The 230,686-nt window shown below is 39.8% G+C and carries 171 protein-coding genes and 1 riboswitch (1 of these 172 cut by a window edge); of the genes, 118 read left to right on the top strand and 53 right to left on the bottom strand.

Features of this window, described 5'->3' with window-relative positions:
* From U859_RS0105730 to U859_RS0105675, 12 genes are all read left to right on the top strand, one after another.
* Positions 1-1,075 carry the end of a glycosyl hydrolase 115 family protein gene (locus U859_RS0105730; protein WP_025142467.1) on the top strand. The gene continues 1,424 nt to the left of window position 1, outside the view, so the window shows 1,075 of its 2,499 coding nt (coding positions 1,425-2,499); its start codon lies off the left edge, out of view; the stop codon is at positions 1,073-1,075.
* A 2-nt stretch (positions 1,076-1,077) separates the two neighbouring features.
* Positions 1,078-3,531: a glycoside hydrolase family 31 protein gene (locus tag U859_RS0105725; protein ID WP_025142466.1), complete on the top strand. Its 2,454-nt coding sequence runs from the start codon at positions 1,078-1,080 to the stop codon at positions 3,529-3,531.
* A gap of 330 nt (positions 3,532-3,861) precedes the next feature.
* Positions 3,862-4,170, top strand: a complete 309-nt coding sequence (rhaM, locus tag U859_RS0105720; RefSeq protein ID WP_025142465.1) for an L-rhamnose mutarotase — start codon at positions 3,862-3,864, stop codon at positions 4,168-4,170.
* Positions 4,171-4,176: 6 nt separating this feature from the next.
* Entirely contained in the window at positions 4,177-6,945 is a 2,769-nt protein-coding gene (locus tag U859_RS0105715; RefSeq protein WP_029985497.1) for a glycosyl hydrolase, read from the top strand.
* A 511-nt stretch (positions 6,946-7,456) separates the two neighbouring features.
* Positions 7,457-9,679, top strand: coding sequence for a fasciclin domain-containing protein (locus tag U859_RS0105710; RefSeq protein WP_025142463.1), 2,223 nt, complete (start codon positions 7,457-7,459; stop codon positions 9,677-9,679).
* Between the two features lie 6 nt (positions 9,680-9,685).
* The gene (locus U859_RS0105705; protein WP_025142462.1) at positions 9,686-12,964 is read left to right on the top strand and encodes a SusC/RagA family TonB-linked outer membrane protein; all 3,279 of its coding nucleotides are present in this window, start codon (positions 9,686-9,688) and stop codon (positions 12,962-12,964) included.
* Positions 12,965-12,975: 11 nt separating this feature from the next.
* Positions 12,976-14,448 carry a RagB/SusD family nutrient uptake outer membrane protein gene (locus U859_RS0105700; RefSeq protein WP_025142461.1) on the top strand — a complete coding sequence of 491 codons (1,473 nt, stop codon included), beginning with the start codon at positions 12,976-12,978 and terminating at the stop codon, positions 14,446-14,448.
* A gap of 8 nt (positions 14,449-14,456) precedes the next feature.
* Positions 14,457-16,304 (top strand): fasciclin domain-containing protein, encoded by a 1,848-nt coding sequence (locus U859_RS0105695; protein ID WP_084153029.1) that lies wholly within the window; start codon positions 14,457-14,459, stop codon positions 16,302-16,304.
* Between the two features lie 92 nt (positions 16,305-16,396).
* A complete protein-coding gene (locus U859_RS0105690; protein WP_162799876.1) occupies positions 16,397-17,821 on the top strand; it encodes a fasciclin domain-containing protein in 1,425 nt (474 codons plus the stop codon).
* Positions 17,822-17,848: 27 nt separating this feature from the next.
* A complete protein-coding gene (locus U859_RS0105685) occupies positions 17,849-21,112 on the top strand; it encodes a SusC/RagA family TonB-linked outer membrane protein (protein ID WP_025142458.1) in 3,264 nt (1,087 codons plus the stop codon).
* Between the two features lie 24 nt (positions 21,113-21,136).
* A complete protein-coding gene (locus U859_RS0105680; protein WP_025142457.1) occupies positions 21,137-22,885 on the top strand; it encodes a RagB/SusD family nutrient uptake outer membrane protein in 1,749 nt (582 codons plus the stop codon).
* 310 nt (positions 22,886-23,195) lie between these two features.
* Entirely contained in the window at positions 23,196-24,530 is a 1,335-nt protein-coding gene (locus U859_RS0105675; protein ID WP_240183016.1) for a glycoside hydrolase family 28 protein, read from the top strand.
* A gap of 350 nt (positions 24,531-24,880) precedes the next feature.
* Here U859_RS0105675 and U859_RS0105670 read toward each other — a convergent pair whose 3' ends face one another.
* From U859_RS0105670 to U859_RS0105660, 3 genes are all read right to left on the bottom strand, one after another.
* The gene (locus U859_RS0105670) at positions 24,881-26,551 is read right to left on the bottom strand and encodes a GH39 family glycosyl hydrolase (RefSeq protein WP_025142455.1); all 1,671 of its coding nucleotides are present in this window, start codon (positions 26,549-26,551) and stop codon (positions 24,881-24,883) included.
* 154 nt (positions 26,552-26,705) lie between these two features.
* A complete protein-coding gene (locus U859_RS0105665; protein ID WP_025142454.1) occupies positions 26,706-29,669 on the bottom strand; it encodes a sugar-binding domain-containing protein in 2,964 nt (987 codons plus the stop codon).
* Positions 29,670-29,677: 8 nt separating this feature from the next.
* Entirely contained in the window at positions 29,678-30,679 is a 1,002-nt protein-coding gene (locus U859_RS0105660) for a family 43 glycosylhydrolase (protein ID WP_025142453.1), read from the bottom strand.
* An 835-nt stretch (positions 30,680-31,514) separates the two neighbouring features.
* On the opposite strand from U859_RS0105660, the gene U859_RS0105655 reads away from it, so the two are divergent.
* From U859_RS0105655 to U859_RS0105620, 8 genes are all read left to right on the top strand, one after another.
* Positions 31,515-34,721 carry a SusC/RagA family TonB-linked outer membrane protein gene (locus U859_RS0105655; RefSeq protein WP_025142452.1) on the top strand — a complete coding sequence of 1,069 codons (3,207 nt, stop codon included), beginning with the start codon at positions 31,515-31,517 and terminating at the stop codon, positions 34,719-34,721.
* Between the two features lie 21 nt (positions 34,722-34,742).
* Positions 34,743-36,740 carry a RagB/SusD family nutrient uptake outer membrane protein gene (locus U859_RS0105650; protein WP_025142451.1) on the top strand — a complete coding sequence of 666 codons (1,998 nt, stop codon included), beginning with the start codon at positions 34,743-34,745 and terminating at the stop codon, positions 36,738-36,740.
* A 213-nt stretch (positions 36,741-36,953) separates the two neighbouring features.
* On the top strand, positions 36,954-38,210 hold the full coding sequence (locus U859_RS0105645; protein ID WP_240183015.1) for a glycoside hydrolase family 28 protein: 1,257 nt from the start codon (positions 36,954-36,956) through the stop codon (positions 38,208-38,210).
* 218 nt (positions 38,211-38,428) lie between these two features.
* Positions 38,429-38,926: a hypothetical protein gene (locus tag U859_RS0105640; protein ID WP_025142449.1), complete on the top strand. Its 498-nt coding sequence runs from the start codon at positions 38,429-38,431 to the stop codon at positions 38,924-38,926.
* A 116-nt stretch (positions 38,927-39,042) separates the two neighbouring features.
* Positions 39,043-39,609 carry a hypothetical protein gene (locus tag U859_RS0105635; RefSeq protein WP_025142448.1) on the top strand — a complete coding sequence of 189 codons (567 nt, stop codon included), beginning with the start codon at positions 39,043-39,045 and terminating at the stop codon, positions 39,607-39,609.
* The gene (locus U859_RS0105630) at positions 39,602-40,051 is read left to right on the top strand and encodes a hypothetical protein (RefSeq protein ID WP_025142447.1); all 450 of its coding nucleotides are present in this window, start codon (positions 39,602-39,604) and stop codon (positions 40,049-40,051) included. The genes U859_RS0105635 and U859_RS0105630 overlap by 8 nt, the downstream gene beginning before the upstream one ends.
* Positions 40,052-40,161: 110 nt before the next feature.
* On the top strand, positions 40,162-41,145 hold the full coding sequence (locus tag U859_RS0105625; RefSeq protein ID WP_025142446.1) for a potassium channel beta subunit family protein: 984 nt from the start codon (positions 40,162-40,164) through the stop codon (positions 41,143-41,145).
* A gap of 175 nt (positions 41,146-41,320) precedes the next feature.
* Complete coding sequence (locus U859_RS0105620) at positions 41,321-41,551, top strand: hypothetical protein (RefSeq protein ID WP_025142445.1); 231 nt, start codon at positions 41,321-41,323, stop codon at positions 41,549-41,551.
* Positions 41,552-41,618: 67 nt separating this feature from the next.
* On the opposite strand, the gene U859_RS30285 is transcribed toward U859_RS0105620, so the two are convergent.
* From U859_RS30285 to U859_RS0105600, 4 genes are all read right to left on the bottom strand, one after another.
* Complete coding sequence (locus tag U859_RS30285) at positions 41,619-42,518, bottom strand: hypothetical protein (protein WP_205314369.1); 900 nt, start codon at positions 42,516-42,518, stop codon at positions 41,619-41,621.
* Positions 42,519-42,931: 413 nt separating this feature from the next.
* The gene (locus U859_RS0105610) at positions 42,932-43,180 is read right to left on the bottom strand and encodes a hypothetical protein (RefSeq protein ID WP_025142443.1); all 249 of its coding nucleotides are present in this window, start codon (positions 43,178-43,180) and stop codon (positions 42,932-42,934) included.
* Between the two features lie 171 nt (positions 43,181-43,351).
* Complete coding sequence (locus U859_RS0105605; RefSeq protein ID WP_025142442.1) at positions 43,352-44,401, bottom strand: serine hydrolase domain-containing protein; 1,050 nt, start codon at positions 44,399-44,401, stop codon at positions 43,352-43,354.
* Between the two features lie 247 nt (positions 44,402-44,648).
* The gene (locus tag U859_RS0105600) at positions 44,649-45,545 is read right to left on the bottom strand and encodes a helix-turn-helix domain-containing protein (RefSeq protein WP_025142441.1); all 897 of its coding nucleotides are present in this window, start codon (positions 45,543-45,545) and stop codon (positions 44,649-44,651) included.
* Positions 45,546-45,735: 190 nt separating this feature from the next.
* Here U859_RS0105600 and U859_RS0105595 point away from each other — a divergent pair, with 190 nt between their 5' ends.
* From U859_RS0105595 to U859_RS0105575, 5 genes are read left to right on the top strand one after another with little or no spacing between them, the layout of a single operon-like run.
* Positions 45,736-46,719, top strand: coding sequence for an aldo/keto reductase (locus tag U859_RS0105595; RefSeq protein WP_025142440.1), 984 nt, complete (start codon positions 45,736-45,738; stop codon positions 46,717-46,719).
* Positions 46,720-46,754: 35 nt separating this feature from the next.
* Positions 46,755-47,879: an aldo/keto reductase gene (locus tag U859_RS0105590; protein WP_115684134.1), complete on the top strand. Its 1,125-nt coding sequence runs from the start codon at positions 46,755-46,757 to the stop codon at positions 47,877-47,879.
* Positions 47,876-48,535, top strand: coding sequence for a flavodoxin (locus tag U859_RS0105585; RefSeq protein ID WP_240183014.1), 660 nt, complete (start codon positions 47,876-47,878; stop codon positions 48,533-48,535). Before U859_RS0105590 ends, U859_RS0105585 begins: the two co-directional genes overlap by 4 nt.
* 12 nt (positions 48,536-48,547) lie before the next feature.
* On the top strand, positions 48,548-49,120 hold the full coding sequence (locus U859_RS0105580; protein WP_025142437.1) for an NAD(P)H-binding protein: 573 nt from the start codon (positions 48,548-48,550) through the stop codon (positions 49,118-49,120).
* Between the two features lie 24 nt (positions 49,121-49,144).
* Positions 49,145-49,534 carry a cupin domain-containing protein gene (locus U859_RS0105575; RefSeq protein ID WP_025142436.1) on the top strand — a complete coding sequence of 130 codons (390 nt, stop codon included), beginning with the start codon at positions 49,145-49,147 and terminating at the stop codon, positions 49,532-49,534.
* A gap of 99 nt (positions 49,535-49,633) precedes the next feature.
* On the opposite strand, the gene U859_RS0105570 is transcribed toward U859_RS0105575, so the two are convergent.
* Both U859_RS0105570 and U859_RS31935 read right to left on the bottom strand, forming a co-directional pair.
* Entirely contained in the window at positions 49,634-51,433 is a 1,800-nt protein-coding gene (locus U859_RS0105570; protein ID WP_025142435.1) for a tyrosinase family protein, read from the bottom strand.
* A gap of 29 nt (positions 51,434-51,462) precedes the next feature.
* Entirely contained in the window at positions 51,463-51,948 is a 486-nt protein-coding gene (locus U859_RS31935; RefSeq protein WP_162799875.1) for a hypothetical protein, read from the bottom strand.
* A 509-nt stretch (positions 51,949-52,457) separates the two neighbouring features.
* Between U859_RS31935 and U859_RS0105555 the strand changes: the two genes are divergently transcribed.
* From U859_RS0105555 to U859_RS0105530, 6 genes are all read left to right on the top strand, one after another.
* Positions 52,458-52,787: a hypothetical protein gene (locus tag U859_RS0105555; protein ID WP_025142432.1), complete on the top strand. Its 330-nt coding sequence runs from the start codon at positions 52,458-52,460 to the stop codon at positions 52,785-52,787.
* 488 nt (positions 52,788-53,275) lie between these two features.
* On the top strand, positions 53,276-56,635 hold the full coding sequence (locus tag U859_RS0105550; RefSeq protein ID WP_025142431.1) for a SusC/RagA family TonB-linked outer membrane protein: 3,360 nt from the start codon (positions 53,276-53,278) through the stop codon (positions 56,633-56,635).
* Between the two features lie 18 nt (positions 56,636-56,653).
* Positions 56,654-58,252 carry a SusD/RagB family nutrient-binding outer membrane lipoprotein gene (locus tag U859_RS0105545; protein ID WP_025142430.1) on the top strand — a complete coding sequence of 533 codons (1,599 nt, stop codon included), beginning with the start codon at positions 56,654-56,656 and terminating at the stop codon, positions 58,250-58,252.
* Positions 58,253-58,334: 82 nt separating this feature from the next.
* Positions 58,335-59,147 (top strand): tyrosine-protein phosphatase, encoded by an 813-nt coding sequence (locus tag U859_RS0105540; protein WP_025142429.1) that lies wholly within the window; start codon positions 58,335-58,337, stop codon positions 59,145-59,147.
* 434 nt (positions 59,148-59,581) lie between these two features.
* Entirely contained in the window at positions 59,582-60,769 is a 1,188-nt protein-coding gene (locus U859_RS0105535; protein ID WP_025142428.1) for an FAD-dependent oxidoreductase, read from the top strand.
* A gap of 12 nt (positions 60,770-60,781) precedes the next feature.
* Positions 60,782-62,545 (top strand): flavin monoamine oxidase family protein, encoded by a 1,764-nt coding sequence (locus U859_RS0105530; protein ID WP_025142427.1) that lies wholly within the window; start codon positions 60,782-60,784, stop codon positions 62,543-62,545.
* Positions 62,546-63,784: 1,239 nt separating this feature from the next.
* Here U859_RS0105530 and U859_RS0105515 read toward each other — a convergent pair.
* The 3 genes from U859_RS0105515 to U859_RS31555 all read right to left on the bottom strand — a co-directional run bounded on the left by U859_RS0105515 (position 63,785) and on the right by U859_RS31555 (position 66,128).
* A complete protein-coding gene (locus tag U859_RS0105515) occupies positions 63,785-64,978 on the bottom strand; it encodes a serine hydrolase domain-containing protein (protein WP_025142426.1) in 1,194 nt (397 codons plus the stop codon).
* A gap of 27 nt (positions 64,979-65,005) precedes the next feature.
* Positions 65,006-65,854: a helix-turn-helix transcriptional regulator gene (locus tag U859_RS0105510; protein WP_025142425.1), complete on the bottom strand. Its 849-nt coding sequence runs from the start codon at positions 65,852-65,854 to the stop codon at positions 65,006-65,008.
* A gap of 103 nt (positions 65,855-65,957) precedes the next feature.
* Positions 65,958-66,128: a helix-turn-helix domain-containing protein gene (locus U859_RS31555; protein WP_084153028.1), complete on the bottom strand. Its 171-nt coding sequence runs from the start codon at positions 66,126-66,128 to the stop codon at positions 65,958-65,960.
* 1,510 nt (positions 66,129-67,638) lie between these two features.
* Between U859_RS31555 and U859_RS0105505 the strand changes: the two genes are divergently transcribed.
* Positions 67,639-68,277 carry a DUF5710 domain-containing protein gene (locus tag U859_RS0105505; RefSeq protein WP_025142424.1) on the top strand — a complete coding sequence of 213 codons (639 nt, stop codon included), beginning with the start codon at positions 67,639-67,641 and terminating at the stop codon, positions 68,275-68,277.
* Position 68,278: 1 nt separating this feature from the next.
* Here U859_RS0105505 and U859_RS0105500 read toward each other — a convergent pair whose 3' ends face one another.
* Positions 68,279-69,370, bottom strand: coding sequence for a BamA/TamA family outer membrane protein (locus tag U859_RS0105500; protein WP_240183013.1), 1,092 nt, complete (start codon positions 69,368-69,370; stop codon positions 68,279-68,281).
* A gap of 242 nt (positions 69,371-69,612) precedes the next feature.
* Here U859_RS0105500 and U859_RS0105495 point away from each other — a divergent pair, with 242 nt between their 5' ends.
* Positions 69,613-72,201, top strand: a complete 2,589-nt coding sequence (locus U859_RS0105495) for a phosphatidylglycerol lysyltransferase domain-containing protein (protein ID WP_029985488.1) — start codon at positions 69,613-69,615, stop codon at positions 72,199-72,201.
* Between the two features lies 1 nt (position 72,202).
* On the opposite strand, the gene U859_RS30280 is transcribed toward U859_RS0105495, so the two are convergent.
* The 4 genes from U859_RS30280 to U859_RS0105475 all read right to left on the bottom strand — a co-directional run bounded on the left by U859_RS30280 (position 72,203) and on the right by U859_RS0105475 (position 75,933).
* Complete coding sequence (locus U859_RS30280; RefSeq protein ID WP_084153027.1) at positions 72,203-72,877, bottom strand: AcvB/VirJ family lysyl-phosphatidylglycerol hydrolase; 675 nt, start codon at positions 72,875-72,877, stop codon at positions 72,203-72,205.
* Between the two features lie 7 nt (positions 72,878-72,884).
* Complete coding sequence (locus U859_RS0105485; RefSeq protein WP_025142420.1) at positions 72,885-73,592, bottom strand: AcvB/VirJ family lysyl-phosphatidylglycerol hydrolase; 708 nt, start codon at positions 73,590-73,592, stop codon at positions 72,885-72,887.
* A 1-nt stretch (position 73,593) separates the two neighbouring features.
* A complete protein-coding gene (locus U859_RS0105480; RefSeq protein WP_025142419.1) occupies positions 73,594-74,163 on the bottom strand; it encodes an outer membrane beta-barrel protein in 570 nt (189 codons plus the stop codon).
* 294 nt (positions 74,164-74,457) lie between these two features.
* Positions 74,458-75,933 carry a PAS domain-containing sensor histidine kinase gene (locus U859_RS0105475; protein WP_025142418.1) on the bottom strand — a complete coding sequence of 492 codons (1,476 nt, stop codon included), beginning with the start codon at positions 75,931-75,933 and terminating at the stop codon, positions 74,458-74,460.
* A gap of 285 nt (positions 75,934-76,218) precedes the next feature.
* On the opposite strand from U859_RS0105475, the gene U859_RS0105470 reads away from it, so the two are divergent.
* The 4 genes from U859_RS0105470 to U859_RS0105455 all read left to right on the top strand — a co-directional run bounded on the left by U859_RS0105470 (position 76,219) and on the right by U859_RS0105455 (position 79,268).
* Positions 76,219-76,779 carry an RNA polymerase sigma factor gene (locus U859_RS0105470; RefSeq protein WP_025142417.1) on the top strand — a complete coding sequence of 187 codons (561 nt, stop codon included), beginning with the start codon at positions 76,219-76,221 and terminating at the stop codon, positions 76,777-76,779.
* Positions 76,772-77,545 carry a HEAT repeat domain-containing protein gene (locus U859_RS0105465; protein ID WP_025142416.1) on the top strand — a complete coding sequence of 258 codons (774 nt, stop codon included), beginning with the start codon at positions 76,772-76,774 and terminating at the stop codon, positions 77,543-77,545. Before U859_RS0105470 ends, U859_RS0105465 begins: the two co-directional genes overlap by 8 nt.
* Before the next feature lie 24 nt (positions 77,546-77,569).
* Positions 77,570-78,469, top strand: coding sequence for a DUF4097 family beta strand repeat-containing protein (locus tag U859_RS0105460; protein ID WP_025142415.1), 900 nt, complete (start codon positions 77,570-77,572; stop codon positions 78,467-78,469).
* 73 nt (positions 78,470-78,542) lie between these two features.
* A complete protein-coding gene (locus U859_RS0105455) occupies positions 78,543-79,268 on the top strand; it encodes a hypothetical protein (protein WP_162799874.1) in 726 nt (241 codons plus the stop codon).
* A 340-nt stretch (positions 79,269-79,608) separates the two neighbouring features.
* Here the strand turns inward: U859_RS0105455 and U859_RS0105450 are convergent, their stop codons facing one another.
* Positions 79,609-82,251 carry an outer membrane beta-barrel protein gene (locus U859_RS0105450; RefSeq protein WP_025142413.1) on the bottom strand — a complete coding sequence of 881 codons (2,643 nt, stop codon included), beginning with the start codon at positions 82,249-82,251 and terminating at the stop codon, positions 79,609-79,611.
* Positions 82,252-82,518: 267 nt separating this feature from the next.
* Between U859_RS0105450 and U859_RS0105445 the strand changes: the two genes are divergently transcribed.
* Positions 82,519-83,517, top strand: coding sequence for a 2-hydroxyacid dehydrogenase (locus U859_RS0105445; RefSeq protein WP_025142412.1), 999 nt, complete (start codon positions 82,519-82,521; stop codon positions 83,515-83,517).
* Between the two features lie 116 nt (positions 83,518-83,633).
* Here U859_RS0105445 and map read toward each other — a convergent pair whose 3' ends face one another.
* Positions 83,634-84,437 carry a type I methionyl aminopeptidase gene (map, locus tag U859_RS0105440; protein ID WP_025142411.1) on the bottom strand — a complete coding sequence of 268 codons (804 nt, stop codon included), beginning with the start codon at positions 84,435-84,437 and terminating at the stop codon, positions 83,634-83,636.
* A 332-nt stretch (positions 84,438-84,769) separates the two neighbouring features.
* Between map and U859_RS0105435 the strand changes: the two genes are divergently transcribed.
* On the top strand, positions 84,770-85,456 hold the full coding sequence (locus U859_RS0105435; RefSeq protein ID WP_029985485.1) for a DUF2461 domain-containing protein: 687 nt from the start codon (positions 84,770-84,772) through the stop codon (positions 85,454-85,456).
* A 126-nt stretch (positions 85,457-85,582) separates the two neighbouring features.
* Here U859_RS0105435 and U859_RS0105430 read toward each other — a convergent pair whose 3' ends face one another.
* Positions 85,583-86,329, bottom strand: coding sequence for an SDR family oxidoreductase (locus U859_RS0105430; protein WP_025142410.1), 747 nt, complete (start codon positions 86,327-86,329; stop codon positions 85,583-85,585).
* An 80-nt stretch (positions 86,330-86,409) separates the two neighbouring features.
* On the opposite strand from U859_RS0105430, the gene U859_RS0105425 reads away from it, so the two are divergent.
* The 4 genes from U859_RS0105425 to U859_RS0105410 all read left to right on the top strand — a co-directional run bounded on the left by U859_RS0105425 (position 86,410) and on the right by U859_RS0105410 (position 90,438).
* Complete coding sequence (locus tag U859_RS0105425; protein WP_025142409.1) at positions 86,410-86,787, top strand: winged helix-turn-helix transcriptional regulator; 378 nt, start codon at positions 86,410-86,412, stop codon at positions 86,785-86,787.
* Positions 86,788-87,009: 222 nt separating this feature from the next.
* A complete protein-coding gene (locus U859_RS0105420) occupies positions 87,010-87,564 on the top strand; it encodes a ferritin-like domain-containing protein (RefSeq protein ID WP_025142408.1) in 555 nt (184 codons plus the stop codon).
* Positions 87,565-87,574: 10 nt separating this feature from the next.
* Entirely contained in the window at positions 87,575-89,767 is a 2,193-nt protein-coding gene (locus tag U859_RS0105415) for a catalase (RefSeq protein ID WP_025142407.1), read from the top strand.
* Positions 89,768-89,832: 65 nt separating this feature from the next.
* Positions 89,833-90,438 carry a hypothetical protein gene (locus U859_RS0105410; protein WP_025142406.1) on the top strand — a complete coding sequence of 202 codons (606 nt, stop codon included), beginning with the start codon at positions 89,833-89,835 and terminating at the stop codon, positions 90,436-90,438.
* On the opposite strand, the gene U859_RS0105405 is transcribed toward U859_RS0105410, so the two are convergent.
* A complete protein-coding gene (locus U859_RS0105405) occupies positions 90,435-90,923 on the bottom strand; it encodes an ankyrin repeat domain-containing protein (RefSeq protein ID WP_025142405.1) in 489 nt (162 codons plus the stop codon). The genes U859_RS0105410 and U859_RS0105405 overlap by 4 nt on opposite strands.
* Positions 90,924-91,244: 321 nt before the next feature.
* On the opposite strand from U859_RS0105405, the gene U859_RS0105400 reads away from it, so the two are divergent.
* From U859_RS0105400 to U859_RS0105390, 3 genes are all read left to right on the top strand, one after another.
* Positions 91,245-91,706: a PA2169 family four-helix-bundle protein gene (locus U859_RS0105400; RefSeq protein ID WP_025142404.1), complete on the top strand. Its 462-nt coding sequence runs from the start codon at positions 91,245-91,247 to the stop codon at positions 91,704-91,706.
* A gap of 268 nt (positions 91,707-91,974) precedes the next feature.
* A complete protein-coding gene (locus U859_RS0105395; RefSeq protein WP_025142403.1) occupies positions 91,975-92,355 on the top strand; it encodes a LytR/AlgR family response regulator transcription factor in 381 nt (126 codons plus the stop codon).
* A gap of 16 nt (positions 92,356-92,371) precedes the next feature.
* On the top strand, positions 92,372-92,839 hold the full coding sequence (locus U859_RS0105390; protein ID WP_025142402.1) for a hypothetical protein: 468 nt from the start codon (positions 92,372-92,374) through the stop codon (positions 92,837-92,839).
* A 13-nt stretch (positions 92,840-92,852) separates the two neighbouring features.
* Here the strand turns inward: U859_RS0105390 and U859_RS0105385 are convergent, their stop codons facing one another.
* Both U859_RS0105385 and U859_RS0105380 read right to left on the bottom strand, forming a co-directional pair.
* Positions 92,853-93,683, bottom strand: a complete 831-nt coding sequence (locus tag U859_RS0105385) for a histidine kinase (RefSeq protein WP_162799873.1) — start codon at positions 93,681-93,683, stop codon at positions 92,853-92,855.
* A gap of 544 nt (positions 93,684-94,227) precedes the next feature.
* Positions 94,228-94,953, bottom strand: coding sequence for a LytR/AlgR family response regulator transcription factor (locus U859_RS0105380; RefSeq protein WP_025142400.1), 726 nt, complete (start codon positions 94,951-94,953; stop codon positions 94,228-94,230).
* 828 nt (positions 94,954-95,781) lie between these two features.
* Here U859_RS0105380 and U859_RS0105375 point away from each other — a divergent pair.
* The 3 genes from U859_RS0105375 (at position 95,782) to U859_RS0105365 (ending at position 97,760) form a co-directional block, all read left to right on the top strand.
* The gene (locus tag U859_RS0105375) at positions 95,782-96,441 is read left to right on the top strand and encodes a hypothetical protein (protein WP_162799872.1); all 660 of its coding nucleotides are present in this window, start codon (positions 95,782-95,784) and stop codon (positions 96,439-96,441) included.
* Between the two features lie 32 nt (positions 96,442-96,473).
* A complete protein-coding gene (locus U859_RS0105370) occupies positions 96,474-97,133 on the top strand; it encodes a hypothetical protein (protein WP_025142398.1) in 660 nt (219 codons plus the stop codon).
* 135 nt (positions 97,134-97,268) lie between these two features.
* Positions 97,269-97,760, top strand: coding sequence for a DUF1772 domain-containing protein (locus U859_RS0105365; protein WP_025142397.1), 492 nt, complete (start codon positions 97,269-97,271; stop codon positions 97,758-97,760).
* Positions 97,761-97,971: 211 nt separating this feature from the next.
* Here U859_RS0105365 and U859_RS0105360 read toward each other — a convergent pair whose 3' ends face one another.
* Positions 97,972-99,246: a hypothetical protein gene (locus tag U859_RS0105360; RefSeq protein ID WP_162799871.1), complete on the bottom strand. Its 1,275-nt coding sequence runs from the start codon at positions 99,244-99,246 to the stop codon at positions 97,972-97,974.
* Positions 99,247-99,624: 378 nt separating this feature from the next.
* Entirely contained in the window at positions 99,625-100,899 is a 1,275-nt protein-coding gene (locus tag U859_RS0105355) for a peroxiredoxin family protein (protein ID WP_025142395.1), read from the bottom strand.
* Between the two features lie 136 nt (positions 100,900-101,035).
* Positions 101,036-101,142, top strand: a riboswitch (SAM riboswitch).
* 321 nt (positions 101,143-101,463) lie between these two features.
* Here U859_RS0105355 and U859_RS0105350 point away from each other — a divergent pair.
* Positions 101,464-104,628 (top strand): SusC/RagA family TonB-linked outer membrane protein, encoded by a 3,165-nt coding sequence (locus tag U859_RS0105350; RefSeq protein WP_025142394.1) that lies wholly within the window; start codon positions 101,464-101,466, stop codon positions 104,626-104,628.
* Between the two features lie 11 nt (positions 104,629-104,639).
* Positions 104,640-106,073 (top strand): SusD/RagB family nutrient-binding outer membrane lipoprotein, encoded by a 1,434-nt coding sequence (locus U859_RS0105345; RefSeq protein ID WP_025142393.1) that lies wholly within the window; start codon positions 104,640-104,642, stop codon positions 106,071-106,073.
* A 213-nt stretch (positions 106,074-106,286) separates the two neighbouring features.
* Here U859_RS0105345 and U859_RS0105340 read toward each other — a convergent pair whose 3' ends face one another.
* Complete coding sequence (locus U859_RS0105340; RefSeq protein WP_025142392.1) at positions 106,287-106,487, bottom strand: hypothetical protein; 201 nt, start codon at positions 106,485-106,487, stop codon at positions 106,287-106,289.
* Between the two features lie 1,990 nt (positions 106,488-108,477).
* On the opposite strand from U859_RS0105340, the gene U859_RS0105330 reads away from it, so the two are divergent.
* From U859_RS0105330 to U859_RS0105290, 9 genes are all read left to right on the top strand, one after another.
* Positions 108,478-109,500 carry a GntR family transcriptional regulator gene (locus tag U859_RS0105330; protein ID WP_025142390.1) on the top strand — a complete coding sequence of 341 codons (1,023 nt, stop codon included), beginning with the start codon at positions 108,478-108,480 and terminating at the stop codon, positions 109,498-109,500.
* Positions 109,501-109,509: 9 nt separating this feature from the next.
* Positions 109,510-111,102, top strand: a complete 1,593-nt coding sequence (locus U859_RS0105325) for a solute:sodium symporter family transporter (protein WP_025142389.1) — start codon at positions 109,510-109,512, stop codon at positions 111,100-111,102.
* A gap of 387 nt (positions 111,103-111,489) precedes the next feature.
* The gene (locus U859_RS0105320; protein WP_025142388.1) at positions 111,490-114,795 is read left to right on the top strand and encodes a SusC/RagA family TonB-linked outer membrane protein; all 3,306 of its coding nucleotides are present in this window, start codon (positions 111,490-111,492) and stop codon (positions 114,793-114,795) included.
* Entirely contained in the window at positions 114,795-116,726 is a 1,932-nt protein-coding gene (locus U859_RS0105315) for a RagB/SusD family nutrient uptake outer membrane protein (RefSeq protein WP_029985481.1), read from the top strand. Before U859_RS0105320 ends, U859_RS0105315 begins: the two co-directional genes overlap by 1 nt.
* A gap of 17 nt (positions 116,727-116,743) precedes the next feature.
* Complete coding sequence (locus tag U859_RS0105310; protein ID WP_025142386.1) at positions 116,744-117,979, top strand: DUF5000 domain-containing lipoprotein; 1,236 nt, start codon at positions 116,744-116,746, stop codon at positions 117,977-117,979.
* A 33-nt stretch (positions 117,980-118,012) separates the two neighbouring features.
* Positions 118,013-119,236 (top strand): DUF4998 domain-containing protein, encoded by a 1,224-nt coding sequence (locus U859_RS0105305; protein ID WP_025142385.1) that lies wholly within the window; start codon positions 118,013-118,015, stop codon positions 119,234-119,236.
* Positions 119,237-119,519: 283 nt separating this feature from the next.
* Positions 119,520-121,853, top strand: a complete 2,334-nt coding sequence (locus U859_RS0105300; protein WP_025142384.1) for a glycosyl hydrolase family 95 catalytic domain-containing protein — start codon at positions 119,520-119,522, stop codon at positions 121,851-121,853.
* An 8-nt stretch (positions 121,854-121,861) separates the two neighbouring features.
* Positions 121,862-123,904 carry an alpha-galactosidase gene (locus tag U859_RS0105295; protein ID WP_025142383.1) on the top strand — a complete coding sequence of 681 codons (2,043 nt, stop codon included), beginning with the start codon at positions 121,862-121,864 and terminating at the stop codon, positions 123,902-123,904.
* A 55-nt stretch (positions 123,905-123,959) separates the two neighbouring features.
* Positions 123,960-126,170, top strand: coding sequence for an alpha-galactosidase (locus U859_RS0105290; protein ID WP_025142382.1), 2,211 nt, complete (start codon positions 123,960-123,962; stop codon positions 126,168-126,170).
* 458 nt (positions 126,171-126,628) lie between these two features.
* Here U859_RS0105290 and U859_RS0105285 read toward each other — a convergent pair whose 3' ends face one another.
* On the bottom strand, positions 126,629-130,708 hold the full coding sequence (locus U859_RS0105285) for a hybrid sensor histidine kinase/response regulator transcription factor (RefSeq protein ID WP_084153025.1): 4,080 nt from the start codon (positions 130,706-130,708) through the stop codon (positions 126,629-126,631).
* Positions 130,709-131,171: 463 nt separating this feature from the next.
* Between U859_RS0105285 and U859_RS0105280 the strand changes: the two genes are divergently transcribed.
* From U859_RS0105280 to U859_RS0105205, 16 genes are all read left to right on the top strand, one after another.
* Entirely contained in the window at positions 131,172-131,639 is a 468-nt protein-coding gene (locus U859_RS0105280; RefSeq protein ID WP_084153024.1) for a CHRD domain-containing protein, read from the top strand.
* 22 nt (positions 131,640-131,661) lie between these two features.
* The gene (locus tag U859_RS0105275) at positions 131,662-134,496 is read left to right on the top strand and encodes a SusC/RagA family TonB-linked outer membrane protein (RefSeq protein ID WP_162799870.1); all 2,835 of its coding nucleotides are present in this window, start codon (positions 131,662-131,664) and stop codon (positions 134,494-134,496) included.
* Between the two features lie 11 nt (positions 134,497-134,507).
* Complete coding sequence (locus U859_RS0105270) at positions 134,508-136,256, top strand: RagB/SusD family nutrient uptake outer membrane protein (RefSeq protein WP_025142378.1); 1,749 nt, start codon at positions 134,508-134,510, stop codon at positions 136,254-136,256.
* Positions 136,257-136,268: 12 nt separating this feature from the next.
* Positions 136,269-139,397, top strand: a complete 3,129-nt coding sequence (locus tag U859_RS0105265) for a SusC/RagA family TonB-linked outer membrane protein (protein WP_084153022.1) — start codon at positions 136,269-136,271, stop codon at positions 139,395-139,397.
* 17 nt (positions 139,398-139,414) lie between these two features.
* The gene (locus U859_RS0105260) at positions 139,415-141,205 is read left to right on the top strand and encodes a RagB/SusD family nutrient uptake outer membrane protein (protein WP_025142376.1); all 1,791 of its coding nucleotides are present in this window, start codon (positions 139,415-139,417) and stop codon (positions 141,203-141,205) included.
* A gap of 31 nt (positions 141,206-141,236) precedes the next feature.
* A complete protein-coding gene (locus tag U859_RS0105255; protein WP_025142375.1) occupies positions 141,237-141,512 on the top strand; it encodes a hypothetical protein in 276 nt (91 codons plus the stop codon).
* A 320-nt stretch (positions 141,513-141,832) separates the two neighbouring features.
* Complete coding sequence (locus tag U859_RS0105250; RefSeq protein WP_162799869.1) at positions 141,833-143,269, top strand: hypothetical protein; 1,437 nt, start codon at positions 141,833-141,835, stop codon at positions 143,267-143,269.
* 54 nt (positions 143,270-143,323) lie between these two features.
* Positions 143,324-144,721 carry an alpha-L-fucosidase gene (locus U859_RS0105245; RefSeq protein ID WP_025142373.1) on the top strand — a complete coding sequence of 466 codons (1,398 nt, stop codon included), beginning with the start codon at positions 143,324-143,326 and terminating at the stop codon, positions 144,719-144,721.
* The gene (locus U859_RS0105240; protein WP_025142372.1) at positions 144,721-146,313 is read left to right on the top strand and encodes a beta-N-acetylhexosaminidase; all 1,593 of its coding nucleotides are present in this window, start codon (positions 144,721-144,723) and stop codon (positions 146,311-146,313) included. Before U859_RS0105245 ends, U859_RS0105240 begins: the two co-directional genes overlap by 1 nt.
* Before the next feature lie 18 nt (positions 146,314-146,331).
* Complete coding sequence (locus tag U859_RS0105235; protein WP_240183012.1) at positions 146,332-147,834, top strand: alpha-L-fucosidase; 1,503 nt, start codon at positions 146,332-146,334, stop codon at positions 147,832-147,834.
* Positions 147,835-147,993: 159 nt separating this feature from the next.
* Positions 147,994-150,057: a glycoside hydrolase family 2 protein gene (locus U859_RS0105230; protein ID WP_025142370.1), complete on the top strand. Its 2,064-nt coding sequence runs from the start codon at positions 147,994-147,996 to the stop codon at positions 150,055-150,057.
* A gap of 580 nt (positions 150,058-150,637) precedes the next feature.
* Positions 150,638-151,978: a histidine-type phosphatase gene (locus U859_RS0105225; protein WP_025142369.1), complete on the top strand. Its 1,341-nt coding sequence runs from the start codon at positions 150,638-150,640 to the stop codon at positions 151,976-151,978.
* Between the two features lie 120 nt (positions 151,979-152,098).
* Complete coding sequence (locus U859_RS0105220; protein WP_025142368.1) at positions 152,099-154,918, top strand: TonB-dependent receptor; 2,820 nt, start codon at positions 152,099-152,101, stop codon at positions 154,916-154,918.
* 4 nt (positions 154,919-154,922) lie between these two features.
* A complete protein-coding gene (locus U859_RS0105215; RefSeq protein WP_162799868.1) occupies positions 154,923-156,311 on the top strand; it encodes a hypothetical protein in 1,389 nt (462 codons plus the stop codon).
* A gap of 569 nt (positions 156,312-156,880) precedes the next feature.
* The gene (locus U859_RS0105210; RefSeq protein WP_162799867.1) at positions 156,881-157,138 is read left to right on the top strand and encodes a hypothetical protein; all 258 of its coding nucleotides are present in this window, start codon (positions 156,881-156,883) and stop codon (positions 157,136-157,138) included.
* 23 nt (positions 157,139-157,161) lie between these two features.
* On the top strand, positions 157,162-158,565 hold the full coding sequence (locus tag U859_RS0105205) for an alkaline phosphatase (RefSeq protein ID WP_025142365.1): 1,404 nt from the start codon (positions 157,162-157,164) through the stop codon (positions 158,563-158,565).
* Positions 158,566-158,786: 221 nt separating this feature from the next.
* Here the strand turns inward: U859_RS0105205 and U859_RS0105200 are convergent, their stop codons facing one another.
* Positions 158,787-159,566: an HAD-IIA family hydrolase gene (locus U859_RS0105200; RefSeq protein ID WP_025142364.1), complete on the bottom strand. Its 780-nt coding sequence runs from the start codon at positions 159,564-159,566 to the stop codon at positions 158,787-158,789.
* A 190-nt stretch (positions 159,567-159,756) separates the two neighbouring features.
* Here U859_RS0105200 and U859_RS0105195 point away from each other — a divergent pair, with 190 nt between their 5' ends.
* Positions 159,757-160,290: a hypothetical protein gene (locus tag U859_RS0105195; RefSeq protein WP_162799866.1), complete on the top strand. Its 534-nt coding sequence runs from the start codon at positions 159,757-159,759 to the stop codon at positions 160,288-160,290.
* 11 nt (positions 160,291-160,301) lie between these two features.
* Here U859_RS0105195 and U859_RS0105190 read toward each other — a convergent pair whose 3' ends face one another.
* The 4 genes from U859_RS0105190 to U859_RS31930 all read right to left on the bottom strand — a co-directional run bounded on the left by U859_RS0105190 (position 160,302) and on the right by U859_RS31930 (position 163,724).
* Positions 160,302-161,030, bottom strand: coding sequence for an esterase family protein (locus tag U859_RS0105190; protein WP_025142362.1), 729 nt, complete (start codon positions 161,028-161,030; stop codon positions 160,302-160,304).
* Between the two features lie 64 nt (positions 161,031-161,094).
* Positions 161,095-161,682, bottom strand: coding sequence for a GDSL-type esterase/lipase family protein (locus tag U859_RS0105185; protein WP_025142361.1), 588 nt, complete (start codon positions 161,680-161,682; stop codon positions 161,095-161,097).
* Positions 161,683-162,150: 468 nt separating this feature from the next.
* Positions 162,151-163,230, bottom strand: coding sequence for a fatty acid desaturase family protein (locus U859_RS0105180; RefSeq protein ID WP_025142360.1), 1,080 nt, complete (start codon positions 163,228-163,230; stop codon positions 162,151-162,153).
* 323 nt (positions 163,231-163,553) lie between these two features.
* On the bottom strand, positions 163,554-163,724 hold the full coding sequence (locus U859_RS31930) for a hypothetical protein (protein WP_162799865.1): 171 nt from the start codon (positions 163,722-163,724) through the stop codon (positions 163,554-163,556).
* Between the two features lie 311 nt (positions 163,725-164,035).
* Here U859_RS31930 and U859_RS0105170 point away from each other — a divergent pair, with 311 nt between their 5' ends.
* The gene (locus U859_RS0105170; protein ID WP_025142359.1) at positions 164,036-166,642 is read left to right on the top strand and encodes a PQQ-dependent sugar dehydrogenase; all 2,607 of its coding nucleotides are present in this window, start codon (positions 164,036-164,038) and stop codon (positions 166,640-166,642) included.
* Positions 166,643-166,711: 69 nt separating this feature from the next.
* On the opposite strand, the gene U859_RS0105165 is transcribed toward U859_RS0105170, so the two are convergent.
* The gene (locus U859_RS0105165) at positions 166,712-166,879 is read right to left on the bottom strand and encodes a hypothetical protein (RefSeq protein WP_162799864.1); all 168 of its coding nucleotides are present in this window, start codon (positions 166,877-166,879) and stop codon (positions 166,712-166,714) included.
* A gap of 505 nt (positions 166,880-167,384) precedes the next feature.
* Between U859_RS0105165 and epsC the strand changes: the two genes are divergently transcribed.
* Together epsC and cysM are read left to right on the top strand one after the other, a co-directional pair.
* Complete coding sequence (gene epsC / locus U859_RS0105160) at positions 167,385-168,197, top strand: serine O-acetyltransferase EpsC (RefSeq protein ID WP_025142357.1); 813 nt, start codon at positions 167,385-167,387, stop codon at positions 168,195-168,197.
* An 11-nt stretch (positions 168,198-168,208) separates the two neighbouring features.
* A complete protein-coding gene (cysM, locus tag U859_RS0105155) occupies positions 168,209-169,081 on the top strand; it encodes a cysteine synthase CysM (RefSeq protein ID WP_025142356.1) in 873 nt (290 codons plus the stop codon).
* A gap of 10 nt (positions 169,082-169,091) precedes the next feature.
* Here cysM and U859_RS0105150 read toward each other — a convergent pair whose 3' ends face one another.
* From U859_RS0105150 to U859_RS30910, 3 genes are all read right to left on the bottom strand, one after another.
* Complete coding sequence (locus tag U859_RS0105150) at positions 169,092-169,475, bottom strand: response regulator transcription factor (RefSeq protein ID WP_025142355.1); 384 nt, start codon at positions 169,473-169,475, stop codon at positions 169,092-169,094.
* Between the two features lie 9 nt (positions 169,476-169,484).
* Entirely contained in the window at positions 169,485-169,802 is a 318-nt protein-coding gene (locus U859_RS0105145) for a hypothetical protein (RefSeq protein ID WP_025142354.1), read from the bottom strand.
* A gap of 543 nt (positions 169,803-170,345) precedes the next feature.
* Positions 170,346-171,932 carry a 7TM diverse intracellular signaling domain-containing protein gene (locus tag U859_RS30910; protein ID WP_025142353.1) on the bottom strand — a complete coding sequence of 529 codons (1,587 nt, stop codon included), beginning with the start codon at positions 171,930-171,932 and terminating at the stop codon, positions 170,346-170,348.
* Positions 171,933-172,090: 158 nt separating this feature from the next.
* Here U859_RS30910 and U859_RS0105135 point away from each other — a divergent pair, with 158 nt between their 5' ends.
* Positions 172,091-173,707, top strand: a complete 1,617-nt coding sequence (locus tag U859_RS0105135; protein WP_025142352.1) for a Na+/H+ antiporter — start codon at positions 172,091-172,093, stop codon at positions 173,705-173,707.
* Between the two features lie 107 nt (positions 173,708-173,814).
* Positions 173,815-175,095, top strand: coding sequence for an ATP-binding protein (locus tag U859_RS0105130; RefSeq protein ID WP_025142351.1), 1,281 nt, complete (start codon positions 173,815-173,817; stop codon positions 175,093-175,095).
* A 79-nt stretch (positions 175,096-175,174) separates the two neighbouring features.
* Here U859_RS0105130 and U859_RS0105125 read toward each other — a convergent pair whose 3' ends face one another.
* The gene (locus tag U859_RS0105125; protein WP_025142350.1) at positions 175,175-175,399 is read right to left on the bottom strand and encodes a helix-turn-helix domain-containing protein; all 225 of its coding nucleotides are present in this window, start codon (positions 175,397-175,399) and stop codon (positions 175,175-175,177) included.
* Positions 175,400-176,428: 1,029 nt separating this feature from the next.
* Here U859_RS0105125 and U859_RS0105120 point away from each other — a divergent pair.
* The 8 genes from U859_RS0105120 to U859_RS0105085 all read left to right on the top strand — a co-directional run bounded on the left by U859_RS0105120 (position 176,429) and on the right by U859_RS0105085 (position 183,493).
* On the top strand, positions 176,429-177,955 hold the full coding sequence (locus U859_RS0105120; RefSeq protein ID WP_162799863.1) for a hypothetical protein: 1,527 nt from the start codon (positions 176,429-176,431) through the stop codon (positions 177,953-177,955).
* Between the two features lie 10 nt (positions 177,956-177,965).
* Positions 177,966-178,412 (top strand): hypothetical protein, encoded by a 447-nt coding sequence (locus U859_RS0105115; protein ID WP_162799862.1) that lies wholly within the window; start codon positions 177,966-177,968, stop codon positions 178,410-178,412.
* Between the two features lie 764 nt (positions 178,413-179,176).
* Positions 179,177-179,476, top strand: coding sequence for a hypothetical protein (locus tag U859_RS31925; protein WP_162799861.1), 300 nt, complete (start codon positions 179,177-179,179; stop codon positions 179,474-179,476).
* Positions 179,477-179,523: 47 nt separating this feature from the next.
* Positions 179,524-180,582 carry a hypothetical protein gene (locus U859_RS0105105; RefSeq protein WP_025142346.1) on the top strand — a complete coding sequence of 353 codons (1,059 nt, stop codon included), beginning with the start codon at positions 179,524-179,526 and terminating at the stop codon, positions 180,580-180,582.
* A gap of 11 nt (positions 180,583-180,593) precedes the next feature.
* Positions 180,594-180,971 (top strand): carboxypeptidase-like regulatory domain-containing protein, encoded by a 378-nt coding sequence (locus U859_RS0105100; protein ID WP_162799860.1) that lies wholly within the window; start codon positions 180,594-180,596, stop codon positions 180,969-180,971.
* An 88-nt stretch (positions 180,972-181,059) separates the two neighbouring features.
* The gene (locus tag U859_RS0105095) at positions 181,060-181,503 is read left to right on the top strand and encodes a hypothetical protein (protein WP_025142344.1); all 444 of its coding nucleotides are present in this window, start codon (positions 181,060-181,062) and stop codon (positions 181,501-181,503) included.
* Between the two features lie 554 nt (positions 181,504-182,057).
* Positions 182,058-182,969 carry a hypothetical protein gene (locus U859_RS0105090; protein WP_025142343.1) on the top strand — a complete coding sequence of 304 codons (912 nt, stop codon included), beginning with the start codon at positions 182,058-182,060 and terminating at the stop codon, positions 182,967-182,969.
* Positions 182,970-183,046: 77 nt separating this feature from the next.
* A complete protein-coding gene (locus tag U859_RS0105085) occupies positions 183,047-183,493 on the top strand; it encodes a hypothetical protein (protein ID WP_162799859.1) in 447 nt (148 codons plus the stop codon).
* A 272-nt stretch (positions 183,494-183,765) separates the two neighbouring features.
* Here the strand turns inward: U859_RS0105085 and U859_RS0105080 are convergent, their stop codons facing one another.
* Entirely contained in the window at positions 183,766-184,977 is a 1,212-nt protein-coding gene (locus U859_RS0105080) for a sensor histidine kinase (protein WP_025142341.1), read from the bottom strand.
* A gap of 255 nt (positions 184,978-185,232) precedes the next feature.
* Here U859_RS0105080 and pxpB point away from each other — a divergent pair, with 255 nt between their 5' ends.
* From pxpB to U859_RS0105055, 5 genes are read left to right on the top strand one after another with little or no spacing between them, the layout of a single operon-like run.
* A complete protein-coding gene (gene pxpB, locus U859_RS0105075; protein WP_025142340.1) occupies positions 185,233-186,012 on the top strand; it encodes a 5-oxoprolinase subunit PxpB in 780 nt (259 codons plus the stop codon).
* Positions 185,993-186,991, top strand: a complete 999-nt coding sequence (locus U859_RS0105070) for a biotin-dependent carboxyltransferase family protein (protein WP_025142339.1) — start codon at positions 185,993-185,995, stop codon at positions 186,989-186,991. Before pxpB ends, U859_RS0105070 begins: the two co-directional genes overlap by 20 nt.
* A gap of 2 nt (positions 186,992-186,993) precedes the next feature.
* Entirely contained in the window at positions 186,994-187,749 is a 756-nt protein-coding gene (locus U859_RS0105065) for a 5-oxoprolinase subunit PxpA (protein ID WP_316931557.1), read from the top strand.
* Positions 187,746-188,930, top strand: a complete 1,185-nt coding sequence (locus tag U859_RS0105060; RefSeq protein ID WP_025142337.1) for an NRAMP family divalent metal transporter — start codon at positions 187,746-187,748, stop codon at positions 188,928-188,930. The genes U859_RS0105065 and U859_RS0105060 overlap by 4 nt, the downstream gene beginning before the upstream one ends.
* 10 nt (positions 188,931-188,940) lie before the next feature.
* Complete coding sequence (locus tag U859_RS0105055) at positions 188,941-191,502, top strand: M1 family aminopeptidase (RefSeq protein WP_025142336.1); 2,562 nt, start codon at positions 188,941-188,943, stop codon at positions 191,500-191,502.
* Positions 191,503-191,721: 219 nt separating this feature from the next.
* Here the strand turns inward: U859_RS0105055 and U859_RS32460 are convergent, their stop codons facing one another.
* On the bottom strand, positions 191,722-191,856 hold the full coding sequence (locus U859_RS32460; RefSeq protein WP_262496784.1) for a hypothetical protein: 135 nt from the start codon (positions 191,854-191,856) through the stop codon (positions 191,722-191,724).
* A gap of 178 nt (positions 191,857-192,034) precedes the next feature.
* On the opposite strand from U859_RS32460, the gene U859_RS0105045 reads away from it, so the two are divergent.
* From U859_RS0105045 to U859_RS0105025, 5 genes are read left to right on the top strand one after another with little or no spacing between them, the layout of a single operon-like run.
* Positions 192,035-193,417, top strand: a complete 1,383-nt coding sequence (locus tag U859_RS0105045; RefSeq protein ID WP_025142335.1) for a mercuric reductase — start codon at positions 192,035-192,037, stop codon at positions 193,415-193,417.
* A gap of 2 nt (positions 193,418-193,419) precedes the next feature.
* The gene (locus tag U859_RS0105040; protein ID WP_025142334.1) at positions 193,420-194,379 is read left to right on the top strand and encodes an ABC transporter ATP-binding protein; all 960 of its coding nucleotides are present in this window, start codon (positions 193,420-193,422) and stop codon (positions 194,377-194,379) included.
* Positions 194,372-195,943: an ABC transporter permease/substrate-binding protein gene (locus U859_RS0105035; RefSeq protein WP_025142333.1), complete on the top strand. Its 1,572-nt coding sequence runs from the start codon at positions 194,372-194,374 to the stop codon at positions 195,941-195,943. Before U859_RS0105040 ends, U859_RS0105035 begins: the two co-directional genes overlap by 8 nt.
* A complete protein-coding gene (egtB, locus tag U859_RS0105030) occupies positions 195,943-197,091 on the top strand; it encodes an ergothioneine biosynthesis protein EgtB (RefSeq protein ID WP_025142332.1) in 1,149 nt (382 codons plus the stop codon). The genes U859_RS0105035 and egtB overlap by 1 nt, the downstream gene beginning before the upstream one ends.
* Before the next feature lie 7 nt (positions 197,092-197,098).
* Positions 197,099-198,073: an L-histidine N(alpha)-methyltransferase gene (locus tag U859_RS0105025; protein WP_025142331.1), complete on the top strand. Its 975-nt coding sequence runs from the start codon at positions 197,099-197,101 to the stop codon at positions 198,071-198,073.
* Here U859_RS0105025 and U859_RS0105020 read toward each other — a convergent pair.
* On the bottom strand, positions 198,070-199,143 hold the full coding sequence (locus tag U859_RS0105020) for an aminotransferase class V-fold PLP-dependent enzyme (RefSeq protein WP_025142330.1): 1,074 nt from the start codon (positions 199,141-199,143) through the stop codon (positions 198,070-198,072). The two genes, U859_RS0105025 and U859_RS0105020, sit on opposite strands and share 4 nt — an antisense overlap.
* A 112-nt stretch (positions 199,144-199,255) precedes the next feature.
* Between U859_RS0105020 and U859_RS0105015 the strand changes: the two genes are divergently transcribed.
* Both U859_RS0105015 and U859_RS0105010 read left to right on the top strand, forming a co-directional pair.
* Positions 199,256-199,732, top strand: a complete 477-nt coding sequence (locus tag U859_RS0105015; RefSeq protein ID WP_025142329.1) for a DinB family protein — start codon at positions 199,256-199,258, stop codon at positions 199,730-199,732.
* 111 nt (positions 199,733-199,843) lie between these two features.
* On the top strand, positions 199,844-200,227 hold the full coding sequence (locus U859_RS0105010; RefSeq protein ID WP_025142328.1) for a VOC family protein: 384 nt from the start codon (positions 199,844-199,846) through the stop codon (positions 200,225-200,227).
* Between the two features lie 859 nt (positions 200,228-201,086).
* Here the strand turns inward: U859_RS0105010 and U859_RS0105005 are convergent.
* The 4 genes from U859_RS0105005 to U859_RS0104985 form a co-directional block, all read right to left on the bottom strand.
* The gene (locus U859_RS0105005) at positions 201,087-202,283 is read right to left on the bottom strand and encodes an acetate/propionate family kinase (protein WP_025142327.1); all 1,197 of its coding nucleotides are present in this window, start codon (positions 202,281-202,283) and stop codon (positions 201,087-201,089) included.
* Between the two features lies 1 nt (position 202,284).
* The gene (pta, locus tag U859_RS0105000) at positions 202,285-204,372 is read right to left on the bottom strand and encodes a phosphate acetyltransferase (protein ID WP_025142326.1); all 2,088 of its coding nucleotides are present in this window, start codon (positions 204,370-204,372) and stop codon (positions 202,285-202,287) included.
* A 502-nt stretch (positions 204,373-204,874) separates the two neighbouring features.
* Entirely contained in the window at positions 204,875-205,078 is a 204-nt protein-coding gene (locus U859_RS0104995; protein WP_025142325.1) for a hypothetical protein, read from the bottom strand.
* 111 nt (positions 205,079-205,189) lie between these two features.
* Positions 205,190-205,408, bottom strand: coding sequence for a DUF6965 family protein (locus U859_RS0104985; protein ID WP_025142324.1), 219 nt, complete (start codon positions 205,406-205,408; stop codon positions 205,190-205,192).
* A 242-nt stretch (positions 205,409-205,650) separates the two neighbouring features.
* On the opposite strand from U859_RS0104985, the gene U859_RS0104980 reads away from it, so the two are divergent.
* On the top strand, positions 205,651-206,325 hold the full coding sequence (locus U859_RS0104980; protein WP_025142323.1) for a hypothetical protein: 675 nt from the start codon (positions 205,651-205,653) through the stop codon (positions 206,323-206,325).
* Between the two features lie 217 nt (positions 206,326-206,542).
* On the top strand, positions 206,543-206,926 hold the full coding sequence (locus U859_RS0104975; protein ID WP_025142322.1) for a LytR/AlgR family response regulator transcription factor: 384 nt from the start codon (positions 206,543-206,545) through the stop codon (positions 206,924-206,926).
* Positions 206,927-206,983: 57 nt separating this feature from the next.
* Here the strand turns inward: U859_RS0104975 and U859_RS0104970 are convergent, their stop codons facing one another.
* Positions 206,984-207,565 carry a DUF4142 domain-containing protein gene (locus tag U859_RS0104970; RefSeq protein WP_025142321.1) on the bottom strand — a complete coding sequence of 194 codons (582 nt, stop codon included), beginning with the start codon at positions 207,563-207,565 and terminating at the stop codon, positions 206,984-206,986.
* Between the two features lie 274 nt (positions 207,566-207,839).
* On the opposite strand from U859_RS0104970, the gene U859_RS0104965 reads away from it, so the two are divergent.
* From U859_RS0104965 to U859_RS0104955, 3 genes are read left to right on the top strand one after another with little or no spacing between them, the layout of a single operon-like run.
* Positions 207,840-210,224 (top strand): TonB-dependent receptor, encoded by a 2,385-nt coding sequence (locus tag U859_RS0104965; protein WP_025142320.1) that lies wholly within the window; start codon positions 207,840-207,842, stop codon positions 210,222-210,224.
* 23 nt (positions 210,225-210,247) lie between these two features.
* Positions 210,248-211,489, top strand: a complete 1,242-nt coding sequence (locus U859_RS0104960; RefSeq protein ID WP_025142319.1) for a DUF4374 domain-containing protein — start codon at positions 210,248-210,250, stop codon at positions 211,487-211,489.
* Positions 211,490-211,521: 32 nt separating this feature from the next.
* The gene (locus tag U859_RS0104955; RefSeq protein ID WP_025142318.1) at positions 211,522-212,823 is read left to right on the top strand and encodes a PepSY-associated TM helix domain-containing protein; all 1,302 of its coding nucleotides are present in this window, start codon (positions 211,522-211,524) and stop codon (positions 212,821-212,823) included.
* A gap of 226 nt (positions 212,824-213,049) precedes the next feature.
* Here the strand turns inward: U859_RS0104955 and U859_RS0104950 are convergent, their stop codons facing one another.
* The 4 genes from U859_RS0104950 to U859_RS0104935 form a co-directional block, all read right to left on the bottom strand.
* Positions 213,050-213,250, bottom strand: coding sequence for a hypothetical protein (locus U859_RS0104950; RefSeq protein WP_025142317.1), 201 nt, complete (start codon positions 213,248-213,250; stop codon positions 213,050-213,052).
* 490 nt (positions 213,251-213,740) lie between these two features.
* Positions 213,741-214,460, bottom strand: coding sequence for a DUF481 domain-containing protein (locus U859_RS0104945; protein ID WP_025142316.1), 720 nt, complete (start codon positions 214,458-214,460; stop codon positions 213,741-213,743).
* A 43-nt stretch (positions 214,461-214,503) separates the two neighbouring features.
* The gene (locus tag U859_RS0104940; RefSeq protein ID WP_162799858.1) at positions 214,504-214,755 is read right to left on the bottom strand and encodes a hypothetical protein; all 252 of its coding nucleotides are present in this window, start codon (positions 214,753-214,755) and stop codon (positions 214,504-214,506) included.
* A 133-nt stretch (positions 214,756-214,888) separates the two neighbouring features.
* The gene (locus U859_RS0104935) at positions 214,889-216,238 is read right to left on the bottom strand and encodes an alpha-L-fucosidase (RefSeq protein WP_025142314.1); all 1,350 of its coding nucleotides are present in this window, start codon (positions 216,236-216,238) and stop codon (positions 214,889-214,891) included.
* A 193-nt stretch (positions 216,239-216,431) separates the two neighbouring features.
* Here U859_RS0104935 and U859_RS0104930 point away from each other — a divergent pair, with 193 nt between their 5' ends.
* Complete coding sequence (locus tag U859_RS0104930) at positions 216,432-217,283, top strand: SDR family oxidoreductase (RefSeq protein WP_025142313.1); 852 nt, start codon at positions 216,432-216,434, stop codon at positions 217,281-217,283.
* A gap of 28 nt (positions 217,284-217,311) precedes the next feature.
* Positions 217,312-218,136, top strand: a complete 825-nt coding sequence (locus U859_RS0104925; protein ID WP_025142312.1) for an ion transporter — start codon at positions 217,312-217,314, stop codon at positions 218,134-218,136.
* 58 nt (positions 218,137-218,194) lie between these two features.
* Here the strand turns inward: U859_RS0104925 and U859_RS0104920 are convergent, their stop codons facing one another.
* Complete coding sequence (locus U859_RS0104920; protein WP_025142311.1) at positions 218,195-218,506, bottom strand: hypothetical protein; 312 nt, start codon at positions 218,504-218,506, stop codon at positions 218,195-218,197.
* Positions 218,507-218,669: 163 nt separating this feature from the next.
* Between U859_RS0104920 and U859_RS0104915 the strand changes: the two genes are divergently transcribed.
* The 3 genes from U859_RS0104915 (at position 218,670) to U859_RS0104905 (ending at position 222,348) form a co-directional block, all read left to right on the top strand.
* Positions 218,670-219,341 (top strand): DUF4142 domain-containing protein, encoded by a 672-nt coding sequence (locus U859_RS0104915; RefSeq protein ID WP_025142310.1) that lies wholly within the window; start codon positions 218,670-218,672, stop codon positions 219,339-219,341.
* Positions 219,342-219,541: 200 nt separating this feature from the next.
* Positions 219,542-221,491, top strand: coding sequence for a glycoside hydrolase family 97 protein (locus tag U859_RS0104910; RefSeq protein ID WP_025142309.1), 1,950 nt, complete (start codon positions 219,542-219,544; stop codon positions 221,489-221,491).
* Between the two features lie 260 nt (positions 221,492-221,751).
* On the top strand, positions 221,752-222,348 hold the full coding sequence (locus U859_RS0104905; RefSeq protein WP_025142308.1) for an FMN-dependent NADH-azoreductase: 597 nt from the start codon (positions 221,752-221,754) through the stop codon (positions 222,346-222,348).
* A gap of 118 nt (positions 222,349-222,466) precedes the next feature.
* Here U859_RS0104905 and U859_RS0104900 read toward each other — a convergent pair whose 3' ends face one another.
* Positions 222,467-222,829 (bottom strand): response regulator transcription factor, encoded by a 363-nt coding sequence (locus U859_RS0104900; RefSeq protein WP_025142307.1) that lies wholly within the window; start codon positions 222,827-222,829, stop codon positions 222,467-222,469.
* Positions 222,830-223,107: 278 nt separating this feature from the next.
* On the opposite strand from U859_RS0104900, the gene U859_RS0104895 reads away from it, so the two are divergent.
* Positions 223,108-223,422, top strand: a complete 315-nt coding sequence (locus tag U859_RS0104895) for a hypothetical protein (protein WP_025142306.1) — start codon at positions 223,108-223,110, stop codon at positions 223,420-223,422.
* A gap of 208 nt (positions 223,423-223,630) precedes the next feature.
* Here U859_RS0104895 and mnmA read toward each other — a convergent pair whose 3' ends face one another.
* Positions 223,631-224,722, bottom strand: coding sequence for a tRNA 2-thiouridine(34) synthase MnmA (gene mnmA / locus U859_RS0104890; protein ID WP_025142305.1), 1,092 nt, complete (start codon positions 224,720-224,722; stop codon positions 223,631-223,633).
* Positions 224,723-225,045: 323 nt separating this feature from the next.
* Between mnmA and U859_RS0104885 the strand changes: the two genes are divergently transcribed.
* Positions 225,046-227,331 carry a GH92 family glycosyl hydrolase gene (locus U859_RS0104885; RefSeq protein ID WP_029985466.1) on the top strand — a complete coding sequence of 762 codons (2,286 nt, stop codon included), beginning with the start codon at positions 225,046-225,048 and terminating at the stop codon, positions 227,329-227,331.
* Positions 227,332-227,578: 247 nt separating this feature from the next.
* On the opposite strand, the gene U859_RS0104880 is transcribed toward U859_RS0104885, so the two are convergent.
* Positions 227,579-227,992, bottom strand: coding sequence for an EamA family transporter (locus tag U859_RS0104880; protein ID WP_025142303.1), 414 nt, complete (start codon positions 227,990-227,992; stop codon positions 227,579-227,581).
* Positions 227,993-228,134: 142 nt separating this feature from the next.
* Between U859_RS0104880 and U859_RS0104875 the strand changes: the two genes are divergently transcribed.
* Genes U859_RS0104875 through arsB form a run of 4 tightly spaced genes read left to right on the top strand, consistent with a single transcriptional unit; the run spans position 228,135 to position 230,617 of the window.
* Positions 228,135-228,464 carry an ArsR/SmtB family transcription factor gene (locus U859_RS0104875; protein WP_025142302.1) on the top strand — a complete coding sequence of 110 codons (330 nt, stop codon included), beginning with the start codon at positions 228,135-228,137 and terminating at the stop codon, positions 228,462-228,464.
* Positions 228,465-228,500: 36 nt separating this feature from the next.
* Positions 228,501-229,067, top strand: a complete 567-nt coding sequence (locus tag U859_RS0104870; protein WP_025142301.1) for a DUF6428 family protein — start codon at positions 228,501-228,503, stop codon at positions 229,065-229,067.
* Positions 229,068-229,086: 19 nt separating this feature from the next.
* Positions 229,087-229,506 (top strand): arsenate reductase ArsC, encoded by a 420-nt coding sequence (locus U859_RS0104865; RefSeq protein WP_025142300.1) that lies wholly within the window; start codon positions 229,087-229,089, stop codon positions 229,504-229,506.
* 1 nt (position 229,507) lies between these two features.
* Positions 229,508-230,617 carry an ACR3 family arsenite efflux transporter gene (arsB, locus tag U859_RS0104860; RefSeq protein WP_025142299.1) on the top strand — a complete coding sequence of 370 codons (1,110 nt, stop codon included), beginning with the start codon at positions 229,508-229,510 and terminating at the stop codon, positions 230,615-230,617.
* The last annotated feature ends 69 nt before the right edge of the window (positions 230,618-230,686 follow it).

Genomic DNA, 230,686 nt, shown 5'->3' with positions numbered 1-230,686 from the left:
CGATATTAAACCTGCTGAGATGGAAACACAGTTTGCAATGGACCTGGCCTGGAATGTAAACCAATGGAAGCCAGAAAATGCCGGTCAATATGCCAAAAGCTGGGCTGCAGAAACCTTTGGCGCTGAGTTTGCAAAACCAATCGCCGAAATAAAAGCAGTCTATTATCGCTTGGCGCAGGCTGCCAAACCAGAACACATGGCCAGTGTTAATTTCACTGATGAGCAGGCAGAAGAACGTTTGGTTGCTTACGAAAAGATTTACAATCAGGCTAAAAGTTTAAGTGATCAGATCCCGGCAAGATTAAAAGATGCTTATTTCGAATTGATTTTGTATCCTGTTGAAGGTGCAATGTTAGTGAACCAAAAGATTTTATATGCCCAAAAAAGTTTGACTTTAGCGGCAAACGGAGACCAATCAGCTTTAACTTATTCTAAAAAATCTAAGGATGCTTTTGAACAGATCCAGTTGATTACCAAAAAATACAATGAAGAAATTGCTGGCGGCAAGTGGAACGGAATGATGAGCTGGAAACCACGCGATTTAGCCGTTTTTAAAATGCCTGAAGTGGCCGATGCAGTGGCAGAGAAACAATCTGTCCCTGCAGAGAAAGCTGAAAGTAAAATAATTATTCAGGCGGCTAAATATGGAGAGAAATCGGTTCCAAAAGGTGTGTCATTACAAACACTAAAAGGATTGGGCTTAGGCGGAGATGGTATTTCTGTGTACCCTTTTACTTTTAAACCTGTTAACGAAAATGAGTTGCAAAAAGCGGCATATACCGTTTACAATCTGGATTTTAAAACGCAGGGCGAGCACCAGATCGAAGTGAAATGCCTGCCTACGCAAGGTGTTAATAACGGGATAAATGTACGTTATGCCATTTCGGTAAATAACGATACACCACAGATTATAAACATTTCTCCTGCTTCAGAAAATAATATCTGGAAACAGAATGTACTGCAAGGTTACGCTTCGGGTTTAACCAAACACCAGGTAAATAAAACAGGTAAATCGACTGTCAAAATCTATATGCTCGATCCGGGCTTAGTAATTAACCAGTTGGAAATACAATAAATATGATGAAGAAACTTTTGGCTTTTGCGCTAACCTTAATTTTTATATTTTCTATTGCCAGGGCACAAAGTATTGGCGATTATAAATCTGGTTTTAAGAAAACAGGCAACATCATTTCATTTTCAACCACAAGGGGAGATGTGAAATTCGAATTCTGTACTCCAGAAATATTCAGGATCAGAACCAGCTGGAACGGTAATTTCGAAGCCAACGAAAACCTGATGGTGATCAATTACAATTGGGCCAATGTTGCGGTTAAAGTTTCGGATAAGAAGGATCATTTTTTGCTCAGCACTTCAAAATTGGTGGTTAAATTGTACAAAGCCCCGTTCAAAATTGATGTTTTTGATGCCAAAGGTAAACTGTTAAGCAGCGAAATTAATAGTGCATTAGCTAAAGAAAATACAAAGGTAGGCGTAACAAAAAAAATGCAGGCAGATGAACATTTCTTTGGCTTTGGCGAGCGCATGGACTTTATGGACCGCCGCTTTAAAAAAGTAACCTTAAACGTTGGCCGGGGTAAAGGTTTACCGCATGCCATTGGTGCTTACAATATACTCGAGGCCAATTATTGTCCTGTTCCATTTTTTATGAGTACAAAAGGATATGGTATTTTCTTCCATAATTCTTTTGCTACCGAATGGGATATGGGGGCTTCGAAAAAAGATCAATACAGTTTTAAGGCCGCCGATGGCGAATTGGATTATTATTTCATGTATGGGCCAACTTTCCCTGCCATTTTGGATCATTATACCAGTATTACAGGCAAATCGCCTATGTTACCACAGTTTGCCCTGGGTTTGCACGCAGGTACATATAGTGGTGGTACATGGGGCTATGAGGCGCAAACTTCTGACCATTATGTAGTTGAACTGGCAAAAAAATACAGGTCATTTGGTATTCCCGTTGATCTGCTCTGGTTAGACTCAACCTGGCGCTTATTTGGCGAAAACGGAGGTAAAGGTGCCACTTCTTTCGAATGGAGAGAAACCTTTAAAGATCCAAAATCGATGTTCGATAGCATTTACGCCATGAATTATAAAATGGTGGGGCTGCATCTCCGTCCGAGGTTCGATACTGCCAAAAAATTAAACTTATTAGATCAGGCCAGGGAAAAAGGATATACTTATCCCGAAAATGGCAAACCCGGTGAATTTGTTAACTTTTTTGATGAAAAAGCAACACAATGGTGGTGGGATAATGGCGTAATGCGTGTAGCCAAATTGGGTGCTAAATTCCTCAAAACAGATGAGGGAAGTGCTTTCGGTTCATTGGCCAACGAAAGTGAAAAAGTAGGTCCTACCGGGAAAGAAGCAGAACGTTTACATAATCTATTTCCTATCGCTTATGCCAAAGCACCATTTTTAGAATTCGAAAAGTTTAACGGTTTTAGAGGCTTGAACCAAACCCGTGAAGGTTATTCTGGTATCCAACGTTACCCTTATATTTTTGCAGGCGACTGGCCCAGCGAATGGCAATATTTTGCTCCGGTAATTAAGGCTGGCTTAAATGTGGGCTTATCGGGCGTAGGCTCATGGGCGCATTGCATGGGTGGCTTTGAACATCAGGCCGATCCAGAGCTGTATATCCGTTGGGTGCAGTTCGGTATGTTCAGTCCGATTGCACTGGTATTTGGAATGGATCACCCAGGTTATAAAGAACCCTGGAAATATGGTGAAGATGCTTTGCGCAATTTCAAAAAATACGATCTTTTGCGTTACCGTTTATTCCCCTATCTATACACGAGCATGCACCAGCAATATGAAACCGGTTTGCCGATGATGAGGGCTTTGGTACTGAACCATCAGGATGACGAAAATGTGTACGAAATTGGCGATCAGTATATGTTTGGCGACAATTTAATGGTTGCCCCGGTAACCACTAAAGGTGCCATTACGCGTTCTGTTTACCTACCAGAGGGTACCTGGTTTAACTATTGGACAAACGAAAAATATGAAGGTAAAAGTTATCATCATGTGGTGGCACCGTTGGATACGATTCCCTTATTTGTTAAGGCAGGTAGCTTTATCCCAATGCAGCCAGAAATGGCATACAGTGGCGAAAAACCTGTTGATGTGATCACACTCGATGTTTTCCCTTATGGCGAATCTAAATACGATCTGTATGAAGATGATAATTTAAGCTCGGCTTATAAAAGTGGAAGCTTTGCATTAACCAAAATCACTTCTTCGTTAACAGGATCTAATTTTACACTGAAAGTGGCAAAGCCGATTGGAAGTTTTAAACCGGGTAAGCATAAATATTTGGCAAAAATACATTGGACAGGAAAAGCAGATCCAACAACAGTGTCGGAGAATGGGCAAAAACTAAAATCTTTAAAAACACCAGATCGATTGGATAAAACCGAAGGCTGGTTTTACGATACAAAAAATAAAATACTCTGGATTAAATCAGCCGGAGATAACAGCGCTGATTTGAATATTGTAGTAAATTAATGGGTGGCTCGTAGGGGACGCGAACCACGGCGATACGCTTTGTCATTCTGAACGCAGTGAAGAATCTCTAAGGAGAATACAGATTTAGGTTAACTCCCTTAACCAAAAGGTAGACGAAGAACTCAGTTTGGGGGCCAATGGCTTAGAGATTCTTCGTGCCTCAGAATGACAGATTACAGTTAGTACCTCAGTCTGTTTTCCCACAGACCGAACTGAACGATTTCAGCTTGGGTATAAATAATCATTAGTGTTTCGTGGGGACACGAACCACAGGAGAAAATAATACAGGTTTTAATTCGATTAAAACCCTTAAAAAATAAAATTGATCACATGAAAATTGCATTTAAGATGAAACTTAAACCCGGTTTTGAAACAGAATACAAAAAGCGCCATGATGAGATCTGGCCAGAGCTATCCACTTTGCTAAAAGAAAACGGGATCAGCGATTATTCCATCTTTCTGGATGAAGAAACGAATACACTATTTGCCGTACAGCAGCAAAATGGAAACTCGTCTCAAGATTTGGGCAGCACCCGGATTGTGCAGAAATGGTGGGCATACATGGCCGATATTATGGAAACCAATGCCGATCATTCTCCAAAAACTTTCCCATTAGAAATGGTATTCCATTTAGATTAAAAAAATATGCAATTACATAGATTCTTTTCTGTTCTGCTGCTTAGCACATTGATTTTTAGCATAGCTAATGCGCAAAAGCCTGTAAATACAGGAAGTTGGCCTGTTATCGAAAAACAAATGAAACCCTGGACCCGTTGGTGGTGGATGGGAAATGCTGTTGACGAACAGAACTTGAACCTTGTTTTGAAAAAATATGCCGATGCTGGCCTCGGTGGGGTAGAAATTACCCCAATTTATGGCGCTAAGGGTTTTGAAAAACAGTACCTCCGGTTTTTATCGCCAGAGTGGATGAATGTATTACACTATACGGTAAATAAAGCCAATACTTTAGGCTTAGGGGTAGATATGAATACCGGAACAGGATGGCCATTTGGCGGTCCGCAGATTAAGGCCGAAAATGCAGCAACCAAACTGATTATCCAACAATATAAACTCAAAGCAGGAGAGCCATTAACCGAAACCATTAAAGTTAAAGAAGCCAAACAGGATTTCGCACAATTACAGGCTTTAACCGCTTATGGGGCAAATGGCGAGGTACTCGATCTGCTTCCAAAAGTTCAGGCTGATGGATCTTTAAATTGGTCGCCAGGTAGTGGGAGCTGGGATATTTATGCTGCATTTGCTGGTAAAACAAGGCAAATGGTTAAACGTGCAGCACCGGGTGGAGAAGGATTTACATTAGATCACCTTGATAAAAATGCCGTAGATGTTTACCTGAAAAGATTTTCAGATGCGTTTAAGGGTAAACCGCAAGGAATACGCTCGTTTTTTAACGATAGTTACGAAGTTTATGGCGCAACCTGGACACCTACTTTCTTTCAGGAATTTAAGAAAAACAGAGGTTACGATTTGGCAAGCCACATTAAAGAATTAACAGGCAAAGATTCTACAGGCGAAAATATTGCCCGTTTAAAATCTGATTATCGGGAAACCATGGATGAACTTTTGCTCCATAACTTTACACAAAACTGGACCAATTGGGCACATCAGCTTAAATCGGTTACCAAAAACCAATCGCATGGATCGCCGGGCAACTTGCTTGATCTTTATGGCGCAGTAGATATTCCTGAAACCGAAACCTTTGGCTCAAGTTATTTTGCTATTCCAGGACTTCGTCGCGATGCAGGAGATATCCGTAATGTAGATCCGGATCCGATAATGAGTAAATTTGCCTCCTCTGCAGCACATACCGGAGGTAAAAAGCTGGCTTCTTCTGAAACATTTACCTGGCTGACAGAACATTTTAAAACCTCGTTTTCGCAATGTAAACCAGAAGCCGAACAACTTTTTTTAGCAGGTATCAACCATATCTTTTATCACGGTACAACCAATTCGCCGGCAAATGTGCCCTGGCCAGGGTGGCTGTTTTACGCTTCGGTAGAAATGAACCCGAACAATAGTTTATGGCCTCAGGCACAAGGATTGAACAATTATATTGCCCGTTGCCAGTCTATTCTCCAATCAGGAAAGCCAGACAATGAACTTTTAATCTATTGGCCAATTTATGATGTGTGGAACAAGGCCAAAGGTTTAGATATGGCTTTAAAAGTACATGATGTTGATGAATGGCTACATCCAACGGCTTTTTATAAATTATCAAAAGAACTTTCCAAATCGGGTTATTCATTTGATTTTGCTTCTGATCGGTTATTAAAGCAATCAACGGTTAACAAAGCATTAATCAGTACCAATGCAGCAGCTGCACCCTATCAGGTGTTAATTGTTCCGCAATGCGAAATGATGAGCCCGGAAACTCTTGAAAAGATCATTCAAATGGCTAGTAACGGGGCAAAGGTGATTTTTCAGGCATTACCAAAAGATGTTCCAGGTTTAAATAATCTGGAAGCACGCCGTACACAGTTAAAGGCGACTTTGGCCAAATTGATTTTTACGGATGGTGCAGAGGGTATTAAACAATTTAAAATCGGTTCAGGAGTAATTTTACTAAGCAACGATGTGCAAAAAGCATTAAATTCGGTAAACATTAATAGAGAAGCACTAACAGATTCAGGTCTGCAGTTCATCAGAAGGAAAACAGATGCTGGCAAATACTATTATCTGGTAAATCATACCGCTAAAGATATTGATGCTGAACTTGCTTTAAACGAAGAAGGACAGGTTTTAATTATGGATCCGCAAAACTCAGCTGTTGGTGTAGCCGCAGTAAAGGATAAAAAAGTACGTGTACAGCTTAAATCGGGCGAGAGTTTGTTTTTAAAGGTTGATCGGAATGGAACAACCAAAACGCCTTGGGTTTATTTAAACAAAGCTGCCAAATCGATTAATCTCAACCAACCCTGGAATTTACATTTTACCGAGGGTGGACCTGAGCTTCCTGCAGATCAGAAATTAGATAAATTGGTAAGCTGGACAACTTTGAGCGATCCTAAACTACAGGCCTTTTCTGGTACTGGCATTTATTCCTCAAACTTTAACTTAAGTTCAAAATCAGCCAAAGAATATGTTTTAAATCTGAACCAGGTGAATGAAAGCGCCAGAGTATGGATCAATGGACAGGAAGTGGGTATTTTATGGAGTATCCCATTTCAGGCCCGTGTAGGTAAATATTTGAAAGCAGGCAATAATACCATCAAAATTGAAGTGGTAAACCTAATGGCCAACCGCATCCGCGATATGGATCTGAAAAAAATACAATGGCGAAATTACCACGAAATCAACTTTGTAAATATTAATTATAAGGATTTTGATGCCTCGAACTGGAGTGTAATGCCTTCAGGATTAATTGGCCCGGTTACCATTACGCCTTATAATTAAATTTTTACCCGGCTGTTGTCATCCTCACGCATGTGGGGATCTTCAAGCTTTTACCCAATAGTATGCATTACGGTTCCCAATCTAATTTTGGAATAACTACCCTTCAAATTTTGCTTGTATCGGCAAAACCACGCCATATATTTATAGCAATAACTATATCTATTTTCTCAAAATGTGTATTAGTAATCAGTCGAAAAATATTTAATGAATTAATTTTAACCTCCATTAATCGATTTAGTATGCATTGGGCTTCTGTTTTGTATTCATGGTAATATTTTATAAGAAAAAGACAGGATAGTACAGGATGGGAATTTTGTACCACCTATTTATATTTAAGAAATAATTCACTAACCAAATAACTATTAAACCAATTCCCACAAACGTTTCGTTAAACTAACGCTATGCAATAAAAATCTACGTTTTTTCTCCACTCTTTTCTAACCAAACCAGCAACTGATTTCTATTGTTATCGCAGTTTAGCTAATGGGCGTTCGCACCCAATAAAATTGCTATGAGTAAAATTTTACCCAAACTTTTAATCGTCTTTTTGACAGTTATTTTTTTCCTGAGCAGTTGCCGGAAAAAAGAATTCGATGATTTTTATGGTCGCCCGGAGAATTTGGGAGATCCAATCTACCAGCAACTTCAGGCAAAAGGTAATTTCGTCAGGTTTCTGGATTGTATTGATAAAGCCGGTTACAAAGAAACGTTAAGCACAGCAGGCTCGTGGACGGTTTTTGCACCAACCGATGAAGCCTTTACCGCTTATTTAAAAGACAATAACCTGACGGAAGTTTCAGCAGATCTGGCTTCCAAAATAGTTCGTTATGCCATGATCTACGATGGAGAGAAGGTAGAGCGTTTGAGCGATTTTTTCTCTGTTAAGGGATTTATCAAAAACAGTGCCTTTAGACGAAGAAGCGTTTACTACGATTTTGTTTATGATGGAAAGGATAATAATGGAAACGCAATTAAGGTAATTGCAGCAAACCGTAACGGTTCTTATCTCGCAACCGATTTCAACAATAAGAATATTACCTATTTTTTATCGCCTTACATGACATTTAATGGTCTGTCGGCTGCCGATTATAATTTCTTCTATCCAAATACTGCTTACAATGGCAACAATATAGGTGCAGCACGATTAATTGATGGACAACAGAATATTGTAGCCGAAAATGGCGTCATCCATATAATCGACAGGGTATTAACCCCGCCTCAAAGTATCGATCAGTACATTAACGAAAAGCCTGATTATAGTATTTTTAAAGGCTTATTGGATAAGTTTGTTACTTATTCTTTAAATACCGACATCTCTCACCGTTATGAGGTGCTGAGCGGCAAGGCAGCCAATGTTTATGCAAAAACCTACAGCACTTTACTGGCTTTCTCGCCAAACAATGAAAATTATTTAAAAGTAGACGCAAATGATGCGCAACAGGGTTCGTATAGCATTTTTGCACCTACCAATGCTGCCGTAAATGCTTATGCACAAAATGTATTGCTTAAATATTGGAAGAAAAAGGGCGTAAACAACCTGAACGACCTCTATGTAGTGGCACCCGATGTAATTAAAGATTTTGTTAATTCACATTTGTTTACCACTACCGTTTGGCCAAGCAAGTTTGCCACTACGCCCAATGCACTAAACGATTTTACAACCCGTGTTGCAGCCGATGTGGTAGATAAACAAGCCCTGAGCAATGGCTTTTTATATGGTATAAATAAGGCTCAGAATGCGAATGTATTTGCAACAGTTTATGGCAACGTAAACCTGGATCCCGATTACAGTGTGATGAAACAGGCCTTGATTTATTTCGGGTTGATTCCTGCTTTAAAAACACCAACATTGCGTTATGTGGTGGTAATGATCCCTGACGTAACGCTTAGGAGAATGGGTTTTAATTACGATCCGTTTTATGCATCGGCCCCGATCAGAGGTGATTTAGTAGCGCTGAAACGCATTTTGCAAACCCACATTATTGCTTTGGGCGATAGGGATATCCCTAACTTTAGCACGGGATCTGGAATTTTAGAAGCCTCGAACGGCGAATATGTTAAATATGCTGCCGGCAAACTGATTTCAGCAGGTACACAGGATAGTGTTGCCGTTGCCAAACAAAGTATCCCTGTCGATTCTATCAGTACCACACCTGTTAATGGTGCAGCAGTTTACGGAAAAGAGGCCCTTACCTATACCGTGCTGAACATTGGCAAACACATCGAAAAATATGGTACGCTGACTACCGATCCATACTATTACTTCTTCCAGTTGTTAAACAACAACATTATTTATACTAAAGCTACTGGTGTAATACAGGGAACCGTTGAAGGCGTAAATTATACGGTTTTTATCCCTACCAATGCAGCCATTATGCAGGCTGTAAAAGATGGTATTTTACCTGGGAACGTAACCACAGGGATACCAACTACCGCTCCAACGGATGGTTCGGATGTAACCAAAGTGAGCAAATTCCTGCTCTACCATATTATCAATAAAAATACCATTGCAAGCGATGGGCAAAAGATCGGACAGTTTGAAACCCTCATGAAAAACGATGGTGGAGATGCTGCCAAGATTACCGTTGCCATTAATACGACCACTTCTTTAATGCTTAGGGATGTAATCGGCAGAACCGCTAACGTGCTTTTAAACCCGACAGACAGGAGCAATGTATTATCAAACCGTACGGTAATCCATCAGATCAATAATTACTTAAAATATCAATTCTAAACCGATATGACTAAAAAATATACTTTACGTTTATTTGCCTTGCTGTGCTTTTTATTTGCGTCTGCTATCGCTGGTGCGCAGCAAATTAACTACGTGCGGGGTAAGATTATTGATAAAAAAGATAAACAACCCATCATTGGTGCTTCGGTGGTAATTGTTGATAAAGACCGCAGGGTAATAAAAGGCGTATCATCAGATATTGATGGTAACTATACATTGCCCGTTGCCGATAAAACCTACCGGATTTCGGTTTCGTACATTGGCTATAAATCAACTGCGCCAATTGCCATTGATAAAGCCACTATTAACTTTCAGTTAGAGGCTTCCGATAACCAGATGGACGAAGTGCAGATCGTTTCGAAAGCCAAAGCCGATAATGGCAGCGGGATGAGTATCGATAAACGCGATCAAACTTCTGCTATAGGCACCATCAATGCCAAAGAACTGGAAGATATGCAGGCTGCCTCTATTGATCAGGCTTTGCAGGGCCGTTTGGCCGGTTTGGACATTGCAGCAAGCAGTGGCGATCCCGGTGCCCCAATGCAGATCCGGATCCGTGGTACATCTTCCATCAATGGTGCTGTAGATCCCTTGATCGTAGTAGATGGGATGCCTTATGATATCTCCATTCCAACTGATTTTAACTTTGCAACTTCTGATGAGACTAATTACGGGCAGTTATTAAACATCGCCCCATCAGATATTAAAGATATTAGTGTATTAAAAGATGCTGCGGCCACCGCTATCTGGGGTTCGAGGGCAGCAAACGGCGTTTTGGTGATCAATACCAAAAGGGGAACCATGGGGCCGCCTAGTATTTCTTATAATTTTAAAGGTTCTTACTCAAAACAGCCCAGCCCTATCCCAATGCTTAACGGTAACCAATATTCATCGTTGGTTTTAGAAGAATTTTATAATGCAGGCCGTCAGTTCTCTACTTCAGATTTTGCTAAACAATTCCAGTACGATCCGAACGATCCGTACAATTTTTATAATTACAGTAACAATACCGATTGGTTAAAATCGATAACCCAAATTGGATATCTTCAGGACCATAACCTCTCCATTTCTGGTGGTGGCGAAAAAGCCAGATACCGTGCCTCGGTAAATTATTTTAATCAGGAAGGTACTACCAAAGGTACGAGTTTGGGCCGTTTAAGTGCCAGGGTGAATTTAGATTATCAGGTATCCACTAAAATTAAGTTCAGTGCGGATATTGTGTATACCCACATTGATAATCAAAACCTATATTCTCCTGGGGTGAGAGATGTGGCCTATAGTAAAATGCCAAATCAAGCTGTTTACGAATATGACGAATATGGAAACTTAACCTCAAATTACTTTAGTCCTGCAACTACTGCTCAGGGTAGTTTTGGATACGACTTTGGTAAAAATAAAATATCAGGAACTTACAATCCTCTGGCTATGGCCATGGCAGCAAGCAACCACCAGCTTGGGGAAAGGATAATACCAAAATTCGGGTTGCAATACCAAATCATCCCAGATCGTTTGAGACTGAATGCAAATTTTCAGGCTGATATTAACAACACAAAAATTAAAACATTTTTACCTCAAATTGCAACGGGCAGACCATTTTCAGAGCAGGTTGTAAATTATGCCAGCGATTCGGATGGTGATGCTTTTACTATGGCCACCAATATAACACTTGCATATACGCCAGAATTAGGAAAAAAACACGATTTAATTGCCTTTGCCAGGTTTGACAGTAACGATAGCCGTAGAACCGGACAAAGTATGTTTGCCACCAATACCGCATCATCTTTCCTCGCAGATCCTTCAATTGATGGCCGTACAAATGCTGTTGGCTCTGCGTCTTCATCATTTGCACAAAGCCGTTCGGTGGGTTTATTGTTAAATGCACAATACAAATTTTTAGACCGCTATATTTTTAATGCCGGTATCAGGGGTGATGGTAACTCTAAGTTTGGCCCGAATAACCGTTATGGCGTGTTCCCTTCGGCATCACTTCGCTGGCGGATTTCGGGTGAGCCATTTATGAAAAGGACTGAAAAATATATTGATGATTTTAGTTTTAGGGCAAGTTACGGTATTGTGGGAAATGCACCCCGTGGTGATTACACTTATCTAAATACCTATCAGAATTATGGTTTCAGTTACCTGGGCATGTCTGGCGTATATTCAAGCAATCTCGAACTGTCAGATTTAAGGTGGGAAAAAGTAGCACAATCTAACCTTGGGCTTACCCTTAATATGTTCAAGAATGCCATTAATATGGATTTCGACATCTACCGGAAGCGCACAACGGATTTATTTTATCCTGGTATTGCCATACCAACCTATAATGGTTATTCTGGTGTAGATCTGAATGTGGGTACGATGGATAACCAGGGTTGGGAATTTAACCTGAATGCTACACTGATCAGAAAGAAAAATTTTAGATGGGACTTTAGCTTTAATATTTCGCATAATGAAAATATCATCCGCGAAATCGACCCGCTTTATCCCCGTGAAAACAAAGGAAAAATTACCACAAACAATGTGTTTAAGGTTTACATCCAGGAAAATAACCCCTTTGGCTCTTTTTATGGATTTAAGTTCAAAGGCGTTTACAAAGACCTGAACTCTACCATTGCGCTGGATGAAAGCGGTAACCAGATCGTTGGTCCAAATGGCCAAAAAGTGTATATGCGTTTTGCTTATCCATCTATCGATTACGTATTCCAGCCTGGTGATGCCATGTATGAAGACATTAACCACGACGGAAATATCGACTACAAGGATATTGTGTATTTAGGGAACAGTAATCCAAACTTAACCGGAGGTTTTGGTACAGGCATTACCATCAATGGCAACATCCGCTTTGGTGCTAATTTTAGCTACCGCACCGGTTATCAGATCATCAACGGAACAAAGATTACCACCACCAATATGAACGGTTTTAGTAACCAAAGTACAGCCGTATTAAGACGTTGGAGGGCCGAAGGTGATGTAACCGATATGCCCAGGGCAGTTTATGCAACCGGATATAACTTCTTAGGGTCAGATCGCTATGTAGAAGATGGTTCCTACCTGCGTTTACGCAGTGTAACCCTGAAATATGATTTTAGTAAAAACTTTATGAAAAGACTAGGGATGAAAAGTTTAAGTGCCAATTTGATGGTAGAGAATATTTTAACCTTTACCAAATATACAGGTCAGGATCCAGAGGTGCCGGTAAAACTAACCGCGTTTTCTACCGTGGTTGATAACTCTACCACACCTCCAATCAAAACAGTTACTCTTGGTTTAACCGCAAATTTTTAATCAGCCACAGCATGAAAAAGATTTTATATAGTACAGGCATAATCGTGATGCTGATCATGAGCAGTTCATGTAAAAAATGGTTGGATTTACAGCCCCGGGATGGCATTACCCGCCAGGGTTTTTGGAAAACCAAAGAAGATATCCAGGCTGCTGTTGCAGGTTGTTATGCCTCTTTATTGGCCCCTCCTCCGAGCATTAACGATAAAGCTTTAACCGAATACATATTTATATATGGCGAAATACGCGCCGATATGATCGATGCCGGCCCGAGTGGGACTATCGAGGAAAAAGATATTTTTGACAACAATATTGTTCAAAGCAATACCTTAACCAGCTGGGCTGCTTTTTACCGCACCATTAACTTTTGCAATACCGTACTGGATTTTGCACCTGCGGTAAAGGGAACCGATCCTACCTTAACCGACGCACAATTAAATGCCTACATCAGTGAGGCACTCGCGCTTAGGAGCATGATGTATTTTTATCTGGTCAGGAATTTTAGGGATGTACCCTTAAAATTAACTTCTTCATCAAAAGATACCGATCTGCAGGAGCTTACTAAAACACCTGCTGCCGATATTCTGAATCAGATTGTAGCCGATTTAAAAAAGGCTGAAGCCGGTGCGGTAAATACCTATGGCAATACTGTATCAGATAAAGGAAGAATTACAAAATTTACGGTTAATGCTTTGTTGGCCGATGTGTATTTATGGATGGATAATTTTACCGGCTGCATTACCGAGTGCAACAAAATTATGGATTCGCAGAAGTTTGCCGTTCAGGGCGCAGGTTCTGGCTGGTATAACAACGTATTTTACAATGGCAGTTCAACAGAAACCATTTTCGAATTCTCGAACAAGAATTCGGTAAACAATGTATTCTATAATTTACTCGTACAATCTAAAAAACGCTTTATTGCTTCGGGTATTTTAACTTCCGATATATTCACTCCGGATGATGTGGATCCCGATCGCATTTATGACATCCGGGCTTCGGCATTTTACAGTGGCGATAACAGTATTGTTAAGTATGGTACCGAAAACCCTTCGTATGTAAACTGGCAGGCTTACCGCTTATCCGATATCTGGATGCTAAAAGCAGAGGCTTTGGCTTATACGGGGGCAGGGGCAGATGCCATTAACCTGATTAAAGATTTGAGGTTGAAAAGAAACGCGGTTAAAATGACCGAGCAAAGTCCGGATGAAAATGATAAGGATGCCATATGCGATTATATTTTGGCTGAACGATCACGCGAATTTGCCTTTGAAGGCAAACGCTGGTACGATTTATTGCGGATCGCAAAACACGAAAACTACAGGCGCATTAACGTATTGCTCGATATGGTTGCCAGAACGGTATCACCTGCCGTGCAACAATCGGCTATAACCAAATTTAGAGATGTAAACAGCCATTATTTACCGATTAATGAAAATGAGCTTTTTGCCGATTCAAAACTTGTCCAAAATCCATTTTACACCAAATAAATTTTAGCATGATGAAAAATAATCCAAATGTACGCAGCTTCGCCATATTGATGGTGATATGCGTTATTGCTTTTATATTTATAAATGCATGTAAAAGAGAGTCGTATACTATAGCCACTACCGATGACGTAAACATTACAGGCTATTTAGATAAATACCCGGATAAGTTCTCGATGATGAGACAGATTGTAGAGCGCTCGGGAACAGCGGGCTATTTGGGTGCTTATGGCAGATATACCTTATTTACGCCTACCAACGATGCCGTTACCGCCTGGCTTAAAGGCATTGGCAAAGCAAACGTATCCGATTTAACTGTTGAGCAATCGAAGGATATGGTTAAATTCCATTTACTGCCCGATACGGTTGCAACCAATCGCTTCACAGATGGGAAATTACCTCAGATTACCTTATATGGCCAGTACCTGCAAACAGGTGCAATAAACGACGGCGGTGTAAGTAGCTATATTGTAAATAAACAGGCGAAAATTAGTCAATCTAATGTAAGGCTGGGAAATGGGATTATCCATGTGATAGATCACGTTCTCATTCCCGCAACATTAACAACGGCCCAAACCATCGAGGCAAGCGGCCGATATAAATATTTTACGCAGGCCTTAAAAGAAACCGGTTTCTACGATTCGTTAAATGTGGCCTCATCGGCAGTAAAAGATACCACCCGTCGCCTTCAAACCGCCATTATCGAATCAGATTCTGCTTTGGTAAAAGCGGGTTACTCCAGTTACGAAGCGTTTAAAGCTAAATTTTCTAAAACCGGAGATCCGAAAAACCATAACGATAGTTTGTGGTTATACATCGCCTATCACCTTTCGGCTGGTGCAACATATACACCAGATATTATTTCATCAACAACCATTAACACTTTAGCCCCAAAAGAAGTCGTTACAACCAAATACATTAACCAGAAGATTTTACTTAACGACGATGAGTTTAACGGTGTGTTAGAGCCTGGAGTAGAAGTAAACAGAACCTTTAGCAACATCACAACAGCTAACGGTGTACTCCACGAAACCAAAAACCTGTATGCCATTAAGGTACGTTACCCAACAGCCGTATTTTTTGATGTGTGTGACCAACCAGAACTAAAAGCAAATCCAATTTGGCGCGGCCGTAACGGTGCAACAAGCGGTACAATACCCTTATTTGCCAATGGTGCCAGTACATTAGCCGGATTAAGGGTAAATAACCCGGCAAAGGCAACCTTACCTCAATACTATGATTACGCAGTATCCGTTTTTGGGCAGACCAGAAGAGTGGCTTACGATGATAAATTAGTATTGTCATTAGGTTTAACCAATGCAAACCGGGCAATATGGGTAGAGTTAAAAACGCCAATGCTCGTAAAAGGTAAATATAAGGTTTGGGTTTGTTACAGCTACAATGGTTCATCGCCGCTTTGCCAGGTGGGTGTAGATGTTGGCACACCAGATGCACAGATATTACCCAATTTGGTTGATTTCAGGCAATCGCTTACTTCTTCGGGTATGACCGATGCAGGTGCCGCCTTACCAAGTTCTGATCCCTTAATGCTTGCCCAGGGTTTTAAACGTTATCTGGCTACCACCAACGATAAGGATAAAAATGGCAATGTGGGCTTAATCCAGCCTGCTGTTAAAAATAACTGGGGAAGTGCCGTAGCACGTTTAGCCGGAACGGTAAATATTACCACAACCGATAGGCACTGGATCAGGTTAACCATGGTAGGTGGTACCGAGGCATCTGGTACAGGGTCGGGAGGTACCTGGTTGGATATGATCCAATTTATACCAGAAAACGACGATCAGAACTATCCAAGGTTTTCACCAGGTAAAGACGGCCTGATTTTTCAAAAACCCTAACCATTAAATATGAGGTTGTGCCACATGCATGGTGGTACAACCTCATATTACAGCAAAACAATACACCTGTAAAGGGGAATAAAAGAATAGAAATGAAAAAAAATATACTAAATACCATATTATTACTGGGCACTGTGCTGTGGATGGGGAGCTGTAAAAATGCATTGGAGGAGCATAGCGAGATTGTGAATGTGGATAATACCACTGATCTGTTGCAAAAAATTGCCAGCCAGTCTAACTTAAGTAAGTTTGCCGAATACGTGAGGAGTACCGGTTATGATAAACTGCTCACTTCATCGCAAACTTATACGGTATGGGCGCCAACAAATGATGCATTGGCAACGCTTGATGCTGCCATTGTGAGCGATCCTGTTAAACTGAAAGATTTTGTGGCTAACCACATCGGTTTAACTGCTACTGCTGCACCTAAAGGGCTTACCGATACAGTTAAGGTATTGCTTCAAAATAAAAAATACGCTACCATGGTGGGCCCTACTTTCGAAGAAGCGGCTATTGTAGGTAAACCTGCTTTTGTAAAAAATGGTGCTTTATATGTGATTGATAAAGCGGTGCCAACCAGGTTAAATGTTTGGGATTTTATGCTCAGCAGCACCGATGCACCCATCCAAACCAACTACATTGCCAATTTATCTATACAGGTTATCGATACCGCCAATGCAACCATTATTGGTTATAATGCTTTGGGCAATCCAATATTTGCACCCAACCCACCAATGGTATCAAGAAATGCCTATTGGAACAGTGTTGCCGATTTGAGGACAGAAAGCCAGCAATATACCTTTTTTATGTTGCAGGATGCTACATTCAATACTGAGCGCAATCGTTTAGAGCCTTATTATCCAAATGGAGGTGCATTTATTTTGGTGCGCGATCTGGTAGCAAAAGGTTTATACACTTTGGATAAATTACCTGATACTCTGATTTCGACAAGGGGTGTTAAAATTCCCATCAAAAAATCGGCTATTGTAAAATCCTACCGCGCCAGTAACGGAATAGTATACGTCATGAATGCATTGCCATTCAGAACAAAGGATAAAGTGCCAACCTTTAAAATAGAAGGGGAAATACCCTTTAGCTTTAGGTCGGATAGAACAGGTAATACGCTTTACCGGTTAAAGTTGGATGATAAGGGCATCCCTTATAAAGACATCGAGGTGTATAACCATGGCGTTGCCGAATATTATATCCAGTACCTGTCAACCGTTGCCTCGGTTAAATACAAAGTCTATGCAAGGGCCATATCAGGCGGACCAGGCGATGCCCAGGTAGCCAATTTTACCCAAAGGTATTTTATTTACAACCCAACTACTTTGGTTTTCGATTTATTTGCCACACAAACTGTAACGCCTTTAAATTATGCGGAGGTTTACCTTGGCGATTACACGCCACAACAATATGGGACATTACAGTTACGCTTAACGGCGGCGAATATTACTTCGGTTAACCAAAATACGCTCATTTTAGATTACCTGCGATTTGAACCCATTCTTCCTTAAATAAGTAATCTGACTCAAAAAAAGACTATGCATAATTTTACCATCATAAGAAAAGGAATTTTACTTGCGCTGTTTGGGCTGATGTGCCCGGCTATGGCTTTTGCTCAGCAAACCGATACCAGCAAAACAGATTCGGGCCAATACAGTACCGATACTACAACGGTAAAGGTGAGACAGAAAAAACTGGTAGGCCAGAGAATAACAGGCGTTGTGGTAGATGGGTATACCAATAAGCCCATCACCGGAGCCAAACTCACCGTAACCGATTTTTCGGGTGCTTTAACCGATAATAATGGGAAGTTCAGCATTGTTGTTCCCGATTTTAACACGACTATTTTGGTCAGTTTTACCAATTACCACACCAAATTATTACCGGTACATAAAGGTAAGCTGGCTACCATTAAAATTTATCCAAATAGCTACAACTCGTTATTTACCGAGATAGTATTGCCTACAGGTACGCAAAACCTGGCGCGGTCTCAGTCGGCTTTAAGCTACCTGAACCTTCAGGGGGGCTGGAGCGTTAACTCAGAAACGCCAGACAGTTACATGCAAGGCCGTATGGCCGGGGTTAATGCGATTAGAAGATCAGGAACACCTGGTATCGGTGCCGATATTTTTGTACGCGGTTTCACTTCCTTATATGCAGCAAACCAGCCCTTATATGTTGTGGATGGCATGGTTTACGATGCCAATTCGTATGGTACATCGCTTACTACCGGACATAAGAACAATCCTTTACAGTTTATCGATGTGCGCGATATCGAAAACATCACCCTGATTAAAGATGCATCGGCCGCTGCTGTATATGGCACTAAATCAGCAAATGGCGTAATGATTATTACCACCAGCCACGCCAAAGATCTGGCCACACTGATCGATTTTTCTGCCTATACAGGGATTAATTTAAAGCCTAAAAAAATTAATGTAATGGGGGTAGACGATTACCGCAGTTATTTATCTGATGTTTTGAAAAGCCAGGGTTTAAGCGCCAGTGCAATTGCCGCTAAACCCTATATGAACGATGATCCAAATCCGGTAACCAATCCAACCTACCAGATGTACCATCAAAATACCGATTGGCAGAACCAGGTTTTTAAAAACAGTATCGATCAAAGTTATTATCTGAAAGTAAGTGGTGGCGATAATATTGCCAAATATGCACTTTCAGCAGGTTATTCATCCGATAAGGGCATTATCGATTCAACCAGTAACAACAGGTATTCTATGCGTTTCAACAGTGATTTAAATTTGACCAAGAAACTTACTGGAAATACCAATTTATCGTTTACCTATACCGAGCAGCGTTTAAAAGACCAGGGATTATCGGCCCGTTCAAATCCGATCTTCCTGTCGCTGGTTAAGGCGCCGTTTTTGGCCGTAAATGAAATTAGCGCAACCGGGGCGGTTTCACCAAACCTGGCCGAAGCCGATACCTTAGGCGTGAGTAATCCAAGGGCATTAATAGAAAAAGGACTAAATCAGAAAAAAGCCTACCGCTTTTTTGGTAACATTAATTTCGATTATGCTTTTAACAAAACATTCAAACTTTCCAACCTTACCGGTATAACCTACGATAAAACGCAGGAAACATTGTTTATTCCACGTAAAGGGGTAACCAACGAAATTTTGCCAACCACCATTGGCGATAGTAAACTGGGAACGCAGGTGATCCGCTATTTCAGTGTTTTCGATGATCTGCATTTAAGCTTCGACCGTAGGTTTGGCAAAGACCACACCCTACATGCCGCATTGGGTACACGTTATACTTCGAGCCAGAGTGAGCAGGATTATGCCATTGGTTACAATTCCGCAACAGATGTATTGATCAGTATTGGCAACAGTAATGCCGCCCTGCGCTATTTTGGAGGTGATATTGGTAAATGGAGCAATTTGAATAGCTATTTCACAGCCAATTATAATTATAAGGACAAGTATTATTTAAGCCTTAATGCTGCTGTAGATCAGTCGTCGAGGTTTGGCCGTAAAGATATTTCTTCTTCAGTACGCTACATTGGCGGTTATGGTTTAGATATCCTCGGTAATAAATCGGCTATTTTGCCTGCCTTAAGTGCTGCGTGGTTAATTTCTTCAGAGAATTTTATGCGCGATTATAAATACATCGATTTATTGAAATTCAGGTTAAGCTATGGTTTGGTTGGTAACGATGATATCGGTAACTATAACAACAGGCAATATTATGTTTCTCAGAACCTGTTGGGCTTACAGGGACTTGTTCGTGGCAACATTGCTAATCCTGGCATCCAATGGGAGCAGGTAGCCAAATTCAACACCGGTGTAGATGCTTCATTTTTTAATGAGCGTTTAAGCCTGAGCCTCGATTATTACATCCATACCACCAGTAAAATGTTGGCTTATGTGCCTGTTGCATCAGTTGGAGGTATCAATTCTTATATCGATAACCAGGGCGGTATGCGTACTTCAGGATTGGATTTTGGTTTAAACAGCCGCATTTTAAATAAAACCTTAAAATGGGATTTAGGCATTACACTGGGAACTTATAAAAATAAAATAAACAGTTTGCCTGGCAGCACCGATATTTTAACCAGTTATGCCAATGGAACCTATTTAACTAGGGTGGGCCAAACGGCCAATTTGTTTTACGGTCAGCGTACCAATGGTGTGTATGCCACCACTGCCGAAGCTACTGCTGCAGGGCTATCCATCAGGAATAGTTCGGGTGCTTTGGTGCCATTTACAGGTGGAGATACCAGGTTTATCGATACCAATGGCGATAAGATTATTAATGATGCAGACCGTGTGGTGATCGGCGACCCTAACCCTGATGTATATGGAAGTGTTAACAATACGTTCAGTTATAAAAACTGGAGTTTAGATGTGCTCTTCTCTTTTGTGGCGGGCAACGATATTTATAATTATACCCGTTCGGTACTGGAATCGGGAAACAGTTACTACAACCAGACTGATATTGTTCGGAACCGCTGGCGTGGAGAAGGCCAGGTAACCAATGTACCAAAAGCAAGTTATGGCGACCCAATGGGCAACGCACAATTTTCTGACCGGTGGATCGAAGACGGCTCTTACTTACGTTTGCGCACTGTGAATTTAACCTATAATGTACCGCTAAAAGCAAAGGCAATTAAATATGCCAGGCTTTATGCAACAGCCAACAATGTATTCACCTTAACCAATTACTTAGGTTACGACCCTGAGTTTAGTTCCTCGGGCAGTATTTTCACACAAGGTGTAGATACCACCTTAGAGCCTCAGTTCAGGTCGTTCCAACTGGGCGTTAGAATTGGTTTATAATTGATAATGTATAAAAAGATGAAGATGGATTTTAATAAAAAAATTGTTGCCTTTTTAGCAATAGCCCTGCTTGCAACAGGTTCATGGTCGTGCAAAAAAATTACAGATGAAGTACCCGAAGATAAATTGGATATTACCAATGCTTATCGGAATGTGGGTGATGCAGATGCAGCCGTAATTGGTGTTTATGGCCAGTTTTTGGGGCTCGAAAAGTTATACATTTTACAAAACGAACTGCGGGGCGATCTGGTAGATGTTACGGGTAATGCCGATGCTTATTTAAAGCAACTATCAAACCACACCACCAGCAAAGATAATCCGTATATCGATCCCAGGCCTTACTACGCGGTAATCTTAAATATTAACGACGCACTCAAAAACTTTAATTTAATGCTTGCCGACCATAGGATGAGTGTTGATGATTACAATAAACATTATTCCGATTTGGGTGCTTTGCGCAGTTTTATCTATTTACAGCTGGGTGCACAGTACGGTAGCGTTCCTTATATCACCGAACCGGTAGAGAAGGTAGAAGATGTTAAAAATTTAAGCCTTTACCCTCGCATATCTTTCGATGAACTGTTAACCCGACTAATTGATTTTACCGAAAAACTGCCTTACAAAGAGGTTTATTCTTATCCGGCAGGCAATGCATTAAATGTGGCCATCGACGGACAAAACACCCAAAAAATATTCATCTGTAAACCTTTTATCCTGGGCGATTTATATTTGTGGAAAGGCAATTATTTAAAGGCTGCAGAGAATTATGCTAAGGTGATGAATGTAGAAAATACCAATAGTAATATCAATGTACAGTTTGATGCGTATAAAGTGGTTGGTTATTTAAGCTCTGCCTACAACGACCTGGTGGTTCGTTATACCAGGGCCCAGGATGAAGGTGCTTTAATTACCGATGGCGGTTGGCGCAATATGTTTATACAGCCCACCAATAATATCACCTGGAATTCGGAGTTCTTTTGGGGCATACCCTATAACCCAAGTTATAAACCCGGCAATCCAATGGTTGATGTTTGCTCTTCTATATATGGCAAATATTTAATCAAACCTTCGCAGGCTGCGATAGATAACTGGGTTGCTCAAAGGCAATACAGCGGCATCCCTTACGATGCAAGAGGAAGATTATCTTACGAAAACTCGGCTGCTGGTCCGGTGATTACAAAATTAACCGATAACAATACTATTCTGAGCAGTTTTAACAAAGGTGGTAAATGGGGCATTTATCGTGCAGGTCTCTTGCATCTGCGTTTTTCTGAAGCGGCAAACCGCGATGGACAGAGCAAATTGGGTTGGGCCTTTTTAAACATCGGGATCCAGGATACCTATTATACAGGTACTTTCCTGAACGGGGCTAAATCTCCGGTATCTACGGCCGAGATTAACACCATGCAAACGCCTTATCCTACCTCATCGCCATACTATTTTGATGCAAGGAGCAATTCGGATTATAAATCGCCCTGGTACAGAAATACGGGGATTAGAAACAGGGCAAATGTGCGCCCAATTGATGTGAGCTTTCAAACGGATATGGTGGGCTTAGAAGGTAAAATTATTGATGAGGATGCATTGGAACTTGCATTTGAGGGGAGCCGCTGGCCAGATCTGGTACGCGTTGCCCGCAGGCAGAACAATCCGGCCTTCCTTGCCGAGAGGGTTTATCAAAAGCTGTTAAAAGCTGGAGATCCCAATGCGTCCGCAACCAGGGCAAAATTAATGGACCCCGCAAACTGGTATTTGCCATTTGACTGGAAATAAAATTGAACAAACTTTGTTTTAAGAAGGGCAGTATCATAATATAGATTTGTCATTTTGAGAGGTCAATTTTAGAAAAACATTGGATTGATGATGAAATGTTGCCTTGAATCGTCATTCCTAACCCGATAGCTATTGGGTTGATTGGGAATCTTAATGCTTTTAGGTTTTTAGGTGGCATTAAGATTCCCGCCTGCGCGGGAATGACGATCTTTCTTTTGGAATTTTATAATAACTCAATGTGACAAATAGGATTGAAATTACAAATATGATACAGTCAGCTTTTTTATTGTATTTAACAGGATACCGCAGGATGCAAAATAGAAAAGCTTTATTGATCTTTGATCAGATTGTGCGATCAATCTATTTAACCAGATATCTGCCCCAGCTCACCATGAAAAGACTAATTCTACTCACTTTTTTTGCCATTATGGGCTTAAATGCCAGTGCCCAGGAGTACATAATCACTAAATTTGGTGTAAGTGCTGATAGTACAAAATTAAATACCAAGGCCATTCAAGGTGTGATTGATAAAGCCTATCAAAAAGGAGGGGGAACAATAGTGATTCCGAAAGGTACTTACCTAACGGGCGCATTGTTTTTTAAACCCAAAACCAATTTGCTGTTGCAAGAGGGCGCCGTACTTAAAGGATCAGATAACATTAAAGATTATCCTTTTATCCCATCACGTATGGAAGGGAGGAGCCTGAAATATTTTGCCGCCTTAATTAATGCCACCAAGGTAGATGGTTTTAGCATTACAGGGCCGGGCACTATTGATGGCAACGGACTTAAATTCTGGAAAACATTTTGGTCGCATCGTGATTCAGTGAAACAGCTGGGTAGAGAATCTACAAACCTCGAAGTGAGTCGTCCGCGCCTGCTCTTTATATGGGGCTGTAATAACGTAAATATTAAAAATGTAAAATTGCGTAATTCCGGATTCTGGACCACCCATTTGTATCAGTGCAACAATGTGCTGATCGAAAATTGCGATATCCGTTCGCCATTCAGGCCCGTAAAAGCACCCAGTACTGATGGAATCGACATTGATGTTTGTAAAAAAGTAACCATCAGAGGCTGTTATATCTCGGTAAATGACGATGCCATCTGCATTAAAGGCGGGAAAGGTGTAGATGCCCAGAAACTGCCTGAAAACGGAATTGTGGAAGATATATTGATCGAAAACTGCACCATTGGCGAAGCCCATGCAACCCTAACCATGGGAAGCGAGTGTATTCATGCCCGCAACATAACCATGCGCAACTGTAAGGTAAATAATAACTGTCCTATTTTAAAGATGAAGATGCGTGGAGATACCTTTCAGCTTTACGAAAACATCACGGTAGAAAACATCACCGGTAAATGTGGCTCGATTATCGACTTAAATCCCTGGAAACAATTTTTCGACCTGGCGGGCAGTACGGCAAAACCCTTTGGTACCATCAGAAATATCAAACTTTCGAACATCAGGGTAGAGGCAGCAAAATTTGGCGAAATGGATGGCAATCCTGATGATAAAGTATCCGGTTTCCTTTTTAAAGATTTAGAAGTGATCACCAAAACGCCTTTTTTGAAAAATAAGTATCAGGATGTTCAAATTGATCATGTAATGGTAAACGGAGCACCTCTGGTTGTGAAACCTTAGTTAAGGCAAATCCGAAGTTTACCAGGATTGCATTAAAGCACTTCGGGAGTTTTATTGCTCCGCTCGTTTCCAAACGAGTGCGTAAATAGCATTACGATTGTATCGTTATAAACGATTGTTTATTAAACGCTCGTTAAAAACGAGCGCTAGCTCAACAAAAAGAATAATCCGTTAAACTGAACTTGTTTCAGTATCTATTATGCTATTAAGACCCTGAAATAAATTCAGAGTGACGGCCAGAGTAGGAAATTTCACATTTATTGCTCCGCTCGTTTCCAAACGAGTGCATAAATAGCATTACGATTGTATCGTTATAAACAAGCGTTAGTGGTAAAAAAATGCAAGATAACCTACCAATCCAGTTTCAGCAAGCCTACACCTTGCCTTGCCAATTCAATTTCAAACGCACCAGATTCCGTGTCGAACTTCTTTGGTTTTCCGATCATTTTAAGCTGTCCTGATTTTTCTAATGTGGCAATCTGTTTTGTGTCAGGATTTTGTGGTGAGCCCATCTTTTTCCATTCCGAATAAGAATTGCTGTTTTCTGTATCAATACGGTACTCGGTTATGGTTACGGTTTTAACAGGCAATTTATTCAATACAATAGAAACAAGATCTTTTGAATCTGTTTTATCCTCATCGTGGTAATTCCAAACCATCACAGCTGCGGTTTTCTGATCTTTGCTCGCCAGTACACCCACGTCGGTTTGTGGTTTTCTGATGCTCGAATCTAAAATAGCATTTAACTTGTACATCCGGTTGCTTGTGGCTTCAACACGGTTGCCTTTCATCATACCAAACATCCTGAATACATTTAAAACCGGTTTATCGACACCGTTGGTGGCTAAATCCCTAAAACCAGCAAACCATGGTTGGTTTTCAAACTCAAACGACCAGGTAACAGCGCCCAATAAATTGATTTTATATTGATCAGTCAGTTCATAAAGTCTGGCAAATGAAGCTGCGGTATAACTAGAGTACATGGTGCCGTTGCGGTAGGCATTTTCTGGATTGGTACTCATGCCACAGGCGGCACATCCCTCGGGATCAGATTCGCCGATAATTACGGGTATATTTTTAAGTTGAGGGTATTTGCTGATGATCTTATAGTTGCCATCAATATTACGCAGCTGGTTTCTGACATTCATCACTACTGTTCCATTCACTACCCTGGGTGATCCTTTGGCATGGAAAAGAACAGCATCCAAAGGAGAACCGATTTTACCCGTTACATAGTTGGTATCGTTTAGGCAGTGGTTTATAAAGGCATCTAAATACTTCGTTCCGCCACCTGTAACATTGGCGCCACCAATTTTCGCAGTGGGTAGGGCACGTTTAAGTCCATCTGCAGCATAATCGTAAAGTTTAAAGAATTCGGCCTGGGTACCTTTCCAATAAGCACCATCAGGCTCATTCCATACTTCCCAATACCAGCTTTCTACTTCTGCTTTGCCATAACGTGTAACGCAATGTTTTACCCATTCGTAAACCAGGTTGCCCCATTTTTTATAATCTTTTGGTGGATAGGCCCATCCTGTTAAAATCTCATCATACCGGGCGCCAGGTTTCCATTTGTGCTGGTAAGGTTGAGGTTTGGTAGATAGCGCTTCGGGCATAAATCCAATCTGTGCCAAAGGTTTCATACCTCTTTTTACATAGGTGTCGAAAATCTGATCAACAATTTTCCAGTTGTAAATGGGGTTTCCATTGGCATCTTCTGTATAAGCGTTCGTCGATCCCCATTTTAAAGCCGGTGTGCCATCACCAGAGGTTAATAAATTGTGTGCCCTAACGTATACCGGAACAGGACTTAATCTGGAAATTTCTGTCAGTAATTTCTGCCCATCCTTCATATAAGTGTAATTTGGTTCATCATAGCCAAACCAGGCCCATATTGGTTTCATGGGTGCAATGTTCCGGTCAAAATTAACTTCAATGCTGGCTTTAGACTGTGCATTTACCGTATGGATAAATGCGGTTAGGCTAAAGAATAGGAGGTAAGCGTTTTTTAATATTTTCATGCCTTATTTTATTTAATGTTAGTCTGAGCGTAGTCGAAGCTTATTTAATTTGAATAAATCAAAAAAGATTGCCTTTATAACAGGTTTCAGGACAACAGTTGTTTAAAAATAGTCGTTGTAAAGTTCGGACAAAACTTCCGAAGTCTGGCGCAGCCTAAGGCTGCTCGTAAACTTCTGCTTCGATAATACTTAAGCCACCTTTTAATTTCGTTTCGGCACGTTCAACGCCATCATCTAACTTTTTGCCGTTCACTTCTACACCAATATTGCTGTTCTCTTTTTCCTTGCCCGAACCCGCCAGTTGTATGGTCACTGTTTTTCCTTTTATTGCGTTGAAGTTTGCGGTAAAATAACCCAGGCTCGGTTTACTATTGCCTTCGAAAGCTACTTTCCCATCAACTAAAATCCTTAATGGATAAATTTTGGTCCTGAAACCATTCAATTTTAAAGAAACTGCCGATACACCACTTTCTTTTGCCAGTGTGTATTTTATCCAGGCTGTTGCAACCTTTCCATCGTTTACCCAATCGCTCAGTTCATTGTCATCAAAACTTAAATTGGCTTTATCGTTATTGGCTCCTGCTTCAGCAGATACAATTTTAACCGATTTACGAGTTACCGTGTAAGATGGATCAAGCGGCGTTGCACCTTTGCTTAAGTTCGGTTTCAAACCGTCGGCCGGCAGTTGAGCAGATAATCCGTTAGCCGTTTTAACCGCTAAAGTTTCAAAAGACAAGCTTGCTGTTTGTAAGCCTTCTGCCTTGGCCGTTAAATTGATCTTTCCAGCGGTGGTTGTCGACCGGATTAAAATGCGGTTTATACCACTTTCAACCGGAAGATCTTTGGCTAAAATGTAATTATCGGGGCCCTGAGCCAAGCCTCCTCGCCATTCGGCAGGGCCATCTAAACTAAAACTTATCATATTCGAAGCCGTAGGACAGCGGTTTCCATCCTGATCTACCACTTCAACCTGAACAAGGACTACATCTGCGCCATCCGCTTTAAAACCGCCTGGGTTTTTCATTGCGGTAAGTTTTAATCCTACTGGTTTACCTGCTGTTTTTAATTGTGTTTCGGCTAGTTTTTTCCCAGCTGCAGAATAGGAGATAACCTTGATTATTCCAGCCTGATAAGAGATATTCTTAAAAGTGAATAGAAAGCCATTGCTTTTCTCTCCAAAACCTAGTGATTTATTGTTTAAAATCAGTTCAACTTTGTCGCCACTGGCCACCACATACACATTCTTTTTTACACCAGTTTTATAGTTCCAATGCCCGATTAAATGGATGCCTGTCTTTTTTGCATCAACCCAGCCGTCCCACATTACCTGATGTGCAAAGTAGGCGTCTTTCGGAATGCGCATGGCATCCACTTCGCCACTTCGGCGGTAGTTTTCTTCGCCACGGTGGTGGGTATTCGAATCGGAAAATATGATATTTACGCCGCCCGAACTTACCCGGTTTCCTGTTCCAGGGCGTTCCTCGTAATATTCGTTCCAGCGGATTACATCTTCAATGGCGAAGGAATCCTGGTTGCGGTTATAATCGCTGGCATCAGCATCCTTATACTTAGGTCCAGCGCCATTTACGTGAAAAGGAGGGGAAAACTCATCCCAGTATTTCCGCAAGGCTTCATCTCTGGCATACTCCATAGACCATAGCGGTTTGGTTGCACTTTTATTGATGTACAACATCTCACCACCATATTCGGCTTCAGGGATATTGAGCATTTCTCTCGACCCGATGGCCCTGCCGCCCTTAGGATCGTAAAGATTGCGGATGTCTTTCATTTCCTGCATGTGCGCTGCACTGATCGATTCGTTTCCACATTCGTAAAAAATAATACTCGGGTTGTTACGGTTGTAGATGATGGCATCTGTCATTACCGCTTTGCGTTGGTCCCATCGCGTTCCGGTTACATCTTTTTCCGAATCTCCGGCAGGCATTGCCTGGATTAAGCCCACCCGATCACATGATTCTATATCCTGTTTCCAGGGGGTAATGTGCATCCAGCGTACCAAATTGGCATTACTTTCTACCATGAGGCGGTTGCTGTAATCGCTTAACCAGGGCGGTACCGATAAACCGATTGCAGGCCATTCATTACTGGTGCGCTGTGCATAACCCTTCATCATCAATACCCGGTCGTTTAAATACACCATGCCGTTTTTAAATTCCGTTTTTCGAAAACCTGTTTTGATGTTTAGTTCATCGATGATCTCACCTGCTGATTTTAATCTTGAAGTAACCGTATACAGGTAACCATAGCCCCAACTCCAAAAGTTTAAGTTTGTTACCAATGCTTCAGCTTTTAAGGTTAAGGTATCGCCAGCTTTGATGGTGGTTTCTGCAGATGTAAATGTTTTTACGGTTTTTCCATCCAGATCTTTTAACTCCACTTCATAAATCAGTTTCTGATCTGTACTATTTTCATTTTTAACCTGCGATTCGGACACCACAACGGCCGATTTGCCTTTAATATTGAAATCTTTGGCGTAGCAATAATTCCCGGTGGTTTTTAAGGTAGAATAAAGTGTAAGGGTTTGATATACATTACCTGTTATATGCAAACGAACATTTTTAGAGATACCACCATAATTGGCATTGAAATTTTTGTCGTTCCATTGAAAGCCAGAGTTGGTGGCTTTTTCTCTGTAATTCCAGGTGTTATCGATCTTTACGGCAATTACGTTTTCCTGGTTAGGAATAATTAAAGCACTGATATCAAAACCAAAGGCCATTACACCATTCTCATGCCGGCCAATAAATTTGCCGTTCAGGTAGAATTCTCCTGCCTGTCTGATCCCTTCAAATTCCAGGAATACCTTCCTGCTTTGGTCGCTTGCTGAAAGGGTGAAATGTTTTCGGTACCAGGCAATACCGGTTGATAAATCTTCTATCGATTTTTTGAAGGCTTCATCCTCATTCCAGGCGTAGGGCAGGGTAATCGGCTTCCATGTTTTGTCATCAAAGTTGGTGTTTTCTGCACCGGATAAGTCCCCTACATAAAGTTTCCAGCCAGGATTAAAGTTATAGGTTTTTCTGGGGTTGGCAGCTTGTTGCGCTGTAGTGAAAAAGGGCAGGAGCGCAGCCATTAAAAAGATGTAAACAGGCTTCATATATTTGGTTAGGGTTTTAAGCTGATGAATGAGGGTTTATCGCGGTTGCAGGTGATTTCGCCGTTCAGATATTCCAGTTCTGCCAGCTGGATCACACTTCTTCTGGTAATTGCATTGTCAGTACCTTTGTTTTCGGGTGTTCTTCCGGGGTGGGTAAAATAATAAATGTAGGCTTTATCGCCGTTTACCACCACATCGGCATGTCCGCCCATTACCCCGTCATCAGTTCCTTTACCAGGCTCCCGTAAAATGTTTTTGGGTTGGCGTTTCCACGTTAACAGATCGGTTGAAGAATAAATACCCAGGCCGTTCCAGTTGTCTACAATCATCCAATAAGTGTTTTTCCAATAGAAAACTTTTGGCCCTTCGCAGCCTTTATCGCCGATCAGTTTTGTGTTTTTATCTTCCCAGTTATAGAGGTCTTTACTATCGGCGTAATAGATCGATTTGCCAGCCATTTCGTTGTTGTAATACATCCGCCAGCCTGTATTATCGGGGAGTTTAAATACGCAGGCATCAATGCAGCGATCGGAGGCGAGGTTTAATTTGGATTCGAATTTCCAGCTGATGAGGTTTTTGCTGGTGAGATGAACAATATAGCGTGGGTGGCGCCAATCTTTAAAAACGCCGGGCACATAAGTTAAATACATGTGGTAGATCCCTTTATTTTCGATTACTTCTGGTGCCCAATGCGTATAATCAGTTAACCGGTATTGGATGTCGCAGGTATCGCGGTATTTCCATTTTACCCCATCTTTTGATTCGGCAATACCGATACGTGTGCCATGCACCCAACTTACGCCATCGAGGTTTTTAACATTGGCCCGCCGGTTGGTATAAAACATAAACCACTTCTTTTCCCCTTTGTTCCAGATCACCACAGGATCGGCAGCGCCATCATAAATAGCGTCGCTGAATAAGGGTTTTGGAACAGGCAGCGCCTTATTGCTTTTTTGAGCAAAAGTATATACCGAAAACAGCATCAAACAGGCAAGCAGGATTTTTTTCATCTCAAAATTGATCATCATGGGATCTTTTCCATACCAGTGGATTGAGCGCCATTTTAAAAGGGAAATATTTGGTTAAATGTTAAACGAGGTTAACATTTAAATTTAAAAAAGCCGTCCTGTGCTATCCTGTATCAATTGATTTAATAACCCTGCAAATGGCTTTAAAACAAATTCAAACGATTGAAATTACAGATGTTCAACCGCATATCGGGAGTAACAAATCCAATACCTGTAGATTATCCCCGCGATTAGGGGCTCAAAAAGGTAGATTTAAATTAGTTTTTTCTGACTGCATAAGCCAGCTCGATTGAGTTTAATCGGTTTGCTTTCAAAAATCCAACATACTGTTTAGGAAATAATCTTTTTTTCGGTTTCCTCTTGGTCTCTTAATCTTTATAACCATTAAATAGAGATAATCAAACAAGCAAAATATTCTTTTCGGGCAGTCGGCGGAGACCGTAATACTGCGCCATATTTTAACAATGCAACCCATTGCAGGATGGAGCAGGACGGATTAATAAATTAAAACCGCTAATCTCGTATGACCAAATATAAATACTAATTAAATCTTTCCATATGAGCATTAAAAACCAAAGCCTGCAAGGATAGCTATTTTGAGATATGTTATACCGACACGGCATAAGTTTATGCATCGGAAACACACGGCATCAAAAATATACCTTATTAAACTAATTATTTATTATCATAAAATGGGTAATTCATCCACATAACATGATGTTGATTGCCCAATAATATGTTCGCCCAAACATATAGCAGATTTCATGAAATATGCTATATGGCTAAATAACCAAATATTTACATAACCAATAAAACTATGGATCTTAATTTTTATCCAGAAAACCTCAACCCACGTAAAGTCTTTTCGTACAAAAAAATCCTGATCAAAGGAATTTCTGCATTGAGCTTACTATGTGTTGTGAACACGGCAAGTGCAGATTCATTTATCCGCGAGGCATTACTTTCTAAAGCAACTCCAAACATCTCCCTGAGCAAACGGGATGTTAGTATTAAAGGAAAAATTGTTGATGAAAAAGGCGAAACGCTGGTCGGTGTGAGTGTCAAAATTAAGGGTACCACGATCGTGGCATCAACTGATGTTAATGGTGCTTTTTCAGTTACTATTCCATCAACGGTGAGCAACCCGGTTTTGGTGGTTTCCTACGTTGGATACAACACACAGGAAATACCTGTAACCGGAAAAACGACAATAACCATTCAACTGAAAAGTTCGACAAATGATTTGGAAGAGGTTGTGGTTGTTGGTTATAATACAGTAAAGAAAAGTGATTTAACCGGAGCAGTAGTCAGCATCGGCGCCAAAGAAATCAGATCGAGGCCTGTAACCAATGCACTACAGGCCATGCAGGGTAAAGCTGCCGGTGTAGATATTACCTCAAATGAGAGGCCGGGTCAGGTTGGAGACATTAAAATCCGTGGTCTTAGGTCGTTAAAAGCCAGTAATTCACCTTTGTTCGTGGTAGACGGTATCCCATTACAAGCTGGTGGAATTGATGCCATTAATCCTAATGACATAGAAAATATCGACGTTTTAAAGGATGCCTCAGCCACTGCTGTTTATGGTTCACGAGGTGCCAACGGAGTGGTACTGGTAACCACAAAAAAAGGGAAAGCCGGGCGGTTAACACTTGATTATGTGGGTACTGCAACCATCGAAACTTTAAATGACAGGATGGAAATGATGAATTCGGCACAATATATCGATTTCCGCCGGGATGCATTTAGGGCACTACCATCTACAGACAGCAGAAAATATCCAACCGTTCCAACGCTGGCAAAAGACAGGGAAATTTTTGCCGGTGACCCCAATGTTCTTGCAAACATAGAAAAGGGCTGGGCAAACGGCAGCTATGATGGAAGTTTAGTGCCGACTACCGATTGGGGCGATCTTGTAACCAGAACCGGAATTACGCAGGATCATGTATTGAGTGTAAGTGGCGGAACGGATAAAATGAAAGCTTACGGATCATTCGGCTATCTGAACCAGACAGGTACACAATTGGGCCAGGATTTTGAAAGATACAGCGGTAAGTTAAGTGTTGAGATTAATCCGGTAAAGTGGTTTAAAATGGGCTTAAACGTCACTGCAACTTATAGTTTACAGAATTATGGTTTCGTTGCGGCCAGTGCTTCGGGCGCGGGTAACATTTACGCAGCGGCACGCGGCATGCTTCCAATGGCTATCCCTTACGATGCGAATGGAAACAGGATCAATCTTCCTGGTGGCGATATCAACATCCAAAACCCCATTCTGGAAGCTGATTATAATATCAATTTACGCAAAACATTGAGAACCTTAGGGTCGGCATTTGCTGAGGTAAACATTTTAAAGGGATTGAAATACCGCATCAATTTTGGTCCTGATTTTTCTAATTTTTATAACGGAAAATACCAGGATGCAAAATCTGTAAACCGCGATGCAGGTATACCGGGATCGGTTAACAACTATGCACAGTTAAACCAGAGCAATAAATTCGCTTATACGCTCGATCACTTATTATATTATGATAAAACCATTAACAAGCACAATTTCGGTGTAACCTTATTGCAGAGTTCATCTCTGTTCCAGGATGAGTCCTCATCACTAACGGGTAGTAAAATAAATCTGATCGCACCGCTTTGGTACGGACTAAGGGCAGGAAGCATTACCGCTTTAGATGGATTTGATACCGATTTTAGAAAATCTACCCTCGAATCTTACATGGCCAGGATCAATTATAGTTTTGATAATAAATACCTGCTAACGGCATCCTTACGTTCGGATGGGGCCTCGCAATTGGCCGAAGGCAACAAATGGGATTTTTTCCCATCAGCAGCTTTGGCATGGCGTATGGATCAGGAAGAATTTATGAAAAATATTAAGTGGGTAAGTCAGTTGAAATTAAGACTGGGTGTGGGCAGTACAGGTAATTCTGCTGTAGATATTGGTAGCACACTGGGTCTTTTGCAACCCTTAACCTATACTTTTGGGAGCGCTGCACAGATAGGATATGTTGCATCCGATGCATCTCTGGCAAACCCGATCTCATTTCCTAATAAACTGTTAAGCTGGGAAAAAACCCAGCAGTATAACTTTGGCGTGGATTTCGAACTTCTAAAAGGAAGAATCAGTGGCTCATTAGATTTATATAAATCCAGAACAACAGATTTAATTTTGCTGAAAAAGATTAATATCATTAACGGCTATCCTACCTCTTATGATAACATTGGTTCGACTAAAAACAAGGGACTCGATTTAACTATAAATACCGTTAATGTAAGAACTAAAGATTTCAGCTGGGAATCTACCCTTAATTTCTCAACCAATAGAGATGAAATTGTAAAACTGAATGGTGGGGATATGGTTGCTGACCTTTTCTTTATTGGAAACGGAATTAATGTTGCTTACGATTTTGTAAAAGATGGTATCTGGCAGAATACGCCTGAAGACAAGATAGAGCTCGACAAATTTAAAGATAACGGGCAAATATTTTTGCCTGGAAGTATCAAGATAAGAGATTTAAACGGCGACCATATAATTGATCCCAATAACGACCGTCAGGTACTGGGGCGTTATACCCCGAGCTGGAGTGGAGGCATTACCAATACCTTTAATTACAAAGGTTTTGATCTTTCTGTGTTCATCATTGCGCGCTATAATTTCCTTATTGCTACGGGTGCCGAATCACTGCAGGGCCGTTTTGCTCAACGTGTACTGGATTATTGGACACCAAGCAACCCTACAAACGATTACCCGGCCCCTAATTATGGCAGTGCTGCCGGCGATCAGTATAAAAGTTCCATGAACTATCAGGATGGTTCTTTTGTAAAAGTCAGAAACATTTCGTTGGGCTATAATTTTGCTGAAAATATCACAAAAAAATTAACGCTTTCCAGATTAAGGATTTATGCACAGATGATTAATCCGGGGCTGATCTATTCGAAGGTTAAATGGATTGATCCGGATCTGGGTGGTTCTACTTTTAACAGAGGTGTTGTATTAGGTGTTAACGCAAGTTTTTAAGGAGTGAAAAAAATATTGATTATGAAAAAGATTATAAATTTAATATCGGGCGTGGTTTTGTTAGGCGGCTTAATGATTCTTCCCACTTCCTGTAAAAAAAGTTTCCTGGATGAAGAAGTGATCAACTCACGAAATACATCCGATTTTCAAAAAACAGAAGGATTAGATGGTTTGGTTATCGGAATGTACCAGAGTTTGAAATTCCATTTTAATTATACCTGGGCCTATACCAGTACCAACTATGGCGTAGACGAGTTTACCGTTGGCGGAGATAGGACAGAGCAGATGTGGAATTCTTACGATGGAACCTTAAATTCGTTTAACTCGGATGTACAGGCTGTGTTTGATAACATGTACACTAATATTAACTCTGCAAATATTGTAATTAAAAATGTACCCATTTACTACACTGGTGCCAATAAAGACATCCGCCTGGGCGAGGGCTATTTTATGCGCGCTTTCGATTATTTTAAACTGGTAAAACAATATGGAGGTGTACCTCTGCAACTGGAATCATTAGAAACCATCAAGGATGAATTTACACGCAATTCGGCCAAAGAGGTTTACGAGCAGGTTATTCAGGATTTTATACAGGCTTATAACCTGCTTCCCGCTGTTGCTGCAGAAAGAGGAAGAATTACCAAATGGGCAGCCGCGCACTTTTTGGCGAAAGCATACTTGTTCCGTGCAAGCGAAATGAACAATGACTGGAATGGTGACACCAAAACGGCTGACCTGCAAAATGCCATTAAATATGCAGATCTGGTAATTGGCAGTGGCCAGCATAGTCTGGCAACTAATTATAGTGATCTTTGGAACTTTACCACTGTTGATGGTGCAAACGAAACCAACAAGGAAATTATCCTTGCTGCCCAGTTCTCCAACAACACTGCAACACAGGGAAGGTATGGCAACCAGATCCACCTGTATTATCCGTCAATTTATCAGACCCTTCCTGGAATGATACGTGATATTGCAGGAGGCCGCGAATTTCAGCGCATGCGGTCAACTGATTATGCTTTGGATGTTTTTGACCGTGTTAACGACTCGAGATTCTGGAAAAGTTTTAAAACACGTTATGTTGCCAATAACGCTGCCAGCATCCCGAAATGGGTTAAGGGCAGTGCACCAACCCCGGCTCAGGAAGGTCAAGCTAAATTTGCAGTCGGTGAGGAAGCGGTTTTATACATTGTTAATAATGCAGGCGACACCAGGTATACCCCAATAGTTCCTGGTGCAGATCCCGCACTGTCAACAGATCTTGCCCGCCGTAAACCAACCATGTTTGTAAGGTATTTTGCAGGGCAACCGCAGAGCTATTTAAATGCCCATGGCAATTATACTGTGAACCAATATGTAGCTTTATCTAAATTTATGGATGGCTCCAGAAACCTTGTTGCCTCACAGTTCGGACAGCGTGACGGAATTCTGGCCCGACTTGCCGAAACCTATCTGATTGCTGCAGAAGCGTATGGACGATTGGGTCAATATGCCCAGGCCATTCCTTATCTGAACAGTGTGAGAGATCGCGCAGCCTATAAGGAGGGCGAAGACCGTTCTTCTTATGTTGACGGAGGAATTGCTTATAAAACAAATCCGGCGGTAACTTCAGCAATTGTTTCATATTCTGATAGAAACACTTATTTTGAATCGAACAACATTCCTGTAACCACTACGAATACATTGTCTTCAATGCACCTCAACAGTGAAGCTGATATTTTTAATTCCAGCAAAGATTTTTATGATAAAGTCGGGGCAAGTTCGAATGAAGATAAATTCAAAGCCTTTATCCTTGATGAGCGTTCGAGAGAACTGATGGGCGAATTGATGAGGTGGGAAGATCTTGCGCGTACCAAAACTTTGGTGGCACGTACGGCGGCATTTAACCTGGAGGCTAAACCGATTGCAACCAAACACTATCTGCGGCCAATACCTCAAAGTTTTCTTGACGTACTTAAAGTTGGGGGAGAACCTTTAACATCTGCCCAAAAACAGGCCTTGCAAAATCCAGGGTGGTAAAACGGTTAAATATTTTGAAAAAATAGTGGTATTAATCTATTGTGATGTTTTTAAGGATTAATCCACTATTATAACCCCGATCGATTTACACTAATTAAGAGAAAAGTGAAGAGACAAACAATCTGCCTGATGCTGGTGTCCATTATCCTGGTATCTTTCATTCAAAAAACAACGGTAAAACTCCGCAAGGTATACCTAAAGGTACCTTTTAAGATGTCGCCAATTACGGTTCCGGATTTTAGCAGTTGCGAAAAGTTTAACATTGTAGCATTCGGGGCAGTTAAAGGAGATATGGCCCGAACCACTCAGGCGATTGCCGGTGCAATAAGCAAAGCAAACAGTATTAATGGGGGAACTGTTGTGGTACCACAGGGCGAATGGCTCACGGGGAAAATCCATCTCAAGAGTAATGTAAATCTCCATTTGGAAAAAGGGGCAACATTACTTTTTTCTGCTGACCCAAAAGATTATCTCCCCGCAGTAAATAGCTCGTGGGAAGGAATGGAGTGTCTTAATTACTCCCCTCTGATATATGCCTATAAATGCAAAAATATAGGTATAAGTGGTCAAGGGGAAATCAAGGCGCAGATGGGGACATGGTCAAAGTGGTTTGCAAGACCAAAGGCTCATATGGAAAGTATCAAGCGTCTTTATAATCTCGCCTCGGCATATGAACCTGTTTCCGCAAGGCAAATGGTTAACGATACCGCAAATCTCAGACCTCAGTTTATTCAGTTCAATCGTTGTGAAAATGTCCTGTTAGATGGAATTAAGATCACTAACAGTCCGTTTTGGACGATCCATCCCTATTTGTGCAAGAATGTTGTGATCAGAAAGATAAATGTTTTTGCTCATGGGCACAATAATGACGGGGTAGATCCGGAAATGAGCCAGAATGTACTGATAGAAGAGTGTTTTTTTGACCAGGGCGACGATGCAATTGCGATAAAGTCTGGTCGGAATCCGGAGGGATGGCGATTGAAAACACCATCAAAAAACATCATCATAAGAAACTGCACGGTCAAGAATGGTCACCAATTGGTGGCTATAGGAAGTGAGCTTTCGGGTGGGATAGAAAACGTGCTGGTAGAGAACTGCAAGGTGCTTGATGGGGCTAAACTTAACCATCTGGTTTTCATTAAAACCAATGAGCGCATGGGAGGATATGTGAAAAACATATATGCAAGAAATATTACCGCTGGAAATATTGAACAGGGGATTCTGGGGATTGAGACAGACGTATTATATCAGTGGAAAAATCTTGTGCCAACTGTTCAGGTGAAACTAACACCAATTAAAGATATTTTTCTTGAAAATGTAAAAGCAGCGCACGTGAAATTTATATCACATGTTAAAGGGGAAAAAACATTGCCTGTTGAGAACGTTGTATTTAAGAATATATCTGCAGATACAATAGATGGCCAGAAACACATTAATGAAAATCTGGTTAAATTTAGAACGTCAGACTAGCCAATCCTGATTAGTTTGAGAAGTTCGTTCTTTAATTTAGAAAAGATGTAGGTATTTAAAGAGATGAAAACAACATTCCTTTTTATTTTGCAGGATATGTAATAAAAGTGCGGGAAAAAAAACGGAATGATCATTTAATGAGAAATAAGAACTGCATGGTATTAAATTTGCATCGATAACAATTTCAGAAATTAAAAACATCAAATCAATTTCAACCTATGAAACCTTACAAAAACCTATTGTTCATTTTCTCTTTTTTGCTATGCGGACAGGCCTTTGCGCAAAATGATGTAACTATAGCAGCCATACGCAAGGAGTACAACAGGATAAACGCGCTTAAACTGAGTCAACAGCATTATAAATATGAAAAGGCCGGATGTGTGGAAGAGGGAAAGGTAAATTATTTTTTTGAGGGTAAAACCATTGTTAAAATAACCGAATCGGGATCGATTGGTGACGGATCATGGACGACCAGTTATTTCTATCGTGCAGGAAAGCCCATATTCTGTTTTGAAATGATTGAAGGTGGGCCGGCTGCGGGCGATACCATCAAAACAGAATACCGGATCTATATCAAAGACGGCCAGGCATACCGCGTATTGGAAGGAAGCAAAGTGATGAAGGATGAAAATATATCTCAGGACCAGATCCAGCGGGCAAATAATATTTATAAGGCATATGCTACCAAAAAGTTTGGAGATGCGCTTTGCTTTTAAAATGTATCATTCCTGAATGCCTAATTCTGGTAAAGGATTAGCCTTAATGGAGTCCGTGGACTGAAATCAATCCTTTTTTAGTAATTTTGCAAAAATAAGCCCCGCCGTTTTGCTACATGAGCATCAGAAAGTTGAGTAGAAAGATTTCGATTATATTCCTTTTAGCCATCCAGGTCATTTTTTTATTTGCCATTTTTCGTGAACACCTGCAGTCCTGGTGGTCTGTCATTTCGATACTGGTTATCTGCCCATTAATTCTTGTAGCTTATTTAAGGGGCCAACTGCATCATCACGAACACCAGTATGAACATGTTTTAGTGGTATGCTGGATCCCAATCGGCGCAGTTACCTCTTTTTACCTGAATCATTACCTATCCCTCGGACCGGTCATATCTGCTTCGGCCGTTGGTTTTGCGGGCTCTTTTCTCCCGTTATTAAAAAAAAGTTCTGAATATCTCCGGCAGCTGCCTGCAGCTGTTTACTGTGGCGCATTTATCGGGATGTCGAGCACGGCAGTTGCACCCAATATCCTGTTTGTACTTACGGCCAGTTTTTTTACTGCAATACTCATTATCGTTTCTAAAAGCCTTTTTTCGGGGGTTGGGGGCAAGCTGGGAACACTGGCCTTTGCAGGTGTAGTGATTACTTCTTTTATTTATTATCTAATTTCTTCCTATGCTTAACGGGTCAATATTGCTACTGGTAGGCTTTTTTGGCGCTATGCTTACCTTCTACCTGAGTGAGGGCTTAGGGCAGGGGCCGGTCCGTTCGTCTGCCATGTTATCCCTTAGCGTAGCACTGTTTTTTTACTTTTTTCCCCACATCACTGATCCTTACCTTGTAAAAAATATACCGCTGGTTTTTATCGGTTCATCCTTTATCGGAATGGTTTCCGGCCGCCTGGTATCCAGTTACCTGCTAATCGGTTTGGCAGGCGCAGTATTCTGTGTTATTTTTCTGAATACGAGCCGGTTTTTTAACGGTTACGGGGGCGCACTGGGTATTTCAGCCTGTATTTCATTACTGGCCATTTTAAGCCTTCCTATTGTAACAAAAAAACATAGACTCACCAATGGTTTTGCAATACTGAGAAAAATGGTTTTCAAAATCCGGAGAAAGCAGTAAAGAAGCTCAACCTGAATTTTTTCAGATCAATGTAAAAAGCGATCAAAATGAAACATTTTTATCCCTTTACTGGTTTATGGTAAACTAAATTTGAATCAAAAAATATCCATATGGAATATAGAAGATTAGGTAAATCGGGCTTACAGGTGAGTGCGCTGGGGCTGGGTAGCTGGCTTACCTTTGGTGCACAGATCAGCGATAAGGTTGCTGATGAGTTAATGGGGATTGCCTATGATGCAGGCGTCAACTTTTTTGACAATGCTGAAGGTTATGCCGAGGGGAAATCGGAAATGGTAATGGGGAAAATCCTTAAATCTCAGGGTTGGGAACGCGAATCCTTTGTTGTATCAAGCAAGGTGTTTTTTGGTACAGAAAACAAAGGACCAAATCAAATGGGGCTCTCGCGTAAGCATGTTACAGAGGCCTGCCATGGCGCATTGAAACGGCTTCGGGTAGATTATCTGGATTTATACTTTTGTCACCGTCCCGATAAAAATACGCCGATTGAAGAGACAGTGCTGGCAATGAATACTTTGATCCAGCAGGGTAAAATTCTATATTGGGGAACCTCAGAATGGAGTGCAGCTGAAATTACAGAGGCCATTGGCGTTGCAAAAGATTACCGTCTTGTTGGGCCTGCGATGGAACAGCCACAATATAACCTGTTCGAAAGGAAAAAACTTGAGGATGACTTTCTGTTGCTTTTCAGGGATCATGGTTTGGGTACCACCATATGGTCGCCTTTAGCATCAGGTTTGCTATCTGGGAAATATACAAAAGGGGATGTGAAGGATACCCGTTTGGCAAATGCAAAACTGGGTTGGTTGAAAGATAATGTGTTGCAGGCAGACAGGCTTAAGAAGGTAGAAAAACTGCAGGAAGTTGCTGATCAACTAAATGTTTCATTGGCCAAATTTTCGCTTGCCTGGTGTCTTAAAAATCCGAATGTAAGTTCTGTTATCCTTGGTGCTTCCAAAGGAGCGCAGCTGAAAGAAAATTTAACTGCCCTGGAGGTAGTGCCGCTGTTAACCGAAAAAGTTTTAGAGCAGGTTGAAGAAATTATGGGCACAAAACCTAAACTGCCGCAGTTTTAATCATTCATTCAATATAGTATTTGTTTAAGCACGATAGGGAAATTCTATCGTGCTTTTTGCATATCGGTTGTTTCATGCGCTACTTAAAATGTTAAGCCAGTTTTTTTCAGGAGTGTGAATTTTGAAAAAAGGTAAAACAAATGATGGGCAAATGGTATTGTTATGGAAAATATAAATGATGAGCACGATTAATACATTATCAAAAGACCTTCAGAAATTTGTAGATAAGTTTGAACCGAATAAGTTCAAAGTGATGGGCAGGGGTATCGAGGTGAGGGGAGTGAGCAATATCCATGATGCGATTGAAACGGCGAAGGGTATTATAGAAAAACTTAAGCTGAATCTACGGGTTTCGCACAATGCGGAAATGGTGAGTTATGGCGCATTTGAAGTATGCGCGTTATAAGTATACTTCTTGCGCCACCTATTAAATAACTATTCCGTTTTTTCCTGTCAGTTTAGCCGATGGAATTTTATTGATTTATCGGGTCGGGCTTCGGCTGTTTCGGTTTACGTATAAAAGTTGCAATCACAAAAATTACGAATCCAAAAAGCCAGGTTGAAAATAGCACGATAAAGAAAATCTCTCTGATGGAGGAATGAAAATATCCGGGTTGGTAGAACAGCCGGTTCAGGGTGTTGATTTTTTCAATTAATGCATTCCGGTCGAAGTTATTCCTGATCTGGTACAGCTGATCCTGATCTTTATCCCGAAAACGAAAAACATCCTGGGTGAGGGCTGCAGGCTTAATGGAAGATGCTATGTTGTATTTTTTCAATAGCGTATCCAGCTTTTTAAAAGACTGAAGAAGAGAATCTTTATTTAACTTATAAAGTAGTTTATATCGTTCTATCGCATTTTGTCGCTGTTGTTTTGCTACAGTTTGATCGTTAACCGGACTGATCAGCATCTTGTTTTCGAGAAAAATACAAATGTTATCGTCGTATTGCGGATTGACTTCAGCTCCTTTAAATATAATTTCAGTGCTGTCCTTTCTAACGGTTTTTAATATGATTCTTTTCTGTAATTCTTTCTGATCAAAGCCGAACAGTTCTGAAGCAGCATTGGTTGCACTTTTTAACTTTTCGTAACCTGAGGTAAGCATTTTTAAAGTGTCAATACTGTAATATGCAGATTGCAGACTAAAAGATTCCTTATCTGCCAAATCGTAGAAAACAGTGTCCTTTACCTCAATTACCGGATAAGGTTTTGGATATAGGATATTGGTCACATTAAATAATGTTTCTGAATTGTAGGAAGAGCCAGGGTATAAAAAAGGATTTAAAACATTTAATAAGGTTTTATCCGTGTTGAAGTTTTTCTCAGATAATTCCTGCTTAAGTTTAGCGTTCAGCCCGAAACTATAACTCATAAAGAAGGTTAACGACAAAAAGACTATCGGAAGTAGGAGACCCCCGGTTTTAAACAGATTCCGGATGTTGTATTGTTGTCGGGAGTGATTCCGGATCAGTAAAATAAGAATTGTCAGTAAAAATATACCGGTTACAAAGAAGTGAGAAATAGACACGTCGTCGTAAAATTTGAAACGATAAAATTCTGTGTAAATATTAATTTTGCTTATGCCTGCAAACTTAAAATAACCGTATATAAAGTAAGCTAAGTGTATTAGCGCAAGTACGATAACAGATTTTAAGAGAAACTTTTTTAGATTATGACTCATGTTGTTAGTGCTGATTATAGTCAATCCCGGCCGTAGGAAGGAAAGCCTTTTTTGTTGGTTAACCGATGTTACTGTTTCAGGATTTTTAATGGTATCCTGAGAAATTATGCATCGTTCCTTGACTTGATTTCTTTTTTTACATCATCATATCCTTTGTAGATGGAAAGGAAAATTGGCAAAAATACAAATGGTAAAAAAGTGAATATGCTTGTTCCTTTTCTTACCGTCATCATGATACCTGCCACCGTCATCACCAGAAGGATGGCAATATAAAAGGATACCAGTGCTCCGCGTTTTTTCTTTTCGGCACTGAGTTCTGATAAGCTTAATTCAGTTAATATGGTCGTTTTCAAATGAGTTGCGTTTTTTATGATCTTCAAATATAATAAATGTCAGTGCATTAAAGAATATTGGCCAGGGTGTAGCCAGTTTTATTGATCACTCTAAAATCAGTTTATCTCCTCAGAGAGGTGAAAACCATGATAAAGGCCATAATCAATTTGCCTTGTTAGCCTGAATAGTATCTATTTTATGCCAATTTTGGGTAATTCCTGATAAGGTTTGTTATCTAAAATTGCCTGTATTGCGTTGGCGATTTCATAAACATTTCCCTGCCTTTGATTGGAGAGGATAATAATCGTCCGGCCTTTGGAAGCGTCTGTTGTTAATAGCGCCTGGTAATGTATGGCGCTACCATCGTGCGTATGAGTGATAACCTTATTACCTTTCACTTCACCGCCGCCAAGGCCAGATTGCTGATCTGCAGCAAAGGGAATAATAATTTCGGCAGTGGATGCTGGTTTAATCAGGCAAAAGTTATTGATGCATTGCGACCATTTGTAAAAATCATCAATATTTAAACAAGTCCATCCCGAAATCGGTACTTCAAGGCCGTCCTGCTTAAATTCATTGTTAAATGATCTGGCTATTAGTGGATCGCTGTCTACCGGATCAACCATACCATTTCCGATACCTGCAACTTTAAGCATATTCTGCTGTACAAATTGATTAAAGGAAATACCAGTTGCTTTCTCAATGATCCGCCTGCGTAAAAAAGTGTTATTGTTATTATAGGCATAGCGACTTCCGGGATCGAAATCGAGTTTTTCTAAGGATTGAAGGTCTTTCCAGTTATCTGCATCACTGCGAACGGTTTTATATTTTACTTCGGGTAATCCACTGGTGTACTGCAATAGGTTTTTAATGCTTATGGTGCTGGCCCAACGGGGAAGCTCAGGAAAAAAAACGGAAACTTTATCATGTATGTTAAGCTTGCCTTGTTCCTGAAGCATCATGATACCTACTGCGTCAAATTCTTTTGCTATAGACCCAATATGGAAGCGGTATTGCGTGTTAAGCGGAATCTTTTTTGATGCATCTGCATATCCGATGGACTTTCTGATGATTACTTTTCCACCATCTGCAATTAATATATTTCCGTTGAAAGCTCCTGATTGATTTGCTTTATCTATAAAAGTATTAATTAAAGCCACTTTATTATCCTGTGCAAATGTCCGGGTTCCAGCTAAAAAGGCTATTAAAAAAATAAATAAAATACTTTTATACTTGTTCATAGGTTTTGTTTGTCTTTAAGACATGGTATAAGTTTATTAGTTACATTCTCCATCTATTTTTATTAGGCCCATGTTCAGATCTGGATCAATCATCACCGCTAAATCAGGAGATAAACTAAAACAGGCCACTTCAAAACAATTGAAACGGCCTGTGTGCTGATTATTATTGAGGATTTTAGCTAGAATGATGCTTCGTCACTTTTGGTGAAATCTTATGAAAAATGCTTTTATTTTCTTCGAGCTTAAGCTAGTTTAAAGAACGATATTCGTTGGGTGAATAACCCACATGTTGTTTAAACGAACGACTGAAATGCTGTGGATATTTAAATCCAAGTTCGTAGGCAATCTCGCTAACCGATTTGCTTGTATCAAACATTTTCTCCTTTGCAATGTCCATCAGTTTCAGCTGGATGTATTCCTGTGCTGATTTTCCAGTATCTTTTTTGATTAAATCACCAAAATAGTTTGCCGAAAGGTTTAACTGCTCAGCGCAGTAACCCACCGAAGGCAGTCCCAGTAATTGAGGTTTATCAGATGAAAAATATTCGTTGATCAGGTTTTCAAACTTTTCAAGGATTCCGTGGTGAGCGGTCTCCCGGGTGATAAACTGGCGATCATAAAACCTTATACAGTAGTTTAAAAATAATTCAATATTGGTTACGATCAGTGTTTTGCTATGTTTATCGATAGATTGAGATAACTCATACTGGATCTTGGAGAGACAATCCAGCACCAATTGTTTTTCCTTTTCTGAAAGGTGTAAAGCTTCGTTAACATCATAAGAAAAGAAAGAATATTCCTGGATATGCCTTCCTAGGGAGCTACCTTTAATGAGTTCCGGATCAAACAACAATGCCCATCCCTTTGGTTCAAAAGTTTTAACCTTTGGCTGGACACCAAGCACCTGGCCAGGCCCTACAAATACAAGTGTTCCTTCCTGGTAATCGTAATTGTTGCGCCCGTATTTCAGTTCTCCACATTCCAGTTCCTTCAAATATATTGCATACAATCCAAAATTAAAGGTTTGCGCAGGCATGGCCTTTGCTTTAGCCAGGTCAATTACAGTAATTAAAGGATGTAAGGTTTCAACACCACGCATTTTGTTGTACTGGTCAACGCTTTCTATTCTCACTATTGTATCCATAATCAATTGACTGTTTTGTTAATACAAAAATAAACATTCGCAACTACATGTTCTCATCCGGGAGCGTACATCAGTAATAATGGTATGACTTGCAGTAATCTGTATAACAATTTCCATATCTGCGATGCCGAACTTTGTCTTATCGCCGGTAGGAACAATTTCTAACGGAACACTTTTAATAACAATTGAAATGGAAAAGAGAATATTAGGAAATAGCGGCTTAGAAGTTTCCGCATTAGGTTTAGGTTGCATGGGTTTAACTTTTGGCTACGGACCCGCAACAGATGAAAAAGAAGCCATTGAATTAATCAGAAATGCCTATGATTTAGGCGTTACATTTTTTGATACTGCGGAAGCTTACAGCCAGGGCGGAAATGAAATCCTATTAGGGAAGGCTGTAAAATCTTTTAGGGATAAAGTGGTTATTGCCACCAAATTTGGCTTTTTAGACGGCGATTCGACTAAAGGTTTGGACAGCAGTCCGGCAAGAATTAGAAAAGTGGTAGAAAACTCACTAAAGTTTTTGCAGACCGATTATATCGATCTGTTTTATCAGCACAGGGTTGATCCAAACATAGCTATTGAGGAAGTTGCCGGAACGGTAAAAGATTTAATTGCTGAGGGTAAGGTGAAACACTTCGGGCTTTCTGAAGCGAGTGCAGAAAGTATCCGTAAGGCACACGCTGTACAGCCTGTAGCAGCTTTACAAAGCGAATATTCTTTGTTCTTTCGCGAACCTGAACAGGTAATCCTTCCAACATTAGAAGAATTGGGAATCGGTTTTGTGCCTTTCAGCCCGTTAGGGAAAGGATTTTTAACCGGAGCCATCAATGAAAATACAACTTTTGATAAAACAGATTTCAGGAATATTGTTCCGCGCTTTTCAGAAGAAAACAGGAAAGCCAATCAAACTTTGGTTGATCTGTTAAAAGCTATTGCGGCTGAAAAAGAGGCCACCCCGGCACAAATTGCACTCGCCTGGTTGCTTGCCCAAAAAACTTTTATTGCACCTATTCCGGGTACAACGAAATTACATCGTTTACAGGAAAATGTTGGCGGAGCATCTGTAATATTAACAAAAGCAGATTTGGAAAAAATTGAGTCTGCAGCATCAAAAATAACGATTCAGGGCGAAAGGTATCCTCAGCATCTTCAAAATAGGGTAGGCAAATAATCCGCAACAAAACCGCATCACAAAAAAATAAAATTATGGAAAATCAAAATCGCAGAAATTTCCTGAAAGCCGGTACCGCCTTAAGCGGCGCACTATTGCTTTCTCCTGCTTTAAGTTTTGCATCATCTCCTGAGCAGGAAAAGGTCAATAGAGATCTGGCAAGTCCTTCTAAGCTGCTTAGCCGTACACTGGGTACAGGTAAAAATAGCATCAACGTTTCTGCCATGGGATTAGGCTGCATGGGCATGTCGTGGAACAGGAGTTTTGTTCCGGATCGGAAATATATGATCCAAACGATCAGAAAAGCTTACGAGATGGGTGTCAATCTTTTTGATACGGCCGAGGCTTATGGACCGTTCGTTAATGAGGAATTGGTTGGGGAGGCCATAAAACCTTTCAGGAAAGACATTACCCTATGCAGCAAGTTTGGTTTTGTATTTGAAAACAACAAAGTTACCCAGAAGTTCGACAGCAGGCCGGAACACATCAGATTAGTAGTAGAACAATCTCTGAAAAGATTGAAAACCGATGTAATCGACCTGCTTTATCAGCATCGCGTTGATCCTAATGTGCCAATGGAAGACGTAGCGGGAACGGTAAGAGATTTGATCAAAGAAGGAAAAGTAAAACACTTTGGATTAAGTGAAGCCGGGCCGGAAAACATTAGAAAAGCACATGCCATTCAACCTTTAACGGCTATACAAACCGAATATTCGCTGATGACAAGAGATCCTGAGAAGGACATTTTTCCCATTTGCGAGGAATTGGGAATCGGCTTTGTACCCTATAGTCCGCTTTGCCGGGCTTATTTAACCGGATACATCAACGAGCGGACAAAATATGTGGATGGCAACGATAACCGTGGCTCGCTACCACGTTATGCGCCTGATGCCATAAAAGCCAACTGGGCGCTGATTGATGTGTTATCTTCGTTTGGCAATGAACGTGGGTTAACCGTAGCGCAAGTTTCGCTTGCATGGTTGCTGGCTCAAAAACCATGGATTGTGCCAATTCCGGGAACAACTAAACTGGCACATCTTCAGGAGAATATTTGGGCAATAGACTATAAGTTCTCCCCTGAAGAATTATCTGCTCTTACCACTGCCGTTTCAAAAATCGGGATTGTTGGTAACCGGTACCCAACCGCTCAAACAAAATGAATACTCATCAGGTAAAGGAAATCATCATGAAAAGAACATTAAACATTTCTGGCTTATTGATCGTGTTAGGTTGCCTTATATCATCATGCTCCAATGCGGAGGAAAAACCTGCTCAGGTAAAGTTATCTGCGCCACAAAAAATACTAATTGTTTATCTCTCTCGGACAAATAATACAAAAACCATTGCAGAAATTATTCATAGCAAAGTTGGAGGTGATCTGGTTGCTATTGAAATGGAAAAACCTTATCCTGAAGATTATAAAACAACTGTTGCCCAGGTGGCAAATGAAAATGAATCCGGATTTCTGCCACTATTGAAGACAAAGATTGAAAATATCGGGCAATATGACCTTATTTATATTGGCTTTCCAACCTGGGGCATGGCCTTACCGCCGCCAGTAAAAAGTTTTCTTCGGAGGTATGATCTTAAAGGAAAAACGGTTATTCCTTTTAATACAAATGCAGGATATGGCATCGGAAGCACTTTTGATACCGTTAAGGAACTCTGTCCGTATAGCAAGGTGATAGAAGGTTTCACGATGAAAGGTGGTATAGAAAGAGACGGAGTTTTGCTCGTAATTAAAGATGAAAAACGTAAGCAGGCTGAAACGCAAGTGGTAAAGTGGTTGCGGAAAATTAATATGCTGCAGCATTAAAAACGGAGAAAAATGAAAAAAGTAATCATTATAGGTGCAACAGGGAGCCTTGCGAAATTTGTTATTGAAGCACTGCAAACAATGCCTGATGTACAATTGACCCTGTTTGTGAGGGACAAGACAAAACTCGATAAAGAAAGTATAGGAAAAGCCGCCGTAATTGAAGGTGATGTACTTAATTATGCCGACCTTGAAGCAGCCCTATCAGGGCAGGATATTGTTTATGAAAATCTTGCGGGTGATCTGGAAACTATGACCGAAAATATTGTTAAAGCCATGAAAGAAAATGGTGTGAAAAGGATCATTGCCATTAGTGCTATCGGGATATATGAAGTACCGCTAAAGCCAGTGCTTGTTCCTTACAGGAAGCTGGCAGATGTGATTGAGGCATCAAAACTCGACTACACCATTTTAAGGCCTGACTGGTTTACGTACGGAAATGAGGTAGAATATGGGGTAACTAAAAAAGGAGAACCTGAAAAAGGCACTGCGATTTCGAGAAAGAGTATTGCTGACTTTGTAGCCAGATTGATTGAAAATCCCGATACCTATATTGGTGAAAACCTGGGGATAAGCAAAATTTAATATAATTAACATTAAAAAATAAAAATGGAAGATTTAGAACATAAAGGTTTCAAAGCAGTGCCTTCTGAATATTTTTCGGGAAAAGCTTTTCTAAAAACTTTAGTCGCGGCAGACGAGGTAACCAATTGTAACATCAGCGATGTTGCTTTTGAAAAAGGTTGCCGCAATAACTGGCATACCCATCCCTCTAATCAGATACTAATTGTTAAAGAAGGGGTCTGTTATTATCAGGAAGAGGGAAAGCCCATTCAAAAGTTTGCTGTGGGAGAAGTGATTAACATTTTGCCAGGCATAAAGCATTGGCATGGCGCTTCTCCTGATGAACCAATGGTTCATATCGCCATCAATATCAACACGGATAAGGGCATGGTAAACTGGATGGAGCCGGTAACTGACGAGCAATACAACGGCTAAAAAATGATCGTCAATATTCAGGAAGTGAACGAAGCTTTTGAGTAACCTTTAATAAAAAAACTGCCCCCAATGAAGGCAGCTTTTTATCATTTATCTGATTTATGATACCTGCATGTTAAAGGCTGAACTGTTCATCAACATTGGTGCCTCTGCTACCAATCCTTTTCCAAGGCTATCTGCCATCAGCATCATATTGCCCGGTGCACGGGCGGTGAGTAATTTGTTGGCGTTTGCCTGGTTGGCAACGGTAAACTTGGCAAATTCCGCTTCATTACCCGATCTGCCATTAATCTGTACATCAAAAATAGCCCTGGCGATTTCATCCTCTGTAAACTGGTAGAGTGTGAAGGATGCAGATACTTCGAGGTGTGTTAAACAGTTTTTACAGGCTACAACGCGCCACCTGCTCAGTACCGGTTCAGCGCCCAGGAAATGCCGAACGCCATCTATAGTAGCGTATGCAGAAAGTACGAAAGAACCATTTATTTTAGCCCGGTTGATGCCATTTATAGTGAGCACCTTATCGCTTTTGTGTACTTCCTGGGGTGCAGATGCCTGCAGTTTCAAAGCACTTGCCTGGTCGGTATCATCAAGCGATAGGCTCTCGTAAGTAAAGCCCAGCTGGTTCTCTATGTCGAAAACATCGCTCGAGCGGAAGTAGCGTTCTTGCCCGTTCTCCACCATTTTGAAAGGGAAAAGCGGAGAATCCATGGTCAGCTGTTCACTCGGTTCGTAACCAACAGGTGGCTGCTGCCCTTCGTTATTGGTTCCCGGATATTGCTGATCGGCGGGGAAGCCTGGTACCGAAAGGTCGAGGTTGGTGGTAGCATTATGTTTTTTCTGCCACATCCAGAATATGCGGTCTACATTGCAATGGTGGAAGAAAAAAATTGGATCAAGTCCTGCCGTTTCGTTCTCGCCCATATCGCCGTTGGCGTTTGATGGTACATTGGGATTTGGAGAGTTGGGGTTGGCATCCTGTCCGGGCATATTAACGCCGCCTACCGAAAGGTGGATACTGCCATGTGGCGATTCAAGCGATTGTGCATTAACGTTATTGTATTTGGGATCGTTCCACTCGCTGCGGGAAGTATTGTTAGAAAATACCGTATAGCAAGGGGCATCGAGACTTTTTTTATAACTGTCGTATACACCGCCCCTGAACTTGCCTACTGGTGTAAGTGGATTGTTGGGGTTAAACTGCCCCGGTATTTCTACTGTACCGCTCAGCCAGCCGATCACGTTGTCGTTCAATAATTGAGTGGTCAGCTTCACGTTGATGGTGTTGGTACCCGGAATATAGTAGGCACTGTTATTGAGTTCGGCTGCTGCACGGTCGGTAGGTCGGCCCACCAGGCCTGATAGCGGGTACCGTACGGTTTCGTAACCCTGAGGTTTAGAATAAGAACTTACTTCCACATAATCGTGCAATGCCACTGGCAATACAAAAGATTTTAACGGATTAGGAATGGTTACATTATTCGAAAAAGTGAAATACTCATCGGTAAGAATGGGCGGTACGCCTAAGAATTCCTTGCTGCCATCCGGCTTGGTTATCTTATAGGTTTGGTCCCAGTAAGGAAGCATTACGCTTTCGCAGCCGGGAACGCTTTGTAGTGCCTTTTCCAGTTTATGCAGGTACACGCGGTGCCAGGTGGGGAAAAGTATATTGCCATGGTTGCAATAACCTCCCCAATAGCTTCCATCATAAGCGCCGCGGCCTACAAAAGGCTCCCCGTGGAAACCACCGAGCGTCATAAATGAATTGGGGTGATCAGCTGGCAGTGCCTTGATAAACTGCCAGGCCACTATTAGCTTTTCCAGCTCTTCGGGCTTGCCATTATTAAAATCGTTGTAAATGTTCTGAATCGACCTACGTACTTTTAGTGTTGGTTTCATTGGTTAGGTTTTTTATTGAATGGATATGTTTATGATTGGGTAATTGGCTGTTTGCCAAATGCAAAGCGTAACCGGCCTGCTGAAAGACTATTGAGCAGTGAACCGCCGATGATAAAAGCCATGCCAACCATCAGCAGGCTTTGTTCAGAAGGAAAAAGCACACGGGCCGCGATTAGCGATAGCGCACCAGGCAGACTGATAAAAAATGGAAGATAGCCCACCCTTGGCGCCCTGCGGAACAACAGGAACATGTGTACGCCCAGCATTATAAATAGTACCGGGAGCAGCCAGCCCATGTAGGGCAGCCTTGCAATACTGAGGGAGCCGAACATGCTCATGTATGCTGCCCAGCACATCGGGCACTTTGGAAAAAAGGCAATGAGTACACTCAGCAATGTCGAAAAGAAAGATTGCAGTACTGTTTTGGTTTTAGCAGGTGCCGGAGGCGGTACAACTGACTGTATCTCTGCCGGAGCATTGCAGCAGCATTTGGGCGTTAAATCTAGATGGTTCATATGGGATGTTTTTTCTTGTTTAGTTAACCAGTTTCTGATATACGGCAAAGAAGAATGTGGCTACACCAGCCGGGCTTGTGCCGGTAGTAAATAGGAATACAGCTATTGTACAAAGTATGGTTCACGGTGGAGCGGTAATTTTCTATTGCGTTGATTTATAATGCGTAACCTAAAGGTAGAGCCTGGAGGAGTTAGAAAAAACCGTTTTAATACTGTTTTTTATATGGATTATTTTTTTATATTATCGTTTTAACCTGAAAGTGGTTTGTTACAATGGTATTCTTATCTCTGACATGGAGGCTAAAGAAGGGGGAGAGGTGAAACGGGCTTTGACCAACAAAAAAGCACGGCGGATAACATGTGATTTTTTATAAACTAAAGTTTAGTATAAGTTAACTATTATATGAATATTTGTTTACTTTAGCTAAACATTAATAATGCAATTTTGCTTTGTTGTTAGTGGTATAAAGATAACCGGCATGGCTTTTTAAGTCTATAAAAAAATAATTATGAGTTTAAAAGGAATAAGTAAAGCTACAGTAGCTAATATGATCGGCTTGCTCGATCAGTTGGAAGAGCTTGAAGGAATAATTGGAAATGATCCTAAAAGCTGCGACCAGATCAGGGAACTGAAGTTAGACTTAATCGAAACCTACCATAAATATGAACGTATGGTTTCTGAAATAGCAGCCCAGGTTGATGTTTATCAGGACCTATATGGCAAAATCAGGTTTAGGTTTGTACCCGAAAAGCTGAAATCACTCAGACGGATTATTCCGCATGATAGTTACGAATTCGTTCTCCTTAAAAAGAGTATTCATAAAAGCCACCTAATCTAATACGAATAGTATTATTCTAATATTTATCAATTTATATCCGGCTTTTTAAAGCCAAAATCTCTATAATTTAATTCTATCACCTTTTTCTCTCCGGATGCAAACGATTTTGACTTTCATGAGTCGAAAATTGTCGTGTTAAGTGCTATTATAGTGCGTTTGTTACTGTTTGTTTCTCTTTTCGTTGCATTCCGGCTATTTTATTAGCTGTTTTTATAAATATTCTGGCAATTTTCTTTTATTGATCTGAAATTTTGTTCTGTATCATTAGTAATGACCTGTTTTTCAGTGGAATGAATGGGTTGAGTAGTTTTTAGCGCTTTTAATTTAAAGACTACACTTTAAGTTGTTATTTTCTTTACATCAGATCGTACTTTGCCTGTAATATTTCTGTTTTCTTCATCAAAAATTCATCCTTTCATGTTGTGCGCTAAACATTTTCATAATGTGCTGCTTCTACTTTTGCGCAGCTAATCATTAAAGAACGCTTCATGAAAAAAAACTTACTAATTTTATTCAGGGCTTGCCTTTTGCTTGTGCTATTAACGCATACTTCAGGTTTATTTGCCCAACGCACCCAATACAGGGGTATTGTTAAAGATGATACCCAGGCCATTGTACCAGGTGTCAGTATTATGATCAAAGGGAGCAGAGGAGGAACTTCCAGTGCTGCTGATGGAACTTTTTCCATCTCGGCCGAGAAAGGACAGGTACTTATTATTTCTTCAATTGGTTTTACCACTCAGCAGATTTTGTTGGGAGATCAGTCAACCATAAACATCAGCCTGAAAAATGATGCAAATGTATTGTCTGATGTAGTTGTTACCGCACTTGGTATTAAAAAAGAAGCCAAAAAAATCGGTTACGCTACACAGGAAGTTAAAGGTTCAGATCTTGTAAAAGCCCGCGAACCAAATGCAATTAACTCACTTGTGGGGAAAGTTGCAGGACTAACCGTTGGTGGAAATGCTGAGATGCTCGGCCGCCCACAGCTTGTGCTGCGCGGAAGTACCGATCTTTTGTTTGTAGTTGATGGTGTACCTGTAAATTCTGATACCTGGAACATCAGCGCAGATGACATTGAAACCTACACGGTTTTAAAAGGCCCAAATGCGGCAGCACTTTATGGTTCGAGGGGGCAGAACGGTGCAATTTTGGTGACAACCAAAAAAGGTTCGAAAGATGGGCGTGGGTTTACGGTCGATTTTAACAGCAGCACCATGCTGGAAAGTGGTTTTGTGGCCCTGCCCGAAACACAGACTCAATATGGCTATGGTAATGATTATAAATATGCTTATGGATCGGACCTGTATGATCTGGATGGTAGTTATAGAAGAACCAATATCTGGGGTCCAAAGTTTGATGGGCAAGGGGTAGCACAGTACAACAGTCCGCTGGATGCCAGTGGAAAAAGAACCTTAACACCATGGACGGCAAAAGGCGTAAATAATTTTGAGAATTTTATGGAAACCGGCTTGCTATCTACCAATAATGTTTCGGTAGGTGCATCCGGTGATAAATATGATTTAAGGGCATCGCTTACCCATACTTATCAAAAAGGCATGGCCCCAAATACAAAACTCAACATCGATAACTTTGCACTTTCTGCCGGATATAAGTTCAGCGAAAAATTACGCGTGGACGGAAGTTTGAATTTCAACTCGCAGTACACACCAAACATTCCGGATGTTTCTTACGGCCCCAACAGTTATGTGTACCAGTTTAAGGTATATGGTTCGGCCAACTGGGATGTTGCCGAAGTTGAAGATTACTGGGGCGGAGAGCGTGGCAGAAAAGGACTTGTTCAGAACTTTGTGGAATACGGACGACACAATAACCCTTATTTTACCGCTTACGAATGGCTGCACAGCCATAACAAAACAGATATTAACGGTTATGCAAAACTGAGTTATAAAGTTGATGAGCATTTAAATTTTCTTGCCCGTACACAGATTACCACATGGAACCAGTTAAGAACGGAGAAAGTGCCACCATCTACCAACTTAAACCAGTATGTTAACGATTATGAGTTTAATAAAACCGGTGGTATATACAATATCTGGTATGGTGATTACCGCGAAGATCAACGTCGCTTGATGGAGCACAACCATGATGTATTGGCAAATTATAACAACAAAATAGGCAATTGGCTTGATCTCGGTGTATCGGTAGGGGGAAACCTGCGGACTTTCGAATACAGTTCTAACTGGGAAACAACCTTTGCGATGAATATCCCGAACGTGTATAACTTCGCCAATTCTAAAGGTCCGATTAAGGGTTATACATTTGGTTCAAAAATGCAGGTGTACAGCGGTTATTATTCAGTAGATCTTGGCATTAAAAACTGGTTAAATATCAATACCACTGGTCGTGTAGATGATCTTTCTACATTGCCAAAAGGACAAAGTACTTTCTTTTATCCATCGGTTTCGTTAAGCAGTGTAATTTCTGATTATGCCAAGCTGCCTTCCTTTATGTCGTTTTTAAAAGTAAGGGCTTCATTTGCTGATGTAAAAGGTGCGCTTACCAATCCAACAATTGGTACAGCCTACCAGGCCTTAACAGGTAATACCGTAGGCTCATTATTGGGAGGCGGACTTTATGGAGGTTATGGAACCGAACTGATCTCATCGTACGACGGACCATCATACGATAACCAGAATTCTTACAGTTCTACTACCTATTATAACAATACACCATCGGTAGATTATTCTAAAAATATTGCAAACCCATCAATCAAACCGTTTAACGTAAAATCGTACGAAGCAGGTGTTGATGTTAAATTTTTGAAAAACAGATTGGGGGCAGAGTTCACTTATTTTACTTCGATAAACGGACCACTTATTTATCAATTGGCTTTGGCACCATCTACCAGTTATGCCACAAGGAGTGTAAACGCCATCACCTCGCAAAAGAAGGGTTGGGAACTTTCGGTTAACGGAACGCCTGTTAAAACATCAGGTGGTTTTTCCTGGGATGTAATGGCCAATGTGTCTACTTATAAAGAAACCTTAAAGGAGATTTATGGGGGTGTAGATGCTTTACCAATTAACGGACACAATTATAAAGTGGGCGAACGTTTAGATGCCTTTTATGGTCGTGCTTATGTTCGTTCTGCTGACGGGCAGGTAATCCATGATGCAAGTGGTTTACCATTGGCACAACAGGCAGGTATTAACAACAACCAGCTTTTAGGATATGCCAATCCTGATTTTGTATTTGGGTTAAACAACAGGTTTACCTATAAAAATTTAAGCTTCAGTTTCCAGCTTGACGGACGCTCGGGCGGAAAAATATTCGATTATGTGTACGCACAGATGATGAATGCCGGTAATGCCATCGAACTGGTAGAAGGCCAGTATGGCGATGCCCGTTTAAAAGAATGGCAGAGCACAAACGGTGGGGTAGCCAACGCTACTGCAGCCATGGTTGGAAGCGGTGTTGTAATTACATCGGGTACACCGCATTACACAAATGGAAAAATCGATAACTATAACGAATTAACTTTTGCCCCAAACACGAAAGCGGTAACCTTAAGAAGTTATATCCAGAATGGTGTTTATGGCTTGTTTGATGAGCCATTTATGGTTAACCGTTCTTACATTAAACTACGTGAGGTGGTAATTGGCTACACTTTGCCAAAGAAATGGTTGGAAAAATCGTTCATCCGTTCAGCTTCATTCTCATTGGTAGGCAGAAACCTGCTCTATTTTGCAGAACGTAAAGACATCGACCTTGACCAATATGCTTCAGGATTTAATTTAACCAGCAGAAGTTTGGGTGGAAAACAATCGGATTTGCAGAGCTCTACTGCCCGTCGCTACGGTTTTAATATCAATATAGGCTTCTAACGCTCAAAAATTTAAAATATGAAATCTAATATATTCAAAATATCAGCAGTTGCGATGTTGCTTATCAGCACAATGGGCTGCCAAAAAGGAGATTTATTGCCCAACCCAAATGTTGCCAATGAAAATTCTACCATTCCTGCTTCATTATTATTAAACCACATTACCTGGAGTTTTTATAAAGGTGGAGGTTTTGTTGATAAGGCAGCAAATGCTGTTGAGGAAGATCCATTCGGGCAGGTAATGCGCTGGAACCAGTTTACCACTTCTTCTAACGCGTATTACCGCGGAGCAAATGCCTATGCATTTAGCAATACCGCCACTACTTACGACATTATCAGGTATGTGTATAAAATGGAGAGTCAGGCAGCTGCCCAGTTTAACTCATCAAATACCATTTATGCTGCTCTTGGGAAATTTTTCAGGGCCTATAGTTTTATCTGGCTTACACAAAGGCTTGGCGATATTCCGATGACAGAAGCGGGCAATACAGCTATTTTCCAGCCAAAGTTTGATAGCCAGCACGATGTTTATAAAAACTCTTTACAGTTATTGGAAGATGCAAACAACATCATGTCGACACTGGTAACACCCTTAAATTCTTCTACTGCAGTAGGTGGAGATATTTTTGGACTTACGTATCTGCAATGGCAAAAGGTAATTAATGCTTACAAACTCAGGGTACTGATTTCGTTGAGCAAAAGAGCTGATGATAACGCTGATCTGAATATTAAAACACAGTTTGCGGCCATCATTGGCAATCCTGCAAAGTACCCAATCTTAAGTAGTAACGCCGATAACCTGAGCTTTAAATTTAATGCCACAGTAAACAAGTACATCTATAACCCGGATGAAACCTACAACCTTTTTGGCAACGTAAGTAAAACTTATCTGAATATTACCACAGCCAATAAAGATCCAATGACTTTTATCGTTGCTACGCCGGCACCAGCTCAGCTTACAGCAGGTAAAACCGTATCCGATTTTTCAGCTTACGTAGGTTCTGATATTGCGCTTACACAAGCAGGTTTAGCTGCAAATGATGCATTGGGCATGTACTCTTATGTAAACTTCAAAAGGTATTATGCTTCTTTCGCAGGACCAGAAAGCCTGATTTTGGTTGGCTATCCGGAAATGTGTTTCAATATTGCCGAAGCCATTAACAGGGGCTGGTTAACAGGATCTGCTTCAGCATGGTATAACAATGGAATTAATGCTTCGCTAAGTTTTTATGGAGTTGTTAACGGACAGAGTTATGCAGTTGGGAACCGGGAAGGTTTAACCCTTGGAACCGTGACCTTAAATACGTCAGATTTTCTGAATAATGCCAATGTAGTGTATAAAGGTGATAACGCCGATGGTTTAAAGCAAATTCTGGAACAGAAATATGTGGCTTTTTGGCAAAACTCTGGCTGGGAAGCATTTTATAACTGGAGAAGAACCGGTGTGCCGGCATTTTCAAACAACGGCCCAGGCATTAATCCTTCTCAAAAAATCCCGGTTCGCTGGCAATACCCTATTGATGAGCAGAACAATATCAATGCAAACTACAAGGCGGCTGTTACCAGTCAGTATGGAGGCAATGATGATGTAAACCAACTGATGTGGTTGCTTAAGTAATATTATAAATAAGTTTTTTAAAAAGATAAGGAGCGGCTCAATTTTCCGAGCAGCTCCTTATTTACCATTTAACAAATAGAAAATGAAAAAGAGCATTATCCTGTTTTTAAGCCTGGCATGCAGTGTGCAGTTTGCCCTTGCATCGGTTATTGATAGCACCAGAGCTGTTGCGGTTAAAGGTGCCACAAATTTTAGAGATTTGGGCGGTTATGAAACCAGGCAGGGCACCCATGTAAAATGGGGAAAAGTATTCCGTTCCGGAGAAATCAGTAAACTTACCGATGCAGATCTTTTACTGCTGAATCAAAAGCACATCCGTTTTGTGGTCGACTTTAGAAGCAATGATGAAGTGGCCAAAGCAAAAGACCGTTTGCCTAAAGATGCCGCTTATTTACAATTGCCGGCCGGGAGCGAAAACCTGAGCAGTTGGATGGCGCAGATGACTAAATTAAATGCTGCCGATTCGCTGATGGAATCTTTTTACGGACAAACCTCGCATTTGAAGGATAAATATCAGCCGTTTTTTAAAGCCTTGTTAAAACAGCCAGATTCTTCTGCACTGCTTTTTCACTGTACTGCAGGAAAAGACAGGACGGGTATTGGTGCAGCGTTATTGTTATATGCTTTGGGCGTTCCGGAAGAAACCATTTTAGAAGATTATTTACTGAGCAACGAATTCCGTAAAGAAGAAAATGAAAAAATGGTAAAAGGCATGGTACAGATGGGAATTAAAGAGCAAGTTGCCAAAGATCTGGCGGGCGTAAAGAAAGAATATTTAATGGCAACTTACAATGCACTTATTTCTAAATACGGAAGTGTTGATGAATTTCTTAAAACTGAAATGGAGCTGAGCAATAACGACCTGGCAACATTAAGAAAGAAATATACAAATTAATGTTTTAACAAGAGACTGACTAACATTTAACTTATAATGGCACCTATGGTTTAATATAACCATTGGTGCCATTTCTTTTATCAGCCATCCACATGCTTGTATAGGGGGCGCTGTAGTTTGATTTTGCCCACCTGCCCTTTAAAATACTTAAAACTGAGTATAAAAAATGGAGGGCTAATTGTTTAGTTTTGGTGTAGCCTAAACCAATTAGGAATATTTTTTAAGACCCCATACGTTAAATTAATCTCTCATGTACAAGCTCATCCCACCAACATTCCTGTTGCTTTAGTAATTCATCCGGGCAATGCAATTGAATGATTCAATTGTTAAACCATTAATGATATATTCCACAGGAGGAGAAACGGATATCTGGTTATGGACTTCGTATTATCTCTTTAGCTGTTCCAAACAACCATACCAAACAAACAAAATTTATGAAAACAGAAAACTACGATGTAATCGTTATTGGCGGAGGCGCCATAGGCTTAGCCACGGCCTACCAGCTTGGCAAACGAAAGGCCAAAGCCCTGGTACTCGAGCAATTTACTTTTGTAAATCAGTTGGGTAGTTCTGCAGGTGTATCACGCCAGTTTCGGATTCCTTACCCGGATGAATATATGGTGCAGATGGCTTTAGACGCGCAACCTTACTGGGACGAACTGGAAAAAGAAACCGGTACCTCATTGCTTGATAAAGTAGGGACGCTCTGGTTTGGAGATCCCGCAGTACATTCAACAGAAGGAAATATTGCCGAAGCGGAAGCTGCACTAAAAGCATTAAACGTTCCGTATACTACGCTTACGGCAAAAGAAATAGAAGAAAAATACCATTTTAAAAACTTACCCGAAACCTATACCGGATTGTTTCAGCCGGATGGCGCAAGTATCAATTTCAAAGCCACAATCGAAACGCTTTTAAACCTTTGCAAAAAAGAAGAAACCGTTCAGTTGGAAGAGAATTCGCCTGTGCTTAAGATCAACCAGGTTGGTGAACTTTTTGAAATTGAAACGCCAAATGGAATTTACATTACCAAAAAACTGTCCATCATTCCTGGTCCCTACATCAACAGTGTAATTAACTTACTTGATTTTAAAATAGAAGCAACTTATTGGAACATGTCGTCGGCTTATTTTAAAAAAAACGATCCCAATATACAATACCCAACCTGGTTTGTGTTCCAGAATGCAGTAGGCGAAAATGGCAATCAGTTTTATGGTTTCCCTTCGGTAGATTGGGACCATCCTGAATACATCCGCGTGGCACCAGATTTTGTGATCGAACCCATTGAAGAACCAAGCGACAGAACATTAATCCCTAACCCTCAGGAGTTGGGTTATACGGCTGATTGGGTAAAGGAACATATGACAGGCCTGGGTACAGAACCAGAATATACTTCAACCTGTTTAATTGCCCTCAGCAAAATTCCAAATAAAGAACTGCTGATCGATTTCGCACCCAAATATGTACCGAACCATCAAAACATTGTGTTGTACGCCACAGGATGGGCAGCAAAATTTACACCTTTCTTAGGTAAAATCATGGCCGATTTGGTATTAGACGGACACACCGATTTTGATATTACTCCTTTTCAACTAGGGTACAAATACTTTAAAGCATTTTAAAAACCATCTCAAATGAATAAAAACACGCCTTTAAATACAGGAAAGCAGCCTGATTTAAAATTAGAAGTAGCCATTATCGGCGCCGGAACTTCCGGTTTATATACCGCTTACCGTTTGGTAACGGATAAAAAATATACCGCCAGTGAGGTACAGATTTTCGATATGAACGATAAGCTGGGTGGAAGGTTAGAATCGGTAATTATGCCAGGTATGAATTTTTGGGGCGAACTAGGCGGGATGCGTTACCTTACTTCGCAGGAAATTGTAACCACTTTAATTGAAGGTTACCCGCTTTCGGAGCCAGATTTATCAAAGCGTATACCGGTTTTGAAAGATAAAATGACACCTGTACCGTTCCCCATGGGCAGTCCGGCAGAACTGATCATGTATCTTCGGAAAGAACATTTTAAACAAGATGCCTGGACGGTTGCACAGGCAGCAGGTGAGAAACTAAGTACCCGCTATTACCTCAATGACGACGATTTCGGTTTCAGTTCGGATCAGCTTTTCAATAAAATTATTTACGAAGTTTTAATGGCCGATCCTTATGTGGCAGAAACTTATGGTAAAAAAATCATCAAAGGAGCTTCGATCTATGATTATTCTTTTGAATTAACGAGTGTAGATTGGGACGATATTAAACCTAAACTGGTATACAACTTCCCTAATTCGCCATACGATAAGCGTAAGGTAAATGACCTGGGTTTCTGGAATTTAATTAAAGATCAGGTTTCGCAGGAAGGTTATGAGTTTTTAGCCAATGCAGGCGGCTATTATTCGAATACCATCAACTGGAATTCGGCAGAAGCTTTTCCTTATATGGTGGGCGATTTCACTGCCGGTACCATTTACAAAACCATCGAAGAAGGTTATGATAGTATCGCTTATGCGGTAGCCAATGCTTATACCGATCATGAAGGCAGCTGCATCTGGTCAAAAAATAAACTGCTTACTTTCACCAAAACGCATCCTTTGGTAAGCACCCATAAATACCAGCTTACTTTTTTAAACCTCGAAACGAATACCACATGGAATGTATATGCGAATACGCTTATACTTGCCATGCCGAGAAAATCGCTGGAGCTGCTGGATCAGGAGAATTTCTTTTTCAATGTGAACGAAAATTCTTACCTCAATTACAATATCCGTTCGGTAATTATGGAGCCTGCTTTTAAAATATTAATGGGCTTCCCATACCCGTGGTGGAAAGATCTGGGCATTGATTCAGGTCATTCGATTACCGATTTACCAATGAGGCAATGTTATTATTTTGGTACCGATCCGGAAACCAACAATTCGATGTTGCTAGGCAGTTATGGCGATATGGAAACGGAAACTTTCTGGAAAGCGCTTACGGATGATAAATTACTTTTCGAGGTAAAACCTGCTAAATCGGCCTCTTTAAAAGAGTTGCACCAACTGGATAGCGTACAGGCCACTAAACTGATGGTGGATGAATTAATGACCCAGCTGCGCGAACTGCATGGGCAGGAGGTAACCATCCCCGAGCCTTATGTAACCTATTTCAGGGATTGGACAGATGAACCTTTCGGCGCAGGATACCATGCCTGGAAAGCAGGTTATTCGGTAGAAAGTGTAATGCCATACATGCGTAAACCGGTAGAAGATGAGCAGATCCACATTATCGGCGAGGCTTATTCTGATCAGCAGGGTTGGGTAGAAGGTGCTTTCTGTGTAGCAGAAAAAATGCTGCAGGATTATTTTGGACTGGACAGGCCGGTGTGGTTAGATCCTAAGTATTATTTGGGTTGGTAGGGAAGGAAGTGATGAAAATTAGTGTATAAAACAAAAGGGTATTCAATTTATTTGGATACCCTTTTGTTATGCCGGTTTCAGGGTGTCACGTTAATTCAAACCGCGATAAATCGTCATTTCGACCGTAGAGAAATCTTTGTAGTTTACCTTTTGAAAATATTTATAAAGCGTTAGTCATCCGATAGCTATCGGATCCCGCGCAGGAGGGAACCTTAATGCATCTAATATACTTTTGTGTTGCCCCATGCTCGGGCCTGCCTCGGTTCGCCGCCACCGAAGGGCTCTTACCTTTTTCTTGATAAAAAGGTAACCAAAAATCAAGGCTTGCATCCTTCCTTGTAAAAAGCTACGAAAATCTTGATTGCTGCAGTATCGAGGCTCTTACCCTTGCTTATCCCTGCGCACACGCTTGATACTGCCTTGGGCTGTGGGGTATGAAAAAGGAGTGCAAAGATTTTCGTGCTTTTTCCAGCGAAAATCTGCCAGGCCGATAGCTGGGCTTACAGGATTGTCCGTATTAATGATGCGATAAATCGTCATTTCGACCGTAGTGGAGAAATCTTTATAATTTACCTTTTGAAAATATTTATAATTCGATCGTCATCCGATAGCTATCGGGTCCCGCGCAGGAGGGAACCTTAATGCATCTAATATACTTTTGTGTTGCCCCATGCTCGGGCTTGCCTCGGTTCGCCGCCACCGAAGGGCTCTTACCTTTTTCTTGATAAAAAGGTAACCAAAAATCAAGGCTTGCATCGTTTTTTATCTGATAATATTGTTTTTATAGGTATAAAAGATTGCTACGCAATTCCTTGTAAAAAGCTACGAAAATCTTGATTGCTGCAGTATCGATGCTCTTACCCTTACTTATCCCTGCGCGCACGCTTGATCCTGCCTTGGGCTGTAGGGTATGAAAAAGGAGTGCAAAGATTTTCGTGCTTTTTCCAGCGAAAATCTGCCAGGCCGATAGCTGGGCTTACAGGATTGTCCGTATTAATGATGCGATAAATCGTCATTTCGACCGTAGTGGAGAAATCTTTGTACTTTACCTTTTAATATTTATAATTCGATCGTCATCCGATAGCTATCGGATCCCGCGCAAGCGGAAACCTTAATGCTTTCGCTATTAAGGTTTAATTTAAACTTATTTTTCTTATAGCACTGGGTCTTATATTTTCTTATCTGTCTTATATGGTGAAAAATATAGTCTAAGTTTTTAAGCTCTCTTATTTAAGAGTCTTATTTTTCATTGGTATACTGCACCAACAAGTTAATAATGGCAGTTTTATCTTCCAGGTATTTATTGCAGAGGAAAATTCCACCGAGGCCTGTCTTGGGATTAAAGAATAAAAAAGAGCTCACACCGGGATCGTCGCCATCATGGCCAATGGTACCATTAGTGTACAGGTTCCAGAAAATGCCTTTGTTACGTTTTGCTAAACTGATTCCTTTGGGTGGCGCCTGTGCAGAAAACTGCGGTGTAAACATGGTTTTGTAAGCGGAACTTTTTAAAAGCGTCTCCTCGCCATGGTAACCTTTAATCATAGCCATTACATATTTACCAAGCTCATACGTATTGGTGCGCAAGCCTCCTTCAGGATAGGTAATAAAATGATAATAGGGAAATGGGGCATTGCGCTTATAATATGGACGCGCATAATCTTTTAAATCTGCTTTATTCAGTTTCCATACCGAACGGTTCATCCCAAGGGGTTTTAAAACGTATTTGGTAACAAAATCTGCGTAAGAGATGCCAGACTTGATTTCGATTAAATAAGCCGCCAATGCCGAAGCAATGTTGCTGTAACTGGAAGAAAGGCCTGGCGCTTCCTTTCCGAAGTTTTCCTGATGGTAATATTTTCCTTCAGTGGATAAATAGTTATACATAAATGTACCTAATGCACTGTCGCTAACCTGTTGCAGGTAACCCAGATCCTGTAATACCTTATAAGCAGAAGTATCATAAGGAGCTAAACCAGTATCAAAATGATATACATTCGGAAAAACCGAAGGATTATCTACAATGCCCGAGCTGTGATTGCTAAGGTGGCGGATGGTAATGATGCCATGGGGTGCATTCGGGTTAGTAATTTTAAATGGAAGTATGGTATTGATATCGGTATCCAGGTTAAAGTAACCCATTTCTATCGATTTCATCAGGGCCACTGCAATAAAGGTTTTGCTTACCGAACCAATATTCTGAATACTATGAGTACTATATTTTATATGATGCTCCATGTTGGCATAACCAAAATCATGCTGGTAGACGATTTTATGGGCATCAACCAATACCACCGACATACCGGGCAAGCTGTCTTTCTCATAAAAATTCTGTAGTGAGGTGGTTAGCAGTTGTGCTTTGCTTTGGCTCCATGCAATATTGTTACAGGTTAATACAAGCAATGCTATACATATAAACTTCCATTCTTTCATGTGATCATGTTTTAATCTGCAGCAAATTTAAAGATCGGCCAGCTTAGAAGATTGTATAAAACCGAAATGCCCGGATGCAGGTAAAATGTAACCATTATGATCAAAAAGGGAAGGTACTTCGTTCATAATGCGCTGATAAGACCTGATAAAGTGAGACTGGTCGTAATAACCATGGCGATGGGCCAGCGCACTTAAATAACCGCGTGATTGAAACTGATCAAGTTCATCGATAAGTTTCCTGAACTGCAAAATCTGCTGAATCTCTTTTGCCGTAGGTCCTACAAGTTCTTTGAATTTCTGTTCAATGCGTCGTTGGGTATATCCTGACGGCAATGCCAGGTTGGCAACGCGATGCTGTTGAGCAGGTAGATTTTCGAGCTGGTTAAAAGCCCATTGAATGAGCGAAGTATTGGCGTTTCTTTGCAGGTAAATTTGGAGGTTTTTACAGAGTTCTGCTGCCACAACTTCTTGTGCTGCCTCATTTACACTCAACAAATTGTGGTAGAGCTTCATATTGAGGTATTCCAGACTGATTACCTTATTAACGAGATCTTTCATCGGAAAATTGGTAATGAGCGCAGGCAGCCACGGTTTTACTTGCGCCATTACGGCCCTGGTATGCGGGGATAGTGTAATGCCGATGCGCCTGGTCATTTGCCCTGCAAGATAAATGCCTGCCGGCAAGTTAATTAATTGATCTCCGATTTTTAAAGAAACACCATTACCATCAATAAAAACAATGGTGCAGTAACCATTTGGAAGGGCATATTTAACTGGTGTGTAAAAGGGATTCAGAATATTGCTGAGTGTCCAGAATTTTTGGATATAGCCGTGATAACGGTCTGGAACAGAAAGCTCACTGTAATAGGTGCTCATTTTTTTTGCTGATCGGTCAACTTGCAATCGTATTCATACTAATATCTTAATTAAAAAATTGATATCAAATTTGATCTGCTATAAATAAGTTATCCGAAAATTATTATGATTGCAAAAGTGCTGACGGAGCCATCCCAAACGCTTTTTTAAAGGCAAAAGAAAAGTGCGAAAGGTCTTCGAAACCTACTTGTAGATAAACCTCTGTGTATTTCTCTCTGTTTTCTCTGTGGTTAAAAGCCACGGAGACACGGAAAACACGGAAAATCCATTTCATTTTATCTCTCTCGTGATGTCATCCTGAGCGTAGTCGAAGGATCTGTTAAGAATGGAAATTTGAGATGAATAATGTAAAAGCTAAGCATCCAACTCTATTTTCTCTGTGTATTTCTCTCTGTTTTCTCTGTGGTTAAAAGCCACGGAGCCACGGAGACACGGAAAATCCATTTCGTTTTATCTCTCTTTGTGATGTCATCCTGAGCGAAGTCGAAGGATCTGTTAAGAATGGAAATTTGAGATGAATAATGTAAAAGCTAAGCATCCAACTCTATTTCCTCTGTGTATTTCTCTCTGTTTTCTCTGTGGTTAAAAGCCACGGAGACACGGAGACACGGAAAATCCATTTCGTTTTATCTCTCTTTGTGATGTCATCCTGAGCGAAGTCGAAGGATCTGTTAAGAATGGAAATTTGAGATGAATAATGTAAAAGCTAAGCATCCAACTCTATTTCCTCTGTGTATTTCTCTCTGTTTTCTCTGTGGTTAAAAGCCACGGAGACACGGAAAACACGGAAAATCCATTTCGTTTTATCTCTCTTTGTGATGTCATCCTGAGCGTAGTCGAAGGATCTGTTAAGAATGGAAATTTGAGATGAATAATGTAAAAGCTAAGCATCCAACTCTATTTTCTCTGTGTATTTCTCTCTGTTTTCTCTGTGGTTAAAAGCCACGGAGACACGTAAAACACGGAAAATCCATTTCATTTATCTCTCTCGTGATGTCATCCTGATCGTAGTCGAAGGAACTGTTAAGAATAGAAATTTGAGATGAATAATGTAAAAGCTAAGCATCCAACTCTATTTCCTCTGTGTATTTCTCTCTGTTTTCTCTGTGGTTAAAAGCCACGGAGACACGAAAAACACGGAAAATCCATTTCGTTTTATCTCTCTTTGTGATGTCGTACTGAGCGTAGTCGAAGGACCTGTTAAGAATGGAAATTTGAGATGAATAATGTAAAAGCTAAGCATCCAACTCTATTTCCTCTGTATATTTCTCTCTGTTTTCTCTGTGGTTAAAAGCCACGGAGACGGAAAACACGGAAAATCCATTTCGTTTTATCTCTCTTGTGATGTCATCCTGAGCGTAGTCGAAGGATCTGTTAAGAATGGAAATTTGAGATGAATAATGTAAAAGCTAAGCATCCAACTCTATTTTCTCTGTGTATTTCTCTCTGTTTTCTCTGTGGTTAAAAGCCACGGAGACGGAAAACACGGAAAATCCATCTCGTTTTATCTCTCTTGTGATGTCATCCTGAGCGTAGTCGAAGGATTTATCAAAAGGAAAATGTAAGATGTACGATGGAAACACTCAAATTGCATACCCTGCGTATTCCGCTTTGCATGCTTTGCGGTTAAAATTTTCACTTTGCCATGGGCGCCATGCTAACCAATGACCAATGACCAATGACCAATAAACCAATGACCAATGAACATTTTTCCAACGGTTAAAATTCTGCTTTACTAATAACCAGATTTTAATTATTTTCGTCCTGCAAGCATAAACCAAACCATGCCTTATATCCTTAATGTTCCCTTTGCTGATAAAGACGAGGCCAAAGCACTCGGGGCCTATTGGCTCACTGAAATCAAGAAATGGGTTATTCCTGATCATGTTGAAGATATAAACCGTTTTGCAAAGTGGATCCCTGCAGGCCGTTTAGATTGTATTATAAGAAAACCTTATCTATTGGCTAAAGCCACCAGGATCTGCTGGAAGTGCGGACAGAAAACACCTGTAATGGCTCCAGCTGCGGTAAATTATTATCATTTACAACAAGTTGATGAAGATGATCCTGATGGCGGTGAGGTTGCCTGGGTTAAAGGCGAAAATCCAACCTTGTTCAGTTATCTCCAGAGTGCAGATCTTCCTGCTATGGAACATTTAAAGAAAGTTCACCCACAGTTTAAATATAGTTTTTCAAAAGCAATCCAGTTTTCCTATTGGGCAAATACCTGCAAACATTGCGGCATATTACAGGGCGATTTTGAACTGCACGATGAACCAGGCGGACCGTTTTTCCCAATCGTTTACGATCCCGATGATATCGGGATTACATCCTTTGATCTGGAATATGATTATGCCATTGAAGGTGAATATGGCGGCCAGCAGTTTGAAGAAATGGATTTTTCGGAGTTTTTGCAGCGATAGATTAAAATGCCTCTCCAAGGCTGATGTAAAAACCGCTTTGTCGTTCTTCGCTTTTCACTTTTGTACCTATGCCATAGTCCATACGCACGCTTAATCCTTTTGCCGGATCGAAAAAGTACCTTAAACCCGCACCTACATCGGGCTTAAAGTTATCCAATGCGAAACTTGTACGGCCCCAAACGGTGCCAGTACCTGCAAACAGCACTGCACCAAAGCGGTTATTAAGCCTGTAGCGCAGTTCGCTCTGTATGGCCAGCAAATTCCGGTCGCGGTACCTGCCCGAATAATAACCACGCATCATTTCGTCATTTCCTAACTGTGGTAGGATGTAAAAAGGAGAGTGGTCGCTCTTTAAGCCCTGATAAATACCCTGTGCACCCAGTACAAATTTTCCGCCAAGGTTCCAGAAGTTACGCACGTTTGCCCCGTACTGGCTTCCGGTAAAATTTGTGCCGCCAAAAAAGTCCGGTGCATATTGATAAGTAACCCTTCCAAAAAAGCCTTTGGTTGGGTAGTTGTTTGAGTTTCTGGTATCATAACTCTGCGAAAGGCCTAAAAAGATTACTTTTCCGCCTCGTTTCCCCTGTATTTCGGGCCGTTGGGTAAAAACCTTATCTGGCGACCTATCATCAAAAACATAATTTTCATATCCTAAAGAAATACCTGAGTAAAAATTTTTGATAAAGGTTCTTTCTAGGTCCAGTTTAATCTTAAAATCCTGTTGTTGCAGTTTATCTTCATCGGCTTTTCTGGTGCGGTTGCCGATACCATAAAAATTAAAGGGCATTTTTCTGAAACGGATTTCTGCAATGGCATGGTAAATATTGCCTTTGCTCCAGGCATCACCCAAAATGCTGAAATTGTAGGTTTTTTTGGTAGAGTAAGAGGCTGTGCCCGAAAAGTTGGAACTCCGGTTAGTAGTATCCTTACGGTCGGCATAAAAAGAAAACAATGCACCTGTTCCAAATTGAAAACCGGTTTCCTGCGTATAACCGAGTACCGGAATAGGCATAAAGCTCGATTTCCGTGTGGTATCTTTCTCGTTTGATAACAGTTTCTTAATCAGTTTGATCTGGGCCGTACACTGGAGCATTATGAGTAAACATATTGCAGACAGCAGCATTTTTTTCATGGCGCAAATAAAGTAAATTATTTCAGAATTTTAATGAATTGTAAATGAAGGCAGACTGTTTTTATTCCGTTCTGTAACTTATTTTTTTACTTAGTCTGTTAATTTATTAAAATGTTCCTATTTTTAGACAGAACTAATTATTGATCACCTTTACAACAGGCGTTTTGCTTATTCGTTATAGAATGATAAACCGCTATATTTTTATGCATAAAGCAAAGTCCTTTCTATCTAATCTGGTATACAATAAATTTTTCTGGCAATTTTTCCTTGCTGTTTTTATGCTCGGGATGGCCGTATTCTTTATCCGGAACCAGCACGTAGAAGTAATACAGATTACCAGGCAATTAGATACTGCTGTACCACTTTATATTGTGCTGGGTATTTTACTTACCGGCGTTTATATTGTGGCGCAGGGTCAGATGTATGTTCATAGTTTTAAAGCCCTTAATGTTGATGTTTCACTGGGCAATGCCATAAAACTTTTTTTAAAGCGTAACCTGATCAGTGTTTTTTTGCCTGCGGGAGGTTTTTCGTCGCTGATATTTTTTACCAGGGAAATTGAAGAGAAAGGGATTTCGAAATCCAAAATCCACTTATCATCTACCTTATTTGCGTTTTGTGGAATCCTTTCGGTAGTTGTTGTCGCCATCCCTGTACTGGGCATCGCGCTGTTATCAACACGGTTGGGGCAGGTAGAAATTATCAGTTTTGTGTTCCTGTTACTTTTAACTGCATTTCTTTTTATAAGCATTTATTCCATCTCAAAAAAAGGATGGGCCTATCAGTATATTTCGAAGATCAGACCATCATTGGTTACCGTTTTTGATGATATGATCGAAGAACATATTAGCAGGAAGCAGTTTTGGCTAACGTTGCTGGTTTCTATCGCTATTGAGTTTATTGGCATCCTGCATTTATACATTTGTATGCTGGCGCTTGGTTTTCATGCCAGTATTCCGGCGGCAATTGTAGGTTATATTGTCATGGTGATCCTGCTTATTGCATCACCATTTTTAAGAGGTTTGGGTACCATAGAGGTATCGCTTACTTTTATTTTAGGGCAGTTTGGTTTTCCGCTTATTGCAGCGGCAACCATCACATTGATGTTCAGGTTTTTCGAATTCTGGCTGCCTTTAATCGGTGGTATCATCAGTTTTATCCTCAAAAAAGATAGCATTATCTTACGTGTACTGCCCGCCTTTATCATTTTAATCTTGGGCGTGGTGAATATCATTTCTTCAATAACACCATCCATTCCAACCAGGCTTAGGCTGGTGAGGGATATATTGCCCGAAGACCTGATTGTAACCAGTAATGCACTGGTGCTCATTTTCGGTCTTATATTGGTTATGTTGAGTATCTTTTTATTACAGGGATCAAAACGTGCCTGGTATGTAGCCCTTTCGCTCACCGTATTTTCCATCATAGGACATTTATTAAAAGCTGCCGATTATGAAGAGGCCACATTGGCATTAATTGCAGGTTCAACGCTATTTTATACCCGCGATAATTATAAACTGAAACCGCATCCAAAATTTGTAAGGGTAAGTTACTGGGTATTCTTATACGCCATTGCCGCAGTTTTCGCCTATGGCGTATTGGGCTTCTATTTTATGGAAAAAAGGCATTTTGGGGTAGAATTCAAGTTTGTAGATTCGGTAAAAGCAGTATTGAAAATTATTTTTTTTGTTGATGATAAAGCCCTGAACCCAATTACCAAATTTGGAAGCCATTTCGAACAATCCATTTACGCCGCCAGTGGTTTAGTGATTCTTTTTATCATTTTTAGTTTGCTAAAACCATACTTTTTTAAACCTTACAACAGTCCTGAAGATTTTACCGAAGCAGACCGTTTGTTAACTGAGAAAGGAAATTCGGCACTCGATTATTTTAAAACCTATCCTGATAAGTTCATCTATTTTAACGAGAACCGCACTGCATTTATCAGTTTTAAGATCACCCGTCACTTTGCCCTGGTATTGGAAGATCCTGTTGCGGGCAGTGATGAGGAAAAGATAGCGATGATCAAAAAATTTGAGGAAAGGTGTAAGGAGACCGGATTTATAGCCGCTTATTACAGGGTGCCTCATGAGTCGCTGGGTTTATATAAATCTATTGGCAAAAAGTTTATTCCGATAGGTGAAGAAGCTGTTTTAGACCTTACTGCTTTTACCATTGATGGGGGTAAGATGAAGACAACGAGAAGCGCGATTAACAGGTTAAGCAGCGAAGGGTTTATTTTTAAAGTGTATAATGGCCAGCAAAAAGAAGGACTTTTGCAGAAACTTCAAACGGTTTCTGATAATTGGCTTCGGGACTTAGATCAGAAAGAAGTGGCTTTTACCCAGGGTGTTTTTGATAAAACGATATTAAAAAACCAGACCATTTTGACGATAGAAGATGCGGAAGAAAAGGTTTATGCTTTCTTAAATCTTGTACCTGATTATGCACCGGGAGAGGCTACTTACGACCTCATCAGAAAGGAAACGGATGCGCCAAACGGGGTGTTGGATATGCTGCTGGCCAAAACCTTTTTATACCTTAAAGAAGAGGGTTTTAAAAGTGTAAATATGGGGTTAGCACCGCTATCGGGGATAAATGGTGAGGATTTTACTCAAAAAACAATTAAATACGCTTACGATAACTTAAAGGCTTTTGCACAATTTAAAGGCTTGAGGAAATATAAAGAGAAATTCTATCCTTCGTGGAATAAGAAATACCTGATATACAGTCATCACTACCATTTGTTACAGGTGCCCAATGCCTTAAAGCGGATTTCGGAAGGCAGTTAAGCTACAGTCCGGTTTGGATGGCAGAAACTACTTTTTTGGTATCGTTGTTAAATTTGTGCGATCCGGGGATAAGGCTTTTGGTAATATTTTTCTTATCAGGAATGGCTTTGTACAGATCACTGTCTTCATCTTCGCCAAAAATAAACAAGAGTTTTCCGCTGATTTTGTTGATTTCGGGCAACACCTTGTATTTGGCGTTTTTACTGCCAAAGCCCATCATATCTGATAAATGGATTACAAAATCAGTTGAATTGGATGGAGAAAGCAATATGGTTGATTTTAATTTTGGCTGCAGATCTTTTGGCAACCTTGGCGTTAAAAACAGGGCCGCATCTGCGCCGAAAGAATAGCCCAGAATCGAAAATTCATCTTTGTCCCAATTTTTTAAATATAATTCAATTGTGGCGTTCAGGTCTTGCGCCAATTTTTCGGGTGTTTTCTGATCCCAGAAATACTTTTTGCTATCTAAAGCAACAACCGCATAATTTTTATCATGGAGTGATTGTATAAGGCTTTGCGAAAAACTATTCATACCACCATCGCCGCTAAGGTAAAAAATAATGCTTTTTGCTGTTGGTTTTGCTTTGGCTGTTAAGGGCAGCTTTGATATATCTTGCGCCTGACTAAAAAGCATGCAAAACATTAAAGTATAAAAAAGGGAAATTCTATAAATCATTTGATGTTTATTTCAATGCCGCTATTATTTTATTGTATGCAGCAGTTTGATAATGGTGGTTACCGGGAATACTATCAATTACCACGTTCTTTTGACTGATGTTTTTTAAAGGTTTATCCGTTTCCTCTTCACCATAAAAGCAAAAAATAGGAATCGTTATTTTTTTGATTTCGAGATCAACCTTATAGGGGTAATTATCGCCCGATAGGTTGGTGAGATCGCCAAAATGGACTTTGAAAGATGTGGTAGCATAGGGTGAAAGCATTTCTAAAGCTTTAACATGCCTTTTGGCACGATATGGAAGCCTGCTGTAGATAAATGGTACCACATCTGCACCGAATGAATAACCGCATAAATAAATCTCACGGGTTTTATACTTAAAGGCGTATTTGCGGATCAGTTGAACAACATCCCGTTCGGTTTGCTCTGGTGTTTTTTGCTCCCAGAAATAATCCCTCGAATTAATGCCAATGGTATGAAAGCCATTTTCTGCAAATTTTAAAGAAAGCTCGTCTTCAAATTTGATCCAGCCACCATCGCCAGATAGGAAAATAAGGAGTTTCTTAGCCTGCGTATCTTTGGCAGGATATAAAAAAACAGGCAGATTAAATTCTTTACCTTCAATGGCATTGTTTTCGTGCACCCTGGCCCTTTTAAACAATGCGCAACCGCTTAAAGTGATTGCCAATAAAAGTAAAAAACCGATTATTCTCATGTTATAAAAATGTAAAACCTAACATAAAGGAAAGTCCGTGCGGATTGATATCCAGATCGTTTGTACTCATTTTGTATCCTTTTAATCCAACGGCTAAAAAGGTGTTTAATTTTGGGGTGATGCTGTATTTTGCACCAAAACCGGTGTAAACATAAAACCCTTCTTCGCTTACTTTGCTTTTAATATCGGGTGTAGGATCTTCTGCAATGTCGTATTTGTTAAAGGAAATACCCAGTGAGGTTTCTACATACGGCCTGATCTTTTTGGTGGTTTTAAAGTTGTATTTTAAGTTACCGTATATGGGTAAAAACTTGAGTTTGTACAGTACGTAACCATTGTCGTGATGGATAGGAGTGGTGGCATATTCTATCCCAAAGCCAGGCTCTAAACCATTTGCAAAAAGGTAATTTACTTTTAACGATGGTGCATAGAAAAGATTACTGTGTGTAGATCTTAACAGCTCGAACGCAGGTGACACGGAAAATGTTCCGTTGTTGGTTTTCTCTTGTGCAAAAGAAAGAAATGGAAGGATAAGCAATAAATTGCCAATAAGTATTTTTTTGAGTGTCATTGTTTTTAAAATGTTACGGTAAACATAATAAAAAGCTTTGATTGGTCAATAGTTGATTGGGTTGGTTAAGCGGTTAATTGTTTAAATCGGTTAATTGACGCTCATAGATAGATTTCAATAGAAACGTCGTCATTCCCGCGCATGCGGGAATCTTAAGGCTATCGCTATTAATATAAACGTAAAACTAAAATGCCCTTCGGCTTCGCCCAGGGTGACATTTCGTTTGAAAAATCGACTTTATTTATTAATTGTATAATCGACTGAGGACTAAGGACTGAAGACTCCAGACTAAAACTAAACCGGTAGCGTAAAACAAAACGTACTTCCATGGCCAGTGCTCTGCTCAACCCAGATTTTTCCGCCATGTCCTTCAATAATTTCACGACATACATATAGCCCTATACCAAATCCTGCAATGAGGTTATTATTTTGTCCGCGGTAGAAGCGGTCAAAAAGTTTTGAAATTTCTTCCTGTGGAATGCCCGTACCCTCGTCGCTAACAATGATTTTTAGCTGATCGCCTTCAATTGTTGCGGATATGGTAATCTGGGTGCCCAGGTTCGAATATTTTACAGCATTACCAATCAGGTTATTGATTACCTGCGCCAGCTTACCCATATCACCGTTAATGTTTACAGGTGCCATTTCAGAAAATGCAAACCGGTGTTGGGTGTATAGCATCCGGGTTTCTTCGGCAATTTCCTGTAAAAATGTAGCAAAATCAAAAGGTTCTTTTTCGATAAACATTTTTCCAGATTCCAATCTCGCAAGGTTTAAAAAGCCATTGATCATGTTCGTCATCCGGCGGCTCTGTTTAATCGATTGTTCCAATATCTTTTTTGTCATTGGATCTTCTTGTGCCGGATTGCTTTTTTCCATCAATTGGAGATAAGCAGTTAAAGAAGTGAGGGGTGTTTTAAGTTCATGACTTACCATGCCGATAAAATCATTTTTCCGCTGCTCATTTTGTTTGATTTCGGTAATGTCGCGGGTAGTACCTGCTACTGCTTCAACTTCGCCTTTATCATTAAGTATGGGGGTGAAAATATAATCGTAAACACGTTTCCCAAATAAAGCATGAGGAAAAGAAACTTCGCCACGGATAGCTGTTTTGGTGGCACGCACATGGTCTATTTCACGCTGGTGCATTTCCGCATGCCAGGGTTCATATCCATTTTCCAGCAAACCTTTTCCAATGGCATCATCCCAGTTTTTGCCCCACATCGAAAGGAGGGCTTCATTGGCATAGATAAAATTGTATTGAAGATCAAAAACATACATTAGGTCGGGTGTGCTGTTTGCGATGGTTTCATAAACCCGCTTTTGTTGCTCAGTGAGTTCTTTTGTCAGTTTAAGTGATTCTTCAGCACGTTTGGCTTCGGTAATGTCGCTGGCCGCACCAAACCACTCGCGCACTTTTCCTTCATGATCCAGAATCGGTACAGCGCGCGATAGTGTCCAGCCAATGCTGCCATCGGCCCGGAGCACCCGGTGTTCAAGCTGAAAAATCTTATTAGCCCTTCTTGCTTCTTCAACAGCTGTTCTAACCTGATCATGATCAAGCGGATGGATGTATTTAGCGATCCAGTCTGCCAATGGTTCATTGGTATCTGCTAAAAAATCCCTTCCTTCCAGTTGTTTCATATCGCGCCAATCGGCGCTCATAATGTATACAATATCCGAAGTGGCCGTTATGAGCGCTCTAAAACGTTCTTCATTTGCAGCGATTGCTTTTTTACTGGCATATTTATCTTCAGTTAAACTGTTCATATTATTGGAAGGGAATTAATCTCAACACTAAATTACTTTTAAAAGCTGATTTTCAAAAAAACTCAACTTTGAATGACAATTATTTTCCATTTATAAAGATGAGTACTCCTAAAACAAAATATGTTATTTAACAGGTTTAAACAGACTTTTTTGCCTAATTGTTTGATTAGATTTACTTCCGTTTATATTTTTTTAGTTTTTTTTGAAAAAATGATGCAACACTATTGTACATGCTGCGACTAGAGAATAGAAACGTATTATAACAGATAAATTAAAAGCTCAACATTGCGCACTGCTGAACAGATAACCGATCAGGAATTAATTGTACTCTGCCTCGAGGGCAGGGAAGCAGGCTATACGGGACTTTATAACCGTTATGCCAGAAAGATCTATAATTCGATCAGCCGGATTGTGAGCCATACAGGCGAGGCAGAAGATATCCTGCAGGATATTTTTTGTACGGTGTTTAGTGATGTGAGCAAGTTAAAGGGCGTACTTAGTTTCGAAGCCTGGGTAAGGCGGATGGCCATTAACCGCTCCATTTCCCACTTAAGAAAAAGAAAAATAGCCTTTTCTGATCTGGGCGATATGGATGTTGAAGACGAAGGGATTAACGATAACGATGATGTAGAAATTTTCGACTGCAGGGTAGAGGATGTGAAAAAAAGTATCGAAGAACTGTCATCAGGTTATAAGACGATTTTAAACCTGTATGTGTTTGAAAAGATGACCCATGAAGAAATTGCAGTAATGCTCGGACTTTCGGCCAGTACAGTGAGAACACAATACCACAGGGCAAAAAAGCGTGTTTTATTATCACTTAAAGACAAATGTTATTATGAATGATCAGATAAAGGATTTTGTGGAACAGCACCGGGAGGAATTCGATCATCTCGAAGCACCGGCCTTTGATATGGACCGCTTTAAGCGGATGCAGGTACAGCCTGAACAGCTAAAAGTCAAAAAGTTAAGATTTTTCAATAGCAAATGGCTGGTTGCAGCATCGGTAGTGCTGGTAGCGGCAACTGCATGGCTTTTTTTTTACCCGCAAACACAAGTAGAAAGAATTTCATATTCAAAAGGGGCTACTGCTACTTTACCAATCAGGCCTGAAGGAAAAACAAATAAGGCTTCAGGTGAGCAAAATAGGCTGGTTCAAACCGCAAAGGTTAAACCAGATCAGCCTGAAACGATAAAGGAAAGGCCAAAATACATTAGCAAGCGTGATGAATATGCAGCATTAAAAGATAGCAGTTCGGCGAGTGTAAGGTTGCTGGCGATATTAAAAATCGAAAAAAATAACCGGATCAATAATAAAACGCTGGATATGCTATCGAAAACGCTCAATCACGACGGGAACACCAATGTACGCCTGGCTGCCCTGAATATATTGCAAAAATACAGCACCGATAAATATGCCTCAAAATTGCTGGTAAATTCGCTTAATAAGCAGGACGATCCGATGGTGCAGCTTGGCCTGGTTAGCTTTTTAGGCAAAATGAAGAATGTAGAAATTGGCGAAAAACTTTATGCGCTGGCCAATAACCCCGAAACTTTTGCTGCGGTACGCGATGAGGCCTACAGTGTATTATTAAATCAAGACAAATTATAAAAAAAAATAAACAACAATAAAAATATGAAAAAGCAATTTATCGTTCTTTTTTCTCTGCTGGCCATCGCTGTATCGGCATCAGCACAGAAAGAATACAAATTAAACAAAAACTCGGGGCAGCTCAACCTGAATATTTCGGGCGCAATAGTAGAAGGTTATAGTGGAAATGAAATTGTATTTTCTATACCTAAAGGAGAAACTGAAGAGGTAGATGAACGTGCAAAAGGATTGCGTGCCATCAGCGGATCGGGTTTTAGCGATAATACGGGCTTAGGCTTAGATGTTACTGAAAAAGGTGGAGAAATTAATGTAAATGCGGTAAACAGGGATATTAAAGGCATATTAACCATTAAGGTACCTCAAAACATTAAAATAGTTTTTACCAACAAAAGCAATGTGTATCAGAATGAGATTATTCTGAAAAATCTTAAAAGTGAAATAGAGGTTTCCACCAGCTATAACAAAATCAAGCTCGAAAACAACAGTGGCCCCATGAATATTAAAACACTTTATGGTTCGGTAGATGCTATTTTTACTGAAGCCATTAAAGGCCCGGTATCTATTGTTTCGGTATATGGTTATGTAGATGTGTCGCTTCCTGCTACTACAAAAGCAAATGTAGAATTAGGCACCAGCTATGGCAAACTTTACGCCGCTGAGGGTTTAAAAATAGCCATCGATAAATCGGAAAAAACAGACCGCAATGGGTTTACTTCTGTAAGCGGTAGTACAAATGGTGGTGGTCAGGTAACGATGATCCGTTCAGGTCAAACATTAAATACTTTAACCTCTTCTGCTAGTGGTGATGGTTTTGAATACAGCAGTAGCCGTAATGCTGAAAATATAAGAGGTAAGATTAATGGTGGCGGTGCTGACCTGATTTTAAATTCACGTTACAAAAATGTATACCTGAGAGAGAAATAACGTTCTCTTTAGGTTTTCCTTTTCACCTGTCTGAAGCCTGTTCTTGGCAATAAAGGCAACAAAGTATACTTTTATGAAAACAATATTATATTGGCTTTTAATGGCCATGGTGCCGGGTATTGCCCTTTCGCAAACCAAAATTAATAAATCTTATCCGGTTAAAAAGGGCGATGCAGTGGTACTCCGCTTCGATTATCCAAAGGTTGTACATGTTTCCAGCTGGGATAAAAATGAAATTGGTATAGAAGCTACGGTTAAGATCAATGATGGTGAAAGCGACTCGGCTTTTACCCTCGAGGAGAGTAGCACTGATGGAACGGTTACCATCAAAAATAAACTCGATATGGATAAAATTCCCGATGCTTATTATGTAAAGGAAAACGGCATTAAAACGCGCTTAAATTCGAAAGCTGATCTTGATGCTTACATCAAAGAAAAAGGAGGTACTAAAATATCGAGCTACCAAACGAAGGATATTGAAATTACGATCAACATTAAACTTCCGGCCGGGATCAGCACCGAGGTAAGCTCTGTTTACGGTATTGTAGAAATTAAGGATTTTAAAGGACCTATAAAAGTTGATGCAAGATATGGTGGTATTGATGCCAGTATTAACCAAAGTGCCATCGGTAAAATTAAACTCACCAACCGTTATGGAAAAATTTATACCGATATGGTGCTTAAACCGACAGAAATGAAAGAGGAAAATTTCTTTACTTCTTTAACGGCTGCTCCAGGTGTTGGGCCAAGTTATGATTTAAGCTCATCGTACGGGAATATTTATTTAAGAAACCAGTAGGGATGGAAGATGGGGAAGCGGTTAGTGTTTGGCGATAGGAGCTAATCAATCGCTTCATCCCTTTTTGTCATTCTGAATGCAATGAAGAATCTTTTTTCATAAAGGAATTAAAATCATTAAGAGAAATACAGAGAGCAATCGCTCGTTCCCGTCATCTCTTTTTAGCTAATTTCGTCATCTCGACCGCAGTGGAGAGATCTGTGAGAATCGTCATCCCCGAGCAAACGGGGATGACGATCCTTTTATCAAAATCTGAGATGATGACAATTCGCCTTTAAACTCCCTTTCTTGGTGCGCTCTGTGCTTTCTCTCTGTGTACTCGGTGGTAAAAAATGCTAGCTTATCCTCCAAACTTACGCACCCGATAAATCAGCGATAACATAAAATATCGGCCCAGGCGGTTTACCTGCCTGTCCACAATCACGTTGTCAAACACATCTCTCGAGATACCCGAGTTCTGATCAAAAAGGTCAAATCCTTCCACACGGATGGCGGCCATATCGTTTTTCATGAATTTATACTCCATTGAAAGGCGTAGGAGTGTTGGGTTGCGCACCGCACCATTATCGAAACCGGAGTTGACCTGTTTGGTGAAATCATAACCTAAAGTAAGGTCTTTAAAAAAGTAGTTTCGGCCTTCTATACCGCATTCAAATCGGTTAGATTGACGATCGGCAAAACTATCGCTGGAGTAATTGGTGAGGTTTTGTGAGTAAGAAGTTTCTACCTGAAAATTGACAATATCTTTTAAATCTACCCGAAACTCCAGTTCCTGGCGCCAGGATAAATTTTGTGCTTCAATCCGGCTGTCATCTGTAAAAGTAATGTTGTTGTTCAACTGACCAGAACCCGAGTAGCCAATGGTAAATTTCCGCTCTGCAGAAAGTGGTTTGCTGATGTTATAATCGCCCTGAAGGGTGTAATACCCATCTGCATTGATGTAGCTGGTAAGCTGGTTAACGGTTCCGGGCACACGCTGTTTTGTGGTTACAATCCTGTCGTTTGTACGCTCATATTTAAAATTCGCCTGGATTATTTTCCCTGCATTCCAATCGGCCTGTTTATAATGTGCGTTAATGCTTTGAATAAATTCGGGCTTCAGGTTTGGGTTTCCTGTAACCACATTCTGGAGGTTCGAATTATCAGATATTGGCTGCAGCTGCAAAAATCCGGGTTGATTGTTCCGACCCCAGTAGTTAATGTCGAAAGATTCCTGATTAGAGAATTTATAAGAAAAACGGCCAGAAGGGATGAGGTTAAACGAACGGTTAACCGTTTGGATGTTGTTGCTCAGGTTCTCTCCACGCAATATTGCCGGCTGTGCATTAAGGCCAATTGTATAATTGAGTTTCTCGCCGATGTAACGGTAATTTAATCCAACTTTATTGGTAATAAACTGATAATCGTAGATGTTGCTCAGATTAGGGTTGAACACTTCATTTCCATCAACCACATCATAAGCATCACGCGAATTGTTTGTAGACGAACGGTTCCAGTTATAATTTACCTCCAGAAAAGTTTTTTTCCAGATCGGTTCCATGTACGAAACACCTGCATTAAGTCCGAAATTTCGGCTGTCCTGATTATTCAACTGGTTTTGTAAAACAGAATCTGCCGCATTGTTATGTGTATTAATGTACCGGTTATATACATCCTTATAATTTTCTCCGTTCGAATAACTGATGCTGCCCCACGAAGTGATGTTACGGCCCTTTTTCTCAAATTTATGGTTAAAAAAGAAATTGGTGCGTGCATTAATATTTTTAGAAGTATTAAAGTTTGTACTTTGCCTGTTTGTAGAGAGTGTATCCTGAGTGATATCGGAGCCTCCGGTACTGTTCCCGCTATTGTTGCTGTAAGAGAAATTTGGCGAAACCTTAAGGTAGTTCATTGTATCGATTTTATACTCTAAGTTGCCACCAAAGGAGTGGTTATTATTGTTGCTCTTACTATTATTACCTGCATTTTCAAGCCGGTTTATTGGATTCTGACCGGCATCTTGTAAAACACTTTGGGTGTAGGTAGAACTGATGGTATTATTCTTATTGTTATTAAAGTTATATGATGCATCAGCAGAAAGTCTGGTACTAAACTCATTTTTATAATTCAAACCTAAGGCATTTCTGGTATTGATACCATCACCTCCGCCACCACGCATATTGGCGTTGGCCGATGTTCCATCAAAAGAAATTTGTCGCTCTCCTTTCATGCTGTTTCCCCTTATGCTGGTGTTGTAGCGGTCTGAATTGCCCACCCCAGCCGATGCACGGGCAAAATATCCTTTCTTTTTATCTTCTTCAATGGTCAGGTTCAGTACCTTTTCCGGCTCGCCGGTTTTAATGCCGGTCAGTTTTGCCTGATCACCATAATCGTCGATAAATTGTAGGTTCTTGATGATATCGGCAGGTAAGTTCTTAATAGCGGTGGCTACATCAGTTCCAAAAAAATCTTTTCCGTTAACCCGTATTTTGGTTACCGGTGCGCCCTGACTGGTTACATTACCATCTTTATCTACTTTAATGCCCGGCAGTTTTTTCAGCACTTCATCTACTGCATCACCATCTCTCACAGGAAAAGCCTTGGCATTAAAACTCACTGTATCTTCGGTTACTTTTACTGGTGGAACGCCAGAAATCACCACGCCTTCAAGAGTATTTGAAGATGGTTTGAGTTTAATATCGGTGATATTCAGCAGGGCGCCTTTGTCGATCAGGTATTGTTTAATAAAAGTGTCGTAGCCGATAAAGGCAGCAGAAAGGGTAAACTGCCTGGATTTGATTTTACTCAAAATAAAGGTACCATCGGGATTGGCAGAAGTGCCAACACTATCGTTGCCCGATTTAATCCTAACCACCGCACCAGGCAGCGGCAGACCAGCTGTATCCAAAACAATACCTTTTACGGTATAATTCTGTGCATAACTGTTTGTAAAAATACCCGCAAAGAGCAGGAGTAAGCAAATCGATTTAGTAAATACCCTCATGAATTATTTGTGTGTGCCATAAAAATACGGAGCAGTAAGCTAATCGCATGGAGCGTAATCAACATGTTACCAATGCGGTACAATGGAAGATGTATAACGGAATATGGTTTATGTAGAGCTGGGGGTATGAAGTCCATAGTCCTAAGTCTGGAGTCCAAAGTCAATTAACATTGAACCAGTTTGGAGTTTGGGGATTGGAGTTGGGACTCAGTTAACCGATTTCAACAATTAACCGATTACCAATAAACTAATCGTATTTTTACCATAATGAAGATAGTATTTTTTTCTGCCAAGCCTTACGACCGGGAATTTTTTGAAAGTTGCAACGAACGTTATGATTTCGAACTGGAATTTTGGGAAACCCACTTGGGCCCTCACATTGCCGATGCCATAAAAGCTGGCACAGATGTCGTTTGTGTATTTGTAAACGATAAATTAACCGCTGAAGTGATTGAAGTATTGGCGCAAAAAGGTGTAAAGATCATTGCACTGCGCTGTGCAGGTTTCAATAATGTAGATCTGGAGGCAGCAAAGCAATACGGTATCCGCGTTTGCCGTGTTCCGGCTTATTCTCCACAGGCCGTTGCTGAACATGCTGTAGCAATGTTGCTCACGCTAAACCGTAAAACGCATAAAGCCTATAACCGTGTACGCGAGCAGAATTTTTCGCTTTCCGGCTTAATGGGTTTCAATCTTTTTGGCAAAACAGTAGGGGTAATAGGAACCGGGAAAATTGGCGCTGCATTTTGTAAAATCATGCTGGGCTTTGGTTGCAAAGTACTGGCTTATGATCCTTTTGAGGACGAACAGCTAAGAAATACGGGTATAAAATACCTTCCTTTTCATGAAGTGATTAAAGACGCAGATATTATTTCACTGCATTGTCCGCTTACACCGGAGAACCATTATCTGATCGGTTCGGCCAGTTTATCGGCGATGAAAAAAGGTGTTACACTGATTAATACGAGTCGGGGAGGATTGATTCACACGCGTGAAGTGATTGATGCACTAAAAACGGGGCAGGTTGCGGCATTGGGCATTGATGTATATGAACAGGAAGAAAAATTGTTTTTCAAGGATCTTTCTACCAGTATTATTGGCGATGATGATATTCAGCGACTGATCAGTTTCCCGAACGTATTGGTTACAGGGCATCAGGCTTTTTTTACACAAGAAGCGTTAACTGAAATTGCTGAATCGACACTTGGGACGGTTAAAGCTTTGTTGGCAGGTGATGGGGCAGATGAGGCTGCGGTTTTGGTATAAGCGGGTGGCGTTGGGCGTATGGCGGTTTGATTGATGGTTCATAGATTACATCATCATCTATAAACCATCAACTGCTTGAACATAACGCTATGCCCTTTGCACTTTCCTCTATGCTATTACGCGTAATATGAAGTATTCAGGTTGATATTCTTCTTCTCTGCTTCCTCTATTGGCGCGTAGTTAGAAAGAATTAATGCTTCGCCCTTTTTAACACATACATCATGCTCGAAATGCACTGAAGGACTCCCGTCGGCCGTTCTGATCGTCCAGCCATCATTATCTAAGAATACTTCTTTTTTGCCCATATTGATCATCGGCTCGATGGCCATCACCAGGTTTTCTCTTAATAACATACCTGTGCCTTTGCGGCCATAGTTGGGTACCTGGGGATCTTCATGCATATCTTTACCCAAACCATGACCAACCAGATCCCTCACCACACCATAACCTTGTTTTTCGTTATAGTTTTGGATGGCATAACCGATGTCGCCTAAACGTTTACCCACTACCGCTTCCTTAATCCCTACAAAAAGTGACTCTTTTGTGGTTTTAACAAGATTTAATATTTCTTGTGATACTTCACCGATGATAAAAGTATAAGCGTGATCACCGTGGAATCCGTTTTTAATGGTACCTACATCCACCGAAATGATATCGCCATCTACCAGTTCATACTCGCTCGGAAAACCGTGTACCACCACATCATTTACCGAAGTAATGATATGGAAAGGAAAGCCGTTATAGTTGTAAAAAGATGGAACAGCACCATTATCGAGTATAAACTCATTGGCCAGTTTATCAATCTGTAGTGTAGTAATTCCCGGTTTGATTATTTTGGCTACTTCTGCCAGTGTATCGCTTACAAGTAGTGCGCTGATCTGCATCAACTCTACCTCTTCATTGCTTTTGTATAAAATCATTGCTGCAAATTTACAAAAAGATGCGGGTAAGCGGAAATGATGTGAGATGTAATACGTAAGATGGAAAATGCATGATGGAAGCCAAATTGTGCTTATTGTTGCAAGGTTGGAAAGTTGAAATGTTGGAAGTTATGTAAACTCAGATGTTCTAAAGTGGCTTAGGTGGTGTAAAATGAAGTACAATGGGAAATGGATGATGGAAATGAAACCGGTAAGACCTTATATGTTTCTTATATCCCTTATATGGTAAAAAAATACTTAGCTTTATTACGCTGCCATGGAAAATATCCTTCATCCTCCCACTATATTTGAAAAATAAATAATACCATTACATGTCTACCACACCTATAAAAATATACCGTTCCAATATCGATTTTCTAGAACAGTTAAAAAAGAACAATAACCGCGAATGGTTTAACGAACGAAAAACCGAATTTCTTGCCGAGCAGGCCAATATCGAAAACTTTGCTTCCGTTTTATTAACCGAATTAAATCTTCATGATGTAATCGAAACCCTTTCCGGTAAAAAAAGTCTCTACCGCATTTACCGCGATACCCGCTTTTCGACAGATAAAACACCATATAAAACACATTGGAGCGGAAGTTTCAAACGCGCTGGCAAAAGCAGGCGAGGTGGTTATTATTTCCACATCGAGAAAGGAAACACTTTCGTAGGCGGTGGATTCTGGGGACCTTCGCCAGCAGACTTGAAACTCATCAGAGATGATGTTGCCTTTGATGCACAACCACTACGTAATATTTTGGGCGATAAAAATTTTATATCTTCCTTTGGCAGCCTAGCAGGCGAACAACTTAAAACCACACCCAAAGGCTTCGAGGCCGATCATCCCGATATCGATCTCTTACGTTTTAAACAATTTTTATTGGTGAAGAAATTTGATGATGAAACAGTATTGAGCGATAATTTCGTCCAGCAGATGGGGCAGGCTTTTAAAGATATGCGTCCTTTTTTCGATTACATGAGCAGTGTGTTAAGTGGCGATGCAAATGGAGAATAGGGCATATTGCATTTACTCCCGACTCAAAACTAATAATTGCTTCGCGAACAATCATCCGCGAAGCAATTTTATATAATACCTTTTCTTAATGTCCTTAATTCCTTAATGGTAAAAATCGATTTCAGACTAAACCTTAAGGCTCATTCCGCCATCCATTACAATTTCTGCCCCTGTAATAAAGTTAGCAGCATTACCGCAGAAAAAAGTAACCATTTTAGCCACATCCTCTGCTTTCCCGATTTTTTTAAGTGGAATGCGATCAATCATCCATTGGTTAAGTGCGGCTAACTGTTCTTCATTAAGGCCTTTTTTATTCATAATTTCTGTAGCAGTTGGCCCCGGACTAACGCTATTCACTCGGATCTGCCTTGGTGCCAGTTCTACTGCTGCAATACGCATAACTGAATTTAATGCAGCCTTGCTCGACGAATAGATCGAACTATTCGGTAAATCCATACTTGCTGTGTTTGAAGATAGGAACACAACAGCGCCTCCATCATTTAACAATGGTATAAACTTGCTTAACGTAAAATAGGCGCCTTTAAAGTTCACATCCATAATGGTATCAAAGGTTTTTTCAGTAGCATCAGCTATACTGCTCTGTTCTACTACACCAGCATTTATAAATAGGATATCAATTTTCCCAAAGGTTTTTTGCACTTCCGTTGCGAGTCCTTCAATTGCGTTAACCTGGCTCTGGTCTGCCACCAAGCCTTTAACACCAAGTTCTGCAGTTGCCTTTTCAACGGCATCTTTTCTTCTTCCGGTAATGATTACCTCAGCACCTTGTTCTTTTAATTCTCTTGCGGTGGCATAACCAATACCGCTATTTCCGCCGGTTACCAGCGCTTTTTTTCCTTTTAAATTATTCATGATAAAATATATATTGATGGATGCAAAAATATCTTTATATTGGTATACTTTTGTAAGTAGTATCACAGAGTATACCAGTTATGGAAACAGAAAAAAGAAATCAGATCGCAGCTGAAGTATTGTCTAACCCCCGTAATCAGCAGGAAGAAATACAGGCTTTACAGGATACGCTTTATGTTCTTGGTGGAAAATGGAAACTGCCGATTATCAATTCCATCTGTAATGGCAATAAAAGGTTCAGGGACATTGAAAGAAGTATTCCCGGCATTACCACACGGATGCTTTCAAAAGAATTAAAAGAAATGACGGCCAATCAACTGATCAAAAGAACTGTTATAGATGATACTCCGGTAAGCATCGAATATACTTCTACTGATTATTGCAGGTCTTTTGGCGATATCATCCTCGAAATGATCAAATGGGGAAAGCAACACAGGCAAAAGCTAAAAGAAGGGTAGGTTTTTAGGTTAATCGGTTAATTGTTTAAATCGGTTAATCGACGCTAAATGCTAAACTCCAGACTCCAAACTAGTTTATCGGTTAATCGACTATGGACTCCAGACTTAGGACTATGGACTAAAGACTCCGGACTATCTCCCGACTCTTCAAACTAAACAAAGAAACATAAAACTTAAGCTGAAATAAAAGGTTGTAGCTATATACCTTAAACAGCTTATCCCATGAAAAAAAATGAAACTGGTGGCGATCCAAAATTCGCGACTAAAACAACGGCACAAGATGCGCCTGCTTTAAACGGATTATTTAAAGATGCCATCGCTGATCTATATTGGGCTGAAAATCACCTGGTAAAAGCATTACCTAAAATGATTTCGGCCGCTACAGCTCCCGAGCTTAAAAATGCAATCGAATCACATCTCGAAGAAACTAAAGTCCATGTTACCAGGTTAGAACAGGTATTTGAGCTATTGGGTGAGAAAGCCATCGCTAAAAAATGCGATGCCATGGAAGGTCTCTCCAAAGAAGCAGAAGGTATTGTAGAAGAAACCGAGCCGGGTACCGCCACCCGTGATGTAGGTATTATCCTCGCTTCGCAAAAAGTAGAACATTATGAAATTGCCAGTTATGGCGGACTTTATCAATTAGCCACCACACTAGGCTTAACTGATATTGCCGATATTTTAGCGCAAACACTTTCTGAAGAAAAGCTGGCCGACAGCAAACTGACCGATATAGCAGAAAACGAAATTAATTACAAAGCAGCTGAAGAAGCTTAAACGAATAAAAATGGCTAAGAAAACATCAGATCAAAAAAATGCACTGCCACAGCAGGAAAACGATAAGACCAGAAAACTCGAATCGTTTACAGCCGATGCCAGTGGTGAGTTAATGACCACCAACCATGGGCTAAAAATTAACGACGATCAGAATTCTTTAAAAGCAGGTGAAAGAGGAGCAACCTTATTGGAAGATTTTATGCTCCGGGAAAAAATCACCCATTTCGATCATGAGCGCATACCTGAGAGGATTGTGCATGCCAGGGGCTCTGCCGCTCATGGCGTATTTAAAGTGTACGAAGATATGGCTGAACTGACACGTGCTGCTTTTCTTTGTGATCCAGGTGCCGAAACGCCTGTTTTTGTGCGCTTTTCTACGGTTGCCGGTTCCCGTGGATCAACGGATTTGGCTCGGGATGTACGTGGTTTCGCCGTGAAATTTTATACACAGGAGGGTAATTTTGATCTGGTGGGTAACAACATGCCTGTATTCTTCATTCAGGATGCACTTAAATTTCCAGATCTGATCCATGCTGTAAAACCTGAACCAGATAACGAAATGCCGCAGGCAGCTTCTGCGCACGATACTTTTTGGGATTTTATTTCCCAGATGCCAGAATCATCACACATGGTGATGTGGGCGATGAGTGATAGGGCTTTGCCAAGAAGTTACCGCATGATGGAAGGTTTCGGTGTACATACTTTCAGGTTTGTAAATGCCAAAGGTGAAGCAAATTTTGTTAAGTTCCATTGGAAACCTCTTTTGGGTGTACATGCTGTAGCATGGGATGAAGCGCAGACAATTTCTGGTAAAGATCCGGATTTTCACCGTCGCGATTTATGGGATGCGATTGAGGCCGGCGCTTTCCCTGAATGGGAACTTGGTGTGCAGATCGTTCCTGAAGCAGATGAATTTAAATTTGAATTCGATCTGTTGGATCCAACCAAACTGATTCCGGAAGAGCTGGTTCCAGTACAACGCATTGGTAAAATGACCTTAAACCGCAATCCCGATAACTTTTTTGCCGAAACCGAACAGGTTGCTTTCCACGTGGGGCATGTGGTGCCAGGTATCGATTTTACCAACGATCCTTTATTGCAGGGCAGGTTATTCTCTTATACCGATACGCAGTTAATCCGTTTAGGTGGACCAAATTTCCATGAGATTCCGATTAACCGTCCAGTGGTTCCTGTCCACAACAACCAACGCGATGGTTATATGCGCCAAACCATAAACAGGGGCAAAACCAGTTATGGCCCAAATGCCATTGCAAATAATGATCCTCAACAGGCTAAAGCCGCTGATGGTGGTTTTACCAGCTATAACGAACGTATAGATGCAAAGAAAATAAGGGCCAGAAGCAGAAGTTTTTTCGACCATTTTTCGCAGGCCAGGTTGTTTTTTAACAGTCAGAGCGAAGCAGAGAAAAACCACATTGTTGATGCCTTAAGTTTCGAGCTTGGTAAAGTTAAAGCCGTGGAGATTAGAGAGCGGATGCTTGCTGTGTTGGTACAGATAGATAAAAAACTTGCTGCTGAAGTAGCTTTTGCCCTTGGTCTGCATATTCCAAAAATCCCGTTGGAAGATTTAAACAACAGTATTCCGGCAGATGGAAACCGTGCTGATTATGCTTCATTAAATCCTGAAGGAAGTTTGGCAAAATCTGAAGCTTTAAGCATGGCTGGAACGATAAAAGACAATATTAAAACCAGAAAAGTAGCCATTTTGGCCGCTGATGGGGTAGATGGAGCTTCGCTAAGCAAAGTTAAAGATGCGCTGATTGCCGAAGGAGCAGTGGTACACATTATTGCGCCTAAATTAGGACAGATCATTTCGAAAGAAGATCAGCAGATTACGCCAGATGAAAGCTTTTTAACAGCGGCATCAGTGCTTTACGATGCCGTATATGTACCAGGTGGTGGCAATTCGGTAGCTACATTAGAAGCCGAAGCCAATGCGGTCCATTTTTTAAACGAAGCTTTTAAACACTGTAAAGCCATTGCGGCAGATGAAGAAGCACTTCAGGTATTGGAATCGACTTATTTTTTCAAAAAATTACCTGCAGAATATTCAGAAGAAACCGTTTTGCGGGAAGGTGTATTGGTAGGCAAAGATTTAAAAGCGCTTACCGCTACCTTTATCAAAATGATTGCGCAGCACCGTTTTTGGGACAGGGAAAATCCAAGAAAAATTCCTGCTTAATTATAGTTCAACCTATAAAATGATCAGCGTGGCTAAGGCTACGCTGATCTAATTTCAAATATATCATGGAAGATCAATCTAACCAAAATATCATCCCCAAACAATATACCGGGACTAGTATGGACGCTTTGGAAGAACAATTTTGTTCGTCCATTGAAGAAGCTATAACACTTTTTAACAGAACCTCCGCGAAACTTTTATCGGTAAACGATTGGGGTAAATATGCAGGAATGTCTAACTTTCAGCTGATGGATCCTCACGGCATTAAGGCCGAAAGAACTGCTGAAGAAGGAGATTTTATCCGGATCGATATCCCAGGACCTGGCACTAACGTGGGGAAGGGTTACGACTGGGTACGTATCCAGGAAATAAAAAATATTGAGGAAGGAGAATATCAGGTTTTGGCAATTACCGTCAGGCCATGCGCGCACCCGCTCGAAACCGGAGGTAAAACGGCACATTTTTTAAAAGATACCGCAACATCTACCTTTGTAGTTAAAAGAAACGGCTTACATATTACCGCTGAGGAGCATGGACGAAATGAGTTACCAAATACCGAAACAGGAAGTTTTTACGATAAGGGAAGAAACTTCGTAGTGGGTATGGCTGCAAAACTTGGCCTATCATACCCGCAGTGGAAAAGCCTGGTTAAAGGCTTATTAAACGATTAAGTATCCTCGATATGTGCTTGTAACATTTCAATCCCAACTTCATTTCCCTGTAGTGCAGCCAGTTCAACAGCGCGCTTTCCTGTTTTATCTACAATAGTTGGGTCAGCACCATGTTCGAGCAATAACCTTAATACATCGTTTCTGCCAAACATTGCTGCAAACATCAAAGCCGTTCCTCCATTTCCATGCTGAAGATTTAAACTGGCACCGTTCTCGATCAGCAATTTTGCAATAGGTGTATAACCTTTAAAACTGGCCCCCATTAAGGCGGTGTTTCCGCCAAAATCTGCGGCATCAATATCCGCTCCTGCATCAATTAATATTTTGGCAGCTTCAGGCTGGTTATTATAACAGGCAATAATTAAAGGCGTATAACCTTTATCATCACGGTGGTTTATATCTACACCTCTGTTAATCAGTTCATTTATAACATCCAGTTCGCCAAGCCGGGCAGCGGGTATAATCAGTTCATTTATATTCTCCATGTTGCTATAACCCTTGTTATGGTTTAAAGTTTTAAGAACCGGATATTATCGCTTTAAAATTTTATTATTTTTTTTAAAACAAATTAAATCGCCTTGCGTTTATTGTATAGTTTGTTTGGTTAGTTTTATCGGTGGATGCCTATAAAACATCATTATATAGCCTCATAGTAATATGGGGCTTTCTCTTTTTCAGCTATTTTGGCGCTCCGGCTTTTCTTAACCAAAAAATCAGTTTCCCTTACTTTTTAACAAATGTTGTAAGATAATCTAAACTATTCTTCTAAAAGCACTGTTATTACTTTAAATTATCTACAATATATTATGGAAAATCAAGAAAAAACAGTGGAAGTATTAAACGACCTTATTCAAATTAACAACGATAGGGCAGATGGCTTTGATAAAGCAAGTGCAGATTTAAAAGACGAAAACATTGATTTAAAAGCAACTTTTGATAAATTTTCTTCAGATAGCAGGGCTAACGTAACCGAACTTGCGGGATTAGTTGGCAGAAATGGTGAAAATCCAGATACAGGAAATACCATCTTAGGCAGTTTGCACCGTGCATGGATTGACATTAAGGCAAGCTTTGGTGGCGATGACAGACACAGTATTTTAGCAGAATGCGAACGTGGAGAAGATGCCATAAAAAAAGCTTACCGCGATGCACTTCAGGAAAACGAACTGGGCGAAAACATTAGAGAAGTGTTATTAAAACAACAATCAGGTATCAATACCAGTCATGATGCCATTAAGGCCTTAAGAGATGCGCACGCAGCATTATAGAACTAATAAATAATATAAGCCGCCAGATTATAAACAATTTGGCGGCTTTCTTTTTGGCTAAAAATTACCTGGTTTCAGCTCGTAGGAACAATCATTATTTTTTCTGTTCCATCCTGTAGTGCTAAACAATTCTTTCTCACAGCATTTAAGAATTGGATACTCGTATTAGAAATACACCTGCTACCGTACTTTTACCTTTTTTATCTTTGGCTATTGGAAATTATAGAGATTTTAACAACATTTGTATAGTCTACTTTAACTTACAAATATGTATTACAACTGTTCGATAGTTGATGATGAACAGCATGCCATCGATGCGCTGAATGATTACATCAATGAAATTGATTTTCTGAAAGTGTCCAGTACCTTTAATAATCCTCTTGATGCTTTAAAAATCATTGGAAAAGGAGATAAAATAGATTTTTTGTTTTTGGATATCGATATGGATGGAATGGCAGGTACTGAACTTTCTAAACATTTAAGGGAAAAGGCCAGATTTGTGATTTATGCTTCTTCTAATCTGGAGCATGAGGTGAGGACGATCGATCCTAGCTTTGAATGCTATCTGGGGAAACCCATATCGATGAAACGTTTTACCAATACCATCGAAACATTGGTTAGGCTTAATAATCTTCCTATTAAAAACTGATATAATCTAACGCCTCATGATAGAACTCACTTACCTTTTTCGGCAGGAATTTAATAAAGATCAATCTTATCAGCTCATGCGGGCCAGCATGGAGGATCCATGGCTGGTATTATCCGGCAGTGATGTAATGGGTATAATCGATGAAGTTAAAGGGGAATGGCTTCAGATTGTAGGCGAGGGGATACCCCAGGCAGCTGTTGAGGCAATGGGCGAGTTGATCAGGAAACAGCAGTTTAGCTGGTTGCCCCGTCTGATCAGTAAACAATGGCCCGATTATGTAATGGAAGTAATTGTAAAAAGCAAAAACCGATATGAGGTAATTTGCCACGCTGAAGCATGCATTAAATTATTTAAGCAAAGATTTACACCAGGCATTCATGCCCTTGCTAAAAGGGAAGAAGAAATCGTTTTTAAAGTATCATCTTTTAATACCTCTAATTTTTACGAAATAACCAAGCGGCCAGCTATTGATAGGTATGTTTAATAAAATAATGCTATCAATGTATTATTTCCTGTAATTGATCTGGAAAAGCAGTTTCCAAAGCATTTTCTTTTATTGCTATACTCAAGGTATAAAAGCCTTCATCATCAATGCCGGCTGTCATTTCTGCTGCTCTGCCATAAGTATAATCCAATCTGGTTCTGATATTATCAAGTCCGGAGCCAAATCCAACCTCACTTTTTACCAGACCGGGTAAATTCCGGCTTTCTATTTTTAATGTCTCACCATCCATATAAATATCTATGGTGGCTTTGTTATCCCTGTCAAAAAGATTACCGTGTTTAAACATATTCTCTAAAATGGTTAATAATACCAATGGAATAAGCCTGATGCCAAGTACATCCGGCGAAAAGGCCAGCTCAATAAAAACCTGCCCCTGTGTAAGCTGATGTAGCTTGATGAGGTTCTGACATTGGGTAATCTCTTCATTTACTTTTATATAACCTTCCTGGTGTTCGGTAGTTGCTGCAAAACGCATCATATCTGATAGGTATACCATTACCTGTGCATCTTCGGGTGAGTGTTGCCTGATTTTTTGATGGATAAACTCAAAGGTATTAAAAAGCAGGTGTGGATTAATCTGTGCTTTCAAAAAGGCATTTTTCGACACTAAAAGTTCTTTATCGGTTCTCTCCTTATCCAAAAGCATTTGGAACCGCTGTTTTTCGATACGCTCTTTTTCAGCTCTTTCGTTTAAATAACGCTTTAAGAAAAAGTAACCTGTGGAGAATAGCATAAAGAAAGAGGATCTCCATAATAATTTATATATCCTTACACTGGTAGATATGAAGTCTTTAGAAATTAAATCTGTATATTTTATAATCATTAAGTCCATTTCTAGCACACCAAAAGTGTAAATAAATAGCTCTAGTAAGACGAAAAGAGGTATTTTCCATATCATTTGTCTAGGTGAGGAAAATGCTTTTTCCAATAGCCAGGTGTGTGCATAAAATAACAGGATATTTACGGCATAATGTATTACATAATTTCCAAACTTTCCAAAGGCACCGTAAGTCAGACCAACAATAATGGATTCCCAAAATATAAAGCAAGACCAAGCAATAAAGTGAATCCTATGCTTGATGATCCAGTTTTTAAGAGATTTGTCTTTTAAAATAAGTCTTTCCATAAAGATAATAGAGCTATATATGTAACCATTAAAGTTACAGCGTAAATGTCATCCTAGCTTTCATAAAAAAAATAATTATGAAAGCTAAAAGTTTGGTAAAAAGAACCCTGTTTCTATTTAAAAGATCGTCAGGACTCACTAAATTCGATAAATCAAAATCATCTGATCCAACAGGGACTACAACATCAAGTGCAACATCCACTTCAGGACTAATAAGTATCTAAAATTTAACCAGCAGCCGCTACTTTTTGCGGCTGCTGATAATCAGTTTATCCGTAATAAACTCACGGAAATCATTATTATAAATATCGCCGACCGTAAAACTTGTCTGGTTCGAAAGTGTAATCCTCGTTCCATCTATATGCAGGATATGTTCAATCGCAATAATGTAAGCCCTATGCAGCTGTATAAAACCTTTTTTAATGCTTAACTGCTCTTTTACATCCTTTAAACTCAGGTAGGCAATAATTACCTTGTCTTTTGTATGTATTTTAATGTAATTATGAAAACTTTCAAAAGCAATAATATCGGCATAACGTACCAGTACAGCTTTATGTTCTTCAGCTTTATTTTTCACCAAAAAATAGGTTTCATCATCTCCACTTTCCAGCTCCTCTCCAAAAAGCCGGTTCAGGGTTAGTGCAAACTTTGCATAACCATAAGGTTTTAGTAGGTAAGCATCAGCGTCAGCCTCAAATGCCTCAAATGCATATTCCTGATGTGACGTTGTAAATATGAGTTTCCTGGTCTTCGAACGTACAGCTTTTGCTAGTTCCAAACCAGAGATCTGTGGCATTTGCACATCCATAAAAATAACATCAACCGTATCAATCTTTTTAAGTTCCATTAAGGCCGTTAATGGATCTGTATAACTCGCTACCAACCGCATATTTGGCGTATCTTCAATGTATTTTTCCAGTCCTGTTATCGAACTCTGCTGGTCATCTATGGCTATACACTTAATCATCTCCTAATCTTTCTTTTGCATACATAACGAAATTACACCTTTTCGCAACGAAAACAGAACGGTTCATACGCATTTGTATCGGGTTTTCATTTTATTGGCTAAATTAATGTAAAAATGTGTATTATGAAACATACAGGAATGATTAAATATTGCAATTGAGCATAGATAATGATATAATGAAATGCCAGTAAATGGTTTTTGGGTAGTGATTGGCAGCGCGAAAAGTATTATTTAAGCCTAAAAAGCGGTATTTTGATACCGTAAGACGCCTGTTTGCAGAAATGCCATCTGGTAATTTATACCATTTGTAACGAAAACAAACCGATCTGTGTAATCTGGTTCTTTAATAAAATTCTTTGTTTGATATTTGGATAAGGTTAGGATAAAGACTCTGATCAGAGTCAAATATAACGCTTGTTAAGAAACTTAACATAAATACGCTCATATCACTCTACCTATGAAAATCTATATTTAAATTAATTCTCTTTCCTATCTAAAATGACGCTCTCATTTTAGATTTGGATATTAGTTAGTTTTTCCCTTCCATATTATATTTATCCCGCTATAAATTGGAAACGATGCTTTCTTGCTACGTTACTATTTTTAATGAGCATATATTTTAGTAGAATATTTGTGCATTAATATCAAGCGATTTTCCATTCATAAAGCAAAAATTTACAGTATATAATTTTATTTATAATCAACCAATTTAGTGCCTAGTGTATTGTAATCTGTATTAATTAATATTTTTTCTTTTGTTTTTTATTGTAATAAATAATAAACGAAATGAAATATAAGAGCAATCTACTAACCCTAAATATTAAGATTATGAAAAAAATGATGCAAATTGTGGTCTTGGCATTCGTATCAAACATGGCATGGGCACAAAACACAGGAATTGGCACAAAAAGCCCTACACATAAGCTGCATGTTAAGGATGTTTCTGATCCTATCCGTTTAGAAGGCTTAGGCAATGCAACTTCAACAGCCGGAACAATTGTAACTGACGCAAACGGTGTATTAAAAAAGAGGAATACGGATAACATTAGTGCGGTAAGAGTCACGGGGGACCTCATGCTTGAAGATGATAATCTTTACTATTTTATTGATGCGACCGAAGCAGCCAAAGAAACATTCGATAATTTAAATGAGTTTAACGGGAATACCTTTACTGCTTCTCAAACCGGGCTCTACCAGGTATCATTTACCGGCAGATATTTGCAAACCTCATCATTTTATACGGGAGTAGTACGGATAGATTTTGGTGATAAGATAGCCCCTCAAGAATATGGAACTTTTGATATGGGCGGAATTAATCCCCCAAGATCTAGTTTATTAAATAAGTATCCATTATCGATAACAAAGAGTGAATTGGTGAAGCTTACTGCCGGACAGATTATTCAATTCAAAATGCTTACTTATGGAGCCCCTAGCAGCATTTTTGGCATTTCTGGCAGTTATGTGATCACTGTTAACAGGGTAGACTAAATAACAAATGGATTTTTTTAAAAAGGTTTATTATGAAAAAAATGATTCAAATCGTGGCTTTGGCATTCGTTTCAAACATGGCATGGGCACAAAATACAGGTATTGGCACAAAAGCCCCTACACATAAGTTGCATGTTAAGGATGTTTCTGATCCTATTCGTTTAGAAGGTTTAAGCAATGCAACTTCAACAGCCGGAACAATTGTAACTGATGCAAACGGCGTATTGAAAAAAAGGAATACAGATAACATTAGCACGGTAAGGGTTAGCGGAAACGTCACACTTTCAACTTCTACTAATACACCCGTATTTATTGATTCCACAGAACCGCCCACAGAAACATTCGATAATTTAAACGAGTTTAGCGGGAATACCTTTACTGCTTCTCAAACCGGGCTCTACCAGGTATCATTTACTGGCAGATATATGCAACAAACCTCATCATTTTATACAGGATCCGTATGGTTATACGTTGGCAATGGACCAAACCCTCCAATATATGGAACTCTTGATATGGGCGGAATTAATCCAAAGGCATCTAGTTCTAGCATACTAAGCTATCCATTATCGGTAACAAAGAGTGAATTGGTAAAACTTACTGCCGGACAGGTTATTCAATTCAAAATGTCGACTTATGGTGCCTCTGGTAGCATTTCTGGCACCTATATTATCACTGTTAATCGGGTAGATTAGCATAAGGAATGGATTTTTCAAGAAAAGGTTTATCTACAGTCTCCAGATAAGTGCTGCTTTGATCTGTCTGATTTTTTTGATGCGTGTGATGATTTTCTTAAATTCGTTCTCCCGGCATCATTTAAATAGCAAATTATGACTTTTAAAAACATTGTTCTTTTGCTCAGTACAGTATCAACAGCACTTATTGGCGGACTGTTTTATGCTTATTCCTGTTCAGTTTTGCCTGGGCTAACACGCCTTTCTGATCTTTATTTTCTTCAGGCCATGCAATCCATCAACAGGGCGATCTTAAATCCTTTATTTTTTGTTTCTTTTATGGGTACGCTGATACTGTTACCCATTGGCGTTTGGTTTTTTAAAGAACAGGGTACTGTATTTTATTTAATTCTGGCAGCTGCCTTGTTTTATTTCGGTGGCGTTTTTTTAGTAACTGTAATCGGAAATGTACCGCTTAATAATTTGCTGGATGGAACAGACTTAACCAAATTAGATGCTGAAGGATTAACAGCTTTGCGCAATAAATTTGAACCAGGTTGGAATCTGTTCCATAGGATTAGGACGATTGTTTCATTTATTTGTATTGTGCTAACAGCTTATGCAGCAATATTGAGTAAAAATGCTTAGTGTAAATTCTTATACCGCATCGTCACCTCAACCGGAGTGGAGAGATCTTTAGCGCCAATTAATTTATCGGAGTAACAAACCTATGGAAACGGAGCTGAACAACTGTTCAGACTCCGAATCTATTAACGCTCTCGATGGCTAATGTAGAAAGTTTTCTATATTGATAGGCGTTCTTTCCTGTTCATTTTTTCTTGCTAATTAATTGTTCATCTTATAAAATCGCCAGCATTTTTTTTGAACGGTTAAAAGATATTGGCCAGGTATTGGCACTATTGCCAGAGGCTATGTTATAATATTCTTTTGCCTTTTTTTGATCACCCTGAATCAAGTTGACATAAGCGCTTAATTCAAAGATAAAGTTCTTCAACTTCGTATCTATTCCTTTATCAGCTGCTAAATAATTTAAAATTTCTCCTGCCGCACTTATTCGTTTATCATTGATGTGCTCTATCTTAAACCCACCGGGTAAAGCAAACCAATATTGCCAAAGCCCGCCATTGGCATGCTGGTTATAACTTTCCTTAATCAGTTGGATACCTACTTCCAGTAATACACTGTTAATGGTGCTATCTTTTGTTGATGTGCTTTTTTTACCTAAATCGAAATAATGGTTCAGGGTAGGCTGTAATCCTTTGATTGTAATCTCATCTAAAATCATTTCCTTGCGGTACATGGCCTTATCGCTCATTAAAAACTGTTCGTATGCAAAACTTGTAGGAAACCGGTCACTTAATTTCTCCAGTTTGTAGCCTTTAGTTAGTTCTTTCTTTAAATCGATTATCCAGGGATGTTCAAAATCGTGAAAGTTATATACCGTAATTATTTTACGTTTAAGATCGTAGATATTGGAATAGATGGTAGATAATTTTCCTTCCTGACGGGTGCGGCTCAAAATATCCCTGAAAAAAGGAACATTTAGGGCATCGGCTTTTTTTAATGCTTCATCCGAAATGTCATATCTTCTGCACACATAGTTTTTGGTTTTGAGTTTGCTGATGTCAAAATTGGTGTTGATCTGGTAAGAACCTGATTTGGTTAATTTTGTTCCCACATTGATGATCACCGAATTTCCGAGGGCGTCAGCAATTAATACCTGAGCACTTACAGCATAATCATATTTCTCCAGAAAAACCATTGCTTCTGGCACTGTTTTGCATTTTCCCAATATTTCGAAGAAAAGATCCCCCTGATAGATATTTTTAGGATGGAATTGGGCAGGATCGATGTTCTGTGCGGTAAAATCGTAAAACAATCCATATTCATTCATTGCTGCCTGTGCTTGCAGGTCAGGAAGCCCGAAACATACCGAACCATACCGGTCAGGGGTTTTTGGATTAAACCATACCCGTGCAAAGCCCATGTAATCATCCTCATTGGCTGCTGCATATACCTCACCCTTTAGCGCATATGAGATTACAGTACAGGCATAAACGTTTTGAAATAGTATGGAGCTAACCATAAATACAAATAACAGTATCTTCTTCATTATTCTTGATTTGCTATCACTAATGGCGAAGATTATGCCAATGCCTTATATAGCCCTCCAAGCGTGCTATAATAGGTTTTTTAACAAGTATGATTTAGGAGCCTGTTCATAAATGAACGGTTTTAGTCCGGAAACGAACATGTTGATCGCAAGATTTAAAATCCTTTTAAATCTGCATTATCTATAGGTATAAATGCAAAAGTAGAAAGCTATCCAGGCAGATTTCTCGGCGGCGTTGCACCCGATAGCTATCGGGTCCGCTCGAAATGACGATAATTTGAGGCCTTCTCAGAGATCTATCTAGGGTAGTCGTCATTCCCGCACTGGCGGGAATCTTAATGCAATAAGCTTTCAGGTATCTTTAACGCCTTCCAATTACTATTTCTTCAACAACGTATCAATCTCTGTATTAAATTCCTTTACAAATTCATCGTAAAACTTTCCTGTTGCCGGACCGTTAAACCCCGTATGGATCTGCGCTACGTTGCCCTGTTTATCGATGATGATGGTGGTTGGGAAAGATAAAAATGAATCAAGCGCAGGCAATGATTCAGAAACAACCTGTTTATCGGCAGTGCCCGCAAGTACCTGATCGTATTCAATACCAAAACGTTCGCGGAAACGGGTCATTACTTTTTTCGCATATTCGGGTTCTGTAGAACGTTCGTAGTGTAGCGCAATAATTTCTACGCCGCGTTTTTTGTTTGCTTTATACCAGGGGGCAATAAAAGTGGCTTCATCAACACAATTAGGGCACCAGCTTCCGGTAATGGTTAAAATCACAACCTTATTTTTGTACTTTTCATCTTTCAACGAAATCTTTTTACCGTTTACATCCGGAAAACTGAAATCGAGTGTTTTATATCCCGATTTAAGATAGGTAAGTTTGTAAGGATCGGGAAGCACCGCGTCTTTATTTTTGGTTCCGGTAAAAGCCTGACTTCCCCTTGCGCCCAAAATTTCACCTGATAAAGTTCCGTCTGGTTGGAAAGTACCTTTATAGTAAGCAGGAGAGGAGCCAATAAAACTCGAAAGCTGGAATTCGTTGCCTTCTACAACACCTTCCAGGTACCGCGAATCGCCGGTTATACGTAAAAATGTTCCGGTAAGTTTATTTCCGGTCTGTTTAAATAAACCCACTGTTTTTTCGTCTTTACCATTAGGCGATTTAAAAACGACATCATAACTGCCAGAATAATCTGCCGTAGCAGGCTTATTAAGGGTTTCAAAACGGTAGTTTTTGCGCTCAGCCACAATGGTTAAAGGTTTACCTGCTTTATCCTGTTTTCTTAAGCTACCAGATAAATGGTCGCCATCTACCAGGGCAAAAGCCAGTTCATTATCAAACTGATCAAGTTTTACAAATAAAGAATCAGCCGTCTGTTTTACTAAACCACCTTCAAATCTTTCTTCCGCATTGCGGAAATATAATTTCTGTTGTCCGCTTTTTTCGTTGATTTCGAAATTGAACGGAATATCCAAACCTTCTTTTACTTTGGCAACCCCGCGCCAGGTACCCAACGCAACAAATGCTTTAGGTTTTTTCTCTTTAGCTTTTGCCTGTTGATTATTGGCTAAAACAGCCTGATCCTGTGCAAAAGTTAAGGAGGTTGATATGGCCAGTACGGCAGTTAACAGGGATTTTATGTTCATCGGGACAGTATTAATCGACTAAATTAGTCGACAAATATACGGAGGAAATAGTCAAAGAAAAAATATTTGAATAAAAATCTATAAAAACTATAGGATAAATGGAATAAGTTATACCTTTGCACCAGTTATTTTAAAATACTTATCAAGAAAGGCGGAGGGAATGGCCCTGTGAAGCCTTAGCAACCATCTATTAAATAGAAATGGTGCTAATTCCATCCCAGATGAATCTGGGGTAGTTAAGTCAGTAGGTTGCGTTTATCCTTATAAAAAATATATGGAGCACTTCTGATTTAAGGGGTGCTTTTTTTTTGCCCGGATGCAATCTTGAAATTAAAAACGTTTATAGAAAATCATTGAAATGAAAAAAACAGACGAGCTAAAATCTATTGCTGCAAACCTTAACGCATGCTTCCGAATGCGCATGCCCTGTTAAAGTAATATTATTTTAACAGGCTTTTTAATCTAACCATTCCTTTTTATGCTTTAATAAAACGCGGTTTTTTATCGTGCAGGAATTGTTTTGCCAAAATTTTTATCCTTCATCTAATCATTAATTACACACACATGTTCAAAAAAATTAAACCGATAGCGTTTATATTGCTGCTCTTTATTACGCAGCAGTTATTCGCTCAAAATGCTACCATAACCGGAACGGTGAAGTCGGCAGATGGCGAAACACTGCCCGGTGTTTCCATTTTTATAAAAGAAACCAAACAAACCACTATTACCGATGGTAAAGGTGCCTTTAGCATTAATGCACCTGAAAAGGGCACATTGGTGTTTTCTTATATCGGCTTTAAAACCCAGGAAATACAGATTAGCAAAAACGGACCGATTTCGGTCATCCTGCAGTCCAGCGATAATGCGCTTGATGAAGTTGTGGTTACAGCTTTGGGTATTTCGAGACAGAAGAAATCGCTGGGTTATGCCGTTCAGGAGTTAAAAGGACAGGATTTAGCCGAAGCTAAAGAATCTAACCTGGTAAATGCACTTGCCGGAAAAATTGCCGGTGTAAGGGTAACCAATAGTCAGGGGAGCATGGGTTCATCGCGTGTGGTGATCAGGGGGGAAACTTCAATAGCAGGAAACAACCAGCCTTTATTTGTGGTAGATGGAATTCCGGTTGATAACTCACAGTTAAATTCGGCTGGTGCTAGGGATTATGCCAATACCATTTCAGATATCAATCCAGAAGACATCGAATCAATCAGTGTATTGAAAGGACCAAATGCGGCTGCACTATATGGCTCACGGGCTGCGGCAGGGGTTATCCTGATTAAAACCAAAACAGGAAAATCGAAAAAAGGATTGGGTATTGCCATCAATTCAAACGCGGTTTTAGAAACCCTGTTAACCCTGCCAGTGTATCAAAATGCTTTTGGTCAGGGATCGGAAGGCAAGTTTAGTTATGTAGACGGTGCAGGTAAAGGGTTAAATGATGGGGTAGATGAAAGCTGGGGACCGAAACTGGATGGAAGGTTAATCCCGCAGTTTTATTCCAAAGGGGTGCCTGTTCCATTTATAGCGCATCCGGATAACGTACGCGATTTCTTCCAAACAGGCTATTCATTAAACAATGGGGTATCAGTTGCAGATGCAGGCGAAAAATATGATTACCGGATCTCTTACAATAATCTTAAACAAGTTGGTATTGTGCCGAACTCTGGACAGGGGAAAAATTCGTTTGTATTAAATACCTCATTAAAAATAACACCAAAATTAACTTTAACCGCTAACGCGAATTATAGTAAACTTAATTCAGATAATTTACCTGGTACAGGTGGTTCACGCTCAACCAGTACCATGTTACAGTTTACCTGGTTTGGTCGTCAGGTTGATATTAACCAGTTAAAAAATTATTTGGATGAAAATGGAAAAACGTTTAACTGGAACAACAGCTATTATAGCAATCCGTATTGGGTAGCTTACGAAAATACGGTTTCGCAAAACCGTAGCAGGATTATAGGAAGTTTAGCCCTTAATTATAAAATTATTGATGGCCTTGATTTCAATTTCAGATCAGGTACGGATTATTACAACGACAGGCGTAAAGTTAGAATCGCTTATGGCACCAATGGAACACCTTTTGGATCTTACACTGAAAGTGCCTTTACGGTAAGCGAAAATAATACCGATGCAACCTTAAACTTTAACAAACAGTTAAATGAAGATTTTAGCTTAGAATTATTGGGTGGTGGTAATATCCGCAGGCAATACATCGAGCAAAATGACCAGAGTGCACCAAAACTGGCCATCGCAGGACTTTACAACCTTAAAAACTCACGTGATCCCTTGGTTTCATCCAATAATTTATCGCGTTTAAAATCATATAGTGTTTATGCATCAGGTCAGATCGGCTTCAGAAATTATCTTTTTGCCAATATCACCGCACGTAACGATTGGTCGTCTACTTTGCCTGCACAGAACAGGTCATATTTTTACCCCTCATTTAACGGAAGTTTTGTGGCAACCGAAGCATTCGATATTAAAAGTGAAGCCCTTAACTATTTAAAAATACGTGGTGGGTGGTCTAAAGTGGGTAAAGATGCAGATCCTTACCGTTTAATCAATACTTATGTATTTAGTGCGCCATTTTATGGTAATCCTCAGCTTACAACAGGTTCTATCGACCTAAATCCTAACTTAAAGCCTGAAACGACCACTTCAACAGAACTTGGGCTTGAAGCGGTTTTCTTTAATAAAAGATTACGTTTCGATTTAAGTGCATATAATACGAATAGTTACAACCAGATTTTAGCTGCTGATGTAAGTCAGAGTACAGGTTTCAGCTCGAAATTGCTTAATGCCGGCAAAATCAACAACAAAGGGATAGAGGCACAATTGGGCATTACGCCAATCAAAAAAGCTTTTACCTGGGATGTTGATTTTAATTTCGCAGCAAACAGGAGTAGGGTAATTGAGTTGGACGCCGAAAAGTTATTAACCAATTATGTGGTGGCATCAAATTCGGCGCAGGTAATTGCAACGGTTGGTCAGCCTTATGGATCATTGTTCGGAACAGCATTTTTAAGGGATGGTAACGGAAACATCATCGTTAATGCCACAGGTGCACCTGCTACAAACCCAACTAAACAGGTATTGGGAAAATATACGCCAGATTGGATCGGTGGTGTTTACAACACCTTCACCTATAAAGGAATCAGCTTAGGCGTATTGGTTGATGCCAGCATTGGAGGCTCTATTTATAACGGAACTTATGCTACAGGAACTTATACTGGTGTTTTAGCTTCTACACTTCCGGGAAGGGCAGCAGAATATGGCGGTATTTCTTATTACTATCCGGGCAATGATAAAGCTAACGGAACAGTCAGGGTAAATGGATCTGCACCTGCAGGCGTTACGGTGTATGATGACGGGATTATTTTTGATGGCGTAACCGCCGATGGCAAACGCAATGAAAAGATATTGCCTGCCCAACAGTATTACAAAACCTTCAGAAATATAGACGAAGCAAATATTTTCGATGCGTCTTATGTTAAACTCCGTGAGGTAAAATTAAGCTATAATTTACCTGCAAAATGGCTCCGTCCGTTAAGTTTACAAGGCGTTTCGGTATCGCTTGTTGGCCGTAACCTGTGGATTATTCACCGCAATACGGTAGATATCGATCCTGAAGTAGCCTTTAACACCGGTAACGGTCAGGGTTTAGAAAGTTTATCTAACCCAAGCACACGCAGTTATGGTATCAATCTGAATGTTAAATTTTAAATATTCCCATCATGAAAAATAAGAAACTATATATACTGGCCATTTTGGCAATTGCATTTTCATCATGCAAAAAAGAACTGGATGAGGTGAACATCAATCCAAATGCACCGGAAATTCCACAACCCGATTATTTGCTTACCGGAACCACAAAAATTACTGCTGATACCTACTGGGGTGTAACCAATAACATGAACTCGAGCCTGCTTTTTGCACAGCAATGGGCCAAAGTGCAATATACAGAAGAAGACCGCTTTATTTATTCGAACAGCAGTTTTACCGCATTATGGTCAACAGGTTATGCCCAGAGCATTGCCGGTTTTAATAAAATTATCGAACTGGGCGATGCACAGGGCAATTCGAACTATAAAGGCGTAGCGCTGGTGCTAAGATCATGGACATTTTTATTGCTTACCGATGCTTATGGGGACATTCCTTATTCGCAGGCAGGGAAAATCAAACAGTTTGTTACCCCGGTTTACGACAAACAAAAGGATGTTTATTATGGTATTCTGAATGATTTAAAATCAGCACAAGCAGCCCTGGATCCTGCAGGAAAGGTTATTGCCGGTGATGTGATTTACGGCAATAATATTGCCTCATGGAAAAAGTTTGCCAATGCTTTACGCCTTCGTATCGCTTTACGCATTGCAGATAAAGATCCGGCCAAAGCCAAACAGGTGATTGATGAGGTACAGGCAGAAGGAGGTGCTTATATCAGCAGTAATTCAGAAAGTGCAATACTCAAATATGATGTTTCGCCACAGCAAAATCCGGTAGCGGCTTCATTTGAAACCAGAAATGATTATCGGATCAGCAAAACCATTGTAGATAAACTGTTTTCGCTAAACGATCCAAGGTTACCTGTTTATGCCAGTAAAACGGAAAATGTTACGCCGCAGGTTTATGTGGGGATCCCGAATGGCTCTACCAACTCTGAGGCCAGTGCAATAGGACTGGCAAATTCTTCAAAACCAGGTGCTTACTTTTTAGATGCCAAGGCACCAGCTGTAATTTTTAGTTATGCCGAATTGCTTTTTGATAGGGCAGAAGCAGCCGCAAGAGGTTTTACTACAGAAAATGCTGAAAATTTATATAAACAAGCCATCACGGCTTCGTTTAACCAATATGGTATATCTGGCACTACTGTAGATGATTATATTAATCAGGCTGCGGTACAGTATAATGCTGCCAATTATAAAAAATCGATTGGTGAGCAAAAATGGATTGCCTTATTCGGTCAGGGCTTGGAAGCCTGGGCAGAACAACGCAGGTTAGATTATCCACAGTTAACCGCTTCTGTAAATACCGTACTCAATGGTAAAATACCGGTACGTTTTATTTATCCTGGTACCGAGCAATCGTTAAACGGACAGAATTATAGAAATGCAGTAAGTAGTCAGGGTGCCGATTTATTAACCACCAAACTTTGGTTTGATGCTTTTTAGTTTTAATTTGTAAAATAAGAGGAACTGACCTTAAATGCAACACGCTTTAAGATTCCCGCCTGCGCGGGAAAGACGATCACTCTCAATCTGATGTCAGATGTTATCATCTGACATTTTAAACAAAAAACGTCCCGATTTTACATCGGGACGTTTTTTGTTTTATCAGAGAAATAGGTATTTAGCCTCTTCAGGCTCTTTATTTCTGCAAGGCAGTCATCTAGCTAAATCTTCAGCGGCATTGCCAGCCCTGGTTTTCAGTTCTTCTGCATAACCTTTCGCTTTATCTGCCCATTGTGGTGCACGATCGAATAAGTCGTCAACGATCGATTGCCCGGTAATCGGATCTTTTTTTGTAATATATTTTACGCCTGCATATACTGCAGCGCCAATAATTGCTGTTTTTAAAATTCCCATGTTCTTTTCTTTTTTAGTTAAACATTTTGAGACCGTTAAAAGTTTTAGACAATTTTTAATTGCTGTTGTTACAGAGTGTGCTGTCAGATGTTACCATCTGACAGACAATAAACTATTTGTGTTTGAAATTAATTTCGGTCGGTGAGGCACCATTCGAGAGAATCTGTGTGCATCTGCGGCAAAGATTATTTGCTTATATGAACCTTCAATTTCTTATATGGTAGAATAAAGGGCGTTTGAATTATACGCTTGCTGTTATAAAACTATGGCAATGGATCCTTCGACTACGCTCAGGATGACAAAACGAAAAAAAAAATTGTTCTAAAAGTATTTCGTGTTAATATGCGTCTCCGTGGCAAATTACGCGTTGGTGTGCTGTCAAATGTTACCATCTGGCAGACAATAAACTATTTGTATTTAAAATTAATTTCGGTCGGTGAGGCACCATTCGATAGAATCTGTTTGCATCTGCGGCAACGATCATTTGCTTATATAAACCTTCAATTTCTTATATGGTAAAATAAAGGGCTTTTGAATTATACGCATGCTGTTATAAAACTATGGCAATGGATCCTTTGACTACGTTCAGGATGACAAAACGAAAGAAAGAATTGTTCTAAAAGTATTTCGTGTTAATATGCGTCTCCGTGGCAAATTACGCGTTGGTGTGCTGTCAGATGTTACCATCTGACAGACAATAAACTATTTGTGTTTGAAATTAATTTCGCTCGGTGAGGCACCATTCGAGAGAATCTGTGTGCATCTGCGGCAACGATCATTTGCTTATATAAACCTTCAATTTCTTATATGGTAGAATAAAGGGCTTTTGAATTATACGCATGCTGTTATAAAACTATGGCAATGGATCCTTTGACTACGTTCAGGATGACAAAACGAAAGAAAGAATTGTTCTAAAAGTATTTCGTGTTAATATGCATCTCCGTGGCAAATTACGCGTTGGTGTGCTGTCAGATGTTACCATCTGGCAGACAATAAACTTATTTGTGTTTAAAATTAATTTCGGTCGGTGAGGCACCAGTCGAGAGAATCTGTGTGCATCTGCGGCGACGATCGTTTGCTTATATGAACCTTCAATTTCTTATATGGTAGAATAAAGGGCTTTTGAATTAATACGCATGTTATAAAACTATGGCAATGGATCCTTCGACTACGCTCAGGATGACAAAACGAAGGAAGGAATTGTTCTAAAAGTATTCCGTGTTAATCTGCGTCTCCGTGGCAAATTACGCGTTGGTGTGCTGTCAGATGTTACCATCTGGCAGACAATAAACTATTTGTGTTTAAAATTAATTTCGGTCGGTGAGGCACCAGTCGAGAGAATCTGTGTGCATCTGCGGCAAAGATCATTTGCTTATATGAACCTTCAATTTCTTATATGGTAGAATAAAGGGCTTTTGAATTATGCGCATGCTGTTACAAAACTATGGCAATGGATCCTTCGACTACACTCAGGATGACAAAACGAAGGTAGGAATTGTTCTAAAAGTATTCCGTGTTAATCTGTGCCTCCGTGGCAAATTACGCGTTGGTGTGCTGTCAGATGTTACCATCTGGCAGACAATAAACTATTTGTGTTTAAAATTAATTTCGGTCGGTGAGGCACCATTCGATAGAATCTGTGTGCATCTGCGGCAACGATCATTTGCTTATATGAACCTTCAATTTCTTGTATGGTAGAATAAAGGGCTTTTGAATTATACGCATGCTGTTATAAAACTATGGCAATGGATCCTTCGACTACGCTCAGGATGACAAAACGAAGGAAGGAATTGTTCTAAAAGTATTCCGTGTTAATCTGCATCTCCGCAGCAAACTTATGTATGCGATTAGATATACCCCATAATTAGCATAATCTTTCTCAATGGCATCATCAGGCACAACAATAAAATTTTTACTGATATATCTCTATTAAATTTATATATTTCGGGCAATTAACCTCCGGTAAATCGATTAAACCAAATATTACTGCATGAATAAGGAAAAGTTGTTCAATGAAATCAAAGATTTGAGCATCATAAATTCTTTCTCGAAACACGAACAGCTTGTACAGGGAATCATCAATGGCCTCAATCATAAACTGATTGCCAAAGGTGATATGTTGCCTTCGGTTAATGAAATGATGAGGAAAACCGGTTTTGCCAAAGAAACCATTGGCAAGGCTTACAAAGAACTGATCAGCAGGGGGATTTTAGAATCGAAAAACAGGATGGGTTATTTTGTAGCTACCGACGATACTGAACAGCACCTTAAAGTTTGTTTGCTGATTTACGCTTTTGATACCTTCCAGGAAACATTTTACCAGAATTTCCGCGATCATCTGGGTGATAACATCCAGGTTGATGTATATTTTCACCACAACAATTTTAGTGTTTTCGAATCCATTATCAACAGCAACAAAGGCCAGTATGGCTTGTATGTAATTGCACCGATAGAAAGTAACGAGGCCAAAGATGTATTGGAGCAATTGCCAAAAGAAAAATTATTGATTGTAGATCGTTATGTAAAACTGAAAGGCGATTATTCCTATATCGTTCAAGAGTTTGAAAAGGCTTCTTATAATGCTTTTTTAGAATTGGCACCCAGAATTAAGGAATTTTCGGAATTTGTTTTCTTCTTTAAACCTTCTTCTGCCGAGCCGAATGAAGTATTGATTTCCTTTAAACGTTTTATAAAAGAATTTAATATCAACGGGGTAATCAAAAACAGTTATGAGGCAGGCAGTATTGCACCCGATAAGGTTTATTTTACCATACACAACCTCGAACTTTGGGAAATGCTGAAAGATACCAGGGTTAAAGGCTTAAAAGTGGGCAAAGATCTTGGAATCCTTTCGCATAACGATGATAATGTTAAAGAGATCATATTTGATGGGATTACCACTTTTTCAATCGATTTTGCGCACATGGGCCGCTTAGCTGCGGAGTTTGTGCTGAGCTTGAAGCCTATTAAACAGGTAATGGAAAATAAACTGATCAGAAGAAATTCACTTTAACACCATCGCGTGGGAACAACGGCCATCATCAGTTTTATCCTGTTCACGGTTTTAGCCGCGACCATCTCTTATTTTAAAACCAGAAAAACACAAAGATCAACAATAACTGGATTTTTCTTTGCCAACCGCACCAATGGTTTTATCATCATAGGGGCTTCGTTGTTTTTCAGCAACATCAGCGCTAACCAGTTTATCGGCGAAAACGAATCAGTTTACATCAATAACATGTCGGTAATTGGGTGGGGGATTTCCTCCATTTTTGCCATGATCATCGTTTCTGAGTTTTTTATTCCCATTTATTTTAAAACCGGGATCCGTACCATTCCCGATTTTTTGGAGAAACGGTATGATAAACAGACCAAAACGCTGGTTTCGGTTGTTTTTCTTTTCAGTTACATCATTAACCTGCTTCCATCAGTGCTTTATGGCGGTGCAGTTGCCTTTAGTAACCTGATAGATCTTTCCGGTTTTCACCTTTCCTATTGGGAAAGCATCTGGATATTTGTATGGATTATGGGGCTGATCGGTTCTGTTTATACCATTTTGGGTGGTTTTAAGGCCATTACCATTTCTGATACCGTATTGAGTGCCGGTATGCTGATTTTAATTATCGCGCTACCATATTACGGATTACGTTATTTAGGGCAAGGCGATTTTTTCAGCGGACTTTCTACCGTACTCTCTACTAAAAAAGAACACCTTAATGCCATTGGCAGCAGTAAAGATGCCGTTCCTTTTTCTACCTTATTTACAGGCATGCTGATCGTAAACCTTTATTACTGGGGTATGGAACAGTACATTATCCAGCAGGTACTGGCAGCCAAAAGTTTAGAAGAAGGTCAAAAAGGGATCGCATTAACCTGTTTTGCCAAATTACTTTGTCCATTATTAATTAATATTCCAGGTTTAATCGCGGTGCACCTTTATCCGGTTTTAACCAATACCAACCAGGTTTTTCCTTTGCTTATTAAAGATGTATTGCCACCACTTTTAATGGGTTTATCGGCCTGTGTTCTTTTTGGGGCTGCCATTACCACCTTTAATGCCGGACTTAACAGTTCGAGTACCTTATTTCTCCTCAATTTATATAAACCGTTTATGGAGAAGAAAGGCAAAATGCTATCAGATAAAAGTTTGTTGAGGACAGGGCGGTTGTTTCAGATTTCGGTTTCGTTATTTGCCATGGTTTTTGCACCCTTTATTATCTTTTCAAAGCATGGTTTTTATGAATACCTGCAAAAAATAAGCGCTATTTTCAGCCTTCCCATCTTTACCATTATCTTTTTAGGATTTATTACCAAAAAAATGCCGCCTATTGCCGCTAAAATCGGTATGCTTTTCTTTATTTCTTGTTATGTAATGAGTGAGTGGGTATTTTCTATCCAAATGCATTATCTCCATACCCTTTCTATTATCTTTATTGTTACAGTTTTATTGATGCTGGGCATTTCGAAATTATACCCGAACCAAAATCCATACCACCTGGTACTCGACAATAAAATTGCAATTATTCCCTGGAGGAATAGGCATTACTATCATATTGTATTAGTCTCACTAATGGCGCTTGTCTTTTTTATTTTCTCCTCTTATATACTTGCTTAGTCCTGTAATTCAGGCGTTTATATATTTCGTATAAGTGCTTGGAATATTAAATATTTTGTTTATAATTGTATCTGAAAATTATAGGATAGGATAGGATAGGATAAAATTTTCATTTGCTTGCGTTCCAGCGTTTTATTTCCTTTTTAAAAAGGGCATAACAAGTAAATAAAATGTTAAAGATCATTTATCTAATCTAAACGATATTTTCATTAACCAAATAATCCCCAATTATGAGAAATTTTACAACTTATTGTGCAGTAATGCAAAGCCTACCTTCGATTGCTAAAGGATGGCCGACGGATCTACAAAGTCTTAAAGGACATTAATTTCTGTCGATCTACATCTATCTACAATTTTTTAATTCATCATTTAAAAGCTTATTAGCAAATGAAGCAATTATTTTTGTTTTGTAGGCACCTGTCGGTGTCTGGCAGGCTAAAAAATGCACTGGTATTGACAGGTTCGATGCTTGTATTTTTCCTGATTTTTATGCCTGTTAAAGGTTATTCCCAGGCAGGGAAGAAAACCATTACGGGTAAGGTTACCGATACGTTAGGGGTAGGGCTGCCCGGCGTAACCGTAGCGGTTGTAAACAAGGTTAACGTAGGTACGCAGACCGATAACAACGGGAAATTTGTACTTGATGTTGCTCCGGGCGAAATCCTCCGTTTTTCTTATGTAGGTTATCGCGAGCAAAGGGCAACAGTGGGTGCGGGTAACGTGATCAACATTAAACTAACCGAAGAAAATATGCTATCTGAAGAGGTGGTGATTACCGCTTTGGGGCAAAAGCAACGTAAGGAAGCTTTGGTAGGTTCGGTTACCACGGTGAAAGTGGGCAACCTTAAAATACCTTCGAGTAATTTAACCAATGCACTTTCGGGTCAGATAGCTGGTGTAATCGGTTATCAGCGCAGCGGACAGCCCGGGCAGGATAATTCGCAGTTTTTTATCCGTGGGGTAACTACTTTTGGTTACAAACAGGATCCATTGATTTTGATTGATAACGTAGAGTTAACGAGCTCGGATCTTGCACGGTTACAGGTTGATGATATCGAAAGTTTCTCCATCCTGAAAGACGCGAGTGCTACGGCATTATATGGCGCCAGGGGTGCAAACGGGGTAATTTTAGTGGCTACCAAATCTGGCAAAGAAGGCAAGGCTAAAATCAGTTTCCGGTTGGAAAATTCTTCCTCTCAATCTACTCAAAACTTGGAACTTGCCGATCCGATTACTTATATGAGGCTTTTTAATGAGGCTACTATAGGCAGGGGAATGGATCCGATGTTTACACCGAACCAGATCATCAATACCCAGGCAACGGTAAATAAAAGCCCAGGTTATAACGAATATGTTTACCCTGCAGTTGATTGGTTGGGCCTGTTATTCAAAAAAAGAACCAGTACCCAGCGTGCCAATATGAGTGTAAGCGGTGGCGGTGGTGTGGCCAGGTATTATATTGCGGGTTCTTACAATCTTGATAATGGTGTGCTTAATCAAGACGACAGGAACAATAACGATAATAACGTAAAATTCCGTAATTACCAGTTGCGTTCAAACATCAATATCGATTTAGGCAAAACTACCGAATTGGTGGTGCGTTTATCGGGTAATTTTAGCGAATACAATGGTCCATTGGCTACCGATGGTGGTTTTTCTACCGATCTTTATAATATTGCGGTGCATACCAGTCCGGTTATATTTCCGGCTTATTTCCCTGCTGATGCGGCCAATCAAAATGCACAGCACATTTTATTCGGAAATACCGGTGGTACAGGGGTAAACAGTATTTTATACAATAACCCTTATGCTGCATTGCTCCGCGGACATAAAAGTTCAAGTGAATCGCGTATGTCGGCACAACTGGAACTGAACCAAAAACTCGATTTCTTAACAGAAGGACTTTCGTTCAAATCGATTTTCAGCACCAACAGGTATTCTTACTTCGATTCATCAATGGCTTATTCACCATTTTATTATAACGTAGGTTCGTATGATAAAGGAAGCAATACATACGTGTTAAACTGGTTAAACTCCGCTACCGGAGATCCATCTAAAGTTCCTAATATTGCACAGGAATATCTGAGCTATTATCCTGGCGATCCAAACATTAGTACCTTTCTTTATGGACAGGCTTCTGTAAACTACGACCATACTTTTGGTCAAAGCCATACCATTAGCGGTACATTGATCGGGACTGCCCAACAGAACCTTTATAACAACGCAAAAGATCCAAAAACCAATACCCGGACTTTACAATACTCACTTCCTTACCGCAATTTAGGTTTGGCAGGAAGATTAACCTACTCGTACAAAAGCCGTTATTTCCTTGAAACCAACTTTGGTTATAACGGATCGGAGAGGTTTTCGGAAAATCACCGTTTTGGTTTCTTCCCAACCATTGGTGCAGGATGGATTGTTTCGAACGAAAAATTCTGGATAGGCGGAATTGCAAATGTGGTTAACCGATTGAAATTGAGAGGTAGTTTTGGTTTGGTGGGTAACGATGCCATCGGATCGCAACGCTTTTTCTACCAATCAGATGTGAATTTAAATGGCGGTGGAAATTATGCTCAATTTGGTTATAATGGTGCGGCTACCCGCCCAGGGGTATACATCAACAGTTACGAAAATACCGATATTACCTGGGAAACTTCGCGCCAAACGAACATCGCTTTAGAAGCTACGCTTTTCAAAAACATGAACATTATTGCAGAGGTTTATAATAACGACCGCTACAATATTTACATGATCCGTAAAAATGTGCCAAGTACACTGGGTTTGGAGGCTATTGATCCCAACACTGGCGCACCTGATATTGGTGCCAACATTGGTAAGGCGCGATCAAGAGGGATCGATTTATCGCTTGATTATAAGTTTAACGTAAATGCATTTTCTTTTGCGGTACGGTCTAATTTAACTTTTGCCAAAAATAAATACATCAATTACGAGGAGCCGCAGTGGGCAGAAGCTTACCGTTACACTACTGGTCAGCCTATTAGCAGAAACTATGGTTACATTGCCGAGCGTTTGTTTGTTGATGATAAAGAGGTGGCAAATTCACCAACACAGATTTTTTCTACAGGAGGCAAACCGCCAAGGGCAGGTGATATTAAATACCGCGATTTAAATAATGATGGTAAAATTGATGATGCTGATAAAGCTTACATTGGTTTCCCTCAATCGCCAGAAGTGGTGTATGGTTTCGGTTTCAGTTCTTCATACAAAGGTTTCGATCTATCAGCCTTTTTTACCGGACAGGATAGAATGACTTTCTTTATCGATCCGCGGAAAGTTAGCCCTTTTGTACCAAGTGATCAGCAGTATATTTATGGTAATACACAATTGCTGAAAGATTTTGCCGATAACCATTGGTCGCCGGAAAACCAAAACCTGTATGCACTATACCCACGATTGGCGGTAAATGCTGCAGATCTGGAAAATAATGCACAAACCAGTACCTGGTGGATGAGGAATGGCCGTTTATTAAGGCTTAAATCGGTTGAACTTGGCTATACGCTTCCACAGCGTATTTCGAGTAAAATCAAGCTGAACTCATGCCGCATTTATTTAAACGGTTTAAACCTGATTACCTGGAGTCCATTTAAAATGTGGGACCCGGAGCAGGGCGGAAACGGTTTTGCCTATCCAATACAAAAGGTATTCAATGTTGGTCTTAACGTAACCTTATAATGAAAACGATAAAAACATATTTTACATACGGCTGCATCATGATGGTGCTGGGTACTTTTGTATCCTGTAAAAAGTATCTCGATATCACACCCGATAACTTAGGTACGCTTGATTATGCTTTCAGGAACAGGAATGAAGCCGAAAACTATTTATATTCTTGTTATGCTTACCTGCAGCGCATGAATGATGCGGCTTCAAACCCGGGTTTTACGACCTCATCGGAGCTGATTTATTCTAACACACTCGATAATTACCAGGGTTTTAACCGTACAGGTTTTAACTTATTAAGGGGTACACAAACGACAGCAAACCCAGGTTTAAATGCATGGGATGGCAGCGAAGGCAGTTATAGCCTTTGGCGTTCCATCAGGATCTGTAACATCATGCTCGAGAATATTGATAAACCGATTGATCTGGGTGCTGCAGAAAAACAACGCTGGATTGCCGAAACTAAATTTTTAAAAGCCTATTATCACTATGTGCTTTTTAAAATGTATGGTCCCATTCCGTTAATTAAAACCAATCTGGCCATTAATAGCAGTACTGATGAGGTGCGTGTTAAAAGGGTGCCAGTTGACGAAACAGTTGAATATATTGTATCTCTATTGGATGAAGCCATCCCTAATCTACCCGCTGTAATCAGCAGTCAGGCAACTGAATTGGGTAGGGTAACCAGTGTAATTGCGTTATCGGTTAAGGCCGATGTATTGGCAACAGCCGCAAGTCCGCTTTTTAACGGTAATCCTGATTATGTAAGCTTTAAAGATAAAGATGGAGTGAGTCTGTTTCCTGCAGCTTATGATGCGCAAAAATGGAAAAAAGCTGCTGATGCGGCTAAAGCGGCCATTACTGCTGCAGAAGGTCAGGGTATTAAATTATATACCTTCCAATCGCCAACAACCGTGGGTAAATTATCCGATTCGTTAAAAAGAGAATTGGATGTACAGAATGCCGTGACCGAAAAATGGGAGCTAAACGCCGAAATTATCTGGGCATCAAATCCTGAATTTAGCTATCAGGGTTTTGCAACACCAAGGCTTACTGCAAAATCGGCAGTAAACAATTTTTCTAATCCTTCTACTTTTTCTGCGCCGATAAGTACACAGGAACTTTTTTATACGGTTAACGGTGTGCCGATCAGCGAAGATAAAACCTGGGATTATGCAGGCAGGAATACCATTAAAGTGGGTGATAATGCCAGCCGTTATTATATTCAGCAAGGTTACGAAACCATTAAAGGCCATTTTGCACGCGAAACCCGCTTTTACGCCGATATCGCTTTTGATGGTGGTATCTGGTTTGGTAATGGAAGAAATAATCAGGACGATCCAGCCAATCCATTATACTATGTTTCGGCCAGGGGAACCGGGCTTGCAGCACCGAGCGATAACATCAGATTGAATATTACAGGTTACTGGCCAAAGAAACTGGTCAATTATGCCTCTGTGTATGATGATGGTTTTCAGCCATCGCCATTCCGTTTACCATTAATCAGGCTGGCCGGTTTATATTTACTTTATGCCGAGGCACTGAATGAGGTAAGTGGACCAAGCACGGAAGTATTTACCTATGTTGATAAAGTAAGACAAAGAGCAGGTTTACAGGGCGTACAGGCATCATGGACAAACTTTTCAAAAAACCCGAATAAATTTAATACCAAAGATGGTTTAAGGCAGATTATTCACCAGGAAAGAAGGATCGAGCTGTGTTTTGAAGGGCAGAGCGGCTGGGATTTAAGAAGATGGAAAGAACTTCAGGCAGTTTTAAATAACCCTATACAGGGCTGGAGCATCAATAATGCCGATGCGATAAACTATTACCGTCCAACTACCCAGTTTATCCCTGTTTTTGGCTTAAAAGATTATTTATGGCCAATCAGAAGTTACGATCTGGTTGTAAATCCAAACTTAGTTCAAAATCCTTATTGGTAGTTTAAAATATTAAAGATATGAAACGTATTAAATATAGTATTTACCTGGTGCTTATCGTTTCCGTTTTGGCCAGTATTGCTGCCTGTAAAAAAATGGAAACTTATAACGATCCGGCTTCGTCTGACATGACCAAGCCTGGGGTGGTAACCAATATTAAAGTAGATAATTTTAATGGCGGCGCTTATATTACTTATTCTTTGCCAAATTCAAAAAACCTTTTGTATGTACTGGCACAGTATAAAATAAATGGCGTAACCACCAGAGAAACTAAATCGAGTTATTATTCTGATTCGATTATGGTGGATGGTTTTGCCAAAAAGCAGGGTTACGATGTTACCTTATATGCCGTAAGCAGGGCAGAGGTTAAATCCGATCCTGTGGTGGTAAAAGTTAATCCCGATACCCCGCCTTATTTACTGGCTAAACCAACCATTAACGCCGAAGCTGATTTTGGCGGCATCAAAATTACAGGTACAAATCCAGCTAAAAATAACCTGGGGATTATCCTTTTGGGTGTTGGCAATAATAATGTTTCGGATGTAATCGATCAGCATTATGGCAAAACTGAAGTGATCAATTATTCGGTAAGGGGTTATGCTCCGGTGGCGAAGAAAATAGGTTATTACGTAACTGATAATTTTGGAAACATCTCTGATACTACTTATACAACTGTTACACCTTTCTTTGAAACCTTACTGGATAGAAATAAATTTTTCCAGTACAGGCTTCCTACAGATGGCGTGATTGCTTATGGCTGGGATCTGCCTTACTTATGGGATGGAAAAACAGATGGTAACTCTAACGGGTGGCACACGGCGCCGGGTGGTGCAATGCCTGCAATCGCTACATTTGGTTTGGGAGTAAGCGCAAAACTAAGCCGCTTTATTTTATGGGAAAGACCAGATGGTGGCGATAAGTATGCTTATGGGCACGGAAATCCTAAAGTATTTTCGGTATGGGGTTCTGATGTGGCTGCTCCACGCGATGCGCAACTTCCTTTATCAGCACCAGAGGGCACCATTATCGGCGACTGGATCAATATGGGTAATTATAATTATCCTAATCCTCCCTCAGGTTTAGCGCCTGTTGCACATACCACGGCAGATAACGATTTTGTAAAAGCAGGTGTAAGTTTCAATTTCCCGTTAAGCAATCCAAAAGTACGTTATGTGCGCCTTTCGGTAAGTACAACATGGTCTAACGGTACCTTTGCTCATGCGATGGAAATGGCCTTTTACGGCGATCCACGGTAGTTAATGATAATATAAAAAGATAAATTTTCAGATATGAAAAGTATATATAAAATTAGCGGTTTGCTGTTATTGCTGGTAACCGTAATCATCAGCTGTACCAAAGATGATCTTGCCTTTAAAGAATACTTAAAAGATGGTGAAATTGTGTACCCGGGCCGCGTAGCTAATATTGTTACCAAACCTGGTAATTTACGAACAGGCTTGTGGTGGAATCCAAGTCCAGATCCAAGTATAACCAAATATGTGGTGTACTGGAATAACAGTGCCGATTCGGTAGTGATTACACCTACCACCCATAATCCACTGGATACGATTAAAGTAACCATCCCGAATTTGAAGGAATATACCTATACTTTTACGGTTTATTCTTACGATGCACAGGGACATAAATCTATTCCGATTGAAGCCAGAAATGTAAGGGTTTTTGGTCCATTGTATCAATCAGGCTTATTAAACAGACCTTATAATGTGATAGATCCTTACTTTATTAACAGCACCAATTCTGTACAATTAAACTTTAATACACCCGATACCATTAATGTAAATACTGTGGTGAGGTATACTAATGTGGCTGGATCAACAGTAGATAAAATACTTTTGCCCCGTGATACTTCGATTACCCTGAACGACTACAAGCCTGGTACTGCAATCCAGTATAAATCATCGTACATTCCTGGTAAAGGTTCATTGGATGTATTTGCTGTGAGTGATTTCTCTGTTTTTCCAGAAATTGTACCAAGATATGTGCTTTGTAACCGATCGCTTTTTAACGAAGTTCATTTACCAGGCGATGCGCAGACTTACGAGTCGGGTACCAGCATCAGTAAATTGTGGGATGGAAGCGTTGGTCCGCAGGGCTATCCGAATATTTTCCATAGCGCAGGGAACAGCGGTATGCCACATGTAATTACCTTCGATTTAGGTAAAATATATACCAATTTGTCCCGTATAGAAGAAACCGGAAGAGATTGTTGTAATAATCCAGATCGTTTTGAAGTTTGGGGAACTGCCGATCTAAGCAATGCCACCACAACATTATCTGCAAGCGATAATAGTTGGCCCGCACAGGCAATAAGTAAAGGGTGGACGCTTTTAAAAGACGTAACCAGAACTGATGATGGAAAAAATGCTTTTACTTCGGAATTGGATAACGGAGGTAAACCGATTCGTTATATTCGCATCAGGATCAAGCATGTAACCAATGGCGATGGCAATTATAGCAATATGAGCGAAATCAGGTTCTGGAATATACAATAACCTTTTTAAACAGTTTTTTGCGAGGACTTTAACAGATGGCGGTCATCTCGACTGAAGCATTTCAATACAATGGTCGTCATTGCGAGAAGGCTTTTTCAGCCGACGAAGCAATCTATCTTGCAGTAATCACAAGCAGAAAAGATTGCTTCGTCGGTACCTCCTCGCAATGACGAGTTTTCTATTGAAGTATTTTTATGGTAGCGGACAAACATTCGGGACCGTGCTTCATCCGACAGCTTTCGGATCGGGATAATTAATAAAGTACAACACACACAAATGAAAAATGAATTTTAAACAACTGACGGGTATTGCGCTCTTTTCGCTTTTCATCAGTAAAAATGCTTTTGCCCAGCAAAAACCATTATTGCTCTGGTATGATAAACCTGCCAAAATCTGGGAAGAAACCCTTCCTTTGGGCAATGGTAAACTCGGTATGACGCCAGATGGTGGCGTTACCAAAGAGAATATCGTACTAAATGATATTACTTTATGGAGCGGAGGGAAACAGGATGCCAATAATTACGAAGCCTACAAAAGTCTGCCGAAAATCAGGCAACTGATATTAGAAGGTAAAAATGATGAAGCACAGGAACTGGTTAACCGCGATTTTGTTTGCAAAGGACAGGGTTCGGGGGGAGCAACCTGGGGTAAATACCAAACATTGGGCAATTTGCAGCTTGATTATCAATATCCAGGTGTTAAAAAAACAAAACCGGAGGTTTACAAAAGAACTTTATCGTTGGATAAAGCCGTGGCGACAACCGAATTTACGCTCAATGGCGTAAAATACAAAAGGGAATATTTCTGCAGTTTTGATGATGATGTAAATATTATCCGCATCACTGCCGATCAGCCTAAAAAGCTGAACTGCAATATTTCCATCAGCCGGCCCGAAAAAGCCACCTTGGCCAGTCAGGGCAATGAACTATTAATTTTTGGTCAGCTAGATAATGGAACGGATGGAAAAGGCATGAAGTACATGAGCCGCGTGAGTACTAAATTGAAAGATGGTTCAGTTACGAGCGAAGGCAATGTCCTTAAAATAAAGGATGCGACCGAAATTATTATTTACGTTGCGGCGGAGACCGATTTTAAACACGCCGATTTCGAAGCAAGGGTGAAAAATGTTCTTCAGCAAGCAAAAAAGAAAGCTTATGCAGAAGAACTGGCCAAACATAGCGCAAACTTTGGCAAGCTGTTTAACCGCTTAAAAATTAATTTAGGCGAAGGTGAAGCTGCGAAACTGCCAACCGATGTAAGGTTAGATCATTTCTATAAAGATTATAAAAATGATGTTTCGTTAAGTGCATTATTTTTCCAGTTTGGCCGCTATTTAAGCATCAGCAGTACCAGAGTAGGACTTTTACCCCCAAATCTTCAGGGTTTGTGGGCCAATCAGATTAATACCCCCTGGAACGGCGATTACCATCTGGATGTTAACGTACAGATGAACCACTTTGCCATCGAACCGGCCAATTTATCGGAGCTAAACCTTCCATTGGCTGAACTGGTAAGGAATTTAACCGAACATGGCACAAAAACGGCCAAAGCCTATTACAATGCCGATGGCTGGATTGCCCACGTGATTACCAATGTTTGGGGCTTTACCGAACCTGGTGAAAGTGCGTCATGGGGAGCTTCAAATGCAGGTTCGGGCTGGTTATGCAGTAACCTTTGGGATCATTTCGCTTACAGTCGCGATTTAAAATACCTGAAAAGCATTTATCCGATCTTAAAAGGATCAGCCGCATTTTACCAGAGTGTTTTGATCAAAGATCCAAAAACGGGCTGGTTGGTTACTTCTCCTTCCGTATCGCCCGAAAATACTTTTTACCTGCCCAATGGGAAAACCGCAAGCATTTCGATGGGACCAACCATTGATAACCAGATTGTAAGGGAACTTTTTAATAACGTCATCACCGCGGCAAAACTGCTTAAAGTTGATGTCGCCTTTAGCGCCTCGCTAAAAGAAAAACTTAAATCGATTCCGCCAGTTGGCGTAATCAGCAAAGACGGACGCATACAGGAATGGCTGGAAGATTATAAAGAAACCGATCCACAGCACCGTCACATTTCGCATTTATATGGCGTTTATCCGGCAGGTTTAATCACACCAACTTCAACCCCGGCTTTAGCTGAAGCCGCAAAAAAAACACTCGAAGTTAGGGGAGATGACGGGCCAAGTTGGTCGATTGCTTATAAACAGTTATTTTGGGCAAGGTTACAGGATGGGAACCGGGCATTTAAATTGTTCAGGGAGATTTTAAAACCTACTTTGCGTACCGATATCAATTATGGTGCAGGTGGGGGTGTTTACCCGAATATGTTATCGGCCGGACCACCGTTCCAGATTGATGGTAACTTTGGTGCCGCTGCAGCCATTGCCGAAATGCTGATCCAGAGTCACGATGGTTTTATCGAACTGCTACCTGCTATTCCGGATGCATGGAAAGCCTTTGGCGAAATTAAAGGATTAAAAGCGAGGGGCAATTTTACTGTTAATATGAACTGGAAGGATGGTAAAATTACTTCCTATAAAATAGCTTCGGCAACACCGCAGAAAGTAAAAGTTAAAATAAACGGAAAACTGACTACAATAACTTCGGTTAAAATTTAGAACGATACATGATTTTTAAATTTTTATTCAAACATCAGGCTCTTTTAATTTTAAGCATACTGCTCTTTTTTGGCAGATCTGCCTCGGCAATCATTATTAATTATGGTAAAACCGGAAAAATAGACTACAACCTTAAAGCCGGCACTTTTAATGTTTCTGATGGAACAAATCAACTGTTGCTAAATGGTTTTTCGCAGGCCGAATACCAGAAAACATTGCTCAGTTCTAAAACCTATGATAAGATCAACTATACTCAAACACCCATTAAAAATCGCTTTGGGACTGGTATTCAGCATATATTCTGGTTAAGAAAAAATGGTTTGCCTACCATGCAGCAGATATTTTATACTTATACCGATAAAAATTATTTTATAATCGAAATTGCGCTACAAGGTGTCGGTTTATCCATTAATCATATGGTTCCCCTAAATGGAAATTTGATTGATCAGGAGCATACCGATACACCCACAAGTTTATTTGTACCTTTTGATAACGATACCTTCATTTCTTATAATACCGTATCCTTAAAAGCGAATGTTAGCAATCCAAGTGCAGAAGTTAGCGCATTATATCACGATCAATCGCGAAATGGTTTTGTAATCGGTTCTATAGATCACAGCAACTGGAAAACAGGGATCATTACCGCGATGGATAACGACAAAAAAATTGGTATCCAAGCCATTTGTGGTTATACTGAAGAAAGCATTACCCGCGATAAAATTCCGCATGGTTATTTAAGTGGCAACTCAATCAGTTCGGCGAAAGTATTTTTCGGTGCTTTTGATGACTGGCGTTTGGGCATGGAAACTTATGCCAAACTAAACAGGATTTCGGAACCGCCTATTGTTTTTAAATGGAATAAAGCCACACCAGTGGGTTGGAACAGCTGGGGTGCCATGCAGGAGAAAATTACGCTAGAGAAAGCCAATCAGGTAACTGATTTTTTTGCCGATAGTTTAAAAAAATTCAGGAGCGGAGGCGTAGCTTATATCGATCTCGATTCGTACTGGGATAATCTGCTAAAAGGTGGTTTGACGGGTGATTACTCCAAACTAAAAGCCTTTGCCGATCATGCTAAATCAAAAGGGTTAAAGCCTGGTATTTATTGGGCACCTTTTGTTGATTGGGGTTTTGCAGGGGGTGGCAACCGCAAAGCAGAAGGAACTGATTATACCTTTGGTGAGATGTGGACGAAAGTTGGCGCTGGTTATCACGATATTGATGGCGCACGGGCATTGGATCCAACGCATCCGGGTACGCAGCAACGCATTGCAACTGTAATTAAAAAGTTTAAAGAATGCGGTTTTGAAATGATTAAAATCGACTTTTTAGGTCATGCCGCCATAGAATCCAATCATTTTTACGATCCGAAAATTACAACAGGTATGCAGGCTTACAAAGTCGGAATGGAGTTTTTGTTAAAACAACTCGATGGTAAAATGCTGATTTATGCTGCTATTTCACCAAACCTGGCTTCTGGAAGGTATGTACATGTACGCCGCATTGCCTGCGATGCGTTTAAATCGATAAAAGATACCGAATATACTTTAAACAGTGTAGGCAATGGCTGGTGGCAAACCTACCTTTACGATTATATCGATGCCGACCATGTGGTATTCTCTGATCAATCTGATCAGGAAAATACGGCCAGGTTTTTATCTGCAATTGTTACAGGTACCTGCATCACCGGCGATGATTTTTCACGCAAGGGTAAATGGACAAGCACTGCCCGGCGTTTGTTGAACAATACCAAAATCTTAAAGATTTTAGAGGATGGAAAAGCATTTGTTCCGGTAGAAGGAAACAGAGGAAAATCGGCTTCACAGCTTTTTGTTAAGCAGGTGGGTAATGTAAAATACCTGGCCATATTTAATTATGGTGACGAAGCGAAGGATTTTAAAATTGATTTTTCAAGAATCGGTTTAAAAGCGGATAAATTATACAGCGCTGAAAATCTGATCAGCCAAAAAGTCGAATCCTTTAAAAACTACCAAACGCTGAATTTGACCGGAAAAGATGCCCTCCTCCTTAAAATTATGGTCAAACCCTAACTTAAATCAACCCTCTATCTATAAAAAACATTAGCGATTACTATTGAAAACACAAATGAACAAATCAGATCAATTTACAGGTTACATCAGGCATGGCGCATTGGCCATTGCCGTTTCCATTTTTGCCGTAACCCAGCTCAACGCCCAAACCATTATTCCTATCGAAACTGCCCATAATGCGCTGGTTTTACAGGCCGACGCGAAAAAAGATGTAAACACCATATTTTTTGGGAAAAAACTTGCCGATAAACAAGAATATGCACAGGTTAGCGGTCAGTACAAACAAACAGAAGATTATACCGGACAGTTAAATTCGGCTTACACACCATCGGGGTCAAGAAACCTGGTTGAACCGGCCATTAGTGTTACACACGCAGATGGTAATAATTCGCTCGACCTTAAATATGTTGATCATAGCGTTACCGCAATTGATGATAATGTAAGTTTGTTAAAGATCAGGTTAAAAGATCCGGTGTACAATTTCGAAGTAACGCTGTTTTATAAATCTTTTTACAAACAGGATGTAATAGAGCAATGGACTGAAATTAAACACAACGAAAAAGGTATCGTGGTATTGAATAAATATGCTTCTGCAAATCTGCATCTAAAATCGCCACATTTTTGGCTTAACCAGTACCATGGCGATTGGGCAAAGGAAATGCAGCCCGAACAGAGTGAAATTACCCATGGTATTAAAACTTTGGATAGCAAGTTGGGTACCAGGGCCAACCTTTTTCAGCCCTCAGTTTTTATGATTTCGATGGATAAACCTGCTGAGGAAAATGAAGGCAACGTTTTATATGGCGCTTTGGAGTGGAGCGGTAATTTCAAGGTCGATCTGGAACTCGATTATCAGGATAACCTGCGCATTATTGCGGGTATGAATAATTATGCTTCGCCATACAGCTTAAAACCGGGCGAAGTTTTTGCAACACCAGCTTTTTTATATACTTTTTCTGATCAGGGAAAAGGTGATGCGAGCAGAAAATTACAGAGCTGGGCACGGAATTATAAAATATTGGATGGTAAAGGCAGTCGCTTAACGCTTTTGAACAACTGGGAAGCCACTTATTTCGACTTTAACGAACAAAAACTGGCCGATTTATTAAAAGATACCAAAAAACTGGGTGTCGATTTCTTTTTGCTCGATGATGGCTGGTTTGGGAATAAATATCCACGGAATGATGATCATGCGGCACTGGGCGACTGGCAGGAAAACAAAAAGAAACTTCCTAACGGCATTGCCTCACTGGTAAAAGAAGCTGATAAAGTGGGAACCCGGTTCGGGATCTGGATTGAACCTGAAATGGTGAGCCCTAAGAGCGAATTGTACGAAAAACATCCTGATTGGGTAGTGAAACAGCCGAACCGCCCGGAATATTATTTCAGGAACCAGCTGGAGCTTGATCTTTCGAATCCAAAAGTGCAGGATTTTGTTTTTGGAGTGGTTGACGATCTGTTTACCAAAAACCCGAAACTCGCCTACATTAAATGGGATTGTAATGCAGTAATTTATAATGCTTATTCTGCGCATTTAAAAAATCAGTCGCACTTTTATATCGATTATGTAAAGGGCTTGTATAGTGTTTTACAACGCATTCGTTCCAAATACCCAACCGTACCGATGATGTTATGTTCGGGTGGCGGCGGCAGGGTAGATTATGCTGCTTTACAGTATTTTACAGAATTCTGGCCAAGCGACAATACCGATCCGTTAGAAAGGATTTTTATGCAGTGGGAATACTCTTATTTTTATCCTGCCATCAGCAGTTCTAATCATGTAACTGATTGGGGCAAACAATCGATAAAATTCCGTACTGATGTAGCCATGATGGGCAAACTGGGTTTCGATATTGTGGTGAGTAAACTGCCTGAAAAGGAACTTCAGTTTTGTCAGGATGCGATTAAAAATTATAATGAGGTGAAAGAAATTATCTGGCAGGGCGAACAATACCGTTTGGCCGATCCACGTGCAGGCAGCGTAGCCTCAATGTTATATGTAAACGAACAGAAAACGGAAGGTGTGATCTTTAATTACCTGGTAAATTACCGTTATGGAGAGGGAAGTAAGTATCCTGTAAAATTAAATGGTTTAGATGCCAATAAAAAATATCAAATCAAAGAGATTAACCTTTTTCCGGGTACTAAATCGCCAATTGATGGCAGCAAAATTTACACAGGAGATTTTTTAATGAAGGTTGGTTTTAACCCGGTTTTAACTACCGATAGAACGAGTGTGGTGCTGAAGTTTGAGGAGGTAAAGTAGTTTAAAGGAGTACGTTATTAATAAAGTCCGTTATTGCGAGGAGGAACGACAAAGCAATCTTAAAGCGCACGCTAATAGCGATCGTTGTAAGATTGCTTCGTCGGCTGAAAAAGCCTTCTCGCAATGACGGACTTTTTGCCTGTTAGTTGTTCGTGTTCTCGCGCAGGCCCGTCATCTCGACCGTAGCATAGCGGAGAGATCTATCTGTCTCCGTAGTTCTTGTCCTCACGCACCACTTGCGAGGGTTTATTCGTAACTGAATTAAAGAAATAATAGGCCCTTCGACTACGCTCAGGCTGACCTAACGAAGAGATGAACCTTGTAATAGATTTCTCGGCTTCGTTGCACCCGATAGTTAACGGGGCCGCTCGAAATGACGATTTTTCTTATGATGACCATCCGCGAGTAATTGACTCTGGACTGAGGACTAAAGACTTTGGACTCAAAACTACTCCAAACTACTCTTCCCCGTTCATAAATGCCCGTGGATTCTTTCCAAACTGCTTTTTAAACTCCCTGCTAAAGTATTTCGGATCGTTGAAGCCCACCTGATAGGCCACCTCATAAATCGTAAACCTGTTTTGTTTAAATAACTCCATGGCCTTTTTTAAACGGATCGATTTTACAAAATCATTTACCGAAAGGTTGGTGAGCTGTCTGATTTTTTTGTAGAGTACCGGTTTGCTCATACCGATCATCGAAGCCAGTTCTGATACCCCAAAATCTTCATCTGCAATGTGCTGATCGATATAGCCCAGTAATTTTTGCATAAAAGCTTCATCAACGGCATTAATGGTGAGTTCTTTTGGCTGCAGATGGATGTGTTTCAGGAACTTTTGGCGCATTACCTGTCTCGACATCAGTAAATTGCGTACGTTGAGCAAAAGTAACTCCGGACTAAAAGGCTTGGTGATGTAGGCATCAGCACCAGTTTCTAAACCGCTCACCTGGTGGATATGCGACGAACGGGCGGTAAGTATAATCACCGGAATATGACTGGTGCGCTCGTCCTGTTTAAGGCGGCGGCAAAGTTCGATACCATCCATAACCGGCATCATGATGTCGCAGATAATCAGATCGGGGAGCATTTCTACAGCTGTTTCCCAACCCAGTAAGCCGTTTTCACTTTCGGCAATCTGGTAGTTATTGCCAACTAAAGAAGTGATTAACGATCTGATTTCACTATTATCTTCAACCACCAAAATGGTTTCAGCAGCCGGATCCATTTCTTTTTCAGGATTTATCACCGTGATTGTTTCCTCTGCCTGTTGTGTGTAAAGGTCGGGGTGGGCAGGATAATCTTTTACCCCATCAAAAAGTGCTGTTTTTAAATGCGATTTCCCCTTTTTTAACTTTACGGTAAATTTGGTGAAACCCCTTGAACCATTTTTGGCAGGCGTACTTTCTACCGCAATGCTTCCCTGGTGTTCCTCAACAATAGCTTTTGATAAGGCAAGCCCGATACCCGACCCAATGTGGCTCTGCTGCTCATCTACCTGGAAATAATCGCTAAACAAACCTCTAAGGCTTTCGGCAGGAATACCCAGGCCATTATCAGAAATACTGATGGTTACATCATCATCCAATTCGAGCACAGAAACTGAAATTTTACCTCCTTTATCGCAGAATTTAAAGGCATTGGATAAAAGGTTGAACAATACCTTTTCGAGCTGTCGTTTATCAAAAAACAGATTGATGTTTTCTTGTCCGTGTATAAATTCATACTGAATGCCATTAGCCTGCGCCAGATGAGAGAAGGAGATAAAAATTTCATTGATAAATTCGATGATATTATCTTCGGTAACATGCAAAGTAAGGTGCCCGGTTTCGGCTTTTCTAAAATCCATTAGTTCCGTAATCAAACGCATGAGCCTGTTGGCATTGTTTTTTATGGGAATTAGCTGCCGGTTTAGCTCGGTATCGGTTTGGTATTGATTAGAAAGATTTTCTAATGGGCCAAGAATCAGTGTAAGCGGGGTTCTGATCTCATGCGCTACGTAAGTGAAGAAATTCAGTTTCATTTTCTGCATATCTTCAGTACGTTTTAATAATGCACGCACAAAAAGATAACGCACAATCAGGAACAATAATCCGGAAAAAAAGGCCAGGTAAATGAAATAGGCCCACCAGGTTGCCCAAAAGGGTGGGAGTATGATAATATTTAGTGAAGCTGCTTTACCACCCGGATTTCCATCGTTATTATTGCCCGTAACCATAAAGGTATAATTGCCCGAAGGCAGATCGGCATAACTTACACTAGGTACATCGGTTTTTGTCCATGCTTTACTATGGCCTTTAAGCATATAACTGTAGCTGTTTTTTTCGGGTTTGATATAGTTGAGCAGTGCAAAGTCAATGCTGAAATTATTTTCATCGTGTTTAAAGGTAATTTGTGGTGTGTTTTGGATAGCTTTCTTTAATATTCCATCGCCACCGTTTACCTCTACAGGCTGATTGAACAGTTTAAGTCCGGTAAAGGTGATGGGGGCAACATTTTTGTTAATGTCGATCTGTTTCGGATAAAACGCAGTCAATCCATCGTATCCCCCAAAGAAGAATTTGCTATGGCTATCTTTTAAAAAAGAATTGATGTTAAAATTGTTTCCTGCAAGTCCATCGCTTTTAGTGTAGTTGATAAATTTTCCTGTGCTGGTAACCAGTTTGGATAAGCCTTTATCAGTGCTGATCCATAAGTTCTTTTCCTCATCTTCGATTATTCCAAATACATTGCTGTTTGGCAGTCCATCTTTTTCATTATAATTCTTGAACTTTCTGCTTTTATAGTCGAAGATGCTCAATCCACCCAAAGCTGTTCCGATACCGATATTTCCATTTTTCAACTGCATGATGCAATTGATATAATCTGACTTTAGACCTTTGGTATTGGCTTTATTCTGATAATAAGCTGTAATTCTTTTTAAGGTAGGATTGTAGGCATATAATCCTGCCCTGGTGCCGATCCAGAGGTTTTTGGCCTGATCCTCAAAAATCACCTGAATATATTTATTCCGTATGCTTTTCTCTAAAATGCTTTTAACGGTTGTGCCGGCATACACACCATTTGTTTTAGATAGGGTAGATAAACCATCCCTGGAGCCCACCCAAACCATTCCATTACTATCTTCCGTTATCGCGATGACTTCGGCACCGCCAGGCGAATTTTTTACATCCTTAACATTGATTATTTTTCTGAAATTCTGCGCAGATGGATTAAAAACATACAGACCGCCACGGTGTGTACCCACCAATAACTGTCCCGTTTTATCGAGGCATAATGTTTTAATCAGATTCGAGTTCAGTCCGTTGCTGTTGTTTGGTTCCGATCTGTAATAGGTAAAGGTATTTTTGCTGCGGTTTACATAATTTAAGCCGCCACCTTCCGTTCCGATCCAAAGGTTATGGTATTGATCTTCGGCCATGGCACTCACAATATTGCTGCTCAGGCCCTGTTGTTTTTTCGAATTCCGGTATACCGTAAATGGCGTGGCAGAGGGATAAACCACATTAACGCCTTTATAAAATGTACCTACATACATGGAACCGTTTAAATCCTGGAAAATACTGTGAATGGAATTTTGGCTCAGCCCGCTGCCCTGTTCCGGATCGTAGCGGTAATTGCTGAATTTACGGGTATTGGGATCGAAGATACTTAAACCTTCCTGTGTGCCAATCCAGATGTTTCCTGTTTTATCACAGGTGAGTTTACGGATATCGTTATTTACAATTGAATTAGCATCTGTAGCACTGGTTTGGTAACGTGTAAAGGTTTTATGTTGGTAATCGAATAGGTTTAAACCACTGTAAGTACCCAGCCAAAGGCGCTTTTGTTTATCGATGATGATGCTTTTTACCGCATTGGAACTGATGCTTTTTGCATCGTTGGCCCTGTGCCTGAAAATCTCGAAATGATATTTTCCTTTTACCTGATAAATTCGAACTAAACCATTAAATGTACCTACCCAAAGGTTCTGCCGGTCATCTTTAAAAACTGAAAAGATGAGATTTATCCCTGTTTTATGATCGGGTTTATCAAAAAGGAATTTTTTAAAAACCTGCTTTTCGGCATTAACGACCAGATTGAGCCCGTTATAAGTACCGATCCAGATATTTTGCTGAGGATCTTCGTATACACACTCTACCGAATCGCAGCTGAAAGATTTTGAAGAGCTTTTTTTGTTGATCCTGATAAAACGATCGCTTTTTTCATTGTAGAGATTTAATCCATTTTCGGTACCCACCCATAACCGTCCTTTGCTGTCGCTCAATAGGGTGGTAATTACATTATCCGAGATGCTGTTCTGGTTGTCGGAACTGCTATTGTAAATTTTAAAACGGTAGCCATCATAGCGGTTTAGTCCATGCCGGGTTCCCATCCAGATCAGCTGGTTTTTATCCTGTGCGATGGCCATCACCGAATTTTGCGACAAGCCATTCTCCATCGTAAGGTGATTAAATACAATGGGCTTTTGCGCGTACAGGGATGTGCATATCAAAAGCAGCAGACAGAATCCTATTGCGCTAAAACGCGGCTTCATCATTTAGGTTAGTTTTATTTGGGATCGTGGTATTTCACTTTAAATATAGGGCGAATTGATTAAAATATGGAAGAATTGCCATTTTTCTACCCTTTCATTTACAATTTTCGACCTTTTTAATTTTACGCCCAACTAGTTTTGGTAAAGCCAATACAAGGTGATAAAAGAGCATTCACCAGCAGTAATTAACCAATCCTGTAATTGGCTTAACCAAATTTAACTAACAACCAACGCTGTGGGCAAATCTGATATCAACCATCCGATAGCCAACAGTAAATATTAACCAAACCAACCATGAAACAAAAATTACTTTTATTAAGCACAGTGCTTTTAAAGTTTAGGAGAATGTATGGGCATTTTTTGTCTGTATGCGAGAACCGACAGAAATGGATAACTGTATTTCATTAATGCTTGTCTTTCAAGTTTATTAAAATCAATATCCCTAAACAATCAACTCCTAAAATTTATGAACCTGTTTACACTTAAAAGGCATTGCCTGATGCCTGCACTTGCGCTGCTGTTTTTTAGCTCCTGCAAAAAAGACACTTACACCTCTGATGTTTTTGTAAAGAAACAATGGAAGGTAGACCTCTCTGCCACGAAAGTTTTGCCCGCCATTAGCGGCAGAACAGACCATGCGGTAGCAATGGTATACCTGATGGATAACATGGAAGTGCATTACGATATCTATTTCGATAAAACACTCGAAAATAATGATGCTCCCGGAAATGCCAAAATCTACCTCGGTACCGAAACTACTTCGGGTACAGTTTTTATCGATTTAAAAACACCTGCATTTAATGCTAACCGCGAAACTTCGGGTTCGGTAGCGGTTGATGCCGCAACAGCCTCAAAACTGCAGAGCGAAAAAATATACCTGCAGATTTCTTCTACCCAACAACCCAATGGCCTGGTGCGCGGACAACTTAATTAATAGGAAACCAAAACCAAATAAAATGATTAAAACAATTACTTTTCAAAATCAGGTGCCGGGTTTCAGAACATTATGGATAGGCTGTTTGCTTTTTGCACTGGGCAACAACATGTTGTATGCCCAAAAAATAAGCGACTCGCTGGTAAAAGATTCTGTGATGGCAAAACTGCCCGTACAAGACAGGCATATAGACCAATGGTTTAAAACCATTTCCAAACTCCGCAACGTTGCCGGTACCACCACCATTTATAACGAAGATGTAAATACCACGCCGGTATCGGATGTTACCAATGCCATTGCCGGAAGAATCCCGGGTTTATACAGCAACAGAAGCTCGGGCCGTACGGGTCCGCTGTTCGATGTTTCTTCTTTTACACTTCGTGGTCAGTCGCCACTTATTGTGGTTGACGGGGTAGTACGTTCGTTTACAAGTTTCAATTTGGATGATATTAAAAGCATTACTGTATTAAAAGATGCGGTTTCGGCCAATATGTATGGTTTGAGATCGTCGGGAGGTATTGTGTACATCACTACAAAAGATAAATCACTAGAAAAACCTTTCGAACTCAATTTTTCGGCACAATACGGTGTGTTGAACCAGTTTAAAAGACCAAACTTTATTACCGGTGGCAACTATGCCGAACTGTATAACGAAGCACAACAGAATACTTTCCCTGGTGCTGTCCCAACCTATCCGGCCGATGTAATTGCTGCCTATAAAAATGGAACCAATAATCCTTTTTTACAGCCTAATAACGATTGGTACAACAGCATTTATAAAAAGAATGCCGCACAGCAGCGTTATGCCATCAATGCGGCTGGAAATGGGAAAAACTACCGCTATTATACCTCTGTAGAGCATTTCAGCCAGGACGGAAACTTTATTTCTGGTCCGGATAACAGCTACGAAACCACCAATTATTACAAGCGCTATAATTTAAGAACAAACGCACAGATCGATTTTAACGATAATATCCAGCTGGGACTAAACATTTTTGCATCGATAGAGAATAGTAACGAACCCGGCAGTTTGGCTTCGAACATCATGAACAATATTTATCAGACTTCGCCGCTGGGTTATCCTGCAAAAAATCCTGATGGTAGTTATGGTGGTAGCAGTCAGTATAGCAATAATATTTTGGCTAGCACGCTCAGTTCGGGTTATAATAGTTTTAACGAACGTTCTTTAAATGCCGATGTAAGTTTAAAATTTAAGCTGGATGACCTAACAAAAGGCTTATGGGCCAAGGGGTTGCTTTCGATTAATAATTATTACCTGCAAACGATTTCACGGAGCAAAACATTTGCCATTTATTATCCAATCACGACCAGCACTGGTACCAGTTATACAAAGGTGGGCAGCGATGGAACCATTATTGCCAATAGTGGTGTGCCAACTTTGGGTACGCAGAACAAACAGACTTTTGTTAACGGATTGCTGGGTTATGATAAAACCTTTGGTAAAAGTACTTTGAATGTGCTGGGTACCTTTAACCTCACCAATCTGATCGATTCTTATACCCAGCTCAACCAGATTTATCAGAATGCAGGTATTAGTGCCAATTACGATTTCGATCAGAAATACCTTGCCGAAGTTTCGATGGTTTACAGTGGTTACAACCGCTATGCACCTGGCAAAAGATGGGGCTTTTTACCATCAGCAGGTTTAGGATGGATACTTTCTAAAGAAGATTGGTTTAACAATAAAGTGGTTAATTTCTTAAAAATACGTGGGAGCGTGGGCGAAACCGCCTGGGCCGATCCGGGGAATTATTATACCTATTTACAGAATTATACCATCGGATCAACAGGTTATAACTTTGGTGCTACGGCTACAGCCGTTTCGGGAAGTTTAGAAAACGCCCTTAAAAACCCAAACATTACCTGGGAGAAAGCTTTAAAGTTGGATGCGGGGATTGAAGCACAGTTTTTAAAGAACCGTTTAAACGTAGAGGTTAATTATTACAATAATAAATTTACCGACGAGCTGATTACGCCAGCAAATGGTTATGCTTCGGGCATTATCGGCCAAACCTATCCAACAGTTAACGGCGGGAGTACCCGATACAATGGGTTAGAAGCATCCGTTCAGTTTGCCGATCATGGAAAGGAATTCTCCTACTTCGTTAAAGGTAATTTTACCTATGCCAAAAACAAAGTGATCAGCAGGCAGGAAGGCAATTATCCTTACCCGTGGATGTATAGGGCAGGACAACCCGTTACCACCTTCGGTTACGAGGCCATCGGCTTTTACCAGGTAGGTGAGGATATCAGCAAAACCGCCAATATCCCTGGTTATACACCAAGTCCGGGCGATATTAAATACAAAGACTTAAATAACGATGGGGTAATCAACTTTTTAGATACCAAAGCGCTTAACACCAGGCCAATCCTTTCTTTCGGCTTAAACTTTGGCTTTGCTTACAAAGGTTTTGATTTTAATGCATTGGTAGAGGGTAGGTTGCCACGCGAAATTTATTACAATCCATCGTCAATGCTGGCCTTTAACAACGGTTATGGTTATGTACTCGATTATACTACGGAGAATCGTTGGACGCCTCAAAACCCGGTAAATGCAACGCTGCCACGTTTAACGCTTGGCAACAATACCTACAATACCCAAACTTCTAGCTTTTGGTACAGAAGGGCCGATTTCATCCGACTTAAAAACGTAGAAATAGGCTACACGGTACCGGTTAAATTATTGGCGAGGGCAAAAATAAGCAACCTGCGGTTTTTTGTTAACGGTTATAATCTCCTCACCTGGAGCAAACTCGATTATTTCGATCCAGAAACAGGTTTGTCAGGCTTTGCCAACTACCGCATTATCAATGGTGGTTTATCACTTAAACTATAAGCGTATCCAAGATGAAGAATTTTAATAAAATTACCCTAATATATGCCCTGTTTGCCATTCTAATTGTTAATGGGTGCAAAAAAATGATCGAAGACGGACCTTTGGAAAATGCCAGTAAAGACCTGGTATTCGATCCAACCGATTCGCTTGGCATTCATGCCGAGGCTTTCCTCAACAATACCTACTCGAGTTTACCAAGTGGTTTTAACCGCATATCGTCCAACATGCTCGATGCTGGTACAGATGATGCCATTCCATCTTCAACCTCTGCACAGGTGCAGTTCTATTCGAACGGTGCCTTTAACCAGGTAGCTTTGCCCGATAACACCTGGGATGCCAATTATGCGGGCATCAGAAAGGTGAATATTTTTCTGGCGAATATCGATCAGGTGCCCATTAAAACCGCGGGATTTAAAAAACGATTTAAGGCAGAGGCACGTGCATTAAGGGCCATGTTTTATTTCGAACTGATTAAGCGCTGGGGTGGCATACCCTTAGTTGGTAACCGGGTTTTCGAGCTCAACGATCAGGTAAACCTTCCGCGCAATAGCTATCAGGACTGTGTAAACTACATTATTGCCGAACTTGATGCCGCGATGCCCGATCTGTTGGGGCCAAATGCAACCAGCGGCTATACCACCATCTATTTTGGTCGCTTTACCCGCGGTGCTGCCATGGCATTAAAATCGAGGTTACTGTTATACGTCGCAAGTCCTTTAAACAATGCCGGTAACGATGCCGCAAAGTGGAGTGCGGCTGCATTGGCAGCCAAAGCGGTGATGGATAGTGTAGCAGCAGGCAAATTTGTTTATGCTTTATCAACTTCTACAGCAACCGCCCATTATACCACCGTCAATATGAGCGCGCTGGCCCCGTCTGCTTCATTAACCAATTATGTGGCAGGGGTAAATAAATTTTTAAACGTATTTTCTTCCAGGTATAATGCCGAAATCATATTGCCTTATTTGAGGGGTACTACCACCGATGTAGAGCAGAATAACGAACCTGTGGGATATACCCGCCAGGGACAGGGATTAACCAACCCCACCCAGGAACTGGTTGATGAGTTTGAAACTTTTGCCGGTAAAACCATTCGGGAAACGGGTTCGGGTTATACGCTCGCCGCACCCTATTATGACCGCGACCCGCGTTTGGCCGGAACGGTTTCGTTTGATGGCTTATTCTGGCTTAACCGTAATGTGCAAACTTATGATGGGGGCAAAGACAGGCCCAAAGGATATGGAAATGCCGTATCGGATGAAACCAGAACAGGTTATTACCTGCGTAAATTTATGACGGGCACCACCAGCGAAAGTGCCTATACCGCACAAAACCACAATTTTCCGATTTTCAGGTATGCAGAAATCCTCCTCAACTTTGCCGAGGCCCAAAATGAGGCTGTAGGTCCGGATGCTGATGTCTATAAAAGCATCAACGCGATTAGAGCAAGGGTAAATATGCCGGCTTTACCAACAGGCCTTACCCAGCAACAGATGCGCGACCGTATCCGCCACGAGCGTAGGGTGGAAATGGCTTTTGAAGAACAGCGTTTCTGGGATATCCGCCGCTGGAAAATTGCCGAAAATGTACTCAACGGAACATTACATGGAATTAAAGGTACACTAAACGGTACCACAGTAAGCTATTCCATTGTTACAGCAGCGCCTACCAGGTTCGAAGCGGCTAAAATGTACCTCTATCCAGTACCATTTAAAGAAATGGCATCCAACAGCAACATGGTTCAAAATCCAAACTGGTAGCTAACAAACAACATGATGAAAAGATTTTTAACATATATCATATTATTATCGGCCCTTTTGGTGCAAACCGTATACGGGCAGGTAGGAAAAACGGTTTCGGGTATAATTTCCGATAACCGCGGCCCGATACCCGGTGCCAGCATTTACGAAAGGGAAGCTACGGCTAATGGCACTACTTCCGATCAGGATGGAAAATTTACCTTGCGACTTAAAGGGGCGAGCGGCGTACTGATTATTAAATCGGTAGGTTATTTAACCAGAGAGATCGGAACAGGGAGCAGAACGAGTGTAAATATTACCCTCGAAGAAGATGCCAAAGGACTGGAAGAAGTAGTGGTATTGGGTTTCGGTGAAAAAGCCAAAAAAATAACCAATACGGGTGCGGTAAGTTCTATTTCGGGTAAAGAAATCAGACAAAGTCCTACGGCGAGTATCCAGAATTCATTAGCAGGTCGTTTGCCTGGGTTTTTCTCTCAACAGAGAAGCGGTCAGCCCGGTAAAGATGGTGCCGCTTTTCAGATCCGCGGGATCAGTACCTACCAGGGAACCACTACACCTTTGATTATCGTTGATGATATTGAAGTAACTGCCGATCAGATCAATATGCTCGATCAGAATGAGATTGAAAGTTTAACCATATTAAAAGATGCTTCTACCACCGCTGTTTATGGTGTGCGTGGGGCCAATGGTGTGGTAGTGGTGCGTACGCGCAGGGGAGAATCGGGCAAACCACAGCTAACTTTCAGACAGGAAACCGGTTTAACCCGATCGGCCGTAAATTTTAAAACCAACGATGGTTATACTACGCTAAAGATGCTGAACGAGTACACTACCGAGCAGTACATGGATCCGGCTACACAATACCCTAAATTTTTTGGAGGAAATAACCTCGAGCATTATCGTTTGCAGGATGATCCATACAATTATCCGTTTGTAGATTGGTGGGATGAGCTGACCAAAAATTTCAGTATGCAAAACCGCAGTAACTTCGATATTAGCGGGGGTACCCAAAAAACCAAATACTTTGTTTCGCTGGGTTATTTTAGTCAGGGTGGGATGTATAAAGATTTTACCAAAGATGAAGGTTATAATGGCGATTACCAGTTCGATCGTTACAATTTTCGCTCTAACGTAGATTTGGATCCCAATAAAAACCTGCACATCCGTTTCGATTTATCCGGCAGGTTTGGCGTAACCAATTCGCCCAACGATTCGCCCGGAAACGGTGGTGCGCCAACCCTGCAATACTTGTGGAACGGGCAATTATCTGCTTTTGGTTTTCCGGCCTATAATGCCAATGGTACTTATGGCGGTTCTACCAGCGGCTCGACAAAAATAAACCCAATAGCCAATTTAAGATGGTCGGGTTATAGCCGCGATTATACCAATAACCTTGGTTTTGTAACACAAGTAGATCAGAAACTGAATTTTATTACTCAGGGACTAACTGCGAACGTATTATTATCATGCGCCAGCGATTATAGCTTTAACCGTTCTTTAAAAAGAAGTTCATCAGAAATTCCTACGTATTACTATGATGCCAATACCAGTAGTTACCAGCCTGTGGTAAACAATCTATACCGTTTGGGCAAGTTAACCAGAAGTGGTGGTTATACCGGATCGAACCGTTTAACCAACTTACAAGCTTCGTTAAAATATAACAGAAGTTTTGCCAACCACAACGTAAATGCTTTTGTATTGCTTAACCAGACTACAAAAACAGAAGAAACGAGTGCTATTGCCTACGATCCTTACAATGTAAGGGGCATTGTTACCTCTTTCAGTTATAACTACAAACAAAAATACCTGTTCGATTTTAAAGGTGCCTACAATGGATCCGATAAATTCCAGTCGAGCAAAAAATACCAGTTTTTCCCTGCCGTAAGTGTGGCTTACAACATCAGCGAAGAGCCGTTTTTTAAGAACAATATCAATTTTGTTGATAATTTAAAATTCAGGGGATCTTATGGTATCGTGGGTAACGATGGTATCGGATCTTCCGTATATTCTTACGAAAAAACTTACGTAGGTGGAAGTGGAAAAGGCTATATTTTTGGCGAAACAGGCAATACCACTTACGGTGGTTTAATTGAACCTACTTTGGCCAATACTGAAATTACCTGGGAAACCCAGCGCGATGCCAATATCGGATTAGAACTCAGGATGTTTAAAGGTCGTTTGGGTTTAAATGTAGATTTTTACAAAAAACGCAGAGAAGATATTTTAACACAGCGTGCATCTGTTGCTGCTGCATTTGGAGCCTCGCTGCCCTATGTAAATCTGGGTATTGTTGATAATAAAGGTTACGAAGTAGAGCTGACCTATAAAGACAACCTGTTCTCGAATAAACTTTCTTATTTCGTTAATGCGCAAATCAGTCATTCCGAAAATAAAGTGATTTTCCGCGATGAAGGTGCTGTACGCTACCCTTGGTTAGGTTTAACAGGTAAGCCTGTAGGTGCATTGTTTGCTTACCAGGATGCAGGGCTTTACCAGTCACTGGCCGATTTATATAACAGTCCTAAGTTGATTACCGCCACACCATTAAGCAATTTATCGCTTGGAGGCATTAAACTGGTTGATTTAAATGGCGATGGCATTATCGATCAGTACGATTTAGGTTATATCGGTACCAATCAGCCCGAATATATTGCCGGTTTAAGTTTTGGGTTCTCGTACAAAAACTTCGATTTCAGTACCTTGTTTCAAAGTTCATTCAAATATTTCATCAATATCAACCGTGGTGTAATCGGTTATAGCCGTCCCGAAAACCAGTCTATTCCATATAACCTGGGCCGTTGGACACCCATTACCCGTCAGGATGCTACCTTTCCGGTACTGGCAGGCAGTGGTTCACAGAATGGTGTATTTTCTACCTATTGGACTAAACGCGGAGATTATATCCGTTGGAAAAACGTAGAAATCGGTTACCGTTTACCTACTTCTTTTGCCAAAAAACTACACATGAACAATATCAGGGTATATGCAAATGGTTATAACCTCGGCCTGCTTTACACGGCACTGCCTGTATTTATCGATCCCGAATCGGTTACTGGAACGGCTACTTCTACAAACCTTGGCGATGTGAACGAATACCCGCAACAGAGCATATTCAATTTTGGGATCCAGTTTGGACTATAATTCTAAAAGATAAAGAAATGAGAAGAAAATTTTATATCATCAATATCATTGTATTAACGCTATTTAGCCTTGCTGCATGTAAAAAATCGAGCTTTTTGGATAGGAAAACAGAAACTTTAACCGAGGATAAAGTTTTTGCAGATAGTGCGCTTACCATTGGTTTTGTAAACGATATGTATGCTTATACAGGGCAGGATATTGTTTTGCAGCGAGCAGGTTATATTACTACCTCGGGCAGTAACGATTGGGCCTGTTTTGATGAGCAAACCAGTTTGGCTTTAAGTTATTACAGTACGCCACAAACCGGGGTAATTCAGGGTACTTATACGGCTTCTAATTATTCGCTGAACAACTATTGGACCACCTATTATAAAAAAATCAGGCAGGCTTCCTTGTTTTTGCAGAATATCGGTAAAACACCTATTTCCGCAGTGCGTAAAAACAGGTTAATTGCTGAAGCGCGTTACCTCAGGGCTTTCTTTTATGTTGCATTAATCCGTTTTTACGGGGGAGTGCAATTAATGCCCGATGTTCCGCTCAATGCCGAAGATATTTTAATATCCAAACGGAATACCTATAAAGAATGCGTTGATTATGCCGTTACCGAACTGGACGAAGCTGCAAAAGCTTTGCCCAATGCCTTAGCGCAGGAAGCCGCCGAGTACGGACATGCCACCAAAGGTGCTGCGCTTGCTTTAAAAGCAAGGATGTTATTAACCGCTGCAAGCCCTTTGTTTAATGGGAAATCGCACAGTACCGATGCTACCTTGTTACCTTATATTACCTATTCGGCAAGCTACAATGCAGCACTTTGGCAAAAAGCAGCCGATGCACTGAAAGCGGTGATCGATCTGCCAGATTATGCATTGGTAGAAGATAATGTAACCCGCCCGGGACATGGTTTCTGGAAAATGTTTATCAAAGGCAGAAAAAACTCCGAGGTAATTACGCCTTTTGTGGTTTCTTCTGGAGCGGTGAGTTTTTTGGGTGGTACAAACTTCGAATCTTACCGTTTTCCAAGAAGCCGTCAGTCTACCACTTATACTTTTTGCAACCCCACTGAGTTTGCAGTCGAAAATTTTGGTACAAAAGAAGGTAAGGCCATTGATGACCCTACATCAGGCTATAACCCCAATAATCCCTATGTAAACCGCGATCCACGTTTTTATTTCTCGATTATTTACAACCAGGCACCTTTATGGAAAAGCGGTTCGGGTACTACCTTGGTTCCGGTTGATATTTATTTTAACAAGGCCACAAATGCATTGGCAGCAGATGGTATCCAGGCCTATTATACCAAAACAGGTTATTATTCGAGGAAAATGGCCAATGATTCTACGGGTACATCGGCCAGTATTGAAAGATGTTTGCCAGTAATCCGATTGGCAGAAATGTATATGGGGTATGCGGAAGCATTAAATGAGTTGGGGCAAACGGAACAGGCGGTTTCATGGCTGATTAAAATCAGGAAGCGTGCAGGGATCACCGCGGGACCTGACAGCCGTTATGGCATTATTGGAGGCATATCACAGGCTGCATTTAGGACACTCCTTCAAAAAGAATCGGTAGCTGAGTTTTTCTCTGAAGGCCACTTTTGGTACGATACCCGCCGCTGGCGCACCGCAGAAATAACGGAAAGCAAAAATATTATGCAAACCTATATTTCAAAAGAAACGAACGGAACATTTACTTACGATAGAACAAAGCTGGCATTATCGGTTAACTGGCAACCACGGGCTTACCTGGCGCCAATACCACAAACGGAAATTGATAAGTCAGCTACGCTATTGCAGAACCCAGGATGGTAAGAGCGTTTTAAGTCCGATTAACCAATATACAATGAACCCAACAACCAACATCAGAACACTCGAGCCCATTATATTCTACTCTGGTAAACAGGATGAATTACAGATTTTTTTAAGCGAAACCGAATTTGGCGAACTGATTATTATTTCACTTTCTGATGATCAGCTTTTGGTGAAAGAGGTATTATTAGAAGAAACCAACGAAAAACTCGAATGGAAACAGGATCATAAGGGGCTGCGGATTTCAGTACCCGAAGGTTTAGAGATAAAGGGAGGGAATATGGGGCGTGCATTGAAGGTAACGTTTTAGGCGGAAGAGTCGTCATTGTGAGGAGGAACGACGAAGCAATCTTTCCTGCCAGCGATTCTTATAAAAAAGATTGCTTCGTCGGCTGAAAAAGCCTTCTCGCAATGACGACTCTTGGAGATTTACACATCGCCCCGGAACTTCTCTGTCACTAATATTGATTTTTATGCAACAAGTTATTCCTCGAAATGACGGAAATGCATGACCAATAAACCAATTGCAAGTGAACGAATGAACTATTAACCAATAAACAAATGACAAGTGAACGAATGAACCATTGACTAATGAACCAATAAACAAATCAACCATAAAAACCATTAACAATGAAAAACAAAAAACAACTTTGCTTTGCCTTGCTGCTAACGATTTCGAGCGGCATCTTAATGAGTAGCTGTAAAAAAGCTCAGGTTTCAGAACCAGAAACCAACCAGGCAAAATTAACCAAATCGACGCTAAGCACAACTACTACGCCTGGCTTTGTAACCAATACCAAAAACCTCAACATCGTAATGTTTGTGCCAACTGATAATCCGGCACTTCCTGATTACAAAACCAGGTTGACGACATTGTTTACGCATTTTCAAAATTGGTTCCATACCGAAATGTTAAGGTACGGCTATGACAAATATTTGGGTTTAGCCAGGGTTGATTCAACCAACCTTATTAAATTTATAGAGATTCCTGCCGCAGGACCACAGGCAGATTATCCTTATGATTCGAGCATATCGGGAAGCAAAATTCTGAATGAAATAAATGCCTACAAAGCTACTCACGCGTCAGAATTTTCAAATTCTTCTCACATGCTCATTTTACTGCCACAGCGAACCGATGGAGGCGGGCAACCATTTTACGGATTGGGCAAAAATTGCTTTGCACTGGATAATGTAAACATGGCGGTTGATAAAATTCCTAACCCTAACTCCAATTATTTGGGTGGAATGCTGCATGAACTTGGTCATGGCTTAAACCTTCCGCACGATCATGCCAAATACGCTTCAGAAGAGCCTACTTTGGGTACTTCTTTAATGGGATCCGGAAACGTAAGTTTTAGCAAAGGTCAGCCTACATTTTTAACCGGGGTTGATGCCGCCATTTTAAACCGCAACGAGGTTTTTCAAAATCCATTACCCATAGAAATACCTTACGAAAGTGCTACCACTACAATTAATGCCAATGCAACTTTTAACAGCACGTCTCAGTCCTTCAACTTATCGGGTAGTTTTACAAGCAATAAGGAAGTTACCGATATTTTAGTTTATATGGATCCCAATGTAAACAGCGAGGGAACAGGCGTGAACAAAGATTACAATGCAGTAACCTGGAGGTTTACACCCGGAACAGGAAATACTATTGCCGGAAGCATTCCATTAAGCGAACTTTATTATAAAAATAATGAGCCCTATGAATTAAAGGCCAAACTTTTGCTTAAAAACGGAAACGTAATTACCCAAACTTATACTTTCTCCTTTTTAAATGGTGTACCACAGATTGGCGCAAACGGTTCTGCTAAATTTTACCAGAACGCCAGTTATGGAGGTTATGGCATATCATTACCTGTTGGCCAGTACACCACCGCCGATTTGATCAGCCGTGGCATAAGCAATAATGATGTCTCATCTGTTAATGTAGGTTTAGGGGTGAAAGTGATTATGTATGATGGAGATAACTTTACCGGAAGCAGCATTGAGTTAACCTCTTCAAGCAGTTACGTTTCTACTTTTAACGATAAAGCATCATCCATAAAAGTGATTGCCCTTTAATTTTTTTATGCTTAAAACAGACTTATATTTAATGTTTCAAACCCTAAAACAAAAATGAGAAAACCGCTTTTTTTAAGTCTGTTATTTGTACTGTTTGTCCAGCTGTTGTTTGGACAAACAGTGCAAAATAGTGCATTGGAACAGTTTAAGGAGGAAAAATTTGGTATGTTTTTACATTGGGGACTATATGCCCAAACTGCGGGCGACTGGAAAGGCCATAAAGTTAAAGGTGGAGAGCATTTTATGCTTTATGAGCGTATCCCCGTACAGGAATACGGAGCTATTGCCAGTCAATTTAATCCGATAAAATTTAATGCAGATGCATGGGTAAAACAGGCCAGGGAAACAGGCATGAAGTATATCGTTTTTACGGCCAAACATCACGATGGTTTTGCGATGTACAATTCGGCCAGTAGCGATTATAACATTGTAAAACGAAGTCCCTTTAAACGCGATCCGATAGCCGAACTTGCCAAAGCCTGCAAAAAATATCAAATTACCCTTTGCCTTTATTATTCTTTGGGCAGAGATTGGCAAGATCCCGATGTGCCCACCAACTGGCCGGTAAAAGCGGGCAGGAGCAATACCTGGGATTACCCCAATGAAGATGCAAAAGTGTTTAATAGCTATTTCGAAAGAAAGGTTAAACCACAGATTACAGAATTGTTAACCAACTACGGCCCGATTGGCGTACTATGGTTCGATACCCCCGAAATGATCAGTAAAAAAGAAAGCGACGAACTTAAAGCTTTAGTTAATAAACTGCAGCCAAACTGTTTGGTAAACAATAGAATTGGAAATGGATATGGCGATTTTTCCATTTCAGAGCAATCATTAACGCCATCATCAAAAAAAGCATGGGAATCCTGCTTAACCATTGGGCAGAACTGGGGCTACAACAGGCACGATAGTGTTTGGAAATCGCCGGAAGTATTGATCCGTCACCTGGTGGAAGTGGTTGCCAATGGTGGTAATCTCTTATTAAATGTCGGCCCTAAAGGCGATGGAACTTTTCCTGATTGGGCAACCGAAAGATTAAAAGCGGTTGGTAAATGGATGGATGTTAACCAGGAAGCTATTTACAATAGTCATCCCTGGTTGGCTGTAAAAGAAAATACCAGGGAAATAAAAGACAATGTCAGTATCGAAGAAAGTAAAAACGCCATTAAAGATGCTGTTTTTGATGGCACGCCCAAAAATATCGTCCCCGACGTGTATTATACCAGCAAAGATAAAGTGGTATATGCTTTTTTAAGAAGCTGGCAATCAACACATGTAACGCTCAAACAGGTCAGTAAAGATAAAATTAGCATTAAAAATATTGAACTATTGGGCAATAAAAACAAAGTTTGGTGGGAGGTTAACAATCAGGAACTGAAGCTTAACCTACCTGAAAATTTTAAAAAAAGAAGTCAGATTCCGGTTTATGTATTAAGAATAACAACCAATTAATGAGGTTTATATATATATCAATTATACTATTTGTTTATGCGTCTGCGCAAGCACAGCAGCAAGCAACTATTATTCCTAGGCCTGCAAATTTTGTAAACGGTACCGGGTTTTTTAGCCTGAATAATAAAGTAACGATCGGTGCCAATAACGAGAAATTAAAAGCAGTTGCTTATTATTTTCAGAACGAATTATTAAGTCAGAAGGGAATTACCATTCAGCAAAAAAACAGCTCTGCCGATATTATGCTGGTGTTAAAACCAGCGAAGAAAAATGCAGATTCAAACGCTTATCAGGTCAGCATTAAACCTGATCGGATCACCGTTTCTGCTTATCATGCCCGGGGTATTTTTTATGGAATGATTTCGGTGCTTCAGCTTGTGTTAACCAGTAAAAACAATCAGCTTCCCGTTGCCGAAATAACGGATGCACCAGCTTACGGTTGGCGGGGTTTTATGTTGGATGAATCGCGCCATTTCTTTGGTAAAGAAAAAGTGAAATCGATTTTAAACTGGATGGCTTTTTATAAACTCAATACTTTTCACTGGCATTTAACTGATGAGCCTGCCTGGCGTTTGGAAATTGAAAAATATCCAAATTTAGCACTCATTGGGGGCATTGGCGATTACCTGAATCCTGATTTGCCTGCACAGTTTTATACACAGGCCGATATTAAAGAAATTATTGCTTATGCTGCAGAACGTTATATTCAGGTTATTCCGGAGATCGATATGCCCGGACACGCAACGGCGGCCAATAAAGCCTATCCCGAATATTCCGGAGGTGGTTCGGCAGGGCATCCCGAATTTACCTTTAATCCCGGACAGGAGAAAACGTACACTTACCTCACTGATATTTTAAAAGAAACCAATGTGCTTTTTCCTTCAGGATTAATTCATTTAGGTGGCGATGAAGTGAGTTTTGGTAATGAAAAATGGAATACCAATCCGGATATTTTAAAGCTTCGCGAGCGCGAAAACCTGAAAGACAATGCTGCGGTAGAACATTATTTTATGAAACGTATGGCCGATTCCTTATATCAGCTCAATGCAAAAGCCATTTTTTGGGACGAAATGGCAGATGCCGATCTTCCAAAAGATAAAACCATGATATTCTGGTGGCGACAGGAAAAACCTGAACAACTTCGTACTGCTTTAAGCAAAGGCTACCAAACCGTTTTATGCCCAAGATTACCATTGTATTTCGATTTTGTTCAGGACAGCACGCACCAATATGGCCGGAAATGGAATAAATTGTATAACCCGATTGAGCAGGTTTATGCTTTCGATGCAGCTTCTTTTATGTCTAATGCACAACAAAAACAATTGATTTTAGGTATTCAAGCCAACCTTTGGACAGAAACCGTAGATAATAATGCCCGTTTGGATTACCTGCTTTTTCCGCGGATTGCGGCCCTGGCCGAAGCTGCCTGGACACCTCAGAACAAGAAAGATTTTAAAGCTTTCAGCACTAATTTAAATCAACATTTAGCCCTGTATAATAAAGCTGGATTGTATTATTATGATCCTTCAAAAGCATTGCTGCACCCCGAAATTCCGGTGAAAAGAAAGAAACCATTGAACTATAAAGATTAATACGCACAAAATTTGAATATGAAAAATAGATTAAGGTATTTATGGCTTGCAATTGCTACAATAGCTGTGGTAAGCCATGCAAATGCACAGTGGACAGGGCCCAAAAAACAACCTGCCGAAAAAGTTGAAGTGAAATATGGCACCTTAACACCACCTCACCGTACAGATGCCGATATGCAGGCTTTCCGTAGTTACGGTTTGGGCCAGTTTATCCATTGGGGCATTTATTCCATCGCCGGTAACGAGTGGAACGGGGTAAGTGCAAGGGGAGGTGCAGCGGCTTCAGAATGGATCCGTTCATGGGGTGGACCCACTGCGCCAAAAGATTGGACAAACACCTACGATAACCTCTACAAGCAGTTTAACCCGAAAAATTTCGATGCCAAACGCTGGGCCAAACAGGCAAAAGACATGGGGGCGAAGTATGTGATCTTTACCACCAAACACCACGATGGTTTTGCACTTTGGCCAACAAAATATTCTGATTATAATATTTCGGCATCTCCTTATAAAAAAGATATTGTGAAACAGATTGTAGATGCTTATACTGCCGAAGGCATTGATGTATACCTATATTTTTCTGTTTTAGAGTGGAATAACCCCAATTATATGGGCAAAGCCCCAAAAACAGATGAAGAAAAAGCAAAATTTGATAAGTTTCTGCAATATACCCGCAATCAGCTCTTAGAACAGTTGGATAATTATCCTAAAATTAAAGGTTTCTGGTTCGATGGTACATGGGATGCTTCATGGAAAAGAGCTTATGAGTTTACCTATAATCTGGAAAAAGAACTCCGTGAAAAACATCCGGGTTTAATTATCGGTTCCCGTTTCCGTAATGATGAGCATGGATCACGTCATTTCGATTCAAATGGCAATATTCTGGGCGATTATGAGCAGGGCTGGGAACGTAAACTGCCGGCTGAGTTTGAATGGTTAAACGGTAATGATTGGGATGCAGTAATGACCATTCCGCCAAATGGCTGGGGTTACATGAAAGATTGGTCGGGCATTTATACCAAAACCACCGATGATTTATTGGATATGCTGATGCATTCGGTATCGATGAACGGCAATTTTGTGCTAAACTTTGGTCCGGATGGGAATGGGAACATGCATCCGGAAGAAGATACCATTGCAAAGGAAATTGGCCAATGGATGAAACTAAACGCCGAAGCGGTTTATGGTGTTCGTCATGCAGCATTAACACCTTCAAAACTGGGTTACTTTACCCAAAAGGAAGATAACCTGTATCTAACTGTTTTCAATCGCCCTGTAAATGATATTGTGCGCATTGCAGTGCCTAAAAATGCCAAACAGGTTCCGGGCACAGCCGAGCTTTTAATTGGTGCTAAAAAATTAACGCTAAAACAGGCTGATATCGGCTTGGATCTGGATAAGAATACTTATTACGATGTGATGCTTCCAAATGATTTTCGGTCAAACAGGGCATTTGTAATTAAAATGAAACTGGTAGCGCCTAAGGCGAAATCAGCAAAGCTGATGGATGCGAAGATGTAATTAAAATAGTTCGTCATTGCGAGGTACGAAGCAATCCTACAAGTAAGGATTGGACAAAAATAGCGAAAGCATTAAGATTGCTTCATGCCTCGCAATGATGATTCCTTATATAAACAAATAATACAACTTGAGGGATACAAACCTCAATTATACAGTAGAATGAAGATAGATACCTCCAGATTTAGAAAATCACTATTAATTACCTTGTTTACCTTAACGGCTGGCTTTGCATCAGCTCAACAGCAAGCCAGGATTACATTACCTTTTAATGCCGATTGGTTGTTTAAAAAAACAAAAGATAGTACCACCACAAAATGGGAAAAAGTTACCCTTCCGCATACCTGGAATGCTGTAGATATGCAAAATACCAGGAACTTTTATGAAGGCGAAGGCATTTATAAGAAAGATTTCGTTTTTGGAAACGAGTACAAAGACAAACGTCTTTTTTTAAAGTTCGAGGGTGTGGGGCAATTGGCCGAGGTTTATGTAAATAATAAACTGGTTGGCAAGCACAAAGGATCTTATAGTGCTTTCTGTTTAGATATTAGCTATGCAGTAATCATTGGTAAAAGTAACACCATTATGGTGAAGGCAAACAATACAGCAAAAAGAGATATTATCCCCGTGAACCATTTCCTGTTCGGAATTTACGGCGGCATTTATCGTCCGGTTGAACTGATTGCAACAAATAAACTCAACATTACCACTACCGATTACGCTTCGCCGGGGATTTACATCTCGCAGAAAAATGTTTCCGAAAAATCAGCTGATATTGCGGTTGAAGTTAAAGTAGAGAACAAATTGGCTGCTGCAACCGATGTATCGATCAAAATCACCATTTATGATCGGGCCGGGAAAGACGTGGCACATCAAACTGAAAACTTTAATGTAAATACCCAGGGCAGGCAGGATTATATCCAGCAAATGACTGTTCAAAACCCAACACTTTGGGATGGTTTCAATAACCCATATTTATACAAGGTAGTTACGCAGCTAATTAAAGATAACCAGGTAATTGATGAGGTTTCGCAGCCATTGGGCATCCGTAAGTTCGAACTGGTAGCCGGAAAAGGCATGATGCTCAACGGAAAACGTTATAACATGTATGGCGTTTCGAGGCATCAGGACCGTTGGCAATATGGCAATGCCTTAAGCAATGCGCAGCATAAAGAAGATCTGGATATCATTAAAGAAATGGGCGCTACCACGATCCGTTTAGCGCATTATCAGCAGGCCGAATATCTTTATTCGCAATGCGATAGCATGGGTTTTATCATTTCGGCCGAAATTCCATTTGTAAACACCTATACAGGCGAAGAAGGTGAAAACGCCAAACAACAGTTAACAGAGCTGATTAAACAGAATTATAATCACCCTTCCATTTATTTATGGGGTTTACATAATGAAGTGTACGGTAAAACACCTGCTGATTTTCCTGCGGTACTCACACGCGATTTAAATGATCTGGCTAAACAGATCGATCCTTATCGTTCTACCATTACGGTGAGTGGTTATGGTGAGATGGATCGTGCAACCAATCTTAATGCCGATGTGCAGGGTATGAACCGTTATTACGGTTGGTACGAAGGGAAAATAGGCGGTTTAGAAAAATGGGCGACAGATCTCGAAGCGAAATACCCGAATAATAAGGTCATTTTATCAGAATATGGTGCCGATGGCAATATTTTGCACCAGCAGGAGCAGGCCGATTTAAAAGACACCTACAATTACACCCTGCCCGATTATCCGGAGACCTACGAAACCAAAACCCACGAAATCCAGTGGCCTATAATAGCCAAACATCCTTATATACTGGCTTCTTATGTGTGGAATATGTTCGATTTTGCCACCCCAATGTGGAACCGGGGCAGCATGCCCGCCAGGAATATGAAAGGTTTAGTGTCTTTCGACCGTAAAATAAAGAAAGATGCTTTTTACTGGTATAAAGCCAACTGGAGTAAAGAGCCTGTGCTGTATTTAACTGAAAGAAGGGCAAAAATACGCAAACACCAGGTTACCGAAGTGGTGGTGTACTCCAATATCGGTGCCCCAAAGTTATCGTTAAATGGAAAAAAAGTGAACGTGGAACCTAAACTGGTTGATGGCAATGTGTTATATAAATTCGAAAATATAACCCTTAAAAAAGGTACAAATACAATTGAAAGCACGGTAATAAAAGATGGCAAAACCATAAAAGATAACATCAGCTGGGATTTCAAATAAAGATTTAAATGTAAGCCATGGTATGCTGGTTTGATTAGAATGTCCAAAATTTACCATACACCGTTTAAAAGATCAGATTGGTTACCTGATATTTTGCGGTAATTACATTTATTTGGTTAGTTAATGATTGCGTAACGATGGATGTTGTTGCGCAATCTTAATTTTAATATTCGGATTTTTTTAACCACAAAGTTCACAGAGAATTGGGCGCGGAGGTTGTTAAGTTGGGGTGTGATATAATACAGGGATGGATCGCGTGGGATACTCCGTGTTTTCCGTGAATCCTTTGCTATTTTAATCACAGAGTTCACAGAGGAAACTTCATAGAGGACACCGAGTTGATGCACTGATTCTGTGGTTGGTATCCCCACGCATCACTGCGCCAAGTTATTTCAGCGAAACATTAACTTAATGCCCCCCTTCGACTCCGCTTATGGTGACACAACGAAAGGATAAATTTACCAGAACACTCTATGTTTTCCTTAAATTCTATACCCATCGCCAATCGCTTTACGCAATTCTCTCTTCAATAACTTAACTTAATCTTAATATTGGAAAGCTAAATTTGCGCTCAATTGTTATGAGAAAAAAACTACTTTACCTGCTTTTATTACTTCCTTATGTTGGTTTTGCGCAAGCACCATCAACTACATTACTGGGAACAAAAACACTATACTTACCAAAGCAAACTAAATTTACGCCTGTACCCAGCGGCTATAAAGCGGTGTACATCAACTTTGTGGGCAGGCATGGTGCCAGGCATTTAACCAAGGATATTAAACTTTCTTATGCCTACGCTACCGTATCAAAAGCCGATAGTTTAAATGTTTTAACTGCTGAAGGGAAAACTTTAAAACAGTTCATCTTAAACCTGGGCAAAGAAGAAGAAAACCATGTGGCTTCTATTTCCGAAAGCGGTGCAAACGAGTTAAAGGGCATTGCTGAAAGGATGTTTACCAACCAGAAAAATGTTTTCACTTCTGGCGAGAAGGTTTTGGTTTCGACCACTAAAAAAGGACGTACAAAAGAAAGTGCAGAAGCTTTTCTGGCCGGACTTAAAACTAAATCGGCCCCTTTAAGCCAGAACATAACTTTTAATTATGCAGATGATGATCACCTGCGTTTTTACGATTTTTCTAAAACCTACGACGAATTTAAAGAAAACGGAAACTGGACAACTGCTTATCAAAAACTTGCTAAGGCAAAAAAACTAAATGATATTGCCAACCGTTTTGCCCAAAAATTCTTTAAACCTAATTATCTGGCGAAGTTAAGCCAGACCGATAAAATCAATTTTGTAGAAGATGTTTATGGGTTCTATACCATTATTAATGCGGTAAGTGCCGAAATTAAAGCAGTTGGCTTGACGCCGAAAGACCTCAATTTTAAAGCTTATTATACTCCGGCCGATTTAGCTGCATTAAATACTTTGGGCAACGCCGAAGACTTTTTAAAGAAAGCCCCGGGTTTAAACAATAACGGCATCCAGGTGAGGGTAGCTGCACCATTACTGGCTGATTTTATCAATACGACTGATGCTTATCTAAAAAGCAAACCTGTTATAGCCGATCTGCGTTTTGCGCATGCCGAAACCATTGCACCTTTTGCCGTATTAATGGGCATACATGGTGCAGCTGAAGCTACCAGTAATGTTTTAACTTTCGAGCAGGTGTGGAAAGCCGAAAATGTAATTCCATTTAGTGCAAACATCCAGTGGATTGTTTATCAGAACCCAACTAACGGAAATTATCTGGTGAAGTTTTTATTAAACGAAAAAGAAGTTGCCATTAATGGTTTAGGCACCAAAACGTTTCCATATTATAGTTATGCAGCGGTAAGGGAACATTACGTTAAAAAGCTGAAAACCTTAAATTTAGGCCTGCAGGATAATCCACACGAATATTTACTCAAGTTAAAGTAATCGTAATCAGGGTGCCGATTCCTTAATAAAATCACCATAAAAAATTAACATAAACTTAATCTGTTTAGGTGTTAGTGTTAAAGTTCGAAGAGTTCCTTTGCGGGTAAATAAAACCCCTGTATGAAGAAACTCTTACTTACACTTTTTAACGTGATTTTATGCCTCGTTGCACTTGCCCAGAACAATGGTACAGTGCGGGGGATTGTAACCGATAAAGATTCAAAAGAAACCTTAATAGGCGCTACTGTAACGCTTAAAAACGAAAAAAAAACCTTTAAGCTTGCCGTAAGTACCGGCCTTGACGGAAGTTATGTTTTCAAAAACGTTCCTGCCGGAAAATATGAGGTGGAAGCCAAGTTTGTAGCCTATAAGGATGAAGACAAGGATTTTGATCTTAAAGCCGGAGAAACTAAAATTATTTCACTTCAGATCGAGAGCAAATCGAGCAGTCTGGATGAAGTTAAAGTTTCTGGCAAATCTGATGAAGGAAGTGATTATAAATCGCGCTCCATCGAGCGTAAATCCGATCAGGTATTAAATGCAGTTTCGGCCAGAGCGATCGAAATTTCTCCCGATTTAACCATTGCCAATGTTACCCAAAGGGTTTCAGGCGTATCTATCGAAAGAAGCAACAATGGCGAAGGCCAGTATGCCATTATCCGCGGTATGGATAAACGTTATAACTATACCCTGGTTAATGGTGTAAAAATCCCAAGTCCTGATAATAAAAACCGTTACGTGCCATTGGATATCTTCCCCGCTGATATCGTAGACAGGATGGAGGTTTATAAATCGTTAACCCCAAATTTAGAAGGTGATGCCATTGGTGGCGGGATTAATCTGGTATTAAAGGATGCGCCTGATCGTTTAACCATCCGTGCCAATGCGGCTATAGGTTTAGCAGGAACATTTGCCATTAAAAACAACTTTACTGCTTTTGATCATGCTGGAAGTGCAAGTTCATCGCCACGCATTGCCAATGGGAACAATTATTCTGCAAATATTTCAGATTTCTCTAACGGTGGTTTTAATTACGAAACCAAACATACACCTGTATCCACCGTTTTTGGATTTAGTATTGGCGGCCGTTCTGCTAATAAAAAGTTTGGTGCATTGGCGGCGGCGAGTTATCAGAATACTTTTCGTGGAACCAGCACGGTATTTTACGATACTGACGTAGACCGTTCTACCAACGAACCTGCGTTAAAAAGTGTGCAGAGCAGAAGATACAGCATCCAGCAGGAACGTACCGGTTTACATACCAAGTTCGATTATAAGTTCAATAAAGCCAACAAAATCGATCTTTATGCTTCTTACATGAACCTGGCACAAAACGAATTCCGTTTTCAAAGTGATACTACCCTTAATTTGGGGAGGGTTGGAGCAGGAACAGGTCGCGTAACCAATACCTACAGAAGCACCCGAACCGTACAACAGATTTTTAGTGCCAATTTACATGGCGAGCATAAACTGGCTGATCACCTGGAAATGAACTGGTCTGCAGTATATGCAAAAGCAACTGCAAATCAGCCTGATCAGGCTACTTTAACAATAGTAACCGGCCGGACAGCTATATTGGACGCTGCAGGGAATAAAATAGGTTCAGCGCAAAATCCTGCTTTATTTAATTCAACAGGTGCAGCAAGGTCGCATATATGGGCAAAAAATGCCGATGAAGATAAAACCGGTTACCTGAATTTTATCTACAAACCAAAAATCGGCGATACAAAAGTAGAATTCAGTGTAGGTGGAATGTACCGCGATAAAAAGAGGACGAGCGATTACGACGATTATACTTTAGCAATTTTAAATACTACACAGGCTTACGATGGCAACATCAATAACAATGCTTTTAGGGTACAAACCGTAGGCGGATCGCCAAACAACCCATTAAATTATACCTTTAATGAAAAAATTGCAGCAGGTTATGCGCAGTTTAAGTTTACCCTTGGCAAATTGCAAACATTGGGCGGTGTACGCTACGAAAATACCCGGCAAGATTGGGTTACTGCAGCCAATGTAAACCAAACAGTTGGTGCAGTTGGTTCAAATAAATATGCTGATTTATTGCCAAGCTTAAACTTTAAATATGCTTTGGCTGATAAACAGAATTTACGTTTATCTTATTATTCAGCAATTAGCCGTCCTGGATTTTACGAGTTAATTCCACATACAGGTGGTAACCCTGATGCTGATTATCAGGAATTGGGCAATCCCAATTTGAAAAGGATTACTTCTGATAATTACGATCTGAGGTATGAATTTTTTCCAAAACAGTTAGATCAGTTATTGGTGGGTGTGTTTTATAAAGACATTAAAAACCCAATTGAATATGCTTTGGTAAACCAGGCTACCAGTATATTTTATACCGCAGGAAATTTCGGTAATGCGTCTAACTATGGTTTTGAGATGGATTTTACCAAATACATCAGCAAATTTGGTTTCCGTGCCAACTATACCTTTACCGATTCCAAAATTACAACAACCAAAACGGTTTTATATAGGGATGCAGCAACAACTTCTTTAACACAACGTACCGAAGAACAAACCCGTCCGTTACAAGGACAATCTAAACACATCGGTAATTTATCATTATTATTTAAAGATGCCGTTTCAGGTTTAGATGCACAGTTAGCAGCGGTTTATACAGGGGCAAGGATTTACACTGTATCACCTTATCTGGATAACGATATCTGGCAAAAAGGTACCGTTACTTTAGATCTTTCAGCAGAACAGAAAATATCGAAAAGCTTTTCGGTTTATGTAAAAGTAAACAACCTGTTAAACACCCCTTCCGAACTGGAGATCAGAAGACCATATCAGGTAACGACTGCTACGGTTAATCAGGATGTGGCTAATCAAACTGTTGGAGAAAATGTTTTTATCCGTAAAGATGAATATAAACAATTCTATTTATTGGGCTTACGCTATAAATTATAAGATCATGAAAAATATTCTAAAATCATTATCCGTTTTCGGATTGGTTATTTTACTGGCTTCATGTCATAAAGATGAACTATTAACACTATCTGTTCCGGTAATACAATCGGGATCCCTGATTACTTCCGAAAACCTTCCTGGTGGAAGCATTAAAGGAACCATGCAGGCCGGAAAAACCTATTATTTTGATAAAGACATTACTGTAAATGATGGTGATACTTTATTGATGCAAAGCGGAGTTACCTTAATCGCTGTAGGAGATGGTACCAAAGATAAAGCACCTCAAATTACCGTTCATGGTACTTTGATCAGTTTAGGTACCAAAGAAAAACCAAATTATATCACGGTACAAAATGCGGCAACCTACCATACCGAAGCCAGCGCAGCAAAATACGATAATGTATTTAAAGGTTCCTGGGGTGGTATTCTAGCTAGTCCGGCACCTGTTACAACTGCAAAACCAAACCCAAAAGGTGGTGATGTGATTATCAAATGGACGCACATCGAGTTCGCAGGTGCAGCATCTTACGGTAACGATGCATCTATATATAAAGATGGTGATGCCCGTTATGCCATTTATTTCGCCAATATCGAAAAGGATTTTATTTTAGAAGACAGCTGGATTTTTGGCAGTGCAGATGACGGAATCAGAACGGTTGGTGGTAAAATTTCGATCATGAGAAATACCTTCGAGCTTTGTGGAAGGGCTGGTGGCGAATGTTTTAACATGAAAAGCGGAACTGTGGGCGATTTAGCCTATAACATGTTAATTGGTTCGGCAACCAATGCGCTTAAAGCTTCAAATTCTGGTGGTACAACCATTCAGTGTAATGTGAACATGTACAACAATACCATGACCAATTGTGGTTTTCGTCAAACTAAAACCGGTCGTGGAGGATCAATCAATTACGAGCAAGGTGCAAGGGGTTTAATTTATAATAACCTGATCTCGAACTGCCGTTTTGGATTAAGGATGACAACCGATGCCGATCTGGTAAATATTAAATACAATAACCAATATTATTATGGAAGCACATCGGGTATATTGGCCCAGTTTTTAGCCAGCGATGGTGTCGCTAAAGCTCAATCAGCAGATATTAAAAGCGCTACAGCAAAAGATAAAAACCCATTGTTTTTTAGTTATAATGCAGATCAATACGATTATACCACAAACCCCGGACCGATAGCGGCAGCCTCAATGCCAGCTTACATTACCACGGTGGGAACATCAAATTTCGGTTTGCAAACCAGTTCTCCCGGACGTAATAAAGCCAAAACAGATTTTACGCCAATGGCCGTTGTAAAAACCACAGGTAACTTTGGTGCTATTATCACCCCTCCGGGAAATGATATTGGTGCTTACCAAACCGATGGAACAGGAAACCAGCACTAATTCTTAGATAAACTAAACTACTTACTGGTCTTAGCATCCCGCTAAGACCTTTTTGTTTGTTTTTGCCACGGAGACACTGAAAACATGGAAGGCTTTTTGAATATAGATTTTGCTAAAGTGAAATCTTCGAACATTCAAAAGCATTGAACTCCGTTACTATTCGGTATTTAAATAAAAAGGGTCGTCATTGCGAGGAGGAACGACAGCCTGCCCCGATTTCTCGGGGAAGCAATCTTTCATACTTGAGGACCTTGCTATCAAGATTGCTTCATCCAATGAAGAATTGGCTTCGCAATGACGATCTCTCTAGAAGTATCATTTCCTGAAAATTTTCTGCGTTTATATTGATTTTATGCAATAGATTAAAGCTAATAATGAAAACCTTTTCGACTTGTTATTCCCATTTTAACCCCATCCCTTAATATTCAATTAAAACTACAGGCCTTATTTAACTATTTCATAACCCTATCTCCTCATCTAGTTAATAGCTTCATTTCATCTTTGTAAATAGAATATCAGGATCAGGCTCCTGATAGATAATCCTGAGGTGAATAATTAAGCTAAATGATATGAGATTGGTTTCATGCGTAGGTCTTTTAATGGTTATACCGGCAATTGCATTGCTTACCCGCAGTAATGAGCCTCGTGTTGCCGTTGGAACTGAAACACATCAACAGGATAAAGCCAGTTCTCTGGTGCATGAAGAAACCATACACCCTGATTCTGCGCTACTTTCTAAAGTAGACAATGTACCCGCTCAAAAGCATTTGGGTTTTACAGCGAAAAGTGCTGTTAAATCCAATCCCATAATTACAGATAATAAATAAAAGCATTATTGCTTTATCAAAATATGAATAGAAGATTTTTATTAAAAGGTGGCTTATTAGCCGGCTTAAGTGTACCACTCGTTGGGTTAAAAGATGTAATGGCCGCTCCGGTTGGCGGTACAAAGAAAGCAAAAAACATCATTATGATGGTGAGCGATGGAATGAGTACAGGTACTTTAAACATGGCTGATCTTTATGCCAACCGTGCCTATGGACGGAGCAGCAAATGGTTGGGCTTATACCGCGATAACAAAGCTGTTCGCGCTTTGATGGATACCGCTTCGGCAAGTTCGATGGTTACCGATTCTGCAGCCGCAAGTTCTTCATGGGGTGGAGGGATGCGTGTTAAAAACGGTTCTTTAAATGTTGGGATGAATGGTGAAAAACCTCAGCCAATCCTTCAGAAATTTAAAGAAAAAGGCAAGAAGGTAGGTTGTGTAACCACCGTTCCGATTACACATGCTACGCCGGCAGGATTTTGTGTGAATATTGATAACCGTGGTGGACAGGACATTATCGCCGAAATTTACCTTGGCCTAAAATTCGACGTGATGATGGGTGGTGGTAGTAAATATTTCGGGGAGCACAGAGCAGGAGGGAACCTGATTCCAAAATTCCTGACCCAAGGCTATATGGTGGCCGAAAACAGGAACGAAATGCTGGCTTTAGATAAATCGAAGCCTGTTTTAGGTCTGTTTGCAGAAGACGGACTACCTTATGAAGTAGATCGCATGCACGATGCTGAACTGCAGAAAACAGTGCCATCATTGGCCGAAATGACCATGAAAGCCATTGAGTTAATGAAAGACCATAAAGATGGTTTTGCCCTTCAGGTTGAAGGTGGGAAGGTAGATTGGGCAGCCCACTCAAACGATTTGGGTGGATTGATTTTCGATCAGCTGGCTTTTGATGAAGCAGTGGGTAAAGTAATCGAATTTGCCGAAAAAGATGGCGAAACTTTAGTGATTATCACCACCGACCATGGAAATTCGAATCCGGGTTTGTTTTATGCAGACGAAGCCAATAGAAAATTCGATAGTCTTCAACGTTTTAAGCATAGCAGTACCTGGTTACTTGCACAATTGAACCAATCGTTCAGTGAGCAGAAGATTATGGAAATGATTAAAGAAAATCAGGGTATTGAGATGAAGAGCGACGATGTTAAATCGCTGCTAAGCCATTTTAAAGATATTGTTCCCGGTCAGTTATATAACGAAGCCAATCTTCCTTTTTATGAATATGGCAAGATTTTAGGTAAATACACCGATGTACAATGGGCAGGAATGAACCACACCGGAGATTATGTAGAATTAACCATATTCGGCCCCGGATCGGAACAGTTAAAACCTTTCGTTAAAAATTACGAACTGCACAACTTCATGTTAAGAGCCGCCGAAATGCCAGAACATTTTTTGGTAGGGAAATAGTTCATTGGTTCGTTAGTTATTTGTTCATACGATATTCTCGCGTGGTGTCAGATATTCCTATCTGACACTGCTTTAAATCTATAAATTGTAGATATTATAAATATTTCTAAATATCAGATGGTAACATCTGACAGCACATTTTATCACTGTCATGTTACCATCTGACTGCTCATTTTGCGATCTTAGACTAAGGACTAAAGACTCCGGACTTAAGACTAAATTCAAGCCTCCCACCAGGTTAAAGGAAACTTAATTTCATCAACAGAGCTGGCAATCATATCAGGTTTAAAAGCGTAATGGCCTAAAGTATCTTTGCTCGATATGCCCGAAAGTACCAAGATTGTTTTATAGCCCATTTGCACACCACCCTGAATGTCGGTTTCCATCGTATCGCCGATAACGGTGGTTTCGCTGGTTTCCAATCCTAAAAATTTACGTGCAGAGCGCATCATCACCGGACTTGGTTTACCCGTAACAAAAGCTTTTCTGCCGGTGGCTTCTTCAATCATCGCTGTAGTGGCGGCAATTCCTAAATTATTCCATCCTGGTTTTTTAGGCGAGGGATCCCTGTTGGTGGTAATAAATTTTGCCCCTGCAAGGATCATATCTACCGCCCGCTGAACCATTTCGAGCGTAAAATTTCTTCCTTCGCCCAATACCACAAACTCAGGGTCGGTATTTACCAGTGTAATGCCATGATCGTGCAAACTGCTCAATAAACCGCCTTCTCCCAATACATAAGCGGTGCCTTTGGGGCTTTGATCCGAAAGAAATTTAGCCGTAGCCATCGCACTCGTATACACATGGCTTTCTTCAACTTTTATTCCCAATCCTTTTAATTTGCGTACTACCTCTAAAGGGGTTCGCTGACTATTGTTGGTCATAAATGCAAAGGGAATCTCTTCGTCGATTAAGTTTTTAATAAATTTATCTGCTCCGGTTATGAGTGCCTCTCCACTATAAATCACCCCATCCATATCTATTAATAGTCCTTGTTTCATGTTTTTGTAGATTTAATCTGCTTATATGCAAACTTAATGTTTTCTTGTTCAATCAACGTTAAATTATAGTTTTTGAACTTTCAAAATTGGATAATTCTGCCGCTTTCCATGGCTTGTTTTATTTAACATAAACTTAATATACCGGCTGTAGCGTTACCCTATTTTACATCGTATCCTTTACAAAAACTAAATGATGAAAAACGCTTTCAAAACAACCGCTATTCTTTTAATTGTATTTGCAGCTTTATCCAGCTGTAAAAAAAAGGTTGAAGATCCGATGGATTTTACAATTGAAGATCAAAATTTAACCGCTTGTCCGGTTGGTACAACATGTCACTTTCAGTATGCAAATAATGCTTCGATGGATGGTAACTGGCTAAATACAACAGTTGGGGAGCACCGGATTTTTTGGGCCAGGAATGCAGGGAATTATACAACAAGCTGGATGTACTTTCAGGCCCCTATGACCGGCGATAAATTTTTATTGAACGATGCAGATGTGCAGGCCGGTAAGGTAAAATTCGTCTCTGGCTGTCCTACATGTTTTGGTATCGAACTTAAAGCGTTAAAAGGAACGGTTAAAGGAATAAAGGTGGCTAAAAATAATGCCGAACCTGAAAAATGGTTGTTAGAATCGAAGATTGTATTATCTGCAATAGGATCATCTGATGTACCTTATGATACCATTTACGTTAAACAATATTATTATCCTTCAATACAATAGTTAACAGGTTTTTAAATGTACATCGGTGCCATTTTTCGCCAATAATGGGGGCGGTGTGCATTGCTTTCCCAGGTGTGGAACTGATTGGGTACACCTTTCTCCCATAAGAGGCTGCTGAGGTGCTGGTTTCCGCTTAAAAATGGATCTGTTTCGCCTACAGCTAAAATAATTTCCATATTTCTAACTGCTGTAAGCAATTTATCATCATTTAAGTTGGCCAGGTATTGCGCCGGCATGTTAAAATATACTTTTTCGTCGTGAAATCCATTCAACAGATCCCTGAAATCACCTATATTATCCGTAAGATCGTACCTTCCACTAATGCCCACCGCCTTTTTAAATAACCAGGGATATTTCATCGCCAGATTGATGGCATGATAAGCACCCATGCTACAACCAGCTGTTTCTATATAATTACCATCATTCTTCTGGTAGATCAGCGACATTACTTCTTCTAAAAGATATTTTTCGTACTGTAAATGGCGCTCAATCCTAACGGAAGGAAATATATCATCATTGTAAAAACTTTCGCCATCAATGCTATCCACACAGAAAACCTGGAGTTCGCCATTTTCGATCTGATGACTTAATGAAGCAATAATCCCCCAGTTTTCGTAATCATAAAATCTGGCCATTCGGGTGGGAAAAAAGATAACTGCACGTCCGCTATACCCGAAAACCAGCAACTCCATATCGCGTTGCAGGTTATGGCTGAACCATTTGTGGTATTCCCTGTTCATCTGTTAAATCTTGATGGAAAAATAGTGCTCTGATGTTACCGGGATATTAATTAACAGTAATGATTTAACCTAATTTTTCTTTAACGACCTCGGTCCATAAACGGTAACCTTCTTCACTTAAATGCAGTCCATCGTGATCGTAAAGCGCCGGATTTGGATGACCCGATTTATCGAGCATTTTCTTAAATACATCGATAAATTTCCAGTTTCCATTCAGTTTGATAATCTCGCTCTCGATAAGGTTATTGGTGTACCTAAACTGATCGGCAATATGCCAGCGGTGGATACTTGGTTTTAAAGAAATAAAATAACAAGGGATTGTTCCAAATCTTAGGTTAACTTTAACCATCAACTGTTGGAAAAATATAAAAATCTCTTCAGGGTTTCTGCCATCGCCCAAATCATTATCCCCGGCATAAACCACCAATGCTTTTGGCTTGTAATCGGTCATAATCCTCTCGAAAAACCATACACAGGCAGCTAAGGTAGATCCTCCAAAACCCAGATTGGTTACTTTGGTAAAGTCGAAATCATCTTCCAGGCTGTTCCATAAGCGTATTGACGAACTTCCATAGAAAATAATCCCGGGATGCTCACGGTCTAAGCGATGCTTTCGTTCTAATTGCTTAACCTCTTCTTCGTACCAATACATGTTGCTAAAGATAAAAAGATCTGCCTTTTATAGGAACGGGGAATGTGTTAAGTTTGTGTAAAGACGGTAGGTTGGTTAATCGGTTAATTGTTTTAATTGGTTAACTGATCCCAGGCGCCGAATGCTTAATTAAAATCCCATTCTCCACTACCATAGACAGAATCCATTAGTCTGGTCGTCATCTCGACCGAAGCAACGCGAAGTGGAGAGATCTTTGAATTATGTTGCCGAAAAGTTTAAAGATTTCTCCATTACGTTACTGATGAAACCTGTGAAACAAGCATACCATTAGTAAATAAAAACTAAGGCTTAAATCGGTGATATTCAGTCGAAATGACGATATTTTTAACTTAAACCCTACTATTTTTAGATTAACCTTTATACATTAAATAACCCTTTAATTGAATAATCAATATATACCAATTGCATAATCGACTTAGGGCTCAAGACTCAGTACTCCGGATTAATCTAAGCAACTCTTCCCATCTTCTTCAATATCCTAAAGTGCGAACGTAATGCGGATAAGAAAGTGGTATTTTCATGATAGGGCAGCCCGAACTCAAACGCTGTTTGTTTAACAATTCCTGAAATCCTTCCATAATGCACGTGGCAGATTTTAGGGAAAAGATGATGTTCTATCTGTCGGTTTAAACCGCCCAGAAGAAATGCTGAAACACGGCATTCTGTAGCAAAGTTAGCGGTGGTACGCATCTGGTGTTCCGCCCAGGCCTCTTCCATGTTACCTTCCGCATTGGTTAAAGGGAAAGTTGTGCCTTCTACTACATGTGCCAGTTGGAAAACGAGTCCCATTGTTAAGCCTTGGGCCATGTGTAATATTACAAAACCGATTACAACCTGCCACCACAGCAGTGGCATCACCAGTATAGGTAGTCCTATAAAAATGAAATAGTAAAGGAATTTGTAGAAAAACAGGTTAAAATATTCAACTTTCGGGTGCTTGCTCTGGTGAGCACCAACACTTTTCTGGAAAAACTTTTTATAATCTTTCCTGAAAACCCAGGATAGCGAGGCCAGGCTATATAAAGGAAAAGCATACCATTGCTGAAAACGCTGGTGTGGTTTTAATTCATCTTCATTACATATACGGATCAGTCCCGGCGCCACTTCAATATCTTCATCATGCCCGGGAATATTCGTATAAGTATGGTGTACCACATTATGCGTAATGTTCCAAACATAAGGATTAGCCCCTACCATATTAAACAGAAAACTGAAAAACGAATTGGTGCGTTTAGAACTTGAAAAAGAACCGTGAATGGCATCGTGACAAATGTTGAAACCGATAAATGCACAGGTTGCGCCCAGCAAAATGGTTAATCCCGTAAGGATGAGGGTGTGTAAGGGTAAAAGCAGTATAATTAAATACAGTGCCAGAAATACTGTAAGGAAAAGACAGGCCTTAAACCACATCAGTTTATTGGCATTGGTACTTCTGTTGTTCTCTTTAAAGTCGTTGTTTACCCTGCGGCGTACCTCAGCGTAAAAGGAGTTTCCCGATAAACATGGGAATTTTGCTTTTAATTTCATGATCTTGTACTCTTATCTACCCCATGTACAAGGTCGATACTCCAAGTTCATTAAGCTTTTTTGTTTCCTCAAGGCAATTTGCCCTGTGTTTAATACAAACGTAAATCTGCTTGTTTTAGTTTTTCAACGAAGGTAATAACTTTAGTTAGTGATTTACCTACATGAAACGTTAAATAAAAGCGCCATTTAGTTAAAAAAATGTTTCATTTTGGCTAAATCTTAATATGATGATGGTGTAGGGGAAAGGGCGGGCAAAAATATAAGGCAATATGCTTTTAGTTCTCACAATTTTTGCGGGATATAAAACCTAATGAAGATACAAGCTACTCGCTGTAATTCCTCTTATCAGCAGCATAAATATGGTACCAGATGTACAGAATCCATATTAACACCACTGTGCTGTAAACCAGTTCAGGATCAAATGAATCCTTTGTAAGCAACAACGCAATGGAGGAGATCAGGGCAGTCAGGAAGAAATAAAAAATATTTTTCATAACGTACTGATTTAATGAATGTTGGATTTAGTAAATATAATAAAATATCTCTTATTTACCAAATAGAAATGGCGATAATTTACTTATTTCTGAAAATTGATTGTTTTTAATGGTTTTTAGCCTGCAATTTCCTGTGATTATTATGGTTTACCCTGTTTATTTTTCAATCTAACTGCTTTTCTTGTAAAGAAATGCTAATTCCTGATATCTTGTGAGTCGCATAATCCAATTAACACAAAATTGTGGCAAAAGGTAATTTAGATTTTTTTGTATGTTTACCACACAACTAACCAAAAAACAATAACACACAAATGATCAAATTTTCTCTTAGCTTAATTTCCTTCGCTTTGTTCTTTTTTGGAATAAAAAGCTTTTTTCAAGAACCAAAGGTACAGCCTGTACCACCTTCAGAATTAACCATAACCAACTTCGCTGGCCCCGATGTTACGCCTAGTCCGGCTTGTTTGGCCGTTGCCCCAACAGGTGAGGTATATGTGGGTGTTGATATGATCGGCTCTCTGGGTAAAGACCCGGGCAAAGGCCATATCCTTAAACTCATCGATAAAGACAATGATGGCAAAATGGACCAGCATATTGATTTTGCTGAAGTAGATAACCCCCGCGGTATTATTGTGCAGGGAAGCCAGGTATTTGTACTACATACCACCTTTTCTAAAGAAACAAAACAGGCTACAGGCATGAATTTAGTTGTTTTTGAAGATAAAGATGGTGACGGAAAAGCCGATGGCCCTGAAAAACCGCTTATCGAACACATCAGTAATGCTAAATATATCCGCGAGCGTGGAACCGATCATGCCACCAATGGCATCAGGATGGGAATTGACGGCTGGATTTATATCTCTGTTGGCGATTTTGGCTTTCATGACGCGGTAGACCGTTCAGGCAAAAAGTTAACCATGTTAGGTGGTGGTATTTTGCGTGTACGCCCGGATGGAACCGAAATGGAGGTTTACACTCACGGTACGCGTAATGTATATGATGTAGCCATCGATCCGTATATGAACGTTTTTACCCGCGAAAATACCAATGATGGTGAAGGATGGAACGTGCGTTTTTCGCATCACATTCAATCTGGTGAATACGGTTATCCGGTTTTATTCCAGAATTTTACCGACGAAATTATTCCTGCATTGGCCGATTTAGGTGGTGGATCGGGTACTGGTGCTTTATTTATGGATGAGCCGAACTGGCCTGAAAAATATAACCACGTACCGATGATGGCCGATTGGGGCAGAAGTATGCTTTATATCCACAGGGTTACGGCTGATGGGCCAACTTTTACCCAAAAGGATGAAGAATTTATCAAATTGGCGCAGATTACCGATCTGGATGTAGATGGATCGGGAAGGCTTTATCTTTCAGCATGGGATGGTGCAGGTTATTCAGGAAGCCCTGATAAAGGATATATTGTGCGTGCTGTGCCAAACAACTGGACTTATAAAGCTTTTCCGGATGTTAAGAAACTTTCCATTAAAAAGTTAACAGAATTATTAAAATCCAATAGTGCAGTTGCACGTTTAAACGCTTCGCAAGAACTGGTTTCGCGTAACAATAAACAGGCAATCGAAACGGCTTTAAAAACTGCTTCCGATCAAAGTTTAGCGCTCGATGTGCGTATCGCTGGCTTATATACTTATGCACAGCTGACCAAAGAAAACGGTATTGAAACTTTAGTCGGATTTACAAAAGACAATGCTTTAAAAGAGTTTGCTTTAAAAGCACTTGCTGACCGTAAAACTTACATTAGTAAAGTACCTGTTGAACCGTTTTTAGAAGGATTAAAAGATGCTTCGCCGCGTGTTCAGGCGGCTTCGATTATTGGTTTAAACCGCTTGGGCAGACCAGAAGTTGCCAATGTACTTTTACAAACTAAAGTTCCGGCTTCATTTGTAGCGCCTGCAAAAGGCACCGAAGGTCCGCATGCTACGCCAAATGCAGCCATTATATTGCCACACCTGGCAGTACGAGCTTTGGTTGAGCTCAATGCTGTTGATGCGCTGCTCGCTGCTGTTAAAACCGAAAACTCAACACTTGCACTTTGGGCATTGCGTTACATGCATGATGAAAAAGTGGTTAATGGTTTAATTGCTAACTACAAACAATCAACAGATGAGAAATTGAAACAGCAGATCCTGATTACTTTGGGCCGTTTGTATAAAAAAGAAATTGCTTACGATGCTTCCTGGTGGTGGGGCACACGTCCTGATTCGCATGGTCCTTATTTTAAGGCCGTAAGTTGGGAAGGTTCGCCTGCTATCGAGAAATTTTTGAAAGAGGAGGCAACAAAAGCTGGTGCACAAGGCAAACAGTTTTATGTTGATTTAAATTCTCGCCAAAGGATGGACATCGCTGAATTTGCCGAAGAAGAAAAAGTGGCTGCAACCGAAGAACCAAAAATTGATCTCGAAAAAATCAAAAACAAAAAAGGTCAGGTAGGTAAATCATCTATTGAAGATGTATTGTTGGCCATCAATAAATTACAGGGCGATCCTTTAAAAGGCAGAAATATATTCAACAACCAGGGCTGTATCGCCTGCCATAGTTTAAGCAAAACCGAAAAAATGAAAGGTCCGTTTATGGGGCAGATTGGCTCGATCATGAACCGCGAACAGATTGCGGAATCGATTTTAAAACCAAGTGCTTCTATATCGCAGGGTTTTGCCACGGTAATGATCACTGCAAAAGGCGACCGAACTTATATGGGCTTTATTACCGAAGAAACGGCTGCTAAAGTAGTGATGCGTAATATTGCAGGTGAGGTTTTCACCATCAAAGCAGGTGATATTTTATCACGTAAAGAAATGGAAAACTCCATGATGCCAGAGGGTTTGGCCAATTCTTTATCTTACGAAGAACTAGCCTCTTTGGTTACCTTTTTATCAGAACAGAAAAAATAATGAATGATCGCATTTCCGGTCGCAATACCGATCCGGAAATGCTTTTACTATACAATGGTGCTGCTAAAGCTAGTTCCTGCGGATAATAATAATTTCGCCGTTAACCAACTGGAAAATATAACTGGAAATGCTCACCGACTTAAAAATTGCAATACGAAATACCAGACCAGACTTCTTCTCGAAAGTGATTTCCTCGCCGATATAAATCTTATCTAATTCTTTTATAGTCGTTTCCAAAGTAATCACCATGTATTGGTAACATTGACATATTGGTCTTGTTTTGAGAAAATGAGTTATTCTTATTCCTTAAAGGAGTATTTGTTAGTTCGTTGGTCATTGGTTAATTGGTCGCATAGTCATCTCAACCGGAGCAACGCGAAGTGGAGAGATCTATCCAGATAGATTAGCTTCGCTGAGCAATCGTGGTTCTCGACTGCGTTGCATCCGATAGCTATCGGGTCCGCTCGAAATGAAGGTAACTCGAGGGTATTTTTATACAATAAATTATCTTTCAAGGTAACAAACCGAAGAATATTCAATCTTCTCCAAACTCCAAACTCTCAACTCCAAGCTAATCGACTTCCAACTATGGACTGCTGACTCCGGACTTTTTTGTTATTTCCCCGCAATTTTTATAATAAAACTTGGTCAGTTGTTTTGGTTTAAAAAAACAAAACCTACATTAGCGATTAAATCTATATATCTAGTCGATGAGCAGATCGGCCAGGTTTGACTACCAGTTATGGATAACCATTTTTTTGAACAAATATTTAAAAACCCACTTGAGCAACACAATATACCGCCGAATGAAGTAATATCCCGTTGGGCAGAGAAACTGATCCAGGTACTTTTTCCAGAAAATGCACTTAAGGTATTTTTAACGGTTGAGGAAGTTAAAGAACAGGTATCGGCTTTAGAGCTCGAACTTTATGATATTATTTCGGCAAGTTGTAAATTAAGGAACAGTGAGTGTAAAAATGCAGCAGGTCATTTTTTTGCAGAACTGCCAGCGCTATACCGTGTATTGAATACCGATATACTGGCCATTTATGAAGGCGACCCCGCGGCGCAAAGCAGGTTCGAAGTCATCAGGACTTATCCCGGTTTTTATGCCATCTGTTTTTACCGGATTGCTCATTTACTGTATAATTTTGGTATACCCTTAGTGCCCAGGATTTTGACTGAATATGCCCATTCTAAAACGGGAATCGATATCCATCCGGCAGCGAGTATTGGCGAATATTTTCATATCGATCATGGTACCGGAATCGTAATCGGCGAAACCAGTACGATTGGCCGTTATGTAAAACTATACCAGGGTGTAACGCTGGGGGCTTTGAGTGTGAAAAAAACTTTAGCTGGCAGTAAACGTCATCCAACAGTAGAAGACCGGGTTGTGATTTACTCAGGCGCCACCATATTGGGTGGTGAAACCATCATCGGGCACGATAGCATTATTGGGGGTAACGTATGGCTTACCGAAAGTATTCCAGCTTTCTCCACTGCATATCACTCACCAATCATTACCATAAGAAATCATAAAGAAACCAATTAATACAAAATATAATGGCAGGAATAATCGATCTGATCGGAAATACGCCAATGGCTGAGCTTCAAAAAATGAATATCAATCCGGCTGTAAAGGTTTTTGCAAAATTAGAAGGCAATAATCCGGGTGGTAGCGTAAAAGACAGGGCGTCGCTCAACATGATCAGAAGTGCGATAGAACGTGGCGAAATAGCAAAAGGTACTAAATTGGTGGAGGCTACAAGTGGTAACACCGGAATTGCTTTGGCCATGATTGCCAGTTTATACAATTTAGATATCGAACTGGTAATGCCAGTCAATTCTACCCGCGAGCGTAAGGTGACAATGGAAGCTTTTGGCGCTAAGGTAACTTTATTGGAAAGTATTGAAGATTGCCGCGATTATGCCGAAGAGAAGGGCAGTAGCAAAGGATATTTCCTGTTAAACCAGTTTGCCAACCCGGATAATTACATGGCACATTATAAAACCACAGGCCCCGAAATATGGAAAGATACCGAAGGACAGATTACACATTTTGTAAGCTCGATGGGAACAACAGGTACCATCATGGGCTGCTCGAGGTTTTTTAAAGAAAAAAATAAAGATATCCAGATTGTAGGCTGTCAACCTACAGAGGGATCCTCTATACCAGGCATTAGAAGGTGGCCGACAGAATACCTGCCAAAAATATTCGAACCCGAGCGTGTTGATCGTGTGATGGACATTGCGCAGGAAGAAGCCACTATCATGTCGAGGAGGATGGCCAGAGAAGAAGGTTTATTTGCGGGCATGAGCTCGGGTGGTGCCTGTGCAGCAGCGCTAAAACTGGCTTCAGAGTTGGATAAGGGAACTATCGTATTTATCACCTGCGACCGTGGCGACCGTTACCTCAGCAGTGATCTGTTTGGCTAAACACAAATAACTAGTGTTTTTCTTGTCTCATGAGCATTTTTACCCTTTGGATAATGATTTCCATTTCAAATGGTTTTTCTATATAATCATCCCAGTGGGCTTTATAGTAAGAATTGTGCTGAAAGCCATTTCTGGATGACATTAATAATATAGGAATGGCTGCATGTACCGATAATTTTAACTCGGTGCATATCGACCGTCCATCGGTAGTGTTCAATAATACATCAATTAAAATTACGTCGGGTGCAAAATTCGCTACTTCCGAATGTAAATCTATTGTACTGGTAAGCCCGAGTACGGTATAGCCTTCAAATTCGAAGATCATCTTTATCGCTTCAAGCGTTGCATGATGATCTTCGATAATTAATATTTTAGGTGTGTTTAAGGAGCGCATTTAAGAGTTTTAAGGATAACTGAGGCTGCCGGTTCCCCGCTTTTTTAGCAATAATTCAAAAATTTTCGAATCCGATTTGGTCAGGCTATCAAGCGAGTTGCGCAGGCTCTGGTTAACTAGGCTCAGGTTGGTAAACATCTTCCGCAGGGCTTCATTTTCATCCCTCAGTTCTAAAAGCTCATTGGCAACGCTTCCAAACTCTCTTATCCAGGCATCAAACAAAGGTTTGTCAATAGCCAGTTCGGCGCAGATTTCTTCAGGTTCCCGACCATCATAAAATTCCTGGATACAACCAATAATTTGGGCAGGTGTGTTGTTTGGTTTCATAGTTTGTTTAATATGCTGTTATGCAAAAGGATAAACTGTCCCGATTTACATCTTAAGCAGCACAGCATTATTTTAAATGTTACATTATAGAGATAGGGACAAAGGAATAGCGCGTTTAAGGCTGATCAAAATTTTTATCTACGCAGTAATACGCAGTGTTTTTAAGTTGTTGGTTTACAGTTATAAAAATAAAAGAGCATTGTGATTCATTTTCCTGGGATATGGTATTTGATAAATTAACGTTTTTACTAAGCCATGCCGTCAGTCGTGTAACAAATCATCCCGGATAAGACCGTTTCTGTCGACATGGCTAAAATTTGAGTGCAATTCAGACAAAAAGATTAGTCCGTTTAGTTTATACGGCATCGCACCGTGTGCACTCTTTTATGCTATATGCAAAGAGGGTGCGGTAGCTGGTTTTAGCTCATACGCATTTCTACGCAACATTCTTCAATTGGTTGTAGTAAAGCGTTTTATGTGGTCTTGTTAAGTTAATAGTTAAAGTAAGGTAAAAGACTTTTAAATGCTATTTTTGTATATTATTTAGGACGATTTGTTTAGGTTTGACATCCAGGACTGCATATTCATTTCTCCGTCGATCCCTAACTTTTTCCGTACCCTGTATTTACGGCTTTCCACTGCACGTACACTCAGTTTGCAGGTCCGGGCTATTTCTTTGGTATCAAAGTTTAACCTGATATAAGCACAAAGTTCTAACTCTGCAGGCAGGAGCTGTGGTGCAATCCGGAGCAATGCTGTTATAAACTGGTTCTCTGTTTCTTCAAACTTTTTCATAAAAGAAGGATCATGTGATTTTGCAAGCTCCGTGAGCTCTTTTAACGATAAATGCTCAACAGGTTTTTCGTTTTTCTGATTGAGCTGTTTACGGTAGCTTTCCATCTGTTCGTGCATCAGGATACGTTGTTTGCGGAAATGTGCGTTGTGACGGGCCAACAACCTCAACCGCTGTCCAAAAAGCCCTAAACTGATCAATATTCCTTCAACAATCACAGCCATGGTGAGCAGGTTGAAACTATAAGATTGAAAGGGAATGATGGCCATTAAACAAAAAACCAGGTAAATAGAAGCCAGGGCTACCGGAATCCAGCCAAACACGTAACACCATATCAGCGGATTATTTTTGGCATATCCGCGTATAATAATAACCTGAATACTGCTGAATAGAAAAAGTAAGGAGGTTAATAAAAATAATACCTGCGTAAGTAAATTGGTAAAGCTCCGTGCATCCCATAAAGAACAGATCAGTATGATGCTCCAGCCAAATAACAGTACGTTAAATATCTTATTAAGCTGTGGTAACTGCCGTTTAAGTTTTAAGAAATGATTGTTGAACAGGATGGTGCAGATGTAACCCAGCGCTATAAAAAAATGGGCATGTACCAGGATAAAGCTGGCTACTGCTTGTCCGAACAATAAGCCATAACCCTGCAGGTAACAAACCATTACAATAAAGTAGAGCAAGATAACACGGGCGATGTACAGGACAAAAAGTTTGCTCCGCGTAATGATGTACATGAAAATATGAAAAATAAGGATCATCAGCGCAATCCCCACATAAATCAGTTGGATACTATAAGCCTTAATAAGTGCGTGGTTCAATACCGATTCGGTAACCAGTTTAGCAGGCACCAATAGGGTATTCATGGCCTGCATCCTGATATAGATATCGCCAACGGGTGCTTTAACCTGCTGTAGGGAAAAGGCATAACCCGTACCCAATAAAGCATCGCTTTTTTTGAGGTTAAACATGCCAGAACTTATCAGCCTGACTTTTCCCTCAGCATCCCGATAATATAAACTAATAGAATCGATATTGGCATAACTGATAAAAAGATAAGGTTCGGTTTGGCTGTTCCGTTTAAACCTGAGCTTCATCCACCACACCTTTCCCCTGGTGCCGCCATTAAAGATTGCTGAAGTCCCTTTTGAAAAACGTGCTGCTTTAAACTGCTCTACCTCCTCGAACGAAGCTTTTCCAAGGCTGTCCTGCCAATAATATCCTGATCTGCCAACATTAACAAAGGATTGCTTCTCTACCTGGATAACCGGTTGAGCAATGCACAGACTGTTTTCGATAATGAAAACGATAAGAAAGAAAATGGTCTTCATTAATTAAACCAATGTAAAAGAGTTGGGATGACCTATTACAAGGGAGAAATTATGGCTTTATAATAGAAAAACCAAATTTAATCTTAAAAAAAGAACAATCTGCCACCATTTGCCGTTCAATACAAAAGTTGTATTTTAGAACCAAGCCAGAAATATTTATGCACCAACTGATTATACAATATGCTTTTTTACTTGCGGTAATTCTTTTTGTTGTAATGCTGGCGCAAAAAATCAATGTGGCTTATCCCATTTTATTGGTTATTGCTGGCCTGGCTTTAAGTTTTGTACCTATTCTTCAGGATATCCAGATTGAACCTGAACTCATATTTGTGATTTTTTTACCACCTTTATTATACGAAGCAGCCTGGAATACCTCGTGGAAAGATTTTTGGAAGTGGCGGCGGGTCATCAGCAGTTTTGCTTTTCCAATTGTTATTTTCACCTCCACCATTGTTGCTTTAATTTCGAGCAGTTTAATTCCGGGCTTTACTTTGGCCCTTGGATTTTTATTGGGAGGGATCATTTCTCCGCCGGATGCGGTATCTGCTTCAGCCATTCTTAAAAATGTTAAAGTACCCAAAAGGCTCACCACCATTTTGGAAGGAGAAAGTTTGCTGAACGATGCGTCAAGTTTGGTGGTTTTCCGCTTTGCGCTGGCTGCGGTAATGACCGGAAGTTTTGTATTTACCGAGGCTGCCGGCAACTTCGTAATGGTGATTGTGATGGGAATTTTAATCGGTATTGGGGTAGCACTTGTTTTTTATGCCTTGCACCGATGGTTGCCAACAACTACGAACATTGATATCATCCTTACTTTTTTAACGCCCTATGTAATGTATATGACAGCGGAGGAATTTCACTTTTCGGGAGTGTTGGCAGTAGTAAGCGGAGGTTTGTTCCTATCTTCTCAAAGAAACCGTATTCTTACCCATCGGAGCCGTTTGCAGGGTATTAATGTTTGGGAAGCAGTTGCTTTTGTCCTAAACGGTTTTGTTTTCTTGTTAATTGGTTTAGAATTTCCTGTAATTATACATGGATTGGGCAGCGAAGGCCTTTTGCCCGCTATCCGTTATAGTGCCATTATTTGCATGGTTTTAATTCTGGGGCGATTGGCCAGTACTTATGGTGCCTTGTTTTTTACCCGCTTTATTAGTCGTTACATTACCACAGCAGATCCAAACCCTGATTGGAAAGCACCATTGCTTTTTGGTTGGGCAGGTATGCGGGGTGTGGTTTCTTTAGCAGCCGCACTTTCTATTCCCGTGGCTTTAAAATCAGGCGAAGCCTTTCCTCAGCGCAACCTGATCCTGTTTATAACCTTTAGTGTAATATTGGTTACACTGGTATTACAGGGTTTAACATTGCCCTGGCTCATTAAGTGGGTGGATATGCCCGATCCCGACTATACCGTTTCTTTTGAACAGCAAAAACAGATGGTGAGGAAGAAATTATCCATGCTATCGCTCAAAATCCTGGATGAAAAATATCATGATGCGCTTGAGCATAATGATATGATCAGGTCGATAAAAATCCGCATCGAAGCCGAAATGGAATTGCTTAGGGATTGGGAGAAGGAAGAAAACCCGAAGAGGGCCGAAGATTTTTACCACGATTACCGTTTAGCGCTCGAAGATATCATGACAGAACAGCGGACCTTACTAAAAGGCCTAAATAAAAAGGAACAGATTAATGATCAGTTGATCAAAGAACAGTTAGAACTGCTCGATCTGGAGGAAGAAAAACTGCGCAGGCATTTTAGTCAGCGTGATGAGTAATTGTTAATTTAATTTTGAACGGAACTAAAGATGTTTAAAACTTATAGCTTCTGTCACTTCCAATCACCAGATTAAATAATATATTTGCTAATTAATTTAGTAAGTATATGTCGGTAAAGGTTAACATCACTTCAAAAGGAATACAAAAGGTACTGAAAAACTATAACGAGAAACAGGCTATTGCCGAGTATATCTGGAATGGTTTTGATGCCAATGCCGATACCATAGAAATAGATTATGTTGCCAATGCCCTTGGGCTTTTAGAAAGTTTAACCATTGCTGATAATGGCTATGGGATTAATTTTGAGCGTTTACAGCAAAAATTCGATCCCTTTTACGAATCAGAAAAATCACTGCAAATTGTAGCACCAAAACACACTTCAAAAATGCATGGGCGTAACGGGGTAGGGCGGCTTACCTTTTTTACCTTTGCGCATGATGCCACCTGGCAAACCACTTACCAATCTGAGCAGGGCTTTCGTTACGGTGAAATAAACATTAGTACTGGCGGCTTAAATAGTTATAGTCACGATTTTACCGCTAAGCCAACAATTACTGGTAATACAGGAACCACAGTCTCTTTTACCAACCTTCGTATTGGGGAGCAAGAAATGAAAGAACTGGTATTGCCTTATCTGATCAATGAGTTTTGCTGGTTTATCGAACTGAACAAGCATAAAAACTATTTAATTATCGTAAATGGCGAAACTTTGGATTTTAGCAGTAATGTAAGAACATTAGAAGAGTTTAATCTTTTTTATCCAGATACCTCGGTTACTTTTAAGATTAAATATGTGCACTGGAAAGAAAACCTTCATAAAGAATTATCTAAATATTATTTTCTGGCAGGAGGGGAAGAGATTTATAAAGATTATACCACATTGAATAAAAAAAGTGACGATTATTTCCATAGCATTTATATTGACAGCGATTTTTTCAGGGATTTTGATTTTAAGAGTTTCGAAAACGAAGGACAGGTGGCCATATTCGGCGCAGCTAAATCTTCTCCTGAATACCGTTTTTTAATTAAAGAACTTACTGTGTACCTTAAAGAAAAGCGTAAACCTTTTTTAAAAGAATATGCAAGTCGACTGATCGAAACTTACGAACAGGATGAAATATTTCCTGTTTATGCCAATGAAAGTGAAAAACAATTAAAGAAACCAGCACTGATAAATTTAATTAAAGCTTTGTACGAGATAGAGCCTAAGTTGTTCAGCAGCTTAAATACCGATCAGAAAAAGACTTTAGTTCGTTTGATCGATCTTTTGTTGCACTCAAATCAACATGTTCAGTTGTTCGAACTATTTAATGGATTGATGGAGCTGGAAACCGAAGAATATGATGAACTGGCTTTACTACTTTTGAATAAAAGTTTAGTATCGTAATTTTATCATAACTATTATGTGTATAATCATTAGCTATGAAGCAATCTTTATTGCATAGCTTGAAAAAGCTACCTAATGTTTAAAAATCCAATAAATCTTTCGGATGGATATCGAGCCCTTTGGCCAGTTCAAAGATGGTAGATAACTGAACATCAAATTTACCATTCTCGATTTTAGAAATATTGCTATCGTCAATGTCGCAGTTTCTTGCCATTGCACGTAAACTCAAGCCCTTACTGTTTCTAATTTTCTTCAAATTGAAACCGAAATTATTCTGAATAATTGAGCTTTCCTTCTTAATCATCGAGGTTAAATAGTTCGAAGCTCAAAGTCTCCAACTTATTTAAAATATTTGCGGTTATATATTACCGTATTTTAAATTATTTTTTTATATTTGATTTAATAACAAAGTATCAATAAGGGATTTAAGCCAGTAAGGCCTTTACCGTTAATCGGGATAGCAGCTTAATTATGTTTAACATGTTATGTCTGTTATCATTTTAGAAGGTTTGTGCATTTGCCTTTTTCGTTACGCCATTATTATATATTAAAAATGAGACAGGAAACAAACGTAATTAACAATCCGTTTGCCTTTTATCAAGGCAGCTTTCCTGCTTTTCCCATATCCCAAAATCATCCTACGTCCCATGTTAGTATTCCACAGAAATGCCCTTTTAATTGGTTATACCCTTTAAAGCCAAAAAGTCCTGTTTGAGTACTTTTTTGCCCTATAACAACAGTTAATTTATTAAGGTCATAACTGTTGTTTATAGGGCATTTTCAGCTCTAATTTTCTTATTTAATAAAAAAGGTTTTAATCGCCCGCCAGTAGATCAGGATGTTTATTGGCCTGCGGAATTACGATTTCTGCTGCTTCTAAAAGTAGGTGGATGGAATCGTATGGCCTAAAGTTAAAATTATTTCATTCAAATAAAACATGCGGAAAAGTATATTTTTTAACGTATTGGCATCGCTATGCCCAAAAAATGAGCCTTTTCAAGGTTTAATCTTCTTCAAAAACTTGCTATTAAAGCCAGTGTATCAATCTGATAATGAAGGCGGTGACGCCTGTTCTTTCAGCTTTCGCCACTATAAGCTGCTATATCAAAAAGCAAACGCTGGTTGTTTCTTCAAATCGAATAATTTATAACCCAATCTAACAATTATGAAAACTAAAAAAAGGATGGGAGCCTATCGAAAAAAGAGCTCTCTTGTTAAAAGCGCAAGCTTCTGCCTGCTCTTATTTATCGGAATAATCGCCGCTCGTTGTGCTAAAGACAGGTTAGTCAGCGATTCTGGTGAAATTAAGACCCTCTCTGTAAATTCACCGGATTTGAAAACACGTTTAAATGCCATTAAGGATTCCTATGAAAAGCAAAAACTTCAGCAAAAGCTTCAACCTGATCAGAGCGATAAACTATCATGGAGTCCAGATTGGGAACATCCCCATATTCAGGTGGTAAATGATAGTGTTTCTTATGTTTTTTATCAATTGCTGGGCCAGGTGGTGGTTAACGGGAAAGCTGAACTTGCAAAGCAGGTTAACGGTAAATTATACCTGATGGTTAAAAATGAATCGGAATTTTACAAAGCTTTCTACTATGATCCAAAAGCCAATCCAAATGAAAAGATAGGTAAGAATACAAAGGAATTTGATTTGAAATTGTTTACTGGAAATCTCATACTATCCAGCCTGCAGAACGGACAAAACTACATATTAGATTATGCGAATGGGCACCTCAGCGATTCCTATCAGAAAAAAGGAGTGCTTGCAATAAAAAAAATGCAGTCGGTTAAAGGTACTACTTCATATTGGCAGCAAGAATGTAATCAGGTAGTTCGGAATTGTACATATTCTTCATTGGCACCCAGCTGGTGTGGCGGAATAGTGAATATCGTATTCAGTGCTACCTGCAGTTGGCCCCAGTCAACTTGCGGAGATACTTATTCACTAGTTGATTCTGATGAAGGAGTTGTTTGCGAAGATAAGTGGTTTCCAGATCCACCTGAACCAATTGATACTGGTGGGGGCGAAGGTGGTAATGGAGATGGAGGCGTACCAAAGAGTGAGGTTAAATACGATAATCTCCTAAAGGATTACCCATGTATGGTAAAGGAAGTATTAAACAAGTTAGAAACCAACCAGGCATATGCTAAACTGATTCAACCTTTCGAGGAAGTTAAATTTCCAGATGGTACAACTTTTGTTATGCAGGGTTTCCCAAATTTGGAATATGATTCTTCTGTACAAGATTATGGTGCTAGTACACCTGATGGTAAAACAAAATATAGTTTAGCCCACACGGGTCAGGTTACGGCAACGAGTTCGAAAATCCAATTTAATCAGGCGGCCATCAGTAATGCATCACAATTGTTGCTACAAGTAACAGCCATACACGAAACCGGGCATGCCTATATTAATTATTACCTTCAAATGGGGAAATTTAGCCACCCTATAGATATAGAACGCTATTCTACCTGGGCCATTAATATTGTTAATTTCGAAGATATTGCAAAAACTTCGGCCGTCGATAACAATTTCAGGGATCATTCTATAATGCTGGAAACATATTTCGATAAGATTTGGGGTATCTTAAAGGATATAAATGGTTCGGCTTACTCTGATAAGGAATACCAAATGGCCGCATTGTATGGGTTAGATAATCCTGGTGATACTCCGACAGACCCATTAATTAACGGGGTAAATTTATTTGATATTTACAAAGGAGTATTAAATAAATCTTATAATAATATAAAAACAAAATATGGTATTACAGATGCTGAGGTAAATGGTTTTAATTTAGCTAATCTGAAAGATGTTTCTGCAGATAAAAAATTACCTACCGATTGTCCCAAATAAATCTTTTAGCATGAAAAAAATACTTTTATTTAGCCTTTTAATCATTTCATTTTATAAGGCTTCTTCGCAAAATAGAAAAATATATTTTCTGGCTGATACCATAAATATAGCTAAACAGAACCGGTTCCTGAAAATTGAAACACAGAGTTTTTTTGAACATCACTTTACTTTTTTTTGCAGGTGTACACCCCCATATAAAGATTTTACATCCTTTTATTACTACATCAAAAAAGGAGATAAAATGGCAGAAACCGTATCTAAAAAACCTGATTATGATTATTTAAGTTTTAAAGAGTTTATGGATATCCTGGCAGAAACCAGGGGTTACCTGAGTGGTATTTACGAGCTTTATATTACCGAAGTATTACCCGGCAATAAATATAGAACCAATATAGTAAGTCAGGTTCCTTATCGGGTACCAACTGAGGATAAAGCGTCAGTTAAAGAAAACAGGTAGTAAACTTAAGAATGCTTTAGTCGGTTTAAGCGAGTTATTTACGTGAAAGCCATTCACCAAAAAAGGCCGCTATTTATAGTGGCCTTTTTAAATTTTCGGTCTTTATGGACTAAGCTGTTAAAAGAAAATGCCAAAACCAATTGATATCGGTACGGATAGAAATGCTGGGCCAAAACTAAATCCTAGTCTGGTATTCTCTTAAAAGCTTGTATGTTCACTAGCAATTCGAAAAAAACTATCGAAATCATAGAAGCTATCAAATATAAAATGTAGAAATTTTTCCTCACTTCTACAGTATATGGGAATTGTATGTAGTTGTATAATGGATATTTATTATTATAAATGCTGATTCGTAATTGCGAATAATGGGCCTGTAATGTAAATAGAGTACATATCAATTTGAAAAGCGATATATCATTATAAAAGTGGATGCAGAATTGTAAATAGATGATATGTTGTTATGAAAAAACTGGTATATCAATAAAGAAAGGAGGAATGTTATTTAAAGAAAAATCTGTTCAATTACTGTGTCATTGGTTAAATCTGTGTCCAGTTGAGAAATATCATTTATCAACAATTAACCACATCAAATTATTATGAAGTCAAAAAAATGGATGAGTCATTACCCAAAAAAAGACTCTATTACTAAAATCGCAAGCTTCTGCCTGCTCTTATTTATCGGAATAATCGTCGCTCGTTGTGCCAAAGACAGGTTAGTCAGCGATTCTGGTGGAATTAAGACCCTCTCTGTAAATTCACCGGATTTGAAAACACATTTGAATGCCATTAAGGATTCCTATGAAAAGCAAAAACTTCAGCAAAAGCTTCAACCTGATCAGAGCGATAAGCTATCATGGAGTCCAGATTGGGAACATCCCCATATACAGGTGGTAAATGATAGTGTTTCTTATGTTTTTTACCAGTTGCTGGGCCAGGTGGTGGTTAACGGGAAAGCTGAACTTGCAAAGCAGGTTAACGGAAAATTATACCTGATGGTTAAAAATGAATCGGAATTTTACAAAGCTTTTACTATGATCCAAAAGCCAATCCAAATGAAAAGATAGGTAAGGATACAAAGGAATTTGATTTGAAATTGTTTACTGGAAATCTCATGCTATCCAGCCTGCAGAACGGACAAAACTACATATTAGATTATTCGAACGGACACCTCAGCGATTCCTATCAGAAAAAAGGAGTGCTTGCAGTAAAAAAAATGCAGTCGGTTAAAGGTACTACTTCATATTGGCAGCAAGAATGTAATCAGGTAGTTCGGAATTGTACATATTCTTCATTGGCACCCAGCTGGTGCGGCGGAATAGTGAATATCGTATTCAGTGCCACCTGCAGTTGGCCCCAGTCAACTTGCGGAGATACTTATTCATTAGTTGATTCTGATGAAGGGGTAGTGTGCGAAGATAGGTGGTTTCCAGATCCGCCTGAACCAATTGATACTGGTGGGGGAAGCGGTGGTAGTGGTGATGGCACAACTACAACTACTCCCGAAGAATTTAATCAACATATTAACCTAGATGAACTGAGCCCCTGTGCATCTTCAGTAATGCATTCACTAATGTACCAGACTGAAGGTTCAGTAGTTGCCATGATTCAAAAAATTTCTGGTGAAGTGCCAGGCTACAGCTGGACATTGAAGGCTGGCAACCTTGCTGTAGATACAAATGGGGAAACTAAAAAATCGAATGGTGGGGCAACTACAACAATAGATGTGAGCAAATATACCAATGGCACAGATATGGCACTGGCAAGAACTTTATTACACGAAGCAGTGCATGCTTATCTTGTATCTTATTTTACTAAAAATAATACATTAGCTAACCTTTCTTATCCGGAAATGCTAGTGGAATGGATTAAACTTGAAAAAAAGGATATGAATGTGCTGCATCATATTGAAATTACCACTGAGTTTAAAAGTGATATTGCGAAAGGATTAATGGAATATGGAGATTTACATAACTATACTTTTTCGAGTACAGTAGAAAAAAACCAGTTTTATAGCGATATGGCCTGGGGTGGTTTAGAAGCTACTCCTGCTTACAAAGCGCTTTCTAATACTGAAAAGAACCGTATACAAGATACTATACAAGCAGAACAATATGGTAAAGATAGAAATGGCGACCCTAAAGCCGGAAAAGGAAAACCTTCAGGCTGTTAAACATGATTATTATGAAAAAGCAAATATTTAGTTTATCAATGGTTTTAATAATTTTGTTTGGTTGCACTTTAAACCGTTATGGCAGATATACAAAAAAAAAATTTAAGACTAAAAATGACAAGGTTATTGTTATCGGCACGATTTATAGAAGAAATAAAAGCAAAGAAATATTGCCTGGTGCTGGAATAAAATCTGCTGATACAGGGCAACTCATCCTATCTGATCGCGACGGAAAATACCGGATTGAACTGCAGGAGGGGGAGTATCGAATTCATGCTACAGCTGTAGGCTTCGAATCAACATCTACTAAACCATTTAAACTGGTGAATGGTGACTCCATCGTGGTGGATTTTATTTTAAAAGAAGTACCCAGCGTATTTGTCGATTAGATCCTTATAAGATATTTTAATTGTAACTTTAAATTGTTTCTACAAATAAAAAAATACCTGCCGATTGTCCAAAATAAAATCTTTTAACATGAAAAAAATACTTTTATTTAGCCTTTTAATCATTTCATTTTATAAGGCTTCTGCGCAAAACAGAAAAATATATTTTCTGGCTGATACTATAAATACAGCTAAACAGAACCGGTTTTTAAAAATTGACGCAAATGCTTTTGAGCATGAATTTACATTTTTTTGCAGGTGCACACCCCCATACAAAGATTTTACGTCCTTTTCTTATATCATAAAAAAAGGAGATAAAATGGCAGAAATCGTATCTAAAAAACCTGATTATGCTTATTTAAGTTTTAAAGAGTTTATGGATATCCTGGCAGAAACCAGGGGTTACCTGAGTGGTATTTACGAGCTTTATATTACCGAAGTATTGCCCGGCAATAAATATAGAACCAATAAAGTAAGTCAGGTTTCTTACTCGCCACCAACTAATGATAGTGTGTCAGTTAAAGAGAATAGGTAATAAAACCTAAGAAATGCTTTAGTCGGTTTAAAGCGACTTATTAAAGTGAAAGTTACCCACCAAAAAAGCCACTATTTATAGTGGCTTTTTAAATTTTTAGTCTTTATGGACCAAGATGTTAATGGAAAATGCCAGTACCAATTAATATTGGTACGGATAGAAATGCTGGGCCAAAACTAAATCCTTGTCTGGTATTCTCTTAAAAGCTTGTAAGTTTTACTCGCAATTCGAAAAAAACTATCGAAATCATAGAAGCTATCAAATATAAAATGTAGAAATTTTTTCCCACTTCTACAGTTTATGTTAGTTATGTGTGGATGTATAAAGTATTCTGTATTGTTATGAATGCTTTTGTGTAATTGTAAATAATAGGCTTTTAGGTTGAATAGACGGTATATTATTGTAATGGTGGATGTGCTATTATGAAATTGGATGCATAATTGTAAATGAATGGTATGCTATTGGAAAAAGGTCGATCCTATAAGTTGTGTAATTAATTAGATCTGTGTTTAATCAATTCAGAAATATCATTTATCAACAATTAAAAGATGCCCATGAAAAAGATCAGAACAATTATGCTTCTTATGGTACTTATATCATTTGGAGCAAATGGAGAAAAAGTGGTAACCAATGACAGCAAAAAACATTTTAATCAATATTTTTTGATCGATGTCGAGGATCCGAGTTATAAAACTACAGAGGTGAATCTAAGTGCGGAAAAACTTTATAGAACTAAAGATCAGATTAGGTTATACAATATAAGGTTTGATTCGCTTTCCCTGATATTGTTCACGGTATTCAATCCAGGGAACAGTTTAAAGGAAATAGATATCAAAGCAGGAGGTAGAAAAATAATAAGCCTGCAAGACTTGAAAAATATATTCACCAATGGCTTTTCAGAATATATAAAATCAGGGGGATATAATGACAGCTATTTAAAGAGATGTGACATAGGTATCATTATCAGGAAAGGCAACAAATTTTTTGAAGCATCAGACGCATTTGCGGAATATTTCAGGATTAATGAACAGGCACTTATATTCCCCAATTCAATGGGAAATATATTTATCAATACCCTGTCACCTGTATTATCGGTAAAGGATTTTGAAGATAAGTATCGGACAGTTTATGGTGGCTTCTCGCCAAACTGTATAGTATCAAAAAAAACATCGGGTACAACAAGCCTGAAAAGACCATTGGAAAAGCCTTTGCTTTTCAACTCCGGCAAGGTAAAGATCCTTGGGTACGATGCTTATAGGTTCTGGCAGTTTTCTGATTGGCCGACCATCGATTCGGACAATCATAAAAGAGGTATTGACCGTTTTCTATTCGTAAAAGGGGTTGGGATAATTGGTGGCTCGTATGACGCATGGTACGAGCAGGCCGGCACAGCAGGCCTCATTAAAAATTATGTACAGGAGGATGTCATGATACCGGTATCTTTAGATGATATAAAAACAAATTAAATAGTTTAGCTGGCAGTATATTTTTTTAATTAGTAAGGGGAATGAAGTACCAATTGCCCAAAATAAAATCTTTTAACATGAAAAAAATACTTTTATTTAGCCTTTTAATCATTTCATTTTACAAGGCTTCTTCGCAAAACAGAAAAATATATTTTCTGGCTGATACCATAAATATAGCTAAACAGAACCGGTTTTTGAAAATTGAAACAGCAAGTTTTTTTGAACATCACTTTACTTTTTTTTGCAGGTGTACACCCCCATATAAAGATTTTACATCCTTTTATTACTACATCAAAAAAGGAGATAAAATTGCAGAAACCGTATCTAAAAAACCTGATTATGATTATTTAAGTTTTAAAGAGTTTATGGATATCCTGGCAGAAACCAGGGGTTACCTGAGTGGTATTTACGAGCTTTATATTACCGAAGTATTACCCGGCAATAAATATAGAACCAATAAAGTAAGTCAGGTTCCTTACTCTCCACCGACTTATGATAGTGTGTCAGTTAAAGAGAATAGGTAATAAAAGCTAAGAAATGCTTTAGTCGGTTTAAGCGAGTTATTTACGTGAAAGCCATCCACCAAAAAAGGCCGCTATTTATAGTGGCCTTTTTAAATTTTCGGTCTTTATGGACTAAGATGTTAAAAGAAAATGCCAAAACTAATTGATATCGGTACGGATAGAAATGCTGGGCCAAAAGGGCCAAGACTAAATCCTTGTCTGGTATTCTATTAAAAGCTTGTATGTTTTACTTATAGTTCGAAAAATATTTTCTTTGCTATTAGAATAAATAATTACGGTTTAACTTTACCCAGGCTAAATTTAAAGATGCTTCCTAAACCGGGTTCTGATTCTACTGCAATTTGTCCGTTAAGTTTTTCTACCAGATTTTTAACACTGGCCAGCCCAATGCCGGTTCCTTTCTGGTCAAAGCGGTCTGTTTTATTCAGGGTAACATGTTTATCAAATATCTTTGTTAAATGGTGGTTATCAATGCCAATGCCATTATCGTGTACTTCAAAATGATATTGGTGATCACTTTCCTCAAACACGATTTTAATTTCAACTGCTGCTTTATCGTTATACCTGATGGCGTTGGTTAACAGGTTTAAAAAAATCTGTTCAACAGCAATAATTGAGCAGTAAATGGGTTGTGTTAAAGTAGGGAAGGTAATATTTACCCCGGTATCAACTTTAATCATTGTCGAAATCCTTTCCAGCAGTTCATTCAGGTTTATTTCAGCCTGTGCAGAGGTGAGTAACTCCGGTTTAAAAGAATAGTTAAGCATGTCGTCTACCAGGTTCAGCAATTTCTGTGCAGAAGAAAGGCTCATGTCTACCAGTTTCAGGTTATCGGTATCACCCGTTGTGAGCAGGCGTTTCTGCAGCATTTGCGAAGTCATTTTTATCGAGCTCAGCGGGTTTTTAATGTCGTGAGCTGCAGAAAGTGCAAACTGCCTGATAAATTCATTCGTTTCTTCTAATACACGGTTTGCCTTTTCCAGTTCAACAACTTTTCTTTTAAGCTCTAATTGCGTCATTACCTGTTTAGCCAGGATCCTGAGCGACTTTTGCTGCTGTTCACTCAGTTTGCGTGGTTTACGGTCTATTACACAAAGCGTTCCTAAGGGGAAGCCCTCACTGTTCACCAGGGGTACGCCAGCATAAAATACAATATTCGGGTTTCCGGTTACCAATGGATTGTTGGCAAAACGGTGATCGAAACGGGCATCATTTATAATCATCAGCTCTGTTGGCTGCATAATGGCGTGCGAACAAAAGGCTTGTTCTTTAGGTGTTTCGGTAGTATCCAGACCGAAATGACTTTTAAACCATTGTCTTTTATCATCTAATAAACTAATGAGGGCAATTGGCGACTGACAGATTTCGGAAGCCAACACCGTAAGCTCATCGAGATCAATATCCGGAAGCGTATCCAAAACCCCGTAAGAATGTAAGGATTTTAAGCGTAAATGCTCATTTTTAGGTTCTGGAAAGACGCTCATGGAGAGGTGTTGAAAATTTATTTTTTTTTGAAATCAGACAAATGTATAAATTAAAATGATCTTAATGTCCTGTCCGTGTACTTATACGTATTCCTAATTGATCTTTTTATAACTACATGTATCGGCATGAATGCATAGATTGACCAGCATTTTAAAGATAAATTGCACAAACCTTTGCGATTTTAATATTATATAATCATTTTTATAGCTAAACATTAGTCTTTATGCCATTAATAAAGATGATTTAGGCTAAATATGATCAGGTTTCTTGATATGGCAGAACAGCGTGCGTATTTTTCTACAGATTATCCGGTAAATATTTATGCATTAAGCGAACAGTCGGTTACTGTAGAGTTTGGAACATTAATAAGTGAAGAATTATTGAGCTTAATTACTGGTTTTAACCAGTTTTTGTTACAAAATCCCTTTCCCGGATTAATCACAACAGTGCCGGCCTATGCCAGCTTAGCCATTTTTTTTGATCCCTTAATCGTTGCTGCATCTGATCTTCCCGGCAAATTTTGTTACGATAAAGTAGCACAATACCTTAAAAATATCGGTCAAACAAAAAGAGCAGAATCCCACCTTGCAACCGATAGAGTAGTAATCCCCGTTTGTTATGGAGGAGATTTTGGTCCGGATATTTTAACCGTTGCAAAAACTAACAAGCTCACTATAGATGAAGTAATCGAAATACATGCCTCAGGACTTTACACCGTATTTATGATCGGTTTTGTGCCGGGTTTTGCCTACATGGGCGGGATGGATACCCATTTAACTACACCACGAAAGGCTGTTCCTGATGCAAAAATACCAGCTGGTGCTGTGGGGATAGCAGGTAAGCAAACCGGTATCTATCCTATGGAAACTCCCGGAGGATGGCAGATTATAGGAAGAACCCCATTAAAAATGTTCGATGTAGGCCGCCCACAACCTTCGTTATTAAAAGGGGGAGATCAGGTTACCTTTAAGCCTATTGCTAAAGATGAATTTAATATGATGCTGCAAAATGAATATGAAAATCAGCATTATTAAACCTGGTATGTTAAGTACTGTACAAGATCTGGGCAGGTACCGGTATCTTTCGCAGGCCGTGCCTGTTTCTGGTGCGATGGATCAGTTGGCACACCGGCTGGCCAATAAAGCAGTGGGGAACGATGACGGGCTGGCAACCATCGAATTTAGCTACGCAGAAGCATCGTTTAAGGCCGAAACAGATGTTTTGGCGGCTTATTCGGGGGACGGGGCTTTTCTGGTTTTTAACGACGAATTAATGCCTGCAGAAAAGCCATTGTTTTTTCGCGCAGGCTCCATTGTAAAATTTATTGCCAATCCTGTTGGAGTTTGGACCTACCTGGCTGTGGCAGGAGGCTGGAATGTGCCCGATGTGATGGAAAGCAAAAGCACTTACCTTACGGCTGGTTTTGGTGGATTAAGTGGTAGAGCGCTCCGAAAAGGAGATGTTTTAATGAATAATCAATCCGTAAGCCAGGTTTCTGAGCAGATATTTGATCAGCTGATTAAAAAAGGAATTATTTACCCAAACTGGCGCATTTCGCGCGAGAGTTTACTGCCTCAGGATAGGCAAACGGTTCGGGTGGTACTGGGAAATGAAATCAATTGGTTCGACGCCACCTCGATCATTTCCTTTTTAACCAAAAACTATAGCATTGATAGGAGAAGCAATCGCATGGGCTATCATTTATCAGGAACACCATTGGTGAGGAAAGTTAAAAAAGAGCTGCTCAGCACGGCCGTAACGCCAGGAGTGATCCAGGTAACGGGAAGTGGCGATTTGGTGGTATTGATGGCCGATTGCCAAACAACTGGAGGTTATCCGCGTATTGCACATATAGCTGCAGTAGATTTACCTTCATGTGCGCAGCTAAAACCAGGCGATGTGATCCGCTTTTCTGAAATTTCAGCCGATGAAGCAGAAGAACTTTATTTTGAGCGTGAACATGATTTAAGCTTGATTACCACGGCGATAAGCCTTAAATATATTAAAATATGAAGATGATCGATCTTAATTGCGATATGGGTGAAGCATTTGGGAATTATGCTATGCCCAACGATGATCTGCTGATGGATTATATTTCATCAGCAAACATAGCCTGTGGTTTCCATGCCGGCGATCCTGGAGTAATGCAGCAAACGGTTGCTTTAGCCGTAAAAAAAGGAGTGGCCATTGGCGCGCATCCTGGTTTGCCCGATCTGCAGGGGTTTGGTCGCAGAGAAATGAAGATTACTGCCAGCGAGGCCTATCAGCTCACCTTGTATCAAATTGGTGCTTTAAGTGCTTTTGTAAAAGCCGCTGGCGGTAAGTTAAATCATGTTAAAGCACATGGCGCATTGTACAACATGGCTGCAAAAGATGCAACATTGGCGAAAGCGATTGTTCAGGCCGTTTACGATTTCGACCCTGATTTAATGCTTTATGCTTTAGCAGGGAGTAAAATGATTACTGAAGCAAAAGAGAAAGGAATTGTAACCGCTTCAGAGGTTTTTGCCGATCGTACTTATCAGGATGATGGCACACTTACGCCGCGTTCGAATCATAATGCGATGGTAACCAGTGAAGAAGATGCCATTAATCAGGTGCTCAATTTTGCTTTAAAACAAGAAGTAAATAGTGTAACAGGTAATCGCATTGAGGTTGTTGCTGAAACAGTTTGCCTGCATGGCGATGGCGCACATGCCGTAGCTTTTGCCAAACTCATTGCTGAAAGATTAAAAAAAGAAGGTATTTCCATTAAAGCGCCAGGCAAATGAAATCAAAATACAACTGGAGTGTACTTTTAGGTGCCGCTTTTTTAATGGCCTCATCGGCAATTGGTCCGGGGTTTTTAACACAAACGGCTGTTTTTACCCAGCAACTGGGGGCAAGCTTTGCTTTTGTAATTCTGCTATCCATTATTTTAGATGCGATAGCACAGCTGAACATCTGGCGGATTATTGCTGTTGCAGATAAACCTGCACAGGATATTGCCAATAAGGTATTCCCTGGGTTAGGTTACTTTATTTCTTTTCTTGTTTTTCTGGGTGGCCTGGCCTTTAATATCGGCAATATTGCAGGTGCAGGATTAGGCCTAAATGTGCTGTTCGGCATCAGTGTAGGGCAGGGTGCAGTAATCAGCGCCATTATGGCCATTGGGATCTTTATTTATAAAGAAGCAGGCAAGGCCATGGATGTTTTTGCCAAAACCATGGGACTTATTAAAATTGTGTTGGCTTTAATTATTGCTTATACCAGTTCGCCGCCATTGGCAGAGGCCGCATTGAGGGCCGTAAATCCTACACAGTTTAGTTTTACAGCCGTGCTTACCATAGTTGGTGGTACCGTTGGTGGTTACATTACTTTTTCGGGTGCTCACCGTTTGTTGGATGCGAGGCAAACCGGAATTCAAAACCTGGGTGCCGTAAATAAAGGCGCACTAAGCGCCATAGGTTTGGCTTCTGTGATGCGTTTACTATTATTTATTGCCGCTTTAGGGGTGGTAAGCAAAGGATTTACTTTAGATCCTTCCAATCCGGCAGCATCGGTTTTTAAACTGGCCAGTGGTGAGATCGGTTATAAGATTTTTGGGGTAGTGATTTGGGCAGCAGGGATATCTTCGGTAGTAGGCTCGGCCTATACTTCTATCTCATTTATTAAAACTTTCCATCCGCTGATCTTAAAATTTAACAGGGAAATCATTATTGCCTTTATATCCATTTCCTGCGTTATTTTTATACTAATTGGTAAACCGGTTAAAATATTACTTGCCGTTGGTGCAATTAATGGTTTCATTTTGCCTATCGCTTTGGGGATAATGCTTATTGCCGCCTATAGAACAAAAATAATTGCAAATTACAAGCAGCCTATCTGGTTAACGTTAACAGGGTTGGCCGTGGTACTCACCATGGTTTGGATGAGTTATGGTACCATTTTACAAATGATTAACGGAGAATAAAAATTATACAATGAATAAAATCACAAAATATTTCTTTCTTTTCTCTCTTTTAAGCGCTACCGCTTTTGCGCAGCAGGCAGGGCGGAAAATTGCAGTTGAAACTGGTGTTTCGCTTGCACTGGCAAATGCCCGAAGTGCCAGCATCAGCAACATTCGGTATCAGCTTCACTTTACTATTCCTGCTGAACAAACGGCTCCGATTCAATCAACAGAAAGTATTGATTTTAAGTTGAATAAATTAGATCTGTTACAAATTGACTTTAAGCAAAGTGCAGATCATTTGAAAACAATTGCCGTTAATAGAAAAGCAATAACTATCGAGTTTAAGAATGAGCACATTCTCATAGATCAACAGTATTTAAAGCCTGGTAATAACCACATCGAAATCAGCTTCATTGCGGGTAACGAATCGCTGAACAGGAATAAGGATTTTCTATATGCGCTTTTTGTTCCTGATCATGCCAGAGCAGTGTTCCCTTGTTTCGATCAGCCAGATTTAAAAGCTAATTTTTTACTTTCGTTAACCGTTCCAACTGATTGGAAGGTAATGGCTAATGCCGTTAAAAAAGATTCGTTAAAGCAGGTGAATGCGATAACTTATCATTTTAAAAATTCGGATAAACTGCCTACTTATTTATTCTCATTCACGGCGGGAAAATACACCTACGCTAATCAGAAAATAAAAGAACGCGAAATGGAATTTTTACACCGTGAAACCGATTCGGCCAAAATCAAATTTAGTGTAGATTCTATTTTCATTGCCCACCGCGATGCCATCGATTTTTTAGAAGAGTGGACGGCCATAAAATATCCTTTTCAAAAGGTAGGTTTTGTAGGGATTCCCGATTTTCAATTTGGTGGTATGGAGCATCCGGGTGAAGTACAATATAAAGCATCGGCTTTATTTTTGGATCAGGGCGCAACCAAAGATCAGTTTATTTCGCGATCGAACCTCATTTCGCACGAAACAGCGCATATGTGGTTTGGCGATCTGGTAACCATGAAATGGTTTAATGATGTTTGGATGAAAGAAGTATTTGCCAATTTTATGGCTGATAAAGTAACCGAAAAGCTGATGGGTAAAAGTACTTTCGACCTTAAATTCCTTCAGGATCATTATCCGGCAGCTTATGGTGTAGACAGGACGTTAGGCGCTAATCCTATCCGCCAGCAATTGGATAACCTCCAGGAAGCCGGCTCGATGTATGGCAACATCATTTACCACAAAGCACCAATTATGATGCGTCAGCTCGAACTCTTAATGGGTAAAGAAAATTTTCAGAAGGGGATCAGGGAATATCTGAAAAAATACGCTTACAGCAACGCTACATGGAACGATCTGATCGCTATTTTAAGTAAATACGCTAAAAGTGATCTGTATAGTTGGAACAAAGTTTGGGTAAATGAGCCGGGCAGGCCAGTTTTTAGTTATGATGTTAAATATGATGGCGATAAAATTAGCGATTTAAGCCTAAATCAAACTGGCGAAGTTGGCGGACAAAGGGTATGGCCACAATCTTTTACCGTAAAGCTGGTTTATCCTGCCTATAACAAAGTTTTGACCGTTAATGCCATGACGGCCAAAACGATTGTAACAGAAGCAAATGGCCTTCCAAAACCGCAATATATTTTGTTTAATGCCAATGGGGCAGGTTATGGGCTTTTTCCGGTTGATCAACACATGGTCACTGATGTTTATCATATTACCGATCCGCTGGAAAGGGCTTCAGCTTACATCAATTGCTATGAAAATATGCTTTCGGGCAAAAGTTTTAAGCCTTACGAACTTATGGTAATACTGCTTAAAGGAATTACGGTAGAGAAAAATGAAATGAATCTGCGTTTGCTCACGGGTTACATGACCAATATTTACTGGACATTCCTCACCGCAGAAAAGCGGGAATCTATTAACGTTTTAATGGAGAAAACCATTTGGAACACCTTAGAACAAGAACAAGTGGCAAACAATAAGAAAATCCTGTTTAATGCTTACCAGAACATTTATCAAAGCCCTGATGCAGGAAAACGTTTATATAATATCTGGTTAAAACAATCAGCGCCGGAAGGTATCAAGCTTCAGGAAGATGATTACAGTTCACTAGCTTTAACCTTAGCGCTTAAAACAGATACAGTTAATACCATCTTAAAAGAACAGTTATCGCGGACAAAAAATGAAGACCGTAAGAACAGGCTGATTTATTTAATGCCTGCTGTTTCCTTAAATGCGAAAGAGCGGGATAATTTTTTCAATAGCTTAAAAGACCGAAAAAACCGCCGGAAAGAAGCTTGGGTAACCACAGCTTTGGCTTATTTGCATCATCCGATCAGACAGGTTACATCAGAAAAATATCTTAAAGAGAGTTTAGATTTATTGGAGGAGATACAAAAAACCGGAGATATATTTTTCCCTCAATCATGGTTAGCTGCTATATTTTCAAGTTATAATAACAAAAATGCTTATGCTGTTGTACAGGAATTCTTAAAATCGCATCCTGATTACAACCCTAAATTAAAAGATAAGATTTTACAGGCTACCGATAACCTCCGTAGAGCGCAGCAGATTGTGCATTAATATCATTATACCAGTATTTTGTAGCTGAATTTGTTACATACAGGCTTACAGAGAATTTATACTTTTGTCGCGAGAGCGTTAATTTAGATTGAAAGGGGTAAACATGAATTTGTTTGCCCTTTTCTTTTTTAATTAGCTGTCATCTCAACTGCGTTGCACCCGATAGCTATTGGGTCCGTTCGAAATGACGACACGCGGGAGGTAGTTGAGATAAAGTTCCTAATTAAAAGACTCCGTCTGGCTATTCAGATCATCCAGTAAACTGGTTAAAACCATTTCTCTTTTATCTTCAATTGAAAGATCATCCTGGATATAAACAGTAAGGTTCGTGTTGTCTGCGGCTTGAGTATGCATGAGTTAGGGATTTATGTTTGTCAATTTAATGTCTACAATTATCTAACGTCGATTTTTGAATATGGTTTGTAACTTTTTTATTTGAACTTTAATAATAATCTGCTTAAGAATAAATCATATCCGGTCAAACATTGGTCTGCTTATTTAGGTTATAATAACAACAAAACAAATCCTATCCATGAAACATTACGACGCCATTATAATCGGAGCGGGGCAGGCAGGCACGCCATTGGCCAAAAAACTTGCTGAAGCAGGAAAAAAGACAGCCATTATCGAAAAAAGATTGGTCGGCGGTACCTGCATTAATGATGGTTGTACGCCAACAAAAGCCATGATTGCTTCTGCCAGAGCCGTTTATCAGGCCAAAAAGGCATCCGAATTAGGTGTTGAGATTGGGACGGTTAAAATTGATTTCAAAAAGATAAAACAGCGCAAAGATGATATTGTAGAACAGTTTAGGGCATCATCAGAAAAAGGAATCAACAATACCAAAGGACTTAAGCTTATTTTTGGAACGGCTAAATTTAGCGGAGAAAAAGAACTCACCATTGCCCTTAATGATGGTGGCGAAGAAAAGGTAACTGCGGATTGGATTTTTATCAATACCGGCGCAAAAACAGCCATACCTGATATTGAAGGATTGCATGAAATTGATTATCTTACATCGACAACAATTTTAGATATAGAAACAGTTCCAGAGCAACTGGTGGTTATCGGTGGCAATTATATTGGGCTGGAATTCGGGCAAATGTTTAATCGCTTTGGTAGTAAAGTAACCATTTTGGAAAAATCATCAGGCATATTGGCAAAAGAGGACCAGGATATCGCATCGGCCCTTACGGAGATATTAACCGACGAAAAGATCGAAATGATCACGGATGTGAAGATTGATAAAATCAGCCAGGATAAAAAACAAATCCATATTGAGCTCCAATCTGGTAAAACCAAGAAAAATATTAGTGCAAGTCATATTCTCGTTGCTGTTGGACGTATACCACAAACCGCTGATTTAGGACTCGAAAACTGTGGTGTAAAACTCGACGACAAAGGCCATGTGCTTGTGAATGAAAAATTAGAAACCAATATTAAAGGAATTTATGCACTTGGTGATGTTAAAGGTGGACCAGCCTTTACACATATTGCCTATAATGATTATACTATAGTTTACCGTAACCTTATTGAAGGAACAAAGTATTCCATTCACGATCGACCTGTGCCGTATTGTATGTTTACCGACCCTCAACTGGGAAGGATAGGTATTTCAGAAAAAGAAGCAAAAGAAAAGAAATTGAATTATAAGGTTGCTGTAATTCCAATGTCGCAGGTTGCCCGTGGCATCGAAACCAACGAAACATTAGGTTTAATGAAAGCGGTTGTAGATCCGGATACAAAAGAGATTTTGGGTGCAGCTATTTTGGCTTCAGAAGGTGGAGAGATTATGTCTGTGCTCCAAATGGCCATGGAAGGCGGTATTACTTACGATAGGATCAGGTATTGTGTTTTCGCACACCCAACCTATACCGAATCGCTGAATAACTTATTTATGAAACTCGATAAATAAATATGATCGAATTAAAAGGGATAAGTAAGAAATTTGGAGATACCCAGGCGGTAAATCATGTCTCTTTTAAGGTGGCCGAAAAGGAAACATTGGTACTGTTGGGTACCAGTGGTTGCGGTAAAACTACTACCTTGAAAATGATCAACCGCTTAATCGAACCCGACGAGGGACAAATTTTCATTAATGGCGAAAATATCACTGATCAGGATCCTGATGTGCTGCGCAAAGGAATTGGCTATGTGATGCAGAATATCGGATTATTTCCGCATTATACCATTGCAGAGAATATTGCGCTTGTGCCCAAACTTTTAAAATGGGATAAGGAAAAAATTAATAGCCGTACACAGGAGCTGATCCAAAAACTTCATCTTCCCGAAAACACTTTGGCGATGTATCCGCATGAGTTAAGTGGCGGACAGCAGCAGCGTGTAGGCCTGGCCCGTGCGCTGGTTACCGATCCGTCAGTATTGTTGATGGATGAGCCCTTTGGAGCCTTAGATAACGTTACCCGCACCAGTATCCAGAAAGAATTTAAAGCGCTCGAAGAGTTGAAAAGGAAAACGATTGTAATGGTAACACATGACGTTCAGGAAGCTTTTGAACTGGCAGACCGGATCTGTTTAATGGATAGAGGAGAAGTAGTTCAAATCGGAACACCTAAAGAATTACTTTATCAGCCGGTAAACGATTTTGCAAAGAAATTCCTGGCTGGACAAAGACTCGCATTAGAATTTAAAGTAGTTAATATACAGGATATTTGGACTTATTTACCTAAAGAGATAATTCAAGCTAGCGAAAGTGAGTCTGCTGACTTAAGTGTATGGGATGCCATGGAATTATTAAGAAATAATAATCAGTCAGAACTTTTTGTTTCAGGTGCTGATCAGGCAATAAAATCGATCAATTTCGAGCAGTTAACCAAAGGATTTAACCAATACCAAAACGCACAGCTGCATGAATGAGCAACAGCAAACCTTATGGCAATTTATGTCAGGGCAGTCTGATAAATTGCTCGGCCAAACTTTACAGCATGTGGGTTTAACCTTTATTTCTTTAATCCTCGCTATTGCCATTGGCTTGCCCTTAGGTATACTGATTGCCAGAAAGAGAAAACTTTCGGGAACGGTTTTGGGCATTGCAGGTGTATTGCAAACCGTACCCAGCATCGCTTTATTGGGTTTTATGATCCCTGTTTTAGGAATTGGGGCTAAGCCTGCCATCGTTGCATTGCTTATTTATGCCTTATTACCGATTATCCGGAATACTTATACCGGTATTATTGGCATCGATCAGCATGTTAAAGAAGCTGCGAGGGCCATGGGGATGAGTAAAGGCCAGATTTTATTAAAAGTAGAATTGCCACTAGCTATGCCCGTTATTTTGGCTGGTATCCGTACGGCAACGGTAATAAATGTAGGTGTGGCTACTCTGGCCTCATTTATTGCTGCAGGTGGCTTAGGCGAATTTATTTTTGGTGGCATTTCGCTCAACAATACCAATATGATTTTGGCTGGCGCAATTCCGGCCGCTTTGTTGGCTATTATACTTGATGCTTTGCTTTCCCTAATTCAAAAAATGGATTTTAAGAAATTGAGGAAGGCTTTATACATTTTTCCCATTGTTATTTTGGTTTTGGGCGGTTTTTATGCTTTGCCAACTGCTTATGGCTCTACTTTAACAGCTGGTTTTACCCCCGAATTTATGGGCAGGCAGGATGGCGATCTCGGATTGAAATCAACCTATGGCTTAAAAATCCATACCATCGTGATCAGCGATGCGGTGATGTACAAAGCCGCTTTTGCAAAAGAACTGGATGTGATTAGCGGTTATTCTACCGATGGCCGTTTAAAAGCTTTCGATCTCAAAATCTTAAAAGACGACAAGAATATTTTTCCACCTTATTATGCTGCGCCGATTGTTCGGGACAAGGCCTTAAAGCAATTCCCCGAACTGGAAAAATCCCTCAATTTACTCTCCGGGAAAATTACAGATTCGATCATGACCGATCTGAATTACAGAACAGATTACCTCCATCAGCAGCCAGAGCGGGTGGCGAAGGATTTCCTGATCAGCAATGGCTTATATAAAGCGCCTAAAAATGGACATAATGGTACCGTGCGGATAGGTTCGAAGATTTTTGGAGAGCAATATATCCTTGCTGAAATGTACAGCATGCTGATTAAAGGAAATACAGATTATGATGTTGCTACTAAAACCGGATTGGGCGGAACAAAGATCTGTTTTGATGCGTTAATGAACGATCAGATCGATTTTTATCCAGAATATACCGGAACTGGTCTTCTGGTTTTGCTACAGCCCGACCCAAAAATCGCGAAGGAAATGGCGCACGATAAAGAGAAAACTTACGACTATGTAAGCGCTGAATTTGAGAAAAAGTTTAAAATCAAATGGCTCAAACCAATCGGTTTTAATAATTCTTATGCTTTAATGATGCGGCAAAAACAATCAAAAGAATTGGATGTTAATAGCATCACAGATCTCAAAAATTATCTAGACAAAAATTAATGACACTTGTAGAAGAATACTTGCAGATTAGGAAATATTCCGAGCAGATTTGTGAACCCTTACAAACCGAAGATTATGTAGTACAACCTGTTGTGGATGTGAGCCCGCCCAAATGGCATTTAGGGCATAGCACCTGGTTCTTCGAAACCTTTATATTGAAGTCGTTTTCGGTTAACTATCAGGTGTATAACGATGATTATAATTTTGTTTTCAATAGTTATTACGAAACTGTCGGTAACCGCGTAATCCGTACCGATCGGGGCAATTTAAGTCGCCCAAGCGTGAACGAAATTTATCAATACAGGGCTTATGTGGATGAGGCTATGGTTAACTTTTTAGCTGCTCCCTTAACAGATGAAGTAAAAGAGTTGTTGATTTTAGGCTTTAATCACGAACAGCAGCATCAGGAACTTTTGCTAACAGATATTAAATACATCCTAGGTAATAATCCGCTTTTTCCGGTGTATTCAAAAGATAAAAAAGAGGTTCTAGTCAATGAAACAGCATCTGGTTTTATCAATATCCCGGAAGGAATTTATGAAATTGGGTACAAAGGAGACGATTTCAGCTTTGATAATGAATTAAACAGGCATAAAGTTTACCTGCACGATTTTTCTATTAATAAAACATTGGTCAGCAATGCTCAATTTTTAGAATTTATTAATGCTGGTGGTTACGAAAATTTTAATTACTGGCATGCTGAAGGCTGGGATTGGGTAAAGAGCCACCATATCACATCGCCTATGTATTGGCATTTAATTGATGGGGAATGGTTCAATTACACTTTGGGCGGACTTTCGCCGATTGATTTGAGTGCTCCCGCGAGCCATGTAAGCTATTACGAAGCTTATGCCTACGCCAGTTGGAGAGGCATGCGTTTGCCAACCGAATTTGAATGGGAAGTGGCGGCAAAAAGCTTTAATTGGGGCGAAAGGTGGGAATGGACCGAAAGTGCGTATCTCCCTTATCCTGGTTTTAGCAAAGCACCTGGTGCCATTGGTGAATACAACGGCAAGTTTATGGTCAGTCAAAAGGTGCTCCGCGGGGCATCAATAGCCACCCCAGAAAATCATTCACGCATTACTTACCGAAATTTCTTTCATCCGCATTTAAGATGGCAATATACAGGCATACGCCTGGTAAAATAAAATTAGTATGAGCACGACCACCATTGAAACAACAACAGACAACAAGACACAATTTCTTCAGGAAACCCTAACAGGACTACAATCTGAACCGAAATTTATGCTCTCCAAGTATTTTTATGATGCTACAGGCGACCGTATATTTCAGCAGATTATGGAGATGGAGGAATATTATTTAACCAATGCAGAAATGGAAATTCTCCAGTATCAGTCTGCGCAGCTTTCGCAGGCCATATCTGCCGATGGAACTGCCTTTGATCTGATCGAATTGGGTGCTGGTGATGCCACCAAGTCCATTCATCTGTTAAAATCACTGCTGGATGATCAGATGGAATTTAGTTATGTTCCGATTGATATTTCTGAACATGTAATTTCAGATCTGGAAGAGAATTTGCCTAAAAAACTTCCTGAATTAGATATTAAGGGATTGAACGGCGATTATTTTGATATGCTTAAAAAAGCGACTGAATTATCTGATCGTAGAAAAGTAGTATTATTTATGGGCGCAAATATTGGCAACATGACAATTGCTGATGCTGAAAGTTTCTGTTCTTCGTTAAAACAGCTGCTTTCTCCTAACGATCTGCTTATTATTGGTTTCGATCTCAAAAAAAATCCGCAACAGATTTTGGCTGCCTATAACGATAAAGGTGGAATTACCAGGTCTTTCAACCTCAATTTGCTTCAACGCATCAATAAAGAACTGGACGGCAATTTTAATCTTGAACATTTTGAGCATTATGCCAATTACGATCCCGCGTCTGGTGCCTGCAAAAGTTACCTCATCAGTTTAAAAAATCAGATTGTGAATATTGGTCGTAATGCCATTCATTTTTCCGAAAATGAATATATTTTTATGGAAATCTCACAAAAATATTCCTTAGGTGATATTGATCAGCTTGCAGAAAAAGCAGGTTTTAAACCGCTGCAACGTTTTTTTGATCAGCATCAGTATTTTGTAGATGCCATTTGGAAAGTAGATTAGTTTTTGCCGTCTAAAACTTGTAAAAGGCGATTTAAATCTTCTTCCGTATTATAAAAATGGAACGAAATTCTAGTGCCTGTTCCTCTGGGTGAACAGAGAATTTTAGCTGCAGCGATTTTATCAACCGTTTTTTGCTCCAAAGGCATACTCATAATGGTTGATTGATATTTTCGATTTAATGTCCAGTCTGGAATTAATCCTCTTGAACTGAGTTCCAGTCTTGCTTTGTTACAGAGTGTTTGGTTGGTTTTTTCAATCCAATCGAATCCGATGGCGTTGAGATAATTTAAACTTTCATTTAAAGCACCAAAGTTTAAGCTATCTAAATGGCCTGGTTCGAAACACATCGACAAATGATCTTTGCCTTTTAAAAATGGCGCAGTTGGCAATGCTGCAAGCTTGTTATTGATGTAAATGGCATCTTTCATCTGGTTGGAAAGAAAAACATAACCATTTCCATAGCCACCCAACAGCCATTTATAACCGCTGCCTATTAGGGCATCCAAACCTGATTTTTCGAAGTTAAAATCAACGGTTCCCAAAAACTGAGTGCCATCGCCAATCAATAAAAGATTGGGGTAGGTGGTTTTTAATTTCCGGATAAAATCATCGTCCATTCTTAAACCACTGATGTATTGCACCATGCTAAAAGCAAATATGGTAGGTTTAAAAGTATCAATCGCTTTAATAATGTTATCTTCAATATTTTCATCAATATGGATCATGTGGTAATCAAATCCCATGCTGATAACCGGGTAACTCACCGATGGATATTCCTCTTCGAGCAACAGAAATCGATGATTTTTATCCAATCCGCTTAATAAAGTATTAAAACCGACAGAAAAATTTTGCACTAAAAAGGTGTTTTCTGGTTTTGAATCAAAGATTTTGGAGATATTGTTTCTAAGCTCACCGATTACCGGTAGGTTTTCCATCCTGAAAATACTGCCCCCAGCCACAAATGCTTCATCATGTTTACTTCTCCAGGCTGCTAAATTGGTTGATAATATACCAGAGTTGGCGGTATTTAGATAGGTGTAGTTTTTGAGGATCGGAAAAGTTAGGTTCATGCCCAAAATTAAAAGAATTATACATTAAATGGTTATCAGTTTAGCTGAAATTCAATTTTATACAAACCTATGAGAATCACGTTTGTTAGGTTAGTACAATCCTTAAATTATTATGGAAAATCAAACATCGATACTCGTTACAGAACTTAAAAAAATGTTAAATGGAGGTGGGGCACATGTTGGGCTAAAAGATGCCGTTGCAAACCTTCCTTATGAACTTTTGGGCGAGAAACCTCACAGTTTGCCCTATAGCATCTGGCAATTGGTAGAACATATCAAAATTGCTCAGTGGGATATGCTTCAATTTAGTAAAGATGGTACACATCAATCACCAAAATGGCCGGATGAATATTGGCCAAAGGAAACTGCACCAAAGGATGAAGCAACCTGGAATAATACACTTAAACAGATTGATAGTGACCTAAAAGAATTTATTGCTTTATTGGATTCAGCTGATTTATTTGAGCCAATTCTGCATGGAGATGGACAGAGTGTATTGCGTGAAGCTTTGCAGATTGCAGATCACAATGCTTATCATATCGCCGAAATTGTGGTGATCAGGCGTTTGTTAGGTGCATGGAAAAAATAATGAATTTGTCTCGTTTGGGTGCATCATTTGCCGCTTAAGCAACCAGTTTATACAGTATTATTCACCTAAATTTAACTATCTGTTCTCACAAAATGATTTAAAAAGAAGGTTATGTTAGAAAATTCAAAAGCGTTCAGTTCGTTTTCTGTAGATGATGTACAGAAAGCAAAAGATTTTTATCATGGTGTATTGGGTCTCGAAGTTAAAGATAATCCAATGGGGGTAATCGAAGTGGTCGTTTCGGGATCATCAAATGTATTGCTCTATCCAAAACCTAATCATGTTCCGGCAACTTTTACGGTACTTAATTTTCCGGTCGAAAATATAGATCAGGCTGCTGATGAACTGATCGCCAAAGGGGTGAAGTTCGAGATTTATAATCAGGAGTCGATCAAAACCGATGAAAAAGGCATTTCGCGTGGTAACGGCGGACCAAATATCGCATGGTTCAGAGATCCGGCAGGTAATATTTTATCCATTTTGGAAACGGTATAGTCTACGATCTTCGAGATTTTGAACTCTGTTTTGTGGAGTTAATGGTTTTTAACCACAGATGTACATAGATAAACACGGATTTATATATCTGCGTTTATCCTTTTTATCTGTAGTTAAATTATTTTAATGACATTGCACGATGAATTCTATGTGCCGTCCCAGTGGGACGCATTATCCATTTTGGAGACGGCTTAGTCTATAATCTTCGAGATTTTGTACTTTGATGACATGTGCCGTCCCAGCGGGACGCATCGTGGGTAGCAAATAATTTATTATTTGTGTCGTTCCGTAGGAATGTTTTGTTGTAAGGATTTATGGTTTCGGTCTGTGAGGACACAACCTAGGATAGAGCGGACCAAATATCGCCTGGTTCAGAAATCCGTAAGGTAATATTTTAACCATTTTGGAGACGGCTTAGTCTATAATCTTCGAGATTTTGTACTTTGATGACATGTGCCGTCCCAGAGGGACGCATCGTGGGTAGCAAATAATTTATTATTTGTGTCGTTACGTAGGAACGTTTTGTGGTGTTAAGGATTTATGGTTTCGGTCTGTGAGGACACAACCTAGGATAGAGCGGACCAAATATCGCCTGGTTCAGAGATCCGTAAGGTAATATTTTAACCATTTTGGAGACGGCTTAGTCTATAATCTTCGAGATTTTGTACTTTGATGACATGTGCCGTCCCAGCGGGACGCATGGTGGGTAGCAAATAATTTATTATTTGTGTCGTTCAGTAGGAACGTTTTGTTGTAAGGATTTATGGTTTCGGTCTGTGAGGACACAGACCGAGGAGGTAGTGGTTAAAATATATTCTATTCAATGGTCGGTGACTCACCGACCATAAATTAATCCAGATTAGTTTGATAGCGCATAACACTGGTGCGCAATTTCGTATTCCTCATTGGTTGGAATAACCAGTATTTTTACTTTTGAGCTGTCACTATTAATTTCTTTCAGTTCTCCTTTGTAGGCTGTGTTCTGAGTGGGATCTAATTCAATGCCCAGGTAGTCGAGTTCGGTGCACACGGCTTCGCGCATATTGCTGTCATTTTCGCCAACTCCGGCCGTAAAGATAATAGCATCTATTCCATTCAGAATGGCGGTATAAGTGCCAATAAACTTCTTAATGCGGTAAGCATATAACTTAAGGGCTAAAACTGCGGCAGCATTTCCTTCATCTACAAGTTTTCTGATATCACGCATATCACTCGAACCACCCACACCCAATAACCCTGATTGTTTGTTCACCAAAGTGCTTAATTGTTCTAAGGTATATCCCGAATGTTCCATCAAATGAAAAATTACCGATGGATCGATATCTCCTGAACGCGTTCCCATCATCAATCCACTTAAAGGCCCGAAGCCCATGCTGGTATCGATAGATTTTCCGTCTTTAATTGCTGCCATGCTACAGCCGTTACCCAGGTGGATACTAATGATTTTTGTTTCAGCTTTATTTAACCATTTAATGGCCTGTTCGCTCACGTATTTATGGCTTGTGCCATGAAATCCATATACCCTGATACCATGTTCTTTATAATACCATTCAGGAATGGCATAACGATAAGCTTTTTCTGGCAGGGTTTGATGGAAAGCGGTATCGAATACAGCAATCTGTTTGGCATTTACAAAAGTCTGCTCGGCAACCTCAATGCATTTATAATTCACCGGGTTGTGTAACGGAGCAAGCGAAAACAGTTTTTTGATCTGTTTTTTTACTTCATCTGTAATCATGGTGGCACCTGTAAAATGCTCTCCACCATGTACCACACGGTGGCCAACCGCGTTTATATCATCAGGACTGTTAATTACGGCGTATTCGCCCTGGGTTAACAAAGCTAAAACCTGCTTCAATCCTTCGCCATGGTTGGCTATAAAGCCCGATTCTTCAATGCTGTGCTTCTCACCATTGCTATAAACGGTATGTTTGATAAACGAATCTTCGATGCCAATGCGTTCTACCAGGCCGCTGCAAACAGGAGCCTTTTCTGGCATTTTAAAAAGTTGATATTTTAAGGAACTGCTTCCTGAATTGATGACTAAAATGTTCATATTAAATGTCTTGGCATTGGATTGCTGTAATCACAACGGTATTAAAAATATCATCTACGGTGCAGCCGCGGCTCAAATCATTAATCGGTTTATTTAAGCCCTGTAACATCGGGCCAATGGCCAATGCACCAGTTTCTCGCTGTACAGCTTTGTAAGTGTTGTTTCCGGTATTTAAATCGGGGAATATCAATACACTTGCTCTTCCGGCCACTTCAGATCCCGGTAGTTTTTGCTTACCGACCAATGGATCTACAGCAGCATCATATTGTATCGGGCCTTCAATTTTTAATTCCGGATGTCTTGCTTTAACGATTGCAGTAGCTTCCCGAACACGTTCTACATCTTCACCCTCTCCAGATGTTCCGGATGAGTAAGAAAGCATAGCAATACGTGGTTCTATACCGAATTTAGCACTGCTTTCTGCCGATGAAATCGCAATTTCTGCCAGTTGTTGGGCAGTAGGGTTAGGGTTAACTGCACAATCGCCAAATATGGCTACACGCTCAGGCAGGCACATAAAGAAGATTGAAGATACGACCGATACGCCAGGTTTGGTTTTAACAAACTGTAAAGCCGGCCTGATGGTATGCTGGGTAGTATGTACCGCGCCCGAGACCATTCCGTCTGCATCGCCTTTATAAACCATCATCGTTCCGAAATAGGAAACATCGGTCATCATATCCCTCGCCATTTCGAGGTTTACATTTTTGGCTTTGCGAAGCTCATGCAGTGTATCAACATAATCATTATAATGTGTCGATTGTGCAGGATCATGTATCCTTAAAGTATTTACATCTAAATTCAGGCCCAGTCGTTTTACACTATTGATAATTTCAGCAGGATCGCCTAATAGTGTGATGTCAACAATATCCTGGGCAATCAGTTTTTCAACCGCCTTTAAAATACGTTCGTCATTTCCTTCAGGTAGAACAATGTGTTTTTTATCCCGTTTAGCCCATTTAACCAATTGGTACTGGAACATGTGTGGCGTAATGCCTTGATAACTAAAGGTAATAATCTTATCGTCAAGCGCTTTAATGTCTACATATTTTTCAAAAAGCTCAATCGCCAGGGCAATTTTCTTTTTATTTTCGATGGTGATTTTAGAATGGATACCCCCGATGGTTGTAGTGGTTTCAAAAGTTCCCTTTTGTACGGCAATAATCGGAATGATGGTTTGTAAACCTTCAATCAGTTTAATGATAGGCTCATCCGGCAAACTGCCCGCAGTTAATACAATCCCTGCAATTTTGGGGTAATTGGCCGATAAATTGGCCTGTAAAGCACCTATAATAATATCTCCACGGTCGCCAGGGGTAACAATAAGCAGGTTATCTTTAATATGCCTTAAAAAATTGGGCAACATCATGGCGCCGGTTACAAAATTATCAACCTGGTTATCCATTAGTTCGGCCCCAAAAAGCACTTCGCCGCCCAGTGCCAGGGTAATTTCTTTCATGGTAGGACTTTGCAGTCCGGTTTCAGTTGGTATTACCGCAATCAGCAGTTCTGCTGGTAATTGGTTGGTCAAGGCCTGTTTGATACGTTCTGCTTCTTCCGGATTTACCATATTGGCCACTACGCCTAATACTTGTACATCCCGAAGTAAGAAATTACGGTAAATATTAATGGCCGTTTTAAAAAGCTGGCTGGCCGTTTTATTTTTTCCAGATACCACGATCAATACCGGGGCACCCAGGTTTTTGGCCATTAAAGCATTCGATTCGAATTCAAAAGCCATGCCTTCGCCCAGGAAATCGCTGCCTTCAATTACCGTGAAATCGTAATTATCTTCCAGTTTTTTATACTTGCTGATGATGGTATTGATGATGGCTCCGCTGTCTTCAGATTGGTGAAGCATTTCTTGCCGGGTAAAAGCAAAAGCATCTTCATATTTAACCGGAAGCGAGAAATAATCCAGCATGGCTTCTACATGTTCATCTCTCTGGTTTGGGTCGTCTTGTGCTATAATAGGTTTAAAATAGCCTACTTTTTGGGTTTTGGCCAATAGCATATTGATCATTCCAAAAGCAATAACTGATTTTCCGGTATAGGGTTCGGCCGAAGCGATGTATATATTTTTAGTCATAAAATAGGGAACAATTAAAGCAATAACCAATTAGGCCCAATATAGCTGGAAATATTTATTTTAAAAATTTAAGACGGTTAAGTTTTTAGCGACAGTAAAAATAATTCAAAATAAATTTGCGAAACCGAATGGTTGCGACTGAAGGGTTGATAATAATCTTTTTTTATGAGAACTGGGATTAATATTCCGCGAATAATAAATAGGAGATAATTCTTAATAATTAATTTGTCATTCTGAATGCAATGATGAATCCTTAACTATAGAATTTTGTAGCTAAATTACTTTTTATAGATCCTTCATTTCATTCAGAATGACAAATTGATCGATTCAAATAGAAATGTCGGCATCTTGACCGAAGCAAAGCTGAGTGGAGCGATCTTTCTTGACAGATTTAGATTCGCTGATCCTTTGGGTTTTCGATTGTTTCGCACTCCTCTAGAAGTGATGTTAGCCCCAGGGAATTTTTACGCGTATATTATTGTGTTGATTGTTATACTGTAAATTATCTTTCAGGATGACAAATTTGCCGGTTTTGATACGATTGACTAATTGTAAAATCATATCTTCTGCATTCGTACGCTATTGCCATAGCACTTAACTGATTTAATTCTTCATTTTCTATAGCAGAAAGGCTGTGTTTTGAAGAGAGTAGCGCAATGCGGTTGATGACTAATTTATAATCAGCGTCGGTTAGAATGGTTTCCATATGTTGTTGTTAAAATTTGTGTGGGATCAAAAATCAACAAGAGAACAATTTTATAAAAAGAAAAGTTTTAAACGGATGTGGAAATTTTTTCTTGATTTTAAGACCTGATTTCTAAGCGTTCGACTCAATCAAAAGTTTCAACATTTTTAACCTATGGATAATCGGAATATTCACTTTTGCCTCCGGATTTAGTTTTAAAGGCGTTAAATGACTTTCCAAAAAATGTTCATAATCGGTAATCACTGTAGCTTCGTTAAGATAAATGGGCACCTGTTGCTTTCCGGCCTGGGCAAAAAAATCTTCTAATTGCTGTATTTCTGGGATGGTCATGAGGCAAAGTTAGTAATTTAGTCCTTAGTCTTATAGTCGGAAGTCCGAAGTCGGAGGTTCGAAGATAAAGTTTCAAAAAAAATCAACCCAGCTTTGTCTGCGCTGTGCCTTTTCTCTGCGTTCTCTGTGGTTCACTAGGCGCCAAACTCCAAACGCTCCGCCCCAACCCCTTGCCGTACTAAAATAATTAGCTTAAATTTGTTTTCCCTTAGAGATTGATTTGTGTATGCTAACCGCATAGAATGGATAACAGTGAAATAAAAAAAGATATTCTTCCTGCTCAAGTTCCTGATATTGCAGCGCTGAAGAAAGAGTATTACCGTAAAGAAACCGCTTGGCACCGAGATTGGAAGCTGGCTTTCCCATCTTCCTTCAGGGAGATTGCCTTTTACGATGCCGCAAATACGGACATCCACCGTGCTGATGTATTTACACCTTCTGGTTATACCATAGAATTTCAGAATTCGCCGATTACAGCGGCTGAACTCCAGAGTAGGGAAGCCTTTTATCCCAACCTGATCTGGGTATTAAACGGTAAAAAGTTTAAAGGTTTTAAAATCCTGAAGCACCTGCCTGATGTGGATGATCCTAAACTGGCAGATTACGAATTTTGCCATTCCGATCACCTTTCTATGGTGCGAAAAGCAGAGGTAGCGCAAGGAATAGCCAATCCTAAAATACTTAATTTTTATCATCCCGAGCTTAAAGATATCAAACTGACTTCTAATCTATACTCTTTTTGCTGGAAACAACCACATAGTGTATGGTATTTAGCTACCGCAAAAATAATTGTAGACTTAGGTGGACATTTTTTGTATGAGCTAAAACAACGGAAACAATTAAATGGAAATTATCCTTATCTAAAAATCATCAGCCGGAAAACCTTCATTAACTGGCATACCCCGCCAGAATTTTAAACCTCAAATCATTTAAATTTGCGGTAGAACTATATCATACAGTATTGTAGGCTAATAATTACATTTAATATGTGTGTAAGTGTCTTCATTGAATTTGAAGATATTTTGATATAAATCAAGATTATTCCTACTCGAATTAAGGTTACAAGTATTATTTTATAAGAATAAATTAGCTATTAGGCATATTTTTGGCAACACTATCTAAAAATATTAAATAATGCAACCATTTAATACCGCTCAACTCAAATGCATCATTATTGATGATGATCAGCTCAGTATCGATATTTTAGGCAATTTTATTGCCCGTAATAACGAATTAACTACCATTGCTACTTATACCGACCCAATTGAAGGCATTATGGCCATCAAAAAAATAAATGACCTGGATATTCTGTTTCTGGATATTGGGATGGAGGTTTCAGGCCTTGATGTGGCCAAAGTGCTACGAGATCATGTCCGCTATCTCATATTTGTTACCGGCCACGAAAAATACGCATTGGATGCTTTTGCTGTTTATTGTGATAAATTTATCGTTAAGCCTATTACTTATGAAAAAATAAATTTGGCTATCACAGATATTATGAGGAGAGACAGCCGGTAATAGATAACGTATTAAATCTCTTAAAATGAGTGAAGAGATTTAATACGTTTGAATAAATTATTTCATGCTATCGTTAATCTTGTTGATCATTACCAGGTGGCTTTGAACAATAGGAGCAGTTTTGGTGGCAAATGCTTTCAGATCTGCATCTTTACCATCTTTCGATTCATCTTCCATCAATTTTAAGGTCGATTTGTGTCCGCTAACCATAGCATCAACATAAGCTTTATCGAAATCTGAGCCTGTTTTCTTACTCAGGTCTTCCATTTTTTTCTTATGCTCATCGTCAACTGTACTTGGTAGGGTAATGTTTTTCTGTTTTGCAATGGCCATAAGTTCTGCATTGGCCATACCATGATCTTTAACCATCATGGTTGCAAATTCCTTAACTTGTGCGTTGCTGCTTTTTTCGAGGGCCAGTTTACCTAATTCTACTTCGGCCATGCCGCCAACAGCTGCCTGGGTAGTAAATTTAGCATCTGCATCATCTACTGCAATTCCTCCCGTGGCTGCAACGTTCGAAGTGGTGTCTTTTGCCATGTTTAAACTATCGGCACTTTCTTTGGCATCTTTATTTCCACCACCACAGGCCTGAAAGGCTAAGGCTGAAACGGCCATTACATAAATTAACTTTTTCATATACATTGGTTTTGTTGTACATCAATAACATGCACTAAGGCAAAAGGGTTTTAACCTTTTTTTATTAAGGAAAATTGGCACTAATCTTCAGTTGATCAGTAAGGTTAAAGAATTTTGATCAATCGGAGAGGTGTATCAATCAAACTAATGGTTAATTCTTATTTGGACTTGATCTAAATAGAGGCTATATTTGCGGCAGATAAGAAAGCCACACGGTTCGGACCCGTGTGGCAAAACCGGAATCCGGCTCACCTTTAATCTCTAATTAAAAGCCATGCAAATTAAGAAAATTTTGCTACTGGGCATGCTATGTGCCTGCGTAATTTTTACTTCTGCCCAAAATCGACTCTCCAGCATTTCGGGCCAAATCAAAAGTAGTTCTGGCGAACCCATCCCAGGCGCTACGATTAAAATCCACAAAACCAATTATGGTACCATCACAGATCAAAAAGGAAGTTTTAACATCCTGAATATTCCCTTTGGTAATTATACCCTTCAGGTATCAGCAATCGGTTTTAAAACACAGAAAAAAGAAATCAAGGTAACTGATGGTGCGGTTGCAAATTTCAATTTTAGTTTGGACGAATCATCAGAACAGATGGAAACGCTGAATGTTATCGGTCGCACGGCTAACCAGCAGGTGAACCGTCAGGCATTCAATGTTACCTCCATCGATGCCAGGAAACTGCATAACAGTACGCTCGATATTTCTCATGCTTTAGACCGCGTTTCGGGCGTAAGGGTAAGAGAAGCCGGGGGACTGGGTTCGAGAATGGATTTTTCATTAAACGGTTTTACGGGCCGGCAGGTAAAGTTTTTTATTGATGGGGTACCGATGGATAATTTTGGTTCATCATTCCAGATCAATAACATCCCGATTAACCTTGCACAGCGTGTAGAAGTGTATAAAGGCGTAGTTCCCGTTTGGTTGGGCTCTGATGCTTTGGGTGGTGCAATTAATATTGTAACCGATAATACCATGAAAAGTTATATGGATGCCTCTTATTCTTATGGCTCGTTCAATACGCATAAAACGACTATAAATGCTGGATATACCGCTCCATCAGGTTTTAAACTGCAGATCAACGCTTTCCAAAATTATTCTGATAATGATTATAAAGTAACCACCGACGTGGCAGCTTTTAACGGTCAGTATTTTAGAAACCAGGTGGTTAAACGTTTCAATGATACTTATCATAACGAAACTTTAATTGCCAGTGCCGGTGTGGTAAATAAATCATTTGCCGATCAGTTGATGTTCGGGCTTACCGTTGGACAAAACTATTCGGAAATACAAACAGGAGCAAGGATGATCAGTGTATTTGGCGATTGGCACAGAAAGGGTAGTATTTTAATGCCTACCGTTAAATACGCCAAAAAAGATTTATTTACGAAAGGTTTGGATCTTCGCGTAAACGGAAATTTTAATTTTGGTACTGAGCAGAATATCGACACGGTTTACCGCCGTTACAACTGGTTTCAGGATTATAAAGAATATCCTGGTGCAGGTAGCGAACGCGAACGTTCGATGTATAAATTTCGCAACAATAACGGATTGGCTACTGCAAACCTGAGTTACACCATTGATGAGCACCATTCATTATCGTTAAATAATGTGTTTAACAGTTTTAACAGAAAAGGTGCTGATGAGCTTTATCCTGATGCTGAAAAATACGAACAGCCACGCATTAACAACAAAAATGTACTGGGTTTGGGCTATAAATACAGTGCTTCAGAAAAATGGAACACTTCGGTATTTGCGAAACAGTTTTATCAATCTAACAAGTACTCACAAAGTTATAACCCAAGTGGTAACTGGGGTGATGTAGCTTATTTAACCCAAAAGAACAGTTATAGTAAAACGGGTTATGGCATTGCGTCTACTTATTTTATTATCCCAAATTTACAGGTTAAGGCATCTTATGAAAAAAGTTACCGTTTGCCGGAAACCGATGAACTTTTTGGTGATTTATTAAATCTTGAAGGAAATATCGATCTAAAACCCGAACAAAGCAATAACTACAATTTAGGTTTTAGTTATCAGGCTCAATTAAATAAAATCCACCGTTTCAGTTTTGATGGCAATGTAATGTACCGTGATGCGAAAGATTTTATCAGACCATCTTTAAATAACAACCAAACCAAGCAGGTGATGGGCAACCTGGCCGATGTAACTAATATCGGTTTTGAATCTGAGGTAAGGTATTCATTCAAACAGTTATTTACAGCTGGTGTTAATGTAACCTATCAGAATTTACGAAATAATACGCGATTTGAACAAGGACAAACGATGGAAAGCCCTTTGTTTAGAGACCGGATTCCGAATATGCCTTACCTTTTTGGGAATGCAGATGCATCGCTTTTCTTTAACAACTTTGGTAAAAAAGGCAATACCCTAACCCTGGGTTATAATGTGCTTTACGTGCACGCTTATTATTTATCGTGGCCAAGCCAGGGTACTTCTGATACTAAATATGATATCCCCAGACAATGGATGCAGGATGTAAACGCCGTTTACACTTTGGGCGGAGGTAGATACAACATCGGGTTGGAATGCAAAAATCTATTGGATAACCGCATTTACGACAACTTCTCACTGCAAAAACCGGGCAGGGCCTTTTATGCCAAAGTAAGGTACTTTTTTAGCAACAACAGATAACCGCAACCTTAAAATATTATAACATGAAAACTAGATATATACTACCTTTTTTAAGCTTATCATTAATCATTCTATTTTCTGGCTGTGATAAAGAGCTGGATTCGTCGGAAGTGGTAGATGTAGACACAGAACTTACCGGTGCAACCAAATTTGTGATCTCTGCAACGCCTATAGGTACTTCAGGTATTGCAGATTATTTATTAACCGCAAACTCTTTAGAGTCGGGTATGATTACCACACAAGGTAATGGAATAGAACAAGATGGATCTTACCGTTATTACCTCACCCACAAAAACCGTTTTTTTAGTTTATTGTATGGACAGGGAAATCCAGGTGCTGTAACCTCATACCGACTGGATGGTACAGGAAAACTAAGCAAGTTGACCAATTTTCAAAGTGAAACGGTGCATCTGTTTGCACCTGTGAAAGATGATGTATTTACCATCAAAGTTCCCCGTTCGGGAAATGAATTTGCGACTATGTTCAGGATCGATGCGCGTAAGTATCAGATTGTTGGTGAACAGCAGGTAAATATTGTAAAGCTTGCTGGGAATGGAGAAAGGGCTCACTTTACCTGGGCAACGCAGGTTGGAGAAAAACTTTTTGCGCCTTATATGAGTATTAAAGGAGCTGCGCCAGATGTTTTTGGTACCTCTTACCCTGACAGCTCCTGGGTTGCGGTTTACAGTTATCCTGATTTAAAATTAGAGAAAATAATCCGCGATAACCGCACGAGTTATATCGGTGCTTATTTTGTAAACGGTTTGGTTGAAACAGATAATGGTGATGCTTATGCTTTCTCATTTGCAGCGGCAACCAATGCAGGTGTTCCCACTTCTAAAAATCCATCGGCCGTTATCCGCATTAACAAAGGGACTACTGAATTTGATAAAAACTATTTCTTTAACGTACAGGAGGTTTCTGGCGGTCACCATATCGCGGGTCAGACTTATTTAGGTAAGGGCATATTTATCCTTCAAATGTATCCACAGCCCAATTCATTGGCAGGAACGGCAAGAAAATTTGCTGTGGTTGATGTTATCAGCAAAAGCTTTAAATGGGTAACCGGCATTCCTGCTGATATTACCAGAACAACAACGATTAATAATTATGCACCAAAAGATGGCAAAACAGGATACATAGGGATCACTACTGCCAGCGAAGGAAGTTATGTGTATGTATTCGATGCAGAAATTGCAGCTGCAAAAAAAGGTTTAAAGGTTGAAGGTGGAACAATCACTGCAATAAATGCCCTTCAATATTAACTTAAAACTTTCACCCCTAACAAAACAGAACAATGGCAATGCTAAATAAAACTACTCCGGCAAAGAAAAAAAATAAAGATTCGTTATTTAACAGAATCAATAAATGGCTTCACCTCTGGCTTGGCCTAATTTCGGGTATCATTGTTCTTATTGTTTGTGTAACGGGCTGTATCTGGGTTTTTAACGAAGAAATTACAGGTTTACTGGAGCCTGAAACCAAAATTGAAAAGCAGGATAAACCTGTTATCACGCCATCACAACTGAGTGCCATTGCTTTTAAACTTTACCCTGAAAAGATTCCTTCTTATGCGCAATATCAGCAAGGAAGGGCGATCAATTTAAATTTGAGGGGTAAAAAAGATGAAGGCAGAAGAGGTGGTGGAACAAGCCTGAAAATAAATCCATACACAGGTGAAGTGATCAGTAAAGTGGTACATAAAAAGGGTGAGGTAGATTTTTTTAGGTTTATTCTTAATGGTCACCGCTTTTTGTGGTTACCTTATGCCATTGGCAGGCCAATTGTTAATTATGGAACCATGATATTTGTGGTGTTATTAATTACCGGATTGATCTGGTGGTACCCTAAAAAATGGAATAAATCAACCCGAGATAAAAGTTTCAAAATTAAATGGGGCGCCTCATTTAAAAGGGTGAACCTCGATCTGCATAATGTACTCGGTTTTTATTCTTTAATTTTCCTTCTTTTTATTGCTTTAACCGGAATGGTTTATGGCATTAAATGGTACAGCGAAGGCTTATATTGGGTAACCTCTGGTGGAGAAAAACTAGGTGATTTTCAACGACTCGAATCAGATTCTTTAGCAACAGGTAAATTTTATACACCACAGAAAGCAATGGACCTGGCCTGGCAGAAAGTAATTACCCGTCACCCGAAATCGCAGGGGTTTTACTATAATTTTCCTGATACCTCAAAGGCAAAAGCCACGATCAATATTACGGTTTATCCCAATACAGGGCAGTTTTATAATAACATTGGTTATACTTTCGATCAGCATACCTTAAAAGAGTTTAAACGCGAAGGTGTTTATGCAGTACCTTACGAAGAAGCAGGTTTTGGAGGAAAGTTACGAAAAATGAATTATGATATTCACGTTGGCAGTATTTTAGGCTTCCCGGGTAAGGTGATGGCTTTTTTAGCCTCCCTAATTGGCGCAAGTTTGCCAATAACCGGTTTTTTGATCTGGTATGGTAGGAAATTCAAGAAAAAACCCGCGAAGAAAGAGCCTGTTTTAACTGAAGGAGGGAATAATAAGCCCAATTTTAAGCCGGGGGCTAAAATTCCGGTAAAAAAGGTGGAAGAGGTGCTGGAATAAAACTTCTCACTTAAATGAAATCGTCATTCGGGAGAAATTTATCCCATAAGAATTATTATTCCTAACCCAATAGCTATCGTGTTGATTGGGGATCGTAATGCAAAAGGCTTTAAGATTCCCGCCTGCGCGGGAATGACGACTTTTCTTATTGATTTCTTTTTAAGGTTTTTAATCTTTAAACAAATAAAACCCGGATCTTCGTCCGGGTTTTATTTGTTTTAATGCTTTACAATTTCACCTTTTTCGCTTTTGGTTCAGGTTTTTCAGGTAATTGTATCGATAAAATCAAATCAATGCTTTCCGAATTGGTTTCATAATCGGCTGCAATTTTTTCCCATCTTTTTAGTTCTCCCTGTAAGGTTTCGATTTCCTTACCTAATGATTCGATCTTATTCTGGATTGATTTTCTAACGTTAGTATTTGCCATAACACAAAATTATCATTTGAAGGCATATCTTCGAACTTCTTTTTGCAAGTTGTATCAATAAAAATTGCTAAGTGTTCTATTTCAGTGCGTTTTATTCTTATAAAATTTTCAACAATGGTTAGGAAGAGGACAATTTATCTACAGCGATTGATTAATGAATGCGTTAAATGTTTAAATTGGTAATCGGTTAACTGATGCCAAATGCACATTGCTAAGTGCCTTATTGGTTCATTTGCAATTTCACTGGCCGTTAGTTTATAGTCCAATTCGTCATTGCGAACTGAAGTATTGGGATAAGTGGGCAGTGTGAAGCAATCTTTTATACAGTTTATTGGTAGGATTAATCCGTTAATCAACTTCGGAGTTTTGACTAAATGCATTCCGAAGTCCAAACGCTCAACTATAAACTAAATACCCTTCAACTCCGCTCAGGGTGACTAATCTAGATAATCTACTCAGCAGAACTTCTGACTACGGACTCCCGACTAAACTAAAAATACTTATCAAGCGTTAATCCATAAGTGAGATTTAGGTTTTCACTATTGGTGATATTCAGCTTATTGTAATTTAGCGCAGTTGTTAAACTGATCCATTTACGGAGTTTTAATCCGAGGGTTGCTGACGAACGTATAATATAATCGCCTTTTCTATCGAAAGAGTTTTGCAAAAAGTGATTCCCATCAATAGTAATCAATTCCCTGATCATAAAGTGGTATTGTAACCTTAAGGAATTTCGGTAGGTATTGTAGCTATCGCCAACAATTAAGCTACTTTGATCAAATAATACCCCATCACTCAGGTTGATATAGGCATTGGGTTTGTCTAATACGCTATAAGCAATGCCACCTCCCGCAAGCAATTGGTTTTTTAATTTTAACGAATAACTGGTATTGTAATTCACCAAACCCCAATAATAAAAATGAGGAAAGGTTTTATATAGATTAAAGTTCAGTGTAGTCGAAAAATCATTATTGGTTAAGTTGTTGTTCTGTTTGCCATAAAGCCATGCAGAAGTAGAGTTTAATACAAAACTTTTCTTTTTCAATCCAAAATTTAATGCGTTGTTTAATAAATAAGCACGGTCTTCATTTGTGCGGTTAATCGATCCGGTTGAAGTAAGCAGTACGTGGTAATTGGTACTATCTGTATATTGAGCGTATGACTTAAAAAACGATATAAAAAATAAAAATGGCAATACAATAAACTTCATAAGCAACTTAACATTTATCGCTGTCAATATGTTTAGTCTGAATTTAATTCTGGTCGTACCATTTGGGTACAGGTATATATTCCCGGTTCCAGATGATTTCATTATTTTCATTTTTATAACCTGCGGATATCAATACAATACGTGGCTCTTCTTCTACAATTTCTTTTTTAAACTGATAAGCATCAATGGCTAAATGCTGATAAAGTTTATCCTGTTCTATTTTATTTTCTGTTAATAGAATCAAAGCATTTTCGCCTGTTTTAAGGGTATAAATAAATGTGCCTTTTACTTTCATGATATTTTTTATTTGAAGACAATAAAAACCACGATATGTTTTGTTCATCTTTATTTAAGACTATATAAAGTTCCATTCACAAAAAAGCCCGCAAGCTTTAACTTGCAGGCTTTCGCTGATTAATATAGGCAGATTAGTTCAACGTTAATTCAATTACCGGGATTTCAAAATCCGGCTTTTTCTTTGGCAGTTTTAATACGAGTGTATTACCTGTTGATTTTTCATTGTCGATCTGTACCTCCGAATTATCATGTAAAAACTGGGCATATTTTGCTTTGTCTTTATAACCTTCTAAGGCGATAGTACCTGTATTTGGGTATTCGAACAGGTGTACATATAATTTTTTAGTATCCTTATTATAGGTGAGTTTAACACCTTCAGGTGCTTTAAATTCGGCAGGAGCAAAACTACAGTGGTAAATCGATTTTGAGTTGGCATGCATCCAAAGCCCTAAACTATCTAAAGCGGTATTGGCTCGGCTGTCAAATTCGCCACGGGCAGTAGGACCAACATTCAATAATAAATTACCTCCATTGGCTACCGAAGTGATGAGTAAATCCAATAATTTTCTGTTCGTTTTCCAGGTATTTTCATCGCGGTGGTATCCCCACGATCCGGAGAAGGTTTGACAGGTTTCCCAAACTTTTCCACGGTATTTCTCCAGTTCCTTCGGACCAACCTGTTCAGGCGTTTCAAAATCGGTACCATCTTCGTAATCGTTCAGGTCTAAGCGGTTATCTACAATAATACCCGGTTGCAATTTTCTAATCTGTTTAAGCAACTCTACCGATCCCCAATCGTTGCGGCCTTTGCCATATTTGCCAGGATAGGAGAAATCGGCCCAAAGAATGTCGATTTTTCCGTATTTGGTGAGCAATTCTGTAACCTGGTTATACAGGTATTTACGGTATTTGGCCATATCCCTGTTTTTATTCAGCGCTGCATAAGATTCATCGCTTTCAGTTTGCGGTCTTAATGGGTGATATTTATCGACAGGAAAATCGGGGTGGTGCCAATCGATTAGCGAATAATAAAAACCGACTTTTATACCTTCTGCTCGGAAAGCATCTAAAAATTCTTTTACCAGATCTCTTTTAGCCAGTGTATTCGTAGCTTTATAATCAGTGTATTTACTATCAAATAAAGTAAAACCTTCATGGTGTTTGGTCGTTAATACCGCGTATTTCATCCCTGCAGCTTTAGCTTCTTTAGCCCATTTTTTTGGATCAAATAAATCGGGGTTAAACTGATCGAAATATTTCTGATAATTCTCGTTGGTAATCCGTTCGGCATTTCTCACCCATTCGTGGCGGGCAGGTAAGGCATAAAGCCCCCAGTGGATGAACATCCCGAAACGGGCATCTGTCCACCATTCCATTCTTTTTGTTTTTTGTGCTGCGGTTTCGTTGCCTAATCGTTTTTGGGCAAAGCCGGGTAAGGTTAAGCTTAAGAACAGCAAAACGGATAAAATAGGTTTTCTCATTTGTGATTGTTTTTGGTTAGGATAAAGTGCTAATTTACTGAGCTATGGGCTTTAAAAATGTTGGGATATGAGCAAAATATTAAGTTAAATTGGTTTAAAAATTCTGCTGGAGATTTGAGTACAGGAAAACTTTGCCGTCGAAATCTTTGTTTAAAGAGCGATAGTAAAATATTAACCTGATAAAGCCAAAGCAATGAAAACTCAAAAAACGCCAGCTAAACAAAATAAACAACCGGGTATTGAAGCCAGGATGGATCCTAGGCCTGAAGTAATCAAAGCTGATTATAAAGGAGCTGGAAAGCTTAACGAAAAAGTGGCATTAATTACAGGCGGCGACAGTGGGATTGGTCGTTCGGTGGCGGTGCATTTTGCAAGAGAAGGTGCAAATGTGGCCATTGTTTACCTGGATGAAGACATTGATGCAAAGGAAACCCAAAAAATGATTGAAGCTGAAGGTAAAAAGTGTTTATTGATTAAAGGCGACGTTAAGAAACCTGCTTTTTGCAAAAAAGCAGTAGAATCAACGGTTAAAAAATTTGGGAAGATCAATATATTGGTGAACAATGCCGGAATGCAGGTGCCACAAAAAGACCCGAAGAAAATTGACGATAAACAACTTGAAGATACTTTCCGTACGAACATATTCGGTTATTTTTATTTTGCAAACGAAGTATTGGAGCATTTTCACGCAGGCGATACGATTATTAACACCACCTCCGTAACCGCTTACCGTTCGTCGCCAAACCTGATCGATTATTCATCAACCAAAGGCGCGATTACTTCTTTTACCCGTTCTCTGGCTACAAATCTGGCTAAAACAGGTATCCGGGTAAATGCTGTTGCACCTGGCCCGGTATGGACGCCACTTATCGTTTCAACATTTGATCAGGAAAAAATAAAATCTTTTGGATCTGAAACGGCGATGGAAAGGGCAGGGCAACCTTCTGAATTAGGACCAGCCTATGTTTTTCTGGCTTCTGATGATGCTTCTTTTATTACCGGACAGGTGATTCACGTAAACGGTGGGGAAGTAGTAAATGGTTAATGCTTACCTTTAGCCTAAATAACATACTATGGCATCAGATCAACCAAAAGATTGGCGTTTTAAACTGCACGAGGTAATTTACGAATCGAATACCCCAGCGGGCAAAGCCTTTGATGTTGGTTTATTGATCGCCATTTTTTCCAGTATTATTGTCGTAATGCTTGATAGTGTGGTGAGCATCCACTTAAAATATGGGAAACTGTTCAACATTACCGAATGGATTTTTGCAGCTCTTTTCACCATCGAGTATATTTTAAGATTGGTCAGCATCCGCAAACCGATCAGGTATGTATTAAGTCCGTTAGGCATTATTGATCTGGTTGCATTACTGCCCTCATATTTAAGTATATTTTTTATCGGCGCACAGTCATTACTTGTTTTCAGGGCCTTAAGGTTGCTCCGGGTATTCAGGATCTTTAAACTCGGTCACTTTTTAACGGAGATCAACTTTTTAACCCAGGCCTTAAAAAACAGTGTACGCAAGATCAGTATATTCCTGCTTACCGTTTTAACCATCACCGTAATTCTGGGTTCAATTATGTATCTGGTAGAAAAGCGTGAAAATGGGTTCTCCAATATTCCGGAAAGCATTTATTGGGCCATTGTAACCATTACTACAGTAGGTTATGGTGATATTTCACCCATTACACCGCTTGGTAAATTTGTCGCTTCTGTAGTCATGCTTATCGGTTATGCCATTATAGCGGTACCTACCGGAATTATTACCCACGATATTGCCGTTGCTTCACGGCAGAAAAAAGAACTGCCGGAATCTTGTCCGAGCTGTAGCAGGGAAGGACATGATAGCGATGCCTTGTTCTGTAAATATTGCGGATCATCTTTATTTAAATAAAAAAAAAGCCAGACTGATGATCAATCTGGCAATTTTCATTCATGTGTACGTTTCTGATTTATAACATTTCACTATCATCTTCATCATAAGCATTCGGGTCTTTATCCAGTTCCTCAATGTCTGATTCATTGTAATCCTCAGTTTCTTCCTGGTCTTCCTCATCCTCTTCATCTTCAGGGCCTTCAATTTCTTCATTTAATTGTGTGCCTTCGCCATCTGCAAATGGGACCTCATCTTCAGTATATTCATTATCATCTTCAGGTTCCGGCGTGGTATGCCCTTCAGCAGCATTTCCCTGTGATCGGTTGATCTGAAACTGTTCGATGTTTTGAATTTCCTCTTCTGGTTGATTATTTTCTAGATTTTCCATGGTATGTTCTTTATAATTAGAACAGGTTCAAAACCGATTAAGTTTAAACAAAATATTTTTTTTAAATCATTGCCACTGTTAGCTTCAAAAACAAGATGGGTTATTTTTCAAACTTTTTAATTGCTGCTAAGGTTGTAATACTATACATCAGAACCATTTAGCCATGAAAAATCATCTTTATACCATTAAAACAGCCGCAGTTGGAATCGTCATTTCAGTTATCTCGTTTAGTGATCCTGCTCAGGCCAGTTTACAGCATCACATTACCATCAAACAACAAGATAGTTTAACAACAGCTGGGTTTTTGCAGCAGGCTTCTGTTTTAGGGACGAAAGCATTATTGACCGGAAAACTGGCCTTTGATAATGCCACAGATAAAAAAATCAAATCATTTGGTCAGATGATGGTTGTTTCCCATACCAAAGCCAATGAAGAACTCAGGGCGCTGGCGAAACTTAAAAAAGTTGACCTGCCAATGAGTTTGCCTGAGGGAGGGCAGCAGCCGGATGGCAGAATCGATTCTTCTCCCGAAAACCTCAGGGACACTTCACGCACTAAAAATGCAGCAGGCGAAGCAGGTAATACAGGGCAATCGAAAAAAACAGGGAACGGCGAAGCCGAAGTAACCAATGCAACAGAAAAACTTAAGGGATTAAGCGGAACTGCTTTTGATCAAGTCTATATAGAAATGACGGTTGCTGATCATCAAAACGCAATTGCATTGTTCGAAAAAGCTTCCCAATCTACCGATAATGCCATCAAAGCATACGCCAATAAATATTTGCCGGAACTGAAAAAACACCTGAAACAGGTTAATGCTCTAGCCGGAAAATAATTTTTCAATAGCAATCAATAAAATAGAAGGGCCGGTTTAATTTATTAAGCTGGCCCTTTGCTTGTGTGGTGTTTTTCAATCTACTGCTTAGAATTTAGGGGTATTACTAAAAATATCTTGCGAAATCGAAAACTGTGGTTAACTTTATTTAACTAAAACGATTTATCTAATCTGTTTAAAACACAAAGACCTAATCAAATATGAGAAAACACTTATCACTATCTATTTTATTGCTGTTTTTTACAATAAAGTTATTTAGCGCACCAATTGAACTCTTATCGCCCGATAAACGCATTAAAATATCGATAAATATTAAAGATAGGATTGGTTATGCCGTTACTTTTAATGGCGATTCTTTTTTGGCCGATTCATATCTGCAGTTAAATCTGGATCAGGCTAAACTGGGTGCCAATGCCAAGCTGATCAAAAAGACACTTTCTACGGTCAATACTACTTCAAACCCGGTAATTCCACTTAAAAATAGTAGGGTGGTAAACTATTATAACCTGTTAAAACTCGATTTTAAAGGTGATTTCAGTGTCGAATTCAGGGCTTATAACGATGGGATTGCTTATCGTTTCATTACCAATAAAAAAGATTCTATCACAGTAAACAGTGAAGATGTGCAGCTCAATTTCAACGATAATGTTAAAACAACATATCTCGAAACTGGTAGTTTCAAAACTGCTTACGAGATTCTCTACCGTCAGGATGAGCTTGGAAAAGTAAATAAGGATAAAATGAGCGTACTGCCAATTTTATTTAATACCGGTAAGTACAAAGCCTTATTATCTGAGGCTGATCTTTATGATTACCCATGTTTATTTGTAAAAGCAGTAAATGATAAAAGTATTGATGCTGTTTTTCCTAAAGTACCTCTGGCTTTTGGAGAAGATGGAGACAGAAGTAAGAAAATTTTAAATGAAGCCGGTTATATTGCCAAAACTGCTGGAAAAAGATCTTTTCCGTGGAGTTTTTTAGTTATTACTGATAAAGACACCCAATTGGCAGCAAACCAAATGGTGTATAAATTGAGTACACCCAATCAATTACAAGATACCAAATGGATAAAACCTGGTCAGGTTACCTGGGAGTGGTGGCACAACGCTTATGTTTATGGGGTCGATTTTAAATCGGGTTATAACCAGGATACCTATAAATATTACATTGATTTTGCTGCTAAATTTGACATTCCTTACATCATTATGGATGAAGGATGGGCTAAAACCACCTTAAATCCGTTTGAACCTAATCCAACCATCAACCTGCAGGAACTGATTGCTTATGGCAAACAGAAAAATGTAAAAATCGTACTTTGGTTTACCTGGCTGGCAGTAGAAAATAACTTAAATATTTTCGAAACGCTTGAAAAGTGGGGCATTGCAGGGGTGAAAATCGATTTTATGGATAGAAGCGACCAGTGGATGGTGAATTATTATACTCGTGTAGCCAAAGAAGCGGCCAAACACCATATTTTAGTAGATTTTCATGGCGCATTTAAACCTGCCGGACTTGAGGTCGCTTATCCCAATGTACTTTCGTACGAAGGAGTTGTAGGAATGGAACAAAATATTGGAGGTGGCCTGGCTACACCCAACAATAACTTATTTCTGCCTTTTCTGCGTAATGCAGTGGGGCCAATGGATTATACACCAGGAGCCATGCGTTCGGCACATAAGCAGGATTACAAGCCAAGCTGGGTAAATACCATGAGCATTGGTACAAGGGCGCATCAACTGGCCATGTACATTGTTTTTGAAAGTGGCTTTCAGATGCTGGCCGATAATCCTTTCAATTATTTGCGCGAGCCGGAAACCACTTCGTTTATTACCAGTGTTCCGGTAACCTGGGATGAAACCAAAATTCTGGAGGCAAGCGTGGGCGAATATATTGTTACGGCCAAACGTAAAGGCGAAAAATGGTTTATCGGCGCAATGAGTAACGATCAGAAGCATGATCTAAAAATTGAAACCAGTTTCTTAAAGCCAAATACGAACTATAAGATTACGCTGATTAAGGACGGGATCAATGCCGATTTTCAGGCCATGGATTTTAAACGCATTGTAAAGCCGGTTAAAGCAGGCGAAACAATTGATATCAATATGGTGAAAGATGGTGGTTTTGTAGCGGTGATTGAGTTAGTTAAATAGTGTAATTATTAATGTAGTATTTTCGTTCTCACGCATGCGGGCATCTTAATGCAAATGATCACACCTTAATGCATTAAGATCCCCAATCAACCCGATAGCTATCGGGTTGTGAATGACGACTTTTCAATAGTTAATTGAAACTCCTTTTTTACTGGAAAAGAATAGCTGCTATGCTAAAGGATAGCGCTATCCTTTGGTATAGTGATAGCTTTTTGATACTTCGTATCCATAATTTTGTCGGGCACAAAAAGGCAAAAAAAATGAAAATATTACATCTTATATCAAGCCCAAGGGGCGGAGCATCTTTCAGTGTTAAATTGGGAAATGCCATAGTAGAAAAATTACAGGCTGCAAATCCTGATAGCACTTTAACTACCCGTAATTTAGCCGAATCTCCATTTCCACATTTAGAAGAGGTTCACATTAATTCTTTCTTTACACCGAAAGAAAACCATACGCCGGAGTTCGCAGAAGCTATAAAACATTCTGATGAGGCCATTGCCCAGCTTAAGGATGCCGATGTACTGGTAATCGGCGTGCCGTTGTATAATTTTGGTATTCCTTCCACTTTAAAATCATGGATTGACCACATTGCACGTGCAGGTCAAACATTCAGCTATTCTGAAAACGGTCCGGAAGGTTTGGTAAAAAACAAAAAACTGTATTTAGCAATATCATCGGGTGGTATATATTCAGAAGGGCCGATGAAAGCTTACGATTTTACTGAATCTTACTTAAGAGCTGTATTAGGTTTTTTAGGCATGACTGATATTACAGCATATAGGGCAGAAGGCTTAAGTATACCAGATATTAAAGAGTTGGCATTAGATAAAGCTATCGAAAGTATAGTATTTTAAGTTCATTGTTCAATGGTCATTAGTTCATCAGTCATTAGTTCATTGGTAAATTCGTTGATTGTATAAATCGACTGAAGACTGAAGACTATGGACTAACGACTAATGACTTTGGACTAAACTAAGCTGCTAAATATTTCTCAACCCTGCTTGCAAAATCATTCAGATCAAAAGGTTTATTGATAAAATCTTCCGCATCACACTTCGCTTTAACCGCATTTAAATGGTTATTTGCCGACATCATCATCACCGGGATGTTGTGCGTTTTAATGTTCCGTTTTAAGCTATTACAGATATCCAGCCCATTTCCGTCAGGTAGCATGATGTCTAAAATTACCATGTCTGGTATATGTTTGCCCATTTGAAGCCAGAAATCGTTCGTATCGGGACAGGTTCTTACTTCATAAAGTTCTTCAATCAATAAGAATTCGATAATTTCCCTGATGTTAGGGTTATCTTCAACTACATAGATGCACTTTTTCATAAGCTCTACTTTTATAATACTATTAACCTGTCTATTTATCAGATGTTTAAAGGAGTTATGCACAATGTTGAAGTTATTAACCTCTGCATAATTGATGTCATGCTTTTATACAATTTTCACCTTTACTAAAAAAAATACAATAATAATTTTTATTACTAATTTTTTTAGTATAAATTTGTGTTAGAGAGATCGTGATATGTTAAGCATAGGCTGGCATATTAAATTGATTATTTAAACAAAAGACCATTTGTCACATTTGTTTGCCAATATATTTTTCTATGACCGTTACCGTTTTACCCATATTCGAAACAGATTTTAAACCGGATGCTTCATTAGGCAAAATTATGAATGAACGATTGCGGATTGCTGCGGCAGATCTGCAGGATATTCATTTACAGCACCTGCATGCAATTGGGCAACGGAGTGATGATGTAGTGGTTTATTTGAGCTACAACCCCAAATATAAAATGAGGTGGCGGGTAGTAAACGATGTTCCGGAAGAAGTAGAAGGCTTTGTGACACAAATTTGCGGTAATTTAGGCTACATTCAATGGAAAACAGCCGGAATTAACGTTTTTAAGGGGAGTGAGTGATAAAGATTTTCAATCAATGTACTGTATATAAAAAAAGAGTTACCAATCAGTAACTCTTTTTTTGTGAATTTTTCAGCGGTCGTCATTCTCGCGCATGCGGGAATCTTAATGCAATATGATTTTTTTTATAAGCTTTAAGATCCCCAATCAATCCGATAGCTATCGGGTTGGGTATGACGGCAGCGCATAGATGAAACGAATAAATTAATTAAACTAAAAACCCGCCGCCTAATAAATCGTTTCCTTCGTAAAATACAGCCGATTGGCCTGGTGCAATGGCCGAAACATTATGATCGAATACCACACGCATTTTATCTTTCTCCTGAACAATTGTACTTAGCATACCCGCGTCTTTATAACGGATTTTCGTAATGACATCATTCATCGGTTCTTCAATGCTGGCGTATTTAACCAGGTTTACATTACGTACCATGGCTTCTTTACGTTCCAGTTCTTCAGCTCTGCCTAATACAACGGTATTGCTTTCTGGTAAAATCTGGGTTACAAACATTGGCTCGCCAAATGCTACGCCCAAACCTTTACGCTGACCGATGGTATAAAAAGGATAACCTTTATGTTGTCCAACCACCATTCCATTACTTAAAATGAAATTTCCGCCGGCTACTCTGTCTTCTAAATCTTCTACTTTATGTTTTAAGAATGCCCTGTAATCGTTATCTGGTACGAAACAGATTTCGTAACTCTCCGATTTTTTTGCCAGTTCTTCTTGTCCCATATCTAAAGCCATTTGTCTGATATCAGATTTGGCAAAACTGCCCAATGGAAATTTAGTACGCGAAAGGTTTTCCTGCGAAACACCCCACAGTACATAAGATTGATCTTTGTTTTCGTCTTTTCCTTTCGAAATTACATAACGGCCGCTATCTTGCTGACGGATATTGGCATAATGTCCCGTTGCAATAAATTCGCAGTCCAGTTTATTGGCACGTTTTAAAAGCGCTTCCCATTTAATGTGTGTGTTGCACAATACACATGGGTTTGGTGTTCTTCCTGCAAGGTATTCATCAACAAAATTATCGATTACATAATCGCCAAATTCATCACGGATATCCAATATATAATGCGGAAAACCATAATTTACGGCAAGTGTACGGGCATCGTTAATGCTATCCAGCGAGCAACAACCAGTTTCCTTACTGCTACCGCCAGAGGTGGCATAATCCCAGGTCTTCATGGTCAAGCCAATAACCTCATAACCCTGCTCATGCAACATTACAGCCGCTACCGAACTATCAACCCCGCCACTCATGGCAACCAGAATTCTACCGTGTTTACTCATCTTAAAAATATAAGGATGCAAAAATAAGGTTTATTTACCTGAAATTATTTAAACGAAGTCAGTTACTTGTAAAAACCGCTTGCTAAATCGCTTGGGTTTATCACTTAGGTGTGCTAAGTGGCTTAGGCGGTCAATATTTTTAGGGGACTAAACCTCGCAGGTTTTTAAAACCTGCGAGGTTTGAAATGGTAATAAAGTGTATCTTCAGGAATCTAAAATGTATTTTTTGTTTTACTTAAACGTTTTAGTCTCGTGTTTTATGCATATTTGAAGATAAATTTATACCTTAGAATTTTCAACAAACAAGCTAATTTTAAACCAATATGATTAAAAAAGTTATCCTGCCATGTCTTTTGCTTTCAGCGATGATGGCATCGGCACAGCAGAATCTGGTGCAGTATGTTAAGCCCATTATCGGCACCTCTAAAATGGGACATACCTATCCGGGTGCTACAGTTCCCTTTGGTGCGGTGCAGTTAAGTCCCGAAACGGATACTTTATCTTACGAAGTAAACGGAAAATATAACGGCGACGTGTACAAATATTGTGCGGGTTACAAGTACGAAGATAAAACCATTACCGGTTTTAGTCACACGCATTTTAGCGGTACAGGCCACTCTGATCTTGGCGATTTCCTGATCATGCCAACACAAGGAAAGCTACAATTAAACCCTGGCACGGCATCAAATCCTAAAGGCGGTTACCGCTCTGCGTTTTCTCATGCCAACGAAGTTGCAGAAGCAGGTTATTATAAAGTGAAACTGGATGACGATAACATCACCGCAGAACTCACCTCAACCACAAGGGTAGGGATGCACCAATATACTTTTCCTAAATCGGATCAATCGCACATTATTTTGGATCTGATGGCTGGTATTTACAATTACGAGGAAAAAACCGTCTGGACTTATGTTCGTGTGGTAAATGATACTTTAATTACAGGGTACCGCCAAACCAATGGTTGGGCCAGAACCAGAACGGTTTATTTTGCGATGAGTTTTTCTAAACCTTTTAAAAGCTACGGACGTAAAAGTTATGATGCTAAACAAGCTTACAGAGGTTTCTGGGGTAAATTTAACCAGGAACAGAACTTCCCTGAAATTGCAGGCAAGAAGTTGAAAATGTTCTTTGATTTTGATACACAAGAGGGGGAGAAGATCAAAATTAAATTTGCTTTATCGCCGGTTAGTCAGGAAAATGCTTTGCAGAATATGCGTGCAGAAATTTCAGGCTGGGATTTTGAAAAAGTAAAAGCACAGGCACAAGCTACCTGGAACAAAGAGTTGAATAAAATTCAGGTAAGTACTTCTAATGATAATAAAATAAACTTTTATACCGCTTTATACCATGCTTACATCAATCCAACCACTTATACTGATATAAATGGCGAATATAAAGGTTTAGATCAGGGTGTACATAAAGCTGATGGTTTTACCAATTATACCACTTTCTCGCTATGGGATACTTACCGCGCTTTACACCCATTCTTCAATATTACACAACCAGCGCGTAGTAATGACATGGTGAAATCGATGCTGGCGCATTACGATCAGAGCAGTTTGCACATGTTGCCAATATGGTCGCATTATGCCAACGATAACTGGTGTATGAGTGGTTACCATAGCGTTTCGGTAATTTCTGATGCGATTATCAAAGGAACTTATACGGGAGATCCGAACAAAGCATTGGATGCCTGTATTGCAACAGCTAAACACCGCGATTATGAAGGTATTGGCTATTACATCGATAAAGGTTATATTCCTGCTGAAAAATCGGGCATTTCAGTTTCAAACAACTTAGAGTATTCTTACGATGACTGGTCTATTGCACAATTGGCAAAGAAATTAAACCGTATGGATGTTTATAACGAATTTATCAAACGTTCTAACAACTGGAAGAACAATTACGACAGTGCTTCGGGTTTTATGCGTCCGAAACTGGCAGATGGAACATTTAAAAAAGAATTTGATCCGAAAGATACCGAAGGACAAGGGTTTATTGAAGGAAACAGCTGGAACTATAGTTTCTTCGTTCCGCAGGATCCTGCTTCACTGATCGAAATGATGGGCGGTAAAAAGAAATTCGCCACCCGTTTAGATACTTTATTTACCATGCATTTACCAGATGAGTTTTTCGCTCATACAGAAGACATTACCCGCGAAGGTATTATAGGCGGCTATGTTCATGGAAACGAACCGGCACACCACATTGTATATTTTTATAACTGGACCGATCAGCCATGGAAAACACAGGCACAGGTTCGTCATATCTTGAACATGCAGTATAAACCTACTGCTGATGGTTTAGGTGGAAACGACGATTGCGGACAAATGAGCGCCTGGTACATGTTTTCTTCTTTAGGGTTTTATCCCGTAGCACCAGGTTCTGATGTGTATTCATTAGGTAGTCCTTTGGTTAATAATGCGATTATCAATTTAGAGAACGGCAAAACTTTCACGGTCGAAGCCATTAAACAAAGTGATAAAAATGTATATGTAGAAAAGGTTTTATTAAACGGCAAAGAAATTACCGACCATAAAATCAAACATGCTGACATTACAAACGGTGGAAAGCTTACTTTTTACATGAGCTCGAAACCGAAGAAATAATTTTTAAAATTTTCGTAAACCAAAAAACGTCGGCTATTTTTAGTCGACGTTGTTTATTTTAGTGGTTCATTAGTCAATAGTCTGATGCTTCATAGACTACGGACTGCTGACTTAAGACTTTGGACTAATTAATCATCTTATCCAATAACGCCTTAATGTTTCTTAACTTCTTAATGATGAAAAAGATTAGTGCTTAATTCGATTCCGTGCTTTCAGTGCCTCCATGGCTAAAAATACACGCCAAATCTTAAAGTAATATCACCAAACTACCCGCTACAATCATCCCACCGCCAATTAATGTCTTCGTATCAATAGGTTCTTTTAAGATCAAAAAAGCCAGACCCATTGCAATGGCTACACTTAACTTATCAATCGGGGCTACTTTAGAAACATTACCCGTTTCGAGTGCTTTAAAATAGAAAATCCACGATAAACCCGTTGCCAAACCCGATAAGCCTAAAAAGATCAGGTTATTTTTGCTCAATGTTTTAAGCTGGGAAATTTCTCCAGTTGCTAAAACAATGCCCCAGGCAATAAACAGGATTACTATCGTTCTGATAGCCGTTGCCACATTGCCATTAACGCCTTTTAGTCCAACTTTGGCTAAAATGGCCGTTGCAGCAGCAAACAAAGCAGAGAGTATTGCATAAAATTTCCACATGATTTAAATTTTAATTTAAAATACAAAATATTTATACACTAAGTAAAGCATCGAATCTATAGAAATTCTGTAGCGCTTAGGGGTAAGTTTAAAAATAAATTTTGATAGCTGATTTATCTATCGTAATATTGCGATATAAATTATGGGACTTACAAAAACAGAAATCTTTACCGAAGAGCAAAATCAAATGGCAGCTTTGCTAAAAGCGATGGCCCATCCTGCCAGGATAGCTATTCTTCAGCGTATACTCAAATCAAATACCTGTATTTGTGGCGATTTGGTTGATGAATTGGGCTTAGCACAAGCGACCATTTCTCAACATTTAAAAGAGCTTAAAAATGCCGGCATTATACAGGGGACTATAGAAGGGGTGAGTGTTTGTTATTGTATTGAGCCTAAAACGTGGAAATTACTACAAAATCAACTAGGCAATTTCTTTGCTTCTTATAAAGGCGAACAAAACTGCTGTTAAATTTTTTACCTAAATCAATCGTTAAATTGCAATATTATGATTAATAAATTTTCAATGGAATGGGGCGGCTTCAAAGCTGAACTTCTACATTATCCTGAATTGCTGTTGCAGTTCCAGTATGCTGCTGATAAGTGGGTAAATGCCAATTATCACATCACTGAAATTAAGCAAGCACCAATTACCTCAGTGGATTGCGGAGGGGTGATGAATGCCTGGACAGAAATTATTGTGCAGTTATGGGAGCCTACCGAAGAAGAAGAGGGCAGGGCCATGCAGGTTAAAAAAGCATTGTCAATTATCGACCTGGTAGAGAGTAAACTGGCTTTGAATCCAAAAGGCATTGTAAAAATTGAATTCGGTAATTCAGAATTTGATACCAGGCAAATGTATCCCGGTGAATTTAAAATTGATGGCGACAATCTGATTATTAACCTAACGCCCGATGCCACACAATGTAAGGCGATAAACCGCGGTGGAAGTTGTGGTACCACAGAAACGGGTGAAGAGTGCTGTGCACCTGCTCAACCCGAAATAAGAAAAATCGAATTGATTAACCTCGCTGCTGATCAAAATAGTTGTACACCGGGCAGCGGTTGTTGTTAAGAATTTAAATTTTAAAATAATGAAAAATGTATTGGTGCTTTGCACCGGAAACAGTTGCAGGAGTCAACTGGCAGAAGGGTATTTAAAATATTTCGCTCAAAACATAGCTAAAATCTACAGCGCAGGCATCGAAGTGCATGGCGTAAACCCCAGGGCAGTTAAAATAATGGCAGAAGATGGGATCGATATTTCCAGCCAAACATCTAATAATATCGAAGAATACTTTGATGTTACTTTCGATTATGTGATTACGGTTTGCGATCATGCGAAAGAAAGTTGTCCGTACTTCCCAACGCAGGCCATAAAACTGCACCAAAACTTTCCCGATCCGGCTAAAGCAATAGGTACTGAAGCCGAAATTATGGCGCAATTCAGAAGTACAAGAGACTTGGTTAAAGCTTACATAGAGGATTTTGTAAATGAAAATTTAAGAGGATAATATGTCTGCAAATGTTTGTGCACCGGTTACTCAACCTAAAAAACTAAGCTTTTTAGACCGCTATTTAACCCTTTGGATTTTTTTAGCCATGCTATTTGGAGTGGGGCTGGGTTATTTATTTCCTTCATCTGCAATATTGATCAATTCCTTTTCCAGTGGAAGTACCAACATTCCTTTAGCAATTGGATTAATCCTGATGATGTACCCGCCCTTGGCAAAAGTAAATTACCAAAACCTGGGCGAAGTATTTAAAAATACGAAGGTTTTGGGGACTTCACTAGTTCTAAATTGGATCATTGGGCCATTTTTAATGTTTTTCCTTGCGATTGTTTTTTTACATGGTTATCCCGAATACATGGTTGGTTTAATTATGATCGGTTTGGCCAGGTGTATTGCCATGGTGGTAGTTTGGAACGATCTTGCCGACGGAAACCGTGAATATGCTGCTGGTTTGATCGCCCTGAACAGTATTTTTCAGGTATTGTTGTACAGTGTATTCGCCTATTTCTTTATTACCATTTTGCCGCCTTTATTTGGTTTAAAAGGCTTGGTTGTATCCATTTCTATTGTAGAGATTGCAAAAAGTGTAGGGATTTACCTGGGCATTCCATTTTTAACGGGCATTTTAAGTCAAAAAATACTGATTAAATGGAAAGGCGAAAAGTGGTTCCGCTCAATTTTTATCCCAATGATTTCTCCGATAACCTTAATCGCGCTGTTATTTACCATTATGGTAATGTTCAGTTTAAAAGGAGAATTAATTGTGCAGATCCCAATGGATGTGCTGCGAATTGCCTTGCCATTGGTAATCTATTTTGTGGTAATGTTTGTAATCAGTTTCTTTACAGGTAAGTATTTCGGTGCAGATTACAGCAAAAGTACCGCTATTGCCTTTACCGCTACCGGCAACAACTTCGAATTGGCCATCGCAGTGGCCATAGGTGTATTCGGCATTCATTCGGGTCAGGCTTTTGCTGGTGTAATCGGTCCGCTGGTAGAGGTACCAGCTTTGATTGCGCTGGTTAATTTGGCGAAATGGTTTAGAAAGAGATATTTTGAAGGGCAAAATCAAGTAGAAAAGTCGTCATTGCGAGGCACGAAGCAATCTTAAAGCGTAAGCTGGTAGCGATTGTTGTAAGATTGCTTCGTCGGCTGAAAAAGCCTTCTCGTAATTACGACT

This window comes from Pedobacter jeongneungensis (assembly GCF_000633455.1).
Lineage (GTDB): Bacteria > Bacteroidota > Bacteroidia > Sphingobacteriales > Sphingobacteriaceae > Pedobacter > Pedobacter jeongneungensis_A.
Note: the sequence above shows the minus strand (reverse complement) of the source record. Positions and strands in the feature narration are given on the sequence as shown.

What these genes read in the sequence shown, in the direction of transcription:
- U859_RS0104960 (WP_025142319.1), top strand. Translation starts at nt 210,248, where the DNA reads ATGAAAACTAGATATATACTACCTTTTTTAAGCTTATCATTAATCATT.
- U859_RS31555 (WP_084153028.1), bottom strand. Translation starts at nt 66,128, where the DNA reads ATGAAATGGATTTTCCGTGTTTTCCGTGTCTCCGTGGCTTTTAACCAC.
- U859_RS0105555 (WP_025142432.1), top strand. Translation starts at nt 52,458, where the DNA reads ATGAGTTTAAAAGGAATAAGTAAAGCTACAGTAGCTAATATGATCGGC.
- U859_RS0105215 (WP_162799868.1), top strand. Translation starts at nt 154,923, where the DNA reads ATGAAAAATATTCTAAAATCATTATCCGTTTTCGGATTGGTTATTTTA.
- U859_RS0105350 (WP_025142394.1), top strand. Translation starts at nt 101,464, where the DNA reads ATGTTCAAAAAAATTAAACCGATAGCGTTTATATTGCTGCTCTTTATT.
- U859_RS0104910 (WP_025142309.1), top strand. Translation starts at nt 219,542, where the DNA reads ATGAGAAAACACTTATCACTATCTATTTTATTGCTGTTTTTTACAATA.
- U859_RS0105045 (WP_025142335.1), top strand. Translation starts at nt 192,035, where the DNA reads ATGAAACATTACGACGCCATTATAATCGGAGCGGGGCAGGCAGGCACG.
- epsC (WP_025142357.1), top strand. Translation starts at nt 167,385, where the DNA reads ATGGATAACCATTTTTTTGAACAAATATTTAAAAACCCACTTGAGCAA.
- U859_RS0105675 (WP_240183016.1), top strand. Translation starts at nt 23,196, where the DNA reads ATGCAAAATAGAAAAGCTTTATTGATCTTTGATCAGATTGTGCGATCA.
- U859_RS0104940 (WP_162799858.1), bottom strand. Translation starts at nt 214,755, where the DNA reads ATGAAAGTAAAAGGCACATTTATTTATACCCTTAAAACAGGCGAAAAT.
- U859_RS0105535 (WP_025142428.1), top strand. Translation starts at nt 59,582, where the DNA reads ATGAAAACAGAAAACTACGATGTAATCGTTATTGGCGGAGGCGCCATA.
- U859_RS0105445 (WP_025142412.1), top strand. Translation starts at nt 82,519, where the DNA reads ATGAAGATAGTATTTTTTTCTGCCAAGCCTTACGACCGGGAATTTTTT.
- U859_RS0105630 (WP_025142447.1), top strand. Translation starts at nt 39,602, where the DNA reads ATGCTTAACGGGTCAATATTGCTACTGGTAGGCTTTTTTGGCGCTATG.
- U859_RS0105415 (WP_025142407.1), top strand. Translation starts at nt 87,575, where the DNA reads ATGGCTAAGAAAACATCAGATCAAAAAAATGCACTGCCACAGCAGGAA.
- U859_RS0105585 (WP_240183014.1), top strand. Translation starts at nt 47,876, where the DNA reads ATGAATACTCATCAGGTAAAGGAAATCATCATGAAAAGAACATTAAAC.
- U859_RS31935 (WP_162799875.1), bottom strand. Translation starts at nt 51,948, where the DNA reads ATGAACCATCTAGATTTAACGCCCAAATGCTGCTGCAATGCTCCGGCA.
- U859_RS0105130 (WP_025142351.1), top strand. Translation starts at nt 173,815, where the DNA reads ATGTCGGTAAAGGTTAACATCACTTCAAAAGGAATACAAAAGGTACTG.
- U859_RS0105105 (WP_025142346.1), top strand. Translation starts at nt 179,524, where the DNA reads ATGCTATCCAGCCTGCAGAACGGACAAAACTACATATTAGATTATTCG.
- U859_RS0105435 (WP_029985485.1), top strand. Translation starts at nt 84,770, where the DNA reads ATGTCTACCACACCTATAAAAATATACCGTTCCAATATCGATTTTCTA.
- U859_RS0105055 (WP_025142336.1), top strand. Translation starts at nt 188,941, where the DNA reads ATGAATAAAATCACAAAATATTTCTTTCTTTTCTCTCTTTTAAGCGCT.
- U859_RS0104880 (WP_025142303.1), bottom strand. Translation starts at nt 227,992, where the DNA reads ATGTGGAAATTTTATGCAATACTCTCTGCTTTGTTTGCTGCTGCAACG.
- U859_RS0105005 (WP_025142327.1), bottom strand. Translation starts at nt 202,283, where the DNA reads ATGAACATTTTAGTCATCAATTCAGGAAGCAGTTCCTTAAAATATCAA.
- U859_RS0105430 (WP_025142410.1), bottom strand. Translation starts at nt 86,329, where the DNA reads ATGAATAATTTAAAAGGAAAAAAAGCGCTGGTAACCGGCGGAAATAGC.
- U859_RS0105280 (WP_084153024.1), top strand. Translation starts at nt 131,172, where the DNA reads ATGAACCTGTTTACACTTAAAAGGCATTGCCTGATGCCTGCACTTGCG.
- U859_RS0105220 (WP_025142368.1), top strand. Translation starts at nt 152,099, where the DNA reads ATGAAGAAACTCTTACTTACACTTTTTAACGTGATTTTATGCCTCGTT.
- U859_RS0105205 (WP_025142365.1), top strand. Translation starts at nt 157,162, where the DNA reads ATGAATAGAAGATTTTTATTAAAAGGTGGCTTATTAGCCGGCTTAAGT.
- U859_RS0105485 (WP_025142420.1), bottom strand. Translation starts at nt 73,592, where the DNA reads ATGAGAATAATCGGTTTTTTACTTTTATTGGCAATCACTTTAAGCGGT.
- U859_RS0104965 (WP_025142320.1), top strand. Translation starts at nt 207,840, where the DNA reads ATGCAAATTAAGAAAATTTTGCTACTGGGCATGCTATGTGCCTGCGTA.
- U859_RS0105635 (WP_025142448.1), top strand. Translation starts at nt 39,043, where the DNA reads ATGAGCATCAGAAAGTTGAGTAGAAAGATTTCGATTATATTCCTTTTA.
- U859_RS0105620 (WP_025142445.1), top strand. Translation starts at nt 41,321, where the DNA reads ATGATGAGCACGATTAATACATTATCAAAAGACCTTCAGAAATTTGTA.
- U859_RS0105705 (WP_025142462.1), top strand. Translation starts at nt 9,686, where the DNA reads ATGACTAAAAAATATACTTTACGTTTATTTGCCTTGCTGTGCTTTTTA.
- map (WP_025142411.1), bottom strand. Translation starts at nt 84,437, where the DNA reads ATGATTTTATACAAAAGCAATGAAGAGGTAGAGTTGATGCAGATCAGC.
- U859_RS0105580 (WP_025142437.1), top strand. Translation starts at nt 48,548, where the DNA reads ATGAAAAAAGTAATCATTATAGGTGCAACAGGGAGCCTTGCGAAATTT.
- U859_RS32460 (WP_262496784.1), bottom strand. Translation starts at nt 191,856, where the DNA reads ATGCATACTCAAGCCGCAGACAACACGAACCTTACTGTTTATATCCAG.
- U859_RS0105070 (WP_025142339.1), top strand. Translation starts at nt 185,993, where the DNA reads ATGAAAATCAGCATTATTAAACCTGGTATGTTAAGTACTGTACAAGAT.
- U859_RS0105550 (WP_025142431.1), top strand. Translation starts at nt 53,276, where the DNA reads ATGAAAAAAAACTTACTAATTTTATTCAGGGCTTGCCTTTTGCTTGTG.
- U859_RS0105195 (WP_162799866.1), top strand. Translation starts at nt 159,757, where the DNA reads ATGATGAAAAACGCTTTCAAAACAACCGCTATTCTTTTAATTGTATTT.
- U859_RS0105380 (WP_025142400.1), bottom strand. Translation starts at nt 94,953, where the DNA reads ATGATTAAGTGTATAGCCATAGATGACCAGCAGAGTTCGATAACAGGA.
- U859_RS0104930 (WP_025142313.1), top strand. Translation starts at nt 216,432, where the DNA reads ATGAAAACTCAAAAAACGCCAGCTAAACAAAATAAACAACCGGGTATT.
- U859_RS0105685 (WP_025142458.1), top strand. Translation starts at nt 17,849, where the DNA reads ATGCATAATTTTACCATCATAAGAAAAGGAATTTTACTTGCGCTGTTT.
- U859_RS0105330 (WP_025142390.1), top strand. Translation starts at nt 108,478, where the DNA reads ATGAATAAGGAAAAGTTGTTCAATGAAATCAAAGATTTGAGCATCATA.
- U859_RS0105665 (WP_025142454.1), bottom strand. Translation starts at nt 29,669, where the DNA reads ATGAAGCCTGTTTACATCTTTTTAATGGCTGCGCTCCTGCCCTTTTTC.
- U859_RS0104920 (WP_025142311.1), bottom strand. Translation starts at nt 218,506, where the DNA reads ATGGAAAATCTAGAAAATAATCAACCAGAAGAGGAAATTCAAAACATC.
- U859_RS0104865 (WP_025142300.1), top strand. Translation starts at nt 229,087, where the DNA reads ATGAAAAATGTATTGGTGCTTTGCACCGGAAACAGTTGCAGGAGTCAA.
- U859_RS0105245 (WP_025142373.1), top strand. Translation starts at nt 143,324, where the DNA reads ATGAGAAAACCGCTTTTTTTAAGTCTGTTATTTGTACTGTTTGTCCAG.
- U859_RS0104975 (WP_025142322.1), top strand. Translation starts at nt 206,543, where the DNA reads ATGCAACCATTTAATACCGCTCAACTCAAATGCATCATTATTGATGAT.
- U859_RS0104970 (WP_025142321.1), bottom strand. Translation starts at nt 207,565, where the DNA reads ATGAAAAAGTTAATTTATGTAATGGCCGTTTCAGCCTTAGCCTTTCAG.
- U859_RS0105475 (WP_025142418.1), bottom strand. Translation starts at nt 75,933, where the DNA reads ATGAACAGTTTAACTGAAGATAAATATGCCAGTAAAAAAGCAATCGCT.
- U859_RS0105035 (WP_025142333.1), top strand. Translation starts at nt 194,372, where the DNA reads ATGAATGAGCAACAGCAAACCTTATGGCAATTTATGTCAGGGCAGTCT.
- U859_RS0104885 (WP_029985466.1), top strand. Translation starts at nt 225,046, where the DNA reads ATGATTAAAAAAGTTATCCTGCCATGTCTTTTGCTTTCAGCGATGATG.
- U859_RS0104875 (WP_025142302.1), top strand. Translation starts at nt 228,135, where the DNA reads ATGGGACTTACAAAAACAGAAATCTTTACCGAAGAGCAAAATCAAATG.
- U859_RS0105095 (WP_025142344.1), top strand. Translation starts at nt 181,060, where the DNA reads ATGAAAAAAATACTTTTATTTAGCCTTTTAATCATTTCATTTTATAAG.
- U859_RS30285 (WP_205314369.1), bottom strand. Translation starts at nt 42,518, where the DNA reads ATGAGTTATAGTTTCGGGCTGAACGCTAAACTTAAGCAGGAATTATCT.
- U859_RS0104995 (WP_025142325.1), bottom strand. Translation starts at nt 205,078, where the DNA reads ATGGAAACCATTCTAACCGACGCTGATTATAAATTAGTCATCAACCGC.
- U859_RS0105145 (WP_025142354.1), bottom strand. Translation starts at nt 169,802, where the DNA reads ATGAAACCAAACAACACACCTGCCCAAATTATTGGTTGTATCCAGGAA.
- U859_RS0105605 (WP_025142442.1), bottom strand. Translation starts at nt 44,401, where the DNA reads ATGAACAAGTATAAAAGTATTTTATTTATTTTTTTAATAGCCTTTTTA.
- U859_RS0105010 (WP_025142328.1), top strand. Translation starts at nt 199,844, where the DNA reads ATGTTAGAAAATTCAAAAGCGTTCAGTTCGTTTTCTGTAGATGATGTA.
- U859_RS0105115 (WP_162799862.1), top strand. Translation starts at nt 177,966, where the DNA reads ATGAAAAAAATACTTTTATTTAGCCTTTTAATCATTTCATTTTATAAG.
- U859_RS0105260 (WP_025142376.1), top strand. Translation starts at nt 139,415, where the DNA reads ATGAGAAGAAAATTTTATATCATCAATATCATTGTATTAACGCTATTT.
- U859_RS0104900 (WP_025142307.1), bottom strand. Translation starts at nt 222,829, where the DNA reads ATGAAAAAGTGCATCTATGTAGTTGAAGATAACCCTAACATCAGGGAA.
- U859_RS0105225 (WP_025142369.1), top strand. Translation starts at nt 150,638, where the DNA reads ATGAGAAAAAAACTACTTTACCTGCTTTTATTACTTCCTTATGTTGGT.
- U859_RS0104895 (WP_025142306.1), top strand. Translation starts at nt 223,108, where the DNA reads ATGACCGTTACCGTTTTACCCATATTCGAAACAGATTTTAAACCGGAT.
- U859_RS0105410 (WP_025142406.1), top strand. Translation starts at nt 89,833, where the DNA reads ATGGAAGATCAATCTAACCAAAATATCATCCCCAAACAATATACCGGG.
- U859_RS0105545 (WP_025142430.1), top strand. Translation starts at nt 56,654, where the DNA reads ATGAAATCTAATATATTCAAAATATCAGCAGTTGCGATGTTGCTTATC.
- U859_RS0105345 (WP_025142393.1), top strand. Translation starts at nt 104,640, where the DNA reads ATGAAAAATAAGAAACTATATATACTGGCCATTTTGGCAATTGCATTT.
- U859_RS0104925 (WP_025142312.1), top strand. Translation starts at nt 217,312, where the DNA reads ATGGCATCAGATCAACCAAAAGATTGGCGTTTTAAACTGCACGAGGTA.
- U859_RS0105385 (WP_162799873.1), bottom strand. Translation starts at nt 93,683, where the DNA reads ATGATTATAAAATATACAGATTTAATTTCTAAAGACTTCATATCTACC.
- U859_RS0105065 (WP_316931557.1), top strand. Translation starts at nt 186,994, where the DNA reads ATGATCGATCTTAATTGCGATATGGGTGAAGCATTTGGGAATTATGCT.
- U859_RS0105625 (WP_025142446.1), top strand. Translation starts at nt 40,162, where the DNA reads ATGGAATATAGAAGATTAGGTAAATCGGGCTTACAGGTGAGTGCGCTG.
- mnmA (WP_025142305.1), bottom strand. Translation starts at nt 224,722, where the DNA reads ATGAGTAAACACGGTAGAATTCTGGTTGCCATGAGTGGCGGGGTTGAT.
- U859_RS0105235 (WP_240183012.1), top strand. Translation starts at nt 146,332, where the DNA reads ATGAAAAATAGATTAAGGTATTTATGGCTTGCAATTGCTACAATAGCT.
- U859_RS0105670 (WP_025142455.1), bottom strand. Translation starts at nt 26,551, where the DNA reads ATGAAAATATTAAAAAACGCTTACCTCCTATTCTTTAGCCTAACCGCA.
- U859_RS0105265 (WP_084153022.1), top strand. Translation starts at nt 136,269, where the DNA reads ATGATGAAAAGATTTTTAACATATATCATATTATTATCGGCCCTTTTG.
- U859_RS0105040 (WP_025142334.1), top strand. Translation starts at nt 193,420, where the DNA reads ATGATCGAATTAAAAGGGATAAGTAAGAAATTTGGAGATACCCAGGCG.
- U859_RS0105230 (WP_025142370.1), top strand. Translation starts at nt 147,994, where the DNA reads ATGAAGATAGATACCTCCAGATTTAGAAAATCACTATTAATTACCTTG.
- U859_RS0105695 (WP_084153029.1), top strand. Translation starts at nt 14,457, where the DNA reads ATGATGAAAAATAATCCAAATGTACGCAGCTTCGCCATATTGATGGTG.
- U859_RS0105185 (WP_025142361.1), bottom strand. Translation starts at nt 161,682, where the DNA reads ATGTATTGGTACGAAGAAGAGGTTAAGCAATTAGAACGAAAGCATCGC.
- U859_RS0105135 (WP_025142352.1), top strand. Translation starts at nt 172,091, where the DNA reads ATGCACCAACTGATTATACAATATGCTTTTTTACTTGCGGTAATTCTT.
- U859_RS0105600 (WP_025142441.1), bottom strand. Translation starts at nt 45,545, where the DNA reads ATGGATACAATAGTGAGAATAGAAAGCGTTGACCAGTACAACAAAATG.
- U859_RS0105655 (WP_025142452.1), top strand. Translation starts at nt 31,515, where the DNA reads ATGGATCTTAATTTTTATCCAGAAAACCTCAACCCACGTAAAGTCTTT.
- rhaM (WP_025142465.1), top strand. Translation starts at nt 3,862, where the DNA reads ATGAAAATTGCATTTAAGATGAAACTTAAACCCGGTTTTGAAACAGAA.
- U859_RS0105240 (WP_025142372.1), top strand. Translation starts at nt 144,721, where the DNA reads ATGAGGTTTATATATATATCAATTATACTATTTGTTTATGCGTCTGCG.
- U859_RS0105100 (WP_162799860.1), top strand. Translation starts at nt 180,594, where the DNA reads ATGAAAAAGCAAATATTTAGTTTATCAATGGTTTTAATAATTTTGTTT.
- U859_RS30910 (WP_025142353.1), bottom strand. Translation starts at nt 171,932, where the DNA reads ATGAAGACCATTTTCTTTCTTATCGTTTTCATTATCGAAAACAGTCTG.
- U859_RS0105200 (WP_025142364.1), bottom strand. Translation starts at nt 159,566, where the DNA reads ATGAAACAAGGACTATTAATAGATATGGATGGGGTGATTTATAGTGGA.
- U859_RS0105285 (WP_084153025.1), bottom strand. Translation starts at nt 130,708, where the DNA reads ATGATGAAGCCGCGTTTTAGCGCAATAGGATTCTGTCTGCTGCTTTTG.
- U859_RS30280 (WP_084153027.1), bottom strand. Translation starts at nt 72,877, where the DNA reads ATGATTTATAGAATTTCCCTTTTTTATACTTTAATGTTTTGCATGCTT.
- U859_RS0105455 (WP_162799874.1), top strand. Translation starts at nt 78,543, where the DNA reads ATGAAAACAATATTATATTGGCTTTTAATGGCCATGGTGCCGGGTATT.
- U859_RS0105510 (WP_025142425.1), bottom strand. Translation starts at nt 65,854, where the DNA reads ATGAGCACCTATTACAGTGAGCTTTCTGTTCCAGACCGTTATCACGGC.
- U859_RS0105190 (WP_025142362.1), bottom strand. Translation starts at nt 161,030, where the DNA reads ATGAACAGGGAATACCACAAATGGTTCAGCCATAACCTGCAACGCGAT.
- U859_RS0105250 (WP_162799869.1), top strand. Translation starts at nt 141,833, where the DNA reads ATGAAAAACAAAAAACAACTTTGCTTTGCCTTGCTGCTAACGATTTCG.
- U859_RS0105375 (WP_162799872.1), top strand. Translation starts at nt 95,782, where the DNA reads ATGAAAAAAATGATGCAAATTGTGGTCTTGGCATTCGTATCAAACATG.
- U859_RS0105315 (WP_029985481.1), top strand. Translation starts at nt 114,795, where the DNA reads ATGAAAACGATAAAAACATATTTTACATACGGCTGCATCATGATGGTG.
- U859_RS0105290 (WP_025142382.1), top strand. Translation starts at nt 123,960, where the DNA reads ATGAACAAATCAGATCAATTTACAGGTTACATCAGGCATGGCGCATTG.
- cysM (WP_025142356.1), top strand. Translation starts at nt 168,209, where the DNA reads ATGGCAGGAATAATCGATCTGATCGGAAATACGCCAATGGCTGAGCTT.
- U859_RS0105715 (WP_029985497.1), top strand. Translation starts at nt 4,177, where the DNA reads ATGCAATTACATAGATTCTTTTCTGTTCTGCTGCTTAGCACATTGATT.
- U859_RS0105540 (WP_025142429.1), top strand. Translation starts at nt 58,335, where the DNA reads ATGAAAAAGAGCATTATCCTGTTTTTAAGCCTGGCATGCAGTGTGCAG.
- U859_RS0105295 (WP_025142383.1), top strand. Translation starts at nt 121,862, where the DNA reads ATGATTTTTAAATTTTTATTCAAACATCAGGCTCTTTTAATTTTAAGC.
- U859_RS0105085 (WP_162799859.1), top strand. Translation starts at nt 183,047, where the DNA reads ATGAAAAAAATACTTTTATTTAGCCTTTTAATCATTTCATTTTACAAG.
- U859_RS0105725 (WP_025142466.1), top strand. Translation starts at nt 1,078, where the DNA reads ATGATGAAGAAACTTTTGGCTTTTGCGCTAACCTTAATTTTTATATTT.
- U859_RS0105660 (WP_025142453.1), bottom strand. Translation starts at nt 30,679, where the DNA reads ATGAAAAAAATCCTGCTTGCCTGTTTGATGCTGTTTTCGGTATATACT.
- U859_RS0105650 (WP_025142451.1), top strand. Translation starts at nt 34,743, where the DNA reads ATGAAAAAGATTATAAATTTAATATCGGGCGTGGTTTTGTTAGGCGGC.
- U859_RS0105570 (WP_025142435.1), bottom strand. Translation starts at nt 51,433, where the DNA reads ATGAAACCAACACTAAAAGTACGTAGGTCGATTCAGAACATTTACAAC.
- U859_RS0104935 (WP_025142314.1), bottom strand. Translation starts at nt 216,238, where the DNA reads ATGAGAAAACCTATTTTATCCGTTTTGCTGTTCTTAAGCTTAACCTTA.
- U859_RS0105500 (WP_240183013.1), bottom strand. Translation starts at nt 69,370, where the DNA reads ATGCTCCAGTGTACGGCCCAGATCAAACTGATTAAGAAACTGTTATCA.
- U859_RS0105275 (WP_162799870.1), top strand. Translation starts at nt 131,662, where the DNA reads ATGATTAAAACAATTACTTTTCAAAATCAGGTGCCGGGTTTCAGAACA.
- U859_RS0105395 (WP_025142403.1), top strand. Translation starts at nt 91,975, where the DNA reads ATGTATTACAACTGTTCGATAGTTGATGATGAACAGCATGCCATCGAT.
- U859_RS0105480 (WP_025142419.1), bottom strand. Translation starts at nt 74,163, where the DNA reads ATGACACTCAAAAAAATACTTATTGGCAATTTATTGCTTATCCTTCCA.
- U859_RS0105255 (WP_025142375.1), top strand. Translation starts at nt 141,237, where the DNA reads ATGAACCCAACAACCAACATCAGAACACTCGAGCCCATTATATTCTAC.
- U859_RS0105360 (WP_162799871.1), bottom strand. Translation starts at nt 99,246, where the DNA reads ATGAAGAAGATACTGTTATTTGTATTTATGGTTAGCTCCATACTATTT.
- U859_RS0105595 (WP_025142440.1), top strand. Translation starts at nt 45,736, where the DNA reads ATGGAAAAGAGAATATTAGGAAATAGCGGCTTAGAAGTTTCCGCATTA.
- U859_RS0105400 (WP_025142404.1), top strand. Translation starts at nt 91,245, where the DNA reads ATGGAAAATCAAGAAAAAACAGTGGAAGTATTAAACGACCTTATTCAA.
- U859_RS0105645 (WP_240183015.1), top strand. Translation starts at nt 36,954, where the DNA reads ATGTCGCCAATTACGGTTCCGGATTTTAGCAGTTGCGAAAAGTTTAAC.
- U859_RS0105450 (WP_025142413.1), bottom strand. Translation starts at nt 82,251, where the DNA reads ATGAGGGTATTTACTAAATCGATTTGCTTACTCCTGCTCTTTGCGGGT.
- U859_RS0105505 (WP_025142424.1), top strand. Translation starts at nt 67,639, where the DNA reads ATGCCTTATATCCTTAATGTTCCCTTTGCTGATAAAGACGAGGCCAAA.
- U859_RS0105365 (WP_025142397.1), top strand. Translation starts at nt 97,269, where the DNA reads ATGACTTTTAAAAACATTGTTCTTTTGCTCAGTACAGTATCAACAGCA.
- U859_RS31930 (WP_162799865.1), bottom strand. Translation starts at nt 163,724, where the DNA reads ATGAAAAATATTTTTTATTTCTTCCTGACTGCCCTGATCTCCTCCATT.
- U859_RS0104980 (WP_025142323.1), top strand. Translation starts at nt 205,651, where the DNA reads ATGGATAACAGTGAAATAAAAAAAGATATTCTTCCTGCTCAAGTTCCT.
- U859_RS0105150 (WP_025142355.1), bottom strand. Translation starts at nt 169,475, where the DNA reads ATGCGCTCCTTAAACACACCTAAAATATTAATTATCGAAGATCATCAT.
- U859_RS0105495 (WP_029985488.1), top strand. Translation starts at nt 69,613, where the DNA reads ATGCATAAAGCAAAGTCCTTTCTATCTAATCTGGTATACAATAAATTT.
- U859_RS0104945 (WP_025142316.1), bottom strand. Translation starts at nt 214,460, where the DNA reads ATGAAGTTTATTGTATTGCCATTTTTATTTTTTATATCGTTTTTTAAG.
- U859_RS0105390 (WP_025142402.1), top strand. Translation starts at nt 92,372, where the DNA reads ATGATAGAACTCACTTACCTTTTTCGGCAGGAATTTAATAAAGATCAA.
- U859_RS0105405 (WP_025142405.1), bottom strand. Translation starts at nt 90,923, where the DNA reads ATGGAGAATATAAATGAACTGATTATACCCGCTGCCCGGCTTGGCGAA.
- U859_RS0105015 (WP_025142329.1), top strand. Translation starts at nt 199,256, where the DNA reads ATGGAAAATCAAACATCGATACTCGTTACAGAACTTAAAAAAATGTTA.
- U859_RS0105080 (WP_025142341.1), bottom strand. Translation starts at nt 184,977, where the DNA reads ATGAGCGTCTTTCCAGAACCTAAAAATGAGCATTTACGCTTAAAATCC.
- U859_RS0104985 (WP_025142324.1), bottom strand. Translation starts at nt 205,408, where the DNA reads ATGACCATCCCAGAAATACAGCAATTAGAAGATTTTTTTGCCCAGGCC.
- U859_RS0105680 (WP_025142457.1), top strand. Translation starts at nt 21,137, where the DNA reads ATGGATTTTAATAAAAAAATTGTTGCCTTTTTAGCAATAGCCCTGCTT.
- pta (WP_025142326.1), bottom strand. Translation starts at nt 204,372, where the DNA reads ATGACTAAAAATATATACATCGCTTCGGCCGAACCCTATACCGGAAAA.
- U859_RS0105310 (WP_025142386.1), top strand. Translation starts at nt 116,744, where the DNA reads ATGAAACGTATTAAATATAGTATTTACCTGGTGCTTATCGTTTCCGTT.
- U859_RS0104915 (WP_025142310.1), top strand. Translation starts at nt 218,670, where the DNA reads ATGAAAAATCATCTTTATACCATTAAAACAGCCGCAGTTGGAATCGTC.
- U859_RS0105640 (WP_025142449.1), top strand. Translation starts at nt 38,429, where the DNA reads ATGAAACCTTACAAAAACCTATTGTTCATTTTCTCTTTTTTGCTATGC.
- U859_RS0105300 (WP_025142384.1), top strand. Translation starts at nt 119,520, where the DNA reads ATGAATTTTAAACAACTGACGGGTATTGCGCTCTTTTCGCTTTTCATC.
- U859_RS0105270 (WP_025142378.1), top strand. Translation starts at nt 134,508, where the DNA reads ATGAAGAATTTTAATAAAATTACCCTAATATATGCCCTGTTTGCCATT.
- U859_RS0104905 (WP_025142308.1), top strand. Translation starts at nt 221,752, where the DNA reads ATGAAAATATTACATCTTATATCAAGCCCAAGGGGCGGAGCATCTTTC.
- U859_RS0105170 (WP_025142359.1), top strand. Translation starts at nt 164,036, where the DNA reads ATGATCAAATTTTCTCTTAGCTTAATTTCCTTCGCTTTGTTCTTTTTT.
- U859_RS0105425 (WP_025142409.1), top strand. Translation starts at nt 86,410, where the DNA reads ATGGAAACAGAAAAAAGAAATCAGATCGCAGCTGAAGTATTGTCTAAC.
- U859_RS0105370 (WP_025142398.1), top strand. Translation starts at nt 96,474, where the DNA reads ATGAAAAAAATGATTCAAATCGTGGCTTTGGCATTCGTTTCAAACATG.
- U859_RS0105460 (WP_025142415.1), top strand. Translation starts at nt 77,570, where the DNA reads ATGAAAAAGCAATTTATCGTTCTTTTTTCTCTGCTGGCCATCGCTGTA.
- U859_RS0105210 (WP_162799867.1), top strand. Translation starts at nt 156,881, where the DNA reads ATGAGATTGGTTTCATGCGTAGGTCTTTTAATGGTTATACCGGCAATT.
- U859_RS0105305 (WP_025142385.1), top strand. Translation starts at nt 118,013, where the DNA reads ATGAAAAGTATATATAAAATTAGCGGTTTGCTGTTATTGCTGGTAACC.
- U859_RS0104870 (WP_025142301.1), top strand. Translation starts at nt 228,501, where the DNA reads ATGATTAATAAATTTTCAATGGAATGGGGCGGCTTCAAAGCTGAACTT.
- U859_RS0105355 (WP_025142395.1), bottom strand. Translation starts at nt 100,899, where the DNA reads ATGAACATAAAATCCCTGTTAACTGCCGTACTGGCCATATCAACCTCC.
- U859_RS0105575 (WP_025142436.1), top strand. Translation starts at nt 49,145, where the DNA reads ATGGAAGATTTAGAACATAAAGGTTTCAAAGCAGTGCCTTCTGAATAT.
- U859_RS0105090 (WP_025142343.1), top strand. Translation starts at nt 182,058, where the DNA reads ATGAAAAAGATCAGAACAATTATGCTTCTTATGGTACTTATATCATTT.
- U859_RS0105020 (WP_025142330.1), bottom strand. Translation starts at nt 199,143, where the DNA reads ATGAACCTAACTTTTCCGATCCTCAAAAACTACACCTATCTAAATACC.
- U859_RS0105420 (WP_025142408.1), top strand. Translation starts at nt 87,010, where the DNA reads ATGAAAAAAAATGAAACTGGTGGCGATCCAAAATTCGCGACTAAAACA.
- U859_RS0105180 (WP_025142360.1), bottom strand. Translation starts at nt 163,230, where the DNA reads ATGAAATTAAAAGCAAAATTCCCATGTTTATCGGGAAACTCCTTTTAC.
- U859_RS0105515 (WP_025142426.1), bottom strand. Translation starts at nt 64,978, where the DNA reads ATGAAAGAATGGAAGTTTATATGTATAGCATTGCTTGTATTAACCTGT.
- U859_RS0105025 (WP_025142331.1), top strand. Translation starts at nt 197,099, where the DNA reads ATGAGCACGACCACCATTGAAACAACAACAGACAACAAGACACAATTT.
- U859_RS0105125 (WP_025142350.1), bottom strand. Translation starts at nt 175,399, where the DNA reads ATGATTAAGAAGGAAAGCTCAATTATTCAGAATAATTTCGGTTTCAAT.
- U859_RS0105060 (WP_025142337.1), top strand. Translation starts at nt 187,746, where the DNA reads ATGAAATCAAAATACAACTGGAGTGTACTTTTAGGTGCCGCTTTTTTA.
- U859_RS0105700 (WP_025142461.1), top strand. Translation starts at nt 12,976, where the DNA reads ATGAAAAAGATTTTATATAGTACAGGCATAATCGTGATGCTGATCATG.
- U859_RS0105690 (WP_162799876.1), top strand. Translation starts at nt 16,397, where the DNA reads ATGAAAAAAAATATACTAAATACCATATTATTACTGGGCACTGTGCTG.
- U859_RS0104955 (WP_025142318.1), top strand. Translation starts at nt 211,522, where the DNA reads ATGGCAATGCTAAATAAAACTACTCCGGCAAAGAAAAAAAATAAAGAT.
- U859_RS0105590 (WP_115684134.1), top strand. Translation starts at nt 46,755, where the DNA reads ATGGAAAATCAAAATCGCAGAAATTTCCTGAAAGCCGGTACCGCCTTA.
- U859_RS0105465 (WP_025142416.1), top strand. Translation starts at nt 76,772, where the DNA reads ATGAATGATCAGATAAAGGATTTTGTGGAACAGCACCGGGAGGAATTC.
- U859_RS0105340 (WP_025142392.1), bottom strand. Translation starts at nt 106,487, where the DNA reads ATGGGAATTTTAAAAACAGCAATTATTGGCGCTGCAGTATATGCAGGC.
- U859_RS0105530 (WP_025142427.1), top strand. Translation starts at nt 60,782, where the DNA reads ATGAATAAAAACACGCCTTTAAATACAGGAAAGCAGCCTGATTTAAAA.
- arsB (WP_025142299.1), top strand. Translation starts at nt 229,508, where the DNA reads ATGTCTGCAAATGTTTGTGCACCGGTTACTCAACCTAAAAAACTAAGC.
- U859_RS0105710 (WP_025142463.1), top strand. Translation starts at nt 7,457, where the DNA reads ATGAGTAAAATTTTACCCAAACTTTTAATCGTCTTTTTGACAGTTATT.
- pxpB (WP_025142340.1), top strand. Translation starts at nt 185,233, where the DNA reads ATGATCAGGTTTCTTGATATGGCAGAACAGCGTGCGTATTTTTCTACA.
- egtB (WP_025142332.1), top strand. Translation starts at nt 195,943, where the DNA reads ATGACACTTGTAGAAGAATACTTGCAGATTAGGAAATATTCCGAGCAG.
- U859_RS0105320 (WP_025142388.1), top strand. Translation starts at nt 111,490, where the DNA reads ATGAAGCAATTATTTTTGTTTTGTAGGCACCTGTCGGTGTCTGGCAGG.
- U859_RS0104950 (WP_025142317.1), bottom strand. Translation starts at nt 213,250, where the DNA reads ATGGCAAATACTAACGTTAGAAAATCAATCCAGAATAAGATCGAATCA.